The sequence below is a fragment of the Streptomyces sp. NPDC024017 genome (assembly GCF_040638895.1).
Taxonomy (GTDB): Bacteria; Actinomycetota; Actinomycetes; order Streptomycetales; family Streptomycetaceae; genus Streptomyces.
Window position 1 is genome coordinate 449,260 of record NZ_JBEZYZ010000001.1, and the last position, 230,686, is coordinate 679,945.

Here is a 230,686-nt window from a genome sequence, read left to right on the forward strand (position 1 = left end):
GGCCGCGCACACCGGCAAGATCGGCGACGGCAAGGTGTGGGCGCTGCCCGTCGACACGGTCGTGCGGGTGCGGACGGGCGAGCGCGGCCCCGACGCGCTCTGACACCGGGGCCGCGTCGCTCCTTCTCAGTCGAACACGAACGGGCCCGGCGACTGCGGCCCGGTCGCCGTGCAGGTGATGGTGATGCCGAAGACGGTCATCTTCAGCGAGCCGCCGAAGGCCTCCAGGCTGTCGCCGGAGGCCACGGTGCCGCTGAGGGGGCCGACCTCGACGGGGGCGCCGGCGGCCATCGCCGGGTTCTCCGTGCCGGCGAAGTCGACGGTGCCGCCGCCGCTCTTCACCAGGGTGAGGGTGGACGAGATCGAGTCCTCTCCCAGCGCGATGGGCGCCGTGATCGCGGAGGACTTGACGGTGAGGGTGGCGGCGGTGCCGTCCTGCGTGGCCGTGAGTGTGGCCTCGCCGCTGCCGAAGGTGCCGCAGTCCGCGCTGATCGTCGCTGTCTGGGGGGTGACGGCGAGGGCTGCGGGGGCGAAGGCGAGCCCGGTGACCGCGAGGGCCCCTGCCGCCAGTGCCGCACCTGCTCCGATTCGCTTGCATCTCATGGGATTCCGGCTCCCTTTCGTGTGGGGGGACCGCTCGGCAGGTGAGTGCGGGCACGCTGCGCGAGAGCCGAACCTGACGGTCCGTCGGAACTTACGGTTCCATTGATGCGCGTGGGGCAGGGGGCGGCAAGGTTGAAAACTGGCCTAATTACCGGCGGTTACAGCGAAGTTCAGCCAGCGGTGACCGTGGTCCGGACCGTTCCGTCGGGGCCGGCCACCAGGACCGGCGTCTCGGCACTGCCGAGGTCCCGGACGGCCGCCCGGTCCTCTTCGGAGGCCGACTCCGCCTCGGTCACGACCGCCGCAGCCTCCAGCGATCGTGCGCCCGAGGCCGCCGCCATCGCCACGGCCGTCCGCAGGGCACTGAGCTTCAGGGAGTCGAGGGCCACGGTGCCCGCCACATAGGTGCGTCCGGTCTCGTCCCGTACGGCCGCGCCCTCGGGCACGCCGTTGCGGGCCCGCGCGGAACGGGCCAGGGTGACGATCTTGCGGTCCTCGGGGTCGAGCGCGCTGCTGTCGGTCATGCCCCGAGCATACGTAAGCGTCAGGGACGGTCGAGGCGGAGGCGGTCCGCTCGCGGCAGGCCCGCGACGACCAGGTCGTAGGAGTCCTCGATGAGCTCCCGGACCAACTGGTCCGGGAGTTCGCCGTCGGCCGTGACCGTGTTCCAGTGGCGCTTGTTCATGTGCCAGCCGGGGACGACGAGGCCGTCGTGCTCACCGCGGAGGCGGACCGCCTCGTCCGGGTCGCACTTGAGGTTGACCTTCAGGGGGCGCGCGTCGAGGTGCGACAGGGCGAACAGCTTGCCCTGCACCTTGAAGACCGAGATCTCCGGGCTGAACGGGAAGTCCTCCACCGCGGCGTTGAAGGACAGGCAGAACGCGCGCAGTTCCTGCGGGGTCATTCCGGCTTCTCCTCCTCGGGCGGGTCCGCCGGGCCCACCGGCTCCGCCAGCACCGTCACGATCTTGTTCCGGCGACCGGCCGCGGCTTCCGCCGTCAGGCGCAGTTCCCGGCCGTCGGGCAGGCCGACGACGGACGAGGCACCCGCGATGGGGACGCGTCCCAGTGCCTTCGCCAGCAGGCCGCCGACCGTCTCGACGTCCTCGTCGTCGAACTCCTCCAGGCCGTACAGCTCGCCCAGGTCGCTGATGTCGAGGCGGGCGGTGACGCGGAAGCGGTCCCCGCCGAGCTCCTCGATCGGCGGCAGTTCACGGTCGTACTCGTCGGTGATCTCGCCGACGATCTCCTCGAGGATGTCCTCGATGGTGACGATGCCGGCCGTGCCGCCGTACTCGTCGATGACGACGGCGACGTGGTTGCGTTCCTTCTGCATCTCGCGCAGCAGGTCGCCGGCGTTCTTGGTGTCGGGCACGAAGAACGCCGGGCGCATGGCCGTGGAGACCTGGTCGGACTCGGCGTCGCGGCTGATGTGCGTCTTGCGGACCAGGTCCTTCAGATACACGATGCCGACGATGTCGTCCTCGCTCTCACCGGTCACCGGGATGCGCGAGAAGCCGGAGCGCAGGGCGAGGGTGAGGGCCTGGCGGATGGTCTTGAAGCGCTCGATCACCACCAGGTCCGTGCGCGGCACCATGACCTCGCGGACGAGGGTGTCGCCCAGCTCGAAGACGGAGTGCACCATGCGGCGCTCCTCGTCCTCGATGAGGGACTCCTTCTCGGCGAGGTCGACCAGTGCGCGCAGCTCCGCCTCGGAGGCGAAGGGGCCACGGCGGAAGCCCTTGCCGGGGGTGAGCGCGTTGCCGATGAGGATCAGCAGCGACGGGATCGGGCCCATGATGCGGGCCAGCGGCACCAGGACGTACGCCGAGAGCGTCGCGGTGTTCAGCGGGTGCTGGCGGCCGATGGTGCGCGGGGAGACGCCGACGGCGACGTACGACACGAGGACCATGACCGCGATGGCGACCAGGAGGGCCTCGGTGGTGCCGTCGAACTCCTTCAGGCAGCCGTAGGTGATCAGCGCGGCGGCGGCCATCTCGCAGGCGACGCGGACCAGCAGCGCCACGTTGAGGTAGCGGGTCGGGTCGGCGGCGACCTGAGAGAGCTTGGCGCTGCCGCGGCGGCCGGAGCGCACGGCCTCCTCGGCGCGGAAGCTGGAGACGCGCGCGAGGCCCGCCTCCGCGCAGGCGGCGAGCCAGGCCACGACGACCAGGGCGATGGCGCCCAGGACGAGTTGCGGACTCATCGGCCGGCGCTACGAGACCGTCGGCGCCGGGGAGGGGCCGGTCAGGCCCCGCTCCGAGCGCCAGCCGTCCACGATGGCCGCCTGGAGGCCGAACATCTCGGCCTTCTCGTCCGGTTCCTCGTGGTCGTAGCCCAGCAGGTGCAGCACGCCGTGGACGGTGAGCAACTGGAGCTCCTCGTCCATGGAGTGCTGCGTGTCGGCCTCGGCCCCCTGCTTGGTGGCGACCTCGGGGCACAGCACGATGTCGCCGAGCAGCCCCTGCGGCGGCTCGTCGTCGTCCTTGGAGGGCGGGCGCAGCTCGTCCATCGGGAAGGACATGACATCCGTGGGACCCGGGAGATCCATCCACTGGATGTGGAGCTGCTCCATGGCGTCGGCGTCCACGACGATCACCGAGAGCTCGGAGAGCGGGTGGATGCGCATCCGAGCGAGCGCGTAGCGGGCGATGTCGAGGATCGCCTGCTCGTCGACCTCGGTGCCTGACTCGTTGTTGACGTCGATCGACATGGTGCTGTGTGTGTCTACTTCCCCTTGTGCCCGGACTTGCCGCGGCTCTTGTGCGCGCCGTTCTGGGTGCCGTGCGTGGTGTCGTACTTCTCGTACGCGTCGACGATACGGCCCACCAGCTTGTGCCGGACGACGTCCTGGGACGACAGCCGGGAGAAGTGGACGTCGTCCAGGCCCTCCAGGATCTCCTGCACCTGCCGCAGACCGCTCTTCGTCCCGTCCGGCAGGTCGACCTGGGTCACGTCACCCGTGATCACGATCTTCGACTCGAAGCCGAGGCGGGTGAGGAACATCTTCATCTGCTCGGGGCTCGTGTTCTGGGCCTCGTCCAGGATGATGAAGGCGTCGTTGAGCGTGCGGCCGCGCATGTAGGCGAGCGGCGCGACCTCGATGGTGCCCGCCGCCATCAGCCGGGGGATCGAGTCCGGGTCGAGCATGTCGTGCAGCGCGTCGTAGAGCGGGCGCAGGTACGGGTCGATCTTCTCGTAGAGCGTGCCCGGGAGGAAGCCGAGCCGCTCGCCGGCCTCGACCGCCGGGCGGGTCAGGATGATGCGGTTGACCTGCTTGGACTGCAGGGCCTGCACCGCCTTGGCCATCGCCAGGTACGTCTTGCCGGTGCCCGCGGGGCCGATGCCGAAGACGATCGTGTGCTTGTCGATCGCGTCGACGTAGCGCTTCTGGTTGAGCGTCTTGGGGCGGATCGTCCGGCCGCGGGAGGACAGGATGTTCTGCGTGAGCACCTCGGCCGGGGTCTCCTGGCCGTCGCTCTCGCCGTTGTCGCTGGCCTTCAGCATGGCGATCGAGCGTTCCACTGCGTCCTCCGTCATCGGCTGCCCGGTGCGGAGCACCAGCATCATCTCGTCGAACACGCGCGAAATGAGGGCGACGTCCTTCGGGTCGCCGACCGCGCTGATCTCGTTGCCCCGGACGTGGATGTCGGCCGCCGGGAAGGCCTTCTCGATCACGCGCAGGAGGGAGTCGCCGGACCCCAGCACGGTCACCATGGGGTGCTGGGCGGGGACGGTGAACTGCGCTCTCGCCTGCTCCTGCGCGGGGGTGTGAGCTGTGGGTGTCTGAGTCATGGGCCGGCGCTTAAGGCCTGCGGTTCCTCCTCGTCACGGCCGCACAGCTGAGGGCGGCCTCGCGACTCCCAGGGTACGACGGGGAAGTGACAACGCCGTAGGGGTTTTGGGGGCGGGGTTTGCGCGAGGGCCTCACGCCGAGCGGCGGAAGCCGATGGTGGGGACGGCCCGCCGCAGCGGCCAGGGCCTGACCAGTTCCTCCGACACGAGCCCGGCCAGGAACCCGTACCGCTCCAGCGCCACCGGCGACTGACCCTCGACCGACTGGACCTTCCGCCACCACGCCGCGATCTCCGACCACCCCGGCGCCGACAGCGAACCGCCGAACTCCTGCACCGACAGCGCCGCCGTCAGGCCGGCGAAGGCCAGCCGGTCGGCCAGCGGCCAGTCCGCCAGCGTGCCGGTCACGAACCCGGCGACGAACACATCGCCGGCCCCGGTCGGATCGAGCGCCTCGACCGCGATGGCCGGCACCTCCGCCGTCTCCCCCGTACGCCGGTCCACCGCGTACGCACCGTCCGCCCCCAGGGTGACCACCGCGAGCGGCACGTACTCGGTCAGGGCGTGCGCGGCGGCCCGGGGGCAGTCCGCCCGCGTGTACAGCATCGCCTCCTGCGCGTTCGGCAGGAACGCCTCGCAGTGCCGCAGGTCGGGCAGCGCCGCCAGGTCCCACGCCCCGGTGTCGTCCCAGCCGACGTCCCCGAAGACCCTGGTGCCGTTGCTCGCGGCCTGGGCGATCCAGGGCGCGCTCACGCCGGGTGCGAGGGAGGCGACGGCGGCACGCGCGCGTGAGGGGCATGTGGGCGCGGGCTCCTCGGGGGGCGGCTCGTGGCCGTGCGAGACCATCGTGCGCTCCCCCTCGTAGGCCATGGAGACGGTCACCGGGGAGTGCCAGCCGGGCACCGTGCGCGACGGGGAGAGGTCGATGCCCTCGCCGTGCTCCAGGGCGTCCCAGCAGTAGTCGCCGTAGTGGTCGTCGCCGAAGGCCGCCGCGAGGGAGGTGCGCAGTCCGAGGCGGGCCAGGGCGGTCGCCATGTTGGCGACGCCGCCGGGGCTCGATCCCATCCCGCGCGCCCAGGACTCCGTCCCGCGCACCGGGGCGGAGTCGAGGCCGGTGAAGATGATGTCCAGGAAGACGGTGCCGGTGAGGTAGACGTCCCAGGGCGGGTCGTCCGGTGTGCGCAGCGGGGCGAGGGGATCGACCTGGCTCTGGCGGTGCGATCCCTTTCCGGCCGGGCCCTTTCCTGCCGGGGCGGTGGACGCGATCACGAGGCGCTCCCTGACGTGGTGCGGATCAGGCCAGTCTGCACCACATCGCCGGCAAGGTGATGCCGATCACCCCCGACCCACCCGTCCCGTCAGCTCGCGCCGGGCCCTCGCGCGCCCCCGTCCCGGCAGCGGCGGGCGCTACCAGCGGGGCATCGCGGGTGTCACCCACTCCGGGTCGGCGATCCGCATCGCGGCCGCGTCGTCGCGGTCCCGCAGAGCGCCGTCGTCGTCCAGCCACCGCTGGTGCAGTGCGGCCAGCCGCGCGCGGTCGAGCTCCACGCCGAGGCCGGGCGCGTCGGACACGGCGACCTTGCCGCCCTCGAAGGTGAGCCGCTCGGTGAGGACGTCCTCCGACTGCCAGGGGTAGTGGGAGTCGCAGGCGTGGTGGAGGTTCGGGACGGTGGCCGCCACGTGGGTCATCGCGGCGAGCGAGATGCCCAGGTGGGTGTTGGAGTGCATCGACACGCCGACGCCGAAGGTGCGGCATATGGCGGCGAGTTGCTGGGTGTTGCGCAGGCCGCCCCAGTAGTGGTGGTCGGAGAGCACGACCTGGACGGCGCCCCGGGTGAAGGCCTCCTGGATCTCGGCGAAGGTCGTCACGCACATGTTGGTGGCGAGCGGCACCCCGGTCCGCTCGGCGACCTCGGCCATGGCGGGCGTGCCGAGCGCCGGGTCCTCCAGGTACTCCAGGACGTCCCCGAGCTCCTGGGCCACCTTCACGGACGTCTCCACGGACCAGGCGCCGTTCGGGTCGAGCCGCAGCGGATGTCCCGGGAAGGCCTCGGCGAGCGCCCGGACGGCCGCGATCTCCTCGTCGGGCGGGAAGACGCCGCCCTTGAGCTTGAAGGAGGTGAAGCCGTAGCGCTCCGTGAAGCGGCTGGCCTGCTCCACCACTCCCGCCGGGTCGACGGCGGCGCCCCAGTCGTCCTTCTCGGCCGGCACGCCCTCGGGGTGGCCGCCCCACTTGTAGAACAGGTACGCGCTGTACTCGACGGCGTCGCGGACCTTGCCGCCGAGCAGGGTGTGCACGGGCAGTCCGAGCGCCTTGCCGAGGGCGTCGAGGCAGGCGACCTCGAAGCCGGAGACGACGGACAGCCGCAGCTTGTCGGCGGTCTGGACGCCGCGCAGCCCGCCGACGTCGACGGCGTTCTCGACGCGGGAGGCGTCCACCGCGACCTGGTCCGCCACGGTGAACAGGCCGTTCAGATCGCTGACCTGGCGTCCCTTCAGCCGCTCGGCGAAGGGCCGGGCCAGGTCCAGGTACTTGGCGTCGCCGTAGGTCTCCCCCACGCCGGTGATTCCGTCCGCCGTGACGACCTCGACGATCAGCCGGGGCGTGTACGGCTGGTGCACGCCCTGGGTGTTCAGCAGCGGCGGGTCCGCGACCAGGATGGGCGTCAGGCGAACGCTCGCGATCGTGAGGTTCACAGGGCGGCTCCTACGAGGTCGAGTCCGGCGGTGAGGACGGCGGTGAGGGCGGCCAGGTCGGCGGGCGAGGGGTCGGTGAGCGGGGCGCGTACCGGGCCCACGCGGTGGCCGCGGAGCCGGGCCGCCGCCTTCACCAGCGACACGGCGTACCCGGGGACGCGGTCGCGCAGTTCGACGAGCGGGACGTAGAAGTCGCGCAGCAGCTTGGAGACGGTGCCGTGGTCGCCGTCGCGCAGGGCGGTGAAGAAGGCGCCGGCGATCTCGGGGGCGAAGGCGTGGACGGCGGAGGAGTAGGCGGGGACGCCGACGGTGGCGTAGGCGCGGGCCTGGATCTCGGCGGTGGAGGCTCCGTTGAAGAACAGGAAGTCCTCGGGCGCGGCCAGCGTGAGGCGTTGCAGCCGGTCGAGGTCGCTGTGGCCGTCCTTGAGGCCGATGACGTTCGGCAGGGCGGCGATGCGGCGCAGCGAGCCGGCGGTGAAGGCGACCTGGCCGCGCTGGTAGGCGATCAGGGGCAGCGGTGTGCGGGCGGCGATCTGCTCCAGCTGGGCGACCAGGCCGTCCTGCGGGGCGGCGACGAGGTAGTGCGGCAGCACCAGGAGCGCGTCGGCTCCGGCGTCCTCGGCGATGCGCGCGAACCGGACGGCCTGCGCCCAGCCGTAGCCGGTGCCCGCGACGACGGGGACGCGGCCCGCCGCCTCCTCGACGGTGATGGTGACGACCTGCCGGTACTCGTCCTCGTCGAGCGAGAAGAACTCGCCGGTGCCGCAGGCCGGGAAGACGGCGCCGGGCGCGGCGGCGAGCCGTTCCGCGACGTAGGCGCGGAAGCCGTCCGGGTCGAGGGTGCCGTCGTCGCGGAAGCTGGTCAGCGGGAACGACAGCACGCCGCCTGCCATGCCGTCCCGCAGCCGCTGCGCGACCGCCACCGCTCCAGCGCTCACGGTCATCTCCCCGTCATCTCCTTATGTAGACGCCATCTATGTATGAGAATGAGGGTTGGGTATGCGAACGTCAACAGCCCGGTCGGCCCGATTACCATCGGTGCATGTCAGACACAGGGGGCGTCCGCGAGGTGAAGTCCGCGGCGCGCACGGTCGAGCTGCTGGAACTCCTCGCCGCACGCGGCGACCGTCCGGCCCGGCTCCAGGAGCTGGCCGACGAACTCGGCGTGCCGCGCAGCTCGATGTACGCGCTGCTGCAGACCCTGATCTCGCGCGGCTGGGTCCGCACCGACGTCACCGGCTCCCTGTACGGCATCGGCATCCACGCCCTGCTCACCGGCACGAACTACCTCGACTCCGACCCGCGGGTCAGGTCCGTACGGCCGTATCTCGACGAGGCGTCCGAGGCGCTCGGCGAGACCATCCACATGGGCCGGCTGGACGGCCGAGACGTGGCGTATCTGGCGACGCGGGAGTCGCACGAGTACCTGCGCACGATCAGCCGGGTGGGGCGGCGCCTGCCCGCACACGCCGGGGCCCTGGGCAAGGCCCTGCTGGCGGAACGCCCCGACGGCGAGCTGCCCGAGGGGCCGTACGAGGCGCTGACCCCGAACACGCACACGAGCAGGGAGTCCCTGGCGGCCGACCTCGCCCGGGCCCGGTCCCGCGGCTGGTCCGTGGACCGCGAGGAGGGCGTGCCCGGCATCGTCGGCTTCGGGTTCGCGCTGCGCTACGACACCCCGGCCCTGGACGCGATCAGCTGCTCGGTGCCGGTCTCCCGGCTCACGCCCGCGCACGAGGAGCGGATCGTCGCCGTGATGCGGGAGATCCGGGCGAAGGCCGAGGCGACCGTTCCGACGGGGTCCGGATCGGTGCACTGGCGTTAGCGAGAACGCCGTAGGCACCTGCTGAAAGGCGCTCGTTTACCCGGGCTTCACCACCCCAAACGCAACGTGCGCCAGATCACAGGCCCCGGGCTCCCGTGTGCGACAACGTGCTTGATACAAATTGCTCGCGCGTTCCTGTCCGTCGACGGTCGTCGCCCAATCCCCCTTTCCCCCGCTCCTTTCGCATGCCCTGGGAACGCCCGTGTTCGCCCCCCGCACCACCCCCTGGCCCCTCGTCGCCCTTTTCACGGCCGGGTACCTCGCTCCGTATCTGCTGCCCACCACCGTCGGCAGACTCGACTCGGACCTTCCGCTCTCCGCCACGCAGGCCGGTGCCGCCGGCAGTGCCCTGCTGCTGAGTTCGGCCACCGCCGGATTCGTCCTCGCCTCCCGGGTCGAGCGGGTCGGAGCCCGCACCCTCGCCCGGCTCGGCCTCGCCCTGGCCCTGATCGGCTACGGCGGCGCCGCCCTGACCACCGCGGTTCCCGCTGTCGTCGCCGGCGCGATCGTCGGCGGGTTCGGCTCCGGCACGGCCACCACCGTCGCCGCGACCCTCATCGCCGGGCAACGGGATCCGCACCGCGCCTCGACGGCCGGGCTGCTCAGCGTCTCCGCCCTCGCGGGCGCCGTGTATCTGACGGTTCCGCACCTCGGCCCGGGGCACGGCCTGCCCCTGGCCGCGATCGCCCTCACGGCCCTGGCGGTCTGGCCGCTCACCGGCCGCCTCCCCGCCGCCACGCCCGTCTCGCCCACCCGGCAGCACAAGGCCCGGCTGCCGCACGCCCGTTCGGGGCTGGTGCTGGCCGCCGCCATGGTGTGCTGGTCGCTCGCCCAGAACTCCCTGTGGGGCGTGAGCGGACGCATCGGCCTGGAGCAGGCGCACCTCGGCGAGGCCACCGTCGGCGCCGTCTTCGCCCTCGGACTGGGCGCCGGCCTGACCGGAGTCCTCGCCGCGGGCGCCCTCGGGGCCCGCCTCGGACGTGCCGTGCCCATCGGCGGCGGCACGGTCCTCATCGCCGTCTGCATCGCGCTCAGCGCCTCCGCGACCGACCTGGAGAGCTTCGCGGCCGGCGAGATCGCCTGGAACACGCTCTACCCGGTGGTGCTGTCGTACCTCATCGGGCTCGCCGCCTCGCTCGACCCGCGCGGCCGCTGGGCGGTGCTGGTCGGCTCGGCGTCCTCGCTGGGCACGGCCGCCGGGCCGCTGACCGGCAGTGTGCTGTCGGCGCAGGCCGGGTTCCCGGTCATGGGCGCGGTCCTCGGCGCCGGACTGCTGGTGATCGCCCTGCCGATGACCGCCGTCGCCCTGCACACCGGCGGGCGCCCGCTGCTGCCCGGCGCGATCCGCCGCCGCGGCGGTCACCCGGCCGCCCTGGTCGCCGCCGCCACGGGCACGCCCTCCGGCGCGATCCCCGAGATCGGCGCCCCGGAGCAGCCGGTGGTGGAGATCCCCGTGGAGGCCGCCGCCGTCCCCGCCCAGCGTGCCTACGACAAGGCGGGGTCGGAGGTCTTCTGAGGCCCTACGGGTTCCGCTGGAACGCGTAGGCCTCCACCTCGGCGAGATACCGCGCCCGCAGCTCCTCGTCGTCCTCCAGGAAGGAGGCGAGGAAGGAGTTGCGGGCGAGCTCGCGCAGCCGCTCCTCGGTGAGGCCGAGGGTGGCGCGCACGGCGTCGAAGTTGTCGCCGGCGTAGCCGCCGAAGTAGGCCGGGTCGTCGGAGTTGACCGTGCACATGAGGCCGGCGTCCAGCATGGCGGGCAGGGGGTGGTCGGCGAGGGTGTCGACCGTGCGCAGCCGGACGTTGGACAGCGGGCACAGCGTCAGCGGCACCCGGTCGCGCACCAGCCGCTCCACCAGCGCGGGGTCCTCCACGCAGCGCAGCCCGTGGTCGACCCGTTCGACGCCGAGGACGTCCAGCGCCTCGGTGATGTACTCCGGCGGGCCCTCCTCACCGGCGTGGGCGACCCGCCTGAGGCCGAGCGCGGCGGCCGCCTCGTAGACCTCGCGGAACTTCACCGGCGGGTGCCCGACCTCGGCGGAGTCGAGGCCGACACCGGTGATCCGGTCCAGGTACGGCTTGGCGGCGTCCAGCGTGGCCAGGGCCGACTCGGCGGACTCGTCGCGCAGGAAGCACAGGATCAGCCGGGTCGAGACGCCGTGGTTGGCCTCGCTGTTCCCCAGCGCGCGCCACAGCCCCTCGACGACCGTGCCGATGTCCAGCCCGCGGCCGGTGTGGGCCTGCGGGTCGAAGAAGATCTCCGCGTGCCGCACGCCCTGCGCGGCGGCCCGGGCGAGATAGGCGTTCGCCAGATCCTCGAAGTCCCGCTCGGTGCGCAGGACGGCCATGAGTTCGTAGTACAGGTTCAGGAAGGACTGCAGGTCCTCGAACCGGTAGGCCTCGCGCAGCTCGTCCGTGTCGGCGTACGGCAGCGTGACGCCGTTGCGCGCGGCGAGCTCGAAGGCGAGTTCCGGTTCCAGGGTGCCTTCGATGTGAAGGTGCAGTTCGGCTTTGGGGAGGGACATCAATTCATCGTACGGCCGATTCACCGACGCTTCGGAACCGGCACTCTCAGTAGATCGTGGGCCACGGTCAGCTCACCGTCGTACCCGGCGGCCCGGGCCTGCCGCTCGAACTCGTCCGGGTCGGTGTAGCGCTGGCTGAAGTGGGTCAGCACGAGGTGCCGCACCCCGCCGTCCCGGGCCACCCCGGCTGCCTGACCGGCCGTCAGGTGACCGTGCTCGACGGCGAGTTCCTCGTCCTCGTCGAGGAACGTCGACTCGATGACGAGCATGTCGCAGCCCTCGGCAAGCGCGTCCACGCCGTCGCACAGCCGGGTGTCCATGACGAACGCGAACCGCTGCCCGCGCCGCGTCTCGCTGACGGCGTCGAGGGGGACCCCGCCGAGCGAGCCCTCGCGCTGGATCCGGCCCACGTCCGGGCCCTTGATGCCGTGCGCGGCGAGCCGCTCGGGCAGCATGCGGCGGCCGTCGGGCTCGACGATCCGGTACCCGTACGACTCCACCGGGTGCGACAGCTTCCGGGCCTCCAGCGTGTAGCCGCCGGTGCGGGCGAGGGGCCCGTCGGCGTCGACCGGGGCCTCGGTGATGCCGACGGTCTCGCGGTAGGCGGTGGCGTACCGGAGCCGGTCGAAGAAGCGCTGCCCGGAGCGGGGGTAGTGGGCGGTGATCTCGTGCGGGACCCGGTCGAGGTTGATGCGCTGGATCACACCGGCGAGGCCGAGGGAGTGGTCGCCGTGGAAGTGCGTGACGCAGATCCGGTTCAGGTCGTGCGCGGCGACCCCGGCGCGCAGCATCTGGCGCTGCGTGCCCTCGCCGGGGTCGAACAGGATGCCCTCGCCGTCCCAGCGCAGCAGGTAGCCGTTGTGGTTGCGGTGCCGGGTCGGGACCTGGCTGGCGGTGCCGAGCACCACGAGTTCACGTACGGACAAGGCGGATTACCCCGGAGGCCAGTCGAGGCCGCGGCCGCCGAGCACGTGGGCGTGCACGTGCCAGACCGTCTGGCCGGCGCCGCCGCCGGTGTTGAAGACGAGGCGGTGGCTGTCGAGCTTCTCCTCGTCCGCGACGGCCTGGGCCTCGCGGAGCACGTCCGCGGTGAGCGCCGGGTCGGCGGCGGCGAGGGCGGCGGCGTTCTGGTAGTGCGCCTTGGGGATGACCAGGACGTGGGTGGGGGCCTGGGGGTTGATGTCGCGGAACGCGATGGTGGTGTCTGTCTGGCGGACGATGGTCGCCGGGACGGTGCCTGCGACGATCTTGCAGAACAGGCAGTCTTCCTGGGGCTCCCCTGCCATGGTCCCTCCGGGGGTTGGCCGAATGTGGTCCTACTTGGGCATCGTATCGTCGTCGGGTGCGGGTGCGTTTGGGCTGGTCGCGCAGTTCCCCGCGCCCCTTAAGTTGGCAGGCCCGGGGGCGTTTTCGCCGGTACTGCCTCCAGCGCTTCCAGAGCCAGTCGGATCGCTTCGTCCAGTTGGGTGTCCCTCCCCGCCGCGTAGTCCTGCGGACGTTGCAGGACCTCCACGTCGGGATCCACGCCGTGGTTCTCCACTCCCCACTCGTAGCCCTCCAGCCAGAAGGCGTACTTGGGCTGGGTGACCAGGGTGCCGTCGACCAGGCGGTAGCGGCTGTCGATGCCGATGACGCCGCCCCACGTGCGGGTGCCGACGACCGGGCCGAGGCCCAGGGCCTTGACGGCCGCGTTGACGATGTCGCCGTCGGAGCCGGAGAACTCGTTGGCCACGGCCACGACGGGGCCGCGCGGGGCGTCCTCCGGGTAGCTGTAGGGGCGCATGCCGCGCGGGACGGCCCAGCCGACGATGCGGCGGGCCAGCTTCTCGACGACCAGCTGCGAGGTGTGGCCGCCCCGGTTCTCGCGGACGTCGACGACCAGGCCTTCGCGGGCGACCTCGACGCGCAGGTCGCGGTGGATCTGCGCCCAGCCGGGGGCCTGCATGTCCGGGACGTGGAGGTAGCCGAGGCGGCCGCCGGACTTCTCGTGGACGTAGGCGCGGCGGTCGGCGACCCAGGCGTGGTAGCGCAGGGGTTCCTCGTCGGCGACCGGGACGACGACGGCGTGCCGGGGATCGCCGCCGCCGGACGGGGAGATGGTCAGCTCCACCGGCTTGTTCGCCGTGCCGATCAGCAGCGGGCCGGGGCCGGCGACCGGGTCGACGGGCTGGCCGGCGATCGCGACGATGGCGTCGCCGGGGCGTACCGCGACGCCGGGGGCGGCCAGCGGGCTGCGGGCGTCCGGGTCGGAGGTCTCGGAGGGCAGGATGCGGTCGACCCGCCAACTGCCGTCCTCGTGGCGGGAGATGTCGGCGCCGAGCAGGCCCTGGCGGGGGCCGCCGCCGTGGCCGCCGCGCGGGGTGACGTAGGCGTGCGAGGTGCCGAGCTCGCCCTGGACCTCCCACAGCAGGTCGACCAGGTCGTCATGGGTGGCGAGCCGCTCCACGACCGGGCGGTAGCGGTCGAGGACGCCGTCCCAGTCGACGCCGCTCATGTCCGGCCGCCAGAAGTGGTCCCGCATGATGCGGCCGTTCTCGTCGAACATCTGGCGCCACTCGGCCGCCGGGTCGACGAACTGGCGTACGCGGCCCAGGTCGACGGTGATGTTGGTGTCGCTGTCGTCGTCGCTCGAGGCACGCCGGTCGCTGGGGACGACCTTCAGCCGCCCGTCGGTCCACAGCAGCACCCGCTTGCCGTCGCCGCTGACCGCGAAGTGGTCGGCGTCGACGGCGAGATGCTCGATGCGCTGCTGGGCGAGGTCGTAGCGCTCCAGCTCGGACTTGGGTTCGGGGTCGTCCGGAGTGGCCCGGGACGCGCCGAGCACCCCGGCGACCGGGTGGCGCAGCCACAGGACGCCGTCCTTGGCGGCGCGCAGATTGGTGTAGCGGGCGGCCTCGACCGGGAAGGGCACGATGCGGTCGGCGAGGCCCTCCAGGTCGATGCGGGTGGTGGGGGTGCCCTCGCTGTCGGGGGTCTCCTCCCGGTCGGGCGTCTCGAAGGACCGGCCGTGCCGCTGCGGCCCGAACGGGGAGGGCGTGGTGGCCGCGAGGGTGATCAGATGCGGCCGGGCGCCGACCACGAAGGCCAGGTCGAAGACGTGCTCGTCGTAGACCGGGTCGAAGGAGCGGGTCGACAGGAACGCGAGGTGCTTGCCGTCCATCGTGAACGCGGGCGCGTAGTCCTGGAAGCGCAGCGGGGTGGCCTCGGTGACCGACAGGTCGGTGGTGTTGGCGAGCTTCAGCTGGCACAGGGGCCGGGGGCCGGGGTGGGACCAGGCCAGCCAGGACGAGTCGGGTGAGAAGACGAGGCCCGACACATCACCGTCCTCGCTGCGGTCGACCTCCCGCACCTCGCCCGTCTCCCGTTCCACCAGCAGCAGGCGCCCGTCGTGGCAGGACACGGCGGCACGGCTGCCGTCGGGCGCCATGGCGAGGTCCAGGACCCGGCCGAGCTGTCCGGCGGCGAGCCGGCGGGGTGTGGCCCCCGGGGCGAGTCCGGTGGCGGGCGCGAACTCCAGGGCGTCCTCACCCTCGGCGTCGGTGACCCACACCACCCACTGCTCGCCGTCCGCGCGGAAGGTGCGCGGCAGGCGGGCCCGCACCCCGGGTGTCGCGGCCAGTGCGCGGGCCGGGCCGGAGCGGTGGGTGACCCAGTGCACGGAGCCGCGTACGGCGACCGCGCTGCCGCGCGCCGTGTGGTCGGGGGACGCCGACCCGAACCACCGGGAGGCGTTCAGCGGGAACGGCTGAAGATCGACGCGCTGTCCGCCCAGCCGCACGTCCAGGCGCCGCGGCTCGGCCCCCTCCAGGTCGTCCAGGACCCACAGTTCACCGGCGCTGGAGTAGACGACCCGGGTGCCGTCGGTCGCGGCGTGCCGGGCGTAGAAACCGTCGAGTGGCGTGTGCCGGCGCAGGTCGGAGCCGTCGGCGAGGGAGGAGTAGAGCGCTCCGGTGCCCTCGTGGTCGGAGAGGAAGCCGATCCGGTCCCCCACCCACAGCGGGTACTCGATGTTGCCGTCGAGGTCCTCGTGCAGCCGCACGAACTCCCCGTCGTCCTCGCGGTCGATCCACAACTTGCCCGCCGTGCCGCCGCGGTACCGCTTCCACCAGGCCGCCTCACGCCCCATCGGCGCGGACAGCAGCACCGTGTGCGGGCCGTGGGCGACGTCACCGACGGGCCCGTACGGCAGGGTGGTGCCCGGGCCGCCGTCCAGCGGGACGGCGCGCGCCCAGGTGCGGCGCAGGCTCGCCTGCCCCTGGCTGCTGATCGCCAGCACCTCGCCGTCCGGGGTCCAGCCGCGCACCTGTGTCTTGAGACTCCCCCAGTACGTCAGCCGCTTGGCGGGGCCGCCGTCGACCGGGGCGATGAACACCTCGGGGGCGCCGTCGCGGGTGGAGGTCCAGGCGATGGTGGTGCCGTCGGGTGAGATGCGGGGCTGGGTCACCGGCATGTTGTCGGCGCTGACCCGCCAGGCCCGGCCGCCGTCGAGTGGAGCGAGCCACACGTCGTCCTCGGCGGTGAAGGCGACCAGGTCGCCGTGCACATGGGGGAACCGGAGGTAAGCAGGCGATGTCACCCGATCACCCTATGCAGGGACGACCGCGCGCGGACAGAGTTCGGATCACTTGCCCTCGACGGGACGGCAGTCCGGGTACCGCTCGCACCAGATGGTCTGGGTGACGGTCACGGTGACGGTCGGCCCGGGCTGCCCGTTCGGGGGCCCGCCGACGGGCGGCGGGCTGGTGGAGTTGCAGTCGCCGAGCCCGTCGACCTCGAACCACACCTTGCCGTCCACCTTGGCGGTGATGTTGCCGCGCACACAGGCACCGTCCACCGCGTGGGTGACCTTGCCGTCGACGGTGATCTCCTTGCCGTCGTCGGTCTCGCCCTCGCAGTCGACGGTCGCGACGGTCCGCTCACGCGCCGAGGGTGACGACTTTCCGCCGTTCTCCCCGTAGGAGGCGGTGCACGTGAGCCAACGCACGCCCGCCTTCTGCCGGTTGAGCTCTTTGGTCACGGTCTCGTCGGTGGTGTACGCGACGGACGCGGAGCTGATGCTGCCGGGTTCACAGGCGACAGCGCCGCCCACCGCCAGCACGGCGAACGTCGCCGCGACCGCCACTCGCCGACCACGCGGCCCCAGCCGATTCCTCCTCGAAGCCCCCATGGAGGGGAGCCTGCCACTGACGGGGGCCGCGCGGTAGGGCGCAAAGGCGTCAGCCGCGCAGCAGCAGCCACTCCTGGAGCTCCACCACGTTGCCCTCGGGGTCCTTGAGATGCGCCACCCGCATCCGGTCCGTCATGGGCACCGGGCCGTGCAGCACCGTGGCGCCGCGCATCGCGATCTCCTCGCAGTACGCGTCCAGCCCGTCCACCCGCAGCACGACCAGGGAGCGGTGCCCCGCCGCCGTGTCGCCCAGTTCGTCGAGCACCCCGGCCATCATCGACCGGTCCTGCAACGCGATCCCCGCCGAGCCCACCGCGGGGCTGAACTTCTCGTACGGCCCCTCCGTCGCCCCCGACTGCGGTTTCAGGCCGAGAACCTCGTCGTAGAACCGGTAGCAAGCGGAGAAGTCGTTCACGAGCAGACGAACCTGCGCGAGTTCCACGGTGCCTCCAAGGGGGTCAGGACCAGCGTCCGGTGCGTGCCAGGAGCACGGCCGCGGCGGCCGTCCCGGCAGTCGATGTGCGCAGCACACTGCGCCCGAGGCGGTACGGCTTCGCCCCCGCCTCCTCGAACAGCGCCAGCTCCGCCGGCGCCACGCCCCCCTCGGGCCCCACGACCAGCACGATCTCGCCGGTGGACGGCAGTTCGGCCGTCGCCAGCGGCGCGTCCCCGCTCTCGTGCAGCACGGCGGCGAACTCCGCTCCCGCCAGCAGGGCGGCGACCTGCTTGGTCGTAGCCGCGTCCGCGACCTCCGGGAAGCGCACCCGGCGGGACTGCTTGCCGGCCTCCCGGGCCGTCGCCCGCCACTTGCCCAGCGCCTTGGCCCCGCGTTCGCCCTTCCACTGCGTGATGCAACGCGCCGCCGCCCACGGCACGATCGCGTCGACACCGACCTCGGTCATGGTCTCGACGGCGAGCTCCCCCCGGTCACCCTTGGGCAGCGCCTGGACGACGGTGACCCGGGGCTGCTCCGGAGACTCCTCGTGCACCGAGTCCAGCTGGAGGATCAACCGGTCCTTGCCTTCCGTGTCGAGCACGACGCAGTCCGCCCAGCGGCCCGCCCCGTCCGTGAGGACGACGTCCTCCCCGGCCCGCAGCCGCTTCACGGAGACGGCATGCCGCCCCTCCGGCCCGTCGAGGATGTACCGGCCGCCGCCGCCCGCGTCGAAGTGCTCGACCACGAACACCGGCGCGGTCACAGCACGCCACCGCCCGTCAACGAGGCCCGGGCGGCGGCCAGTTCCCCGGCCAGTACCTCCACCAGCTGCCCGGCGGGAAGCTCCCGCGCCATCCGGTGCCCCTGCCCGGCCCACAGCGCCATGCCCTGCGCGTCACCGGCCTTGGCGGCGGCCTTGCGCAGCGGCGAGGTGAGGTGGTGGATCTCGGGGTAGGCGGCGGGCGCGTACGGGCCGTGTTCGCGCAGGAAGCGGTTGACGAGGCCGCGCGCGGGCCGGCCGGAGAACGCCCGGGTCAACTCCGTGCGGACGAACAGGGGGTTGGTCAGTGCCTGCTTGTGCAGGGCGTTCGCGCCGGACTCGTGGGTGGCGAGGAAGGCGGTGCCCAGCTGGGCCGCGCTCGCCCCCGCCGCGAGGACCCCGGCGATCTGGCCGCCGCGCATGATGCCGCCGGCGGCGACGATCGGGATGCTCACGGCCTCCCGGACCTGGGCGACCAGCGACAGCAGCCCGATGCCGGAACCGTCCGTCTCGGGGACGTCCCGGTGGGTGCCCTGGTGACCGCCGGCCTCGACGCCCTGGGCGATGACCCCGTCCGCGCCCGCCCGCTCCACGGCCCGGGCCTCGTCGGGGGTGGTCGCGGCGGCCAGGACGAAGGAGCCGACGCGGTGCAGGGTGTCGACGACCTCACGGCTCGGGACGCCGAAGTGGAACGACACCACCGGCACGGGGTTGTCGCGCAGCACCACGAGCTTGGCCTCGAAGCCGTCGTCGCGTCCACTGTCCGGATCGCCGAGCTCGGCCTCGTACCAGGTGGCCTCGCCGGCCAGCTGGTGGGCGTAGACATCGATGGCGGCGGGGTCGGCGTACTCCGGCTGCGGCATGAAGACGTTGACGCCGAAGGGCCTGCCGGTGAGGCTCCGGAGCTGCTTGATCTCCTGGTACATCCCGTCGGCGGTCTTGTACCCGGCGGCGAGGAAACCGAGCCCGCCCGCCTCGCACACGGCGGCGGCGAGCTGCGGTACGGAAACGCCGCCCGCCATGGGGGCCTGCACGATCGGGAGGGGGAAGAGATCGGTCAGTGCGGAGGACATGACCGCATGTTGTCACGTCCTCCGAACAACTCCGAAACCGGCCTGCCGACTGGCATAGACCAGAAGCACGCTCGGTCTCAGCGCCCGTTGAAGGCGTCCTTCAACCGCGAGAACAGCCCCTGCTGCCCAGGTTGGAACTGCCCCGTGGGGCGCTCCTCGCCGCGGAGCTTGGAGAGCTCGCGGAGCAGGCGTTCCTGCTCGGGGTCGAGCTTGGTCGGGGTCTGGACCTCGACGTGGACGATGAGGTCGCCGCGTCCGCCACCCCGCAGGTGCGTGACGCCCCGGCCGTGCAGCGGGATCGACTGGCCGGACTGGGTGCCCGGGCGGATGTCGACCTCCTCCATGCCGTCGAGCGTCTCCAGCGGCACCTTCGTGCCGAGGGACGCCGCCGTCATGGGGATCGTCACCGTGCAGTGCAGGTCGTCGCCGCGCCGCTGGAACGTACTGTGCGGCAGTTCGTGGATCTCGACGTAGAGATCACCGGCCGGACCGCCGCCGGGACCGACCTCGCCCTCGCCGGCCAGCTGGATCCGGGTGCCGTTGTCGACACCGGCCGGGATCTTGACCGTGAGCGTGCGGCGGGACCGGACGCGGCCGTCGCCCGCGCACTCCGGGCACGGAGTCGGGACGACCGTGCCGAACCCCTGGCACTGCGGGCAGGGGCGGGACGTCATGACCTGGCCCAGGAAGGACCGGGTGACCTGCGAGACCTCACCGCGGCCGCGGCACATGTCACACGTCTGGGCGGAGGTGCCCGGGGCCGCGCCCTCACCGTTGCAGGTGTTGCAGACGACGGCCGTGTCGACCTGGATGTCCTTCGTCGTGCCGAAGGCCGCCTCGTCGAGCTCGATCTCGATGCGGATCATCGCGTCCTGGCCGCGGCGGGTGCGCGAGCGCGGTCCGCGCTGCGACGCCGTGCCGAAGAACGCGTCCATGATGTCCGAGAAGTTCCCGAAGCCACCGGCTCCGAAGCCGCCCGCGCCGCCGCCGCCGGCCTGCGAGAGCGGGTCGCCGCCGAGGTCGTAGACCTGCTTCTTCTGCGGGTCCGACAGCACCTCGTAAGCGGCGTTGATCTCCTTGAACCGCTCCTGGGTCTTCGGATCGGGGTTGACGTCCGGGTGCAGCTCGCGGGCGAGCCGCCGGAAGGCCTTCTTGATCTCTTCCTGCGACGCGTCGCGGCGCACGCCGAGTACGGCGTAGTAGTCCGTGGCCACTACGACTCCGCCAGGATCTGTCCGACGTACCGTGCCACTGCGCGTACCGCTCCCATCGTTCCCGGGTAGTCCATGCGGGTCGGTCCGACCACGCCGAGCTTGGCGACTGCCTCGCCGCCCGAACCGTAGCCGACCGACACGACGGACGTGGAGTTGAGTCCTTCGTGGGCGTTCTCGTGACCGATCCGTACGGTCACGCCCGGATCCTTCGCCTCGCCGAGCAGCTTGAGGAGCACGACCTGCTCCTCCAGCGCCTCCAGCACCGGCCGGATCGTGAGGGGGAAGTCATGCCCGAAGCGGGTCAGATTGGCGGTGCCGCCGATCATCAGCCGCTCCTCGTTCTCCTCGACGAGCGTCTCCAGAAGTGTGGAGAGCACCGTAGAGACCGTACCCCGGTCCTCGTGCTCGAACGCCTCGGGGAGATCCTCCACCAGACTCGGCACATCCGCGAAACGGCGGTTCGCCACACGGCTGTTGAGCCGGGCGCGCAGATCCGCGAGCGAGGCGTCGCCGAAGGGCGCCGGGCAGTCGACCACCCGCTGCTCGACCCGCCCGGTGTCCGTGATCAGCACGAGCATCACGCGCGCGGGCGCCAGGGAGAGCAACTCCACATGCCGCACGGTGGACCGGGTCAGCGACGGGTACTGCACGACGGCGACCTGACGCGTGAGCTGCGCGAGCAGCCGTACCGTACGCGCCACGACGTCGTCGAGGTCGACGGCACCCTCGAGGAAGTTCTGGATCGCGCGCCGCTCGGGCGCGGTCATCGGCTTGACGCCGGCGAGCTTGTCGACGAACAGCCGGTAGCCCTTGTCGGTGGGGATGCGCCCGGCGCTGGTGTGCGGCTGGGCGATGTACCCCTCGTCCTCGAGGGCCGCCATGTCGTTGCGGACGGTGGCCGGGGAGACGCCGAGGCTGTGCCGCTCGGTGAGGGCCTTGGAGCCCACCGGCTCCTCGGTGCCGACGTAGTCCTGGACGATGGCGCGCAGCACCTGAAGCCTGCGTTCACTGAGCATCGCGCACACCTCCAGAAGTCGTCCGCCCGTTGTCCTGCCTGTCGAGCCTGGCACTCTGCGCGTGCGAGTGCCAGCATTCCCCGGCCCAGTGTACGGCGGTGGGGTACACCCCCGGCAAGGCTGGTCGTGCGGCGCCGTACCCCGAGCGGGGTGCACCGCTAGCGTCGCCGTATGAGGGTGACTTGGGAAGACCTCGGATGGGAGCGCGTCGCCGCCGGGGTGGGGCGGTGCCGGCTGCCGGTGTGGGACTGCACGGCGGGGCTGGTCGCCGGTGAGGGCGCGGCCCTCATGATCGACGCGGGGTCGAGCCTCGCCGAGGGCGCGAAGCTGCGCGCGCAGGCGCAGTCGCTCACGGGTCACCGTGTGACGCATCTCGCGCTGACCCATCCCCACTTCGACCATGTCTTCGGGGCGCCGGCGTTCACGGACACCGAGGTGTTCGGGGCGGTGGGCGTGGACGCGGTGCTGACGCGGGTGCGGGACCGGGCGGAGTTGCGCGCGGACGCGGTCCGGCACGGCCTGGCGGCGCCGACGGCCGAGGAGGCGGCGGAGCGGCTGGCCCCGCCCGGCCACCTGGTCTCCGGCGAGTGGACCCTCGACCTGGGCGGCGGGTGCCAGGTGCTGCTGGCGAACGTCGGGCCGGGACACACCGCGCACGACCTGGCGGTGCTGGTGCCGGGCGATCCGGAGGTGGTGTTCTGCGGTGACCTGGTCGAGGAGTCCGGCGAGCCCCAGGCGGGCCCCGACGCGGTGCCGTCGCACTGGCCGGCCGCCCTGGACCGGCTGCTCGACCTGGGCGGTGAGGACGCGGTGTACGTACCCGGTCACGGAGCGGTGGTGGACGCGGCGTTCGTGCGGGCGCAACGGGACGCCCTGGCGGCGCGTTTCGGCGTGTCTCCGTGATCACCCACCGGCTTCTCCTATCGTCATTCGAATGCGCCAGTACTCCGCCGATCTGACCCCGCCGTGGAAGAAGCCCCAGCCGGTGCCCGAGGTTCCGGCGGAGCCGGGCCTGGTGGTGGAGGAGCCGGGGACCGGTTTCTGCGGCGCGGTGATCCGCTGCGAGGCGGGCACGGTGACGCTGGAGGACCGCTTCGGCAAGCACCGCGTGTTCCCGATGGAGCCGCGCGGCTTCCTGCTGGAGGGCAGGGTGGTGACCCTCGTCCGCCCGGCGCCGGGCGGCCCCGCACGTCCCAGCCGCACGGCCTCCGGGTCGGTCGCCGTCCCCGGCGCACGCGCGCGTGTCGCCCGCGCCGGCCGCATCTACGTCGAGGGCCGCCACGACGCCGAGCTGGTCGAACGGGTGTGGGGCGACGACCTGCGCATCGAGGGCGTGGTCGTGGAGTACCTGGAGGGCGTCGACGACCTCCCGTCGATCGTGGACGCCTTCGCGCCCGGCCCCGACGCCCGCCTCGGCGTCCTGGTCGACCACCTGGTGCCGGGCACCAAGGAGTGGCGCATCGCCCAGTCCGTCACCAGCGACCACGCCCTGATCGTCGGCCACCCGTACATCGACATCTGGGAGGCGGTGAAACCGTCGTCCCTGGGCATCGAATCCTGGCCACGGGTCCCGCGTGGCCAGGACTGGAAGACGGGCGTGTGCAGGGCACTGGGCTGGCCGGAGAACACGGGGGCGGCCTGGCAGCGGATCCTGTCGGGGGTGCGGTCGTACAAGGACCTGGAGCCGGAGCTGCTGGGCCGCGTGGAGGAACTGATCGACTTCGTGACGGCGTAGCTGCGGGCATGCGTGCCGCTAGGGGCGGCACCCGTCCCAAGGAGAGCGGCACCCCGTTACGCCGGGCTGCGAAACCCCCCGGCCTCAGCACGAACACCGAGCACCTCAGTCCACCAGATCCCGCACGACCCCATCCGCCAGCAACCGCCCCCGCAGGGTCAGCACGGCCCGCCCTTCCTCGTACGAGGCTTCCTGGAGCAGTCCGTCCGACAAGGCCTTGCGCGAGGCGGCCAGCCCCTCCGGCCTGAGCAGGGACAGCGGTACGCCCTCCCTGAGCCGCAGCTCCAGCAGAATCCGCTCGACCCGCCGGTCCTCGTCGCTCAGCAGCTCCCGCCCGGCCCCGGGCGAGCGCCCCGCCGCCAGGGCGGCCGCGTACGCCCCCGGATGCTTCACGTTCCACCACCGCACCCCGCCCACATGGCTGTGCGCACCGGGCCCGGCGCCCCACCAGTCGGCCCCCCGCCAGTACAGCTCGTTGTGCAGACAGCGCCCGGCCTGCGAGGTCGCCCAGTTCGACACCTCGTACCACTCGAAGCCCGCACCCGAGAGAACCTCGTCCGCGATCAGGTACCGGTCGGCGTGGACGTCGTCGTCGGTCATCGGCACCTCGCCCCGGCGGATCCGGCGGGCCAGCTGCGTCCCCTCCTCGACGATCAGGGCGTAGGCGCTGACATGGTCCGGCCCGGCCCCCAGCACCGCGTCCAGCGACGCCCGCCAGTCGTCGTCGGACTCACCAGGCGTGCCGTAGATCAGGTCGAGATTCACATGCTCGAACCCGGCCGCCCGGGCCTCCGCCACGCACGCCTCGGGCCGCCCCGGCGTGTGCGTACGGTCCAGCACCTTCAGCACATGCTGCCGCGCGCTCTGCATCCCGAAGGAGATCCGGTTGAAGCCCCCCTCGCGCAGCGTCGCCAGGTACGCGGGATCGACCGACTCGGGATTCGCCTCCGTCGTGACCTCGGCATCCTCCGCCAAGCCGAACTCGTCGCGGACGGCCTGCAGCATCCGTACGAGATCACCGGCGTCCAGCAGCGTGGGCGTGCCCCCGCCCACGAACACCGTGCGGACCGGCCGCGGGTCGTCGCCCAGCACCTTGCGCGCCAGCCGGACCTCGTCGGCCAGCGTCTCGGCGTAGTTGTCGCGCGACGCGAGCACCCCGCCGGTGCCGCGCAGCTCGGTCGCGGTGTACGTGTTGAAGTCGCAGTAGCCGCAGCGGGTCGCGCAGTACGGAACGTGCAGGTAGAACCCGAGCGGACGATCGGTGGCCCCGGCGAGCGCGAATGCGGGCAGCGCGCCGTCGTCGGGGACGGGCTCGCCGTCGGGGAGTGCGGAAGGCATGCCTTCCATTGTCCAGCACCCGCGCGGTCAGTCCGCCTGGAGCACCAGCAGTGCGAGATCGTCCGCCGGCGGCCGCGCCCCGAACTCGTGCACCAGCCGGTTGATCCGCTCGGCTATCAGCTCGGCGTCCAGCCCGGCGCACCCGGCCAGCGCCGCCGCGAGCCCGTCCCCGTCGTCGAACTGGCGGGAGCCCGAGCGGCGCTCGGTCACGCCGTCGGTGACGCACAGCAGGGTGTCGCCGGACCGCAGCTCGAAGGTCTCGCTGGTGTAGGTGGCGTCCTCGATGACGCCGAGGAGGGTCTGGGGCTGGGCGGCCGTGTGGACCTCGCCGCCCGCCCCGAGCAGCAGGGGCAGCGGGTGCCCGGCGGAGGCGACGGTGCAGCGGACACCGCCGTCGAAGGGGACGAGTTCCCCGTACAGCAGGGACAGGAAGCGCGTCTGGGGGCCGTCGCCGGGCGGGGTCGGCCGCGCCCCCGCGGCCACCAGTGCCCGGGCCGCCGCGTCGGCGGCCTCCGTGGCGTCGTCGAGCAGCAGCTGGTTGAGGCGGTCGAGGACGTCGGCGACCCGGTAGCCCTCGCGGGCCAGCAGCCGCAGCCAGGGCCGGGCCAGGCCGATGACGACGGCCGCCTCGGGCCCCTTGCCCTGGACGTCGCCGACGGCGAAGCACCAGCGGCCGTCGCCCGCCGGGAACAGGTCGTAGAAGTCACCGCTGGGCCCGCCCTTGTCGCACGGCTCGTAGACGAGGGCGCTGCGCATGCCGGGGATCTCGGCCACGGCGCCGGGCAGCAGTCCGCGCTGGAGGACGGCGCTGATGGTGGCCTGGCGGGCGTACTGCCGGGCGGCGCCGATGGCGAGGGCGACCCGGCGGCTGAGGTCCTCGACGAGACCGGTGATCTCGTCGGGGAAGCCGGCCGTTCCGGAGCGCCCGATGACGAGGGTGCCCAGCGGGCGTCCCCCGGCGACCAGCCGGTACGCGAGGGCCGAGCCGGGCTCGCCGTCACCGAGCGCCTCGCCGGGCCAGGGGTACTCGACGGGCCCGGACCCGCCCTGCTCCCGGCCGCGTTCGAACGGGGAGGCCCCCATCGGGTCGAACGGCTGCGGCGGGTCCTTCTCCAGGACGCGACGCAGCTCCTCGATGCGGTTCTCGCTGCCGTGCCAGACCCGGGCGAGGCGCGGTCCGCCCGCGCCGGCTCCGCCGCTCCAGCCGCCGCCGGTGGCCTCGTCCTCCAGCCACACCGCGCACCAGTCGGCCAGCCGGGGCACGATCAGCTGTCCGGCGAGGGCCGCGACCAGGTCCTCGTCGAGCTGCCCGGCGAGCAGGTCGGAGGCCTCGGCGAGGAAGGAGAGGGCGCCGCGGCCGAGCCAGGCGCCGTCGGGTCCGTTGCGTCCGTGTCGGCTCTCGTGCCGGTCCCGCCAGTCCCGTAAGTCGTTCCAGTCACGCAGGTCACGGGACTCCCGCAAGTCGGGCCAGTCCCGGGCTTCTCCGCCCTCCCGTGAGTCCCACGTCTCCCCTCCCTCACGTGAGTCCCACAGGTCTCCTCCGCCACGCCAGGCGCGTACGGCCTCCCCCACCTGGTCGCCCGGGCGCGGCTCGGGCGCCAGGATCTCCGCCACCCGCAGGCCGCGCGCCAGCGCGTGCTCCCCGGCGTACGCCTCGATCTGCTCCCCCGCCGCGCACCCCCCGGCGGGCAGCCGCGCCCACACGGTCTTCCGGCCCGTGCGGTACGTGATCCCCCACGCTTCGGAGAGCGCGCCGACGAGCCGCAGGCCCCGCCCGTACTCGGGGGTGTCGTGCGGCGTCTCCGGTTCGCTGCCGCGCGGCGCGCGGGAGGGGTGGTGGTCGGAGACCTCGACCACCAGCGCGGCCGTGTCCGGGGCGTCGCCCTCCAGCCGGCACTCCAGCTCGACGTCGGTGCCGGCGTGCACGACGGCGTTCGTGACGAGTTCGCTGACGACGAGCGTGGCGTCGTCGGCGAGGCGGCCGGTGAAGTGCTCGGCGCCGGGCAGGCCGAGCCCGGTCCACTCGGCGAGCGCCCCGCGCACCAGGGCGCGCGCGGCGCCCGGCGCGCTGGAACTGCCGGACAGGGTTGCGTGCGCCCGCGCGCGCTCCTGCACGGGCGCCTCGGAGGCGGACCCGGGCGCCGCGCAGACCGGCGCACGCTGATCGGGGGCGAGTGTCCCGGCGGACGGTGTGATCACCTCCGCGGACGGTGCGGGCTCCTCGGAAACGGGCCCCTCCTGGACGGGCACGGGCGTCTCCCAAGCGTGTGCAGGCGCCTCTGAGGCACGGGAAGCGGTCTCCCGTTGCGTCGGAATGGCCCCCATGGACAGCTCCCCGGGCAGTTCGTACGAATACGCCACAGTCGATGCCGACAGAGTGACAGACTGACCCCGCCCATAAGCGCCGAGTTACCGAAGTGGGCCGCCATGAGTGAGAACAGTGCTACTCCTGTGGTCGAAGACCGGTACGAAGACGGTCAGATTCGTGCATCCGAGCTGCGTCCCCTGCTGGCCGCCATGACGGCGGCACGCGACGGCGACTTCACAAAGGTGCCGGAATCCGGCCACGGAATGGTGGCCGAACTCACCGCGGTCTTCAACCAGATCATGGACCGCAGCGTCCACTTCACCTCCGAGGTGCAGCGCGTCAGACGGGAGCTGGTGCGGCACGGCCGGCTCGACGAGCGACTCTCGGCCAGCCCGGGCCAGGGCCTGTGGACCTCCCGGGTCAACGACGTGAACCAGCTGCTCGACGCCCTGGTCGCCCCCACAACAAACGCCACGCGCGTGCTGGACGCGGTGGCCGGCGGCGATCTGACCCAGCGGGTCGATCTGCACGACGGCACGCGGCAGTTGCGCGGCGATCTGCGGCGTCTGGGCCGGGCCGTGAACAAGATGGTCGACCAGCTCTCCCTGTTCACCGGCGAGGTGACGCGGGTCGCCCGTGAGGTCGGCACCGAGGGCCGGCTCGGCGGCCGGGCCAAGGTGCAGGGCCTGTCGGGCAGTTGGCGGGACGTGACGGAGGCCGTCAACACGATGGCGTCCCGGCTGACGGCCCAGGTGCGGGACATCGCGGCGGTGACGACGGCGGTGGCCCGCGGCGACCTGACCCGCACGGTCACGGTGGAGGCGACCGGCGAGTTGCTGGAGCTGAAGCTGACCGTCAACACGATGGTCGACCAGCTCTCCGCCTTCGCCGACGAGGTCACCCGGGTGGCCCGCGAGGTCGGCACCGAGGGCCAGTTGGGCGGCCGGGCGCAGGTACGGGGCGTGTCGGGGGTGTGGAAGGACCTCACCGACAACGTCAACTTCATGGCGTCGAACCTGACCTCGCAGGTCCGCAACATCGCCCAGGTGACGACGGCCGTGGCCAACGGCGACCTGTCCCAGAAGATCACGGTCGACGCGCAGGGCGAGATCCTGGAGCTCAAGTCGACCATCAACACGATGGTCGACCAGCTCTCCGCCTTCGCCGACGAAGTGACCAGGGTCGCCCGCGAGGTCGGCACGGAGGGCAACCTCGGTGGGCGGGCTCAGGTCCGGGGCGTCTCCGGGGTCTGGAAGGACCTCACCGACAACGTCAACTTCATGGCCGACAACCTCACCTCCCAGGTGCGCAACATCGCCCTCGTCTCCACCGCCGTCGCCCAGGGCGATCTCGGCAAGAAGATCACGGTGGAGGCCAAGGGCGAGATCCTGGAGCTGAAGTCCACGATCAACACGATGGTCGACCAGCTCTCCGCCTTCGCCGACGAGGTGACCAGGGTCGCCCGCGAGGTCGGCACGGAGGGCAACCTCGGCGGCCAGGCCCAGGTCCGGGGCGTCTCCGGGGTCTGGAAGGACCTCACCGACAACGTCAACTTCATGGCGCTGAACCTGACCTCCCAGGTCCGCAACATCGCCCAGGTGACGACGGCCGTCGCCAACGGCGACCTGTCGAAGAAGATCACGGTCGACGCGCGCGGCGAGATCCTGGAACTGAAGGACACCGTCAACACGATGGTGGAGCAGCTGCGCGCCTTCGCCGACGAGGTGACCCGCGTGGCCCGCGAGGTCGGCACCGACGGGCGGCTCGGCGGCCGGGCCCAGGTGTTGGGCGTATCCGGCGTCTGGCGGGACCTGACGGACAACGTCAACTACATGGCCGACAACCTCACCTCCCAGGTCCGCAACATCGCCCAGGTCGCGACGGCCGTGGCGCAGGGCGACCTGTCCCGGAAGATCGACGTGGACGCGCGCGGCGAGATCCTGGAGCTGAAGACCACCATCAACACGATGGTCGACACGCTGTCCTCCTTCTCCTCGGAGGTCACGCGCGTCGCCCGCGAGGTCGGCTCCGAGGGCCAACTGGGCGGCCAGGCCCGGGTCGAGGGCGTCTACGGCACCTGGAAGCGCCTGACGACCAACGTCAACGAACTCGCGTCGAACCTCACCACCCAGGTCCGCGCCATCGCCGAGGTCGCCTCCGCCGTGGCCCAGGGCGACATGTCCCGCTCGATCACGGTGGAGACGCAGGGCGAGGTCGCCGAGCTGAAGGACAACATCAACCTGATGGTGGCCAACCTGCGCGAGACGACCCGCGCGAAGGACTGGCTGGAGTCCAACCTGGCCCGGCTCGCCGCCCTGATGCAGGGCCACCGGGACCTCATGGAGGTCGCCGACCTGATACTCCGCGAGCTGACCCCGCTGGTGAACGCCCAGTACGGCGCGTTCTACCTGGCCGACCCCGACGAGGACAGCGCGGGCCCGCGCACCACCGTGCCGATCAAGGGCCTGGCCTTCATCGCCGGGTACGGCGCCGCCCAGGACGCGACCGTCGAGACCGGCGGCCTGCCGGTGCACGGTCTGGTCGCGCAGGCGGCCAGGGAGAAGAAGCGGATCCTCGTGGAAGGCGCCCCGCCCGACTACATCAAGATCAACAGCGGCCTCGGCGAGGCGGCCCCGACCACGATCGTCATCATCCCGATCCTCTTCGAGGACAAGCTCCTCGGCGTCATCGAACTCGCCTCGTTCTCCCGCTTCTCCGATGTGCACCTGGCGTTCTTCGACCAGTTCGTCAACACCATCGGCGTCGCCATCAACACGATCATCGCCAACTCCCGCACGGAGTCCCTGCTCGGCGAGTCCCAGCGCCTCGCCATGCAGCTCCAGGAACGCTCCGACGAACTCCAGAAGCAGCAGGGCGAACTCCAGCGCTCCAACGCCGAACTGGAGGAGAAGGCCGCCCTGCTGGCCACGTCCTCGCAGTACAAGTCGGAGTTCCTGGCCAACATGTCGCACGAGCTGCGCACGCCGCTGAACTCCCTGCTGATCCTGGCCCGGCTGCTCTCCGACAACCCGGACGGCCATCTCTCCGACCAGGAGGTGCAGTTCGCGACGACGATCCACCGCTCGGGCTCGGACCTGCTCCAGCTGATCAACGACATCCTGGACCTGTCGAAGATCGAGGCCGGCCGGATGGACGTACGCCCCAAGCGGCTGCCGCTCATCAAGCTGCTCGACTACGTCCACGCCACCTTCCGCCCCCTCACCATCGACCGGGGGCTGGCCTTCGAGGTCGCGGTCGGCGAGGACGTACCGCGCGAGATGTACTCGGACGAGCAGCGGCTCCAGCAGATCCTGCGCAACCTGCTCTCCAACGCGATCAAGTTCACCGCCAGCGGCAAGGTCGAGCTGCGGGTGGACCGGGTGCGGGACGGCGAGCACCGACGGGGGTCCCCCCGATCGAGCGAAGTCGAGAGTGGGGGAGGAACCGAGAGTGGGGGTGTCCGGGACACCGACGACGTCATCGCGTTCGCCGTGTCCGACACCGGCATCGGGATCGCGCCGGAGAAACTCCCGGTGATCTTCGAGGCGTTCCAGCAGGCCGACGGCACCACCAACCGTAAGTACGGCGGCACCGGCCTCGGCCTGTCCATCAGCCGGGAGATCGCGGGCCTGCTCGGCGGCCGGATCGTCGCGGCGAGCGAACCCGGCAAGGGCTCCACGTTCACCCTCTACGTCCCCGTCGTCAGCCCCGGTCACACGGCTCCCGTGCCGCTCCCCGAGGACCGCACCGACCTGCCCCTGCCGCTCCAGCCGACCAGCGGGCCCTTCCCGGTCGCGCACGACACGGACGACGCCTGGCCGTCGCCGACGAAGCTGGAGGCGTGGACGTCCGGCAGGCCGGGCCGGATCCTGGCCGGGCGACGGGTGCTGATCGTCGACGACGACATCCGCAACGTCTTCGCCCTCACCCATGTCCTGGGCCGGGTCGGCATGACCGTGCTGTACGCGGAGAACGGCCGCGAGGGCATCGAGACCCTGGAGCGCAGCGCGGACGTCGAACTGGTCCTGATGGACATCATGATGCCGGAGATGGACGGCTACGAGACCATCTCCGCGATCCGCCGCACACCCCGCTGGGCGGGCCTGCCGATCGTGGCGCTGACCGCCAAGGCGATGCCCGGCGACCGGGAGAAGTCCATCGCCCGCGGTGCCAACGACTACGTGCCCAAGCCGGTGGACATCGACGGCCTGCTGACGGTGGTGTGCGAACTTCTTGACCCCGAGGGCACGGAAGAAGAGGCATGAGCAGCGCGGCCACTTACCCCGAACGTGCCGGAATCCTCCTGGTCGACGACATGGAGGACAACCTGACCGCCCTGGAGGCGGTCCTCGCCTCCCTCAACGAACCGCTGGTACGCGCCCGTTCGGGCGAGGAGGCGATGAAGGCGCTGCTGCGGCAGCCGATCGCCCTGGTCCTGCTCGACATCCGCATGCCCGGCATGGACGGCTTCGAGACGGCCGCCCACATCAAGCGCCTCGACCAGACCCGGGACGTCCCGATCATCTTCCTGACCGGCGCGGACGACGACTCGGGCTACGCCTTCCGCGGCTACGCCACCGGCGCCGCCGACTACGTGACCAAGCCCTTCGACCCCTGGGTCCTCAGGGCCAAGGTCAGCGTCTTCCTGGACCTCTACCGCAAGGGCAGAGAGGTGGAGCGCCTGCGCGCGGAGGTCCAGGAGTTGCGACGCCGGGTTGATCCGGAGGCCTGAGGGCCCCTACCGCTCACGAGAGCCGTCGTACATCTCCTCGATCAGGTGCTTGTACTCCCGCTCCACCACCGGCCGCTTCAGCTTCAGACTCGGCGTGATCTCACCGTGCTCGACGTCGAGATCCCGCGGCAGCAGCCGGAACTTCTTGATGGTCTGCCAGCGCTGAAGCCCCTCGTTGAGCTGCTTCACATATCCGTCGACCATCTCGACGGTCACCGGCGCGGCGACGATCTCCGCGTACGACTTCCCCTGGAGCCCGTTGTCCTTGGCCCATTCGGTGATCGCGGCCTCGTCGAGCGCGATGAGCGCCGTGCAGAAGTTCCGGTCGGCCCCGTGCACCAGGATGTTGGACACGTACGGGCACACCGCCTTGAACTGTCCCTCGACCTCCGCCGGGGCGATGTACTTGCCGCCCGAGGTCTTGATGAGGTCCTTCTTGCGGTCGGTGATCCGCAGGTACCCGTCGGGCGACAGCTCCCCGATGTCCCCGGTGTGGAACCAGCCGTCCGGCTCCAGCACCTCGGCCGTCTTCTCGGGCAGCTTGTGGTAGCCCTCCATGATGCCCGGGCCGCGCAGCAGGATCTCCCCGTCGTCGGCGATCCGCACCTCGGTGCCGGGCAGCGGCTTGCCGACGGTGCCGGTGCGGTAGGCCTCGCCCGGGTTCACGAAGGACGCCGCCGAGGACTCGGTCAGGCCGTAGCCCTCCAGGATGTGGATGCCGGCGCCCGCGAAGAAGTAGCCGATCTCCGGCGACAGGGCGGCGGAACCCGAGACGCACGCGCGCAGGTTCCCGCCGAAGGCCTCACGGATCTTGGCGAACACCAGCGCGTCGGCCACCTTGTGCTTCGCGCCCAGCGAGAACGGCACGGACGCGGTCCCGGTCCGCCGGAAGTTGTCCTGGGAGACCTTGGCGTACTCGCGGGCCACCTCGGCGGCCCACTGGAAGATCTTGTACTTGGCGCCGCCGCCCGCACGGGCCTTCGCGGCCACGCCGTTGTAGACCTTCTCGAAGATGCGCGGCACGGCCGCCATGTACGTCGGCTGCACCACCGGCAGGTTCTCGATGATCTTGTCGACCCGGCCGTCCACGGCGGTGACGTGCCCGACCTCGATCTGCCCGGAGGTCAGCACCTTGCCGAAGACGTGCGCGAGCGGCAGCCACAGGTACTGCACGTCCTCGGTGCTGACCAGCCCGGTCGCGGCGATCGCCTTCGCCATGTACGACCAGTTGTCGTGCGGCAGGCGCACACCCTTGGGGCGGCCCGTGGTGCCGGAGGTGTAGATGAGGGTGGCCAGCTGGTCCTTGCTGATCGCGCCGACCCGCTCCTTGATCAGGTCCGGGTCCTTCTCCAGCCGGGCCGCGCCGCGCTTCTCCAGCTCGTCCAGGGTGAGGATCCAGTCGGCGGTCTCGACACCGGCCGCGTCGATCACCACGACATGCGTCAGCTCGGGCAGCTCGGCGCGCTTCTCCTGGGCCTTGGCCAGCTGCTCGGCGTTCTCCGCGATCAGCACCCGGCTCTCGGAGTCCGACAGGATGTACGCCGACTCGTCGGCGTTGGTCTGCGGATACACCGTGGTCGTGGCCGCGCCGGCGCACATGATGCCGAGGTCGGCGAGGATCCACTCGATCCGGGTGCCGGCGGCGAGCGCGACGCGCTGTTCCGGCTGCACGCCCAGCTCGATGAGTCCCGCCGCGATGGCGTAGACCCGCTCGGCGGCCCGCGCCCAGCTCAGCGACTTCCACTCGTCAGGTCCCTGGCCCGCGGACGATGGGACCGGATACCGATAGGCCTCGGCGTCCGGCGTGGCCGTCACGCGCTCCAGGAAGAGGCCCGCCACGGACGGCGGACGGTTCTCGATCAGGGTCTGTGCGTCGCTCACGACATCCTCCGGGGCCCGCGACAGTGCGGCTGGCTCAGGTGCGGCTGGGTTCACTCACGAGCCTTGTTTAACTCGTGAGTAACTATCGAGCAGGGATCAGAGTAAAGGGCGACCGGCCGCGGCGTAAGGGTCCGCGGCCTGTCACTTCGTACAGAGAGCTACCCCGCATACGCACAGGGCCCGCCGCACTTTCGCACGACGAGCCCCTGTTCAACCCGGATTGCGGTGTAACCCACGGTAATCCGTGATTACTTCTTGCCCTTGCCCGACCCCGCGCTGTCATCGCTCGACAGGACGGCGATGAAGGCCTCCTGCGGAACCTCTACGGAACCCACCATCTTCATCCGCTTCTTGCCCTCCTTCTGCTTCTCCAGCAGCTTCCGCTTACGGGAGATGTCACCGCCGTAGCACTTGGCGAGGACGTCCTTGCGGATGGCGCGGATGGTCTCGCGGGCGATGACCCGGGAGCCGATGGCCGCCTGCACGGGGATCTCGAAGGCCTGGCGCGGGATCAGCTCGCGCAGCTTGGCGACGAGCCGTACTCCGTACGCGTACGCGGCGTCCTTGTGGGTGACGGCGGAGAAGGCGTCGACACGGTCGCCGTGCAGCAGGATGTCGACCTTCACCAGCTGGGCGTCCTGCTCGCCGGTGGGCTCGTAGTCCAGGGAGGCGTAGCCGCGGGTCTTGGACTTCAGGTTGTCGAAGAAGTCGAAGACGATCTCCGCGAGCGGGAGCGTGTAGCGGATCTCGACGCGGTCCTCGGAGAGGTAGTCCATGCCGAGGAGCGTGCCGCGGCGGGTCTGGCAGAGCTCCATGATCGAGCCGATGAACTCGCTGGGGGCGAGGATCGTGGCCCGGACGACCGGCTCGAAGACCTTGTCGATCTTGCCCTCGGGGAACTCGCTCGGGTTGGTGACCGTGTGCTCCTTCCCGTCCTCCATGATCACGCGGTAGACCACGTTGGGCGCGGTGGCGATGAGTTCGAGGTTGAACTCGCGCTCCAGGCGCTCACGGATGACGTCCAGGTGCAGCAGGCCGAGGAAGCCGACGCGGAAGCCGAAGCCGAGGGCCGCGGAGGTCTCGGGCTCGTAGACCAGGGCGGCGTCGTTGAGCTGGAGCTTGTCCAGCGCCTCGCGCAGGTCCGGGTAGTCCGAGCCGTCCAGCGGATAGAGGCCGGAGAAGACCATCGGCTTCGGGTCCTTGTACCCGCCGAGGGCTTCGGTGGCGCCCTTCTCCTTGCTGGTGATGGTGTCACCGACCTTGGACTGACGGACGTCCTTCACGCCGGTGATGATGTAGCCCACCTCGCCGACGCCGATGCCGTCGGCCGGGGTCATCTCGGGCGACGAGACGCCGATCTCCAGGAGCTCGTGCGTGGCGCCGGTCGACATCATCTTGATGCGCTCGCGCTTGTTGAGCTGCCCGTCGACGACACGGACGTACGTGACCACGCCGCGGTAGGAGTCGTAGACCGAGTCGAAGATCATCGCGCGGGCGGGGGCGTCCTTGACGCCGACCGGGGGCGGGACGTCGCGGACGACCCGGTCCAGGAGCGCGTCCACACCGACGCCGGTCTTCGCCGAGACCTTGAGCACGTCCTCGGGCTGGCAGCCGATGAGGTTGGCGAGCTCCTCGGAGAACTTCTCCGGCTGGGCAGCCGGCAGGTCGATCTTGTTCAGCACAGGGATGATCTTGAGGTCGTTCTCCATCGCCAGATACAGGTTGGCGAGGGTCTGCGCCTCGATGCCCTGGGCGGCGTCGACCAGGAGGATGGTCCCCTCGCACGCGGCGAGCGACCGTGAGACCTCATAGGTGAAGTCGACGTGCCCCGGGGTGTCGATCATGTTGAGGATGTGCGTGTCGCTCTTGTCATGGGTGGGAGCCCACGGCAGACGCACCGCCTGTGACTTGATCGTGATGCCACGCTCGCGCTCGATGTCCATGCGGTCGAGGTACTGGGCACGCATCTGCCGCTGCTCGACCACTCCGGTCAGCTGGAGCATCCGGTCGGCGAGGGTGGACTTGCCGTGGTCGATGTGCGCGATGATGCAGAAGTTGCGGATCAGCGCCGGGTCGGTACGGCTCGGCTCGGGCACATGGCTAGGGATCGCGGGCACGCAGGGTCCTGATTCTTGAGGCGTCCGCAGGGTCTGCGGTCTCGGGTCGGATCGATACGTAGCCTCCATGGTCCCACGGGTGGCGACCATGGACGGGTTTGGGCCGTGGAAGGGGCCGCTGGTAGCCTGGGTGGCTGTGCCTCATGCCCTCTTGCAGGAGGCACGACCTCAAGAAATCACCCGGTGCGGGAATCGTGCGGTATCCGTGCGGCCTCGTGCCAGAACCTGAGAAGGCTCATTCGTGGCGAACATCAAGTCCCAGATCAAGCGGATCAAGACCAACGAGAAGGCGCGGCTGCGCAACAAGGCCGTCAAGTCCTCCCTCAAGACCGCGATCCGCAAGGCCCGTGAGGCTGCTGCCGCGGGTGACGTCGAGAAGGCCACCGAGTACCAGCGCGTCGCCGCGCGTCAGCTCGACAAGGCCGTCTCGAAGGGCGTCATCCACAAGAACCAGGCTGCCAACAAGAAGTCTGCGCTGGCTCAGAAGGTCGGCGCGCTCAAGGGCTGACATCTGATGTGACGCCGGAGGGAATCGAGCGGGCCCTCTCTCATCCGCTCCCGTCCGGCACCCCTCGGATCCGCGCGCGGCCTGCGTTCGCCACGCGGGCGCGGATCCTGCAGCTTGAATCGAAGGCCCCGCCTTCCGCTCTTCCCCAGGGCGGCCGGCGGGGCCTTCGGCCTGTTCAGGACCAGAACTCGTTGTTCTTGTCGATGTCCTCGACGCATTCGTCCAGGTCGGTGACCTTGTCGCCGACGATCCGGAAGATGATGCAGCCCGTGTCGTCGAGGCGCTTGCCGTTGCGCTCGGCCGTGAAGTGGTTCATGCCGACCGCATGACCGCGGCCGTCGACACAGATGCCGATCAGCTCGGCGCGCATCGTCCCGTTGGTCTCCGCGCCGAGCCGCTCGTACATCTCGATGATCGAGTCCACCCCTTTGAAGTCGCCCGACAACGGGTGATTCCCGGGTACGTGGTGGGTGGCGTCCGCTGCCATCATCCCGCGCAAGGTGTCCATGTCCCCTTGCGAGAAGGCCTCGAATCCCTTGCGGACCAGCGCTGCGTGCGGGTGTTCAGCCATGGCCTTCGCCACCTCTCGTCATTTGGCGACGTACGGCTGATACACCCGATTCTCCTCTTCGGCAGGAGGAGGGCGACTCGATCACGGCACAGTGGAGACATGGACGCAGACGACACGAGCGCGCCGGCCCTGGTCCGCGCGGCGACCAGACTCCCCGCCCAGGACCTGGAGCGGGCGCGGCGCTTCTACTCCGAGAAACTCGGTCTGGACCCCGTCGACGAACGCCCCGGCGGGCTGCTCTACCGGTGCGGCGGCGCGGAGTTCGTCCTCTTCCGGTCGACGGGGGCCTCGCCCGGCACCTTCACGCAGATGGCGTTGGAGGTGGCGGACATCGAGGCGGCGGTCGCGGAGCTGAAGCGGCGTGGCGTGGTGTTCGAGGAGGTCGACGCGCCCGGCTTCCGCACGGAGGGCGGAATCGCCGAGATCGAGGGGAACTACCCGAGCAAGGGCGCGCGGGGCGAACGCGGCGCCTGGTTCCACGACAGCGAGGGGAATCTGCTGGGCGTGGGGGAGCCGGTTTTCTGAGGTCGGGGGGTATCAGGAGGGAGCCGCCCGGGCCGGGGTCCGGCTCTCCCCTGAGGCGAACGCCCCGGCCCGGGTCCTACTAGCCGCGCCCCCTGGAGCGGGCCGCGCGGGCGATGGTGACCACTGCCTTCTCCAGCGCGTACTCGGGGTCGTCGCTCCCGCCCTTCACGCCCGCGTCCGCCTCGGCCACGGCCCGCAGCGCGACCGACACCCCGTCCGGGGTCCAGCCCCGCATCTGCTGCCGCACCCGGTCGATCTTCCACGGCGGCATTCCCAGCTCCCGCGCGAGATCGGCCGGCCGGCCCCCGCGCGCGGACGACAGCTTCCCGATCGCCCGGACGCCCTGCGCGAGCGCGCTCGTGATCAGCACCGGCGCCACCCCGGTCGCCAGCGACCAGCGCAACGCCTCCAGGGCCTCCGCCGCCCGCCCCTCGACCGCCCGGTCGGCGACCGTGAAGCTCGACGCCTCGGCGCGCCCGGTGTAGTACCGCCCGACGACCGCCTCGTCGATCGTCCCCTCGACGTCCGCGACCAGCTGCGACACCGCCGAGGCCAGCTCCCGCAGATCGCTGCCGATCGCGTCGACGAGCGTCTGGCACGCCTCCGGAGTGGCGGATCGCCCCGTCGCCCTGAACTCTCCCCGCACGAACGCCAGCCGGTCCGCCGGCTTCGTCATCTTGGGGCAGGCCACCTCACGCGCCCCGGCCTTGCGCGCCGCGTCGAGCAGCCCCTTGCCCTTGGCCCCGCCGGCATGCAGCAGCACGAGGGTGATCTCCTCGGCGGGGGCCCCGAGATAGCCCTTCACGTCCTTGATCGTGTCGGCCGACAGATCCTGCGCGTTGCGTACGACCACGACCTTGCGCTCCGCGAAGAGCGACGGGCTCGTCAGCTCGGCGAGTGTGCCGGGCTGCAACTGGTCCGGGGTCAGGTCCCGTACGTCCGTGTCGGCGTCGGCGGCCTTCGCGGCGGCCACCACCTCCTGCACCGCACGGTCGAGGAGCAGGTCCTCCTGGCCCACGGCGAGTGTCACCGGGGCGAGAGGGTCGTCATTCGCAGTCTTCCTGGCCATCGCGACAAGCATCCCACGCGCCACTGACAGCGGGTCCCTACGGACCGGGACGTGCGCCCACGGACGACCAGGCGCGAAGACCAGGCGCTAAGACCAGACGCCTACGGTTCCTCCCGCCAGCCCTCCCACTCGCCGGCCAGCCGGTCCAGCTCCCCGGCATCCAGCCGCTCGTCCTCGTCCCGCAGGACGACCAGCCACTGCGCGTCCTCGGCATCGTCCTCGCCGGCCAGCGCGTCCCGCACCAGCTGCGGCTCCTCGACGACCCCGAACCGCTCCCGCAGCGCCTCCACCACCTCTTCCGCGGCATCACGGTCGGGCAGCACCAGCACATGTCGCACATCACTCACGCCGGACATTGTCCGACACCGCCTCGCGGCCCGGACGCTCAGCCCTTGCGGACGACCTGCACATCGAGGTCGACCCTGATGCTCGGCCCCACCACCGCGATGCCCCGCGCCAGCATGGTCTGCCAGCTCACGGTGAAGTCGTCCCGGTGCAGCTCGGTCGTGGCCCGGCAGGCCGCCCGCACCTCGCCCTCCATGCCGTTGCCCAGGCCCAGGTACTCCGTGTCCAGCGTGACCGTCCGCGTCACGCCGTGCAGCGACAGCGCCCCCGTGACGGCCCACCGGTTCCCGCCCTTGTGCACGAACCGTTCGCTGTAGAACTCCAGCGTCGGGAACCTCTCGACGTCCAGGAAGTCCGCCGACCGCAGATGGTCGTCGCGCATCCTCATGTTGGTGTCGATGGACGCCGCGTCGATCACCACGTGCATCGCCGACCGCTCCACCGGATCGGCGACGCGTATGACCCCCGCGAACGACTTGAACTGCCCGTGGATCCGGGCCAGTCCGATGTGCCGCGCGGTGAAGGCGAGCGAGGAGTGCGCCGACTCGATCTCCCAGTCACCGGCATCCGGAAGCTCCGGCGGCCGGGCCACCTGCAGCGTCACGTCCCCGAGCGACGCGAGCGTGTTCTCCGCGACCTGCGTCGTCGCCCGGTACGGCGTGTACCCCTCAGCCGACACCGCGAGCCGGTACTCCCCCGCCGGCACCGTCGTCACGAACGACCCGTACGGATCCGCTCCCCCGCTGACCACCGGGCGCCCCACGGCGTCCGTGACCGCGAACTCCGCGTTCCTGACCGGCTCGTTGACCGGGTCCAGCACCCGGCAGGCCAGCACCCCCGCGCTCGGCGGGGTCGGCACCGCCGCCAGGGGACTCGTCCGTTGCACCCGGTTGGTGCGGCTTCCCCGCCAGCGGCCGATCATCCACGACTCCCCTGAGTGACTCGAAATCGCCTGTTGATCACTGTTGATCACACGTTGCCGAAGATGCATTCGACCACCAGTGAGGCTTTCGAGGCAACACGGGACCACATCACGGGAATCCAGCAGATGTGCTGGTACTACGCACGAGTAGCCCCGTGTGGCCGGAATTGACTTCTACGCGGGATTTCGCAGCACCGGCACCTCGTCGAGCTCGATCCCGAAGCGCTCCCGGTACACGCCGAGTACCTCCTCGTCCGTCTCCAGCACCCGCTCCTCCCGCGTCCCGTCGGCCGCCGTCACCGTCAGCCTGCGCCCGCTGAGCGTGATCCGTCCTCCCTCGTCCGTCACCCGGGAACAGACCAGCGACCGCGTGAAATGCGACACCGACGACGTGCTGTGCCACCACGCCCCGGCAACGAAGTCGCCGAGCGCCCGCGGCCGCACCTCCAGGCGGTACTGCGCCCTGCCGTCCCGGGACACGTCCAGGTCCGCCGCCTCCACCGTGCCGTGCCCGCCGCGCACCCCGGCCGCGTCCGGCCCCGCCTCGACGATCCGGAACGTGCCTCCCGGATCCTCCTGCTCCCCCCGTTCCCCGAACGCCAGCGGAAGGTGGCTGTGCGCCCCGAACCCGACGTCGGCCAGCCAGTCACCCCCGTCCACCGTCCGCACCCGCAACGCGAGATGGTCGTACGGGATCCCCAGCCGCTTCTCGTCCCCGTACACCCGCGCCGCCAGCAACGCCACGTCGTACCCCAGCGCGGCGAGCAACGCCCCGAAGGAACCGTTGAGTTCGTAGCAGAACCCACCCCGCCGCGCGCCCACCACCTTGTCCAGCAGCCGCTTCTCCTCCAGCACGATCTCCTCGCCCAGATGGATCGAGAGGTTCTCGAACGGCACGGTCTGCAGGTGCCGCAGGTGCAGCTCGCGCAGCGCGTCGACGGTGGGCCACGCCGGGTGCTCGACTCCCAGTCGGCGGAGATAGGCATCAACCTGTGCTGAGTTCATGCCCTCAGTCTCGCGCCACCCTCAGCTCTCCGCCGCCTCCTACGACCGCGAGCGCGCCGTCCCGGTCCGTCCGCAGCACCGCCGCGCCCTGGGCCCGCAGCGCCGCGACCGTGCCGGGCGCCGGGTGGCCGTACGAGTTGTCCTCGCCGCAGGAGATGAGGGCCAGCCGCGGGGCCGCCCGGCGTATGAGGCCCGGGTCCTGGTAGGCCGAGCCGTGGTGGGCGACCTTCAGCACGTCCACACCCTCCAGCGCCTCGGCCGCCGGTGACCGCGCCAGCGCCCGCTGCGCCGGGGGTTCCAGGTCTCCGAGGAGCAGCAGGCGCAGTCCGGCCGAGCGCACCAGCATGGCGACACTGGCGTCGTTCGGCCCTTCCGGCGGCGGGTGGGCCGGAAGCACACCCGGAAGCGACCCCGGAAGCGACCCCGCAGGCGCCCCCGCAGGCCGGTCCGGCGGCGGGTTCGGGGGCGGCCACACCACCTGCCAGGACAACTCCCCCGTGCTCCGCTGCTCCCCGGTCGCCGCCCGCGTCAGGGGAATCCGCCGCGCCGCCGCCAGTCTCCGTACGAACGCCGCCTGGTCCGCGGGCTCTTCGAAGCCCGTCGTCTCGATCGCGCCCACCGCTCGTCCGCGCAGCACCCCGGGCAGGCCCGCCACGTGATCGGCGTGGAAATGGGTCAGCACGACCAGCGGGATCCTGCTGATGCCCAGTGAGCGCAGACAGTGGTCGACGAGCTGCGGGTCGGGCCCCGCGTCCACCACCACGCCGGTTCCCTCGCCCGCCGCGAGCACCAGGGCATCGCCCTGCCCCACGTCACACATCACCAGCCGCCAGCCCGGCGGCGGCCAGCCCGTGACCACCCTGGTCAGCGGCGGCGGCTGCACCACCACCAGCGCCAGCACCACTGCGCAGACCCCGCACCACCAGGGATGCCCGAGCAGCCGCCGTCCGACGACCACCACGACCAGGGTGACGGCCAGGAGCAGCGCCGCGCCCGTCCAGCTGCCCGGCCAGTCCACTCCCCCGCCCGGCAGCGCCGCCCCGGTCCGGGCGATCTGCGCGATCCACTCGGCGGGCCAGTGCGCGCACCACGCCAGGGACTTGGCCAGTGGCATCGCCACCGGGGCCGTCGCCAGCGCCGCGAAGCCCAGCACGGTCGCCGGCGCGATCGCGAACTCCGCGAGCAGATTGCACGGCACCGCCACCAGGCTCACCCGCGCCGACAGCACGGCGACGATGGGCGCGCACAGGGCCTGCGCGGCTGCGGCGGCGCCCAGCGCCTCAGCCGCCCTCGGCGGCACCCCGCGCCGCCGCAGCCCGGCGCTCCAGCGCGGCGCGAGCGTGAGCAGGGCGCCGGTCGCCACGACGGACAGCAGGAACCCGTAACTCCGCGCCAGCCACGGGTCGTACAGCACCAGCAGCAGAACCGCCGTCGCCAGCGCCGGGATCATCGACCGGCGGCGGCCGGTCGCCAGGGCGAGCAGTGCCACGGCTCCGCAGGCCGCGGCGCGCACCACGCTCGGATCCGGTCTGCACACGACGACGAACCCGAGTGAGAGCCCACCCCCGAGCACCGCCGTCCCGCGCAGGGAGATACCGAGCCTGGGCGCGAGCCCCCGCCGCTCGACGTGCTGTGCCAGGCCCGGAGGCCCGAGCAGCAGGGCGAGGAGGATCGTGAAGTTGGCTCCGGACACGGCGAGCGTGTGCGTGAGATCGGTCTCCTTGAACGCCTCCTCCAGCTCCGGAGTGATCCGCGAGGTGTCGCCGACCACCAGGCCCGGCAGCAGCGCGCGAGCATCCGCCGGCAGTCCGCCGGTCGCCTCCCGCAGCCCGGCGCGCAACCGCCCGGCAAGCCGCTGCGGCCCCGAGGGCCCATCCACTACTTCCGGTTCGCCCTGGTCCCGCACGCGCAACACTGCCGCGACCCGATCGCCGCCCGTCATCGAGGGCGCGAGCCGCGCACCGACCCGCAGCCGCGTCGACGGCAGCAGGCCGAGCCACGGTGACCGCCCCCGCCCATCGGCGACCCGCCCGGGAGGGGCCGCGTCCACGTCCACGATCATCAGCACCGGCGCCCGTGTCGTCACCGCCGTGCCACCCGCCTCATGGACGCGCCGCACGTCGGCGTCGATCAGCACGGCCGTCGGAGCCGCATGGGCGCCCCGGACCTTCGGCCGGGTGAGCCGCGGGTCGGACGTGAGCTCGACCTCGGCGGTCACCGTCGCGTACTCCCGCGCCAGGCCGGGCACGGGTCCCCGGCGCAGATCCGCCCCGTGCAGCCCGACCGATGCGGCGGCCGCGGCGACGCACAGCAGCAGGGCGGCGGCCGAGGCTCGCGGCCATGACGCCGTCCAGTGCCGCCGGGCCAACGGCAGCAGTCCGACGGCTGCCAGACAGCCGATCACGATGGCGAGCACCCATGGCGGCGATGCGTCCAGCACCAGCGCCGCCGTGCCCCAGGCCGCGAGGGCGGGGGGTACGAGCCGCAGGTCCGTCGGGCCTTCCTGGCGTGGACGGGCGGTGCCGAGACGTGTGCCGGAGGAGGCGTGCACGGACGACCGGGCGGGACGGAGCGCGGACGCGGTCTCGTCCTGCCGCGCCGGCGGTTCGGGGAGGCTCCTCATGGCCGTACGAGATTCCGCAGGTCGGCGAAACGGCGGTCGCCGATGCCGTTCACCTCGCGCAGCTCGTCCACGGAACGGAAACCGCCGTGCTGTGTGCGGTAGTCGATGATGTGCTGCGCCAGCACGGGGCCGACCCCCGGCAAGGTGTCGAGCTGGTCCGCGGTGGCCGTGTTGAGGGAGACCGGGGCCGCCGGTGCGGCCGCTCCTCCCGCCGCGACACCGGCCGGGCCACCGGGAGCCGCACCTCCCCCACCGGCTCCCGCGGCGGGAGCCGGTCCCCCGACGATCACCTGCTCGCCGTCCACGAGGAACCGGGCGCGGTTGAGCCCGTCGGTGTTCGTGCCTGGCTTCACCCCGCCCGCCGCGTGCAGCGCGTCCGCCACCCGCGAGCCGGCCGGCAGCCGGTGGATCCCTGGTTCACGGACCTTGCCGCCGACGTCCACGACGATCTCGGCCGCCCCCGCCTTCACCGACCCGGAAGAAGCACCGGCAGGCACCCCAAAGGCGCCCGGGCCTCGCTCCTCCCCGCCCTGCGCGCTCTCCTGCCGCTCTCCGTAGGGCACCGCCGCCCGCACCATTTCCGGCGGCCGCACGGGCTGGGTCCGGCCTGTCCAGAAGTGCTGCACGGCGAATGCCGCGGCGATGACGAGCACCACCGTCAGGGCCAGCACATTCCGCCGCTCCAGACCGCACCTGGTCTGCAACCACAGCGGCATTCGCTCCCGCAGCGCCAGCCCGGCCCGCTCCCGCCAGACTCCCTCCGCCGCACGACCGTCCGGGCCCGCCGGCTCGGGGAGAACGCCGACGGGCTCCACGACCGCTTCGTGGTCACCAAGCTCTCGCCGGCTCTCTTCGACGTCGGCGGAACCCGGCGGCCCTTGTCCCGACTCCCGCCGCTCCCCGGCCCGTTCGGCCGGCTCGGCACGCCCTGGAGGCCCGGCCGGCCCGGCGTGCTCGCCGAACAACACCCCCGCGCGGCGCTGGAGTTCCTCCGCCGAAGCGTGACGCTGCCCGGCCCGCCCGCGCGCGACAGGCGGGCGTCGGTGATGACGGACGCGCCCGTCGGACGCCGGCCCACGGCCCGGCCCACTGGTCGCGGTCGCTGTGCGTGAACGTGATCGAAGTGCCATGCGACGAGGATCGGCCACCTCGCCCCACTCGCGATGATCTTGGTCAATTCCCGGGGACAAGCCCTCGGTTGTGGATAACCCCGCCACTCACACGTGCGGCCGGAGGCGCACAGCAACGTTCACCGGGGCGAAACCACAACTCCCAGCAGCCCGGGCCCCGTATGCGCCCCGATCACCGCCCCGACCTCGCTGACATGCAGATCGGCCAGCCCGGTCACCCGGGTCCGCAAGCGGTCGGCGAGGGCCGACGCCCGGTCCGGGGCGGCGAGATGGTGGACGGCGACATCCACCTGGGCGCTTCCCGCACGGTCGGCCGCGATCTCCTCCAGGCGGGCGATCGCCTTGGACGCGGTGCGCACCTTCTCCAGCGGTTCGATACGCCCGTCGGCCAGTTGCAGCAGCGGTTTCACCGCGAGCGCCGAGCCCAGCAGGGCCTGCGCGGCGCCGATACGGCCGCCGCGCCGCAGGTAGTCGAGGGTGTCGACGTAGAAGTAGGCGGAGGTGCCCGCGGCCCGCTTCTCGGCGGCTGCGACGGCCTCGTCCACCGTCCCGCCCGACTCCGCGACCTCCGCCGCGGCGAGCGCGCAGAACCCTAGCGCCATCGCGATCATGCCGGTGTCCACCACCCGCACCGGCACCGGCGCCCGGCGTGCGGCCACGACGGCCGCGTCGTACGTACCGGAGAGTTCGGCGGAGAGGTGGAGGGAGACGATGCCGGTGGCGCCGGACTCGGCGACCTTGCGGTACGTCTCCTCGAAGACCGCGGGACCGGGCCGCGAGGTCGTCACGGGGCGCCGCTTCTGCAAAGCCTGGGCGAGGGCGCGGGTCGAGATCTCGGTGCCCTCCTCCAGGGCCCGGTCGCCGAGAACCACGGTCAGAGGTACCGCTGTGATGCCGTGACGCTCCATCGTCCGGGCCGGCAGGTAGGCCGTTGAATCGGTGACGATCGCGACATGGCGGGACATGAGCTGGAGGTTACCTGCCGTAGCGCCCGTGCGGCAGCCCGGCCCCTGCGCCCTGCGGTGCGAGTGGCCGGATCAAGTGGTGCTCTCGGGACGGGGCTTCTTCTGCCAAGGGTAGGTCGGGCGGGGTCCCGGCGGCGTGATGGCGGGCCGCGTCGGCTCCGACTGCGCGGTGTCCGGCCAGGTCTGCCCGGCCGTGGCGGCATCGGCGGCGGGCGCCTCGGGCCACGGCGGCGGCGCGGACTGCGGCGACGTGCCCGGCTGCCGGGCGGACGCGGACTGCTGCGAGGACTCGGGCTGCGGCTCCGGGGCCGTCCAGTGCCGCAGCGCCCCGGACTCCAGGTCGATCTGCGCGCTGAGCGAGTCCAGGTCGTCGTCCGCGAAGCGGCGGGCGCGGTCGCGGGCCGCCCAGCGCAGCGAGTCCGCCGCGTGCGCGATGCGTTCGGTGCGCTCGCGCAGCCCGGGCAGCCGCTCGGTGAGCGCGGCGCGGTCCGGCTCGGACTCCAGACGCTTGAGCTCGTCGTCCAGCTCGTGCCCGTGCGCACTGAGCCGTTCGAAGAGGCCGACGGACTCCTTCAGGGACTCGTCCTCGGCGACGGCCGCCTGCAGGGCTTCCTGCGTGGCGCGCATCGAGGTGCGCAGCTTCAGCCGGAGCTGGGCGAGCTCGCCCGCGGCGCCGGGCTGGGCGAAGGACTTGGCGCGCAGTGTGTGGTCCTCGACCGTGCGGCGGGCCTGGGTGATGCCACGGTCCACACCGCGCTTGGCGGCGCCGACCACCTTCACCGTGGCGTACACCCCGAGCCCGAGAAAGAGCACGAAGAGCAGGGCGAAGACTGCGATCACTGCTTCCACAAGGGCTCCTCCTCAGGACGTCACGGCGCCTCGCGTCGCTCTTCCACGGTAAACGCAACAGGCAGGTCCGGAGTTCCAGAAAAACCCCGAACCTGCCCGTAGGGGACCACCCCGAGAGCGGCCCGTACGCCTGGCGGCTACGCCGGAACGATGTTCACCAGCTTCGGCGCGCGCACGATCACCTTGCGGATCCCGGCACCGCCCAGCGCGGCGACGACCTTCTCGTCCGCCAGCGCGGCCTTCTCCAGCTCGTCGTCGGAGATCGACGGCGAGACCTCCAGCCGCGCCTTGACCTTGCCCTTGATCTGCACGACGCAGGTCACGGTCTCGTCGACGACGTACGCCGGGTCGGCCACCGGGAAGTCCTGGTGGACCACCGAGCCGGTGTGCCCCAGCCGGCGCCACAGCTCCTCGGCGATGTGCGGGGCCAGCGGCGCGACCATCAGCACCAGGGCCTCGGCGACCGGGCGGGACACGGCCCCGCCCACCTTGGTCAGGTGGTTGTTCAGCTCGGTGACCTTGGCGATGGCGGTGTTGAACCGCATGCCCTCCAGGTCGCCGCGCACCCCGTCGATCGCCTTGTGCAGGGCGCGCAGCGTGTCTTCGTCGGGCTCGGCGTCGACCACGGTCACCTCGCCGGTCGCCTCGTCGACGATGTTGCGCCACAGCCGCTGCAGCAGCCGGAACTGGCCGACCACCGCGCGCGTGTCCCACGGCCGGGAGACGTCCAGCGGGCCCATGGCCATCTCGTACAGGCGCAGCGTGTCGGCTCCGTACTCGGCGCAGATCTCGTCCGGAGTGACCGCGTTCTTCAGGGACTTGCCCATCTTGCCCAGCAGCCGGGAGACCTTCTCGCCCTGGTACCAGTACGCGCCGTCGCGCTCCTCCACCTCGGCGGCCGGCACCGCGATGCCACGGCTGTCACGGTAGACGTAGGCCTGGATCATGCCCTGGTTGAACAGCTTGTGGAACGGCTCGGCGGACGAGACGTGACCCAGGTCGTACAGGACCTTGGACCAGAAGCGCGCGTACAGCAGGTGCAGCACGGCGTGCTCGGCACCACCGACGTACAGGTCGACACCGCCGTGCGGCATGCCCTCGCGCGGGCCCATCCAGTACTGCTCGATCTCGGGGTCGACCAGCTTCTCGGAGTTGTGCGGGTCCAGGTAGCGCAGCTCGTACCAGCAGGAACCGGCCCAGTTGGGCATGGTGTTGGTCTCACGCCGGTACGGGCGCGGACCGCGGCCGTCGCCCAGGTCCAGCGTGACGTTCACCCAGTCCTCGTTGCGCGACAGCGGCGTCTCGGGCTGGGTGTCGGCGTCGTCCGGGTCGAAGGTGCGCGGCGAGTAGTCCTCGACCTCGGGCAGCTCCAGCGGCAGCATCGACTCGGGCAGCGCGTGGGCGATGCCGTCCTCGTCGTAGACGATCGGGAAGGGCTCTCCCCAGTAGCGCTGGCGGCTGAACAGCCAGTCGCGCAGCCGGAAGTTGACGGTGCCCTCGCCGACGCCGGACCGCTCCAGCCACTCGGTGACGCGCGCCTTGGCCTCGGCGACGCCCAGGCCGTCCAGGCTGACCTCGTCGTTCGAGGAGTTGATGATCTTCGCCTCGTACGACGCGAAGGCGTTCTCCCAGGTGGAGGTGTCCGTGCCGCGGCCGTCGGTCGGCTCGACGATGCAGTGGATCGGCAGCTCGAAGGCGCGCGCGAACTCGAAGTCGCGCTGGTCGCCGGCCGGGACGGCCATGATCGCGCCGGTGCCGTAGCCCATCAGGACGTAGTCGGCGATGAAGACCGGGACTTTCTCGCCGTTGACCGGGTTGGTCGCGTACGCGCCGATGAAGACGCCGGTCTTGTCCTTGGCCTCGGCCTGCCGCTCGACGTCGGACTTCGAGGCGGCCTGGGCGCGATAGGCGGCGACGGCCTCACCGGGGGTCGCGTGGCCGCCGGTCCACACCTCGTGGGTGCCCTCCGGCCAGGCGGCCGGGGTGAACTTCTCGACCAGCGGGTGCTCGGGCGCCAGCACCATGTAGGTGGCGCCGAACAGGGTGTCCGGGCGGGTGGTGAAGACGGTGATGCGCTCACCGTCGATGGGGAAGTCGACGCGGGCGCCCTCGGAGCGGCCGATCCAGTTGCGCTGCTGCAGCTTGATGGCGTCGGGCCAGTCCAGCTCCGCCAGGTCCTCCAGCAGCCGGTCGGCGTAGGCCGTGATGCGCATGTTCCACTGGCGCAGCTTGGCCTTGAAGACCGGGAAGTTGCCGCGCTCGGAGCGGCCCTCGGCGGTGACCTCCTCGTTGGCCAGCACGGTGCCCAGCCCGGGGCACCAGTTGACCGGCGCGTCGGAGGCGTAGGCCAGCCGGAACTCACCCAGGACGTCGGCCTTCTCGGCGGCGCTCAGCTCGCTCCACGCGCGCGTGTGCCCCGGTACGGGCCGCTCACCGGACTCGAACGCGGCGACCAGCTCGGCGATCGGGCGGGCCCGCCGGGCGTCGTGGTCGTACCAGGAGTTGAAGATCTGCAGGAAGATCCACTGGGTCCACTTGTAGTAGTCCGGGTCGATCGTGGCGAACGACCGGCGCTTGTCGTGGCCCAGGCCCAGCCGGCGCAGCTGGGACTTCATGTTCTCCATGTTGGCTTCGGTGGACACGCGCGGGTGCGTGCCGGTCTGCACCGCGTACTGCTCGGCGGGCAGGCCGAAGGCGTCGAAGCCCAGGGTGTGCAGGACGTTGTGGCCGGTCATCCGCTGGAAGCGGGCGAAGACGTCCGTGGCGATGTAGCCCAGGGGGTGGCCGACGTGCAGGCCCGCACCGGAGGGGTACGGGAACATGTCCATGATGAACTTCTTGGGGCGGGTGACGATCCCCTGGTCACCGGCCAGGTCGCCCTTGGGGTTGGGCGCGGCGTAGGTGCCGTCGGCGTCCCAGAAGTCCTGCCAGCGTGCCTCGATCTCGGCGGCCATGGCGGCCGTGTAGCGGTGCGGCGCCGCCACCTCGGAGGTGGCGGCGGGGTTCGTCTCGCTCATGATCCTCAAAGCTCCATCGATCGTCTCTGCCTGCGGGCGTCTGGTTCGAGAAACGAAAAATCCCCTCACACAGGAGGGGACGCCGCGCCGATGCCGGCCACTCGACTCGTCCGGTGGCCGGGACTGATCAGCGCGGCCCGCTAAGCAGAAGGCGTACGGCACGCATGGCGCTAGGGTACCGCAGGCCCTCAGCGTGCCGCGACGCGCTTCCGAGGGCCGTCTCGGTGCCGGAAAAGCTGAACCATGGTCAATAGTTACTTCGCGTAACAGCCACTAAGGGGCATCACAACAACCACATTGTCCTTTGGTAACAGCGCAATAACTCAAACCTCGTACTCATCGGTATGGCTCCGCTTAGAGTTCGGCAGCGGGACCGCTGCTTTCCCGAACCGCTCGGAGTTGCCCCCATGAACCCTCATCGCAGTAACACCTCACCGCCCCCGGACGCCGGGACGTGGGGAGGCAGGTCGTGAACCCCTACGACTCCACGGCAGACGACTCCTTCGCCGAGTTCCTAAACTTCGGTGCGGGCGTGCTGTCCCTCGTGTGCCTCACCTGCTCGGTGATCTGGGGCCTGGTCGCCCAGGACCGGGTCCTCCTGGACGCCCGCAGGCGCATCCTGGCGCAGGCCGTGCACCGGACCACGGCCGTCGCCTCGATCGCCTTCCTGCTGGTGCACATCGGGGTCAAGCTGGCGCTGGACCACACCTCGTGGATCGCCGCGGTGATCCCCTTCGGGCTGCTGCTCACCGACGAGGAGCTGGTAGCGGGCAGGTCGTTCCTGATCGGCCTGGGCACCCTGGCAGGCATGCTCATGATCTTCGTGGGCATCACCGGCGTCCTGCGCAACCGCTTCGCGTCCCCCGCACCCGTCGCGGCCCGCTGGCGAGCCATGCACATGCTGGCCTACCCGGCCTGGTGCGCCGCCCTGGTCCACGGCCTCTACGCGGGTCGCGCGGCCAAGCCGATCTTCGTCATCCTGTACTGCCTGTCCCTGGCCGGAGTGGCCGGCGCCCTCGCCCTGCGCGCCGCTCCGCGCCAGGTCAAGCGCAATGTCGCCGACAAGGTCGCCTCGCTCATCGGACCCGGCGATGGCCAGGTCCGCAGGGATCTGGAGGAGAGCCGGGCCCGGGCGGGCGGCTCCAGGATGCCCGGCTTCGAGGGCCGGGAGGCACCCGCGCGCCCCACGGCGTCACCGTCGGGACCGCTGTACGAGAAGGCGGAACGCCCCGCGGCCAAGGAGCCGGCGAACGGCTTCGCCGCCGCCTACCGTGCCGTCACGGGCCCTCCCCAGGGCCAGCAGCCCTTCGCGCCCGGGCCGACCACCAGCATGCAGCTGCCGCTGGACATGCAGCCCACCGAGACCATCCCGACCGTGGACGGCCCCTCCAGCACCTCGGGCAACTGGCCGATACCGTCCCCGCCGCCGGTCGGCGAGGCCCCGCAGTCGGTCTACGACCCGCTCCAGGACACGGGATTCAACATCCCGCCCTACGACCCCCTGCAGGACACCGGACAAAGCATGCCGGCCTATGGCAATCCAGGCGCCTCCGGCTATGGATCGAGTGACGTGTACGACACGGGTGAGACGAATGCCGTCTACGACCCGTACTACCCGAACGACACGTACAACAGCGGTCCCGCCACTGACACAACGCCCGGTGCGTCCTATGACTTCGACGCACCGGGCTCGGGCGAACCTTGGAACACGCCTTCCGGAGGCTTTAAGTGAACGAGGCCCTGCCCGACGTACCCGAAGTCCGCGTAGTCGGGCTTCCCCAGCTCACGTCGGGCTTCGACCTTGTCGATCGGCTCGATCTGCCCATGCATCTCAAGGTGCACGGGCCGCTCGAGCCGATGGGCGGCGAGCAGCTCGCGCAACTCGCCGAACGCATCAACCTGAAGGGCCGCGGCGGCGCGGGCTTCCCCTTCCACAAGAAGCTGCGCTCGGTCGCCGAGGCGGCGATCAAGCGCGGCGTCCGGCCCGTCGTCGTCGTGAACGGAAGCGAGGACGAGCCGGCCTGCCGCAAGGACACGGTGCTGATCAACCGTGCCCCTCATCTGATCCTGGACGGCGCGCTGCTGTGCGCCGAGGCTCTGGGTGCCCGCACGCTCGTGGTGGGGGTCACCCGTGAGTCGACCCAGCGCTCCATGGAGGCCGCGCTCGCCGAACGCGGCCTCAGCAACGGCCGTCGATCGGCACTGCGCGCACGCGTCCAGCGCAACCCGGTCCGCATGGTCACCGGTGCCGCCGCGTCGCTGATCCGCTCGATCGACGGCGGCCCGGCCATCCCGCCCGGCCGCAAGGTCAGCGCCTCGCAGAACGGCGTCGGCGGCGCGCCCACCCTGCTGTCCAACGCCGAGACCTTCGCCCAGCTGGCGATCGCCGCCCGCATCGGCCCGGAGCGCTACGGCAACACCGGTCTGTACGACGAGCCGGGCACCGTCATGCTCACGGTCTCCGGCGCGGTCGCCCGCCCCATGGTGATCGAGGTCCCGACGGGCGTGCCGCTGCGGTACGTCCTGCAGCTCGCCGGCGCGCCGCCGGTACCGCAGGGCGTGCTCACCGGCGGCTACCACGGCAAGTGGATCGACGCGGCGACCGTCAACGAGGCGATCGTCTCCCGCAACTCCCTGGACGCGGTGGGCGGCGCACTCGGCGCCGGCGCGATTCTGCCGATCACTCAGGACACCTGCCCGCTGGGCGAGTCGCTGCGGGTCGCGCAGTGGCTGGCGGAGGAGAGCGCGGGCCAGTGCGGCCCCTGCTACCTCGGTCTGCCGGCCGCCGCGCGCGGCCTGGAGGACATCCTCAACGGCGGCGGACCTGCTGCCCTGGAGGCACTCAAGCAGGTCGCCAAGAACGTGAAGCGGCGCGGCGCGTGCTCGCACCCGGACGGCTCCGCGATGTTCATCGAGTCGACCATCAAGGCGTTCACGGACGACCTGGCCGCCCATGTCCTCGGCAACGGCTGCGGACGGCCCGTGGAGGGCGTTCTGCCGCTCTTCGAGGGCGGCAGGGCCCCCACGGGCATCCCGGGCGGCGGCGAGTCCGAGGAGAACGGCCCCAGCCGCCAGAAGATCTACGTCGACTGGACCCTGTGCCGGGGTCACGGCCTGTGCGCCGACATCCTTCCCGAGGTGTTCCAGCTGGGCGCCGACGGCTTCCCGACCGTGGCGCAGGCACAGGTGCCGCGGTACGCCGAGGCCAAGGCTCTACGCGCGGTGCGCCGCTGCCCGGCACTGGCGCTGCGCATCGAGGAGGCGAGCGGGCAGGGCGCGCCGTCCCGCAACCTCCCGGTCCTCTCCCAGGGCCGCGGCCGCCGCGCTCTCGGCCGCTGAGCACCCGTACGGCGGGCTCCCCCGGTGGGGCCCGCCGTGAGCGCACTCGGACGACGCACACGACGTCGCACACAAAGAAGGCGGGCCATCCGATTCGGATGGCCCGCCTTCTCATCTGCTGTGGAGCTAAGGAGAATTGAACTCCTGACCTCCTGCATGCCATGCAGGCGCTCTACCAACTGAGCTATAGCCCCTTGCTTGTGCCCTCCGGGTTTCCCTGGCGGCGACGCCAACATTACTGGTCCATCGGGCCCAACACCAAATCGATTTCGCCTCGCACGGAGATGCCCGCTATGTCGGATTTGAACCGACTCTGCGGGCTCAGGCCGTGACGAACGAATAGAACCGCTTGAGCGTGCAGTGCTCCTCCAGAAGCCGGCCGTAGATCGGCTCGCCCTCCAACTCGCGGTAGGTCTCGATCGGGTCGCCTTTTATGATCAGCGCCCGCGCGCATTCCTCGCACCAGTACTGGTAGTCGGGATTGATCGGTTCCATGTCGCGGACGATCGGAGTCCCGCTGCCGCACCAGTCGCACTTCCGCCTGTGTGCACCCATCGATCAGCTCCAGCTGTGGCCGCAGGCCGTGCACACGTAGGAAATCCCGCCGTTGTCGCCGAGCATCTGGGCCACGTGCGCGGAACCGCAGGAAGGGCAGCTGAGGCGGGTGGACATGTCCCGTGTGAACGCTGCTTCGAGGAGGTGGTCGACCTCCTCGAGGATGCTCGCAGGCATCGCTACTCCTCCCGTCGGGCCGCGCCCCCTTCCGGCCGTTTGATTCTGCCACGGCCGGACCAATACGGTCAGCGACGCCTCAGTACCAGTCCGGACACGGCACCCGGCGGGGCCGTAGAGGTATACGCCTCAGCGAGCCCGAGTGACTCAAGCCGGAGCACGAAAAATCCCGCCCCCTGAGCGGGAACGGGATCTTGACGTGGAGCTAAGGAGAATTGAACTCCTGACCTCCTGCATGCCATGCAGGCGCTCTACCAACTGAGCTATAGCCCCTCGTGTCCGTCCCCGCTGGCGGGGCGAACAAGAAGAACTTTAGCCTGCGACCTGCCGGAAAGTGAAATCCGGGGTCAGTCGTCGTCGCCGAGCACCGGTTCCGGCAGGGTGCCGGCGTTGTGCTCCAGCAGACGCCAGCCGCGGGCGCCTTCGCCGAGCACGGACCAGCAGCAGTTGGAGAGTCCGCCGAGGCTCTCCCAGTGGCGGGGGTCGAGCCCCAGCAGGCGGCCGATGGTGGTGCGGATCGTGCCGCCGTGGCTGACCACGACGAGCGTGCCGTCCTCCGGGAGCTTCTCGGCGTGCCGCAGCACCACCGGGGCGGCGCGGTCGGCGACCTCGGTCTCCAGTTCGCCGCCACCGCGGCGCACGGGCTCGCCCCGCTTCCACGCGGCGTACTCGTCGCCGAACCGGGCGATGATCTCCTCGTGCGTCAGGCCCTGCCAGACGCCCGCGTAGGTCTCGCGCAGCGCCTCGTCGTGGGTGACGTCGAGGCCGGTGAGCATGGCCAGCTCGGCGGCCGTGGCCGCGGCGCGCCGGAGGTCCGAGGCGACCATCGCGTCCGGCTTCAGCGAGGCGAGCAGCCGGGCGGCGCGGCGGGCCTGGGCCACGCCGGTCTCGGTCAGCTCGACGTCCGTGCTGCCCTGGAAGCGGCGCTCCACGTTCCACGAGGTCTGGCCGTGCCGCCAGAGGATGATGCGACGGCCCCGGCCCTTCCCGGCGGACGCCTCACTGATTGAGGTCACCCCCAGTCACCGTCCAGTTCCGCCGCCTCCTCTGCCGCGCGCAGCTTGGCGTGCTCCTCGGCCTTGCCACGGGTGGCCTTGGCCTCCTCGGGCAGCTCGAGCTCGGGGCAGTCCTTCCACAGCCGCTCCAGGGCGTAGAAGACGCGCTCCTCGCTGTGCTGGACGTGGACGACGATGTCGACGTAGTCGAGCAGCACCCAGCGGGCCTCGCGGTCGCCCTCACGGCGCACCGGCTTGGCGCCGAGTTCCTTCGAGAGGCGCTCCTCGATCTCGTCGACGATCGACTTGACCTGGCGGTCGTTGGGCGCGGAGGCCAGCAGGAAGGCGTCCGTGATGGACAGCACGTCACTGACGTCGTAGGCGACGATGTCGTGGGCCAGCTTGTCGGCGGCCGCCTGGGCGGCGGTGTTGATCAGCTCGTGAGAGCGGTCGGTCACGGTCACTACAAGGCTTTCGGTCGGCGGACACTTGCCACCAAGGGTCTCACGGACCGCCGTCGGCCCCCCACGCGATGACCGGGATCACGTGGGGGGCATCCTCCCGCCGTCCGGCCGGGCTACGGCTTGTAGTCCTGGCCGAGGACCACGGAGACGTCGGCGCTCGCAGAGGTCCTGCCCTTGGTGACGGAGCCGGCGGGCAGCCCCAGGGTCTTGGCGACCTCGACGGCGTTCGCCTTGGCGGCGGCATCGGCGTAGACGACCTCGGAGGTGGCCCGGGCGGTGCCGGTGCCGCTCTCCAGGAAGGTGAAGCCGCCGTTGAGGAGCACGACGCGGGCCTTCTCGGTGTTGTCCTTGACGCCGGTGGCGTTCTGCACGGAGACGCTGACGGCGGCGTCCTTGTCGGGGCTCTTGGCGGTGCCGCCGAGGACGTTCTTGACCACACCGGCGCTCGCCTGGGCGCTGAGCGTGCCGTCGTTCTGGACGGGCAGCAGGTCGGTCTTGACGTCGCCGCCCTTGGCGAGGTCGGAGAGCCCGGCGAGGAAGGTGCCGAGGTCCTTGTCGGTGAGGGACGGGTCGAGGATCTGCGCCAGGGTCTGGATGGTGGTCGTCGCGGCCTGCGGGTCGGAGGAGATCTTGCGCAGGACGCCCTGCATGACCTGCCCGAAGCGCTCCAGCTGGGCGTTCTGGGCCTCCCCGGGAGCGCGGTAGGTGGCGTAGGCGACCGCCATCTTGCCGCTGAGGGTCTGGTCCTGGCCCTTGTTGACCAGGGGGGCCTCGCCCTTCTTCTTGGCGGCGGGGTCGGGGACGTCGGCGTCGGTGTCGACGTCGATGTTGCCGACGAGGTCGACGAGGTTCTGCAGGTAGGGGGTGTCCAGGCGCCAGGTGCCCTCGATGTCGGTGCCGAGGACCGTGTCGAGTGCGTCACGGGTGCCGTCGGAGCCGTCGTCCTCGACCGACTTGGCGAGCGTCGTGGTGGTGCCGTCGTCGCTGGTCAGGGCAAGGGAGTTGGGCAGCAGGACGGTGGTGCCCCGCTTGGTGGTGGTGTTGTCGACGAGGAGGGCCGTGGAGGTGCCACCGCCCTTGGTGTCGTGCAGGTGGACGACGACCACGTCGCGCTTCTGGGCGCCCGCGGCCGTCGCGGTGCCCGCCTTGGAGTCCTCGGAGGACAGGCCCGGCAGCTTCCCCGCGTACCAGAGGTAGCCGACGCCACCGGCCGCGACGAGCGCGAGGACGACCGCCAGGGCGACGATCCGGCTCCGGGCCCGGCGCCGGGCCTCCTCGCGGCGTTCGGTGCGGTTCTCGGTGAACTTCAGCCAGTCGATGACGTCTTCGGAGTTGGCGTCCGGTTCCTCGACGAAGGCGAACTGCTCGGTGTGGTACTCCCGTTGCGGCTCGGCGGGGGCTTCCCGGTCGTGGGCCGGACCGGCCTGCTGCGGGATGTGGGCGGTCTGCTGCGCGGGCTGTTCGGCGACCCGGGGCTGCCGGCCGGTGGCTCCGGGGGCGGCGGTGTGGCCGTAGGGGTCGTGCGGGGCGCCCTGCGCGGGGCCGCCCTGGGGCGGGGCGGTGCCGTAGGGGTCGTAGGAGCCGTAGCCGGAGGCGGGCTGCCCGCCCGTGCCGTAGTCGTACGCGGTCGGGGACTGCTGCCCCTGCTGCGCGTACGGGTCGTAGCCGTAGCCCTGCTGGTGCTGCTGCCCGGGCTGCCCCTGCTGGGTGTACGGGTCGTAGGTCTGCTGCTGGGTCTGCTGCGTTTGGACCTGCCGGTAGACAGGCTGGCCGTACTCGTCGTAGCCGACGAGCTCGTACTGGTCGCCCCCGTACCCCGGGTCGTATCGGTCGTTCACCGGTGCCCCTCTCGGCTCACTCGCCGCGGTACAGCTCGCGCTTGTCGATATAGCGCACAACACCGTCCGGCACCAGGTACCAGATGGGATCGCCCGTGGCGACTCTCGCACGGCAGTCCGTCGAGGAGATGGCCAGGGCGGGAACCTCCACGAGCGAGACACCGCCCTCCGGGAGTCCGGAGTCGTCCAGCTGGTGGCCCGGCCGGGTGGCTCCGATGAAGTGCGCCAGGGAGAACAGTTCCTCGCTGTCCCGCCAGGTGAGGATCTGGGCGAGCGCGTCGGCGCCGGTGATGAAGAACAGGTCCGTGTCGGGATTGAGCGCGCTCAGGTCACGCAGGGTGTCCACGGTGTAGGTGGGGCCGCCGCGGTCGATGTCGATGCGGCTCACGGAGAACTGCGGGTTCTCGGCGGTCGCGATGACCGTCATCAGATAGCGGTCCTCGGCCGGGGAGACGCTGCGGTGGCTCTTCTGCCAGGGCTGGCCGGTCGGGACGAAGACCACCTCGTCGAGGTGGAAGGCCGCGGCGACCTCACTGGCCGCCACCAGGTGCCCGTGGTGGATCGGGTCGAAGGTGCCGCCCATGACGCCGAGGCGGCGCTTGCCCGGGCGCGAAGGGCTCTTTCCGGGGCCGTCGGTCCGGTGGGCCACCGCGGAGGCACGGCGAGGCTCCGAGTGTCGCTCGGTGCTGCTCGCCGTGTCCTGTGCCGGGTCGTGCGGCGTCTCGTTCGCCGGACCGGTAGGCATGTCCTGCTCTCCCATGCGTGCAGACCCTACCGGCCCTGCCTGAGGGCTCCGGCCGCCCCCGTGGTCCCCGGGCATCCTCCGCCGGATGCCCCGCCGGTCTCAGCGGTCGCGGTTGAAGCGGGTGGTGATCCACAGCAGGAGCAGCAGGATGAAGAGTGCGCCGCCACCGGTGAGGTAGGGGCTGAGGCTCTCGTGGTTTCCGCCGTGCTCCTCGCCCTCGGCGGCGAGGGTGACCAACTGGGCAGCGGTGCTGTGGAAGCTCATCTTCGGCAGGACCTATCGCGTGTGGGCGGGATAAAGACGTCGGCTCATCGTAAGCGGGCGCCCGTTCCGCGATCACCCCGACTCCGCCTGTTCGTCCCGCGGGGCGGTCACGCCCGCCGCGGCCGGGCCCGGCCCCGAAGCCCGGCGGGGAACCTTCGCGCGACCTCAGTCGTCCTTCCGTCTGTAGCCACGCAGCAGGAACCACGCGGTCAGCGCACAGCCCAGGATCATCACGATCAGCACGATCCGCAGCAACCCCGGCCCTTGCCCCTCGGCGGCGCTCGCGGCCTCGGCGAACCAGGCGGATGCGGGGTGGTGCTCCATGGCGTTGGTCTCCTTCGCTGTACTGCCCGACCACCGTAACTCCGCCTAGGCTGGGCCCTGCCTCGGGGAAGCAAAAGGCCGCACAAGGGGCCGTAAAGGTCACACCAGACGCATGGGGGAAGACATGTCCGACGGCCACGAGCACAACGGGCACGAGAACGTGCCGAGCAGGCAGCGCAGGCGCTTCCCCGGGATCTCCTCGCGTACCTACGAGCACCCCGCCGACCGCTCCGCCCTGGTGGCCCTGCGCAAGCTGAGCGGCTTCGACACGGTGTTCAAGGCGCTCAGCGGCCTGCTGCCCGAGCGCAGTCTGCGGCTGCTGTTCCTGTCCGACTCGGTGCGGGTCTCGGACCAGCAGTTCGCCCATCTGAACGTGATGCTGCGGGACGCCTGCTACATCCTGGACCTGGAGAAGGTCCCGCCGATGTACGTGAACCAGGACCCGCAGCCGAACGCGATGTGCATCGGCCTGGACGAGCCGATCATCGTCGTCACGACGGGCCTCGTCGAGCTGCTCGACGAGGAGGAGATGCGCGCGGTCGTCGGGCACGAGGTGGGGCACGCCCTGTCCGGCCACTCCGTCTACCGGACCATCCTGCTGTTCCTGACGAGCCTCGCCGTCCGGGTCGCCTGGATCCCCCTGGGCAACCTCGCGATCATGGCGATCGTGACCGGGCTGCGCGAGTGGTTCCGCAAGTCGGAGCTGTCCGCGGACCGGGCCGGGCTGCTGGTCGGGCAGGATCTGCAGGCCTCCATGCGGGGTCTGATGAAGATCGCGGGCGGCAACCACCTGCACGAGATGAACGTGGACGCGTTCCTCGCCCAGGCCGAGGAGTACGAGGCGGGGGGCGACCTGCGCGACTCCGTGCTGAAGATCCTGAACGTGATGCCCCGCTCCCACCCCTTCACCACCGTGCGGGCGGCCGAGCTGAAGAAGTGGGCCGAGTCGCGGGACTACCAGCGGATCATGGACGGCCACTACCCGCGGCGCGACGAGGACAAGGACACCTCGGTCCGGGACTCCTGGCGGGAATCGGCGAACCACTACTCCACCCACGTGAAGAGCTCCAAGGACCCGCTGATGAAGCTGGTGACGGACCTCGCGGGCGGTGCCGGCGACCTGGGCGAGAGGGTCCGCCGCGGCTTCGGCGGCTTCACGGGCGCGTCCCCGCAGTCGCCCCAGGGGCCCGAGACGGGCACGCCGGACTCGTCGGGGGACGACCAGCCGCCGCACGACAAGAGCTAGGCGACAAGGCCGCCTGCGCCGCCCTCAAGGCTCTGGCGGGCTCGCCTCACACCTTCGGCTGGGCGCTCGTCGCCAGAGAGCCGCACAGGGCCGTCGCGCTGCCCGTGGCGTAGGGGTCGGTGCCGGCGGGGCCGCCCTCCTTGGCCGTCTGGCCGGCCAGGAGGGGCCGGAGATGGTTCGTGGAGTCCTCGGCGCAGGAGAGCGGGCCGGCCTGGACGTAGGAGACGACGAGCTGGGCCTGGTGCAGCCGCAGGTCGTCGCGGTCGAAGCGGAACTGCAGCTCGCGCCGGAGGGTGAACAGGGACACCTCGTCCTTGTCGTCCGCCCCGTTCGGCCGCAGCGCGTACACGAACGTGTGGTCGGCGGTGACCTCCAGCGTGGACGAGTCGGCCTCGGCGGCCTGCAGCGTGCCCTGGACCCGGACCTTGCGGTCGGCGAGCTCGGCGCGCGAGGGGTCGAAGCGGACCAGCCAGCCGGTGGGCGCGTGGCGTCCGTCGGCGGTGGGGCGGGCGAAGCTCTGGTCGAACTGGTCCAGTTGGTCGGGGTCGAGCAGCACGCGGACGGCCCGGACCTCACCGCCCGTGAGCACCTCCGGGTCGAGGGCCGACCGGACGATGTAGTCCTTGGCCGTGGTCAGGGCGCTCACGACCTGGCTGTCCGAGAAGTGCGCGGTGCGCCGCGAGGCGGGCAGCGGCACGCCCTCCGCGCCGGTCCGGAACTGTGCGGCGGGGCTGTGCTCGTACAGGTAGGCCAGGTCGGCGGTGCCGGGCACCTTGCCCTCGGGGGCGAGCGGGATGACGGTCATCCGCAGGGGCTCGATGGGCTCCCGGGCGGCAGGGGTCTGGTAGGGGTGCCGTACGCCCATGTAGATCGCGGTGCCGAAGGCGACGGCGATCAGCAGGACCAGGACCAGAGCCTGCCGGGACAGGCCCCGGCGCAGGGGCGGCCGGCGCCGTACGGCGGGCGCGTGGTCGGCGATGCGCTCCTGCGCGGAGAACTCCTGGAGGCGGGCAGCACGGACGAACGACTCGTCGAAGACGACGGATCGGTACTCGTCCTCTCCACCTCCGGGGGCGCCCTCGGGAGTCCCCTCAGGTGGGTTTCCTGGCCCGCCCATATCTTCAGGGTAGGTCGCCGGAAGCTCGGGTAAACGCCCCGCTGCTCCACAACTTCTGACAGGTTCTCACCAAGATGGGCGGGTTCCGGTCAGGGGCTGCGGGGGATCACGGAGACGGCCGGCGGGGAGTAGTCGGCGGAAGCCGAGGGGGCGGCTCCGCTGCTCTGTTCCAGCCCGGTCGAGGCGGGTGGCGGCGCGGGCTCGTCGCGGTTGGAGGAGGCGCCCCGGTAGACCGCCGTGAAGGCCAGGGCGACCATGCCGATGCCCATCACCAGGGCGAGCAGCCAGGCGACGGGGCGGTGCCAGCGGACCTGTTTGGAGTACGGCCCCGCGCCGCCGTAATGGTCTTCGAGGATGTCGGGGTCGTCGAGCTCGTCGAGGTCGGGATCATGGCCGAAATCGCCACGCCGGCCGTAACCGTCCTCGTAGCGCTCGCCTCTGGTGTGGGCGCGGCGCGCCTCGGCCTCGGAGGCCTCGGCTCTCGCCTGTGCCGCGGCCAGGAGGCGCTCCACTGCGGTCGGCTCGTGCACCACGGCCGCGCGTACGAAGGCCTCGTCGAAGACCACGGAGGCGAACTCTTCGTCCGACACCCCGCGGTCGTGGTCGTCGTCGGGCTCCCGGCCGTCCGGAAACGGCGTGCCCCCCACGTCCTCCGGCACGGATCCAGAGTAGACCTGGGGGGTCAATTTGGGCAGACGGTATGGAAATTCATCCGCCGGTCGAGACGGCTTCCACGGGGGTCGGCCGGCGCACGCCCGCCCGGGCACTCCTGCCGCGCGCGCCTGCGCCACCCGGGTGACCTGCACGGGTATGCGCCCTCGCGCATGCTCCGGGTTGCTCCCTCCGGAAGCGCGGCTCAGCGCCGTACGTGCCCGTCCCCGGTGACGATGTACTTCGTGCTGGTCAGCTCCGGCAGGCCCATGGGGCCGCGGGCGTGCAGCTTCTGCGTGGAGATGCCGATCTCCGCGCCGAAGCCGAACTGGCCGCCGTCGGTGAAGCGGGTGGAGGCGTTCACGGCGACGGTCGTCGAATCGACCAGTTGGGTGAAGCGGCGGGCCGCCTGCTGGGAGGTCGTCACGATGGCCTCGGTGTGGCCGGAGGTCCACAGCCGGATGTGCTCGACGGCCTTGTCCAGCGAGTCCACGACCGCGGCGGCGATGTCGTACGACAGGTACTCGGTCTCCCAGTCCTCGGCCGTCGCCTCGACGACGGTGGCCTTGGAGTCCTTGGCGTAGGCCTGCACGCGCTCGTCGGCGTGCACGGTGACCCCGGCCTCCGCGAGGGCGTCCAGGGCGCGGGGCAGGAACTCGGCGGCGATGTCCTGGTGGACCAGCAGGGTCTCGGCGGCGTTGCAGACGCCGACCCGCTGGGCCTTGGAGTTGATCAGGATCTCGACGGCCATGTCGAGGTCGGCCCGGGCGTCGACGTAGACGTGGCAGTTTCCGGTGCCCGTCTCGATGACCGGGACGACGGACTCCTGGACGACCGTGTTGATCAGGGAGGCGCCGCCGCGCGGGATGAGCACGTCGACCAGGCCGCGGGCGCGCATCAGCTCGCGCACGCTGTCGCGGCTCTCCCCGGGGACGAGCTGGATGGCGTCGGCGGGCAGTCCGGCCCCGCCGACGGCGTCGCGCAGGACGCGCACCAGGGCGGTGTTCGACTGGTACGCCGAGGAGGAGCCGCGCAGCAGGGCCGCGTTGCCGGACTTCAGGCAGAGGGCGGCGGCGTCGACGGTGACGTTCGGCCGGCCCTCGTAGATGATTCCGACGACGCCGAGCGGCACGCGGACCTGGCGCAGGTCGATGCCGTTGGGCAGCGTGGATCCGCGGACGACCTCGCCGACCGGGTCGGGCAGGGCGGCCACGTCGCGCACGTCGGAGGCGATGGCGCGGATCCGCTCGGGGGTGAGCGTGAGCCGGTCGATCATGCCCTCGCTGATGCCGGCCTCGCGGGCTTTGGCGACGTCCTTGGCGTTGGCCTCGACGATCTCGCTCGCACGGACCTCCAGCGCGTCCGCGATGGCGAGCAGCGCGTCGTCCTTCTCGGCCCGGGGCAGCGGCGCGAGGGCCGCGGCGGCGGCCTTGGCGCGGTAGGCGGCCTCGGTGACCGGGGACATGGAGTCGTACGGCGAAAGCGTGGTCATGAGGGAAGGGTAGTGCGCCGGGCGGATTCGTTCATCGCGCGTTTCACACCCCGAGACACTTCCCGGACCGGATCAAAACGGGTGAACTCCGACCGGCGAGGCCGGGGGCGGCCCGTACCCTTCCGCGATGCGCTGGTGGTACGTCGCGCGGTCGATGACCTCCAGACCGACGATCTCCCAGGGCGGCAGCCCGGCGGTCTGCCGGTGCTCGCCCCACAGGCGCAGGGCGACGGCGGCCGCGTCGTGCAGGTCGCGGGCCTCCTCCCAGTAGCGGATCTCCGCGTGGTCGACCGCGTACCTGCTGGTCAGGAAGAAGGGATGGTCGTGGGCGAGCTGCTCCAGGGCGCGCCGGACCTCCGGGAGGGGGGCCTCCTTGCCGGAGACGCTGAGGGTGACGTGCCACAGGCGCGGGGTGTCGCCGGGTTCCTCACCCTGGAACCGGTCCCCGGCCGCCACGCTCGTCAGGGCACGCTCCTCACCGGCCGCGCGGGAGCCGGCACCACCGCGGGACGCCTGAGTCCCAGGGCGCACTCGTCTCACGACGGCCTCCTTTGCACAGTGGCGCTGCTGCTAGGTCCCTGGGACAAAGTTGAGCAGGCCGCAAGGCATCGCGTGGCGGTTTTGCGGAACGTCCACCACCGGGAGCGGACGTTTCGACCCATTACGGGTGCAGGACCACCAGGTCGTCCCTGTGTACGACCTCGCGTTCGTACGCGGGTCCGAGTTCGCGGGCCAGCTCCCGGGTCGAGCGGCCGATCAGCCGGGGGATCTCCTTGGCGTCGAAGTTGACGAGCCCGCGGGCCACCGCGTGCCCCGTGCGGTCCCGCAGCTCGACGGGGTCGCCGGCGCTGAACTCGCCCTCGACGGCGGCGATCCCGGCCGGCAGCAGCGACTTGCGGCGGTCCACGACGGCCTGCACGGCGCCGTCGTCCAGGGTCAGCGCGCCCTGCGGGGTGGAGGCGTGCTGGAGCCACAGCAGCCGGTCGGCGGAGCGCTTGCCGGTGGGGTGGAAGAGGGTGCCGGTGTCCTGGCCGGTCAGGGCGTCGGCCGCGTGGACGGCGCTGGTGAGGACGACGGGGACACCGGCGGCGGCCGCGATCCGGGCGGCCTCGACCTTGGTGACCATGCCGCCGGTACCGACACCGGCCTTGCCCGCGCTGCCGATCTCGACGTCCGCGAGGTCGGAGGGGTCGCGCACCTCGCCGATACGGGAGGTGCCGGGCCGCGCGGGGTCTCCGTCGTAGACGCCGTCCACGTCGGACAGCAGGACCAGCAGGTCGGCGTGGACGAGGTGGGCGACCAGGGCGGCCAGGCGGTCGTTGTCGCCGAAGCGGATCTCGTCCGTGGCGACGGTGTCGTTCTCGTTGACGATCGGGAAGGCGCCCATCGCGAGCAGCTTGTCGAGGGTGCGCGAGGCGTTGCGGTGGTGCGAGCGGCGGCTCATGTCGTCGGAGGTCAGCAGGACCTGGCCGACGCGGACGCCGTAGCGGGCGAAGGAGGCGGTGTAGCGGGCGACGAGCAGGCCCTGGCCGACGCTGGCGGCGGCCTGCTGCCGGGCGAGGTCCTTGGGGCGGCGGCGCAGGCCCAGCGGGGCGAGACCGGCGGCGATGGCGCCCGAGGAGACCAGGACGATCTCGCGTTCCCCGCCGCTGCGGACCTTGGCGAGGACGTCGACCAGCGCGTCCACGCGGTCCGCGTCCAGGCCGCCCGAGGCGGTGGTCAGCGAGGAGGACCCGACCTTGACGACGATCCTGCGGGCCTCGCCCACGGCCTGCCTTGCCCCTGCCACGTCGCCGTCCGTCCCCTCGCGTCGATTCGGTCGCTCACCAGGAAATCTACGGGACGGCCGGACGGGGTGCGGCGCCGGTCCACGCTACGGACGGTGCCGCCCGCGTCACGGGACGGCGGCCACCCTCGTCCGGTCCCGCCGCGCGCCGGGAATCCGATCTTCCTTTTCCCGGCCCCACCCACGACAGGAACGCCGCCTTCCGCTACGGTCCGACGACACACGGCGGCGGCCGCTCCCCACACCCTGACGACACGCGCGTGTCGTCAGGAGGTCGCCGCGCGTTAACCCGGACGGCCGACCTGCGCCGACCCGACGCTCCTGGAGTGACCGCAGTGCCCGTACCTCTCCCCCGACCGCAGGCCCTTCTCAAGGGGCTGGTCACCGTCGTCCTGGCCGCCGCGTTCGCCGCACAGGCGGTCGCGGCGCTGCTGCCCGACGTTCCGCTGCTGATCGCCGCGACGGCCGTCTCCCTGGCCACCGAGGGCGTCCTGTACCGGTGGCAGCGTGGGGTGCTGTCGCTGTTCGCCAAGTCGCACGCGGACATCACCGTGCGGCACGTGCTGCGGGACCTGCTGCTGGTCGTGGCCCTGCTGCGGCTGGGCGAGCAGGACCGCGAGACGGTGTACGCCCCGCTGGTGGCCGGGCTGCTCGTCTTCTACGCGCTGCACTGCGCGATCCAGGCGGTCTCGGTGCTGGTGCGCCGTACCCGCACCCTGCCCGTGGTGACCCGGAACATCGACGCCTCGGCGCTGCGGCTGTCCCCGGCCCCGTCCGTACTGCTGCGCCGCCCCGGCCACCGGTTGCTGGTGTTCGGTCTGCCGGCGACGGCCGGGCTGCTGGCCAGCGCCCCGGGCGACCGGCCGGTGTACGCCGCCGCGGGCATCGCACTCTCCCTCGCCCTGGGGCTGACCGGCCTCGGCGCGCTGCTTCTCCGGCTGCTGCCGGGCCGTCGCCCGGCGGACGAGCAGGAGGTGCTGGACTGGTTCGACGCGTGGCTGGCCGCGTACCGGCCGACCGTCGGCCTGTACTTCTCCGGCGGTGCCGCCTCGGCCTACCAGGCGAACATGTGGCTGGAGCCGCTCGCCGGGCTGGACGGCAGGCCGGTCATCATCCTGCGCGAGCGGTTCATGGTGCAGAAGATCGCCGCGACGGACATCCCGATCGTGTGCCTGCCGAAGGTGTCGACGCTCATGCGCCTGGAACACTCCACGCTGCAGGTCCTCATCCACCCGTCGAACTCGGGCAAGACCTCGCAGGTGCTGCGCATCCCCACGATCAAGCACACCTTCGTCAACCACGGCGAGAGCGACAAGCTGTCCTCGTGCAACCCCTACGCGAAGGCGTACGACGAGGTGTGGGTCGCCGGGCCCGCCGCGCGCGAGCGGTACGCCCTGGCCGAGGTCGGGGTCGAGGACAAGGACGTGGTGGAGACGGGACGCCCGCAGCTGGACGGCGTGCTGCCGTACGCGGGCCCGCCGGCCGGGGCGTTCACGACGGTGCTGTACGCGCCGACCTGGGAGGGCTGGGACGGCAACCCCGGCAACACGTCGGTGATCGCGGCCGGCGAGAACCTGGTGCGGGCGCTGCTCGCGGACCCAGGGGTGCGGCTGCTGTACAAGCCGCATCCGCTGACGGGCTCGGTGGACCCCCGGGCGGGCGCGGCCGATCTGCGGATCCGGGAGCTGATCCGGGCGGCCAACCGGGAGCGGACGGGGGTGCGCCCGTCCGACAGCGCGGAACTCACCCGCTGCACCGCCGAGCTGGACCGGCTGACCACGTCGGTCTTCCGGGCCGGGGCCGACACCGTGGAGCGGATGCAGGTGCAGTCGGCGCCGGAGCCGGGCCGCGCGGAGGCGGTGGCGCGCGCGACGGCCGCGTGGGAGGAGGCGTACTGGGCCTCGCTGCCGGAGGGCGAGCACCAGATCATCACGGACGCCCGGCCCGCCCTGTACTCCTGCTTCAACGTGGCCGACCTGCTGATCAGCGATGTGTCGAGCGTGATCAGCGACTTCCTGGCGAGCGAGAAGCCGTACGCGGTGGCCAACACCAGCGGGCTGCCCGAGGACGCCTTCCGTACGGCGTTCCCGACGGTGGTGGCGGCGACGGTGCTGACGCCGGACGCCGCCGGGGTGCCGGGCCTGCTGGAGACGGTCCGGCACCCGGAGCGCGATGAACTCGCCGAGGCGCGAGCCGAGTTGAAGCTGCGCCTGCTCGGCCCGGCGGAGCCGTCGTCACAGGAGCGCTTCAACGACGCCGTCCGGGCGCTGTGCGGGGAGGCCCGGGACCACCGGGCCCGGGTGGCGGAGCGGCTGGCCGCGGTGCCCGGTCAGCGCACCGCGACAGAGGTCCCGACCGCGCCGCGCTGATCCGCGGCAGGCGCGGTCAGGCCGCGTGCCGCATCTCCCGTGAGGTGATGACCCGCCGCGCCTTGCGCACCGCCCGGCGTACGAACGTGTCGACGCCGCCCTCGCGGTAGCCCGGGAAGGCGCGGGCCTCCCGGGGTTCGGCGAGGTAGACCGAGTCGGGGACGCCGGCGGCGCGGTCCCGGAAGTGCGGGTAGGCCAGGTACACGCGGCGGCCCTTCCTCTCCAGGAGGGCCGCCGCCTGCTTCTTGGCCTTGACGAACTTCACGACGTCCAGGAGCAGTTCGGGACGCTGCTCGGCGACCAGGTGCAGCCGCAGCCGCTCGTGGACCTTGAGGCGCTGGGCGACGCCCTCGGTCCAGTAGGTGTCCATCATCGGCTTGGCCAGCTCGAACTTGTGCCGGCGTATCTCCTCGCTGTCCGTCAGGTACTTGGGCCCGAACTGCGGCAGCAGCGTGACGAGGAAGGGCCGGACCATCAGCTGGTCGCGCCGGCCGCCCGCGGGGACGAGTTCGGCGATGAGGTTCATCAGGGCCCGCGCGGAGTCGAAGCGCAGCGTGTAACTGCCGCTCTTCGTCACGTGCTTGCCGTCGTCGCGGCCGACCAGGTAGTAGCAGGTGTGGTCGGCGACCACGGAGACGCCGTCCGCCCGCAGATACGCCTCCATGGTGAACAGCGCGTCCTCGCCGGTGAACAGCGACTCGTCGAAGCGCATGCCGTGCCGGTCCAGGAGCGCGCGGCGGAACAGCTTCTGCGCGCTGAGGGTGAACTTGATGTTGGAGGAGAAGACGTCCGTCCGCTCCACCGTCTTGCCCCACATGGACTTCGGCGCCGAGCGGTTGACGCCCTCGACCTTGCCGAGCACCACGTCCGTGCCGGCGCGGTCGGCCATGGCGACCATCCGCTCCAGGGCCTCGGGGCCCAGCCGGTCGTCGGCGTCGAGGAAGAAGACGTAGCGGCCGCTGGCCTTGCCCAGGCCCACGTTGCGCGGGCCGCTGGGGCCGCCGGAGTTCTCCTGCCGGATCACCAGAACGTGCATGGGAGCTCGCGCGGCGAACTCCTCCAGGTACTCCCCCGTCCCGTCCGTCGAACCGTCGTCCACCGCGATGACCTCGACGCGTGTCGGATCGATGGTCTGCGCCTCGACGGACGAGAGGCACTCGATCAGATACGGCATCGCTTCGTACGCACCGATGATCACACTCACATCAGGCTGCGTCACGGTCACGTTTCCCCCTAGTCAATGGGATATTCCCCCCGTATCGCCTCATTCGCTACTTGGTAGACGGGTGATCGAGGCAAGCGGTTGCCTCCCCCATGCATGTTCGTGAGTCACCTCACACGGATAACGCACAGGGAGCGGGAAAACGAAAGAGTTCGGCCCCGAGGAGAAGCTCCTCGGGGCCGAACTCTTCAGTCGGCGGCGGCGGTTCAGCCCGTGCCGACACCGTCCGTGTCACCGGCGGCGGACACCCGCTGCCCGGGCACGGCGTTCGCCAGCTCGGCCTCGGCGCCGGCGGCCGCCACCCGTGACTCCTGACCGACGTTGCGCGTCTCGGCCTTGAGCGCGAGGTTCGCGACCGCGGTGTTGAACTGGTCGAGGGAGGTCGGCTCGTCCGGGCCCAGCAGGTACTGCTTGAGCTCCTTGCGGTCCTCGGCCAGCGGGTCGGCGTCCGGGGCGCGGACCGCGCCGAGCAGCTCGCCCAGCTCGGCGGCGCTGTTGGACAGGATCACCGCGGCACGCACCGCCGTGTTGTTCCGCTTGAACTCCTCGACACCCACCTCGGCGGAGTCCGTGACCGCGTACGGCTTGCCGCTCGCGATGAAGTCGGACACCACGCTGGAGATGTCGGAGACCATCGCGTCGGAGACGTTGAAGCAGTCGTACAGCCGCGGCTCGGCGCCCGTGATGACGCGGTGCTCCCAGGACGGGAAGGAACGCCAGTAGGCGTCGTTCCACTCGGCGCGCAGCCGGGCGGCCTCCTCGTGCCGGGCGACGTCGATCAGCCCGTCACGGGTGGCCTCGGCCTCGTCGCCGCGGTCGCCGCCGGAGCCGGACAGCTGCGCGAGCCGGGCCTGGATGCGGTCCAGCTCGGCCTTGGCCTGCGCCTGGGCGGCGGTGTCGGGGATGAACCGGGTGTCGATGGCGCGCTCGGCGGCGGCCTTCTGCACCAGGGCCGTGATCCGCCGGTGCGCGGCGCCGGCCTCCTTGCTGACGTTGCCGGTGAACGGGTGCGGCTTGTACAGGACGCGGACCGGCGGGTCGGCCTGCACGAGCTGCTGCACGATGTTCTCGCCGGCCAGCACGACGGAGGTGTTGCCCGGGTTGCCGTCCCAGCCCTCCCAGGTGGGGGCGTACAGCACGGTCGGGATGCGGCCCTCGGGCACGCCCTGCCAGGTCTGGATCGGGGCGAGCTGCGGGCGGCCGACCTCGACGATGTCGTCGTCACGGACACCGACGTCGGCGATGGCGTAACGGTCGCGGCCCGCGCGGCCGGCCGTCCACACCTCGTCGTAGACCTTGCTGTACGGGTTGACGCTGGCGAGCTTGTCGCTGTCGCCGTGGCCGATGAAGACGTGCTTGATGGTGGGCACGCGCAGCATGTGGATGTTCTTGCCGACGTTGGCCGCGTAGAGCGCGACGCGCACGGTGGACAGGTCCATGTTCATCAGGTGCACCCCTCCGGGCACGCAGATGACGGGGACCGTGGTGGGCGCCAGATTGTTCAGGATGGCCCGCTCACGCAGGATGATCAGCGGCTTGGACTCCAGCTTCTCCATGGTGTCGAGCCACATGTTGACCTGGTAGGCGGAGTCCTTCGAACCGGAGAAGTACAGGACCGTCTCCGGCTTGTACTCGCCCAGCCAGTCGTCGACGGCGGCCAGGACCATCTCGGCCTTCGGCGGGATTCTCCGGCCGCGCACGTACGGCACGAGCGTCAGGACGTACAGGGTGGCCAGGGCCACCGTGACGCCGATGCCGATGAAGCCGATCAGGGCCGACTTGACCTGCGCGGCGACCAGGATGCCGACGACCGCCGCGAGGTCGAGGTGGAGCATCTTCTCGGCGGAGCGGTGCAGCAGCTTGCGCGGCGGGGCGTCCGGGATGCGGATGCGCGAGGCCAGGTCGACGTTGCGGGTGGCGACGGGCATGCGGCGGCGGTTGCGGATCAGCTGGACCAGCGCGCCGTGCGGGGCCTGGAGACCGTAGAAGGCGATGAAGCAGGCGATCGCCCCGTAGTAGATCAGGTTGTCCGCGAGGGACAGCCGGGCCAGCAGCAGGACGAGGAGCAGCTGCCGTATCAGGAAGCGGATCGACAGACCGGCCCGCACCTTGCTGAGGCGGTTGATCAGGTAGCTGTTCTTGCGGTGCAGATAGTGGTCCGCCAGGTACGTCACGGCGGCCGCTGCCGCGAAGGCGGGAACGCTCGGGACGAGCGCGGCCAGCATGAGGGCGGGGAAGCCCGCCACCATGAGGACCGCCGCGGCCAGCTGGGCCGCACTGCCCACCCGGGCGACGCGAATAGCGGTGGATATCACGGAGAAACCTGCTCTTGGGAGGGGTGTGCCGGTCTTGGTTCGAGAATGCGGCTGGTCTGTGAATATTCGCGAGACTGTATGGATTCAGGCCCCTGCGAACACTCCTGTCGACGAAACCCGTTAACAGGAGGGCGCAGAGGCCTGAATTACTGAAGTCTAATTGGCGCCAATTATTACACGCCGTCCTGCCGGTCCAGCACGGTGGCCAGCGCCTGCTCGAAGCCGGTGGCCCGGGCCGCGCCGGCCGTCGGGTCCTGCTGGCGGACGTCGATGACGTGTCCGGTGAGCTCGGAGAGCAGCACGTCGAGCGAGGTACGGGCCACGGCCTCGGAGGACAGCAGGGAACCCGAGGGCTCCTGGCCGAACGCCTTGGTGCGCATGGGGGTGGCGGTGCGCTCGGGGTTGATGCAGTTGACGCGGACGCCGTCGCCGGCCCACTCGTCGGACAGCGCCTGGGTGAGGTTCACCATGGCGGCCTTGGTGGAGGAGTACAGGCTGTACTCGGCACGGCCCCGGGTGTAGCTGCTGGAGGTGTAGAGCAGCAGCTGGCCCTTGGTCTCGGAGAGGTACTTGTACGACGAGCGGGCGATCTGCACCGGGGCCAGGTAGTTGACCTTCAGCGCCTCCTCGATGGTGGCGTTGTCGGTCTCGGCGAGCTTGCCTATGCGCAGCACGCCGGCGGTGTTGACCACGTAGTCGATGCGGCCGGTCTCGGCGTACGCCTTGGACAGGGCGTCGTCGACCTCCTCCGGGTTCTCCACGTGGGTGCCGGTGGTGGAGCGGCCGAGGGCGTAGACCTTGGCGCCGTAGGACTCGGCGAGCTCGGCGATGTCCTTGCCGATGCCGTAGCTGCCGCCGAAGACGACCATGGTCTTGCCGGTCAGCAGCTCGCGGTAGGCCTCCTCGGAGACCTGCTCGGGCGCGGCCGTGGAGGCGAGCTGGAAGAGCTTGTCGGCGATGAAGACGTCGACGGGCTGGGTGACCTTCATGTTGTACTCGTCACCCGCGACGACGTGGATCGGCACGTCCGGCAGGTACTTGAGCACGACGGAGCAGTCGTCGGTGGCCTGGAAGTTGGGGTCACCGGCGGCGACCTCGTAGGCCCGCTTGATCGTGGACAGCTTGAAGGCCTGCGGCGTCTGGCCGCGGCGCAGCCGGGAGCGGTCCGGGATCTCGGTGATGAACTCGCCGTCCTCGCCGTGCGTGCGCGTGACGATGATGGTGTCCGCGGACGGGATGGCCACGTCGACGGCCTGGTAGCGCTCCAGGGCGACGACGCAGTCGTCGATGACGCGCTGCGAGAGCAGGGGGCGCACGGCGTCGTGGAAGAGGACGTTGGCGTCCTCGCCCTCGGCCAGGCCCTCGCCCAGCGCGGCGATGGCGCGCTCGGTGGTCTCGTTCCGCGTGGAGCCGCCCTCGATGACCTTCGAGACCTTCTTGAATCCGGCCTTCGCGACGATCTTCTCGATGTCGGGCACGTAACCCGGCGCCATCAGCACGATGATGTCGTCGATCGAGTCCGCGTTCTCGAAGGTGGTCAGCGTGTGCTCGATGACTGCCTTGCCGGCGATCTTCAGCAGCTGCTTGGGGATCGACAGACCCACGCGCTGGCCGGTGCCACCGGCCAGGATCACTGCGGTGGTACGGGGCTTGGCTATGTGCTGGGACACAGGTGACCTACCTTGGGGCGACAGGGAACTTGGAAATGGTCCCACTTGTGGTTACCGCAATGCAAGGTGAGCGACCTGCACCGCATATGTGCGCGCAACCTCTCATTCACCTGGCGACGCTGGTGATTGGCGAGACGGTTCCGCCGGTGATGCAGGTGCCTCAGGAATTGCTGTGAGTAACTCCACAGGAGCTCAGCGGCGCCGAAGCCGCCCGAGCCGGCGGTGACCGAGGACCTTCACGAGTTCCTTGGACGATGTCTGGTGCTTGGACGATGTCTGGTGCACGGTACGCGCTTTGAGGGTGCGCACCGCGCCACGGCGAGCGCGGCGCGGCTCCGCGGCCCGATCGTCGCGGGTCCGCGCCACGGCCGGCAGCGGCGTCTGACCACCGAGGACCCGGGGCCGGGCCCGTCATGCCGGGGTGCCGTCTTCACGCCCCCGGTCGGCGGACCGTACGCCTTCTCCATAAGGATGACCGCACCGTTGCGGACACGTCGCGAATACAGCTCGTCCGGTGGCTCATTGCCGCGGAATTCCTGGTCAAGATTCCGCAGCATTTCGGTCTCGGCAAGAGCAATACGCCGCACACCCGGGTCGGACTTCTCACACGGCTCACCCGCCCCGTACGTCGAAGAGCCCGGGACTCCGAGGAGTCCCGGGCTCCGGGGGGCACGGGCCAGGTCAGACGACCTCGACGCCCGGGCGGCCCGCCTCGACCCTCAGCCGGGCCAGTGTGCTCGGGGTCGCCGTGGGCTGCCGGACGGTGTCGACCACCCTGACCTGCGCGTCGATGCGGTCGCGGCGGACGTCGAAGAGGTGGTAGCCGCGGTGTGCGTCGAGCAGCTTCCAGTGCGGGTTGTCCGGGCGCCGCGGGTCCCACTCCTTGCGGAAGGCTTCCTGGTCCTGGTCGCCGTTGCTGGAGATGGAGGTGCCGACGAACTCGGCGCCGACCACCTCGGAGTCCGGGTCGGCGTAGTCCTCCTTGAGGTCGCTGATCATCGTCAAGTGCCGGTCGCCGGAGAGCACCACCGGGTTGCGGACCTTCTGGAACTCCTGGAGGAACCGGTTGCGTTCGGCCTGGTAGCCGTCCCAGGCGTCGTAGAACCAGAGCTTGCCCTCGCCGACCTGGAGGTCCGTCTCGGCCATCATGATCTGCGAGGCGATGAGGTTCCAGCGGGCCGGCGAGTCCTGGAGGCCGTTCAGCAGCCACTGCTTCTGCCGCGCGCCCAGCATGGTCAGCGACGGGTCCTGGGCACCGGCCTGGCTCTTGGCCTGGTCGCTGCGGTACTGCCGGGTGTCCAGGACGTTGAGCCGGGCCAGCCGGCCGAACTCCAGGCGGCGGTACATCCGGATGTGCGGGCCGTTCGGGACGGCGGTCGCGCGGACCGGCATGTGCTCGTAGAACGCCTGGTAGGCCGCGGTCAGCCGGGCCACGAACGCGTCGTGCGGCTGCTTGTCGGGGTCCTGCGGGATCTCGCCGGCGAAGTCGTTGTCCACCTCGTGGTCGTCGAAGGTCACCACGAAGGGCGCGTTCGCGTGCATCGCCGCGAGGTCGGGGTCCGTCCGGTACTGGGCGTACCGGTTGCGGTACTGGACGAGGCTGAACGGCTCGCCGGTGCCCTCGTGCCGCCGCAGGGCCGTCGCCGAGGGCGTGGACTCGTAGATGTAGTCGCCGACGAACACCACGACGTCCGGGTCCTGGTCGAGCATGTCTGCGTATGGCGTGAAATAGCCGTGCTGCCAGTTCTGGCAGGAGGCGAGGGCCATGCGCAGGGAGCCACCGGAGCTGTAGGGGTGGGGCGCGGTACGGGTGCGGCCGACGGGCGAGAGCTGCCCGCTGGTGCGGAAGCGATACCAGTACGTACGGCCCCCACGCAGGCCCCGTACGTCCACGTGAACGCTGTGCCCGTACTCGGGCCGTGCCTGGGCGGTGCCCTGCCGGACGAGCTTTCTGAACCGGGGGTCCTCCGCGAGCTGCCACTCCACCGGCACCACGCGATCGGGCATGCCGCCGCCGTTCAGCGGGTCCGGTGCGAGCCTGGTCCACAGCACGATGCCGTCGGGCAGCGGGTCGCCCGAGGAGACGCCGAGGCTGAACACACCGTCCGGCAGCGGCGTCTCGGCCGCGCGGGCGGCGGCCGGCAGCCACAGCTGGGCGGAGGCCGCGGCGCCGAGCACCGCGGCACCGGCGGTCAGAAAGCGGCGTCGGTCGGGGGATACTGCTCCGGTCATCGGCTGACTCCCTTACCTCGCTGGCCACTTGGACACTGGGAAGCTTCACGCTCGCGGGCGGTCCGCCCGCTGAACGCCGGGGTTCACGTACATGACAACTAAGCAGACAAAGAGAGACTCGCCGCCAGCACCGGAACAAGCCGTTGCCGGGGCGAGTCTGACAGGCGATCAGTAATGGGTCAGCGAGCGAAACCCGCGCCGATTCCGGAGCCGTTCCTGACCGTGCCGAGGGTGCCCGCGCCGAAGCTGACCGAGCCGGTCGCGGTGGGAGTGTCGACCGGGTTGGGGAACGCCCAGACTCCGCCGTCCCGGTTCTCGCCGGTGGCGCCGACGAACAGCTCGGCCCGGCCGTCCCCGTTGACGTCGAGCAGCTTGGTGTCGGCACCGAAGAAGTCGTTCCGCTCCGCCGTGCCCGGGACGTTCCTGGTGTTCTGGTTCATGCTGTAGGCGCCGTTGCCGGTCAGCCCCGGCCTGCCGCCGCGCAGGACGGTGACCTGGCCGGCCGCGTACACGTCCCCGAGGTCCTCGCTCGAACTGCCGGTGGAGACGTCCGCGTAGCCGTCGGCGTCGACGTCGCCCACGGAGATGCTCCCGCCGAAACCGTCGGCCCACTCCGAGCTGCCGGGCACCTCGGGGGTGCCCTGCGTGATGATCGTGGTGCGGGAGGTGTCGGGTCCGTCGGCCGAGCCGTGCACCACGCCGATCTGACCGCCCTTCAGCAACGGGTCGTCGAGATCGACCTCGCCGAAGCCGTCGTTCGGACGGCCGATGACGACGTCGGCGTACCCGTCCTTGTCCACGTCGCCGACGCCGAGGCTCTCGCCGCCGCGCATGCGGGTGCCGTCGGGGTTGTTCAGCGGGGCGGGGGCGCTCAGCCCGTCGCGGGCGCCCCGCAGCCAGACCGCCCGACGGTGCTTGTAGTCGGGGTCGTGCATGTCGTCCTCGTTGCGGTCGTGGATGAGCGCGACCAGGTCCGTGATGCCGTCGTGGTCGATGTCCCCGGCGGCCACGTCGTCCGTGAAGTACTCGGACTCGATGGCGAGGGTCCGACTCTTCGCGGCGCCGGTGGTGCGGTCGAACGGCCCGTACAGCAGGCGGTTGCCGGTGGCGAGATCCAGATGGCCGTCGCCGTCGAAGTCGCCGAGCGACGGGGTCTCGGCGTCGACCCGGTCCTCCTCGGTGCCGGTGGCCACGGCCGTACCGCCCGACAGACCCTGCTTCCCGCCCCACAGCACGGCGAGCGTACCGGCGTAGGTGACCTCCCCGACGCCCTCACCCGGGGCTCCCACGACCAGGTCGGCGTAGCCGTCGCCGTCGAGGTCTCCGGCGGCGAGACCGTCGCCGTAGTCGTCGTTGGTCTCCGCGGCACCGGGTATGCCCGGGGTGTTCTGGCTGATGACCTGCTGGTGCGTCAGGTCGACGCCCTTGGCCGAGCCGTACACGACGGCCACGTACCCGGCCTGGGCCTGCCCGTCGACCTTGCCGTGCGGGGCCGCGACGGCCAGGTCCTGGTAGCCGTCGCCGTTGAAGTCGTCCCGGGGCTTGTTCTCGGCGACGGACGGGGCGGCGGGGGCGGCGTGCGCGGCCACCGGGGTGGTCACGGCCGCGACGACGGCGACGGCCGCCGCGACCGCCCGGCCGACCCTGCGCTTGCTCATGGACTGCGGCACATCGACTCCGGTGCTTCGCTGGGCAGTTACGGTGCCGGTGAGGAACAAGATCCTCACCGGCACCGCCCTGTACGACTCACCGGGGAACGGCTTGGTTGCACCGAAGTCCGTTGCCTATTTGCTTCTTGTTAACTCAGAACGGCTCGAAGTCGTCGAACTCCTGCTGCGCCTCGTCCCGCTGGGCCTGCCGGTCCTTGCGGCGCTGCGCGGCCGGCCGCTCGCCCTCGAGCCGGTGGTCCTCACCGCGTCGGCCGAGCATCTCGGCCCCGGCCGTCATGGACGGCTCCCAGTCGAAGACGACCGCGTTCTCCTCGGGGCCGATGGCGACGCCGTCGCCGCCCCGGGCGCCCGCCTTCATCAGCTCCTGCTCGACACCGAGCCGGTTGAGCCGGTCCGCCAGATAGCCGACCGCCTCGTCGTTGTTGAAGTCGGTCTGACGCACCCAGCGTTCGGGCTTCTCGCCGCGCACCCGGAACAGGCCGTCGGCCTCGCGCGTCACGGTGAAGCCGGTGTCGTCCACGGCCTTGGGCCGGATCACGATCCGGGTGGCCTCTTCCTTCGGCTTCGCGGCCCGCGACTGCGCCACGAGCTCCGCGAGCGCGAACGACAGCTCCTTCAGGCCCATGTGCGCCACGGCCGACACCTCGAACACGCGGTAGCCGCGCGCCTCCAGGTCGGGCCGCACCATCTCGGCCAGATCCTTGCCGTCCGGTACGTCGATCTTGTTCAGGACGACGATCCGCGGCCGGTTGTCCAGCCCGCCGTACTGCCGCAGCTCCTCCTCGATGATGTCGAGGTCGGAGGTCGGGTCGCGGTCCGACTCCAGCGTCGCGGTGTCCAGGACGTGCACGAGCACACTGCACCGCTCCACGTGCCGCAGGAACTCGAGACCCAGGCCCTTGCCCTGGCTGGCCCCGGGGATCAGCCCGGGCACGTCGGCGATCGTGTACACCGTCGAACCGGCCGTGACGACACCGAGGTTCGGCACGAGGGTGGTGAAGGGGTAGTCGGCGATCTTCGGCTTGGCGGCGCTCAGCACCGAGATCAGCGACGACTTGCCGGCACTCGGGTATCCGACGAGCGCCACGTCGGCGACGGTCTTCAGCTCCAGGACGACGTCCCGCAGGTCCCCCGGCTCGCCGAGCAGCGCGAACCCGGGCGCCTTGCGCCGCGCGGAGGCCAGCGCCGCGTTGCCGAGCCCGCCCCGGCCGCCCTGCGCGGCGACGTACGACGTGCCGTGCCCGACCAGGTCGGCGAGGACGTTGCCCGCCTTGTCCAGCACCACGGTGCCGTCCGGCACCGGCAGGACGAGGTCCTGCCCGTCCTTGCCGGAGCGGTTGCCGCCCTCGCCGGGCTTGCCGTTGGTGGCCTTGCGGTGCGGGGAGTGGTGGTAGTCGAGCAGCGTGGTGATCGACTGGTCGACCGTGAGGATCACGTCTCCGCCGCGCCCGCCGTTGCCGCCGTCCGGCCCGCCGAGGGGCTTGAACTTCTCACGGTGGACGGAGGCACAGCCGTGGCCCCCGCTACCCGCGGCGACGTGCAGCTCGACGCGGTCCACGAAGGTGGTCATGGTGTGTGCCTCCAGGTGCGTACGCATGTGTACGAGGTCGTATGTACGAGGTCGTACGGGGTTGTTCTCTGCCTAACACGCGAAAGGCGGACCCGCTTCCCCGTGAGGGAAGTGAGGTCCGCCTCGCGAAAGCTTCCGATCAGGCGACCGGAACGATGTTCACGACCTTGCGGCCACGGTGGGTGCCGAACTGCACCGAACCGGCCTCGAGGGCGAACAGCGTGTCGTCGCCACCACGGCCGACGCCGGCGCCCGGGTGGAAGTGGGTGCCACGCTGACGAACCAGGATCTCACCCGCGTTGACGACCTGACCGCCGAAGCGCTTCACGCCGAGCCGCTGGGCATTGGAGTCGCGACCGTTCCGGGTGGACGATGCGCCCTTCTTGTGTGCCATTTCTCCTCAGTCCCTTACTTCGCAGCCGTGGGGATCTCAGTGACCTTGATCGCCGTGTACTGCTGGCGGTGGCCCTGGCGACGGCGGTAACCGGTCTTGTTCTTGTAGCGCAGAATGTCGATCTTCTGCCCCTTGTGGTGGTCCACGACCTCGGCCTGGACCTTGATGCCGGCCAGCACCCACGGGTCGCTGGTCACGGCGTCGCCGTCGACAACGAGCAGGGTCGAGAGCTCGACCGAGTCGCCAACCTTGGCAGTGGAAATCTTGTCAACCTCAACGATGTCGCCGACAGCAACCTTGTGCTGGCGACCACCGCTGCGCACGATGGCGTACACGCGGAACTCACTCTCTAGCTCGGGAAACGGCACCCCCGCAGGCCAGCCGCCCGACTCAGCGAGCAGCCTCTCCTGGCGCCCGGCGCCCGGAGGATGAGGTTTACGGGGATGTGACGCGTCAATCGACACGCCGACGGTCAAGGTTACGGGGCCGCGGCCGAAGGGGTCAAACCGAGCCGGGCCCGCCACCTGTGCGACCGGTCACGCCGGTCGCGTCCGCCGGGGCGTACGCGGGGTTCGCGCACGCCCCGGGGGACGTCGAGGCCGGTCAGCCCTCGTCGGTGGAGGCCGAGACGGAGGACGCGGAGGACACGGACTGCTCCGCCGCCACGGTCTTCTTCGACGCGGTCTTCTTGGCGGCGGTCTTGGTGGTCTTCGCCGCCTTCTTGGCCGTCGTCTTCTTGGCGGCGGTCTTCTTCGCCACCGTCTTCTTGGTGGTGGCGGCCTTCTTCGCCGTGGCCTTCTTGGCCGTCTTGCGGGCCGTCTTCTTGGCGGGGGCCGACTCCTCGGCGGCCTCCTCCATGGCGGCACCGTCGGACGCGGGGGCTGCCGGGACGTCCTCCGACGCGGCCGACGGGACGACCACGACGGCCGTCTCCTCGGACGCCGTGGACACCGTGGGCTTGCGCACGGCACGGCGCCGCGGACGGGCCGGGGCGGCGCTCTCCGCAGGCGCCTCGGCGGCCGACTCGACGGCGACCTCGGGCTGTCCGGCCGACTCCGGAGCCTGAGTGGCCTCGGACACCGCGGGCGCGGTCTCGGCGACCGTCACCACGGCCGCCTCGGCACCCGCCGGAGAACCGGCCGGAGCGGACACCTTGCGGGTGGCCCGCCGCCGGGTACGGCCCTTGGGCGCGGCCTCCTCGGCCGGAGCGGCCTGCGCGGCCTGCGCGGCCTCGACCACCGGGTCCTCCACGGCCATCGGCTCGGCCTGCGCCTCGGCGGCCGGCTCCGGCTGCACCGGACGGGCGACCTCCTGCTCGACGGTCACGTCCTGAGCCGTCGGCACCTCGGCCTCGGCCTGCTCGGCCCTGCCCCTGCCGCGCCGGGTCCTGTCCCTGCCCTGCTCGGCCTGCGGCTCGGCCGTCTCACCGCGCGGGGAGCCCGCCGGAGCCGACGCCCGCCGGCTCGCCCGGCGTCGCGACCGGCCACGGCCCGCCGCGGCCTCCGCCTCGGCGGCACTGCCGTAGAGCTCCTCGTCGGGCTCGAAGGCCGGCTCGGGCAGCGCGATCGGCTCGGCGACCTCGGCTCCGAGCTCCGCCTCGGTCTCCGCCTCCTGCTCGGCGGTCTCGAGGGCCGCCTCGTGCACGTGCGGCTGCTCGGCGGCACCGGCACGCGCGCGCTTCTTGCGCTTGCCGCCGCCTCCGGGGGCCGTCGGCTGCTCCATGTGCACGATGACACCGCGCCCGTTGCAGTGGACACAGGTCTCGGAGAAGGACTCCAGCAGACCCTGGCCGACCCGCTTGCGGGTCATCTGCACGAGCCCCAGCGAGGTCACTTCCGCGACCTGGTGCTTCGTACGGTCCCGGCCCAGGCACTCCAGCAGGCGCCGCAGCACCAGGTCCCGGTTGGACTCCAGCACCATGTCGATGAAGTCGATGACGATGATGCCGCCGAGGTCGCGCAGCCGCAGCTGACGCACGATCTCCTCGGCCGCCTCCAGGTTGTTCCTGGTGACGGTCTCCTCGAGGTTGCCGCCCTGGCCGGTGAACTTGCCGGTGTTGACGTCGACGACGATCATCGCCTCGGTCCGGTCGATCACCAGCGAACCGCCACTGGGCAGCCACACCTTGCGGTCGAGGGCCTTGGCCAGCTGCTCGTCGATCCGGTAGGTGGCGAAGACGTCGACCTCGGAGGTCCACTTCGACAGCCGCTCGGCGAGGTCCGGCGCGACGTGCGAGACGTACCCGTGGATGGTCGACCACGCCTCGTCGCCGCTGACGACGACCTTGGAGAAGTCCTCGTTGAAGATGTCGCGCACGACCCGGACGGTCATGTCCGGCTCGCCGTACAGCAGCGTCGGCGCGTTGCCGTTCTTGGACTTCTTCTGGATGTCCTCCCACTGCTGCTGCAGCCGCTCGACGTCCCGGCGCAGCTCGTCCTCGCTCGCGCCCTCGGCGGCGGTGCGCACGATGACGCCCGCGTCCTCGGGGACGATCTTCTTGAGGATGGTCTTCAGCCGGGCCCGCTCGGTGTCGGGCAGCTTGCGGCTGATGCCGGTCATGGAGCCCTCGGGCACGTACACGAGGTAGCGGCCCGGCAGGGAGACCTGGCTGGTGAGGCGGGCGCCCTTGTGACCGATGGGGTCCTTCGTCACCTGGACGAGCACGGACTGGCCGGACTTCAGGGCGGACTCGATACGCCGCGGCCCGTTGGCCATGCCGAGCGCCTCGAAGTTGACCTCACCGGCGTACAGGACGGCGTTGCGGCCCTTGCCGATGTCGATGAAGGCGGCCTCCATCGACGGCAGCACGTTCTGCACCTTGCCGAGGTAGACGTTGCCGACGTACGAGGTCGACTGCTCCTTGTTGACGTAGTGCTCGACGAGCACGTTGTCCTCGAGGACGCCGATCTGCGTGCGGTCGCCGTGCTGGCGGACGACCATCACGCGCTCGACGGCCTCGCGGCGGGCCAGGAACTCGGCCTCGGTGATGATCGGGACGCGCCGACGGCCCTGCTCGCGGCCTTCGCGGCGGCGCTGCTTCTTGGCCTCCAGACGGGTCGAGCCCTTGATGGACTGCACCTCGTCGGACGGCTCGGCCTTGGGGCGGGGCTCGCGGACCTTGACGACCGTGCGCTCCGGGTCGTCCTCGGAGGGCTCGGGCTCGTTTCCGGAGTCACCGGCACGACGACGGCGGCGCCGGCGACGGCGGCTGCTACTGGAGCCGCCTCCACCGGACTCGTCGCGGTCGGTGGCGTCCTCGGAGTCCTCGTCGTCCTCGTCGGAGGCGTCCTCGGCAGTCTGCTCGGACTCGGCGTCCGAGTCCTCGGCGCCCTCGCCGTCGGAGTCGGCGGACTCGCCACGCCGGCGGCGGCGGCCGCCCCGGCGACGGCGACGGCGCGAGCCGCTGCCCTCGGACTCCTCCTGCTCGTCGCCGTCGGCCTGATCCTCGGCGGACTCGTCGGCGTCCTCCGCCTCGTCGTCGGCGGTGTCGGTGGCGACGGCGGTCTCGGGGGCCTGGGCCTCGGGCTCGTCACCGGCACCCCGGCGACGGCGACGGCGACGCGAGCCGCCGCTCTGCTCCTCGCGCTGGGCCTCGGCCGGCACGGACTCCTCGGCCTCCTGGGGCTCCTCGGCCCCGGCCGCCTCGGCGGCGGCTGCGGCGGCGGCCCGATCCGGCGTCTGGAACTGGGGCTCGGTGAAGACGGGCGCCTGGAAGAGCGCGACTGCGGGCCGGGCCGGACGCGACGGCGACTCGCCCTCGCTGTCGGCCGCGCCGGCACGGGCGGCGGCCTTCGAGGCCCTGGTGCCCTTGGCGGGCTGGGCAGGCTCGGCAAAGCCGCCGGCGGCCCTGCGCACGACCCGGCGACGGCGACGCGGACCGGTCTCTTCGGCCGACTCGGCGGCCTCGGCGGCGGCGGTTTCGGCGGGGGCCTCGGCAGCGGGGGCGGGCTCGGCGGCAGCGGTCTCGGAGGCGGGGGCCTCGGACGCGGGGGCGGGCTCGGCGGGGGTGTCGGTCACGGGTGCCTTCGCCTCCTCGGCGTTCCCCTCCACCGCGTCCGCGGCGGAAGGCGCCCCGGCAGGCGCGGACGCCCGCCGCGAGGCACGCCGGCGAGTCCGACGCGGAGCAGCCTCTTCAGCGGCCTCGGCACCTTCGGCGGCGCCGTCGGCCACGACCGCCGGCTCCTGGCCGTCGGCCGCGGCCGGTGCCGCGACCGTCTCGGCCGCCTCCGCCGGAGCGGCGGTGGGCGAGGTCACGGTGCGCGTGGCACGGCGCCGGGTGCGCTTGGGAGCGGCGTCCTCGGTCACTTCGGCGGACGCGGCGGGTGTGGCAACCTCGGCCGGCTCGGCGACGGCGTTCGCCGGGACCACGGTCTCGGCGGCTTCCGCGGCCGCCGGAGCACCGACGGGAGCGGAAGCACGGCGTACGGCGCGACGCCGCTTGCGCCCGGCGGGCGCGGCCTCCTCGTCGCTCTCGACAGCCTCGGGCGCCTCGGCGGCCTCGGGGGTCTCCTCGGCCTCGTCGGCCGCCACGTCTTCGGCCTCTGCGACATCAGCCGCGAGTTCCTCGACATCGGCGAGCGGTATGGCCGGCGCCACCGTCTCCACCGGCGCGTCGGAGGCACCGGTGGGCGGGCCCGCCGGGCGTGACGCAGCACGCCGCCGCCGGCGGGGCGGCAGGGTGTCGCTGGGAGTGTTCTGTTCGGAACCCTCTGTGGGTTCGGTCGGTTCGAGCATGCGGGCTTATCTCCCGTCAGGCTCCCGGGCGCCGCGCCTGGTCCGGCGATGCCGGTGACGTCCGCGGCGCGCGCTGTGCGCGTTCGCCGCCGTCCGGGGCGCGGGCGCCGCTCGGGAGCTCTCTGTGTCCTGTCTCGCCGGTTCCGTACGCCGAATGCGTACGGCCTGGCGAAAGTCTTCTGGTCGGTGCGCTGCCCGACCCAGGTGGCTCCCGAGTCCGAGGGCGGCGCTACGACGTCCGTCCCTACGCGGAACCTTCCTTACGCCGACGCCGTCGCGGCGGCAGTCGGTTCGGCCGTTGAGTGGGCCTCGACTGCCTCGCGGTCGGGCGCGAGCGGGTCGGTCACCGTGCCGGTCTCTTCATCGAACAGCCCCTGCGCCAGCCTGGTCACCGCTGCGGGGACCGGCGGCGCCAGGTCGGCCACGGCGCGGAGACCGGACAGGACGTCGTCGGGTCGTACGGCAGGCGTCACGTGCCGAACAACCAGCCGCAGTATCGCACAGGGCTGGTCGGTCGGCCTATCAGCCTGCGAACTGTGCGTTTCCGAGAGGTCGCGCACCTCCAGGCTCGCGACGGCGGAGCGGGCGTCGAACGTGCGGACGCCGTTCTTGGCGAGGCGCTGGACCTCGACGGTCTCGGCCGCGTTGAAGGCGTCCGCCGCTCGGCGGGCCTCCTCCAGCGGCACTCCGTCCAGCCGGAGCTCCCAGACGGAAGCCGTCAGCCGGTCGGCGAGTCCCGAGGTGCGGGCCTCGACCGCCTCGGTGATGTCGAGCCCGGTGGGCAGCGACTCGTCGAGAAGGGCCCTGAGCTGCTCCGGGTCGCGGGGCGCGGTGAGCGCGATCTCCAGGTATTCCGCCTCACTGCCCGTGCCGGTGGGTGCGGCATTGGCGTACGACACCTTCGGGTGCGGTGTGAAGCCCGCCGAGTACCCCATCGGCACCTCGGCACGGCGCAACGCACGCTCGAAGGCGCGCTGGAAGTCACGGTGGCTGGTGAACCGGAGGCGGCCGCGCTTGGTGTAACGCAGTCGGATGCGCTGCACCGCGGGTGCGGGCGGCGGGCCTTCGGGCTGTCGCTTGCCCAGTGTCGTTCAGTCCTTCGTGAGAGCGGTCGTACTGCTACCAAGAGTACGTGCCTCGCGCGCCGAAGGTTCCCTCCGGTCGACCGGCTGCGGCTGCCGCGGCTCGCCGAGGAGCATCCGCCGGAAGTCGGCGCGGGCCTGACGTACGGACTCCCGGGCGGCGGCCAGTGCCTGCCGGGTGGCCCGCCCCACACTGCGGGCGGCCTCGGCGGCGGGCCGCCAGACGGCGTCCCGTACGACGTGCCCGACGGGCGTCAGCACGCTGCGGTACACCCACCGCACCGGTTCGACGAAGATCCACCGGAAGAGGGTGCCGAGGAAGCGCCCGACGGCGAGCGAGATGTGCCCGGCGATGCGCCAGGCGTGGCCGAGGGCGTCCCACACCTCCCGCCCGATGACGGCGAGGACGCGTCCGACCGGGGTGAGGATCCAGCGCCAGAGGGCGAGCGCGGGCAGGACCAGCAGGATGCGGGCGGTCCAGTAGAGGGCCGCGCCGATGCCGGTGACAACCATGCTCACCAGCCACACGATCCCCTTGCCGCACCAGACGATCGCGCGGCCGACGGGCGCGAGCACCCAGGTGTACAGCCAGACGGCGGGGACGACGACGAGGTACTTCGCGAGCCAGGCCAGGACCGTCCAGACGCCGATGCCGAGCGCGGCGAGCACGGCGCCGAGTCCCTTCAGTACCCACGTCACCGCGTGCCCGACGGGCGTGAGCAGGTACGCGTAGACCCAGCCGAGCGCGGCTCCCACGCCCCTGGCGAGCCAGCCGATCGCGGCCCCGATTCCCCGGGCGGCCCATGCGATCGCGTGCCCCACCGGGGTCAGGACGTAGCGGTAGAGCCAGACCAGCGGCACGACGACGAGGACGTTCCCCAGCCATCCGAGGGCCTTGCCCACCGGGACGACGACGTAGCGCCACAGCCCGACGAACGGCCAGACGAACACCGCCCGCCCGACCCACAGCAGCGCCCGCCCGAGCGGCCGGAGCAGCGCGTCGTTCAGGAACCGGCCGGCCACGACGAGCCCGTCCCACAGCATCCGCACGGGGACGACCAGGACGAGCACGATGATCCGCACGGGAATCCGGATCGCGACGGCGAGACACCCCTCGGGCGCCTCCGGCTCGCGCCGGACGGGCGGCTCAGCAGGCCGTTTGTGCAGATCGGCCCGCGCCTCGGAACCCTCGGGGGGCTGCTTCTCCAGATCCATACCGTCGTAGACGCCTTCAGTGCCCCGTCCGGATCCAGCACCGCACAGTCCCGCCCCGTTCTCCCGCGATTCCTCCACTCGGTCGCAAGATCATACGGCTCACGGGCGAAGGATCTGCGCCTGCATCAGCCGGGGAGACTCCTGGAAGCCGTTGCGGGCGTACGCGGGGATCGCCCGCGTACTGGAGTGGACGGTCACGCGTTCCAGCCCGAGGTCGCGGGCTCCGTCCAGGACGGCCCGGATGAGCCGCCCGCCCAGTCCGCCGTCGCGCGCCTCGGGTACGACGTAGACGCACTGCAGATCGCCGGAGGCCCGCCGTGGCGCCCGGGGCGTGGGCACCCGCCGCACCACCGCGAGCCAGGCCATGCCGATGACCCGGTCGTCCCGGACGAGCACCGTGCAGCGGTGGGAGTCGGCATTCTCCCCCGCCCAGGCGACGAAGTGCCGTACGAAGTCCTCGCGTTCGCCGAGGTCCTCCGAGCCGTTCTCGACGAGCCACTCCCACCGGAGGGTGGCCACGGCTGTGAGTTCGGCGGGCCGGGCGGGGCGGATGCTGATGTTCTCCATCAGGGCATTGTCGGGTCGGCCGCCCCGTCCGACTCCCAGCGCAGCAGATCTCCCGGCTGGCACTCCAGAACCTCGCACAGCGCGGCGAGGGTGGAGAAGCGGACCGCCTTGGCGCGGCCGTTCTTGAGGACCGCCAGGTTGGCGGGGGTGATGCCGACGCGTTCCGCCAGTTCGCCCACGGACATCTTGCGTTTGGCCAGCATCACGTCGATGTCGACGGCGATCGGCATCAGATGACCTCTTCCAGCTCGGCCTGCATCTGGGCCGCCTCGATGTCGCGTGCGACGGCCTGCGCGAGCAGCATCCGCAGCACGAGCACGATCAGCGCGACGCCCAGCACGGCCACCACGAGCCCGCACAGCAGCAGGACCACCCCGGGAGCGACGGCCTCGCCCGGCGCGAGCACGACCGCGAGCGCGAAGACCAGCAGGGCGGCCGCCACGAACGCGCCGATCACGATGTGCACGTAGCGGAAGGCCGCGGTGGAGAACACCGTCCCGCGACGCACCATCGTCACCAGCCGCCACACGCAGACCACGACGACCTGGGCCGTCACGATACCCAGGATCGTGATCACGAGGATCGGGGTGCGCAGATACGCGTACTCGGGCTCGAGTCCGTTCATGTCGACGGCCAGCAGCGGCACCATCACCGCCTGCACGAACAACGACCCGGCGAGCAGCACCACGAGCACCCCACGCAACGCCGCCACGGCCAGCTTCCCCATCGCCACTCCTTCGATCGAACCGCGATGGAAATCTATCGAAACTCGATAGATGACGCAAGGGGTGCCCCCCTTTACGAAGCCCGCGATGTACGGCTGCCCACCGGCGTGCGCGGTACGTGACACCGTGGCAGGGGTACACAGGCCCGGCACTCGGACCGAGGAGGACGACAGTGGACTGGCGCGTGTTCGCACGGGAGATGGCCTCCATGGCGCGTGACCTGCTCGCCCAGGACTCGGTCGGCGCCACGCTCGAGCACATCACCAGAGCGGCCACGGAACGCGTGGCGGGGTGCGACGCGGCCGGCATCCTCCTCCTGCACGGCAACCGCGTGGAGACGCTGGCGCCCACCCACGACCTGGTCGTGGAGAGCGACCGGCTCCAGGAGCACCTCGCGGCGGGCCCCTGCTTCGACGCGGCCCGCACCAGCACGGGAGAGCGCGTGTTCCGCATCGCCGACTTCACCGCCGAGCAGTCCCGCTGGCCCACCTACGCCGCGGGTGCCCGCGAACTGGGTGTGGGCAGCATGATGGGCTTCCTGCTGTACACGGAGGACGAGGACTTCGGCGCGCTCAACCTGTACGCGCACCGGCCGGGGGCCTTCACGGACGACAGCGAGACCGCCGGCTGGCTCCTGGCCTCGCACGCTGCCGTGGCCTTCTCCAGCGCCCGCAGCCACGCCCAGATGGAGCAGGCCATGGCCACGCGCCACGTGATCGGCGAGGCCATTGGCATCCTCATGGGCAGCCACCACCTCACCGAGGAGCAGGCCTTCGACGTGCTGCGCCGCTTCTCCCAGGAGAAGAACATCAAGCTCCGCGAGGTCGCCCGCCAGGTCTGCGAAAAGGGCCGCCTGACCTGACGGCTCCCCCAGCACACATTCTGAACTGGGGGAACCTGGCCGAATCGGCCCCCCAGGGGAGCGTCACCAACCCGGCCTACTCAGCGGGTCCCCCTCAGAACGGCCCTCTCACCTCCCGGGCCCGCGCGAAGGGGGCACCTTCATCGCCATCACGATGCTGCTGTTCAAGATCTGCGAACTGCTGCGGTGACCCACCACCGCCTGCTGTCGGTTGCCGGCGAGCGACCGACAGCAGGACCGATGACTCTCCTCAGTGCCCGTGCCCGCTGGGAGCCGGCGCCGCGTTCTTGACCGTCAGGGGGAGCAGCTTCTTGCCCGTCGGGCCGATCTGGATCTGGGTGTCCATCTGCGGGCACACCCCGCAGTCGAAACACGGCGTCCAGCGGCAGTCGTCGACCTCTGTCTCGTCGAGGGCGTCCTGCCAGTCCTCCCAGAGCCAGTCCTTGTCCAGGCCGGAGTCGAGGTGGTCCCAGGGGAGGACCTCCTCGTAGGTGCGCTCGCGGGTGGTGTACCAGTCGACGTCTACGCCGAAGGCGGGCAGCGTCTTGTCGGCGCAGGCCATCCAGCGGTCGTACGAGAAGTGCTCGCGCCAGCCGTCGAAGCGGCCGCCGTCGTCGTAGACGGCGCGGATGACCGCGCCGATGCGGCGGTCACCCCGGGAGAGAAGGCCCTCGACGATGCCGGGCTTGCCGTCGTGGTAGCGGAAGCCGATGGAGCGGCCGTACTTCTTGTCGCCGCGGATCTTGTCCCGCAGCTTCTGCAGACGGGCGTCGGTCTCCTCGGCGGAGAGCTGCGGGGCCCACTGGAAGGGCGTGTGCGGCTTGGGGACGAAGCCGCCGATCGAGACCGTGCAGCGGATGTCGTTGGAACGGGAGACCTCGCGGCCCTTCGCGATGACCTTGGTCGCCATGTCGGCGATCTGGAGGACGTCGTCGTCGGTCTCCGTCGGCAGGCCGCACATGAAGTACAGCTTCACCTGGCGCCAGCCGTTGCCGTACGCCGTCGAGACCGTGCGGATCAGGTCCTCTTCCGAGACCATCTTGTTGATGACCTTGCGGATGCGTTCCGAGCCGCCCTCGGGGGCGAAGGTGAGGCCCGAGCGCCGGCCGTTCCTGGTCAGCTCGTTCGCCAGGTCGATGTTGAAGGCGTCCACGCGGGTGGAGGGGAGCGACAGGCCGATCTTGTCTTCCTCGTAGCGGTCGGCGAGGCCCTTGGCGATGTCGCCGATCTCCGTGTGGTCGGCGGAGGAGAGGGACAGCAGGCCGACCTCCTCGAAGCCCGTCGCCTTCAGGCCCTGCTCGACCATGTCGCCGATGCCCGTGATGGACCGCTCGCGCACCGGGCGCGTGATCATGCCGGCCTGGCAGAAGCGGCAGCCGCGGGTGCAGCCGCGGAAGATCTCCACCGACATGCGCTCGTGGACCGTCTCGGCCAGCGGGACGAGGGGCTGCTTGGGGTACGGCCACTCGTCGAGGTCCATGACGGTGTGCTTGGAGACCCGCCACGGGACCCCGCTGCGCTTCGGCACGACCCGGGCGATACGGCCGTCCGGCAGGTACTCGACGTCGTAGAAGCCGGGGACGTACACCCCGCCGGTCTTCGCCAGGCGGAAGAGGAGCTCCTCTCGGCCGCCGGGGCGGCCCTCGGCCTTCCAGGCGCGGACGATCGCGGTGATCTCCAGGACGGCCTGCTCGCCGTCGCCGATCACCGCGCAGTCGATGAAGTCGGCGATCGGCTCGGGGTTGAACGCCGCGTGGCCGCCGGCCAGGACGATCGGGTCGTCCAGGCCGCGGTCCTTGGCCTCCAGCGGGATGCCGGCCAGGTCGAGGGCGGCCAGCATGTTGGTGTAGCCCAGCTCCGTGGAGAAGGACAGGCCGAACACGTCGAAGGCCTTCACGGGCCGGTGGCTGTCCACCGTGAACTGCGGGACGTGGTGCTCCCGCATGAGCTCCTCGAGGTCCGGCCACACGCTGTAGGTGCGCTCGGCGAGGACGCCCTGCTGCTCGTTGAGCACCTCGTAGAGGATCATGACGCCTTGGTTGGGCAGACCGACCTCGTAGGCGTCCGGGTACATGAGCGCCCAGCGGACGTCGCAGGAGTCCCAGTCCTTGACCGTGGAGTTGAGCTCTCCGCCGACGTACTGGATCGGCTTCTGCACATGCGGGAGCAGAGCTTCGAGCTGCGGGAAGACCGACGCAGCGACTTCGGCAGGCATGTCGCGCACCTTCGTGAGCTGGACTGAACTGACAGGGGTGACCATCCAGACTAACGCGACAGCGGAGCGCCTCCGTACGCCGGAAGGTCAGAGGGCCGCCGCACCACCCTTGATCCCGTCCCAGAACCCGGGCACTTCGGTCTCCACGCGCACCGCCCGCTGCTCCTCGCGCTCATGGAGGAGGCCGTAGGTGAAGGCACTCTCGCCCGCCGCGTGGGCGACCGCCGACAGCTCGCGCAGGGCCTGCCGGGCCATCACGCTGTCCTGGTGCTCGCCGAGCAGGTTCTGCAGCGACTTCATGGACTTGACCATGGTCTTGGCGGGTTTGCCGAGGACGGGTTTGGCAGCCTCCGCCGCGTAGCGGGTGCGCTTGGCCTTCTTGCGGGCCTCGTGCAGCGCGACGTCCCGCTCGGCGCCGGGCTCCAGGTCCGCCGCGTGCTCGATCAGCACGGACACCTTGCGGAAGTCCTTGCGCACTGCCTTGGCGATCGGCTTGTGGGGCTCCTTGCCGGCCGCCTTCAGCAGGGGCGGGTCGGCGATCAGCGCGTCCAGGGTGTCGAGCAGGGTCAGGTAGCGGCGGGAGTCCAGGACACCGAGGAGGCGGCCGCGGGCCCCGCCGTGCTCGGCGCGGGACCAGGAGTGCAGGCGCTCCACGACCGGGCCGCGGACCAGAGCGGCGGGCACCTCGTCGACGGCCGCCGTCAGCCGCTCGGTCAGCACCTCGCGGTCCCGGTCCAGGCCCAGCTCGCCGGCGAGCCACTTCAGCTCCTCGGCGATGGGGTCGGTGACGGCCCGGTCGAGGATCTTGCCGAACGACTTGAAGGTGCTGCGCAGCCGGCGGGTGGCCACGCGCATGCTGTGCACGGCGTCCTCCGCGTCCCGGCGGACGGCGGGGTCGAGCTCGACGATCGCGTCCCGCTGGGTGCGCAGGTAGGCGAGCACATGGTCTCCGGCGGTCACCGGTTCCCGGGCGGGCGCGGACCTGCGCCGCTTCCCCGGTGCCGTCTCCTTAAGGGCGCGGGCCAGCTTCGACGACGACGCCGACGGCCGTACGCCCGCCTTGCGCAGTCGCTTCTCCACCTTGTCGAGCAGGGCCGGGTCTCCCCCGTCGGCGAGTTCCACCTCGACCTCGGTCCACCGCGCTTCGCCGCCGCGTCCCGTGAGCCGCTCGGCGTGCACGGTGTCCACGCTCACCTCGGCGAGCAGCCGGCCGTCGGCGTCGAGCAGGTGGCGCACGTCGCGGTCGGAGCGCAGCCGGACCACCGGGAGCAGCTCGCTGCCGCGGACCCGGGAGCGGACCAGCGCGGCGAGGTCGTCGGGGAGGATGTCGGAGAGCGGGGCCTGGATCTCGTCGCGGACGTCCGGGGCGATCGGGAACTTCAGATGCCAGCCCGCGTCGGAACCGCCGGTGCGGCGGCGCAGGGTCACGGACGACGCGGCGAGGCGTTCGTCGCCGGTGTCGTAGTAGGTGGCATCGAGGTGGGCCACGCCCTGGTCGGCCACAGCCGCGACCCCGGCGACTCCGGTCAGGTCCGGTATCCCGCTCTCGTCGGCTTCGTACTTGCGCTCGATCTCGCGTTTCGTCTCCGCCATGCACCAAATCTAGTGGCTGACCGGCCGGGACAGCAGGGGTGGGCGCGCCCGGGAGGGGCGACACGTTCAGGTCGTCAGCAGGGCCCGCATCTCCTCGCCGTCCGGGAACGGCGCGTCCTTCGCCGTCCGTGAGACGAGGGAGACGTGGGCGTCCTCGAACTGGTGGTACGACAGCGGCTCCGGGCCCTGTCCGACGATCAGCACGTTGTGCTCCAGGCGCCAGCTGACGTACCGGGTGTCGTACCTGGGCTGCCGGACGTCGTGGTTCGGCAGCCCCAGGCGCTCGGTGAAGCGCTGCACCACGGCGGCGAAGTGGGCGTCGAACTCGGGCCGCCAAGCGCCTTCCGCGCTGGTCCAGCCGGGCAGCGCGCCCCAGCAGTCCTCGTCGAGCAGACCGCCGTCGACGGAGTAGAGGTAGGCGAACGGCAGGTGGAGCGAGCCGTCGCCGTCGCAGGTGACGAAGTGGCCCTGCGGGGTGACGTGGGTGGCCTCGGGGACATCGGGTGTGTCCTCGTACGCCGGTCCCCGCACCGCCTGCGACCAGTCGGGCCAAGCCGCCTCGCGCATCCGCGCCTCGATGACGTCGTCGTCGGTCAGGTCCAGCTCCGCCAGCGCGAGGAGTTGGCTCACCAACTCGCCGGTCACCGGGCACTGGGCCACATACGCCTCGGACATTCCGCTCCCGCTCCCGGGACGCTAGGCCGACATCGGCCGTTGCACCCGGATCGACTGCAACAACCCCACCGCTATCCACACGGCGAACATCGACGATCCGCCGTACGACACGAACGGCAGCGGCAGGCCGGTGACCGGCATGATGCCGAGTGTCATGCCGACGTTCTCGAACGTCTGGAAGGCGAACCAGGCGACGATGCCCGCGGCCACGATCGTGCCGTACAGGTCCGTGGTCTCCCGGGCGATACGGCAGGCCCGCCACAGGACGATGCCGAGCAGCACGATGATCAGGCCGCCGCCGAGGAAGCCCAGCTCCTCCCCCGCCACGGTGAAGACGAAGTCCGTCTGCTGCTCGGGCACGAACTGGCCGGTGGTCTGCGAGCCGTGGAAGAGGCCGGAGCCGGTCAGGCCGCCCGAACCGATGGCGATGCGGGCCTGGTTGGTGTTGTAGCCGACGCCGGCCGGGTCGAGCTCGGGGTTGGCGAAGGCGGCGAAGCGGGCGATCTGGTAGTCGTCGAGCACCCCGATCTGCCAGACGGTGACCGCGCCGAGGGTGCCCGCGCCGAGCAGGCCGAACACCCACCGGTTGGACGCCCCGGAGGCCAGCAGCACGCCGAGCACGATGATGACCATCACCATGACCGACCCGAGGTCGGGCATCAGCATGACGATCAGCATCGGCACGGTGGCCAGGCCGAGGGCCTGCACGACCGTGCGGTGGTCGGGGTACTGCTTGTCGCCCGCGTCGACCCGGGCCGCCAGCAGCATCGCCATGCCCAGGATGATCGTGACCTTCACGAACTCCGAGGGCTGGAGCGAGAAGCCGCCGGGCAGCTTGATCCAGGAGTGGGCGCCGTTGATGGTGGAGCCGAGCGGGGTCAGCACCAGCAGGATCAGCAGCACCGAGAAGCCGTACAGGACCGGCACGGCCGTGCGCAGGGCGCGGTGGCCGAGCCAGATCGTGCCGGCCATCAGGACAAGGCCGATGCCGGTGTTCAGCAGGTGCCGGACGAGGAAGTAGTACGGGTCGCCCTGGTTGAGCTCCGTGCGGTTGCGGGTCGCGGAGTAGACGAGGAGCGTGCCGAGCATCGACAGAGCCACCGCCGACAACAGGATCGGCCAGTCGAGCCGCCGCGCCACCGAGTCACGGGCCAGCAGCCGCGTCCAGCCGGAGCGCTCGGGCCCGTAGCCGGAGACCTGGAAGCTGTTCACACCGCCGGTCATGCTGGCAACCTCCGGCTTCCCCGGCGGCGTCGCCGCCTTCGGGTGTCACGGTTCTCCGGCGTCGGCGGGGCCGTCGTCGCCGGCTGGAGCGGGTCGGCCGGGGCGTTCGGGTCCTTCTTGTCGGCCCGCTGGTCCTTGGCCGGGTCCTTGGAGACCTTCGGGGAGGTGATGGTGCCGTCCGTCTTGACCTTCGGCAGGGTCTTCTGCGGGGTCGGCAGCAGCGCCTTCTTCGAGTCGATCGCGCCGTCCTCGGAGACGCCGTACAGCGCGTTGTAGATGTTGCGGACGGCGGGGCCCGAGGCGCCGGAACCCGTACCACCCTGGGAGATCGTCATGACGATCGAGTAGTCCTTGGTGTACGTGGCGAACCAGGAGGTCGTCTGCTTGCCGTAGACCTCCGCCGTACCCGTCTTGGCGTGCATCGGGATCTTGTCCTGCGGCCAGCCGCCGAACCTCCAGGCGGCCGTACCGCGGGTGGCGACTCCCGCGAGGGCTTCGTCTATCTCGTCGCGCGTCTTCTGCGTCATCGGCAGCTTGCCGTGCGCCTGGGGCTTGATCGGTGTGACCGTCTTGCCGTCGGCGCTGATGACGGCCTTGCCGACCGACGGGGTGTACATCGTGCCGCCGTTGGAGATGGCCCCGTAGATGGTGGCCATCTGGATCGGTGTGACGAGCGTGTCGCCCTGGCCGATGGAGTAGTTGACGGAGTCACCGGCGCGCATGCGGTTGCCTTCGAGGCAGTTCTCGTAGGCGATCTTCTCGGCGTAGCTGCCGTTGCGCTTGCCGGTGCGGCACCAGGCGTCCTTGTTGGCCTTCCAGTAGTTGAGCTTCCACTGGCGGTCGGGGACGCGGCCGGTGACCTCGTTGGGGAGGTCGATGCCGGTTTCCTTGCCGAGGCCGAACTGGTGGGCGGTCTTGTAGAACCAGTCGTTGGCGTTCTTCTTCGGCTTGGTGCCGCCGTCGCGCTTCCACTCCTCGTGGGAGAGGGCGTAGAAGACGGTGTCGCAGGACACCTCCAGGGCGCGGCCGAGGCTGATGGGGCCGTGGCTCTGGGACTCGAAGTTCTTGAAGACCTGGCCGCCGATCGAGTACGAGCTGGAGCAGTTGTAGGGGCCGTTGAAGGAGTACCCGGCGTTGACGGCGGCGGCCGTCGGGATGACCTTGAAGATGGAGCCGGGGGCCGACTGGCCCTGGATGGCGCGGTTGAGCAGCGGGTAGTTCGAGCTCTTGCCGGTGAGGCGTGTGTAGTCCTTGGCGGAGATGCCGCCCACCCAGGCGTTCGGGTCGTAGGTGGGGTTCGAGGCCATGGCGACGACGCGGCCGGTCTTGGCCTCCATCACCACGACGGCGCCGGAGTCGGCCTTGTAGTTGGTGCCGGTGTTCCGGTCGTGCTGCTTGCGGGCTTCCTTCATCGCCTCGTTCAGCTGGTACTCGGCGATCCGCTGGACCCGGGAGTCGATGCTGGTGACGAGGTTGTCGCCGGGGTGGGCCGGGTCGGCCTCGGCCTGGCCGATGACCCGGCCGAGGTTGTCGACCTCGTAGCGGGTGACGCCGGCCTTGCCACGCAGTGCCTTGTCGTACTGGCGCTCCAGGCCGGAGCGGCCGACCTGGTCGGAGCGCAGATACGGCGAGTTGGTGTTCTGCGCCTTCTTGATCTCCTCGTCGGTGACCGGCGAGAGGTAGCCGAGGACCTGGGCGGAGTTGGCCTTGCCCGGGCTCGGGTAGCGGCGCACGGCCTCCGGCTCGGCGGTGATGCCGGGGAAGTCCTCGGCGCGCTCGCGGATCTGCAGGGCCTGCTTGGCGGTGGCCTCGTCGGTGATCGGGATGGGCTGGTACGGCGAGCCGTTCCAGCAGGGCTGCGGCGTCTTGGCGTCGCACAGCCGGACCTTCTCCTGGACCTCCTTGGGCGTCATGCCCAGGACCCCGGCGAGCTTGGTGAGGACTTCCTCGCCGTCGTCCTTCATCTTCAGCAGGTCCGTGCGGGACGCGGAGACCACCAGCCGCGTCTCGTTGTCCGCGAGGGCCACGCCGCGCGCGTCCAGGATCGAGCCGCGGACGGCCGGCTGGACGACCTGCTGGACGTGGTTCCCCGAGGCCTCCTTGGCGTAGGCGGCGCCCTCGCGGATCTGGAGGTACCAGAGGCGTCCGCCGAGGGTGAGCAGGAGGGAGAGGACGAGGACCTGGATGACGACGAGCCGGATCTGGACCCGCGAGTTCCTGCCGGTCTCGGGAATGTTGGTCACTGCGGCTGCCTCCTCCTCTCGGTGCGCGTACGGATATGCGGGTACGAGTGATGGGTGTGCGGGTACGAGTGATGAACGCCCGCCCACGAACCGGCGTTCCTACTGGACCGGCCCGTTCGGGTGAACTTCGCTGCGTTCACAGCCGCTTGACCCCCTTGATGCGTCCGGCGCGTGCCATGCGCGCGCGGGCCGCCTTCACGCGCAGCCCGTTGCGCTGGCTGCCGATCTTCAGTCCGGTGCCGCCGGAGAGCCAGCCGGAGGAGATGTCCGTGGCCTTGGTGGCGGAGCCGGTCTCGGCGAGCGGATCGTTGTCGGCGCGCCGGGCCAGGGCCATGATCCCCGGCACGACGAAGGGGGCGAGCAGCAGGTCGTACAGGACGGCCGTGAACAGCAGGCTGCCGAGGCCGACATGGCGGGCGGCTGTGTCGCCGACGAGGGCGCCGACCCCGGCGTAGAGCAGCGTCGAGGCGACCGCGGCGGCGCCCACCACGACCATGGGGCCGGTCGCGGACTTCAGCCGGCCCGTCTCGGGTTTGACCAGGCCCGCGAGGTAACCGATGACGCACAGCACCAGGGCGTAGCGCCCGGCGGCGTGGTCGGCGGGCGGGGCCAGGTCGGCGAGCAGGCCCGCGCCGAAACCGACGAGGGCACCGCCCACATGCCCGTACACCAACGCGAGTCCGAGCACGGTGAGCAGCAGCAGGTCGGGCACGGCGCCCGGCAGATGGAGGCGGGCGAGGACGCTCACCTGGATCACCAGGGCGACGACGACCAGGGCGGAGGAGAGCAGGATCCGGTTGACGCGCATGGGGTGACAGCTCCTACTGCTCTTGCTGGTTCTGGCCGTCCACGGGGGCCTCGGCGGACGGCGTCACGGTCACCGTCACCGTCGGCCTCGGGGTGGGCTTGGGCTTGGGCGGGAGCACCGTGTCACGCGGGTCCTTCTTCGGGGCCTCGACGACGACACCGACGATGTCGAGCTTGGTGAAGCCGGCGTACGGCGTGACGTACAGCGTGCGGGTCAGGCCGCCGCCGGAGGGGTCGACGCGGGAGACCACGCCGACGGGCACGCCGGGCACGAACGGCCGGTCGGCCTGCGAGCCGAAGGTGACCAGACGGTCGCCCTTCTTCACCTCCGCCTTGCCGTTGAGGAGTTCGACGCGCAGCGGGCGGTCGCCCTGGCCGGAGGCGAAGCCGAGCTCGTCGCCGGACTCCATCCGGGTGCCGACCGTGAAGTCGGGGTCGCTGGCCAGCAGGACCGTGGCGGTGTTGGGCCCGACGGTGGTGACCCGCCCGACGAGCCCGTCCCCGTTCAGGACGGTCATGTCGCGCTTGATGCCGTCCTTGGCGCCGACGTCGATGGTGATGGTCCAGGAGAAGCCCTGCGCGGCTCCGATGGCGATGACCTCGGCGCCCTTGATGCCGTACTGGCCCTGGCCGGCGATCTTCAGCATCTTGTCGAGCTGCTTGAGGCGGCTGCGGCTGCGGTCGTCGCTGCCGAGTCGCGCCTTCAGGGCCGCGTTCTCCTCTTCCAGCGCGGCGAGCCGGTCGTGCCGTTCCCCGGAGTCGCGGATGGCGGAGACCGCGTTGCCGACCGGGTCGACCGCGGCCGAGACGCCGCTCTCGATCGGGCCGAAAACCGTCGCCGCGCCCCGCCGGGCACCGTCGACGGGCGAGTCCTCCCCACCGCGGATGTCCACTGTGATCAACGCGAACGCGACGGCGATCAGCAGCACCAGGAGCAGCCGGCTCTCTCGTGTGTCCCTCACGTGCGGCGGCCGTGCCCTTCCTCATAGGAATTCGGGAAGCCCCAGGGAAACCCGAGGGGCTGCTTTGTGGGAGCTTATGCCTCTATATCAACGATCCGCCGTACGAGAGGAGATCGTCCCGTACGGCGGAATCGAAGAGTTATGTCATCTGCGCGGCTGGGCGTCCAGCACCTGCTGGAGCGCCTCGAACTCCTCGACGCACTTTCCGGATCCGAGCGCCACACTGTCCAGCGGGTCCTCGGCGATGTGGATCGGCATACCGGTCTCCCGGCGAAGCCGCTCGTCGAGACCCCTCAACAGCGCTCCGCCGCCGGTCAGAACGATTCCTCGGTCCATGATGTCGCCGGACAGCTCCGGCGGACACTTGTCGAGGGTCGTCTTGACGGCGTCGACGATCGCGTTGACCGGCTCCTCGATCGCCTTGCGGACTTCGGCGGCGGAGATGACCACGGTCTTCGGCAACCCGGAGACGAGGTCCCGGCCCCGGATTTCGGTGTGCTCGTCGGAGTCGAGGTCGTACGCCGAACCGATCGTGATCTTGATCTGCTCGGCCGTGCGCTCACCCAGCAGGAGCGAGTACTCCTTCTTGATGTGCTGGATGATCGCGTTGTCCAGTTCGTCGCCCGCGACACGGATGGACTGGGCGGTGACGATGCCGCCGAGGGAGATGACCGCGACCTCCGTGGTGCCGCCGCCGATGTCGACCACCATGTTGCCCGTGGCCTCGTGGACCGGCAGGCCGGAGCCGATGGCCGCGGCCATGGGCTCCTCGATGATGTGCACCTGACGGGCGCCGGCCTGGGACGACGCCTCGATGACGGCGCGGCGCTCGACGCCCGTGATGCCCGAGGGCACACAGACGACGACCCGCGGACGAGCCAGATACCGCCGCTTGTGGATCTTCAGAATGAAGTAACGGAGCATCCGCTCGGTGATCTCGAAGTCGGCGATCACGCCGTCCTTCAGCGGGCGAACGGCAACGATGTTGCCGGGCGTGCGCCCGATCATCTTCTTCGCTTCGGCGCCGACCGCGAGGATGCCACCGGTATTGGTGTTGATCGCGACGACGGACGGCTCGTTGAGTACGATCCCGCGACCCCTGACGTACACCAGCGTGTTGGCGGTCCCGAGGTCGACAGCCATGTCACGGCCGATGAACGACATTGAGTTCCCCATCAGGATTCGTCTGGCCTTCCCACTAGCTTTTGAGGGCTTATCAGGTAGGCAAAGGTGGGTGCTGTGACGTGAAGGCTTCCATCGTAGACGCGCCTTCGCGAACACTGCGGGAGGGTCTCCGCCATTGTCAGCAGATGCCGTCCGCATTCGCTTCTGGAGACGGGCGTTCGGGGCCCATCGTTCCCTCGATCGCCACGCATATGCCGCAAAGTCCGGGGGCCCCGGCCCCCAGACCCTGCCGTATGTGCTGGTGAGGTGCGGACGCTACGCCCGACCGGGGAAGAAAATCTTCACCTCGCGCTCGGCGGACTCCTCGGAGTCGGAGGCGTGGATCAGGTTCTCCCGGACGATCACACCGAAGTCGCCGCGGATGGAACCGGGCGCCGCGGCGATCGGGTCGGTCGGGCCGGCCAGCTGACGCACCCCTTCGATGACCCGCTCACCCTCGACGATCAACGCCACGACCGGGCCGGAGGCCATGAACTCCACCAGCGGCTCGTAGAAGGGCTTGCCCTTGTGCTCGCCGTAGTGCTGCTCCAGCGTGTCCTGGTCCAGGGTGCGCAGCTCCAGCGCGGTGATCGTCCAGCCCGCCTTGCGCTCGATGCGGCTGATGATCTCGCCTGTCAGGCCTCGACGAACGGCGTCGGGCTTGAGGAGGACGAGGGTGCGCTGGCTCACGACGGGCTCCTTATGGGTGAAGGTCTTGCGGTGGGACGAGATTACCCGGCGTGTCGGGGCGCCTGTTACGCAGCGTCAGGTGTGGAGGAGGAGGCCGCCTGGGCCGCGAATCTCGCCTTCGCCTCGTCCACCTTCCGCCCGTAGTGCACCGACGCCCACCACAGGGCCGCGAAGACCGCGCCCAGGAAGTACATGGTCGGCACGATGAATCCCGAGGCGATGAGCGCGATCTGCAGCGCCCAGCCGAGGGCGACCCCGCCCGGGCGCGTCACCAGGCCGCACAGCACCAGGCACAGGAACATCGCGACGCCGCTGACCGTCCACACCGTCGCCATGGACAGGTCCGGGTCCTTCATGGCGACCAGACCGGCGAATCCGATGACGAAGAACTCGCCGATCAGGGTCGAAGAACAGAGCATGCGCACGGGACTCAGCCCTTCCCCAGGAGCAGTCGGGCCTCGCCGACGGTGATGACGGAACCGGTGACGAGCACACCGCCGCCGGCGAACTCACCTTCCTCCTCGGCCAGCGTGATGGCTGCCTCCAGCGCGTCGGGCAGCCTCGGCTCGACCTGGACGCGCTCCTCGCCGAACACCTCCACCGCGATACCGGCGAGCTCGTCGGCGTCCATCGCACGGTGGCTGGAGTTCTGCGTGACCACGACCTCGGCGAACACCGGCTCGAAGGCCTCCAGCAGTCCCCGTACGTTCTTGTCGCCGCTCGCGCCGACCACGCCGATGAGGCGGCTGAACTGGAACGCCTCCCCGATCGCCTCGGCGGCCGCCCGGCCACCCGCCGGGTTGTGGGCGGCGTCCAGCACGACCGTCGGCGACCGGCGCACGACCTCCAGCCGGCCCGGCGAAGCCACGGCGGCGAAGGCCTTGCGGACCGTGTCCAGATCCAGCGCGTCGGCCCGCTGCGCGCCGACGCCGAAGAACGCCTCGACGGCGGCGAGCGCGACGGCCGCGTTGTGCGCCTGGTGCGCGCCGTGCAGCGGCAGGTACACCTCGGGGTACTCGCCGCCCAGCCCGCGCAGCGTCACCAGCTGCCCGCCGACGGCCACCTGCCGCTCGACGACACCGAACTCCAGCCCTTCCCGGGCCACGGTCGCGTCCACCTCGACGGCCTTCTTCAGCAGCACCTGCGCCGCGTCGACCGGCTGCTGCGCCATGATGACCGTCGCACCCTGCTTGATGATGCCGGCCTTCTCCGTGGCGATCTCGGCGTGCGTGGTGCCGAGCCGGTCGGTGTGGTCGAGGTCTATGGGCGTGACGACGGCGACGTCCCCGTCGATCACGTTCGTGGCGTCCCAGGAGCCACCCATGCCGACCTCCACGACGGCCACGTCGGCGGGGGCGTCGGCGAACGCCGCGTACGCCATGCCGGTGAGCACCTCGAAGAAGGACAGCCGGTACTCCTGGGAGGCGTCGACCATCTCCACGTACGGCTTGATGTCCTGGTACGTCTCGATGAACCGCTCGGGCGCGATGGGTGCGCCGTCGAGGCTGATGCGCTCGGTGATCGACTGCACGTGCGGCGAGGTGTAGCGGCCGGTGCGCAGCTCGAAGGCGCCGAGCAGGGCCTCGATCATGCGGGCCGTGGAGGTCTTGCCGTTCGTCCCCGTGATGTGGATCGACGGGTACGCCCGCTGCGGCTCCCCCAGCACGTCCATCAGCGCGGCGATACGGCTGACGGAGGGCTCCAGCTTGGTCTCGCCCCAGCGGGTGGCCAGCTCCGTCTCGACCTCGCGCAGGGCCTTGTCGACCTCGGGGTCGGCGGGGCGCGTGGGGATGTCGGCGTCGGGCGGGCCGCCCTGGGTGCGCAGGGTGCGACTGCCGGCTTCGATGACCGCGAGGTCGGGGTCGCGGTCGGTTTCCTCCGCGATGATCTCGTCGAAGGTGTTGAGGGGGTCGGGCTGGTCGTCGGCGTTGTGGTCTGGAGGGAGCTCGCTCACGGGGCCAGTCTACGGACGGGCGGTGACATCGGCCGGGGGTGGTTTGTGTCGTCCGGTGTATGCGGGTCTGTGGGGGCTTGTCGCGCCCACGCGGCGGATCCGTACATCGATACAGCCCCGCGCCCCCGAACTGCGCGAAGGCCCCCGGTGCCGACAAGCACCGGGGGCCTTCACACCGTACGAACGGGCTACGCCTGCGGCAGCCTCTCCAGCTGTGCCTGGATCCGCGCGATGTCCTCCTCCGCCTTGGCCAGGCGGGTGCGGATCTTGTCGACGACGTGGTCGGGGGCCTTCGCCAGGAACGCCTCGTTGCCGAGCTTGCCGTTGGCCTGGGACTTCTCCTTCTCCGCCGCCGCCAGGTCCTTCGCCAGGCGCTTGCGCTCCGCCGCCACGTCGATCGTGCCGGACAGGTCGAGGGCGACCTCGGCGCCGGCGACCGGGAGGGTGGCCGTGGCCGTGAAGGCGTCGCCCTCCGGCTGGAGGCGGAGCAGCTGGCGGATGGCCGCCTCGTGGGGCGCGAACCGCGTGCCGTCCAGGGTCAGCCGGGCCGGGACCCGCTGGCCGGGCTGGAGGCCCTGGTCGGCGCGGAAGCGGCGCACCTCGGTGATGACCGACTGGAGGCTCTCGATCTCACGCTCGGCGTCGGCGTCACGGAAGCCACTGTCCTTGGGCCAGTCGGCGATGACGACCGACTCCCCGCCGGTGAGCGTGGTCCACAGGGTCTCGGTGACGAACGGGACCACCGGGTGCAGCAGCTTCAGCGTGACGTCGAGGACCTCGCCGAGGACGCGCTTGGAGACCTCGGCCGCCTCGCCGCCCGCCTGGAACGTCGTCTTGGACAGCTCGACGTACCAGTCGAAGACCTCGTCCCACGCGAAGTGGAACAGGGCGTCGGAGAGCTTGGCGAACTGGTAGTCCTCGTAGAACGCGTCGACCTCGGCGACGACCGAGTTGAGCCGGGACAGGATCCAGCGGTCGGTCGCCGACATCTTCGAGGCGTCCGGCAGCGGGCCCTCGATCGTGGCGCCGTTCATCATCGCGAAGCGCGTCGCGTTCCAGATCTTGTTGGCGAAGTTCCGGGAGCCCTGGACCCAGTCCTCGCCGATCGGGACGTCGACGCCCGGGTTGGCGCCGCGGGCGAGGGTGAAGCGCAGGGCGTCGGAGCCGTACTTGTCCATCCAGTCCAGCGGGTTGACCGCGTTGCCGAAGGACTTCGACATCTTCTTGCCGAACTGGTCGCGGACCATGCCGTGCAGGGCGATGGTGTGGAACGGCGGGGTGCCGTCCATCGCGTACAGGCCGAACATCATCATCCGGGCGACCCAGAAGAAGAGGATGTCGTAGCCGGTGACCAGGACGGAGTTCGGGTAGAACTTCGCGAGCGACTCGGTCTGTTCGGGCCAGCCGAGCGTGGAGAACGGCCACAGGCCGGAGGAGAACCAGGTGTCGAGGACGTCGGTGTCCTGACGCCAGCCCTCGGCCTCGGTCCCGGGCGCCTCCTCGTCGGGGCCGACGCAGACGACCTCGCCGTTCGGGCCGTACCAGACCGGGATGCGGTGGCCCCACCACAACTGCCGCGAGATGCACCAGTCGTGGAGGTTGTCGACCCAGTCGAAGTAGCGCTTCTCCATCTCCTGCGGATGGATCTTGACGCGCCCGTCGCGGACGGCGTCACCGGCCGCCTTCGCGAGCGGGCCGACCTTGACCCACCACTGCATGGACAGCCGCGGCTCGATGGTCGTCTTGCAGCGCGAGCAGTGGCCGACCGAGTGGACGTACGGCCGCTTCTCGGCGACGATCCGGCCCTCGGCGCGCAGCGCGGCGACGATCGCCGAGCGGGCCTCCAGCCGGTCCAGGCCCTGGAAGGGGCCGTGGGCGGTGATGACCGCGTGCTCGTCCATGATCGTCAGGGCCGGGAGGTCGTGGCGCTGGCCGATCTCGAAGTCGTTCGGGTCGTGCGCCGGGGTCACCTTGACGGCGCCCGTGCCGAACTCGGGGTCGACGTGCTCGTCCGCGACGACCGGGATGGAGCGGTCGGTCAGCGGCAGCTTGACCAGCTTGCCGATCAGGTGCTTGTAGCGCTCATCCTCGGGGTGGACGGCGACGGCCGTGTCACCGAGCATCGTCTCGGCGCGGGTGGTGGCGACGACGATGGTGTCGTCCCCGTCGCCGTACTTCATGGAGACGAGCTCGCCGTCGTCGTCCTGGTACTCGACCTCGATGTCCGAGATGGCCGTCAGACAGCGGGGGCACCAGTTGATGATGCGCTCGGCGCGGTAGATCAGCTCGTCGTCGTAGAGCCGCTTGAAGATGGTCTGGACGGCCTGGGACAGACCCTCGTCCATCGTGAAGCGCTCGCGCGACCAGGCGACACCGTCGCCCAACCGCCGCATCTGGCCGCTGATCTGCCCGCCGGACTCGCCCTTCCACTGCCAGACGCGCTCGACGAACGTCTCACGGCCCAGGTCGTGACGGGACTTGCCCTCCTTGGCGAGCTCCCGCTCGACGACGTTCTGCGTGGCGATACCGGCGTGGTCCATGCCGGGCTGCCACAGCGTCTCGTAGCCCTGCATGCGCTTGCGGCGGGTCAGGGCGTCGATGAGCGTGTGCTCGAAGGCGTGCCCCAGGTGGAGCGAGCCGGTGACGTTCGGCGGCGGAATGACGATGGTGTACGGCGGCTTGTCGCTCTTCTCGTCCGCCTCGAAGTAACCACGCTCTACCCAGCGCTCGTACAGCGGCCCCTCTACGTCGGCCGGCGCGTACTGGGTCGGCAGGTCGGTGCTGGGCGCTGGTGGCTGCTGCTGAGCGTTCTCGGTCACGGGGGTCAGTTTAGAGGTGTCACCGCCCCGTCCCGAAACGCCTTTGCTTTGTAACGGTGGGGGCCCCGATGCCATGCACACGGCGGGTCTGCGCCAGGATGTCTGAAACACATAAGCATCTGGAGGGGAACCCAGAACATGAGCTACAACCAGCCGGGCCCGTACGGCGGGCAGCCCCAGCAGCCCGGTCCGTACGGCCAGCCGGGCCCGTACGGCCAGCCGCCGCAGGCGCCCCAGCCCGGCTACGGCTACCCCCAGCAGGCCCCTCCGCCCCAGCCCGGCTACGGCTACCCGCAGCAGGCCCCGCAGGGCGTCCCGCCCCAGCAGGGTTACGGCCAGCAGCCCCCGTACGGCCAGCAGCCGCCCTACGGCCAGGCTCCCTACGGCGTTCCGCAGCCCCCTACCCCGGGCGGCGGCAACAAGAAGACCGGCCTCATCCTCGGCGCGGTGGCGGTCGTGGTGGCCATCGGCGTGGGCGCGTACTTCGTGATCGGCGGAGGCGGCGGCGCGGGTGCCCTGGAGGACGACGGGCCGCACAAGCTGGCGACGCCGGCGAAGGTGCTCGGCGAGTACAACCGTGTCACGAAGGACGGGCAGACGGTCGGTGACGACTCCACCAAGGAGTTGGAGAAGAGCGGCGTCAAGAACGGCAAGTCCGTGCTGGGCTCCTACTCAACGGTGGACATGAGCAAGTACGACCCGACCGATCCGTCCTCGGCTGCCCAGATGGCGACAGCCAAGGGCGTTACGTTCATCGGCGTCTACGGCGAGGTCTCCGACCCCGAGGCAGCGTTGGACACGTTCTTCTCGAACTTCAAGAAGTCGTCGGAAGAAGGCTCCAGCAGCAGCGGCAAAAAGACCAAGCTGATCGGCGAGCCCGAAGAGGCCGACCTCGAGGGCGCGGTCATGAAGTGCCAGGCGGCCAAGGGGCAGGACCCGTCGACCAAGAAAGGCAAGACCGACTGGTTCTGCGCGTGGGCCGACTACAGCACGGTCGCGATGGTCTCGCCGGGTCAGGTGAGCGCGGGCATCACCAAGGACGTCGCGATCGACATCACGACCAAGCTCCGCCCGGAGATCCGCGTCAAGGCCTGACGACGCTCAGCGGACAACAGGAAGGGCCCCGGTCGTCGACCGGGGCCCTTCCTGTTCAAGCCTGCTGTGTCACGCCGTCTTCTGCTCGCCCGGGCCGCGTCCGTTGCGCGCGTCCCGCGGGATCAGCGTCGGGTTGACGTTCGACTGGACGACGTCCGCCGTGATGACGACCCGGGCCACGTCCTTGCGGGACGGGACCTCGTACATCACGCCCTGGAGGACTTCCTCCATGATGGCGCGCAGGCCGCGCGCGCCGGTCTGGCGGAGGATGGCCTGGTCGGCGATGGCTTCCAGGGCCTCGCGCTCGAAGTCCAGCTCCACACCGTCGAGTTCGAACAGGCGCTCGTACTGCTTGACGAGCGCGTTGCGCGGCTCGACGAGGATCTGGAGCAGGGCCTCGCGGTCGAGGTTGTGGACCGAGGTGATGACCGGGAGACGGCCGATGAACTCGGGGATCATGCCGAACTTGACCAGGTCCTCCGGCATGACCTCCTGGAACTGGTCCTTGGACTCCATCTCGCGCTTGGAGCGGATCTGCGCGCCGAAGCCGATGCCCTTGGCGCCGGCCCGGGACTCGATGATCTTCTCCAGTCCGGCGAAGGCACCGCCCACGATGAACAGCACGTTCGTCGTGTCGATCTGGATGAACTCCTGGTGGGGGTGCTTGCGGCCGCCCTGCGGCGGGACCGAGGCCGTGGTGCCCTCCAGGATCTTCAGCAGGGCCTGCTGGACGCCCTCGCCCGAGACGTCGCGGGTGATCGAGGGGTTTTCACTCTTCCTCGCGACCTTGTCGATCTCATCGATGTAGATGATCCCGGTCTCGGCCTTCTTGACGTCGTAGTCGGCCGCCTGGATCAGCTTGAGCAGGATGTTCTCGACGTCCTCGCCGACGTATCCCGCCTCGGTGAGGGCCGTGGCGTCGGCGATCGCGAAGGGGACGTTCAGCATGCGCGCGAGAGTCTGCGCGAGGAGCGTCTTGCCGGAGCCCGTGGGGCCGAGGAGCAGGATGTTGGACTTCGCCAACTCGATGGCGTCGTCACGGCCGTTCGCCCCGCCGTTCTCGCCGGCCTGGACTCGCTTGTAGTGGTTGTAGACCGCTACGGAGAGGGCCTTCTTGGCGGCCTCCTGGCCGACCACATAGCCCTCGAGGAACTCGTAGATCTCGCGGGGCTTCGGGAGTTCCTCCCAGCGGACCTCGCTGGTCTCCGCCAGCTCTTCCTCGATGATCTCGTTGCAGAGGTCGATGCACTCGTCGCAGATGTACACACCGGGCCCTGCGATGAGCTTCTTGACCTGCTTCTGGCTCTTGCCGCAGAACGAGCACTTGAGCAGATCGCCGCCGTCACCGATGCGTGCCACGGTGTGCTTCCCCTTCGCCTGGGAGACTCCTGGACGTCAACGTCCAGCGGACTCCTGGTGCTGCCTTATGTCCGACGGTACCTTGCCGGGCCCCCCGTTCGGGCCCCCCTTGGCACGGTTCGCTTTGACGTGAACCGAGCCAAACCATGCCAAGGGGCGGCAGACGTTACAGCCTCTCGCGTCAGCGCAGGCTCGAGTTGTCCATCTTCCGGGTGCTGATGACCTGGTCGATCAGGCCGTAGCTCAGCGCGTCCTCGGCCGTGAGGATCTTGTCGCGCTCGATGTCCTCGCGGATCTTCTCGACCGGCGTGGTGGAGTGCTTGGCCAGCATCTCCTCCAGCTGCGAGCGCATCCGGAGGATCTCGTTCGCGGCGATCTCCAGGTCGGACACCTGACCGCGGCCGGTCTCGCTGTACGGCTGGTGGATCAGAACGCGCGCGTTCGGCAGGGCCATGCGCTTGCCCGCCGTGCCGGCGGCCAGCAGGACGGCGGCGGCGGAGGCGGCCTGACCCATGCAGACCGTCTGGATGTCCGGCTTCACGTACTGCATCGTGTCGTAGATCGCGGTGAGCGCCGTGAAGGAGCCGCCGGGGCTGTTGATGTAGACCGAGATGTCACGGTCGGGGTCCATCGACTCCAGGCACAGCAGCTGCGCCATGACGTCGTTGGCGGAGGCGTCGTCGATCTGGACGCCGAGGAAGATCACGCGCTCCTCGAAGAGCTTCGCGTACGGGTCGTACTCGCGGATGCCCTGGGAGGTGCGCTCGACGAAGCGCGGAATGATGTAGCGGGACTCGGCCTGCGGGCCGGTGTAGCGGCCCTGCGAGGCGCTCATGTCCTGCACGGCGTTCATACGGTCGTAGATCCCGCTGCCGGGGAACTGGTTCACGGTGTCTCCTGAAAGGGCTGAGGCGGTCGGCTGGGGCTGTCTGGGGTCGCTGGGGCCCGGGAGGGCTCCGTGGGCCTCACGGGGCGCCACAGGCCCCGTGGGGACCGCTCAGGCCCCGGTGCCGCCGCCGCCCGGCATGCCGGCGGCCGTGGGAATGACGTCGTCGATGAGGCCGTACTCCTTGGCCTCGAAGGCGTCGAACCAGCGGTCGCGGTCCGAGTCGCGGGTGATCTGCTCGACCGTCTGCCCCGTGTGCTGGGACGTGAGCTCGGCCATGCGCTTCTTGGTGTGCAGCAGCCGCTCGGCGTGGATCTTGATGTCCGAGGCCGAGCCGGCGAGGCCGGCGGAGGGCTGGTGGATCAGAATCTCGGCGTTCGGCAGCGCGAAGCGCTTGCCGGGGGTGCCGGCGCTGAGCAGGAACTGGCCCATCGAGGCCGCGAGGCCCATGGCGATGGTGACCACGTCGTTCTTGATGAACTGCATGGTGTCGTAGATCGCCATGCCGGCCGTGATGGAACCGCCGGGGCTGTTGATGTACAGGTAGATGTCCTTGTCCGGGTCGGCGGCAAGGAGCAGCAGCTGTGCGGTGATCTTGTTCGCGATGTCGTCGTCGACCGGCTGGCCGAGGAAGATGATCCGCTCGTTGAGCAGCCGGTTGTAGACCTGGTCGCCGAGGCCACCACCGATGGAAGGCTCGCCGGCGGCTGAAGGCATCAGATTCGTCACGTATCCACCTGCTCGTCTTACGACGGCGCCGGGCCGTCTCACGTTTCCCTAGGGGCTAGGAGCCGTTCGGGGACTCCACTGCCCTCGTATTCATGGACCCTAACGCGCGGGTCCCTTCGGGGAATCCCGGAGATGGGAGTGTTCGCCGGGGGCGTAGCGACTCGGGGGCTCGTACGACGGGAGGGCCCGGGGTTCACACCCCGGGCCCTCCCCGCGATTCAACCGGTGCCGGGGCTCAGCCCTCGGTCTTCTCCTCGGCCGGGGCGTCCTCGGCCGGGGTCTCCTCGGCGGAGGCCTCGGTGGTCTCCTCGTCCTCGTCGTCGAGGTCGATGATCTCGCCGTTGGTGTCCTTGACCGTGGCCTTCTCGACCACGACGGCCAGGGCCTTGCCGCGGGCGACCTCGCCGACCAGGAGCGGAACCTGGCCACCCTCGACGACCGCCTGCGCGAACTGGTCGGGGGACATGCCGGAGGAGGCCGCACGACGCATGAGGTGCTCGGTGAGCTCCTCCTGGTTGACGTTCAGCTTCTCCTGCTTGACGAGCTCGTCGAGCACGAACTGGGTCTTGATGCCCTTGACCGCGGCTTCCTTGGTCTCGGCGTCGAACTCCTCCTCGCTCTTGCCCTGGATCTCCAGGTACTTCGCGAGGTCGAGGCCCATCTGGCCGAGCTGGTGGTGCTCGAGGTTGTGCTTGCGGGTGTTGATCTCGTCCTCGAGCAGCTTCTCGGGGACCGGGACCTCGACCAGCTCGAGCAGCTTCTCCAGGACGCGCTCCTGGGCCTGCGTGGCCTGGTCGTACTGCTTCATGTTCTCGAGGCGCTTGCGGCTGTCCGCGCGCAGCTCCTCGATGGTGTCGAACTCGGAGGCGAGCTGCGCGAACTCGTCGTCCAGCTCGGGGAGTTCACGCTTGGCGACCTGGGTGACCTTGACGGTGACCTCGGCCTCCTTGCCGGCGGCGGAGCCGCCCTTGAGCTCGGAGGTGAAGGTGGCCTCGCCACCGGCCTCCAGGCCCTTCACGGCGTCGTCGATGCCTTCCAGCAGCTCACCGGAGCCGATGGTGTAGGAGACGCCGTCGGCGACGCCGTCCTCGAGGACCTCGCCGTCGACCTTGGCCTGCAGGTCGATCGTCAGGACGTCGCCGTCCTCGGCGGCACGCTCGACCGGGGCGGTGGAGGCGAAGCGCTCGCGCAGCTCCTCGACGGCCTTGTCGACGTCCTCGTCGGTGACCTCGACCGCGTCGACCTCGACCTCGATGCCGGAGAAGTCCGGGATCTCGATGGACGGGCGGATGTCGACCTCGGCGGTGAAGTTCAGCGTCTCGCCGTCCTTCAGCTCCGTGATGTCGACCTCGGGCTGGCCCAGCACGCTGAGCTCGGCCTCGTTGACCGCGTCGGTGTAGAACTTCGGAAGCGCGTCGTTGACCGCCTCCTCCAGAACCGCACCGCGGCCGAACCGCTGGTCGATGACCCGGGCCGGGACCTTGCCCTTGCGGAAGCCCTTCACCGTGACCTGCTGGTTGATCTTCTTGTACGCCGCGTCGAGGCTGTCCTTGAGCTCCTCGAAGGGCACCTCGACAGTGAGCCGAACCCGAGTCGGGTTCAGGGTCTCCACGGCGCTCTTCACGGTTCGGTCTCCTTGTGGCTGACTTCTTGGTTTCTGCCGGGGCCAGAACGGCCCGGCGGATTTCGCCGCCCGGAGGACTGCAGACGATGAGACACACGGGCGTGCAGCTTGCATAGTAACGGCAGCGACTACACCGCCCAAAAGGCGATCACGCGAGTGACCGGATGGACGATCACGCGAGATGATCGAGTGGCTGGTCGGGGTGGCGGGATTTGAACCCACGGCCTTCCGCTCCCAAAGCGGACGCGCTACCAAGCTGCGCCACACCCCGTCTGGTGCGACACGTAGGGTACATGCCGCCAGGCGGTGTGGCCGCCGCAATTCCACAGGGTCCGTGCCGCGTCCGCTCCGGCGGGAATGCGGTGTGCGACAAAGGGGGCCGACCCGCTACGATGCCTTCAGTGCCGCGGTCACCCGACCTGCGGCGCGTGCTGTGCGGGCGTAGCTCAATGGTAGAGCCCTAGTCTTCCAAACTAGCTACGCGGGTTCGATTCCCGTCGCCCGCTCCAAGTAACTCAGGGCCAGGTCAGAGGATCATTCCTCGACCTGGCCCTGAGTGTTTCCGGGGGCTGCGTTCAGTCCGGCGTGTCCCCCGCGTGCCCCTCCGGTTCCTGATCGTGCTTCCGCTTGGGCTTGCGGCCCTTGTCGACCAGGTCGCTCAGGGCGTCGGCGATCAGCCGGTCACGCGCGGCGCTCGCGTGCTGGTAGATCAGTGCGGCCCGGGTGGTGCTGTGGCCCATGCGCGCCATCAGCTCACGCGTACTCGCCCCCGTGGAGGCCGCCAGGGTATTGCCCGTGTGCCGAAGATCATGGAAGTGCAGGCCCTTGATCCCGGCGTCACTGCACGCCTTGCGCCACAGCCGGTTGAAGTGGTTCCGGCGAGGAGTCGCCCCCTTGGCGCCGAGGAACACCCGGCCGTCGGCGCCGGCCTCCGCGTACCGCTCCAGGTGGTCCCGGATGTCCGGGGCGATCGCTGCCGGGATGGAGACGGTGCGCTTGCCCGCAGCGCTCTTGGGCGCCTTGATCTCGCGCTGTCCGTTGAACAGCTCGGCAACGGCCCGGCGGACGCGCACGGTGCCGTGGTCCAGGTCGATGTCCCGGCGATGCAGCCCGATCAGCTCACCCCAGCGCAGGCCGAGGAATCCGGCCATCAGCACGAGCACCCGGTAGTGGGGCTGCATGGCTTCGGCCAGGTCGTAGACCTCCTGCACGGTGGCGGTCGGCCGCTCCGGGGTGTGCACGGTGCTGGCGCCCTTGATCGTGCACGGGTTGCGCCTGATCATCTGGTCGGCGACGGCCGTGCCCATGATCGCGCGCAGCAGGGCGTAGGCCTTGGCGACCGTGGTCGGGCCGGTGCCGGACGCGAGCTTGTCAGCGCGCCAGCGCCGCACGAGCGGGGGCGAGATCTCCGCGACGTTGACGGCCCCGAAGGCGGGTTCAAGGTGGTGCCGCAGGAGCGAGCCGTAGAGCTGCCGTGTCGTGGTGGTCAGCTCGCGTTCCTTGATCCAGGCAGCGGCATACTCGCCGAACGCAATCTTCCCGGCGTCGGGGTCGTGCCAGTCCCCGCGCCGAAGCTCGGTCTGCTTGTCGGCAAGCCAGTCGTCCGCATCCTTCTTGGTGCGGAACGTGTGGGGCGCAGGCCGAAGCTGCCCGTCAGGGCCGAGGTAGCGAGCCTGATAGCGGCCAGACGGGAGCTTGCGGACCCGGCCAAAGTGCCGGCGCTTCCCTGCCATCAGGCAGCCACCCCCCGAAGCACCGCACCACACCGACGCGGCTGCACCGTGTTGGCCTCGATGAACTCGCGAACCGCGCTCTCGGGGATCCGGACGTGACGGCCCACCTTCACGTACGTGATGCGCCGCTCCTCGATGAGGCGCCGGGGGAAACGCACGGTCGTGCCGAGCAGCTCGGCGACCTGGTCGACGTTGAGGTACCGCTCATCCATGGTCGTGTTCTCCTTCCTGACGCAGGTCAGCGAGGGCTTCGCGTGCGGTCTCACGGTTCATCTGGATGTCTCGGCGGATGGTGGCTGCGACCCAGGACTCACCGGGGGTGTAGCCATGCCCGGCGTAGGTCCAGTGGGCGAGGGTGAGCGTGGTTGCCTCCGGGGCGTCGTCGGGGTCGGGCAGGCCGAGCGCTTCGCGCTGCTGGGCGGCGCGGTAGTCGGCGCGGGTCTGACGCAGGGCACCGAGGGTGGTGGAGTAGCGGCGGGACTTGGTGGAGAAGTGGCCCCGGAAGCCGAGCATGTGGGCCCAGTTGCGCAGCTTCCGGTCCGGGTAGAGCGGATGCAGGTCCAGGCAGGTCTCGATCAACCGGCGCGGGTGGTCGGGGACGCCGAGCAGAACCGCGGCTTCCTTGTTGCCGATTCGCCGGTCGACGGTGCCGGTGGTCTCGGCGGCCTTGGTGGCGTACTTGGCCAGGTAGGACGCGACCGCCTGTTCGGTGATCTCCTCGCCCTCGTCGAAGGCCTTGATGGGGCGCACGTCGAGTTGCGAGCCCCAACTCAGCGTTCGGGCCGGTTGGTCACCAGCCGAGGGCACGTCGACCTCGACTCGGGCAGCAGCGGCGCGGATCGCGCCGGTGAGCAGGTCGAGGGTGGCCCAGGCCGGGGGCGGGGTGTCGGGTCCCTCCGGCCCGTCGAAGCGGATCACTGCGTGAAAGTGGACGGCCCCCCGCTTCTGGTACTCGGCGACCTTGCCAAAGGACAGCCGGGACTGCTCCCGTGCGGCTTTCTGAGTCAGTCCGGCCCGCTTGGCGATCTCCCGACGCAGGTAGATCGTGAAGTACCGCCACAGCTCGGAGGCGTGGTTGTTCCACAGCACCGCGCCCGCGTAGTCGTACGTCGACGGGTCGAGCGGCGTCCCTAGCTCGGGAGCATCATCGGCGTGGCGGGTGCCGCAGGCGCAGGGCCGGTTGCCGGGACGGTTGTGCACGGGGCCGAAGGACGGGGCGGTGAGGGTGGCGAAGACCCTGGGGTGATCACGGACGGCGTGCGGGGTCCCCTTGTTCGGATCACCGACGAGCCCGGCCCGAATGAGGTGATAGGTGTCCCCCGCGTAGGTCCAGGCACAGGCCGGGCAACGGGAAGCGCGCCGGTTGCCGCAGGCGAGGCGGAGCATGCCGCCCGGCTCCTGGTCGGTGCTGTAGGCGTGCAGGACATGGCCGGTTGCGCGGTCGAGGGTCTTGGTCGCGCCGACGAGGCGGATCGGGTCGGCGCAGCCTCCGGTGCGCTTGATCTGTTCTTGCCAGCGGTCGAAGTCGGCCGACCCGGCCACCCTCAGCACGTCGGAGAGGGTGGCCGGGTCGAGACCCGCCAGCGTGGCGGTGTCGGTCACGCGATCACTTCCCGACCCGAGCGATCAGGGCCGGGACGGCGTGGCCGGTGCCCTGGCAGACGTGGCAGACGACGCGCAGGAGGATTCGGGAGCCGTCGCGGTGGCGCCCACCGGTGGTGATCGCGACGACACAGAAGCCATCGCAATGACGGCAGACCGGACGGTTCGGTGCGTGAAGCGGCATGATGAGTGGGCCCTTTCTGGTCGAGAGATCTGGAAGAGGTGGAGCCGTCCGGGGCGGCGGATACTTGGCGGTTGAGGCCGCCCCGGAGGGCGTTACTTGCCCAGCGCGCGTGAGGACCTCCGGCGCTTGGACGTGCGGCTGATCGTGTAGCTGATGCCGCAGGAAGCCGACAGGATCGAGACGATCGAAGCGGCGATGATCTGGCTGACGTAGGCGATCACCAGCAGGACCGCGACGGATCCGACGGTGATCACGAGGGTCAGAACGATGGGGCCGGTGTAGGAGCGCGGAGCCTCCTGCACGATCACGACACGGCGCATGTCGGTCCCGGGCGGGAGCTGGCGGTACACGTCGGCCGGGATGTGCCCGGCGCGGAGCTGTTCGTCAGGCAGACGCATGTCAGCTCTCCTCAGGCGGGGCAGCGGTGGGTGCGGGCGGCGAGTTCAGCCGCCGACCGGTTGCCGTGTTCGGTGGAGAACCCGCACTTCGGCGCGGTGCAGGCGGCGGCGTGCCGGGTCTGTCCCCGGCCGTTGTTGAAGGAGCCGACCTCAACGGGACCGATGCGGATCACGTCGAAGAAGCGGTTCGGACGTGCCATGGGTGGACCTCCTTGTCTCTCATGCGAGTTGGGTGACGATCTGGTCGGCGAGCGACTCGGGAACCCCCAGTCGGGCGCGCAGGGTGGCGGAGTCGATGTCGGCACCGGTGCGGGCACGGTGGTCAGTGGCGATCTTCCGGGCGTGGTCGACCAAGGCCGGAGGGACCGTCGGGGACGCTTGGGGCAGAGCTGGAGCCGGAGCAGGCGTGGAGATCTGCTCGGTTGCGTCGTCCGCAGCGGGTGGGCTGTCAGGTTCGAGTGCCGGGGCTGCGGGTGCCGGCGGAACCGGCGCGCGGTCATCGGCCGGGTCGGGTGCGGGTGAGTGGGCGAGCAGGGTCCCGCCCATGAAAGCCAGGGCGGGCCAGGCCGCGACCAGGATTCGGAGCCAGGCCGGAACGTGATTCAGGTCGAGGAGCCCAGCGGTAGCGACGTTGGCGCCGAGCGAGGCGACCAGGGCGATCAGGAACCAGCACCAGGCCAGCCGGGACGGGCCGTCTGTGCGCAGTCGTCGCCAGGCCGCGACCAAGAGCAGGTCGACACTGACCGGGTAGGCCCAGGCCTTCCATCCGGACTGCCCCGCGGCCTCCGCCAAGTCGTGCAAGTGGGCGAAGGACAGCGCCCCGGCGATCACGGCCTGTACGAGTACAGCGTCAGGGCGGAGCGAGCGGGTCATGTGCCCATCTCCTTGGCTGGCCTCGGGCTGACCAGTGGCGGTGCATGCTCCGGCGCCGGGATGGGACGGACGGTGGGCCGGAACGGAGCCAGGAACGGCAGCCCCGGAGTCAGGTCGGCGTACTGGCGGCACGCGGCCACGACTTCATCGGAGGAAGTCTCGGGGGTGCGGATGCGAGACCAGCCGCCCGAGGTGTCGCCAGCCACGGCCACGCCTGGACGATCCGGGGCGATGGTGGTCGCGGCCATCACGGCATCGGGGGCGATGTCGCCCAACCCCATCTCGGCCGTCTGCTTGTCGTTGACCCGGTGCACCACACGGCCCGTGAGCTGGGCGCGCAGCGCAGTCGCGCCCCTGCCGAGGTCGGAACCGAAGCGCTGCCCACAGACCTCCAGGAAGATCCCGACCGCACGGGCCATCTGGCCCAGCCGGACCATCTGCATGACCGACCGGTCCCGGCGTTCCTCGTCCTTCTTCGAGGTCACCAGAAACAGTTCGGCCACCTCGTCGACCAGGACGACCAACGGCACCGGCCGCACCTTCTGCGGGAGCTCCCACAGGTCCGAGGCTCCGTGGTCGGCCAGGAGGTCGAAGCGCTGTTCCATCTCCCCCACCAGCGCATCCAGCAGGCTGGTGGCATCGTCCGGTGTCGTGACCAGAGCGGATAGGCGGGGCGCGTAGCGGTTCTGCTCGACACCGCGCTTGCAGTCGATGCCGACCAGGCCCACCGGCAGCCGGGCAAGGCCCTTGATCAGGTTGCGCTGATACATGGACTTGCCGGACTGGTTCGCGCCCAGTGTCAGGGCCATGGGGACCTTGCGGTAGTCCCGCTCGAACACCGACCCGTCCTCCCGGAGTGCCACCGGCACCACGAGGTCACGAGGCTGCGCCGTGCGAGGGAGCCGGACCCGGTTGAGGACGTCGTAGCCGGTCATCCGCAGCTCGACGTACCCCGGCTTGGTCTCCGCCACGGTCACCGACCGCACGCCCCAGGCGTGACGGAGTCGCTCGGAGGACGCGGCGATGTCAGCCGGTTCCAGACCAGCCGGGAGCCGGAGCGAGACTGTCAGCCCGGTCGAGGTCGGGCGAACCCGGCGAACCTTGGGCGGCACCGGCCGCACCTCACTGCGGGCGACGTTCCGAGCCACGAAGGCCCGCAGGCGAGACGGCTGAACCGTCAGCCCGCAGACCTCCATCGTCGACCGATACGTCCAGGTGAACCGGCCCCAGGTGACCGGCAGACCGACCAGCGACCAGTACACGCGCGGGGCGTGGACCTTCGCGTAGCCGAGTCCACCGGCACCGGCTGCCGCCGTGCCCAGCTCCAGCCAGACAGACAGGTCAGTCATGGTCAGGCCGCCGGGGTGATCGCGACCGCGCGGAACGAGATGCCGTGCCGCTTCTGTCCGTTGAACTCGTTCTCCCAGTCACGGGCCCGCAGGCCGACGACCCGCACCGGCATTCCCGGGGTGAGGCCCTCGGGGAGGCCCGTCTCCGGAACGGTGACCTGGTAGAGGTTCCCCTCTCCCTCGTCGGAGACCAGCAGACCCACGGTCGAGAGAGCCACGTTGGGGTTGTCCCGGTCCATGGCCCGCTCACCGGTCTTCTTGTTCACGAGCTTCGGTTCCGGCGCGGTCGCCACGAACACCACAGCGGTCGAAGTGTCGATCTTGAACGACGGCATAAGTGCATCCCTTGCGCTCGGGAGGTCACCGCGTGCGACCTCTCTAGACATCTCTATGGAACCCAACGTCTCTAGAGACGTCAAGAGGGATGTCTAGAGAGGTTGCAGAAGGTCCGTTGGGGCTACACGCAACAGGGCAGGCGTCCCGTACATCACCTAGGCTGTCTAGAGAAGACAGGAAGGAGGCTCCGGAATGACCAACACCGACGACGACCGTCGGCCGAAGTACCAGCGGATCGCGGACTCTCTGCGCGAGGCGATCCAGTCGGGCGAGTACGGTCCCGGTGATCGGCTTCCGGGGGAGAACGAGCTGATGGCCGCGCATGGCGTGGCACGCATGACAGCCCGCCAGGCCTTGAGCGTGCTCAAGGACGAAGGCGTCGCCGAGTCCCGCAAGGGTGCCGGCGTGTTCGTGCGATCCTTCCGCCCTCTGCGGCGCCGAGGCATCCAGCGGCTCGCCCAGGAGCAGTGGGGCAGTGGTCGATCCATCTGGTCTGCCGACATCGAGGACCGCACGCTTGTGGTCGATCAGGTGACGGTGTCTGAGGAGGCCGCCCCGGAAGGCGTCGGTCAGGTCCTGGACCTGGCTGAGGGGGAGACGGTGTGCATGCGGCGGCGGCGGTTCGTCCTGGACGGGAAGGCCGTTCTGCTCGCGACGAGTTATCTGCCCACGTCAGTGGTGGCGGGGTCGGCTATCACGCAGGAGGACACCGGGCCAGGCGGAACCTATGCACGCCTTGCCGAACTCGGCTACAAGCCAGTGCACTTCCGCGAAGAGATCCGCTCGCGCATGCCCACGAAGGCTGAGGCGGCGCAGCTGAGCATCTCCGCGGGCACACCCGTGATCCTCATCTGCCGCACCGCATTCGCGGACGAGGGCCGCCCCGTCGAGATCAACGAGATGACGCTCGACGCCGCCTCGTACATCCTGGAGTACGACTTCGACGCGTGACGCTGCGCGGCTGTTACGAGTTTCTCTACCTCATCAAGCCCGGCTGCGCTCCGCTCCGCCGGGCGCGCTTCCCGGCTCCGCTCCGGGCGCCGCTCCTGCCTTCGGCCCGCTCCGCCCGGGCTGCGCCGACGCGCGCCCACATGTGAAACAGGCCGGGACCATGAGTCGAGAACCGCGGAGCGCGGCAACGCTTAAAGCATGCCTCCGGCGGGGGCGCTCAGGCTCCGAGATGGAGGGGGCGCCGCTTGCGAGTGCCGGCCGGAGTAGTGGCGTGCGCGGGGAGCTCCCATCCCGTCCGCCATCGACCCAGGCAGAGCCGAGCAGACGCGGCCCATGGCGTCCAGGTCGTTCGTACAGTGGCGCGCTCCACCTGGACGCCATGAACCACGCCCGCTCCACGGTGTGTGGGTCGACGGCAGACGGGATGGGAGCTGGGGTGAGTGGTGGGTTGAGGCGGCAAAGGTCGCCAACAGCAGGCAGTCACTCGATGCCCAAAAGACACTGAGCGTTACCCAACCCCCAGGCCGACGGTGCCAGAGGCCTACGCCCCCAGGGATGCTGATTCCGAGGGCCCCCAGAACCTGACTCGCCGCGTGAGCAGCAGCTGCAACATCTGCCGCAAAGAAGGAGACGCCGGGCGTCTGCACCGGCTCGTGCTTCCTGACCACTCGAAGGATGGGTTTGCCAGGACCACACCCCTTACTCTGTGTGATCAAAGCTACCTTCTCAGTCATGACAGCAACGACGACTGCGGCCACCGCTCAGGGCGGCTCGCAATGGGCACAGACCGGACCGCTCGCCTTCAACCACCCCCTCACCACCACCGCAGAGCGCATCACCGAGGTGCCGGAACTCACGATCAACTTCCCCGGAGTGTGGGAGCTCACCTACCACGTCCGCACCACGTTCAGGTCGGGCAACCAGAAGGCCCTGTGGATCCACACATGGCTGGAGAAGGACGGCGTGCCCATCGAGGGCAGTGAAGCAACGCACGGCCGCCAGGGCCCGGATTCCGAATCGGTCCAGGACACGGTCGGACAGACGGTCCTGGTCGCCCTCCAGGTCGGAGAGAGCCTGACGCTCCACGGCCGCTACTCCGGAGAGGGCAACGCGTCCATCATCAGCAACGACGGCGGACGCACCTCGGTCGTGGCGCACTGGGTGACTCCAGGGTTCTGAGCGCCACTGCGCGTGGGTGGGGCGGGGCAGCCCGTCTCACCCACAGTCCCGGCCAGCTCCATCACGCCACCCATCCGTGGCGCCCACATGCCGCGTGAGGGCCGAGGAGTCCAGCGCCAGGCCCGACCGTCGTCTGGACTCCCTGAGAGCGGCAGAGAGCCATACGTGCCCCCTGCGTGCCCGATCCAAGGGCACGCGTCGGGGAACAGCGGGGAACCTCGGTGACCGGGCCACGAACGCGCAGGTCACCGTCTCGCCAGGTCAGCGCCCATCCGCATACGCGATCTTCCAAACTAGCTACGCGGGTTCGATTCCCGTCGCCCGCTCTCGGACCTCGGGCCCGGTTCCTCGGAACCGGGCCCGAGGTGTTTTTCCGGCGGGTCGGCGGGTCACAGGTCGCGCACGTCCACCGTGTAGACGGAGCGGACGCCGTAGGGGACGTAGAGGGCGTCGCCGACCAGGACGAGGGGGGCTCCCCCGGAGACGAACAGGTTGTTGACGCGTCCGCCGTCGTCGCGGCCGGAGCGGGTGCCCTCGACCTTGCCGGTGCGCGCGTTCAGGGCCGCGAGGCGGCCGCTGGGGGACGCCATGTACACGTGGGTGGCCGAGGCGGTCGGGGGTCCCGGCTGTTCCACGGAGGAGTTCGCTTCCCACAGGGTCCGGCCGGTTCGCGGCGAGACCGCGCGGACGCCGCCGCTCGCCGCCGTGAAGTAGATCGTGCCGCCCACCAGGTGCGCCTCGGCGTCCGCGGGCCGGGGCTCGGCGAGCTGTCGGAACGTGAGCACGTGCGAGGAGACGTCGATCAGGGTCAGGGCACGCTCCGTGTCGACGGTGTCCGCGAGCACCAGGCGGCCGTCGTGCCGGCCGAGCAGCTGCGCGGTGCCCTCGACCTCGACGGTCCAGCGGGCCCTTCCGGTGGCGGAGTCGATCTCGATGACGGTGGTGCGGCCGGTCTCGCCCTCGTCCTGCGTGGTCGTGCAGACGAAGTAGGCACGGTCGGCCGCCGAGCTCAGCAGGCAGTCCGGGGCGGCGGGCTTCGGCCGCTTCCAGCGGACGTCGCCGGTGCCGGCGTCGAGCAGGGCGTACTGGTCGCCCTGGGCCCCGTAGAAGGTGATGACGCCCTCGGGGACCGCCGTGGCCGTGCCCTGCGTGCTGTCGGGGGCGACCGCGCTCTCGCCGGAGCCGGTGGGGGTCCGCCAGAGCACCTTGCCGGTGTCGGCGGCCAGGGCTTGGACCGCGTACGTCCTCCGGATGCCGGTCGCGCTGTCCTGCTCGTCGGCCTCGTAGCCGTAGACGCGGCCGTCGCCGGTTCCGATGAGCGCGCCCTCGTTGCCGGAGGAGCCGTGCGGCGTGCGGTCGACGGGAAGGGACCAGGTGTTGCGGCCGTCGGCGAGAGCGAAGCGGGTCGCCGAGAGGTCGGCACCGGCACACACCAGGGACCTGTCGACCGCGGCGCAGCCCGCGAGGGAACTGGCGGGGCCGCCCAGGACGCGCTCGCTGCCCGGCGCGGCCTTCGCCGACTTCGCCCAGGGCTTCCAGCCCTCCGGGAGGTCGCTGCCGGCGGCGGCCGACGGCTTGGAGGTGGGGCGGTCGTCGCGGGTCAGGGCGACGGTGGTGGTGACGAGCGCGGCGAGTGCGACGGCCGCGGCGGCCCAGACCAGCAGCAGGCCGTGCCGATGGCGGCCGCGGGGGCGCCCGGTCCGAGGCGCCGGCGGGCCGGCCGGGTCATGGGTCGGATCGTTTCGCTCGGCCGGGCGTCGGCTGAGGGGATCGTCCCGGTCGGCGTCTCGCTCGGCCGGCGGTCGGGGCAGGGGCGCGTTCCGGTCGGCGTTCGGCTCGGACGGTGGGGGGAGCAGGGGTGCGTCCCGTTCGGTGTCCGCCGCGTCCGGCCAAGGCGTCAGGGCGGGCTCGGTCGGGCGGGTGCCCGGGCCCGGGCGGGCCGGGCGGGGTGGAGCGGTGCCCGCCGGTGCGCCCTGGCGGAGCAGGGTGAACAGGTCGTCGGCCGTGGGGCGGGACTTGCGGTGCTTCTCCAGGCAGGAACGGATGACGGGGAGCAGTCCGGCCGGGACGCCGGAGAGGTTCGGCTCGCCCTCGACGACGCGCAGGGCCGTCTCGTAGGGGCTGGGGCTGTCGAAGGGGCCGCGGCGGGTGGCCGCGTAGGTGAGGACCGAGCCGAGGGAGAAGATGTCGGCGGCCGGGCCGACGTCCTGGGGGGAGGCGAACTGCTCCGGGGACATGAAGGGCGGGGTGCCCATGACGCGTCCGGTCTGGGTGAGGACGTCGGAGGCGGCGAACTCGGCGGCGCGGGAGATGCCGAAGTCGATGACGCGGGGGCCGTCCTCGGCGAGCATCACGTTGGCCGGCTTCAGGTCGCGGTGGACGACTCCGGCGCGGTGGATGTCGCGCAGCGCCTCGGCGAGGCCGGCGGCGAGGTCGCGCAGGCGGGGAGGCGGGAGCGGGCCGTGTTCGCGGACGTGGGTGCCGAGGTCCGCGCCCGGTATGTAGAGCGTGGCCATCCAGGGGTGCGTGGCGTCGGCGTCGGCGTCCACGACGGGGGCGGTGAAGGCGCCGCTGACCTGGCGGGCGGCGGCCACCTCGCGGCGGAAACGGGTGCGGAACTCGTCGTCGTCGGCGTACTGGCTGTGCACGACCTTGATCGCGAGGCGTCGGCCGGAGGCCGAGCGGGCCAGGTAGACCACACCCATGCCGCCGGAGCCGAGGCGGTCCTCGATGCGGTAACCGCCCACCTCCGCCGGGTCGGAATCGCGCAGCGCCATCCCCGTACGTTCCCCCCGTCAGGCACCGTCCTGTGGCCGGGGCGAGCGTAACCGCCCCTGCGCCGGGCCCTCAGCGCGGGGCTCGGGAGGGGGCACTCCGCCCGCCGGTCAGAAGCTGATGGAGTTGATGGTTTCCGCTATCGAGTTGAGGAACCGCTGGATGTCGTCGGCCATGCCGGTCGAGGCAAGGAAGAAGCCGAAGAGGACCGCCACTATCGCGGGACCTGCCTTGAGGGAGCCGCCTCTCAGCAACACCACAAGGATGATCGCCAACAGCAGCACCACAGACAGTGAAATGGCCACAACTGATCACACCCTCGGTCGGTCCGCTCTCCCGGCCCGGGGACGCGACCCCGCGCACCCCCGCCAGAACCATCGTGCCACCAACGTGGCCCGGCTATGCGGCCGGTGACGCATCGACCACACCCGTGTTGCCCCCACGCGCGTGTGCCGCCTGGGCGCGGGGCCCCCGACACCGAGGAGTCGCACGGCAATTCGACGAGCCACCCCCACAGGGAATTCGACCGCATCGTTTCCGTCTCCACACAACGCGTTCGCCGGTAATTCGAATTGCCGCCACAAGCTCCTCAACAGCCTTGCGGGGCAGCGACCGAAGAGGGCGGAAGCGGACATTCCACTGGAGTCGCCTGCTGGTCTTATGCGTCACTTAGTCCGGAAGTATCACGACAACCCGGGCCTGGGCTGTGTACACAATCCACCCCGGGCGATGTGTTCGCCATCACGCCGATGTGACGTCAACTACCCGTAATCCGGGGGTACCCGCAGCGAATAGCCAGGAATCACGTCCGGCGTTTTACGAATAGCTGCAGGGAACGCTAGGGTGCCTCAGATGTTCCACGCTGCCTCGTCCCCCGTACGCGCAGCGAGGTCCCGGATCGTCTCCCCGAGCTCCTGGTGGGAGGGTCTGTGACGAACTCGCTGCGACCGAACGGCGACCGCAGGGCGCCACTTCCCCCGGCACAGTCGCCGGCCGACGGAGTGCCGAGCCCGCGCTCGCCGCAGAGCACGCAGAAGAAGCAGAACGGCAAGCAGCGCGACGCGTTCTTCGACAACGCCAAGTACCTCGCGATCGTGCTGGTGGCCATGGGCCACGCCTGGGAGCCGCTCAAGAGCGACAGCCGGATCCTCGAGGCGGCGTACCAGGTCGTCTACGCGTTCCACATGCCGGCGTTCATCCTCATCTCCGGCTACTTCTCGCGCAGTTTCGACATGCGGCCCGACCGGCTGAAGCGCCTGATCACCGGCGTCGCCGTGCCGTACATCATCTTCGAGACGGCCTATCCGCTCTTCAAGCGGGTCATCGACAACGACCCGCATCAGGAGATCAGCCTTCTCGACCCCTGGTACCTGACCTGGTTCCTGGTCGCGCTGTTCGTCTGGCGCCTGACCACCCCCATCTGGAACCTGGTGCGCTGGCCGCTGCCGCTCGCGCTGGGTCTGGCCATGCTGGCGACCGTCACCCCGTCGATCGGTGACGACCTGGATCTGCAGCGCGTCCTGCAGTTCCTGCCGTTCTTCGTGCTGGGCCTGGTCATGAAGCCCGAGCACTTCCACATGGTGCGCACGCGTGCGGTACGGATCGCCTCGGTGCCGGTGTTCGCCGTCGCGCTGGCCTTCAGCTGGTGGGCGGTGCCGCGCATGAACACCGCGTGGTTCTACCACCGTGACGCCGCGCAGGAGCTGGGCGCCCCCTGGTGGACCGGGCCGGTCATGGTGCTCGCGATGTTCGGCTGCTCCCTGGTGCTGACCGCCTGCTTCTTCGCCTGGGTGCCGCGCCGCCACATGTGGTTCACCGCCCTCGGCGCCGGCACGCTCTACGGCTACCTGCTGCACGGCTTCCTGGTGAAGGCCGGCGACTACCAGGGCTGGTTCGAGGCGTCCTGGCTGCACCAGCCGACCGGTGAGGTCCTCGTGACCGTCCTCGCGGCCGCCGTCGTGACGGTGCTGTGCACCAAGCCGGTGCAGCGGATCTTCCGGTTCGCCATGGAGCCGAAGATGGAATGGGCCTTCAAGCGGGACGCGGCCGAGCTGGCCCGCGAACGCCAGAGCGCCGAGCGGCGCGAGCGCGAGCGCGAGAAGGTCAGCGCCTGACCCCCACAGCGGAATTCATCCGACGAGACCGAGAAGTGCGCGCATCCGTGCGTACTTCTCGGTCAGTCGTTTCCGGGTCGCCTCGTCGAGGACCGCGAGCCGGGCCGGGTCCGCGTTGTGCGCCAGGTCCGACTCCTTCACCAGCAGCGCCCCGGGCGTGGCGAGGATCCGCGCGGCGTACGCCTCCGGCGGCTCCCCCGCCCGCTTGGTGACCGCGAGGACGATGTCCTTCGTACGGCTGCTCAGCGCGGCCTCGCGCAGCCACTGCGCGGAGAGGGCGTCGTCCTCGACGGCGTCGTGCAGCCAGGCCGCCGCGATCTGCTCCTCGTCGCCGCCCCGCGCCCGCACGCCCTCGGCGACGGCCTGGAGGTGTTCGGCGTAGGGCCGTCCCGCCTTGTCGGTCTGACCGGTGTGCGCGGCGCGGGCGACGGTCTCGACCTGGGCCAGGGTCATACGGGGTGTCTGGGTCACCGCTCCAGTGTCCACCCGCCTCAGCGGGTCGCGGCGGCCGTCGGTCCCTCGCGGCAGATGAGCAGCAGGGCCCGGTCGTCGTTGACGTCCTTGGCCACGGCCTCGATGAGATGCCAGGCGGCACCGTGGAAGCCGCCGGCCACATAGCGGTCGGCCTCGCCGGTGAGGCGGTCGATGCCCTCGACGATGTCGCGGTCGGCGGTCTCCACCAGGCCGTCCGTGAACAGCATCAGCACGTCCCCGGGCCGCAGTGAGCCCTTCACCGGGTCGAACTGGGCGCCGTCGTACACCCCGAGCAGCGGGCCCTCGGCCGCTTTCTCCTCCCAGCGGCCGCTGCCGGCGCTGAGCTGGAGGCCCGGCGGATGCCCCGCGGTGTAGAGCTCGTAGTCGCCGGAGTCCAGGTCGAGGACCAGGTGGATGGAGGTGGCGAAGCCCTCGTCCCAGTCCTGGCGCAGCAGGTAGCCGTTCGCGGCGGGGAGGAAGGCGTGCGGCGGGAGGGAGCCGAGCAGGCCGCCGAACGCGCCGGACAGCAGCAGGGCGCGGGAGCCCGCGTCCATGCCCTTGCCGGAGACGTCGGTGAGGACGACTTCGAGCGTACGGCCGCCGTTGGTGCGCGCCGCCACCACGAAGTCGCCCGAGAAGGACTGGCCGCCCGCCGGGCGCAGGGCCATCTCCCGGTGCCAGCCGTCCGGCAGGTCGGGCAGCTTGCTCTGCACCCGGATGCGTTCACGCAGGTCGAAGAGCATGGTGCCGCCGCGCCGCCAGGGCACACCGACCCGGCTGCGGAACTGGGCCAGGAGCAGCCCGAAGAAGCCGCAGGCCGCGACCACGAGCACGACACCCGGGGTGACCCTCGACGGGCCCTCCGTGTACGGGCCGAGCTGCACCGACTCCACGATCAGGGCCGTGGCCGCCGCCGCGTACAGGCCGAGCAGGCTCGCCGGGCGCAGCAGCAGACCGCCCACGACGACGGGCAGCACCAGCGCGGCCGGTGAGAACCACACCGAGTTCGCCAGCGTCGCCGCCGCGATCAGGGGAACCATCAGGAGCAGACCGGCCAGGGCGATCCAGTCCGAGCCGTTGCCGCGGAAGTAGTCCACGGCGGCTCGGCGCACGCCGACGCGGACCCGGTGCCACTGCTTCTTCAACCGGGCCGTGAACGTCTCGGCTTCCGCGCGCCGCTCTCGTCCTGATGCCATTAGTTCGGGACCCTATCCATCGGACCAGCCGCTTGGCACGGGAGGTCCCACTTGTCCCCCGTCCGAGGGCCGACTTCACAGTGAACTTCACAGCGCGACGCCCTGCCGCAACCCGGGAGAAATTCCCTCGCTCGTCCCGCATTGCCCTGGTAGGCATGGCCCATGGCAACTGACGCGAACGCCCTTTCGCCCGGCCTGCGGGTCCTTCGGAAGGACGATTGGGACAAGTGGTACGACACCCTGGTCCGGGGCTTCGGAGGGGTGCCGGAGTCCGCTGCGGAGCGGGAGTTGTGGAACTCGCTGACCGAGTTCGACCGTTCACTCGGTGTCTGGGACGGGGACGAGTGCGTGGGGACGGCCGGGGCGTTCAGCTTCCGGCTGACCGTGCCCGGCGGCGCGTCACTGCCGGTCGCGGGCGTCACGATGGTCAGCGTGGCCGCCACGCACCGTCGGCGCGGCCTGCTGACGTCGATGATGCGGCGGCAACTGGACGATGTGCGTGCGTGGGGTGAGCCGCTGGCCGTGCTCACCGCGTCCGAGCCGGCGATCTACGGGCGGTTCGGATACGGCAACGCGACCCTCTCGTTGAACGCCGAGATCGACACGGCCCGGGTACGGCTGTCGGTGCCGGACGGTACGGATGACGTACGGGTGCGGTACGCGGTGCCCGCCGACGTGCTCGACGTGTGCGAAGCGGTGTACGCCCGGCTGGTTCCGGCGCGGCCCGGGATGCTGGCCCGGCAGCCGGGCTGGGAGCGGCTCGGGACGCTCGATCCGGAGAGCGAGCGAGAGGGGGCGTCGCCCCTGCAGTGCGTGCTCGCCGAGCGGGGCGGGGAGACGGTCGGGTACGCGCGGTACCGCGTCAAGCCCGATTGGGAGCCGTCCGGGCCCAACGGCAACGTGCTCGTCGAGGACTTGGCGGCGCTGGACCCCGCGGCGGACGCGGCGTTGTGGCGGTTCCTGTTCGGGATCGACCTGACGGCGAAGGTGACCGTGCGGAGGCGTCCGGTGGACGACGCGTGGCAGTACCTGGTGTCCGATCAGCGGCGGTGCCAGCCGCGGTTGCGGGACTCGCTGTACGTGCGGCCGGTGGAGGTGGGGGCCGCGCTGGAGGCGCGGACGTATCAGGCGCCGGTGGATGTGGTGTTCGAGGTGGAGGACGCCTTCTGCCCCTGGAACGCGGGGCGTTGGCGGTTGAGCGGGGACGCGAAGGGGGCGTCCTGCGAGCGCACGACGGATGCGGCTGATGTCGCCCTGTCGGTGAGGGAGTTGGGCGCGGCCTATCTCGGGGGTGTGTCGCTGGCCTCGCTGGCGGCGGCGGGACGGGTGCGGGAGGTTCGGCCCGGGGCGTTGGCGGAGGCGTCCCTCGGGTTCGGGGTGAGTGTGCCGCCGTGGTTGCCGTACGGGTTCTGACGCCCGGACGGCTTCAGGGGCGTTGGCAGCCCGGGCACCAGAAGAGGTTGCGGGCGGCGAGATCGGCGGTGCGGATCTCGCCGCCACAGATGTGGCAGGGCAGGTTGGCCCTGCGGTAGACGTACACCTCGCCGCCGTGGTCGTCCACGCGGGGCGGGCGGCCCATCGCCTCCGGCGTGTGCTCCGGGCGTACGGTGTCGATCCGGTTGTTGCGGACGCCCTCGTGCATGAGGTCGACGAGGTCGGTCCAGATCGCGTGCCACTCGGCGGGGGTGATGTCCTTGCCGGCGCGGTACGGGTCGATGCGGTGCCGGAAGAGGACCTCCGCGCGGTAGACGTTCCCGACCCCGGCGATGACCTTCTGGTCCATGAGGAGCGCGGCGATCGTCGTACGGCTGCGGGTGATGCGGCGGTACGCGGTGTCCGGGTCGGCGTCGTCACGGAGCGGGTCGGGGCCCAGGCGGTCGTGTATCGCCTGCTTCTCCGGGGGTGTGATGAGGGCGCAGGTGGTGGGGCCCCGCAGGTCCACGTAGGTGGTGTCGTTCGCCACGCGGAGGCGGACGGTGTCGGTGGGGGGCGGTTCGGGGGCCGGGCCGAAGGTGACCTTGCCGAAGAGGCCGAGGTGGATGTGGATCCAGTCGGTGTCGCGGAAGCCGAGGAAGAGGTGCTTGCCGTGCGCTTCCGTGCGGGTGAGTTCCGTGCCGGTGAGGAGGTCGGCGGCGGCTGTGAATTTGCCCTGGGGGCTGGTGGTGCGGGGTTCTGTGCCGAGGAAGGCGGCGGCGTAGTCCTGGGCGAGGCGGTGGATGGTGTGGCCTTCCGGCACGGGTTCTCCCTGTGATCGTTGCCTTCGCCCACCCACCCGACTCGGTTCGTCAAGAGGTTGAGGCCGACATGCCCCGGGGCTCCGCCCCGAACTCCCGGCGGGGACTCCGTCCCCTGCACCCCTCGCGGGGCTACGCCCCGGCACTCCGTGCGGGCCCGGGCCCCGGGCCCCGGGCTCCGGCCCCGGGCTCCGGCTCCGGGCTCCGGGTCGGATGCCGTATCCCGCGCCTCAGCCGGACCCGCTTGGATTCGGGGCTGGACCAGTGCCGGGTACGTGCGTGAGGGTCCGGCGCGGCTTCCGCGCCAGGTGCCGGTGGCGGACCCGCATGGGGCTCGGACACGGAAGACCCCGGGCGGGTGCGGGCGGCGGGCTCCGCGTGGCGCCCGCTCCGGGGCGGTCCCCGCACCGGGCCCGCGATCCGGCGGCCCGCGCGCAGAGCTCGGGAACCGAGCCCTGCGGCCGAAGGGGACGCCCGCCCTACGGGGGGATCGGGCGCGGGTCCTCCCGGTCAGCCCGACCGGCAGGCCGGGTTACTGCTGCGGGTGGTGCGGCGGGATCGGGGGCAGGTCGCCGGTCGTTTCGTAGGCGGACAGCATGTCGATCCGGCGGATGTGACGTTCGTCACCGGAGAACGGCGTACCGAGGAAGGTCTCCACGAACTTCGTCGCCTCGTCCTGCGAGTGCATGCGCGCGCCCACCGCGACGACGTTCGCGTTGTTGTGCTGACGGCCCAGGGACGCCGTCTCCTCGCTCCAGGCGAGGGCGGCGCGGACGCCCTTGACCTTGTTCGCCGCGATCTGCTCGCCGTTGCCCGAGCCGCCGATGACGACTCCGAGGGCGTCGGGGTCCGCGGCCGTGCGCTCCGCTGCGCGGAGGCAGAAGGGCGGGTAGTCGTCCTGGGCGTCGTAGATGTGCGGGCCGCAGTCGACGGGTTCGTGACCCGCCTCCTTCAGCCACTCGACGAGGTGGTTCTTGAGTTCGTAGCCCGCATGGTCCGAGCCGAGGTACACGCGCATGGGACGAGTGTGACACGGGTGTTTCGGGGAAGGCGCGCGGGGTGGCGCTCAGGAAAACCCGAGGCGCATGTGAGCCACATTACTGAACCTCAGGAAAACCTCAAGTAACAATCTGGATTCAAAGGTTCTCCTATTCGTTCGCCTCCGATTCACTGGTCCAGCTCGTACACCGCTCGTGCGAGCCCCCGTGCACCGTCCTGCCGCGACACACCCTTGTTCGTGCGGCTTGTGCGGTTCGTACGGAAGTACAGCTCCCCGGCGCAAAGGAAATCCGTTCCATGACCTCGCAGCCGACTCTGAACAAGACCGGAAACGACCCCGGAGGGCCCGGAGAACCCGGAGCCGAGGGCTCCGGGCTGCAGGCCGGGCTCAAGAACCGGCATCTTTCGATGATCGCCATCGGCGGTGTCATCGGTGCCGGACTCTTCGTGGGGTCCAGCTCCGGTATCGCCACCGCCGGACCCGGCATCCTGCTGTCGTACGCCCTCGTCGGCACGCTCGTGGTGCTGGTGATGCGGATGCTCGGTGAGATGTCGGCCGCCAACCCGACCTCGGGTTCCTTCTCCGCACACGCCGACCGGGCGCTCGGGTCCTGGGCGGGTTTCTCCATCGGCTGGCTGTACTGGTTCTTCTGGGTCGTCGTGCTGGCGGTCGAGGCGACCGCCGGCGCCGTGATCCTGGAGGGGTGGATACCGGCCGTGCCCCAGTGGGGCTGGGCCCTGATCGTGATGGTGGTGCTGACCGCCACCAACCTGGTCTCCGTGGGCTCCTACGGCGAGTTCGAGTTCTGGTTCGCGGGCATCAAGGTCGTCGCCATCGCCGCGTTCATCGTCATCGGCGGGCTGGCCGTCTTCGGGCTGCTGCCCGGCGTGGACAGTGAGCAGGCCGGGCTGAGCAACCTCACCGAGCACGGCGGCTTCCTGCCCAACGGGGCCGGCGCCATCCTCACCGGTGTGCTGCTCGTCGTCTTCTCCTTCATGGGCAGCGAGATCGCCACCCTGGCCGCCGGTGAGTCCGAGAACCCGCAGCAGGCCGTCACCAAGGCCACCAACAGCATCATCTGGCGTGTCGCCGTCTTCTACCTCGGCTCGATCGCCGTCGTCGTGTGCCTGCTTCCGTGGGACAGCAAGGCCATCACCAAGGACGGCTCCTACGTCGCCGCGCTCGACTCCCTCGGCATCGCGCACGCCGGTCAGATCATGAACTTCATCGTGCTGACCTCGGTGCTGTCCTGTCTCAACTCCGGCCTCTACACCGCCTCCCGCATGGCCTTCTCCCTCGGTCGGCGCGGCGACGCGCCGAAGGCCTTCGCCCGCACGACCTCCAACGGCGTGCCGCGCACGGCGATCCTCGCCTCCGTCGCCTTCGGCTTCGTCGCGGTGTTCTTCAACTACAAGTTCCCGGACTCCGTCTTCCTGTTCCTGGTGAACTCCAGTGGCGCGGTCGCCCTGTTCGTGTGGCTGGTGATCTGCTTCTCCCAGCTGCGCATGCGGAAGATCATCAAGGCCGAGGCGCCCGAGAAGCTCGTGGTGAAGATGTGGCTGTACCCGTATCTGACCTGGGCGACTGCCGCGCTGATCGTGTTCATCCTCGGCTACATGCTCACCGACACCGAGCACGACGGGCGCCAGACCATCCTGCTGTCGCTGCTCGTCGCGGCGGTGGTGCTCGTCATCGCCTTCGTGAAGAAGGGCGTGCGTGGGGGCCGGCCGGCCGCCGTTGTCCCGCAGGCTCAGGGTGAGGAGCGCAACGAGGTGTCGGCCGGCTGATCCTCCGGCCGCTCGCCGTTCGTCGTGAACGGGGGCCTGTGGTGCGTGCTGCCGCACGCGCCGCAGGCCCCTTTCGTCTGCCTACAGCACCGTGAAACTGTCCTTGACCTTCTCGTAGATGGCGAGTGCCTCCTGCCCGATCCCGGCCTGGTACCACGTGTTGACCTGGTACGACTTGCCGGTCACGTTGAAGCCGAGCAGGCGGGCGTGCCAGTGCACGCCCTTCAGCGTGAACGTGTACTCCCAGACCACCGCCGGATGGCCGCGGAACGTCGTCTCCTCCAGGCGGATCTTGCGGTAGTCCTGGCCCTGGTGGGCGTTGCGCTCCGAGGTCTGCCAGGTCTCCAGCAGGTCACCGCGGGCCAGAGAGGACTTGCCGACCAGCTCCTGGGCTCCGTCCGGGGAGGTGTAGTGCACTTCCGCGCCCGTCTTGACGTCCCTCCGCCAGCCGTCGGGCGTCGCCCAGGCGAACCCGCCGGCCTCCCGGTGCGTGCCGGGCGGCAGGGTCTGCGGCCTGGTGGTGCCCTCGACGGTGGGCGAGGGGGTGGCGCCGCCGGTGGTGGCCGGCGCGGACGCCGAGGATCCGGCGCGGGGGGTGTCGTCACCGCCCGAGCCCGATGACGTCGCCAGGAGGATTCCCACGACGGTGCCGGCGGTGGCGAGGGTGGCCGCCGCGGCGGTGAGCACGTTACGGCGACGGCCTGCGCCCGTACGGGAACGGGGGCGGGGTCGAGGTGTCGCCGGGACGGCGGGGCCGGGGAGTTCGCCCGGCGGCATCGGCACGGGTGCGGGGTGGGGGCGGCGCTCGGTCTCCGCTTGTGCGCGGGTGAGGGAGACGGGGCTCGGGCGGTGGGTGGTGCCGCCGGCTCGGCTTTCGGTACGGGCCGCCACCGGCTGGGCCTTCGCGGCGGCTTCCGTGGGTGTGGGTGTGGGGTGGTGGTGCGGGGCGGGGGTGGGGAGAGGTGTCGGTGACTGCCCCTTTGGGGCTGGTCGTTGCCCTCCAAGGGTCTCCGGGGCCGGGGCGGGCGCGGGGGCCGACACAGACTGCGGCTCGGGCTCGGGCTCGGGCTCCGGCTCCCGTGCTCGCTCCGGTTCCGCGTCCCGCAGCCCCACCGCGACCGTCGGTGTCGGGGCCGGGAACGCCACCGGTCGCAGCGCCGTTTCCAGCGCCTCCAGGTCCGGGCGAGCCGACGGCTCCTTGGCCAGCAGGGACGTCAGGATGTCCCGCAACGGGCCCGACGCGGCGGGGAGTTCCGGCTCCTCGTACAGGACCGCGTGCAGTGTCGCCAGCGTGGTGCCGCGGGAGAACGGGGAGCGGCCGCCCAGGGCCGCGCACAGGGTCGCGCCGAGGGACCAGATGTCGGACGGCGGGCCCTGGGGGCGGCCGGAGATGCGCTCGGGGGCCATGTAGTCGGGCGAGCCGACCAGCATGCCGACCATCGTGAGCGCCTTGGCGTCCTGGATCGCGGCGATACCGAAGTCCGTGAGGACGACTCGCCGCCCGGGGCCGGAACCGTTGCCGCGTCCGGATCCGGCCACCCCGTCCCCGTGCTCCACGAGCACGTTTCCGGGCTTGATGTCGCGGTGCAGTACGCCCCGTTCATGGACCTGCCGCAGCGCAGCGACCAGACCGAGTCCGATGCGGGCCGTCTCGCCGGGGCTCAGCAGGCCCGTCTCCGCAAGGATCCGTTCCAGGGAGCGGCCCGCCACCAACTCCATGACGATCCACAGGCGTTCGCCCTCGTCGACCACGTCGTAGACCCGGACGACGTTGGGGTGGTCGATCCGGGCCGTGGCCCTGGCCTCGCGCAGGGTGCGTTCGCGGCGGGTCCTGCTGTCCTCCGCGTCGAGACCGTCGATCCGCATTTCCTTGACGGCGACCGGCCGGTCGAGTATTTCGTCGGCGGCTCGCCACACCCGCCCCATTCCCCCCTGGCCGATACTTTCGACCAACCGATAGCGTCCCGTCACCAATATCCCTGGAACACCGCCGCTGTTCACATTCCCCGGCAATTCGCTGCACCCCCTCCACGACGCCGCGACCGACTCCAGTGAAACACAACGGTCACACTTCGCGCCGTACCAGGATAGTGCCGCGAAATCTTGTGGTACCTCTTTCAGTGCTGCGAATTCAGGCGCAGCCCAGGGGGACGCAAGGGGGGACGAACATGAGTTCTCGTCGTACGACGGCGGTCGCGGGATCGCTGGTCATGGCATCTTTCTCGGCGGTGATGATCCTTTCCGGCACGGCCGGCGCAGAGGATGAAGGACCCGCAAGCAGCAAGGGGGGAAAGGCGGTTGACGAGGCGCCGGCGGGCGTGAAGCTCACCACGCTGCTGCCCGGGAAAATCTCGGTCGACAACGGTTCGGAAAAGACGGCGATTACCGCCACGGTGAAGAACGAGGGGAGCAAGGACAGCGGGAAGATCAGGCTGTTGGTCGTCGGTTTCGACGGGCTTGTCGTCAAGGGCGTCGAGGGATGTTCGGCGATACCCGAGAACGGACTTCCGGAGGGTTCGAACAGCGGATTCGCATGCCCGATCGACAATCTCGCGCCCGGTAAGTCGAAGTCGTACGCCGTCGACGCCACGTTCGACCTCGGCAAGACCGGGAAGATCTGTCTGCCGGTGCAGACGAGCGACGGGAAGAAGACCTTCTGGCAGCAGGGCCCGGTCCCGTTCGGCACGAGCAACCCGTCGCCGGACGCCCCGGCCACTCCCCTGCTGCTCGGCACGGACAACGAGCCGGCGGGCCCGGGCGGCAAGGAGCTGCCGAAGACCGGTCCGGCCCGTGACCTGCTGCCGCTGGGCGCGGCCGGTGCCTCGCTGCTCGCGGCGGGCGTGGCCGGAATGTGGTGGTCGCAGCGACGGCGGCCGGAGGCTCAGGGGGGCTGAACCGGCCCCCTGTTGCGCCGCGCGTACGACGAGAGGCCCGCCGGGGGGTCGTGCCCCCGGCGGGCCTCTCGGCAACGCCTGCGGTGTCAGCGCTTGTTCGCGAACTTCCAAGCCGTCGGCAGGGCGCCCATCGCCAGCGCGGCCTTCACCGCGTCGCCGATGAGGAACGGCGTGAGGCCGGCCGCGATCGCGGCGGTGGCGGACATGCCGGTGGCGAGGGCCAGGTAGGGCACGCCGATGGCGTAGATGATGGCCTCGCCCACCAGCATCGTGCCGGCCATGCGCAGCATCGAGCGGTCGGCGCCGCGGCGGGCCAGGGCGCCGACGACGGTGGAGGCGAGGATCATGCCGAGGATGTAGCCGAAGGAGGGGGCGACGCCGGAGGAGGCGCCGGCGAACCACGGCACACCGGCGATGCCCGCCACGGCGTACAGCGCGAGCGCGAGGAAGCCGCGGCCGGCGCCGAGGGACGTGCCGACGAGTAGCGCGGCGAAGGTCTGGCCGGTCACCGGCACCGGGGAGCCCGGCACGGGCACGGAGAGCTGGGCGGCGAGGCCGGTGAGCGCGGCGCCGCCGAGCACGAGGGCCGCGTCCCGGACTCGGGAGGCGGGGAGCAGGTCGGCGAGGACCTGTCCGGTGCGGGCGGGTGTGGCGGCAGCGGTGCTCATGGGGACTCCGCGGGAGTGAGGGCCGGTCGGGACACCGTGACGCTATCCCAGCGCCCTCGCCCCGATCACCGTCAGCGCTCGACAAAGGCGTGGACCGGCGTTTGGTCGGCTTCGAACAAAGGGTGCGGGTTACAGCGAGTACGGCGTGATGCCGGTCACGGTGATGGGGTGCCATGCGACACGGAAGCGGGAATCGAGGCGTCTGTAGGTTTCCGCCAAAGGCACCGAGTCCGCCGTCTCGCCCGTCGGTCGCCGTCTGGGCAGCCCCGGGCCGTTTTGCTAGCGTCGCGAACATGGTTGCCCAGGCCCGGTACTTCTCGTCGCGTCGCTATGTCGACCTGCGACGCCAGGGCACGGCCACCTGTCGCCGCCCTCTGTGAGGCGGGGCGGAGGGATCCGGCCCGCCGATCGAGACGGCGCAGTGTCGGACCGGCCTCCAGGAAGATTCCCATGCCCCGTACCGCGGCTCCCCTTCTGACGTCCCCCATCCCCCGTGTCGCCGACAGCGACCGGCGCCGCACCAGCGCGAGCGTCGTCCTGCGGTCCGTGCTGGAGCACGGGCCGGTCGCACGCAGCACCATCGCCCGGCTGACCGGCCTGTCGCCGGCGTCGGTGACCGACTACTGCTCCCGCTTCGCCGAGTTGGGGCTCATCCGCGAGTCCGCCGTACTGCGGCGCTCCAAGGGCGTGGGGCGGCCGCATCTGCCGGTCGACCTGGACGACTCCCGGTTCGTGGTGGGCGGGGTGCATGTGGCGGTGCCGTACACCACGGTCGCGCTGCTGGACCTGCGCGGGCGGGTGGTGGCCCGCAGCGAGGTGAAGCACGAACGGGCCGAGCCCGCGCAGGTGCTGGCCCGGGCCGCCGAGGCTCTGGCGGCGCTGCTCGCCGGGGCTCCCGGCAGCACAGCCCTGGGGGTCGGGTTCGCGGCGGGCGGCTGGGTGGACCGGGACTCGGGCACCGTCGTGGAGCATCCGCTGCTGGGCTGGCGCGAGGTGCCGGTGCGGGAGGTGCTCGGGGCGCGCACCGGGCTGCCGGTCCATGTGGACGGGCACGCGCGGGCTTTGGTGAACGCGGAGCGGCTGTTCGGGCGGGCGCGGGGCAGCGGCAGTGTGCTGCACCTGTTCGCGGGCAATGTGGTCGACGCGGCGTTCGCGACCCGCGACGAGGTGCACCACGGGCCGCGCTCCCAGGCGGGGGCGATCGCCCATCTGCCGGTCCCGGGCGGCACGGAGCCGTGCGCGTGCGGCCGGACGGGCTGCCTCCAGGTCGAGTTGAGCGAGCGGACCCTGTGCCGGCGGGCCCGCGAGGCGGGGGTCGTCGACGGGGTGAACCCGATGCGTGTGGTCGGCGCCGCGGCGGCCGGTGACCCGGTGGCCGTGGGGCTGCTGCGGGAGCGCTCGCGGCGGGTGGGGCGTGCGGTGGGGCTGCTGCTCGATGTGCTCAATCCCGAGCAGGTGGTCGTGACGGAGATCGGGGCCATGCACCGGGAGGACTGTCTGACCGCGCTGCGGGAAGAGGTCGGAGCGGATCGCGCCGCGACCGTCTCGCCGATCAGTTTCCCGGATTCCGTCCTGGCCGTCGCGGGGGGTGCGGTGGCGCTCGATGTCCTCTATCGGGATCCGCTGGCCGCGTCACCTGAGGCTATTTAATTCAGAAACTCGGAATGTTGACAGGCCGGGCCGCTGACCAGGAACATCCTGTTCATGAGCCCGCTCACGAGCTGTCGCACCTTCTGTTGCTGACCCGTTGACGCGCCGTTGGCGCCCCTTCACGGGAGCGCCTTCTCCTTCCTTTGTGACATTCGCGTGAATTCCCTTGCCAGGCCTTTTCCTGCCCGGAATTCCGCTCGCTGTGCCGTCTTCCATACCCAGGGAGCCTCCCATGTCCTCGCCCCCCGTTTCCGGCTTCGACCGGCGCCTGTTCCTGACCTCACTGCTCGGCGTGACGGCCGCGGCGGCCGGACTGAGCGGCTGCGCGGACAGCAGCGCCGCGGCCGACGAGACGGTCTCCGACGCTCCCCTGGCCTCCAAGGTCCCCGCGGGGACGAGCCTGAAGATCTCCTCGTACCAGAACGCGCAGCAACTCCAGTTCAAGCTGGCCGGGTTCCGCGATCTGCCGTTCAAGGTGTCCAACTGGCTGAACATCGGCGCGGGCCCCGACGTCATCAACGCCTTCCGCGCGAAGTCCCTGGACGTCGCCAACAACGCCGGGATTCCGCCGATCCAGGCGCACTACCAGGGCTTCGACGCGAAGATCGTCGCGATCAACATCACCCGCAAGCCCAACTACCTCTTCGCCACCAAGCCCGGCGGCGACATCCGATCGGTCGCCGACTTCAAGGGCAGGCGGCTCGCCTTCTCCCAGGGCCAGGCGCAGGGCGTCGTCCTGCTGCGGGCGCTGAAGAAGGCGGGGCTGAAGTACGACGACGTGGAGCTGGTGCCGCTGACCAGCAACCAGTTCCTCACCGCCCTGCAGTCCGGGCAGGTCGACATCGCCCCGCTCGCCAACACCCAGGCGCCCGCGTATCTGACGCAGTACAAGTCCGCCCGCACCATCACCACGGACGTGGTGGACCTGCTGAACCTGCTGTGGGCGCCGGTCTCGGTGCTGAACGACCGGGCGAAGGCCGCCGCGGTCGCCGCGTACGTCCCGTACTGGGCGAAGAGCCAGGTGTGGACCTACGAGCACCCCGACGAGTGGAACGAGCAGTTCTACGTCGGGACGCAGAACCTGACCCTCGCCCAGGCGAAGGCGGTCACCGCGCTGGGCAACAAGCCGCTGTTCCCGCCCCGCTGGGACGAGGCGATCACCTGGGAGCAGGAGACCGCGGATCTGCTCGCGGAGGGCGGCTTCGTGAAGAAGTTCGACGTCTCCGACCTCTTCGACCACCGATTCGAGTCCCTGGCGGCGAAGGCCGTGCCCGCGGAGTACCGGAGGTGACCGCCGTGACCACGACGACGCACACGACGACACACACGACGGCAACGGACACCACCGCACCGCTCGCCGCCCTCACCGAGGAGGAGACGCGACAGGTGCGCCGGCGCCGACGGCTGGCTCCCGGCAAGCGGCTGCCCGCCACCCGGCTGGTCGGGCCGGCCGCCGTCCTCGCGCTGTGGAGCGTCGCCTCCGCCGCCGGGCTGCTCGACACCGGCGCGATCCCGGCCCCCTGGACGGTGCTGGAGACGGGCAGCCGGCTGTGGACCGCGGGGACGCTCCCGGACGACATCCTGACGTCGCTGCAGCGCGCGGCCACCGGCTTCTCCATCGGTCTGGTCGTGGGAATCCTGCTCGCCCTGGCGTCCGGGCTGACCCGGACCGGCGAGGCCCTGATCGACGGGACGGTCAACCTCAACCGGGCGATCCCCACCCTGGGCCTGATCCCGCTGTTCATCCTTTGGCTGGGCATCGGCGAGACCTTCAAGATCGCCATCATCGCGATCGTCGTCTACATCCCGATCTACCTCAACACCCACGCCGCGCTGTCCGGCATCGACAGCCGCTTCGTCGAACTCGCCGAGGTGCAAGACCTGTCGAAGCTCCAGTTCATCCGGCAGGTCGTCATCCCCGGTGCCCTGCCCGGCTTCTTCGTCGGGCTGCGGCTCGGCGTGACCGGGTCCTGGCTGGGCCTGGTGGTGCTGGAGCAGATCAACGCCACCAGCGGCCTCGGCTACATGATGTTCCAGGCGCAGAACTACGGCCAGACGGACGTCATCCTCGTCGGCCTGGTCGTCTACGGCATCTTCGGCCTCATCTCCGACAGCGCGGTCCGCATCGTCGAACGGAGGGTGCTGTCATGGCGCCGCACACTGAGCAGCTGACCCGGCCCGCCGTCCAACTGCGCGGCCTGACACGGTCGTTCGAGGGACGCACGGTCCTCGACGGCATCGACCTCGATCTGCCCGCCGGGCAGCTCACGGCCCTGCTCGGGCACAGCGGCTCCGGCAAGAGCACGCTGCTGCGGGCGATCGCCGGGCTCGACCACGGCGTCGCCGGCAGCGGACAACTCACCGCCCCGGAGCGGGTGTCGGTGGTCTTCCAGGACTCCCGGCTGCTGCCCTGGCGGCGGGTGCTCCCCAACGTCCTGCTCGGCCTGGACGGCAAGGACGCCGAGCGCCGCGGCCGTGAGGCTCTCGCGGAGGTGGGTCTGGAAGGCCGCGAGCGGGCCTGGCCGGGCGAGTTGTCCGGCGGGGAGGCCCAGCGCGCCGCCCTGGCCCGGTCCCTGGTCCGCGAGCCGGAACTGCTGCTGGCCGACGAGCCGTTCGGGGCGCTGGACGCACTCACCCGGATCCGGATGCACGGCCTGCTCAGGGAGCTGTGGGAGCGCCACCGGCCCTCGGTGCTGCTGGTCACCCACGACGTCGACGAGGCGATCGTGCTCGCCGACCGGGTGCTCGTCCTCGACAAGGGCCGGATCGGCCTCGACCTCACCATCGACCGCGCGCACCCGCGGTCGTACCGCGACCCCCTGCTCGGCGAGTACCGGGAGCGGCTGCTGGCCGCGCTCGGTGTCACGGAGGACCACCGATGACCCGCAGACAGCTGCACCTCAACGCGTTCCTGATGAACACCGGCCACCACGAGGCGTCGTGGCGGCTGCCGGAGAGCGACCCGCATGCGCATGTGGACCTGGCGCACTACGTGCGGCTGGCCCGGATCGCCGAGCGCGGCACCTTCGACTCGCTGTTCCTCGCCGACGGCCCGCAGCTGTGGAGCAGTGTGGGCCAGCGGCCCGCCGGGGCGCTGGAGCCGATCGCGCTGCTGACCGCGCTGGCGACCGCGACCGAGCACATCGGCCTGATCGCCACGGCCTCCACCTCGTACAACTCGCCGTACAACCTGGCCCGCAAGTTCGCCACGCTGGACCATCTCAGCGGTGGCCGGGCGGGCTGGAACATCGTCACGACCGCCGGCGCCGAGGCCGCCCGGAACTTCGGTCTGGACGCCGAGCCGGCGCACGCCGAGCGGTACGCGCGGGCGGCCGAGTTCCTCGATGTGGCGCTGAAGCTGTGGGACAGCTGGGAGGACGACGCGATCGTCGCCGACAAGGCGGCGGGTGTGTGGGGCGACGACGCGAAGATCCACCCGCCCCGGCACAAGGGCCGGTACTTCAGCGTCGAGGGTGCGCTCAACGTGCCGCGTACGCCCCAGGGTTACCCGCTGCTCGTGCAGGCCGGCTCCTCCGAGGACGGCAAGCGGTTCGCGGCGCGGTACGCGGAGGCGGTGTTCACCGCCCAGCAGACCATCGAGGACGCGCGGGCCTTCTACGCCGACCTCAAGTCCCGGACGGTCGCGGCCGGCCGGGACGCCGACCACATCAAGGTGCTGCCGGGCATCGTCCCGGTGATCGGCTCGACGGAAGCCGAGGCGCGGGCGAACGAGCGGGTCCTGGAGGACCACATCGTGCACGCGCACGGCGTGAACCACCTGGAGCGGCTGCTGCAACTGGCCCCCGGCGCCCTGGAGCTGGACGGCCCGCTGCCCGCCGATCTACCACCCGAGAGCGCCGTCGAGGGAGCCAAGAGCCGCTACACGCTCGTCGTGGAGCTGGCCCGGCGCGAGCGGCTCACCGTGCGGCAGCTGATCGGACGGCTCGGCGGCGGGCGTGGGCACCTCACCTTCGCGGGGACGCCCGAGCAGGTCGCCGACACGATCGAGCTCTGGTTCGGCTCGGGCGCCGCGGACGGCTTCAACATCATGCCCGCGGTGCTGCCGTCCGGCCTGGAGACCTTCGTCGACCACGTCGTCCCGATCCTGCGCGCCCGCGGCCTGCTCCGCACCGAGTACGGCGACCGCCGCCGGACCCTGCGGGAGCGCTACGGCCTCCCCCGGCCCGCAAACCAGCACGTCATCGCCCCCGCCCTCGTCTGATCCGGAAGGAACCCGTCATGACCATCGAGATCCACAAGGTCACCGCGAACATCGGCGCCCGCGTCGAGGGCCTCGACCTCACCAAGCCCCTCGACCAGGAGACCTCCACCGCCGTGCGTGAGGCGCTCAACGCCCACAAGGCCCTGGTCTTCGACGCGGAGGGCCTCGACGACGCGGGCCAGCAGGCCTTCGTCCGCCACTTCGGCGACATCACCACCGCCCATCCGACGGTGTCCGCCGTCGACGGCGCCCCGAACGTGCTGCCCGTCGACAGCGAGGGGGGCCGGGCCGCCAACCACTGGCACACCGACGTCACCTTCGTCCTGAACCCGCCGCAGGCCACCAGCCTGCGCAGCGTCACGGTCCCGCCCTACGGCGGGGAGACGCTGATCGCCAGCTCCGCCGCCGCCTACCGGGACCTGCCCGAGTCGCTGCGGCGGCTCGCCGACACGCTGTGGGCCGAGCACACCAACGACTACGACTACGCCGTCCCGGAGGAGGACGTCGACGAGGAGCAGGCCGCCCGGCGCGCCCAGTTCACCTCGATCAAGTACCGCACGGTGCACCCGGTGGTCCGTGTCCACCCGCTGACCGGTGAGCGCGGGCTGTTCATCGGCGGCTTCGCCCAGCGGATCGTGGGCCTGTCGGCCGGCGAGTCCCGCAAGATCCTTGACCTGCTCCAGGCGTACGTCACCCGGCCGGAGAACATCCTGCGCCACCGCTGGTCGCCGAACCAGCTCGTCCTGTTCGACAACCGCATCACCCAGCACTACGCCGTCGACAACTACGACGGCCGGCCCCGGCGCCTGCACCGGGTGACCGTCGCCGGGGACGTCCCCGTGGGCATCGAGGGCAAGGAGAGCTACGTCATCGAGGGCGACGCCTCGCACTACACGCCGGTCGCCGCCTAGCCACACAGAGCGACGCGGCTGTCCGCATAGTGGGATGCCTCTCCGTGTGAGCGGAGAGGCATCCGAGACTGGCGGCGTTTTTGCTCTCGTACGCCTCTCACGCATAGGACGAGCCGCGCCCATGCCCAGCACCACCACTGGGACGCCGCCCAGCACGGACGACGCCTCCCTCTCCCATGGCCTGAAGCAGCGCCACCTGTCGATGATCGCCCTCGGCGGGGTGATCGGAGCCGGTCTGTTCGTCGGCTCCGGTGCCGGTATCGCCGCGGCCGGTCCGTCGATCGTGGTCGCCTACGCCCTCTCCGGTGTCCTCGTGATGCTGGTGATGCGGATGCTCGGCGAGATGTCGGCCGCGTATCCGTCGTCGGGGTCGTTCTCGGCGCACGCGGAGCGGGCGATCGGCCCCTGGGCCGGATTCACCGCCGGCTGGTCGTTCTGGGTGCTGCTCTGCACGGCCGTGGGCCTGGAGGGCATCGGCGCCGCGAAGATCGTCAGCGGCTGGCTGCCGGGCACCCCGGAGTGGGCGTGGGTCGCGCTGTTCATGGTCGTCTTCTGCGGCACGAACCTCGCCGCCGTGAAGAACTTCGGCGAGTTCGAGTTCTGGTTCGCGGCGCTGAAGGTCGGCGCGATCACCCTGTTCCTGGTGCTCGGGGTCCTGGCGATCCTCGGGATCCTGCCCGGCACGGACTCCCCCGGCGCGAGCCACCTCACGGACTTCCTGCCGAACGGCGGTGAGGGCCTGGTCATCGGCCTGCTCGCGTCGGTCTTCGCCTACGGCGGCCTGGAGACGGTCACCATCGCGGCGGCCGAGTCGGAGAACCCCGTCAAGGGCGTCGCGACCGCCGTCCGCACGGCGATGTGGCGCATCGCGCTGTTCTACATCGGCTCGATGGCCGTCATCGTCACCCTGGTGCCGTGGGACTCCAAGGCGGTCGTCGAGAAGGGCCCGTACGTCGCCGCCCTCGACGAGCTCGGCATCCCGGGCGCCGGCCAGCTGATGAACGTGGTCGTCCTGGTGGCCCTGCTGTCCGCCATGAACGCCAACATCTACGGTGCCTCCCGCATCGCCTACTCGCTGGTGGAGCGCGGCCAGGGCCCGAAGGGGCTGGGCCGGGTCTCGGGCGGGGTGCCGCGGATCGCCGTCCTGGCGTCCTCGGTCTTCGGGTTCCTGTGCGTGCTGCTGAGCTACTGGCGGCCGAACGACGTCTTCCCCTGGCTGCTGAACATGATCGGCGCGGTGATCCTGGTCGTCTGGATCTTCATCGCCGTCTCGCAGCTGCGCCTGCGCCGCCGCCTGGAACGCGAGGCACCCGACAAGCTGGCCGTACGCATGTGGGCGTTCCCCTGGCTGACCTGGGTCGCCCTGGCCGGCATGGCCGCGGTCTTCGTCCTGATGGCCCGGGAGCCGGACACGCGGGTGCAGCTGTACTCGACGGGCGGGATGGTCCTGGTCCTGGCGGCGGTCGGGTACGGGTGGCAGCGGGTGCGGGCCAGGACCGAGGCCTGATCAACCCCGGGCCTCGGCCTGCCAGGCGGTGACCCAGGCCCGGTCGTGGGCGGCGAACGGGTGCTCGTGGCCGAGCACCCGTGCCCGGCGTTCGGACAGCTCCTTCATGAGCCCGATGGCCTCGTCGATCCTGCCCAGACCGTGGGCGATCCGGGCGGTGAGGGAGGTCGCCGACAGGGTGAGGGGATGGTCCGGGCCCTGGAGCCGGGTCCGGTCGGCCAGCACTTGGCGCGCCATGGGTTCGGCCTCTTCGTGGCGGCCGAACTCGAACAGGCCACCGGCGTAGTCGTGCCGGGCCAGCACCGTCGTGGGATGGTCCGGCCCCAGGGCACGCTCGCAGGCCCCGACGAGCGCCGGCCCCTCCTCCGCGAACTCCCGCTCCTTGCCGAGCTGGGGCAGGATCTCGATCAGCCCGCACCAGATGAACAACGCCTCCGGGCTGTCCTCCCCCAGCGTCCGCCGGTAGCCGTCCAGCGCCCGCCTGCCCCAGCTCTCGGCCTCCTCGTCCCGGTCGAGCAGATCGAGCGACTGGGACAGCGCGGCACAGCTGTGGAGCGTCTCCACGTCATCGGCGCCGAGCAGAGCCTCCCGGCGTTCCAGCACCCTGCGGTGCATGGCCTCGGCCTCGGCGAACCGCCCCATCCGGAACAGCGCCGTGCCTTGCAGGTGCTGGGCATCCAGGACCAGCCTGTGCTCAGCACCGAGGACGTCACGGGCGGCTTCGACGGCCGTGGGCGCGAGCGCCAGTGCCGCCGCGTAGTCCCCCGATTCGTAGACCTGCCGCAGGGTCCGGACTCCGAGGATCGCGGTCCGTTCGTCAGCGGCCACCGCGAGCAGTCTCGTCACGTGCGGTGTCAGCAGGGCGAGCCGGCTGCGCGTCGCGGGAGAGTCGGAACCCTCGCCGGGCAGGGCGGCCTCCAGGAGCGAGGCCGCAGCTGTTGCGACGATCGCCCGCCGGTCCTCGGGCACTCCCCCGGCGACGCTGTCGAGCAGCACCCCGTGGGCCCGCACGCAGCGCACCCCGTCCACCGTGACCAGTTCGGCCAGCGAGTGGTCGATCAGGCCCTTCAGCGCCGGCTCCAACTGTTCCGGGCGAAGGGCGGGTTCGAGCCCTTCGACGGTCACCTCTCCCCGGGCCACCGGCACCAGCACGATCAAGGGCACTGGGTCCGCGGCCAGGAACGACAGCAACCGCAGCAGCGTCGTCGCCTCGGGAAGCCCTTGCCCCGCCAGGGCGTCCAGCGACAGCTGCCAGGTGCGGCCCACCAGTTGGCGGGACTGGCTGCCACCGTGTCCGGCCGCTCCCCGGTCGACGATCACCGTCGACTCCTCGCCGAGCTTGCGGTCGTACTCGTCCATGGACCACGACTCCAGGAGTTGGTGGGAGAGATGGGAGCCCGCGAGCGTGAGGGCGAGTGGCAGACGGCCCAGGCGCTCGGCGACCTTCCGTGCCGATGCCAGGTCGCCCGCGTCCGGCGCGAGGTCGCACAGCACCTGGGCCGCCTCCTCCAACGGCAGGACGCCCAGCGGGTGCCGGTGCACGCCCGGCCCCCGCCACAGCGGCGACGTGGCGTGGCGGGTCGTGACCAGCACCAGCCCGCGGCCGCTGGACCGGAGCCAGGCACCGCTCTCCAGGACCGTCGGGTCGTCGGCGTTGTCGAGGACGAGCAGCCAGGGGTCGGTGGAGTGGTCGAGGTGGTGCCAGACGAGGTCGGCGGCTGCGCGCCGGCCCGCTGCCGCGGCGGCGAGCTCGCCCGCCCCCGCGCCGCGGTCACCCGCAACCGCCAGCATCCCGGCGCGCAGGGACATCAGCTCGGACGCGTTCACCCAGAAACCCACCCGCCCGTGTTCGCGCACCGCCTCGTTGAACAGCCAGTACGCCAGCGCGGTCTTGCCGCAGCCGCCCATGCCGTGCACGACGTGTACCTCACCGCCGGGTCCGGCGACGGCCGCGCCGAGCGTCTCGCGGAGTTGCTCACGGTCGCGCAGGATGCCCGGCGGCCGGCCGACCAGCGGCATCCGGACGGAGTCGGGAGCGGTCGGTCCGGCACCCGCGGAGAGCGCGGCCTCCCGTCCGAACAGCGGGCCGCCCGCACCGGCCCCGTAGTGATGGTGGTGTTCCTCGATGTGCTGGTCGCCGGAGGTCTGGAAGATGCGCCCCTGCCCCGAGGCCCGGGCGCCGAGCTCGCTCATCGTTCGGTGATGTGCTGGTCGCGTCCGGCCTGGTACACCCGGCCGCTGCCGGAGACCTCGGCGCGCAGTCGAACCTCCACCGAGGACTGTGCCTCCGCGGACTGAGGGCTCAACTCCGCGAGTATCCGGCGCAGTTCGTCGGCCACCTCGGGCCGGGCGACCAGGAGCCGACGGACCCTCGCCTGCCATTCGGCGGTGAGTTCGGACTCGGTGTCGGCATCACCGGTCCGCTGGGCGAGCAGGAGGTCCTCACGGGTGGCCTCCAGCTCGCCGCTGACGGCCTCCGCACGGTCGGGCTGGAAGCGCTGCCAGAGGGAGACGAGGCCCTCGCGGGCCGACTCCCAGGCCTGGCCGGCCATCAGCGTCACCATCGTCGTTCCCGCGGTTCTGGCGAGTTCGGCGATCTCGGGCCCCATGGCCGCCCCCTTCCTACGAGAACCGATAGTAGGTCGCGCTCCACCCAACGCGCACCGCCGTTCCGCGCGTCCGCCCGGCCCGGCGCCCTTATTGCTGCTAGCGTGTACTTGCAAGTTGGTTGCAATAAGGTCCGGAGGGGAACCCGCCCATGCCCGTCTACACGCTGCCTGATCTGCCCTACGACTACTCCGCACTCGCTCCCGTGATCAGCCCCGAGATCATCGAGCTGCACCACGACAAGCACCACGCCGCCTATGTGAAGGGCGCCAACGACACGCTGGAGCAGCTTGCCGAGGCGCGGGACAAGGAGACGTGGGGGTCGATCAACGGGCTGGAGAAGAACCTGGCCTTCCACCTGTCCGGGCACATCCTGCACAGCATCTACTGGCAGAACATGACCGGACCGAAGGACGGTGGCGGTGAGCCGCTGGCGCAGGACGGGGTGGGTGAGCTCGCGGACGCGATCACCGAGTCCTTCGGTTCCTTCGCCCGCTTCAAGGCGCAGTTGTCCAAGGCGTCGGCCACCACACAGGGTTCGGGCTGGGGCGTGCTCGCCCACGAGCCGCTGAGCGGGCGGCTGATCGTGGAGCAGGTCTACGACCACCAGGGCAACGTCGGCCAGGGCGCCACCCCGATCCTCGTCTTCGACGCCTGGGAGCACGCCTTCTACCTCCAGTACCGCAACCAGAAGGTCGACTTCATCGAGGCCATGTGGCGGGTCGTCAACTGGCAGGACGTGGCGCGGCGTTACGAGGCGGCCAGGTCCCGGGCGGATGTGCTTCTCCTGGCGCCCTGACAACGGCCCGCCGCTGAGTCGTCCTGCCTCGTGATCGTCTTCTCACCCTTCACGACGGCAGGCGGAAAGAAGGAAGCCCCCGCGAGGACGTGACTCGCGGGGGCTTTCCCTTGTGCGGGCTACGGCTTGCGGCCCAGGCCGCCGTGCTGTCCGATCGGCTCGGTCGGCGCGCCCGGCTCCGGGTGCCACAGCGGTACCGACACCACGCCCGGTTCCACCAGCTCCAGGCCTTCGAAGTACGCCTCGATCTGCTCGACCGGCCGCAGGAAGTACGGGACCGCGCCCGTCTCGTTGTAGGCGTCCTGTGCCTGCTCGTAGGCCGGATCCGTGCCGCGGGAGCCCTCGTTGAGGGAGAGGTAGCTGCCCGACGGCAGACCGGCCAGGAGGCGGCGGACCAGGTCGCGGGCCTGCTCGTAGTCCGTCACGTGCCCCAGGATGCCGCTGAGGATCAGGGCCGTGGGCCGGGTGAGGTCGAGGGTCTTCCCGGCGGCCTCGACGATCCGCTCCGGCTCGTGGAGGTTGATGGGCTCGTACGCCGTCGCGCCCTCGGGGGTGGAGGTGAGCAGGGCGCGGGCGTGGGCGAGGACCAGCGGGTCGTTGTCGACGTAGACGATCCGCGCCTCGGGGGCGAGGCGCTGGGCGACCTCGTGGGTGTTGTCGACGGTCGGCAGGCCCGTGCCGACATCGAGGAACTGCCGTACGCCGGCCTCCTCGACGAGGTACCGGATGCTGCGGCCGAGGAAGGCGCGGCTGCTGCGGGCGATGGTGACGATGCCGGGGAAGACGGCGGTGTACGCGTCACCGGCCGCTTCGTCCACGGGGTAGTTGTCCTTGCCGCCCAGCCAGTAGTTCCAGATCCGGGCCGAATGCGGCACCGAGGTGTCGATCTGCGTCATGTGCTCATAGTGCTACGGCACATCCGTCTCGCACGGCACATTGAGTGAGAGGAGTGCGGCGGAACCGTCGGAGTTCATGCGCAGTTCGCTGATCGCCGCGTTCCGCAACCGCGGGAGCACTCTGCGGTACTCGCCGACCGGGATCGACAGCAGTGTGCACAACACCAGGCGCAGCAGGGTGTTGTGGGCGACCACCAGGACGCGTTCGCCGGGGTGGGAGGCGGCGATGTCCCGCAGGGCGCGCACGCCGCGAGCCGCCGCGGCCAGCGGGTCCTCGGCGCCGGGGAAGGAGTGCCCCACCGGGTCGGCCCGGTAGGCCGCGGCCCACTCCGGGTCCTCGGCCTCGAACTCGGCGAGCGTACGGCCTTCGAGCACGCCGAAGTCGCATTCACGCAGGTGGGGTTCGCTCTGGGGGGTGAGGCCGAGGGCCTGGCAGGCGGGCTCGGCGGTGGCGACGGCGCGGGACAGCGGGGACGTCCAGATCGCGTCGACCGGGTGGGCGGCGGCCCACCGGCCGAGGGCCTCGGCCTGGGTGCGGCCGGTGTCGGTGAGGGCGATGTCGCTGATGCCGGCGTAGCGGTTCTCGGCGTGCCAGACGGTCTGTCCATGGCGGACCAGCAGGAGGGTCGTACTCATGACCCGGAAGTATCCCGGCTCAGACGGCTGTGTGCGTGCGCGGCGACCTGGCCGGGCAGCCAGCCGCGGTCCCGCAGGGCGTCGACCAGACGCGCGTACGGCTCGGCGAAGACCGCCGTGCGGCCGGGGCGGGGTTCGACGACGGTCCGCACGCGGACCATGCGCTCGGCGACGTCCGCGAGCGCACCGGCGCCCGAGGCCCCGTACGCGGCCAGCGCCGCCATGCCCAGGGCCGGTTCCGTCTGCTCGGGGACGCGGGCCGGGCGGCCCAGGATGTCGGCGCGCAGCTGGTTCCAGTACGGGCTGCGCGCACCGCCGCCCGTGAAGGTGAGCGGGCCGTCGAGCGGGGCACCGAGGTGGTGCAGATAGTCCAGGCACAGGCGTTCGGCGAAGCCGACGCCCTGGAGCAGCGCGGCCCACAGGTCGGCGTCCTCCGCTGGGTCACCGAGGACGAACGACGTCGCCTCCGGTGCCCGGAACGGGAACCGCTCCCCCGGCGAGACGAGGGGGTAGGCGACCGCACTCGACGGTTCGAACGCCCTGGCCGGTGCGTCCATCTCCGCCGGGTCGGCCTTCGGGAAGTGCGCCGCCAGTGCCCCGGCCCCGACGCTCGACGCCCCGCCGGGCAGCCATGTGCCGTCCGGGGCACGGTGGTTGTAGACCACGCCGGTGGGGTCGCGGACCGGGTCGCGGGCGGCGCCCTTCAGTACGAGCGTGGTGCCGAGCACGGAGTTCCAGGAGCCGGGCCGCAGCGCGCCCGACGCGATCTGGGCCGCGCAGCCGTCGGTCATCCCGGCGAGCACCGGTGTGCCGACGGGGATGCCGGTGGCGTCGGCGGCTGCCGGGCCGACCTCGCCGAGGAGCGTCCCCGGGGGCACGACACCGGGGAACAGGCCGTCGGGGACGCCGAGTCGAGCCAGCTCGGCCGTCGGCCAGCGGTCGCCCTCCAGGTCGTAGCCCGTCTTCAAGGCATGGCTGGAATCGGCCGGGGGCGGCTCCCCCGTGAGCCGGGAGACGATCAGGTCGGGCTGGTGCGCCAGGCGCAGCGAGGTGCCGCCGTACTCCCCCAGCAGCCACAGCGCCTTCGGCAGCGCCCAGGTGTCCTGGACCGCGAGCCCGGCCTCCCGGGCCCGAGCGGCCTCGGTCTTCGCCCGTCCGTCGTCGTACATCAGCGCGGGGCTCACCGGACGGCCCGAGCCGTCCGTCAGCAGGACCGTGCCGGACGTGCCGCACACCGCGAGTCCGCCGATCGGCAGACCCCTGGGCGCGGAGCCGAGGGCCGCCCGGGACGCCGTGCACAGCGCCGCCCACCACCGCAGCGGGTCCTGCTCGTGCCGCACCCCGTCCCGCCGGCCCGTCAGCGGGGCCGAGCCGCTGCCGAGGACCGTGCCGTCGGCGGTCACGAGCAGCACGCGGACGCTCTGCGTGCCCAGGTCGACGCCCAGCCAGCCCGCACCCTCGTCCACCATCCGGAACCTCCCACGCCGTCGCAGTCGGATCTGTGAACTTCTCACTGTGCCCCGATATTTTCCCGTGCGCGAGGGATTGACGCCCAACTTCAGCCGTTCCACCCTCTGTTAACGAGTCGACTCGACGTGTTAACCAGGCTCCACGCGGAGGTACGGATGGACACGCACGTGCACGACCGCCGGCGCTTCCTCGCCCTCGCCGCCGGGGCGGCGGCGGCCCCGTTTCTCGCGGCCTGCGGCGCCGGCTTCGGCGGGAACGACGACAAGAGCGACGGCTCCGCCGCGGACGACGTCACCGGTTCCTTCGACTGGAAGCGGGAGAAGGGCACCACCGTCAAGGCGCTGCTCAACAAGCATCCGTACACGGACGCCCTCATCGCCGACCTCAAGTCGTTCACGGCGAAGACCGGCATCAAGGTCGAGTACGACGTCTTCCCCGAGGACAACTACTTCGACAAGCTCACCGTGGACCTGTCCAGCGGGCGTGCCTCCTACGACGTCTTCATGCTCGGCGCGTACATGGTGTGGCAGTACGGGCCGCCGAACTGGCTGGAGGATCTCGGCCCCTGGATGCGCAACTCCTCGGCGACGGGCGCCGAATGGGACCAGGCGGACTTCTTCCCCAACCTGCTCCAGGCCGACCAGTGGTCGCTGAAGGCGGGGGCGCCGCTCGGCCAGGGCGGGCAGTACGCGCTGCCGTGGGGCTGGGAGACCAACGTCGTCGCGTACAACACCGAGGTGTTCCGCAAGCTCGGTGTGAAACCGGCCGAGACGTTCGACGAGCTGACCGAACTCGCCGGCACCATCAAGCGGAAGGCACCGGGCGCCGGGTTCGACGGGATGTACGGGATCGCCGTGCGCGGGTCCAGGAGCTGGGCGACGATCCACCCGGGCTTCATGACGATGTACGCCCGCAACGGGCTGAAGGACTTCACGGTCGACGGCGGGAAGCTCACGCCCGCGATGAACAGCCCCGAGGCCGTCGCCTTCACCGAGGACTGGGCCCGCATGGTCAAGCGGGGCGGACCGCCGTCCTGGACGTCGTACACCTGGTACCAGTGCTCCAGCGACCTCGGCGCGAAGAAGGCCGGGATGCTCTTCGACGCCGACACCGCCGCCTACTTCCAGGCGGTGAAGGGCGCCAGCCCCGCCTCCGGGAAGATCGCCTTCCACCCCGGGCCGAAGGGGCCGGACGGGTCGCTCGCCACCAACATGTGGATCTGGTCGCTCGGCATGAACGCCAAGAGCAAGAAGAAGAGCGCCAGCTGGCTGTTCCTGCAGTGGGCGACCGGCAAGGAGCACCTGCGCAAGAGCGCGATCACGCACAACCACATCGACCCGGTGCGCAAGTCCGTCGCCGACGACGCCGCGTACAAGGACAAGATGCGGCATCTGCCGGGCTTCCTGGAGACCTTCGAGACGGTCGTCGACCAGACGAAGATCCAGTTCACCCCGCAGGCGCAGTTCTTCGACGCGACGACCAGCTGGGCCGCGGCCCTCCAGGAAATCTACGGCGGCCAGGGCGCGAAGTCGGTCCTGGACGGGCTGGCGGACGACCTCGCTGGCAAGGTGGGCTAGCCGATGGGGTGGCGGCTCACCCTGCGCCCGTACCTCCTGATCGTCCCGGCACTGCTGCTGACCTGCGGGATCCTCTATCCCTTCGGGCTCGGGCTGTACTACACGCTGTTCGACTTCTCGGCGAGCAAACCGCAGCCGGACATGGTGCGGTTCGAGAACTACGCGACCGTCTTCACGCAGGAGGCGTTCTGGAACTCGGCGTGGGTGACGGTGCTGTACGCGGTCGGGGCGGCCCTCGTGGAGACCGTGCTCGGGGTGACCGTCGCCCTGCTGCTGCACCGCTCGACCCTGCTGGGCCGGATCCTGGAGAAGATCCTGATCCTGCCGCTGATGATCGCCCCGGTGATCGCGGCGATCATCTGGAAGCTGATGCTCCAGCCGTCGGTCGGGGTGGTCAACCACCTGCTGAGGCCCTTCGGTCTCGGCGGCGTGCAGTGGACCGACACCCCGACGGGTGCGCTGCTGTCGTCGATCGCCGTGGACGTGTGGGTCTACACCCCGTTCGTGGCGATCCTCGCCCTGGCCGGTCTGCGGTCGCTGCCCACCTCCCCGTTCGAGGCGGCGGCCGTGGACGGCGCGGGGTGGTGGTACACGTTCCGGCGGCTGACGCTGCCGATGCTGTGGCCGTACGTGCTGGTCGCGGTGATCTTCCGGTTCATGGACTCGCTGAAGGTGTTCGACATCATCTACGCCCTGACGGAAGGCGGGCCGGGTGACTCGACGGTCGTCCTGCAGATCCGGGCGTATCTGGAGGCCATCCGCTTCCAGCGCTACTCCTTCGGGATCAGCTACACGATCGTGCTGTGGGCCGTGGTGTACCTGGCCGCGATGGTGCTGGTGAAGCACCTGGGGAAGATCCAGCGGAAGGCCGCGGAGGTGACCACATGAGGAAGCGCCTGGTGGGGTGGCTGTGCGACACCGCCCTGATCCTCTACTTCGTCTTCGCGCTGTTCCCGATCGCCTGGATGGTGATCCTGTCGCTGAAGCCGGCCGACCAGCTCTTCTCCACCTACTTCTCCTTCTCGCCCACCCTCGACGGCTACCGGACGGTCCTCGGTGACAGCGAGGGCATCCCGTTCGTGCGGTTCTTCGTCAACAGCCTGGTGGTGTCGGTGGGGGCGGTCGTGCTGTCGCTGGTGGTGGGCCTGCCGGCGGCGTACGCCTCGGCGCGGTGGCGGTTCAAGGGCTCGGAGAACCTGATGTTCACGCTGCTGTCGTTCCGCTTCGCGCCCGAGCTGACCGTCATCATCCCGCTGTTCGTGCTCTACCAGAAGCTCGGCCTGTTCGACACGTACGTCGGCATGGTGTGGGTGCTGCAGCTCGTCACACTGCCGCTGATCGTGTGGATCATGCGGTCCTACTTCGCCGATCTGACCCCCGAGCTGGAGCAGGCGGCCCTGCTCGACGGCTACACCCGCAAGCAGGCGTTCTTCAAGGTGGCCCTGCCGCTGGTCAAGCCGGGCATCGCGGCCGTGTCGCTGCTGGCGTTCATCTTCGCCTGGAACAACTTCGTCTTCCCGCTGATCCTCACCTCCAACGAGGCCCAGACGGTGACCGTGGGCGCCCTCTCCTTCCTCGGCGGGGACCGGCCCAAGTACAACCTCACGGCCGCCGCCGCGCTGGTCTCCGTCGTACCGCCACTGCTGCTGGCCCTGACGATCCAGCGGTATCTGGTGCGGGGCCTGTCGTTCGGGGCGGTGAAGTCATGATCCGGCTGAGCGGGATACGCAAGGCGTACGGGAAGACGCTCGCGCTCGACGAGCTCGAACTGGAGGTGCGGGAGGGCGAGTTCTTCTGCCTGCTCGGGCCGTCCGGCGCGGGCAAGACCACCACGTTGAAGACCGTCGCCGGGCTCGAACAGCCCGACTCCGGCACCGTCGTGCTCGACGGCGAGGACATGCGGGGTGTCGAGCCGTACGACCGGGGCGTGGCGATGTGCTTCGAGAGCTACGCCCTCTACCCGCACCGCTCGGCCTACGACAACCTGGCCTCGCCGCTGCGCTCGCCCCGGCACCGGCTGCCCGCCGCCGAGGCCCGTCAGCGGATCGGCGCGATCGCCGAACTGCTCGGCATCTCGGGGCTGCTGGACCGGCCCGTGGGCCAGTTGTCCAACGGCCAGCGGCAGCGCGTCGCCCTCGGCCGGGTGCTGGTCCGCCCCGCCCGGGCCTTCCTGCTCGACGAGCCGCTCTCCCACCTGGACGCCAAGCTCCGCCAGCAGATGCGGGCCGAGCTCAAGGCGATCGGGGCCGTGCAGCACACCACCACCCTCTACGTCACCCACGACTCGGTCGAGGCGCTGGCGCTCGGCGACCGGATCGGGGTCATCCGGCAGGGGCGGATCGTGCAGACGGGCACCCGGGAGGAGATCTGGTACCGGCCCCACGACACCGAGGTCGCGCGGGCTTTCGGCCGGCCCCGGATCAACCTGCTGCCTGGGGTGGTGACGGAGAGCGGCGTGCGCTCGGACGGCGGTGTGGACCTGCCGGTCCGGGCCCGGGCCGCACCGGGCACGGACGTCCTGGTCGGCCTGCGCCCCCGGGACATCGCCCTGCACGGCGAGGGCCACGAACTGACCGGGACCGTGTACGTCACCGAGGTGCTCGGCCGGTCCGTGGAGGTCACCGTCCGGCTCGGGACCGGGGAGCAGCGGGTGTCGCTGGTGGCCCCCCGGGCGGACGCGGCGCGCCTTCGTCCGGACGATCCGGTACGGCTCGTGGTCCGGCCTGAGAACCTGCTGCTGTTCGAGGCCGACCGGCCGGAGCGACCGGGACGACGGATAGAGACACAGTCATGAGCAGCAGCAGTGGTGGACAGCACGGGCCCGCGGCACGCCAGGCCGCCATGGCCGAGCAGGTGCTGGCCGACGGCTCGGCGACGGCGGCGGAGCTCGCCGAGCGGTTCGGGGTGAGCCTGATGACCATCCACCGGGACCTCGACGAGCTCGAACGGCAGGGCATCGTACGGAAGTTCCGGGGCGGGGTGACCGCGCAGCCGTCGGGGGTCTTCGAGTCGAACGTGCAGTACCGGCTGAAGAGCATGCGGGCCGAGAAGGCCGCCGTCGCCGAGCACGCGGTGCGGATGGTGGAGCCCGGGATGGCGATCCTGCTGGACGACTCCACGTCCACGCTGGAGATAGCCAGGCGGCTGCGCACGGCCGAGGTCACGCCGCTGACGGTCGTCACCAACTTCCTGGAGGCCATCAACCTCCTCTCCGACCAGCGGGGCATCCACCTGATGGCGCTCGGCGGCGACTACGACCCGCTGCACTCCTCGTTCCTCGGGGTGTCGTGCGTGGAGGCGGTCGAGCAGCTCCGGGTGGATGTGTGCTTCGCGTCGACGTCGGCCGTGCACGGGGGTTACGCCTACCACCAGGAGCAGCACATCGTGTCCGTGAAGCGGGCGATGCTCGACGCGGCGGCACGGAACGTCCTGCTGGTCGACCACACCAAGCTCGGCCGGGTCGCCCTGCACCGGGTCGTCCCGCTGTCCCGCTTCGATCTGCTCCTGGTGGACGACGGGGCGTCGGCGGAGGCGCTGCGGGATCTGGACGAGCACAAGGTCCGTTACGAGGTTTGCGCGACGAAGGGCGGCCATGACGGGACTGGAGCTACGTGAGCTGCGGAAGACCTATCGGTCGCGGGGGCGGCCTTCGGTGGACGCCGTACGCGGCATCGACCTGAGCCTCGGGTCCGGGGAGTTGCTCGGGCTGCTCGGGCCGTCGGGCTGCGGCAAGTCGACGACCCTCCGCATGATCGCCGGTCTTGAGCCGGTCACCGGCGGGGACATCCTGGTCGGTGGGGCGTCGGTCGTCGAGCGGCCCGCGCAGCAGCGGAACATCGGGGTCGCCTTCGAGAACTACGCGCTGTACCCGCCGCTGTCGGTCGCGGAGAACCTGGCGTTCGGCCTGAAGGCCCGGCGCAGGGCCGCCCGCGGTGACGTCGACCGCAAGGTGAAGGAGATCGCCGAACGGGTCGGCCTGACCGACCTCCTCGGCGCCCGCCCGGCCGGCCTCTCCAGCGGCCAGAAGCAGCGCGTCTCCCTGGCCCGGGCCCTGATCCGCGAACCGGACGTGCTGCTGCTCGACGAACCCCTCTCCCACCTGGACGCGGCGCAGCGCGACACCACCCGCCGTGAACTCAAGCGCATTCAGAAGGACCTGGGCCACACCACGATCCTGGTCACCCACGACCAGGAGGAGGCCCTCTCCCTCGCCGACCGGATCGCCGTGATGAAGGACGGCGTCATCCAGCAGCTCGGCACCCCCTACGAGATCTACGACAGCCCGGCCAACGTGTTCGTCGCGGACTTCGTCGGCGAGCCCGCGATCACCCTGCTGCCCGGTATCTCCGGCGGCGACGGTCACGCCCGGCTCTCCGACTCGGTGCGGATCGCCCTGCCCGTGCCGGTGGACCGGGGGCGAGAGGTGGTGGTCGGGGTCCGCCCCGAGGACGTCCGGCTCACCGCCGAAGACGGCCTGCCCGCCCGGGTCGTCGCCCACGAACCGCTTCTGGAGTCGGGCCTGGCCACCCTCGCCCTGGACGGTGTCGAACGGCATCTGGTCGTCCTCACCGACCCCGAGGTACGGCTCGCCCACGACGAGCGGGTCCGGGTCGCCGCCGACCCCCGGCACACCCATGTCTTCGACGCCGAGACAGGAGCCTCACTGCGATGACTGACGTAAACAGCGTGCGTGTCGTGGCCGCCGGCGACCACTTCGTCCTGCCGTCCCTGATCACGCGGGCGGTGCAGCACGAAGTGGGACGGGCGGACGTCAGGGAACTGAAACTCGGCTGGCCGCTGGAGCCGTTCGGCCCGGTCGCCGAGGTGCAGGAGGCCAGCGACGCCGAGGACCAGATGATCGAGGCGCTGGCCGGGGCGCAGGTCCTGGTCACGCAGATGGGCCCGGTCACCGAGAAGGTCCTCGCCGCCTGCCCGGATCTGAAGCTGGTCGTGGTCTGCCGGGGCGGGCCGGTCAACGTCAACCTGGACGCGGCCAGGAAGCGTGACGTGCGAGTGTGCTTCGCGCCGGGCCGCAACGCCGCCGCCACCGCCGAGTTCACCCTCGGCATGATGCTGGCGGCCCTGCGCCGCATCCCCCAGGCCCACACCCCGCTCGCCGGGCAGGGCAGTTGGGAGGGAGCGACGTACTACACGTACGAGCAGAGCGGACTGGAGCTGGAGGACCTGCCCGTCGGGCTGGTCGGGTACGGGGCCGTCGGCAGCCGGGTCGCGCGCGTGCTGTGCGCGTTCGGGGCGCGGGTGATGGTCTACGACCCGTATGTGCACGGCGAGATCCACGGCCTGCGCGTGGCCTCGCTCGACGACCTCCTGCGCCGCTCCCGGGTGATCACCCTGCACGCCCGGCTCACGCCCGAGACGCGGGGTCTGATCGGCGCCCGGGAACTGGGGCTGCTGCCGTCCGGCGCGGTGGTGGTGAACGTGGCCCGGGGCCCGCTGCTGGACGAGGGCGCGCTGTGCGACGCGCTGGACAGCGGCCAGGTGGCGGCGGCGGCGCTCGACACGTACGAGCGGGAGCCGTTGCCGGCGGAGTCCCGGCTGCTGGGGCAGGCCGACCGGGTGGTGCTGACCCCGCACCTGGGCGGGGCGTCGCGGGCCGTGGCGGAGAAGGCGGCGCGGATCGCCGCCGAAGAGGTGGGCCGCTGGGTGCGCGGGGAGCCGCTCGCGCACTGTCTGACCTGAGACCTGGAGGAGAGCCGCATGTACGTCGGTATCGATGTGGGCACGTCCATGGTCAAGGCGGCGGCCTTCGACGCCACCGGCCGTGAACTCGCCGTGGCGTCCCGCCCGGTGGACCTCTCCCTGCACGGCGGGGTCGTCGAGCAGGACATGGAGGAGGTGTACGGGGCGGTCGTCGCCGTGCTCGGCGAGGTCACCGAACGGGTCCCGGAGCCGGTCGAGCTGGCCGGGCTCACGGGGCAGGGCGACGGGGTGTGGCTGGTCGACGGAGAAGGCCGGCCGGTGCGCCCCGCCGCCTCGTGGATGGACGGGCGGGCGCACGAACTGGTCGACCGGTGGCTGGCGGACGGCACGTTCGACACGGTGTTCCGGCGGACGGGCAGCGCGATGTTCCCGGGGTGCCCGGGGCCGCTGCTGGCGTGGCTGGACCGTCACGAACCGAAGGCGCTGGACGCAGCGAAGGCCGCCCTGTACTGCAAGGACATGGTGTTCCAGCGGCTGACGGACACCGGGCCCACGACGGATGTGTCGGACGCGTCCATGCCGTTCCTGGACCCGCGGACCCGGGCGTACGACAACCGGGTCGTCGAGCTGCTGGGGCTGACGCACCGCCGGGGTCTGCTCGCCCCGGTCAGCGACCCGGTCGCGACGGCCGGGGCGCGGGGCGAGGGCCTGCCGTCCGGGACCCGGATCGCGAACGGGCCGTACGATCTGCCGGCCTGCGCGCTGGGCGCCGGGGTCACGTCCCCGGGGGACGGTCTGCTGATCGTCGGCACCTGTCTGGCCAGTCTGGTCGCCACGACCGAGCTCGACCTGACCGGCGAACCGGCCGGCCTGTACATCTCCACGGACCGGCCCGGGCACTGGCTGCGCGCCATGCCCGCGATGGTCGGGACGGCGGCGCTGGACTGGGTGCTGTCGACGACCGGGGTGCGGCACGACGAGGTGGACGGCCTGCTGGATGAGACGCCGCCGGGCGCGCACGGCGTCCGGGTGCTGCCGTACTTCGCGCCCTCCGGCGAGCGCGCCCCCTTCGTCGAGCCGCGTCTGCGCGCCGAACTCACCGGTGTCTCCCTGGAGTCGACCCGGGGTGATCTGGTCCGTGCCACCTGTGAGGGCATCGGGTACGCGGCCCGGCACTGCCTGGAGGCGGCGGGCCTCACCGGGAACCTGGCCGTGTGCGGGGGCGGCACCCGCAGCTCCGCCTGGATGCGGCTGCTGGCCGATGTGCTGGGCCGGCCGCTGCGGGTCGTCGAGGGCGAGGTGGGAGCGCGGGGGGCGGTCCTGGCGGCGGCCGAGCGGTACGGGGTGCCGCTGGACGCGACGGCGTGGACGAAACCGACGGCGGTCGTCGAGCCGGACCCGGACCGGGCGGCGTTCTACACCAGGGGCTACACGGAGCACCTGGACCGGCTGGCCGGGGCACGGACCCGCGCGCGGGCCTGAACACACCTGTGACGAAAGGGACTTGGATGCACCTGAGACGCCGATCTCTCCTGCTCGCGGCGGCCGCGGGAACGGCCACGGCGGCCACGGCCGCCCCGGCGGCGGCCGAACCCGGCAAGGGCGGCGGCCCGATCGTCATCGGCCACCGCGGCGCGGCCGGCTGGCGCCCGGAGCACACGGCGCCCTCGTACACGTACGCCGTGCAGACCGGGGCCGACTGGATCGAACCGGATCTGGTGCCGACGAAGGACCACGTGCTGGTGGTCCGGCACGAGAACGAGATCTCCCAGACGACCGACGTGGCCCGCCACCCGGAGTTCGCGGACCGCCGTACGACGAAGACGGTCGACGGACGGCCGGTCACCGGCTGGTTCACGGAGGACTTCACACTGGCCGAGCTGAAGACGCTGCGGGCGGTGGAGCGGCTGCCCGCTGTCCGCAACCGCAACACCGTCTTCGACGGGCGCGCGGAGATCATGACCTTCCAGGAGGTCGTCGACCTGGCGCGGCGGCTGTCGCGGGAGCACGGCCGGACGATCGCCGTCTTCCCGGAGACCAAGCACCCCACGTACTTCCGTTCCCTCGGCCTGCCGTTGGAGCCGAAGCTGGCGGCCGCGATCCGTCGGAACCGGCTCGGCCGGCGCGAGTGCGTGGTGCAGTCGTTCGAGCCGACGAGCCTGAAGCGGATCGCGGCGGAGCGGCTGGGCGTGCCGCTGTGGCAGGCGCTGGGGACGACGGGCGGGCCGTACGACCTGGTCGCGGCCGGCGATCCGACGACGTACAAGGACATGATGAGCCCGGCGGGACTCGCGCGGATCGCCGCGTACGCGGACTGGATCGGGCCGGACAAGTCCTCGGTCGCCGGCACGTCGCTCGTCGCGGACGCGCACGCGGCGGGGCTGCGGATCGGGCCGTACACCTTCCGCGCGGAGAACCAGTTCCTGCCGCCGGAATTCCGACACGGGAGCGGAGCGAACGATTTCGGGGACGCGTTCGCCGAATACGCGCTGTACTACCGCATGGGGGTCGATGCGGTCGTAACCGACTTCCCGGACTTGGCGGTGATCGCGAGGAGGGGCTGATGTTCTTCAAGGACAAGCACTGTCCGACCTGTGGCGGCAGCGGCACGCAGGTGTTCACGCCGCTCAAGCCCGCGGAGCGAAAGGCGATCGGGACGGATCGCACGGACCTGTGGCGCTGCACCGCCGCGGGCTGCCGGTGGTATCAGCCCTGGGGGCATCAGGCCGGCGGGGGCCGGCTCCCGGAGGAACTGCAGAACCCGGGAGCCGGCGCCTCGGCGTGAGTCCTACAGGTTGGAGAAGTCCGGGCCCTTGGTGCGGCTGCGCTTGATCTCGTAGAAGCCCGGGACCGAGGCCACGGCGAGGGTGCCGTCCCAGAGGCGGCCGGCCTCCTCGCCCTGCGGGGCCGGGGTGACGACCGGGCCGAAGAAGGCGATCTGCTCGCCGTCGGGGCCGGGCACGGCGATGACCGGGGTGCCGACGTCCTGGCCGACCTTGTCGATGCCCTCCTTGTGGGAGGCGCGCAGCTGAGCCTCGTACGGGGTGGAGTCCCAGTGCTCCAGGAGGGACTCGGGCAGGCCCACGTCCTTCAGGGCGGCGGCGACGGTCTCCTTGCCGGGACCCTCGCCCTGGTTGTGGATGCGGGTGCCGAGCGCGGTGTAGAAGTCGCCGAGGACCTCGGGGCCCTGCTCCTGCTGGGCGGCTATGACGACCCGGACGGGGCCCCACGCCTTGGTCTCCAGCAGCTCGCGGTACTCCTCGGGCAGCTCGTCCAGCTTGTCCTCGTTGAGGACGGCGAGGCTCATGAGATGCCAGCGGACCTCGATGTCCCTGACCTTCTCCACCTCCAGCACCCAGCGAGAGGTCATCCAGGCCCAGGGGCACAGCGGGTCGAACCAGAAGTCGACGGGGGTCTTGTCCGACATGTCTCTCCTCAGCAGGAAACCGTTTCTCGGGCAACGCCGGTACGCGTTCCCGTCATTCCCGGCTGCCCCGTGTCAGGTGCACGTGGCAGGATCGGTGCTGCTCAGCCCTGCCCCACGACATTCGAGGAGTGCCGCCCGTGCCCGGTGAGAATCTGTCCCGCGACGAGGCCCGGGAGCGGGCCGCCCTGCTGCGCGTCGACGGGTACGAGGTGTCCCTCGACCTGCGGTCCGCGGTCGGTGAGGACCGAGGGGACGGGCCCCGCACCTTCCGCTCCGTCACGACGATCCGGTTCCGCTGCAACGAGCCCGGGGCGAGCACCTTCGCCGATCTGATCGCGCCGAGTGTGACGGCCGTCTCACTCAACGGCCGTGATCTGGACCCCGGCGAGGTCTTCGACGGCTCCCGGATCACGCTGGAGGACCTGGCCGCGGACAACGAGCTCGTCGTCGACGCCCAGTGCGCCTACTCCCGCACCGGCGAGGGCCTGCACCGCTTCGTCGACCCCGAGGACGGCGAGGTGTACCTGTACACGCAGTACGAGCCGGCCGACTCGCGCCGGGTCTTCGCCAACTTCGAGCAGCCCGACCTGAAGGCCCCCTACCGCTTCGAGGTGCGGGCGCCCGAGGGCTGGACGGTGTGGAGCAACGGGGCTGGTGAGCAGGCCGACGGGGTGTGGCGGTTCGCCGAGACCAAGCCGATCTCGACGTACATCACCTGTGTGGTGGCGGGCCCGTACCACTACGTGACGGACTCCTACTCGCGCACCTTCGACGACGGCACGACGCTGGAGATCCCGCTCGGCGCCCTGTGCCGCAAGGGCCTCGCGCCCCACTTCGACGCCGACGACGTCTTCCTGGTCACCAAGCAGGGTCTGGACTTCTTCCACGACCACTTCGACTACCCGTACCCGTTCGGGAAGTACGACCAGGCGTTCGTGCCCGAGTACAACCTGGGCGCGATGGAGAACCCGGGCCTGGTGACGTTCCGGGAGGAGTTCATCTTCCGCGGGAAGGTGACGCAGGCGTCCTACGAGGGCCGGGCCAACGTCGTCCTGCACGAGATGGCGCACATGTGGTTCGGCGACCTGGTCACCATGGAGTGGTGGGACGACCTGTGGCTGAAGGAGTCCTTCGCGGACTTCATGGGCGCGTTCTCCCTGGTCCGCGCGACCCGCTTCGAGAACGGCTGGATCACCTTCGCCAACCGCCGCAAGGCCTGGGCCTACCGCGCGGACCAGCTGCCCTCCACGCACCCGATCACGGCGGACATCCGCGACCTGCAGGACGCCAAGCTGAACTTCGACGGCATCACGTACGCCAAGGGCGCGTCGGTGCTGAAGCAGCTCGTGGCGTACGTCGGCGAGGAGGCGTTCCTGGAGGGCGCCCGGCGCTACTTCAAGCGGCACGCGTACGGCAACACGCGCCTCGGCGATCTGCTGTCGGTGCTGGAGGAGACCAGCGGCCGGGACATGAGCGCCTGGTCGCGGTCCTGGCTCCAGACGGCCGGTGTGAACTCGCTGACGCCGCAGGTGCTGCTGGGCGCGGACGGCCGCGTCGAGGAGCTGGCGGTGCTGCAGGAGGCCGCCGAGTCCCACCCCGAACTGCGCCCGCACCGGGTGGCGGTGGGCCTGTACCGGGTGACGGGCGGCGGGGCGCTGGAGCGGTACGCGCGCGTGGAGACCGACGTCGACGGCGCGCGGACGGTCGTGGCGGAACTGGCCGGGGCCGACGCCCCCGACCTGGTCCTGGTCAACGACGACGACCTGACCTACTGCAAGATCCGCTTCGACGAGACCTCGCTGGCGACCCTGCGCGAGCACCTGGGCGCGGTCACCGACCCGCTCGCGCGCGCCCTGTGCTGGTCGGCGCTGTGGAACATGACGCGCGACGCGTTGCTCCCGGCGCGGGACTTCGTGGACCTGGTGCTGCGATTCGGCGGGCGGGAGTCCGGGATCGGCGTCGTGCAGATGCTGCACGCGTGGGCCGAGTCGGCGGTCACGCACTACACGGCGCCCGCCCGGCGCGAGACGGCCGCCCGGCTGCTCGCCGAGGGCGCCCGGCGTGAGCTGTACGCGGCCGGTCCGGGCAGCGAGCACCAGCTGGCCTGGGCGCGCTTCTTCGCCCGGACGGCCACCGCCGAGGCCGACTTCGAGCTGCTGCGGGACCTGCTCGCGGGCACGGCGACGGTCGAGGGCCTCGACCTGGACCAGGAGCTGCGCTGGGTGTTCCTGGAGCCGCTGGCCGCGCACGGGGCCGTGGACGAGAAGGTGCTGGCCGAGGAGCTGACCCGGGACGACACGGCCTCCGGCAAGCGCCACCAGGTGCGCTGTCTGGCCGCCCGCCCGTCCGAGGCGGTCAAGGCGCAGGCGTGGGCGCAGGTCGTGGAGTCGGACGCGCTGTCCAACGCCATGGTCGAGGCGACCATCGCGGGCTTCTCCCAGGGCTCGCAGCGGGAGCTGATCGCGCCGTACGCCGAGAAGTACTTCGCGGCGATCGAGCGGGTGTGGGCGGAGCGGTCGATCCAGATCGGCATGCACGTGGTGCAGGGCCTGTTCCCGTCGCTCCAGCAGTCCCAGGAGACGCTGGACGCCACGGACGCGTGGCTCGACGCTCACAAGGAGGCGGCCCCGGCGCTGCGCCGGCTGGTGCTGGAATCCCGTGACGATCTGGCACGGGCGTTGCGCGGACAGACGTGCGACCAGGCCTCTGACCAGTAGCTTTGGCCTGAGATTTGGGCGTTCCTCCTTCGTTACGAGATGAGTGCCCCTCGAGCCGTAACCCCTGGTCCGCACCCGAACGGACCAGGGGCTTTCGGCATCCGAACATTCGTCCTTTAGTGCTGGGTTGTCCGTATTTGTCGACGGACCTGTAACAGCGGTTCAAGGAGGGTCTGAGCGCGGGAAATTGCGGGTCATGACCCACAACACCCCGCTCTCCCCCCGCCCCCTGCACGACGTGTCCGGCGGTGGCCGCCCCCGTGTGATGACGACGGCCCAGCTCCGCTCGCACGGGGTCTCCACGGCCGAGACGAACGAGCAGTGCCGCGCGGGTGGCCCCTGGCAGCAGTTCCTCCCGGGCGTCGTCCTGCTCCACCCGGGCCCGCCGACCAGCGAGGAGCGGCTGCACGCGGTGCTGATGTACGCGGCGCGGGAGCGCGGCACCGGGGTACCGGCCCAGCCCGACGCGGGCCGGCCGCACGCCCCCGCCTACCCCGACGCGGTGATCACGGGCCTGGCCGCGCTGACGCTGCACGGCTTCTCCTCCACTCCCCCGCTGCCGTCCCTGGACGCGATCGACGTCCTGGTCCCGCGGCTGCGGCGGCTGCGCTCCACGGGCTGCGCGCGTATCGTCCGCACGCCCGTCATGCCCGCCCCCGAGCAGGTCACGGGGGTGCCGGTGGCTCCGGTCGCCCGCGCGCTGGCCGACGCGGTGGCCGAACTCGCGGACGCCGGCATCGTCCGCCGACTGCTCACGGAGGCGGTGCGCGGCGCCCACTGCGACCCGACGGCGGTGGTCCGCGAACTGAACCAGGCCCGGCTGCTGAGCCGCCCCCACGTCGTGGACGCGGTGGAGTCGCTGCTCGCCGAGGGCCGGGCGCGCGCGGAGGACCGCCTCTACCGGATGGTCCACCAGTACGACCTGCCCGACCCGGTCTGGAACGTCGACCTGCGCCTGCCCGGCGGCCCCTACCTCGGCGGCCTCGACGCGTACTGGCCCGACCACGCGGTGGCGGTGGAGCTCGACACCCGGGCGCCCCGGCAGGACGACGACGCCCAGTGGTCCGAGTACGCCCGCAAGCGCGAGCACCTGGAGCGCCTCGGCATCACGGTCGTCCACATCACGCCCCGCAAGCTCCGCGACTCCCCGGAGCAGCAGGCGACGGTGATCCGCACGGCCCTGATGGCCGCGGCCGACCGCGAACCTGCGGCGTACGTCGCGGTGCTGCCCCGGTAGTGACGGACGGACCGGGGGCAGGACCAGGAGGGGATGGGGAGGGGCCGCCGGGGCGCACCGGCGGCCCCTCCTCACGTCAGGGAGGCGCTACTTGCCGCAGAACTCCGCCTCGATGATCGCGTCGGTGCTGCCCGACCAGTCCCCGTTGAAGTTGACGGCGAGGGAGTGCCGGCCGTTCCCCGTGGTCACCGCGTCCGAGTTCGAGCCGTAGATCCCCCCGTCGTGGCCCCAGACGTGGACGCCGCAGCTGAGCTTGCGGTCGACCAGCCCCAGGCCGTAGCGGCTGGTCTCCCGGCTGGACTCGACCGTGGTCTTCATCTCCTTCAACTGCTCGCGCGGGAGCAGCCTGCCGCCGAGCAGGGCCGAGTAGAAGCGGGTCAGGTCGGCCGAGCTGGAGACCATCTGGCCGGAGCCGTAGGCCAGGCGCGGGTTCAGTTCCGTCACGTCGTACGTCGGGCCCGTGGCCGTCCTGGCCAGCTTGGAGTAGGCGCGGCTGCTGGGCCGGGGCAGGGTGACCCGGGTGGTGGGGACCGACGTGGAGGCCAGGTGCAGCGGGTCGATGATCCGGCGGTCGATCTCGTCGCCGTAGTCGTTGCCGGTGGCCTTCTCGATCACCCGCGCGGCCAGGAGGTAGTTGGTGTTGGAGTACGCGAACGACGCGCCGGGCTCGAAGTACGGCCGGTTCTTCATCGCGATGGCGAGCAAGTCCTCGGGGGCCGCGTCGTCGAAACGGTGCTTCATGAAGCCGTCCGGGGTCATGTAGGTCTGCTGGAAGCCCGGGTCCTCCAGGTAGTCGAAGATGCCGCTGGTGTGGTTCAGGAGCTGGCGCAGGGTGATGCGCCGGCCGTCGTGGCCGTTGCCGCGGACCACGCCCGGCAGCCATTCCTCCACCGTGTCGTCGAGCGAGAGCTCCCCCTCGGCCTCCAGTTGCAGGACGACGGTCGCGACGAACGTCTTCGAGATGCTGGCGACGCGGTAGTGGTCCCGCGTCGAACGCGGCTCCCCCGTCCCGAGGTTGCCGGTACCGGCCGTGGCCGCCCAGGTGCCGTGTCCCCTCCGCACCGCCACGGTCACGCCCGGAACGCCGTCGGCCACCGCGGCCCGTACGGCCTGCCGGGTCGCGTCGTGGCCGCCGGGAGCCTTGCCGGGGGCGGCTGCCAGCGCCGGGGCAGCCAGGGCCGCCGTCAGTGCCACGGCCGTCGCCGCCGTCAGGGTCGTACGCAGGTGTCTCTTCATGTCCCCGTTTCCCCCTGTCACATCGAGCTGCGTTCGGGGGGAGGGACCTCGGCCGCCCGGCCCGGGTTGACCGGGTCCGGGCGGTTGAGCGGGAATCAGCCCTTCTTGAGCACCAGTTCGGTGTTGCGGTCGTTCGGGTCGCCGCCGAGGGTCGTGCTCGCGCCGGGGGCGTTGAGGGACAGCTCGCGGTAGAGGGCCGCGAGGCCGGTCTGGGAGAGGTCGGAGAAGTCCGTGCGGTGCGGGGCCGAGGACTCCACCAGGGTCGTGAACAGGGAGATCGTGCCGTCCTTGTTGTCGGTCAGCTCGATCACCCGGGCCAGCTGCGGGAAGTCGACGTGGGAGGCGGTGGAGATCTCCCAGAAGGAGCCGCCGCTCGCCATGGCGTGCGGGGTGATGACGTTCTTGTGGATGTGGCCGTTCACCCAGGCGAGCACCCTGGGGTGGCTGCCGAGCAGGGCGAGGACCTCCTGGCCGTTGTGGCGCCGCTCGTTGGGCCTGGCCGGATCGCTGCGGAGGTTCGTCATCGTCTTGCTGGTGTGATGGCTGAAGATCACCGCGTAGGAGTCCTTGTTGTCCCGCAGCGTCTTGTCGAGCCACTTCAGCTGGGCCGTGCCGATGGACCCCTCGTAGTGGCCGCCGGCGTCGGTGGTGTCCAGGCTGATGCCGATGACGTCGTCGGAGATGCGGAAGGCGTAGTACTGGGTGCCCGCGTCCAGGTTGGCGGAGGAGTAGCCGTGGCCGGCCGGGCCGACGCCGCGGTGGGCCGGGTCGAGGTGCGCCCGGAGGTACTCGGCCTGCGTGAAGGGCGCGCGCTTCTCGTCGGGGGTGACCGAACGCATGGAGCGGGCGTGGGACTTGAGGAAGTCGTGGTAGCGGACGCCCTGGGGGTCGCGGGCCTTCTTGATCTGTGCCTGCAGCTGCTGCGCCTCGGCCGCGGTCACGTTCATCAGCTTCTTGCCGCCGACGGCCAGTTCGGTGAGGTAGGAGTCGCCGTGCGAGGCGTAGCAGCCCATCGGCAGGGAGTCGTGGTTGCCCACGGTCGAGTACCAGGGCAGGTTGAGGCCGGGGCTGCGCACCTCCCGGATGGCGGCCTTCAGGAAGCCGTCGAGGTGCGGGAAGCCGGCCTGCTTGTCGCTGTCGCGGACGGCGGCGTCCGGCTGCCAGTACTGCTTGAGGCCGCTGTTCTGGACGCCCTCGTACCGGCGCGGGTCGCCGGTGTTGGGGGTGATGCGCCCGCCGCTCATGATCTTCAGGTACCACTCCAGCTCGGACTTGGCGTTGTTGTCCGTGTTGTCGCCGGTGGTCATGGCGAAGTGCAGCGGGGTGCCGGTGACGGGGGCGCCGCGCAGCGCGTTGATCCGCTCCACGAGCGCGATCGCGCCCTGCACGGTCAGCGCCTCGTGCGGCCGCCAGGCGTGGATGTCGGCCGAGCGCAGGTACTCCAGGCGCAGCGGGTGCTGGGCGTCGATGATGTGCAGGTCGGTGAGCTGAACGAACGCGGCGAGCGCGGTACGGCGCCCGGCGCGGCCGGACTTGGGCGCGGCCAGGTCGGAGCGGACGACTCGCCGCCAGCCGGGCCCGCCGCCCAGGCGCCGGTAGCCGGAGCCGCCGCGCGGAACGGCGACGGACGCCACGGTGGTGCCCTTGGTGTACGGGGCCAGCGGTGCGGCCGGGGCCCGGCGGGAGGAGGCGGCCACGGCCTGCGTGGTCTCCTTGGCCGTGGCGGCCTGGCTGTCGCTGGGCCGCAGGGCGTAGCCGACGCCCCCGGAGAGGGCGACCGCGCCGGTGGCGGCGAGGACGGAACGACGGTGGATGCCCTGGCCGGAGCCGGCGACTGAGCGTGTGCGCGACATGCGCTTCTCTCCCCGAGTGCGAACGCGTCGGCAGTGGTCGCGGGGCGTTCACGTCGTGAACACCCCGCTCGTACTGGATCGTTGGCACCGGGGATGACCTGTGCGTAAACGAGGCGGCAACGCGCAGCGCCGATCACCGAACGTGGATCTTGGACTACCCTGCGCGTCGCCGCCTGCTCCGGATACCGCCCGGAGCCGGTCACGCGGCGTTCATCTTCCGGGGTAGTGCACCTACTCCAGGGCGTCGGCCAGCCGTCCGGTGACCGGGCGTTCGCGCCACATCCGCAGGGCGATGTCCACCATCGAGATCCGCACCAGCCCGGGCACCGCGTCCAGGTCCTGCCAGGCGGCGAGGTCGGTGGAGCCGTTCACCTCGTTGCGCAGTTCACCGCCGATGATCCGGCCCTCGTAGACGAACCGGACGCCGTGATGGTCGACGGGGCGTCTGAAGCCGTCGCGGAAGACGCGCTGCGAGGAGTTCACACCGAGGAGCCCGGTCACCTCGATGCGGTACCCGGTCTCCTCCTCCACCTCCCGCACCACGGTGTCGTAGGGATCCTCGCCGTGCTCCATGCCGCCGCCCGGCAGGACCCACTCGGGCGTGCCGTCCTGGGCGGGCGAGCGGGCGAGGAGGATCTGTCCGTCCCGGACGCATATGGCGTAGGCCGCCACCCTCAACTTCCTTCGCACTCCGGGACGTTAACCGATTTCTTCGTCACCTTCGGGACTGATGCTCACAAATCGCATCGCGGGTTTTCCCCATACATCCATTTCGTTTCGGTCAACCCTCCCCAAAGAACTTCCCCTTGCGTAAGGCTGTGCGATCGTCCGGGCTTGCCGTTCGGACCGTCTGCGACCAGGACCGACCAGCCCCGGTCGCTTCCCGCTCGTTCCTTTACCTACAAGGGATGCCGATGACCCCTCCCACCCCGCGCGATCAGATATCGGGCCCGAGACGTGTGGCACGCATCGCCGTGGCCGCCGGTCTCGTCGCCGCGCTCTCCGCGGCCGGGCCGATCCCGATGGCCTTCTCCGCCGACGGTCCGGGCGCGGACGCCCCGGCCGACCCGGGCGTCAAGTCCGCGCACGCCAAGCTCGGTTCGGACGACGCGGAGCTGCTCGCGGAGGCCAAGGCCGACGGCGACAAGTCCGTCACGATGATGATCGCCACCGCGCCCGGGAAGACCGAGCAGGTCGCCGGGCAGCTGGACGCGGTCAAGGGCGGCTCGGTGGGCCGGGCCGACGACAAGCTGGGCTACGTCCGCGCCACCGTCCCGACGGCCAAGGCGGACTCGGCGATCGCCGCCGCCGCCAAGCTGTCCTCCGTGCACGGCATCGACCTGCGCGAGGAGATCCCGCTGGACGACCCGGCGCCGAGCGCGGACACCGCCAAGGGCGCCGAGGCGACGGGCGCGTACCCGGCGCCGGGGAAGAAGACCCCGGCCGAGAACCCGTACAACCCGTCGTTCGAGACGGGCGCGGTCGACTTCGTCGAGGACCACCCGAAGGCCGACGGCCGCGGCGTCACCATCGGCATCCTGGACTCCGGCGTGGACCTCGGTCACCCGGCGCTGCAGAAGACGACGACCGGTGAGCGGAAGATCGTCGACTGGGTGACGGCGACCGACCCGATCATCGACAACGACAACACCTGGCGCCCGATGGTCTCGGCCGTGTCCGGCCCGGCCTTCACCTACCAGGGCCAGTCGTTCAAGGCACCGGCGGGCTCCTACAGCGTCAGCCTCTTCAAGGAGTCGTACACCACCGGCGGTGACGCGGCGGGCGACGCCAACCGGGACGGCGACACCACCGACGTCTGGGGCGTGCTCTACGACGCGGCGGCCGGCACGGTCCGGGTCGACCTGAACAACAACAACGACTTCGCCGACGACGCCCCGATGAAGCCGTACAAGGACGGCCACCAGGTCGGGTACTTCGGCACCGACAACCCGGCCACCGACGTCGCCGAGCGGCAGCCGTTCGTCGTGGAGATCCGCAAGGACGTCCCGATGGACCCGCTGGGCGGCACCTGGGTCGGCAAGAAGTCCGACTTCGTCAACATCGGCGTCATCGAGTCCGAGCACGGCACCCACGTCGCCGGCATCACCGCCGCGAACGGCCTGTTCGGCGGGAAGATGGACGGTGCCGCTCCGGGCGCCAAGCTGGTCTCCTCGCGCGCCTGCACCTGGTCCGGCGGCTGCACCAACGTCGCCCTCACCGAGGGCATGATCGACCTCGTCACCAAGCGCGGCGTCGACATCGTCAACATGTCCATCGGCGGCCTGCCGGCGCTGAACGACGGCAACAACGCGCGCGCCGAGCTGTACACGCGCCTCATCGACACCTACGGCGTCCAGCTGGTGATCTCCGCGGGCAACTCCGGCCCCGGCGCCAACACCATCGGCGACCCGGCCCTGGCCGACAAGGTCATCTCGGTCGGCGCGTCCGTCTCCAAGGAGACCTGGGCCGCCAACTACGGCTCGGTCGTTGAGAAGAAGTACGCGATGATGCCGTTCTCCTCGCGCGGCCCGCGTGAGGACGGCGGCTTCACGCCGACCCTGGTCGCCCCGGGCGCGGCGATCAACACCATCCAGACCTGGGTGCCGGGCCAGCCGGTCGCCGAGGCGGGCTACACCCTGCCGGCCGGCTACGGCATGCTCCAGGGCACCTCGATGGCCTCCCCGCAGGCCGCCGGTGCCGCGGCGCTGCTGATCTCGGCCGCCAAGCAGAAGAAGATCGACCTCACGCCGGCGACCCTGCGCACGGCCCTCACCTCCACCGCCGACCACATCAAGGGTGTGCAGGCGTACGAGGAGGGCGCGGGCCTCATGAACATCGAGGACGCCTGGGACGCCATCCGCGACGACGCCACCTCGCACTCCTACACGGTCAAGGCGCCGGTCGACACCGCGATCGACCAGTTCCTGAAGACCCCGGGCTTCGGCACGGGCCTCTACGACCGTGAGGGCGGCCTGAAGGCCGGCCAGAAGAAGACGTACGAGATCACCCTCACCCGTACGTCCGGCGCCGACAAGGCGATCCGGCACGAGCTGCACTTCGAGAACAACGCGGGCGGCACGTTCCGCATCGTCGGCTCCGACGAGGTGAAGCTGCCGCTGAACCAGCCGGTCACCGTCAAGGTCCAGGCCGCGCCGAAGTCCGCGGGCATCAAGAGCGCGATCCTGGAGGTCGACGACCCGAAGACCGAGGGCATCGACCGGCAGGTCCTGTCCACGGTGGTCGTCTCGGCGCCGCTGAAGTACACCTTCTCCGCGTCGGACTCGGTGCAGCGCAACAGCACCCAGCACTACTTCGTCACCGTCCCCGAGGGCGCGAAGACCCTCGAGGTCGCGATGAGCGGGCTGAAGGACAAGAGCCAGACCCGGTTCATCTCCATCCACCCGCACGGCGTCCCGTCCGACCCGACGTCGACGATCAACTGCTACCCGAACTACCCCAACCCGGCCAACACCTGCCGCCCGGACCTGCGTTCGTACGCCGACCCGCAGCCCGGCGTGTGGGAGATCGAGGTCGAGTCGCGCCGTACGTCGCCGCTGCTGGACAACCCGTACAAGCTGGATGTCGCCGTCCTCGGCGCGGCCTTCGACCCGGAGACCGTGACCGTGCCCGAGGCGAAGGTCGGCACCCCGGCCGCCGCCTCCTGGAAGGTGACGAACAACTTCGCCGCGCTGGACGGCAAGCTGGTGGGCGGCCCGCTGGGCTCGTCGAAGACGACCCGTCCGTCGATCAAGCAGGGCGAGACCCAGACCACGACGGTCGAGGTGCCCGCGGGCGCCAAGTCGCTGGACGTCGCCATCGGCGGTGTCTCGGACGCGGCCGCGGACCTGGACCTCGCCGTCTACGACGCGTCGGGCACGCAGGTCGGCAGCTCGGCCGACGGCGACTCGGAGGAGTCGGTCTCGCTGCCGTCCCCGGCCGCCGGGAAGTACACGATCGAGGTCGTCGGCTACTCGGTGCCGGCCGGCACCACCGCGTACGACTACCAGGACGTGTTCTTCTCCCCCTCCCTCGGCAGCGTCAGCGTCGACGGGTCGGCACCGGTGAAGCTCGGCACGGGCGACTCCGCCACGGTCTCGGGCAGCGTGACCGCCGCGGCGGCCGCTCCCGAGGGGCGTGAGTTCTTCGGCCAGGTCCAGCTGGTCAACGCGCGCGGCACGGTCGCGGGCCTGGGCAGCGTGAAGATCGAGAAGGTTCTGCCGTAGCGGTATCGCGGCAGGGGTGAGGGCGGGCGTCCGTTAGGGCGCCCGCCCTTCCCGCTTCTACGGGCAGGGGAAGGTACGCGAGGCGGGCAGCGCCTCGGTGATCCACGCCCGTTCGCGGGCGATCTCCTTCTCCCCGGTCGCCCACAGGTCCGGGTGGGCCTGCCCGCCGGAGACACCGACGAGCATGTGCTCACCGACTCGGAGCGAGGGCTCGGCGCCGGTCTCCAGTGGGAAGGTGATCCGCGCCCGGCCCTTGTCCGGCTTGTAGTAGCGCGTCACGTCCAGGGTGATCCGGTCCTGGCCGGTACCGGGGACGGTCTCGATCCCGGCGACGGTGCCCTCGACGACGATCCGGGCGCAGGCGAGATACCCGGCGCCGCTGAGCTTGGCGTCCTCGTCGGTGTGCTCCCGCCCGGCGGAACGGTCGGCGGCGGACGACGCGCCCTGGTCGCCCCCGGCGCTCATGTCGCCGCTCTGGACGACGAGCCAGCCCATACCGATCACGAGACCGGCACCGACGGCCGCGACGAGGCCCTTCAGGGCCAGGTCCAGGGGCTTGCGACGGTCGCGGCGCGCGGACAGCGGGGTCACGGAGGCGCCGCCTCCTGCCCCCGGTCCGGGCTCGGGGTCCTGCTCAGGGACCGGTTCGGAAACCCGTTCGGGCCCGGCGAGTGCCTGCCCGAGGAGATCCAGTTGCTCGCGCAGCAGCGCCACATCCGCGGTCGCGGACCGGTACTCGGCCATGAAGGCGTCGTCCGCGAGGGCGTCGTCCGGTGGCGCCTCGCCGGTGATCACTGCCATCAGCGCCGCCTCGTCGCGCCCGTCCTTGTCATGCTCGGCGGTCACGTCACACCACCTCGTCCTCGTGCAGGCGGGCGCGCAGGGCCCGTACCGCCGTGTGCAGCCGGCTCTTGACCGTGCCCTCCGGAACGCCCAGCTGCTCGGCGATGGACCGGACCGGCAGGTCGGCGTAGAAGCGCAGGACGACGACCTGCCGCTGGGCGTCGGGCAGCTCGTCCAGGCCCTGGGCGACGGCGACGGACAGCACGCTGCTGTCCTCGCCGGAGGGATGCGCCGGCTGGCGCAGGGCGGCCAGCCGCTCCCCGAGCCGCTCCTGGCGGCGCTTGGCCCGGTGCCAGTCCATGGCGAGGTTGGAGGCGACGACCGCCGCCCACGCCGAGACGTCCCGCGGCGCCTCCCGGCCGCTCGCGGCCCGCTCCAGCAGCCGCAGGCGGACCTGCTGTACCCCGTCCGGCAGGTCCGCCTGCGGCACTCCCCCGAGCGCGAGCACCGCCCGCACCCGGCGCTCCTGTGCCGCGTCCAGCGGATCGGCCTCGCTCAGCGGGTCGTCGCCGGTCCCGGCGTGCGCCTCCCGGCCGCGCCGTGTCCTTCCGCTCAGCAGCACAAGCCACCCCCTCACCGTGTTTCCCCTACGACGCCGGGACGGCACGGAACGTTCGGTCACCCGCCGAAAAGTTCCGGCGACGTCCGCCGAGGCGTACATCACACTTCCGTGTGGCCGAGACCGACAGGGGCAGGCGAGCTTGCGGCGCACGACCCCTGCCGGACGAATTCCTCCAGCTCAGCGGGGTCGACACCGCAGGTCCGCAACCATGGGGCGGGACAGGCCGTCCCACTCTCCGGGCAGACCGGGGAAAGAAGTGGACAGGCGGGCCGTGGTCGGCCGCATGATGGAAAAGCCTCGGCCAAGCAACGAGTACGTGAAGAGACGCAGGAGAGGGAGTCACCGTGAGGGTCGGAATCGTCGGAGCCACCGGACAGGTGGGCACGGTCATGCGCAGGATCCTCACGGAGCGGAATTTCCCGGTCACCGAGCTGCGCCTGTTCGCCTCGGCCCGTTCCGCGGGGACGGAGCTGGACGGCGTGACGGTGGAGGACGCGGCGACCGCCGACTACACCGGCCTGGACATCGTGCTGTTCTCCGCGGGCGGTGCCACGTCCAAGGCGCTGGCCGAGAAGGTCGCCTCCCAGGGCGCCGTGGTGATCGACAACTCCTCCGCGTGGCGCAAGCACCCGGAGGTCCCCCTGGTCGTCTCCGAGGTCAACCCGCACGCGATCGCGAACCGCCCCAAGGGCATCATCGCGAACCCGAACTGCACGACCATGGCCGCGATGCCGGTCCTGCGTCCGCTGCACGACGAGGCGGGCCTGGAAGCCCTGGTCGTCGCCACGTACCAGGCGGTCTCCGGTTCCGGCCTCGCGGGCGTGGCCGAGCTGCACGGCCAGACGCAGAAGGTCGTCGCGGAGGCCGAGAAGCTCACCCACGACGGTGAGGCGGTCGACTTCCCGGAGCCGGCCGTCTACAAGCGCCCCATCGCCTTCAACGTGCTGCCGCTGGCGGGCTCGATCGTCGACGACGGTCTGAACGAGACCGACGAGGAGCAGAAGCTCCGCAACGAGTCCCGCAAGATCCTGGAGATCCCCGAGCTGAAGGTCTCCGGCACCTGCGTGCGCGTCCCGGTCTTCTCCGGCCACTCCCTCCAGGTCAACGCCCGCTTCGCGCGTCCCCTGAGCCCGGAGCGCGCCACGGAGCTCCTGAAGGACGCCCCCGGCGTCGTCGTCACGGACATCCCCACCCCCCTCCAGGCCGCGGGCAAGGACCCGTCCTACGTCGGCCGCATCCGCCGCGACGAGACGGTGGACAACGGCCTGGCGCTCTTCGTCTCCAACGACAACCTCCGCAAGGGCGCCGCCCTGAACGCGATCCAGATCGCGGAGCTGGTGGCGGCGGAGCTGAAGGGTTAGTCCCTGCGCACCTCGTAGAGGAAACAGCCGTACTCGACGGCCCGGACGTGGACGAGTGCCACGGCCGGGTCGTCGAATGCTTCCAGGAGGGCCTGCTGGAAAGCGCCGGGTTCCTGGACGAGACGGCCGCCCAGGATGCGGCCCTCGGCCGAGTAGCGGCGGACCGTGCGGTGGGAGCCGGTGAAGGGGAGGCCGTCGCCGGCCGGGCCCTCGCACTCCTCTGCGTGGATGAAGACCGGGCCCTGTTCGTCGTAGGCGCCCGGGGTGGCGCCCGTTTGCGAGGCCCAGCGGCGCAGCGGGGCGTAGGAGACCAGGGCGATGCGTTCGCCCGGCTCGCTGCGGCGCAGGCAGCAGCGCAGTGGGTTGCCGCCCTCGGTGTCGGTGGAGCCGCTCGTGGGGCGGCCCGCGTCGTCCGTCGTGCGCAGTTCCTTCAGGGCGCGCGGGGCGATGGGGCGTGCGGTGTACGGGATCGTCGTCATGCTCATCAGACTCGCTCGCGCGGGGCCGTGTCACCGGCGGGATCCGGACGCCGTGTTCGCACGCCGAGTCCCACGGCCGCGTCCCACGGCGCGAGGACGTGGCGTTCGTGCCGGTGGCGGGCGTGCCCGAGTCGGCGCTCGGCCTGGTCCGGCACCACGACGGGGGTCGGCGGCCGTGCAGGCGTTCGCCGGTGCCCTCACCAGCCGAGGGGTATCCCTAGGAGACGCCCCGGTCGTCGCCCGACGCCGAGCCGCCGTGGAAAGATGGCGCAACCCACCCATAACGAGGAGATGACCGCGTGCCTGGCACAAACCTGACCCGCGAAGAGGCGCAGCAGCGGGCGCAGCTGCTCGCCGTTGAGTCGTACGGGATCGAACTCGATCTCTCCGGCGCGCAGGAGGGCGGCACCTACCGGTCCGTGACCACGGTGCGCTTCGATGTGACGGCCGAGAACGGCGCGGAGTCGTTCATCGACCTGGTGGCGCCGGCCGTGCACGAGGTGACCCTGAACGGGGACTCCCTCGACCCGGCCGAGGTCTTCGCGGACTCCCGGATCGCCCTGCCCGGCCTGCTGCAGGGCCGCAACATCCTCCGGGTGGTCGCCGACTGCGCGTACACCAACACCGGTGAGGGACTGCACCGGTTCGTCGACCCGGTCGACGACCAGGCCTACCTCTACACCCAGTTCGAGGTCCCGGACGCCCGCCGGGTGTTCGCGAGCTTCGAGCAGCCCGACCTGAAGGCGACCTTCCAGTTCACCGTGAAGGCGCCCGAGGGCTGGACGGTCATCTCCAACTCGCCGACCCCCGAACCGCAGGACAACGTCTGGGAGTTCGAGCCGACGCCGCGCATCTCGTCGTACATCACGGCGCTGATCGTGGGCCCGTACCACTCGGTGCACAGCGTGTACGAGAAGGACGGCCAGTCCGTCCCGCTCGGCATCTACTGCCGGCCCTCCCTCGCCGAGTACCTCGACTCGGACGCCATCTTCGAGGTGACCCGGCAGGGCTTCGACTGGTTCCAGGAGAAGTTCGACTACGCGTACCCGTTCAAGAAGTACGACCAGCTGTTCGTGCCGGAGTTCAACGCGGGCGCGATGGAGAACGCGGGCGCGGTGACCATCCGCGACCAGTACGTCTTCCGCTCGAAGGTGACGGACGCGGCGTACGAGGTGCGCGCGGAGACCATCCTGCACGAGCTGGCCCACATGTGGTTCGGCGACCTCGTGACCATGGAGTGGTGGAACGACCTGTGGCTGAACGAGTCGTTCGCCACGTACACCTCCATCGCCTGCCAGGCGCACGCGCCCGGCTCGCGCTGGCCGCACGCGTGGACGACGTTCGCCAACTCCATGAAGACGTGGGCGTACCGGCAGGACCAGCTGCCGTCCACGCACCCGATCATGGCCGAGATCCGCGACCTGGACGACGTCCTGGTCAACTTCGACGGCATCACCTACGCCAAGGGCGCCAGCGTCCTGAAGCAGCTCGTCGCCTACGTCGGCATGGACGAGTTCTTCCGGGGCGTGCAGGCGTACTTCAAGCGCCATGCCTACGGCAACACGCGGCTGTCGGACCTGCTGGGCGCGCTGGAGGAGACCTCCGGCCGCGACCTGAAGACCTGGTCGGAGAAGTGGCTGCAGGCGGCCGGCATCAACGTGCTGCGCCCGGAGATCGAGACGGACGCCGACGGTGTCGTCACGTCCTTCGCCATCCGCCAGGAGGCCCCGGCGCTGCCCGCCGGCGCCAAGGGCGAGCCGACGCTGCGCCCGCACCGGATCGCCGTGGGCCTGTACGACCTCGACGAGGCGAGCGGCAAGCTGGTCCGCGGGGAGCGGATCGAGCTGGACGTGGACGGCGACCTGACCGCCGTGCCGCAGCTGGTGGGCAAGCGCCGCCCGGCCGTGATCCTGCTCAACGACGACGACCTGTCGTACGCGAAGGTCCGCCTGGACGAGCAGTCCCTGGCGTTCGTCACGGAGCACCTCGGCGACTTCGAGTCCTCCCTGCCGCGCGCCCTGTGCTGGGCGTCGGCCTGGGACATGACGCGTGACGCCGAGCTCGCGGCCCGCGACTACCTCTCGCTGGTCCTGTCCGGCATCGGCAAGGAGTCGGACATCGGCGTGGTGCAGTCGCTCCAGCGCCAGGTGAAGCTGGCGATCGACCTGTACGCCGACCCGGCCGCCCGCGAGGCGCTGCTGGCCCGCTGGACCGACGCGACGCTGGCGCACCTGCGGGCGGCGGCGCCGGGCAGCGACCACCAGCTGGCGTGGGCGCGCGCGTTCGCCGCGACGGCCCGCACGCCGGAGCAGCTGGACGTGCTGGACGCGCTGCTGGACGGCTCGCAGACCGTGGAGGGCCTGGTCGTCGACACGGAGCTGCGGTGGGCGTTCGTACAGCGGCTCGCGGCGGTCGGCCGGTTCGACGAGGCGGAGATCGCGGGCGAGTACGAGCGTGACCGTACGGCCGCCGGTGAACGGCACGCCGCCACCGCCCGGGCGTCCCGCCCGACCGAGGAGGCCAAGGCGGAGGCGTGGGCGTCGGTCGTCGACTCCGACAAGCTGCCCAACGCCGTGCAGGAAGCGGTCATCGGCGGTTTCGTCCAGACCGACCAGCGCGAGGTGCTCGCCCCGTACGCGGACCGGTACTTCGAGGTGGTCAAGGACATCTGGGCGTCCCGCTCCCACGAGATGGCCCAGCAGATCGCCGTCGGCCTCTACCCGACCGTCCAGGTCTCCCAGGAGACCCTGGACAAGACGGACGCCTGGCTGACCGCCGCCGAGCCGAACGCGGCCCTGCGGCGCCTGGTCTCGGAGTCCCGGGCGGGCGTGGAGCGCGCCCTGCGGGCCCAGCGGGCGGACGCGGCGGCCGGGGAGTAACCCCGGCGGCTCTCCACCCCGCAGAAGGGGCGTCCGGTGTGTGCCGGACGCCCCTTCGTCTGCTCCGCCCGCGCTCGGGCGCCCCTTCGCCTGCCTTCCGCCCGCTCTCGGGCGGGCGGAGCCGCACCTACCGCCGCAGCGCTCCGTCCCGCACGTCGCTCGGCTCCCTGCGAGCGTTCCCCCCGCTGAAGCCGATGGTGCGCGGCTGCCGGGTGACGAACTGCCCCGCCACCGTCGCCCCGAACGCCAGCCCCATGCCGACCAGTTGCACGGACGTCAGCGCCTGCCCGAGCGCCGCCCAGCCGACGACGGCCGCGGTCAGCGGGGAGAGCGGGCCGAGGAAGGTGACCTGGGTGGCGGTGAGGTGGCCGATGCCGCGGAACCACAGCCAGTACGCGACCGCCGTGTTCGCGACGGCGAGGTAGAGGTAGCCGCCGGCCGCCCGGCCGTCCAGCGCCGGCGGAGCGCCCTCGACCAGGAAGGCGAGTGGCGCGATGAGCAGGCCTCCGGCGGTCAGCTGCCAGCCGGTCAGCGCCAGCGGTCCGACGCCTTCGGGGCGTCCCCAGCGCTGGGTGAGCACGGTGCCGGTGGACATCGAGGCCGTGGAGGCGACGGCCGCCAGCAGGCCGAGCGTGTCCAGCGCCCCTGCGGCCCGCAGGACGACGAGGCTGACGCCGAACGCGGCCACGGCCCCGGTCACCAGCGTGCGCGCCGACGGCCGCTGCCCGAGCAGGAGCGCCGAGAGGCCCGCCACGAACAGCGGGCCGGCCGAGCCGACGACCGCCGCCAGACCGCCGGGCAGCCGGTATGCGGAGAGGAACAGCAAGGGGAAGAAGGCGCCGATGTTCAGCGCGCCGAGCACCGCGGCCTTCCACCACCAGGCACCGCGCGGCAGCACCCGGGCGAGGGCGAGCAGCAGCAGGCCGGCGGGCAGGGCGCGCACCAGGGCGGTGAACAGGGGGCGGTCGGGCGGGAGGAACTCGGTGGTGACCGCGTAGGTGGTGCCCCAGGAGACGGGCGCGAGGGCGGTGAGGGTGATGAGTGCCGGGCGGGAGATGGCCATGGGAGACACCCTTCGAAGTAGGTCAGCAGAAAGTAGCTTACCGCTAAGCAACTTTCAGTCAAGCTACTTTCTTGCGGGTGACCGAGAGGCGGCCGATACTCGTGGCATGAGCGAACGCCCGGAGCAGCGCAAGGACCCCGTCGACGCGATCATCGACCAGTGGGCGACGGTCCGGCCCGACCTCGACACCGCCGCCATGGAGGTCTTCGGCCGGGTCAACCGGCTCTCCCACGCGATCGGCGAGCGGGTGGGGAAGACGTACGCGAAGTTCGGGATCTCCCGCGGGGAGTTCGACGTCCTGGCGGCCCTGCGCCGCTCCGGCGAGCCCTACACGCTCTCGCCCCGGCAGCTCTCCGCGACGCTGATGCTCACCACCGGCGGCATGACGGGACGCCTCGACAAGCTGGAGCGGGCGGGGCTGCTGCGCCGCTCCCCCGACCCGCACGACCGGCGCGGGCTGCACGTCACGCTCACCGACGAGGGCCTCGGACTGGTCGACGAGGCGGTCGGGGCGGGGCTGGCGGTGCAGACGGAGGCACTGTCCGCCCTGGGCGCGGAGCGGGCCGGGCAGCTGGCCGGTCTGCTGCGGGACCTGCTGGCGGGGACGGACAGGCCCTGACACGACGAGGGCGCCGTCGCGTCATCGCGACGGCGCCCTCGAAGAGGAACGCTGATCAGGCCTTGGCTTCGCTCTTCGCCTCGGCCTTGGTGGCGATGTTGGAGCTGGTCGGGTCCTTCTTCTTGTGCGTCTTGTCGCCGATCACCACCAGTGCGTGGATGATCAGATACAGCACGATCGGGGCCGCGACGAAGAGGCCCAGCGTCTCGATGACGCTCAGGCCCGGGCCGGGGTCGTCACCGTCGTCGCGGGCAAGCGCGCTCGCGGGGGACGACATGAGCAGCATCATCAGCGTCGTACCGGCTGCCAGGGCGCCGGCGCGCAGGGCGTTCTTCTTGTCCACGGTGTCAAAGTATCCAACGCCCGGTGGGGACGCGCGCCCGGGGTGCCGTAAGAGGCCCTCGCCTCATGGGCCGCCGTCCCTGAGCACCTCCATCAGCGCGTGCAGCCGCGGCGAGGCCGCCAGGTCCTCCAGCGCCACGGGGTGCCCCTGAGCGTCCGCGATCGGCAGCCGCCAGTTCGGGTACTGGTCCCAGGTCCCCGGGAGGTTCTGCGGGCGGCGGTCGCCGACGCAGTCGGGAAGCCAGACGCCGACCATGCGGGCCGGGGTGTGCAGCAGGAAGCGGTGGACGGCCTGGATCTCGGCCTCCTCCGACGACGCGTCGCTGCCGCCGCCCGTGCCGTGCAGCAGGCCGAGCCGGGAGAGCAGCGACAGCCACTCCCCCGCGTCCGCGGCGGCCTCGGCGCGCTCCTCCTCCAGCGGGCGGGTCAGCAGGCCCAGGCTGTCGCGGAGCTCGACGTGCTCGCCGGTGAGGCGGGCGGCCGTGGAGGGCAGGTCGTGGGTGGTGGCGGTGGCCAGACAGTCGGCGCGCCAGCCGTCGGGGGGCAGGGGGCGGCCGTCGCCCTCCCAGTCGCGTTCGAACCACAGCACGGACGTGCCGAGCACACCGCGTTCGCGCAGCGCCTCGCGGACGCCGGGCTCGACGGTGCCGAGGTCCTCGCCGATCACCAGCGCCCCGGCCCGGGAGGCTTCCAGGACGAGGACGGCGAGCATGGCCTCGGCGTCGTAGCGGACGTAGGTGCCCTCGGTGGGCGGGTGGCCCTGCGGGACCCACCAGAGGCGGAACAGGCCCATGACGTGGTCGATGCGCAGGGCTCCGGCGTAGCGGAACAGGGCGCGCAGCAGCTCACGGAACGGTGCGTAGCCGGACTCGGCCAGGCGGTCGGGGCGCCAGGGCGGCAGGCCCCAGTCCTGGCCGCGGGCGTTGAAGGCGTCCGGCGGGGCGCCCACCGACATGCCGGCGGCGAAGTACTCCTGCTGCGCCCACGCGTCGGCGCCGCCGGGGTGCACGCCGACCGCGAGGTCGTGCACGATTCCGACAGGCATCCCCGCCTCGCGCCCGGCGCGCTGCGCGGCGGTCAGCTGGGTGTCGGTGAGCCAGGCGAGCCGGGACCAGAAGTCGACCCGGTCCATGAGGCCGTTGCGGGCCTGCACGGTCTCGGCCGAACGCGGGTCGCGCAGGCCGGTCGGCCAGCGGTGCCAGTCGGAGCCGTGCACCTCGGCGAGCGCGCACCAGGTGGCGTGGTCCTCCAGGGCCTGGCCCTGCTCGGCGAGGAAGTCGCAGTAGGCGGCGCGTCTGCCGGGGCCGAGCGGGACCTCGCCGAGCAGCTCCAGCGCCTCCCGCTTGAGCTCCCACACGGCGTCCCGGTCGATCAACGCGCCCTCGCGCAGCACCGCTTCGCGCAGCCGGCCGGATCTCTCCAGCAGGGCGCGCAGGCGTTCGGGGTCCTCGACGTACGCGGCCTCCGGGACGTCCTCGACGCGCAGGTGCACGGGGTCGGGGAAGCGGCGCGAGGAGGGGCGGTACGGGGAGGGATCGGTGGGGGCTCCGGGCACGGCCGCGTGCAGCGGGTTGACCTGGACGAAACCGGCGCCGAGCGACCGCCCGGCCCAGCCGGCCAGCTCGGCGAGGTCACCGAGGTCGCCCATGCCCCAGGAGCGGCGGGACAGCAGGGAGTAGAGCTGGACGAGGAGCCCGTAGGACCGGCCGGCGGGGGTGGGCAGCCGGGGCGGGGCGACGATCAGGTGGGCCGTGGCGGTGCGGCCGTCGGGGGTCGTGGCGGTCAGCCGGTGGACGCCGGGTGGGAGGGCGTCCGCCGAGGCGCGGCTCTCGCCCTGCTCGGTGTCGATGCGCAGCCGGGTTCCCTCGGGGAGCGCCGCCAGGGCGGCCGGGGGGCTGCCGCTCCAGCCGACCACGGTCGGCGGCAGCAGCCGTTCGCCCACTTCCCGCTCGCGGGCCGCGAGCGCGGCGCGGACGGCGCCGGGCGTGCTCGCGTCCACGCCGAGGGCGGCCAGGGTCAGGGTGACCGCAGTGGCCGAGGCCGCGACCGCGCGGTCCGGGGACGGACTGTAGGAAGTGGCCACGCCATGCAGCACGGCGAGGCGGGACAGGTCCTCGGAGGGCGGGTCGGCCGGCCGGGGTGCGGTCATCTACATCCTCGAGTAATCCGGGACGAAGGCCGAGGGCTCGCTGGTCAGGGGTGCGGCTTCGGCGAGCGGCGGCTCACTGGTGAGGGGCTCGGCGTCGGGCAGCGGGGGCTCGCTGGTCAGCGGCAGTTCGGTGTGGGTGCTCTCGGAGCTGAAAACGCAGTAGCGGGGATCGGCATAGTGGGGGTCGTCGAGGTCGGCGGACTGGTCCGCCACGGGTTTGGACTGGGCCGGGAGCGGAAGGAAAGTCATCGCAGCCACGGGGGCCTCCTTGTCGAGTACGGCTTTCAATGGGTCATCGCAGCCCTACCCAGTCGACGCGAAGGCAGACGCCCCAGGCCGAACATCGTGCTTCTGCTCACATTCCGCTCGCCCTCCACACAGTCCAGATTCCGGCATTTCGCCCACAACGGCCACTCTCGTTGACACCTTCACCGGGCGGGTGGTGGGCTCGTTCTCCCGGTCGAACGCATCTGGAGGGGCCTGTGGGACTGCGGCGTGGGAAGCGGGCCGCGGCCCTCGCGGTCGCCGTCGTCGCCGGGAGCCTCGTCGCCCCGCCCGCCGCGCTTGCGGCTCCGCCCTCCCCCCGCACGACCGCGACGCCGACCCCCGACACAGCCGGACCGGATCTCTCCGTCTGGCCGCGCCCGCAGTCGCTGCGCCCGAACGGCGCCCCGGTCGCGGTACCGGACGAGGTCGCCCTGATCACCGACGCCCGGGCGGACCCCCACGCCGTCGACGCCCTGCGCGAGCTGCTGCGCCAGGCCGGGGCCCGCCGGATCACGGACACGGCCGGACCGGGCGCCCTGGTCGTACGCGCGCGGACGGAGCCCGTGCGCCCCGGGAACCGGCACGCCCTCCCCGCCGGGGGATACGAGCTGTCCGTGGGCGCGGGCGGCATCTCCCTCACCGGCACCGGCGAGGACGGCCTCTTCCACGCCGTGCAGACGCTGCGGCAGCTCCTGCGGCCCGACCGCACGATCGCGGCGGCGGTGGTCCGCGACTGGCCCGGCACCGCGGTCCGCGGCATCACCGAGGGCTTCTACGGCACCGCCTGGACGCACCGGCAGCGGCTGGCGCAGCTGGACTTCATGGGGCGCACCAAGCAGAACCGCTACCTGTACGCCCCCGGTGACGACCTCTACCGGCAGGCCCGGTGGCGTGAGCCCTACCCGGCGCGGCAGCGGGCCCGGTTCCGGGAGCTGGCCGAGCGGGCGCGCCGCAACCACGTCTCGCTGGGCTGGGCGGTGGCCCCGGGCCAGGCGATGTGCTTCGCGTCGGACGACGACGTGCGGGCGCTGACGCGCAAGCTGGACGCGATGTGGGCGCTGGGCTTCCGGGCGTTCCAGCTCCAGTTCCAGGACGTCAGCTACAGCGAGTGGCACTGCGAGGCGGACGCCGACCGGTTCGGCTCCGGCCCCGACGCGGCGGCGCGGGCGCAGGCCCGGGTGGCGAACGCGGTGGCCCGGCACCTGGCGCGACGGCACCCCGGCGCCGCCGGGCTGTCCCTGATGCCCACCGAGTACTACGAGGACGGCACGACCGACTACCGGCGGGCACTGGCGAACGAGCTGGCCGCGGGCGTCGAGGTGGCGTGGACGGGTGTCGGGGTGGTGCCCCGCACCATCACGGGCGGCGAACTGGCCGACGCGCGCGAGGCGTTCGGGCACCCGCTGGTCACGATGGACAACTACCCGGTCAACGACTACGACCCCGGCCGCATCTTCCTCGGCCCCTACCAGGGCCGTGAGCCGGCCGTCGCGACCGGCTCGGCCGCCCTGCTCGCCAACGCGATGCAGCAGCCGGAGGCGTCGCGCATCCCACTGTTCACCGCCGCCGACTACGCCTGGAACCCGCGCGCGTACCGCCCCGGAGAGTCCTGGCGCGCCGCGATCGCCGACCTCGCGGGCGGGGACCGGCGCCGCGAGCAGGCCCTGGCCGCGCTGGCCGGCAACGACGCGTCGTCGGTCCTGGACGACGAGGAGTCAGCGTATCTGCGCCCGCTGACCGAGGCGTACTGGCGGTCCCGCACGGCGGGTGGCGCGGGCACCGACGGCGACGCCGAGCGCCGGCTGCGCGAGGCCTTCACCGTGCTGCGCGAGCTGCCCCGGCGGCTGTCCGGCACCGGCCTCGGCTCCGAGGTGGGCCCCTGGTCCGAGCAGCTGGCGGACTACGGCGAGGCGGGCACGGCCGCACTCGGCATGCTGGACGCACAGCGCGCCGGGGACGCGGCGGCGGCCTGGACGGCGTACCGCAGGCTCGGCACGCTGCGGGCCCGGCTGGAGTCGGCGCCGGTCGAGGTCGGCAAGGACGTGCTGGACCCCTTCCTGCAGCGGGCGCAGAAGTCGTACGCGGCCTGGTCGGGCATCCACCACGAGCCGCCCCGCAACCCCGGCGACGGCCGCACCCTGCGCTTCCCGCAGGCCCGGGCGCTGACCGCCGTGACGGCCCTGACCGAGCCGGGCACCGCGGGAAGCGTCGAGGTGCACGTGCCGGGGCAGGGCTGGCGGGAGGCCGGCCGGCTCGACGGGTCCGGGGCGACCGAGGTGCGGCTCACGGCGCGAGTCGACGCCCTGCGGGTCACCGGCCCGGCCCCCTCCGGCGTCCACCACCTCATCCCCTGGTTCACCGACTCCCCCGCCGTCTCCCTCGGCCTGCCCCGTGACCGGGCGGACGTCGAGACCGGCCGCACCGAGCGGCTGACCGCCCGGCTCGGGTCGCTGCGCCCCGCCGACGCACGCGGCCGGCTCACCGCCGAGGCGCCCGAGGGCGTCCGGGTCCGGGTGCCGAAGGGCGAACTGACCGTGCGGCGCGGCACGACGGTGGAGGTTCCGGTCGAGGTGACCGTGGAGCGCGGCACCCCGATGCGGTCGTACGACATCCGGCTGGGGTTCGCGGGAGCGGACCGCACGCTCACCGTCCGCGCCGTCCCGCCCACCGGCGGCCCCGACCTGGCCCGCACCGGCACCGCCCGCTCCTCGGGCGACGAGACGCCCGACTTCCCCGCGCGGGCGGCGAACGACGGCGACCCGCAGACCCGCTGGTCGTCCCCGGTCGACGACGGCGCCTGGTGGCAGGTCGAACTGGCCCGCCCGGCGCGGCTCGGCCGGGTCGCGCTGCACTGGCAGGACGCCCACCCCTCGGCCTACCGCGTCCAGGTCTCCCAGGACGGCCGCCGCTGGCGCACCGCCGCCGTGGTGCGGGACGGCCGGGGCGGCCGGGAGAGCGTCCCGATGGACGAACGGGACGTGCGCTTCGTGCGGGTGCAGGGCGACAAGCGGGCGACCGCGTACGGGTATTCGCTGTGGTCGGCGGAGGCGTACGCCGTCTCGGAGTGAACCCTTCGGAGGTTCGGCGACGGACTTCTTCACCGCCCACTATTCACTCAGTACATGTACTCAGTGCATAATGATCGGCATGAGCACCCGCCACATCCTGCTGGGCCTGCTCGCGACGGGGCCTAGCCACGGCTACGACCTCAAGCGACGCCACGACGAACGCTTCCCGCAGGCCCGCCCGCTGGCCTACGGGCAGGTCTACACGACCCTGCAGCGCCTGGTGCGGGACGGCTTGGCCGAAGTCGACGGCACCGACTCGGACGGCGGCCCGGAGCGCACGATGTACCGGGCGACGGGCGAGGGAACGCACGAACTGGCCCGGTGGGCCGGGGAGATCGCGCCGCCCGCGCCCTTCGTGGCGAACGAGATCTTCGCCAAGGTCGTGGTCGCGATCCTCTCGGGCGGCGACCCGGCCGGGTACCTGAGCGCCCAGCGCGCCGCGCACATGGAACGGATGCGGGAACTCACGGCGGTCAAGGCCGCCAAGGGCGCGGACCTCGCGACCGTTCTCTCGGCGGACTACGCCCTCAACCACCTCGACGCCGACCTCCGCTGGATGAGCACCACAGCGGCCCGGCTCACCCACCTGACCGCGGAGGTCGACGCAGCATGAGCAGACCCGTGCCCCTTCTCACGGCCCGTGGCCTCACCAAGGCGCACGGCCGGACAACCGCCCTGCGCGGCGCGTCGGTCGAGCTGCACGTCGGCGAGATCCTCGCCGTGACCGGAGCGAGCGGCAGCGGGAAGTCGACGCTGCTGCACTGCCTGGCCGGCATCGTCCGCCCGGACGCGGGTTCGGTGACGTACGACGGAAGGCGGCTGGAGGACCTGCCCGAGAAGCGGCTGAGCGAGCTGCGGCGCACCGAGTTCGGCGTGGTGTTCCAGTTCGGGCAGCTCATCCCCGAGCTGACGGTCCTGGACAACGTCGCCCTGCCCCTGCTGCTGGCCGGCACGTCCCGGGCGGCCGCCCGGGCCCGGGCCGGAGAGTGGCTGGAGCGGTTCGGCGTGCGGGGCCAGGAGGACCTGCGGCCGGGCGAGCTGAGCGGCGGCCAGGCGCAACGGGCCGCGCTGGCCCGGGCCCTGGTCACCGGCCCGCGGGTGGTCTTCGCCGACGAGCCGACGGGGGCACTGGACTCCCTCGTGAGCGAGCAGGTCATGACGGCCCTCGTGCACACGGCCCGCGAGTCGGGTACGGCCGTCCTGCTGATCACGCACGACGCCCAGGTGGCCGCGTACGCGGACCGGGAAGTCCAGCTGCGGGACGGGGCCGTGGCGGCGCTGGGGGTGACGGCGTGACGTCGCTCCGGGCCGATCTGCGCCTCGCCTATGAGCTCACCCGGGGTTCCGACCGCGGCGAGTGGTGGCGGGTGACCCTCACGGCGGTGGGGGCGGCGCTCGCGACCGGGTTCGCGTCGGCCGCGGTCGTCCTGGCGGCACTGCGCGGCAGCTACCACGTGCCCGTCGCCGCGGGGCTGCTGGACCAGCCCGGCACCCGCGCCGGCGTGATCGTCGGTCTGCTGCTCCTGCTCCTGCCGGTGCTCGCGTTCCTCGGCCAGTGTGCCCGGATCGGGGCGGTGCACCGCGACCGCCGGCTGGCCGGGCTGCGGCTGGCCGGGGCGACGCCCTGGCAGGTGCGGCGGATCGCCGCGCTGGAGACCGGGCTGGCATGTCTGCTGGGCTCGGCGATCGCCACCGTCTTCTTCGTGCTGCTCCTGCTGCGCGAGTGGAACCGGCCCAACGCCCTGGCCTGGGCGGCGATCGCCCTGGTCGCCGTCGCCGTACCGCTGCTGGGCGCGGCGGCGGGCGCGCTGGCACTGCGCCGGGTGGTGACCTCGCCCCTCGGCTGGGTGCGCAGGGTCGCGCCGCGCACCGGGCGGGGGCCGGGGCTTCTGTTCCTGGCGGGGGTGCTGCTGGTCGGAGTGGTGGCACTGGTCACCGTGCTCGGCATGTTCTCGGCCGCTGCCCACCGGCCGCACGCCGGGATGCCGCTGGCGATGGCGGGCGTGATCCTCGCGGTCGGCGCGGGCGCGGTGTGGCTCTCCGGGGCCACCGCGAAGGCGACCGGGCGGATCCTCGCCGTCCGGGCCCGCTCGGCGACGACGCTGATCGCGGCGGAACGGCTGCGCGACGACCCCTGGTCGGCCGCCCGCACCCATGCGGCGGTGCTGCTGGTGACGGTCGTCGGGACCGGCTTCATGGGCATCCGGCAGGTCCTGGGTGAGTTGGTGCGCAGCCATAGGTTCTCCGCACACGCGTCCTACTACCTCACCGGCCTCGACCTCACCGGCGCCGCCATCGCCATCGCCTTCGCGATCACCCTGTCCGGCCTCGCCGTGGGCACCGCGGAGTCCCTGGCCACCCGCCGCAGGGGCCTCGCCGCACAGGCCGCCGCCGGGGTGCCGCACACGGTGCTCGGCCGGGCCCTGCTGCTGGAGACGGCGCTGCCGCTGGCCCCCGCGGTGCTGCTCGCCGGCCTGGGCGGGACGGCCATCGGCACGTGGTACGCCCTGCTCGGCGGCCGGCCGGTCCCCTGGGCGATCGTCCTGGTCCCCGTCGCCGTCTACGCCGCCTGCCTGCTGGCCGCGGCCACCGCGCTGCCGCTGCTGCACCGCTCGGTGCGCCCGGGGGAGCTGCGGTACGCGTAGACGCGCACCCCATGGCGGGCCGGCCCGGGGGAACGGGGGTTCCCCGGGCCGGTCGGCAGACCGCACGCGGCAATACGAAGGCCCGGATCGTCGTCAGGCGGAAATGCCGTCGATCCGGGCCATGGCGTCCTCCGCGCCGTACGGCTGCAAGTACGGCATCCAGCGCGGATCCCTGTGGCCGGTCCCGATGATGCGCCAGGCCAGGCCGGAGGGCGGGGCGGGTTTGTGGCGCAGCCGCCAGCCGATCTCGAAGAGGTGCCGATCGGCCTTCACGTGGTTGCAGCGGCGGCAGGACGCCACCACGTTGTCCCAGACGTGCTTGCCCCCGCGGCTGCGCGGGATGACGTGGTCGACGCTGGTTGCGACGCCACCGCAGTACATGCACCGGCCCCCGTCGCGGGCGAACAGCGCCCGGCGGGTCAGTGGAACGGGCCCCCGATAGGGAACCCGGACGAATCGCTTGAGCCGGACCACGCTGGGTGCGGGGACTGTGACGGTCGCGCTGTGCAGATAGGCGCCGGACTCCTCGAGGCATACGGCCTTGTTCTCGAGGACGAGGACGAGCGCGCGGCGGAGCGGTACGACACCTAGCGGCTCGTACGACGCGTTGAGGACCAGGACATGCGGCACGGATGCCTCCTTGGACGCCGGCGGCGCGTGGCTCGCGCCGGGACGATTCGTAGTCAGTCTCCCCTCATGCCTGGTGGAAGCGCCACCATGTCCCCGTAACGGGCTGGGAGTGTTTTCGACCACATCCCATTCATCCCCAGGATCATGGCCTGTTCAAGCCCAGGTGAGCACGGTCTCTCCTTCACACATTCCGCAAGAGCACACACAATGCCCCGTTAGTGTGGTGGTTCTGCCCCTTCGGTGACCCAGTCGTGACCTTGACCCCCCCCTGAACCATCGCGCCGGGGCAGACCGCTGCACCTGGAGGTACCTGCCGTGTCCTTGTCCCTTGCGGACGCCGTCCTGTTGGCCGCCGACCCCTCACCGTCGCCGACCCCCTCGGAGACCCAGTCCCCGAGAGTGCCTTCGCTCCAGGACGCCCAGGAGAGCGCGACGAACGCCGCCGGCTGGGTCGAGCAGAACTGGTCGACGTGGCTCGCGATCGGCCTCAGGGTCCTGCTCATCGTGGTGATAGCCGCGGTGCTGAGGGTCTTCGTACGCCGGGCGATCACCAAGCTGATCGACCGCATGAACCGGACCGTGCAGTCCGTGGACGGCAGCGCGCTCGGCGGGCTGCTCGTCAACGTCGAACGGCGCCGGCAGCGCTCACAGGCCATCGGCTCGGTGCTGCGCTCGGTGGCGTCGTTCCTGATCATGGGCACCGCCGCGCTGATGATCCTGGGCACCTTCCAGATCAACCTCGCCCCGCTGCTGGCCTCGGCCGGTGTCGCCGGTGTGGCGATCGGTTTCGGCGCCCGCAACCTGGTCACGGACTTCCTCTCGGGCGTCTTCATGATCCTGGAGGACCAGTACGGCGTCGGCGACACGATCGACGCGGGCGTCGCCTCCGGCGAGGTGATCGAGGTGGGCCTGCGCGTGACCAAGCTGCGCGGCGACGGCGGCGAGATCTGGTACGTCCGCAACGGCGAGGTCAAGCGCATCGGCAACCTCTCCCAGGGCTGGGCCACGGCCAACGTCGACGTCACCGTCCACGCCGGCGAGGACCTGGACCGGGTCAAGGCCACCCTGGACGAGGTCGCCGAGAAGATGGGCGCCGAGGAGCCCTGGAACGAGCTGCTGTGGGGCCCGATCGAGGTCCTCGGCCTGGACAGCGTGCTGCTGGACTCCATGGTCGTGCGCGTCACGGCCAAGACGATGCCCGGCAAGTCCCTGACCGTGGAGCGCGAGCTGCGCTGGCGCATCAAGCGGGCCTTCGACGCGGCGGGCATCCGGATCGTCGGCGGCGCCACGGCCCCGGTGGAGGAGCAGGCCGCCGACCCGACGGCGGGCATGGCCGCCCCGTCGGTGTACGCGAACGCGGCGTCCCCGCAGTCGGCGGCGGCGTCCCCGCTCGCCCCGCCCGCACCGACGAGCACCACGAAGTAGCAGCACCCCCTTACGGAGAGGGCGGCGTCCGGTTCTGCCGGATGCCGCCCTCTCGCATGTCCGGATGACGACAGGGCGTCCCCTATTGACGGCCACGCGGCACCGGGCCTACCTTCCTCCCACCGATAGGAAACTTTCCTAACAGTGATCCGAGGAACGGCCGTCCGATGGACTTCCCCGCCTGATCACTGAGAAGCTGAGCAGCCGAAGGGCAGGTGTGGACACGCATGGCAGGAACCGCCGGCACGCCGGGCACCCCGCGCGTCCTGCGCGCCATGAACGACCGGGCCGCCCTGGACCTGCTGCTGGAGCACGGACAGCTGTCCCGCACCCGGATCGGCAAGCTCACCGGCCTGTCCAAGCCGACCGCCTCCCAGCTCCTGGCCCGTCTGGAGGCGGCGGGCCTCGTCCTGGCCACCGGCACCACCGAAGGCCGGCCCGGCCCGAGCGCCCAGCTCTACGAGGTCAACCCGGCGGCCGGCTACGCCGCCGGACTCGACGTCACCCCCCAGCGGATCCTCGCCGCGGTCGCCGACATCACCGGCCGCACGGTCGGCCGCCACGAGCTGCCCACCCCCGGCAGGCGCACCGGCACCCCGGTCGTCCAGCAGGTCACCGACGCCCTGGACGGCGCGGTGAAGGCGGCCGGTCTCGCCCGGGACGACGTCCACCGCCTCGTCATCGGCACCCCCGGCGCCTTCGACCCCACCACCGGCCGGCTGCGCTACGCCTCCCACCTCCCCGGCTGGCACTCCCCCACCCTGCTGGACGAGCTCGCCGCCGCCCTGCCGATGCCGTTCGAGTACGAGAACGACGTCAACCTGGTCGCGCTCGCCGAGCAGCGCCTCGGCGCGGCCCGGGGCCACGCGGACTTCGTGCTGCTGTGGAACCAGGAGGGCCTGGGCGCCGCCCTGGTCCTCGGCGGCCGGCTGCACCGCGGCTGGACCGGCGGCGCCGGCGAGGTCGGCTTCCTGCCGGTGCCGGGCACGCCCCTGGTCCGCCAGGTCACCAAGGCCAACAGCGGCGGCTACCAGGAGCTGGCCGGCTCCCAGGCCGTCCCGCGCCTGGCCCGCGACCTCGGCGTCGAGGACGTCCCGCCCGGCCCGTACGCCGAGGCCGCCGCCGAACTGGTGGCCAGGGCGGCACAGGCCGGCGACGACGCCCACCGGCAGCTCCTCCAGACCTACGCGACCCGGCTGGCCACCGGTCTGGCCTCGCTGGTCTCGGTCCTCGACCCCGAGCTCGTCGTGCTGAGCGGCGCGTCCCTCACCTCGGGCGGCGAGCCGCTGCGCGCTTTGGTCCAGGCCGAACTGGAAGAGCTGGCCGCGTCCCGCCCGCGTCTGGTCGTGGGCGACGTCCGTGAACACCCCGTGCTGCGCGGCGCGCTGGAGAGCGCGCTCGCGACCACGCGCGACGAGGTCTTCGACACCTCCCGCTGACCCACCCCCCCTCCCCCCGGTAATTCCCTTCTTCCTTCCCCCGTGCCTCAGGGAGCCCTGCCATGCCCGGAACCTCCAGAAAAGCGACCTTCGCGCTCGCCGCCTCCGCCTCCCTCGCCCTCCTCGCCACCGCGTGCACCGGCCAGTCCGGCGCGGGCGCGAGCGACGACGCGTCCAAGGAGACGACCCTCAACTTCTGGCACGCCTGGAGCGCGCCGTCGGAGGTGAAGGCCGTCAAGGACCTGGTCGCCGGATTCGAGAAGGCGCACCCCAACATCCACGTCGACGTCGTCGGCAACATGACGGACGACAAGATGAACCAGGCCCTGCGCACCGGCGGCGGCAAGGCCCCGGACGTGATCTCGTCGTTCACCACGAACAGCGTCGGAAAGTTCTGCTCCTCGGGCGCCCTGGTGGATCTCAACCCGTTCTTCGAGAAGTCGGGCATCGACCCGCGGCAGACCTTCCCGAAGGCGATGAACGAGTACACCCAGTTCGACGGAAACCGCTGCGCGGTGCCCCTGCTGGGCGACGCGTACGGCCTCTACTACAACAAGACGGCGTTCAAGAAGGCCGGTGTCGCCGAGCCGCCGAAGACCTGGTCGGAATTCGAGAAGGTCGCCGAGAAGCTGACGATCCCCCAGGGCGACACGTACAAGCAGCTCGGCTTCATGCCGAACTACCACGGCTGGGAAACCACCACCGAGCACTACCTCGGCCAGTTCTCCCCCACGTACTTCGACAAGGACGGCAAGTCGAACGTCGGCAAGGACCCGGCCTTCGAGGAGGCGTTCACGACACAGAAGAAGCTGGTCGACGCACTCGGCGGCTACCGCAGGCTGGAGACCTACCGCTCCGGGCTCGGCGACGAATGGGGCCCCAAGCACCCCTTCCACACCGGCCAGGTCGCCATGCAGCTCGACGGCGAGTGGCGCCTGGGCATGGCCCTGGACACCGAGCCGAAGTTCGACATCGGCGTGGCCCCGCTGCCCGTCCCCGACGACCAGGCCGACCAGTACGGCAAGGGCTACATCACCGGCACCATCGCCGGTATCGCCGCGACCAGCGAGAAGCAGAACGCGGCCTGGGAGCTGGTGAAGTACATGACCACGGACACGGACGCGGTGGTGAACTTCTCCAACGCCATCCACAACGTGCCCTCGACGCTGGCGGCCCTGAAGTCCCCGAAGCTCACGTACGACCCGCGCTTCAAGACGTTCCTGGAGATCGCCGCGAACCCGAACTCCACCACGGCTCCCGCCTCGATCAACGGCGGTGTCTACCTCACCACGATCCAGGAGTTCGGCTACGACTACGAAAGCGGCAAGGCCACCGATCTCAAGGCCGGACTGAAGAAGACGGCCGCGCAGATCGACACGGACATCGCGCAGGCGAAGTAGGCCATGAGCACCTCCGCCCTGCGGGCGAAACACCGCCGCTCGACCCTGCGCACCCTCGCCTTCCTCTCCCCCTGGCTGATCGGCTTCACGGTCTTCTTCGCCTACCCCCTGATCTCCACCGTCTACTTCTCCTTCATGCGCTACGACGGCTTCGAGCCGCCCACGTGGAGCGGCACGAAGAACTGGGTGTACGTCTTCGAGCACTACCCCCTCTTCTGGCCCGCCCTGCGCAACACCCTGTGGCTGGTCGTCGTCATGGTCACGCTCCGGGTCGCCTTCGGCCTGGGCGTGGGCCTGCTGATCACCAAGATCAAGACGGCCACGGGTGTCTTCCGCACCCTCTTCTACCTGCCCTACCTGGCGCCGCCCGTGGCGGCCACGATGGCCTTCGCCTTCCTCCTGAACCCCGGCACGGGCCCGGTCGACTCCATCCTCGAGAAGATCGGGCTGCCGGCCCCGGGCTGGTTCAACGACCCCGCCTGGTCGAAGCCGGCCCTTACCCTCCTGGCCCTCTGGGGCATCGGCGACCTGATGGTCATCTTCATGGCCGCCCTGCTCGACGTGCCGAAGGAGCAGTACGAGGCGGCGGAACTGGACGGCGCGACGCCCTGGCAGCGCTTCCGCTACGTGACGCTGCCGAACATCTCGCCGATCGTCATGTTCGCGGTCGTCACGGGCGTGATCCAGACGATGCAGTACTACACGCAGCCGCTGATCGCCGGGAAGGTCGCGTCGGGCGTGATCCAGGGCGCGGGCACGCAGTTCGAGCCCGGCTACCCGGACAAGTCCACCCTCACGCTCCCCCAACTCGTCTACAACCTGGGCTTCCAGCGCTTCGACTACGGCTCGGCCTGCGTGGTCGCCCTGGTCCTCTTCGCCCTCTCCATGGCCTTCACAGGACTTCTGATGCGCCGCAGGGGCGGCCTGATCCAGGCAGGTGAACGATGACGCAGGTACTCGACACACCCCTGGAGCCGAAGGCGCCGCCCGCACCGGCGGAACGCACGGCCCGCCGCAGGGGCCTCCTGGAATGGGTGGCGATCCACTCCCTCGGCATCGCGGCGGCCCTCTTCTTCGTCCTCCCGTTCGTCTTCGTCTTCCTCACCTCCCTCATGAGCGACAGCCAGGCGCTCAGCCGCGACCTGATCCCGCACACCTGGGAGTGGGGCAACTACGCCAAGGTCTTCGACACCCCCGGCTTCCTCACCTGGTGGAGGAACACCCTGGTCTACGCGGGCCTGGGTACGGTCCTCACGGTCGTCTCCTCGATCCCCGTGGCCTACGCCCTGGCCAAGTTCCGCTTCCGCGGCCGCAGTCTGGCCCTGATGCTGGTCATCTCGATGATGATGCTGCCGCCGCAGGTGATCATCATCCCGATGTACCTCTTCTGGGCGAAGCAGCTGGACCTGTCCGGCACGCTCTGGCCGCTGATCATCCCCATGGCGTTCGGCGACGCGTTCTCGATCTTCCTGCTGCGCCAGTTCCTGACGACGATCCCCGACGAGTACGTGGACGCGGCCAAGGTGGACGGCTGCGGCGACCTGCGCACACTCCTGAAGGTCGTTCTCCCGATGGCCAGACCGGGCATCGCCGCGGTGGCCCTCTTCCAGTTCTTCTACGCGTGGAACGACTACTTCGGCCCCCAGATCTACGCCTCGGAGAACCCGGGCGCCTGGACGCTCTCCTACGGCCTGGAGTCGTTCAAGGGCGCCCACCACACCGACTGGAACCTCACCATGGCCGCCACCGTGCTGGTCATGGCCCCCGTGATCCTCGTGTTCTTCTTCGCCCAGAAGGCGTTCGTGGAGGGTGTCACGCTCACCGGAGTAAAGGGTTAGTACTGACATGAAACTCACCGTGGTCGGCGGAGGCTCGACCTACACCCCCGAACTCGTGGACGGCTTCGCCCGCCTGAGGGACACCCTGCCCGTCGAGGAACTGGTCCTGATGGACCCCGCACAGGACCGCCTGGACCTGGTCGGCGGCCTGGCCCGCCGCATCTACGCCCGCCAGGACCACCCGGGCCGCATCACCACGACGAGCGACCTCGACGAGGCGGTGGACGGCGCGGACGCGGTCCTGCTGCAACTGCGCGTAGGCGGCCAGGCGGCCCGCGAGCAGGACGAGACCTGGCCCCTGGAATGCGGCTGCGTGGGCCAGGAGACGACCGGCGCCGGCGGCCTGGCCAAGGCCCTGCGCACGGTCCCGGTGGTGCTGGACATCGCGGACCGCGTCCGCCGTACCAACCCCCGGGCCTGGATCATCGACTTCACCAACCCGGTCGGCATCGTGACCCGCGCCCTGCTCCGAGCGGGCCACAAGGCGGTGGGCCTGTGCAACGTGGCGATCGGCCTGCAGCGCAAGTTCGCGGCCCTGCTGGCGGTGGAGCCCTCCGGGATCCACCTGGACCACGTGGGCCTCAACCACCTCACCTGGGAGACGGCGGTACGCCTGGGCGGCCCGGAGGGCGAGGACGTCCTGCCGAAACTGCTGGGCGAGCACGGCGACACGATCGCGGCCGACCTCCGCCTCCCCCGCCCCCTGCTCGACACCCTGGGCGTAGTCCCCTCCTACTACCTGCGCTACTACTACGCGCACGACGAGGTCGTGCGGGAACTCGGCACCAAGCCGTCCCGCGCGGCCGAAGTGGCCGCGATGGAACGCCGGTTGCTGTCCATGTACGCCGACCCGGCCCTGGACGAGAAGCCGGAACTGCTCGCGAAGCGGGGCGGTGCCTTCTACTCGGAGGCCGCGGTGGACCTGGCGGCGGCCCTGCTGGGCGGCGGCGGCTCGCCGTACCAGGTGGTGAACACGTACAACCGGGGCACGCTCCCGTTCCTCCCCGACGACGCGGTGATCGAGGTCCAGGCGGCGGTGGGCGCCGAGGGCGCGTCCCCCCTGCCCGTACGGCCCGTGAACCCGCTCTACGCGGGCCTGATGGCCAACGTCACGGCCTACGAGGACCTGGCCCTCCAGGCCGCCCTGCACGGCGGCCGGGAACGCGTCTTCCGCGCCCTCCTCTCCCACCCCCTCATCGGCCAGCACGCGTACGCCGAGACGCTCGCCGACCGGCTGATCGCGCACAACCGGGAGCACCTCGCGTGGGTCTGACCGTCCTCGCCGTCGACGCGGGCAACAGCAAGACGGACGTCGCGATCGTGACGGCGGCCGGGGAGGTCCTCGCCACGGCACGCGGGGGCGGCTTCCGTCCCCCGGCCGTGGGCGTGGACACGGCGATGGACGGCCTGGCCGAAACGGTGGCGCAGGCCCTCACCACCGCGGGGCTCACCTCGGTCACCCACGTCTCGGCGTGCCTGGCCAACGCCGACTTCCCCGTCGAGGAGGAACAACTGGCCGCGGCGCTGCGGGCGCGCGCCTGGGGCGCGACGGTGACGGTCCGCAACGACACCTTCGCGATCCTGCGGGCCGGTGCCACCGAACCCCGGGGTGTCGCGGTGGTCTGCGGCGCGGGCATCAACTGCGTGGGCATGCGGCCCGACGGCCGCACGGCCCGCTTCCCCGCACTCGGCCGGGTCTCGGGCGACTGGGGCGGCGGCTGGGGCCTGTCCGAGGAGGCCCTCTGGCACGCGTCCCGGGCGGAGGACGGCCGCGGCACCCCCACCGCCCTGTCCCACACCCTCCCCGCCCACTTCGGCCTGCCGTCCGTGTACGCCCTCGTCGAGGCACTGCATCTTGAGCACATCCCGGCCCCGAGGCGCCACGAGCTGACCCCGGTCCTCTTCGCCACGGCCGCCGACGGCGACACGATCGCCCGGACGATCGTGGAACGCCAGGCCGAGGAGGTGGTCTCCATGGCGGTGGTCGCCCTGACCCGCCTGGACCTCCTGTCCGAGGCGACCCCCGTCCTCCTGGGCGGCGGCGTCCTGGCCGCCCGCCATCCCCAACTGAACGACCACATAGAGCACTTGCTGACCGAGCGCGCACCGAAGGCGGTACCGCGGGTGGTGACGTCCAGCCCGGTGCTGGGCGCGGCGCTGCTGGGACTGGACCGGATCGGGCCGAGGGAGGAGGCGCAGGAGAGACTGCGGGCGTACTACGACGGGTGACGCACCCGTACCCGCGTACGGCGGGAAAGGAGGGGCGCGCCGCGACCCGGGAACCGAACCAACTCCCCGTACGTGTTCCTGGACGAGGGGTGCTGCAAGGGGTGCTGCGAGAAGTGGCGCAGGGGGTGTGCCACGCTGCGATCCGATCAAGATCGTGGCAAGGCCGGTGCGGATGTCGGCCCCGGCAGCGATACTTGCGGCGACGGATGACCATGGGGGAGGTCACAGTGACGTACACGCCGAAGAGCAGCACACCACCACCAGGCCCCGGCCTGCCCGTCCTTCCGGCCGTACCGGCACAGGCGGCACCTCCGGCAGGGCCCCCCGGCAGCCCCCCGGCCCCCTCCGCACCCCCCGCCGCGGTCCCCCGCCGCACCGCGTTCGCCGAGGGCCTCGACCAGCTCCGCTCCGCCGCCACCACGGAGCCCGGCCGCCTCCGCGTCATCGGCGCTCTCCTGGCCCTCCTCGTCATCGCCTTCGGCGCCGTCACCGCCTGGCAGATGACCGACCGCGCGGCCGCCGCCGACGACGTCCTCACCCGCAGCCAGCCCCTCAGCTCGGACGCCGCCGACATCTACCGCTCCCTCGCGGACGCCAACACCGCCGCCTCCAGCGGCTTCCTCGCCGGCGGCCAGGAGTCGGCCACCACCCGCGACCGCTACGAGCGGGACATCCGCACGGCCGCCGAGAAGCTCGTCAACGCCGCCGCCAACGCCGACCCTGACTCCCCGTCCACGGCGACGATCGCGAAGCTCAACAGGCTCCTGCCGGAGTACAAGGGCCTGGTGGAGCGCGCCCGCACGTACAACCGCCAGGGCTTCCCCGTCGGCGGCGCCTACCTGCGCTACGCCAACGAGAAGATGCAGACGGAGATGCTCCCGGCGGCGGAGGACCTCTACAAGAAGGAGAACCAGCGCCTCAGCGCGGACTACGCGAGCGCCACGCCCTACCCCTGGGCGGCCATCGCCCTCGGCGTCGCCGCCCTGGCCGCCCTCGCCTGGGCCCAGCACCGCAACTACCAGCGGACGAACAGGGTCCTGAACCACGGTTTGGTGGCCGCCACGGCCACGGCGACGGTCGTCCTCCTCTGGCTGGTCGTGGGCCACACCGTCGCCCGCGCGGGCCTGAACGACTCCTACGACCACGGCGTCCGCTCCCTGAACGTGCTGCACGACGCGCGCATCGCCTCCCTCAAGGCCAGGGGCAACGAGAACCTCACCCTGGTGGCCCGCGGCGCGGAGACGAAGAAGGTCGGCGAAGAGACCTACGACGCCTACGACTACGACTTCGGCAGGGACATCAAGGCCCTCGCCGCCCACCTGGCGGCCGCGGAGAAGCTCGCCGACGACTCCTCGGGCGAGCGCCCCGTCACCGCCGCCGTGGGCAACATGACGGAGTGGAAGAAGCGCCACACCGCGGCCCGCGAGCAGGACGAGAACGGCAACTACCAGCAGGCGCTGAACCGGGTCATCGGCACCAAGGACGCGACGGGCGAGTGCTTCGACAGCGTCGACGAGAACCTGCGCACGGCACTCGCGCACGAGGAGACGGAGTTCAAGCGCGCGGCGGGCGACGGCCGTGACGCGCTGACGGGCATGGCCGCCGGCGCGGCCGTCCTCGCGGTGCTGGGCGCCGCGGGCGCGGTCCTGGGCATCGGCCGCAGGCTGTCGGAGTACCGATGAACGGGACAGGGGCGAAGGGAGGAACGACCGTGCGAGACGCGCTCAGGGGCTGGGGCGGAGTGACCGCGATGGCAGTCGTCTGCGGCCTGGTGGCGCTGGTGGCCCTCTGCCTGCCGCTCACCACCGCCACGACGGCCACCCAGAACACCACCGCGACGCACACAGCCCGGACCGGAGCCGAGGAGGACTGCGAGGCCCCCGAGAAGCAGACCCTCTCCCCCTCCTCCGCCGACGGCGACACCATCCGGGCGATCAAGAACCGCGAGGGCCAGAAGCGCAAACTGATCGTCGGCGTCGACCAGAACAGCTACCGCTGGGGCTACCGCAACCCCAACAGCGGCAAGACCGCGGAGCTCGAGGGCTTCGACATCGACCTGGTCCACCGCATCGCCGAGGACATCCTCGGCGACCCGGACGCCGTCCAGTTCAAGGCGATCCCCACCGACCAGCGCATCCCGGCGATCCAGGACGGCCGCGTGGACATGGTCGTCCGCACGATGACGATCAACTGCGACCGCATCGACGACGTCGCCTTCTCCGCGCCCTACTTCAAGACGGGCCAGCAGGTCCTGGCCCCGAAGTCCTCCCCCGTCAAGGGTTACGACGACACGCTCGCGGACCGCAGGATCTGCACGGCGGCCGGTTCCACGGCATTCGCCGCGCTGAAGGCGGACCAGAAGGACGGCAAACTCCCCGCGAGCACCGACATCTCCACCACCGTCCCGAACCAACTCGACTGCCTGGTGCGGCTCCAGCTCGGCGAGGTCGACGCCGTGGTCACCGACGGCGCCCTCGCGGCGAGCCAGGCGGCACAGGACCCGGCGGTCGAGCTCAAGGGCGACGCCTTCACTGCCGAGTACTACGGCGTGGCGATGAAGAAGGACGCGGACGATCTGGTACGCCGGGTCAACCAGATCCTGGTGGACTACCGCAAGGACACCGCGAACGGCTGGCAGGCGTCGTACGAGAAATGGCTGTCGGCAACACTGAGCAAGGATGCGAAGAAGTCGGAACCACCGGCACCGCAGTACCTCCGCACCACCTGACACCCTGCTGAACCCGCGCACACCCCACACCAGAAGACGACAGACGACACGCGACACACGACCGCAGCGAGAGGTGATCGATGGGCGTCACGGGATCCACCGGGCCGGTGATGGACCGGGACGAGGTGGACCGTGCGCTGGCGCGGCTCGGCGCGGAGCACGAGGCGATCGAGACCTCGCTCCTCGCCCTGCAGGACCACGCGGGCCGCAGACTCCTGGAGGGCGCCGAGCTCACCGGCGTCACCCAGGAGCGCTGGACGTCCACGGAGGCGTCGATCACGCTGCTGTGGACGTACTTCGACGCGTACACCGACGCGCTGCGCTCCGCCCGCGACATCCGGGCCCGCCGCCGCTGGTCCAGCCGCGAGGACCTGGTGGAGCTGACGGAACTGCTGAACGGCGACTCGGTCACCGTGGCGGGCAGCGCCACGGCGACGGCCAACGCCCCCACCCTGCACGGCAGTCCGACGAAACTCAGCGAGCGTTTCTCGCTCACCACCCTCGTCGACCGGATGAACGAGCTGTACGCGACGAGCCTGGACATGGTGGTCGCCGCGGACGCGGTCTGGTCGGCCCTGCCGGCCCGGATCGATCTGCTCGCGGCGGAACTCCAGCGCACCCGGCGGCTCGCGCACTCGGTCGGCGTGCGCCCCGGTGAGCACCCGGCGGGCGACGACCTGGAGCGCATCACGCGGATACTGACGAAGCTGCGCGAGCAGGTGATCTCGGACCCGCTGGCGTTCTGGCTGGCCGCGGAGGGCAGTTCGGCGCCGGGCGGCGGCAGGCCGGACACGGCGGTGTACGACCGCGAGGCACGCGCCCTGGAGGACGTACGCCGGGAGATCGACGCCGTACTGACGGTTCGCCAGGACGCCGAGAAGCGGATCGTGAAGCTGCGGGACATCCTCAGCCGCGCGGACCGCACGCTCGCCGAGGCGCGCACGGCACGCGGCGAGGTCCTCGCGAAGATCGCGGCGACGGAGGTGCCGGTCGTCAGCGGCCCGCCCACCCAGCTCCAGGAGCAGCTTGCGGCGGCCGCCGAGTACCGCAGACAGGCGCAGTGGCACCGGCTGTCCCCGCTGCTGGAGTCGCTGGAGCAGAAGGCCGAGGACGAACTGCTGCGCGCCCGCGAGTCGTTGACGGCGGTCACCGCCCCGCTGGCGGTCCGCGCCGAGCTGCGCGGCCGGCTCGACGCGTACAAGGCGAAGGTCGCCCGGCACGGCTTCGCCGAGGACACGCTGCTGGTGGAGCGGTACGAGAAGGCGCGCCGCATGCTGTGGAGCGCGCCGTGCGACCTGCGCGCCGCCGAGCAGGCAGTGCTGCGCTACCAGCACGCCGCCGCGGAGCTGCTCGGCAGCCCGCGGGTGCCGGAGCAGGGCGTGCCCGAGGACGACCGCAGGGGGCCGGGCGCATGAGCGACGAGGGGGAGTCCATGAGTCAGGCAGCGCACGAGCAGACCGGCGCGCCGCCACGCGCCTGTCAGCGCCCCGGCTGCGAGGGCGCGTACGAGGACGTGGGCGGCGGCGAGCTGTACTGCGACACCTGCGGTCTCGCCCCGGTCGTCGCGGCGAACGGCATGGTCGGTTCGCCTCCCACCGGCATCACCGCCGGAGGCAGGGGCGGCTCCCGCGGGTCCTCCGGCAGCGGCAGTTCCCGCTCCAGCAGCCGCAGTTCGCGCACGTCGTCCCAGTCGTCGAAGTCCCGCCGCTCGGTGTCGGGGCGCCTGTCGCGGTCCCTGTCGGGCAAGTCGACGGGCCGCTCGGTGTCGGTGCGCAGCTCCGGCTCGACCGCCGGTTCCGGGTCCCGGGGCCGGCTGGGCGCCGGGCTGGTGCAGGTGCCGCCGATCCCGCGGCCGGACCCGCGCGAGATGGTCCTGGACAACCCCGAGGTGCCCGAACGGAAGCGGTACTGCTCACGCTCCGACTGCGGTGCTCCGGTGGGCCGGGCGCGCGGCGACCGGCCGGGCCGTACGGAGGGCTTCTGCACCAAGTGCGGTCATCCGTACTCGTTCGTGCCGAAGCTGCGGGCCGGGGACGTGGTGCACGGCCAGTACGAGGTGGTCGGCTGCCTCGCGCACGGCGGGCTCGGCTGGATCTACCTCGCCGTCGACCGGGCGGTGTCGGACCGCTGGGTGGTCCTCAAGGGCCTGCTGGACACCGGCGACCAGGACGCCATGGCGGCGGCGATCTCCGAGCGGCGCTTCCTCGCGGAGATCGAGCACGCCAACATCGTGCGGATCTACAACTTCGTGGAGCATCTGGACCAGCGCACGGGTTCGCTCGACGGCTACATCGTCATGGAGTACGTCGGCGGCAAGTCGCTGAAGGAGATCGCCAACGCCCGCCGCACCACGCAGGGCAGACGCGATCCGCTGCCGGTCGAGCAGGCCTGCGCGTACGGCATCGAGGCGCTGGAGGCGCTCGGGCACCTGCACAGCCGGAACCTGCTGTACTGCGACTTCAAGGTCGACAACGCCATCCAGACCGAGGACCAGCTCAAGCTGATCGACATGGGCGCGGTGCGCAGGATGGACGACGAGGAGTCGGCCATCTACGGCACGGTCGGCTACCAGGCGCCCGAGGTCGCCGAGGCCGGCCCGTCGGTGGCGAGCGACCTCTACACCGTCGCCCGCACCCTCGCCGTCCTGACGTTCGACTTCCAGGGCTACACGAACGTCTACGTCGACTCCCTGCCCGACCCGGACCACATCGAGGTGTTCCGGCAGTACGAGTCGTTCTACCGGCTCCTGGTCCGTGCCACGGACCCCGACCCGGCGCGCCGGTTCGCCTCCGCGCAGGAGATGACCGAGCAGCTGACGGGCGTCCTGCGGGAGGTCGTCTCCCTCCAGACGGGCCGCTCCCGGCCCGCCCTGTCCACACTGTTCGGACCGGAACTGCGGGTCACGGACACGGAGTTGTTCCCCAAGCTGATCGGCGACGTGTCCCGCCTGGGAGCCCGGGTGGTGCGGGCCCGGGCTCGCACCGGCGCTCCTGCCGCCCTGCCGCACCCGCAGCGGCCCGAGGGCCCGCCCGGTCTCGTCAAGCCCGTCGAAGCCCCCGCCGCCGCCTTCGCCCTGCCCGTCCCGCGCGTCGACCCGACCGACCCCAACGCCGGTTTCCTCGCGGGCCTGATGACCTCCGCCCCAGCCGAACTGCTCGGCGCCCTGGCAGCCGCCCCGGCCCCGTCGATCGAGACGCGCCTGCGGCAGATCCGGGCCTGGCTGGAGACCGGTGAGCCGGCCGCCGCGCTGCAGGCGCTGGTCGCGCTGGAGGGCGAGCGGCCCGACGACTGGCGGGTGGTCTGGTACCGGGGCGTGGCCGCGCTGGTGACGGGCGACGACGAGGGCGCCGCACTCGCCTTCGACGCGATCTACGACGCCTTCCCGGGCGAGATCGCGCCCAAGCTGGCGCTGGGCCTGTGCGCGGAGGTGCTGGGCCAGCTCGACAACGCCGCCGAGTACTACCGGCTGGTGTGGTCGACCGACCCGAGCTATGTGAGCGCGGCGTTCGGCCTGGCCCGGGTCCAGCTGGCGACCGGGGACCGGCGCGGCGCCGTACGGACGCTGGAGTCGGTCCCGGAGTCCTCCATCCACTACACCGCCGCGCGGGTGGCGGCCGTCCGGGCGCGGCTGCGGCAGCGCACGGCGACCGCGTCCGACGCGCCGTTCCTGGAGGATCTGACGGCCGCCGCGGCGCAGGTCGAGGCGCTGGAGGCGTACGGTCTGGATCCGGCGCGACGGGAGCAGTTGTCGGCCGAAGTCCTCGGTTGCGCGCTGGACTGGGTACTCTCCGGGGGCCAGGGTTCCGCCCCTCCCGCCGCCGGGGGACGGACGCTGCTCGGCAGCGGCCTGGACGAGCGGGGCCTGCGTTTCGGTCTGGAACGCTCGTACCGCACGCTGGCCCGGCTGGCGCGGGGCGGCGACGAAAGGATCGACCTGGTGGAACGTGCCAATCGTTACCGCCCCCGGACGTGGGTGTAGTTGATGTCGCAGATGCCCCAGTTGTCCGCCTGCCCGAGTTGCGAGGAACCCCTCGAATCGGGTGACCGTTTCTGCGGCGCGTGCGGATACGACCTGTCCGCCGTGCCGGCACGGCCTCAGGACAACCCGACCATCACCATGAACGGCTCGGTGCCCGCCCAGGGCGCTCCGGCCGGTGCGTATCCCGAGCCCCCGCCGGCGCCACCCGCCGGCGCGGCCTGGCCCGCACCCGGGCCGGACGGCGCGGGCGCCCCGGACGCGGTGCACCTGCCGGCGGACCTCCCGGGCACGGACTCGGGCGGCTCCGCCCTGCCGCCTCGGACGCCCCCGCCACCGAGCGCACCGCCGGCCGCGGGCGTGCGCTTCGACCGGCCGCCGCAGCCCGACGGGCCCGCCGCGTCGCCGGAGATCTACCAGACACAGCCCGACGAGTACCTCCTCCAGGCACCGGACCCACGGGTGTCCGCCGAGCCGGCGGCCCAGGCCGCGGGCACCGGCGGCAAGGTCTGCGTCGCCTGCCGGGCCGGCCGCGTGGACGACGACGGCTACTGCGAGAACTGCGGCCACGCCCAGCCGCGCGAACGGGACCACATGGAGCAGGAGTCCGGCCCGGTGGCCGCGGTCAGCGACCGCGGCCTGCGCCACCACCGCAACGAGGACGCGTTCGCCATCGGCACCACCGCGCTGCCCGACGGCTCCCCCGCCTCCGTCGCGATCGTCTGCGACGGCGTCTCCTCGGCGACCCGCCCCGACGACGCCTCCGCGGCCGCCTCGAAGGCGGCGGGCGAGACACTGCTGGCGGCCCTGCCACGCGGCACGCACCCGCAGCAGGCGATGCACGACGCGATCCTCGCCGCCTCGCGCGCCGTCAACTCGCTCGCCGCGGAGCCCGCCACGGCCCTGGAGCAGGCCCCGCACCAGAACGCCCCGGCCTGCACCATCGTCGGCGCCGTGGTGACGTCGGGCCTGCTGATCGTCGGCTGGGTCGGCGACAGCCGCGCCTACTGGGTGCCGGTCGACCGCAGCGCTCCCCCTGCCCGGCTCACCGAGGACGACTCCTGGGCCGCGCAGATGGTCGCCGCCGGCCTGATGAACGAGGCCGAGGCCTACGCCGACGAGCGCGCCCACGCGATCACCGGCTGGCTCGGCGCGGACGCCTACGAACTGGAACCGCACACCGCCGCGTTCAAACCGGACCGGCCCGGCGTGGTCGTGGTCTGCACCGACGGCCTGTGGAACTACGCGGAGGCGGCCGAGGAGATGGCCCGCGTCGTCCCGCTCGACGCGGCCACGCAACCGCTGCACAGCGCCCGGGTGCTCGTCGGCCACGCCCTGGACGGCGGGGGCCACGACAACGTAACAGTGGCGCTCGTGCCGTTCCCGGCCGTGCCCCAGGGGGCAGGATCGGCCTGAGGCCACGTACGGGGACGCCTCGGCGGACCGGAGGGGACTGGTCCGCCTACCGTCATCACCCCGCCGCGGCGGGGGCTTTGGAGGGGGATCGAAGCAGGCATGGCCAATTTCTCGAAGTCGAACGTGCCCCAGTTCTCGGTGGACGTGTACCAGAACGAGTACCTGCCGGAGGGCGCCGGCGAGGTCAACGCCATCGTCACGGTGACGGCGACCGGCGGCGGCACCATCGGCAGCGCGGTCGCGTCGCCCCACCTCTACTCGCCCGGCCAGGGCCCGTCCGCGGCCGTGGCGATCATGGTCGACTGCTCGGGGTCGATGGACTACCCGCCGACCAAGATGCGCAACGCCCGCGACGCCACGGCCGCGGCGATCGACACCCTGCGCGACGGCGTGCACTTCGCGGTGATCGGCGGGACGCACGTGGCGAAGGAGGTCTACCCGGGCGGCGGGCGCGTCGCGGTCGCCGACGCCGCCACCCGCGAGCAGGCCAAGCAGGCGCTGCGCTCGCTCAGCGCGGGCGGCGGCACGGCCATCGGCACCTGGCTGAAACTGGCCGACCGCCTGCTGTCGTCCGTGGACGTCGCGATCCGGCACGGCATCCTGCTCACCGACGGCCGCAACGAACACGAGTCACCCCAGGACCTGAAGGCCGCGCTCGACGCGTGCGCCGGACGTTTCACGTGTGACGCGCGCGGCGTGGGCACCGACTGGGAAGTGAAAGAAGTCACAGGGATCGCCTCCGCCCTGCTCGGCACCGCCGACATCGTCGCGGATCCGGCCGCGCTCGCCGCCGACTTCACGCAGATGATGGAGACGGCGATGGGCAAGGAGGTCGCGGACGTCTCCCTGCGGCTGTGGACCCCGGTCGGCACGACCGTGAAGTTCGTCAAGCAGGTCGCGCCGACGGTCGAGGACCTGACCGGCCGGCGCACCGAGGCGAACCCGCGCGCCGGCGACTATCCCCTTGGTTCCTGGGGAGATGAGTCCCGTGACTACCACGTCTGCGTCGAGGTCCCGGTCGCGAACATCGGCCAGGAGATGCTGGCGGCGCGGATCTCACTGGTCATTCCGCAGCCCGACGGCAGCGTCCAGAACCTCGGCGCGCAGGGTCTGGTGCGGGCCGTGTGGACGGACGACATGGTCGCCTCGACGTCGATCAACCCTCAGGTCGCCCACTACACCGGGCAGGCCGAACTGGCACAGGTCATCCAACAAGGGCTGGATCTTCGCAAGTCGGGCGATATGGACGGAGCAACGGCCAAACTGGGCCGGGCCGTTCAGCTCGCGAGTGCCTCCGGGAACGCCGATACTGCGAAACTGCTTGCGAAGGTGGTGGACGTGGTCGATGCCGCGACCGGTACTGTGCGACTGAAGGCGAAGGTCGCGGAGGCTGACGAGATGACGCTCGAAACCCGGTCCACCAAGACTGTTCGCGTGAAGAAGTGACCTGGAAGAGATCGAAGGAGGGACGCGCCGACATGCCGACCTGCCCGAACGGACACCAGTCGGGTTCCGACGACTGGTGCGAGGTCTGCGGTCACCGCATGGCGGGTGCCGTGCCTCCGCCTCCTCCCCCGCCGCCGCCCGGCGGCTACGGCTTCCCGCCCCCCGCCGGCGGCCCGGGTGGCCCCCAGGGCCCCGGTGGCCAGCCCGGCGGACGCCCGCCGCACCTGTCCTCCGTACCGAACGCCGAGCCGGAGCTCTGCCCGCAGTGCCGTACGCCGCGTGAGGGCGGCGCCCCGTTCTGCGAGGAGTGCCGGTGGAACTTCCTGACGAACACGGCGACCTCGTACACCCCCGCGGCCCCGCCGCCCGGCCCGGGTGTGCGTTTCCAGCCACCGGGCCAGCAGGGCGGCCCGCCCCCCGGCCCGTCGTACGGCGGCGGTGACTCCTACGAGTACCAGGGCTCCCGTCCGTCGCAGATGAACCGCCCGGCCGAGCCGATCCCGCCGTTCGGCGGCGACCCGTCCGGCCGCCCCGGCCCGGGCGGCCCCGGCCCTGGCCCCGGTGGCCCTGGCCCCGGTGGTCCGCAGGGCGGCGGCTACGGCTACCCGCAGCCCGGCCCTGCCCCGACCTCGCCCGGTCCTGGTGGCCCTGGCGGCCCTGGTGGCTTCGGCGGCCCTCCCGGACCCGGTGGTCCCGGCGGCCCTGGCAATTTCGGTGCCGACCCTTCCCGGCCGGTCCCGCCCCCGCCCGGACCCGGTGGCCCGGGTGGGCCTGGTGGTCCCGGCGGGCCTGGTGGTCCCGGTGCTCCGCAGGCCTTCCACCAGTCCGGCCCCCCGGCCCCGCCCGGATTCCCGCAGGAGACCCAGCGGCCCGGGCAGCAGGGCGGTCCGTCCTTCGGCGGCGGTGACGACGACTGGGTGATCTCCCCGCCGACGTCCGGCCCGGGCGGCCCCGGCGGTCCCGGCCAGGGCGGCTACGGCTACCCGCAGCCCGGAGCGACCCAGGCCCCGCCCGGCCCCGGTGGCTTCCCGCAGCAGCCCCAGGCGCCGCAGGGACCCGCGACGTGGACCGCGACCATCGGCCCGGACCGCGACTACTTCATGGCGATGATGCAGCGCTCCGGCCCCGAGGCCACCGGCCTGAACCTGCCCGCGTACTCGCCCGAGCAGCAGCGCACGCTCACCGGCAACCAGCTCACGATCGGCCGCCGCCGGCACTCCACCGGCGACACCCCCGACATCGATCTGTCGGTGCCGCCGGAGGACCCGGGCGTCTCGCACCAGCACGCGGTGCTGGTCCAGCAGCCGGACGGCAGCTGGGCGGTCGTCGACCAGAACTCGACGAACGGCACGACGGTCAACGGCTCGGAGGAACCGATCCAGCCGTTCGTCCCGGTACCGCTGCAGGACGGCGACCGGGTGCACGTGGGCGCCTGGACGACCATCACCATCCGGCGCGGCTGAGACCCGTCACGACGGGAGGGGCCAGGCGTACGGCCCCTCCGGGTCGTCCAGCCAGGCCCACTCCCGCTCACCGCTGACCGTGATCCCGTAGCGCTCGCGCTGCGGCCTGCCCTCCTGCTCCCACAGCGCGTGCGCCTCCTGCGGGTCGAGGCTGCCGCGGGTCAGGGCGAGCAGGAACCGGAACAGGTCGTCCTCCCGGGCCCGGCGCGGCACCCCGCCCAACTGGACCGGCTCGCCCCCGGGCCGGCCGGCGCCGCGCAGCGGCACGAAGTAGGCCGGAGTGTGCAGGAAGCGTCCCTCGGCATGCTCCGCGCCGGTCACCGTGAGCACGATCAGGCCGGTGGCGAGCGGCATGAGGATCCGGCCGCCGGGGCGGCTCTGGGCGACCCAGGCGCGCGGGACGCCGCCCAGGGCGCAGGTGGCGATGATCCGGTCGAACGGCGCGCGCTCCGGCACGCCCCGGGCGCCGTCGCCGGTGACGACGACCGGGTGGTACCCGGCCGCGGCCAGGTGCCGGCGGGCCGACTCGGTGATCTCCGGGTCGAGGTCGACGGTGGTGACCTTGTCGTCGCCCAGCCGATGGGCGAGCAGCGCCGCGTTGTAGCCGGTGCCGGCGCCGATCTCCAGAACCGTGTGGCCGTCCTCGACGCCCAGCGCGGCCAGCATGTCCGCCATCAGGGACGGCTGGCTGCTGGACGACAGCAGCTCGCCGTCGCGCAGCCGCGTGGCCAGCGGGGTGTCCTCGTAGGCGCCCCGCATCCACCGCTCCCGGGCCCCGGGGTCGGCGCTCTCACCCCAGCGGCGTTCGTAGCCGCCGGCGGCACCGACGTAGTAGTACGGCACGAAGAGGTGCCGCGGGACCGCCGCGAAGGCCTCCCGCCAGCCCGGATCGGCGGCCCAGGCCCCGCTCGCCTCGATCCGCCGCACCAGCGCCGCCCGCGCGGCGGCGGCGAGATCGTCGAGTTCCCTGCCGGGTGCGTTCCCGCCCATGCCTCCACAGTAGGGGCAGGGTCCCGACAGGAGGGGCAGGGTCCTAGGTCTTGAGTCCTATGCCGGGGCGTCTGAGACCATGGATCGCGTGAATGAGATTCGGCGCGGCACGCTTCAGGAGCAGACCTTCTACGAGCAGGTCGGCGGGGAGGAGACCTTCCGTCGGCTCGTCCACCGTTTCTACGAGGGAGTCGCCGAGGACCCGCTGCTGCGGCCCATGTACCCCGAGGAGGACCTGGGCCCGGCCGAGGAGCGCCTCACGCTGTTCCTCATCCAGTACTGGGGCGGCCCCACGACGTACAGCGAGAACCGCGGCCACCCGCGGCTGCGGATGCGGCACGCCCCCTTCGCGGTCGACCGGGCGGCGCACGACGCGTGGCTGAAGCACATGCGGGTCGCCGTCGAGGAGCTCGGCCTGTCCGAGGAGCACGAGCACACGCTGTGGAACTACATGACGTACGCGGCGGCCTCGATGGTCAACACCGCGGGCTGACGCCGGCCGGGGGCCCGGTCAGCGGACGCTGACGTCCAGCGCCCCGAGCCCGGCACGTCGTACGGCGATGGACCCGTACGGCGTGCGCAGCCTCTGCCACGCGCCCGACGAGAACAGCGCCGGCGGCACCCCGGGCCGCAGGAAGCCGAGGGACTGCGCCGCGTGCACGGCCCGGACGGGGAGCCGGGTGTCCCCGACCGTACGGGACCAGATGTCCCGCCCGATCCGGTCCAGCTCGGCCCGCGTCCGCTGCTCGGAGGGCAGCTCCTGGGTACGGGAGCGGAACTCGGCGACCACGGCGGCGACCAGGGACCGCAGGGCGTCCGGCGCCGGCAGCCCCGGCTCGGCGCGCCAGCCGCCGCGGGGCGGCAGCACACCCGCCCACGGCGGCCCGGTCACCGCGCCCGGCACGACGGCCGTCGCGGCCTTCTCGTCCACCGCCTCCAGCAACTCACCGGCCGAGACGGTCGCGTCCAGCGTGACCTCGAGCCCCTTCTCGTACGGCTTCGCCAGCCGTACCGCCCGCACGGCCAGCACCTCGAAGGAGGGGGGCCGCCCGAAGACGGCCAGCGCGGTGCCGGCCGCCTGCAGCCGCACCGCGGCTCCACGGTCGTAGTGGAGCAGCCGGGAGAGGAAGGCCGCGAGATCCGCCGCCTCCCCCTCGTCGGCGAGGTGGAGCACCGTCATGCGGCGACGGCCTCCTCCTCGGCGTCATCCATGTACTCGCGCAGGAACTCCCGTTCCTCCGCGGTGATCCGGCGCGGGCGCTGCGCCTCGAAGTCGAACGGCACGATCACCGTCGAGGCCCGCACGTAGACCTGGTCGTCGTCCTTCACCTCGTAGGTGAGGGTGAAGGACGCGGCCCTGATCTCGGTGACCCACAGCTCGATGTCCACCGGGTGGTGCCGGTGGACGAGCTGCCGCTTGTAGTCGATCTCATGGCGTGCCACCACGGACCCCTGCTTGAAGTCCTTCTCCGGGCGGAACAGGAAGTCGATACGGGCTTCCTCCAGGTAGCGGAGGAACACCACGTTGTTGACGTGGCCGTACGCGTCCATGTCCGCCCAGCGCAGCGGGCAGCGGTAGATGTGCCGCAAGATCGATCAGCCCCGGGTCAGCTTCTTGTAGGTGGCGCGGTGCGGACGGGCGGCGTCCGGACCGAGCCGCTCGATCTTGTTCTTCTCGTACGACTCGAAGTTGCCCTCGAACCAGAACCACTTGGACTCGCCCTCGTAGGCGAGGATGTGCGTGGCGACCCGGTCCAGGAACCACCGGTCGTGGGAGACGACCACGGCCGCACCCGGGAACTCCAGCAACGCGTTCTCGAGGCTGCTGAGGGTCTCGACGTCGAGGTCGTTCGTCGGCTCGTCGAGGAGCAGCAGGTTGCCGCCCTGCTTGAGGGTGAGCGCGAGGTTCAGGCGGTTGCGCTCACCGCCGGAGAGCACCCCGGCCGGCTTCTGCTGGTCCGGACCCTTGAACCCGAAGGCGGAGACGTAGGCGCGCGACGGCATCTCGACCTGGCCCACGTTGATGTAGTCCAGCTCGTCGGAGACGACGGCCCACAGCGACTTCTTGGGGTCGATGTTCTCGCGGCTCTGGTCGACGTAGGAGATCTTGACGGTGTCGCCGACCTTGATGGCGCCGGAGTCCGGCTCCTCGATGCCCTGGATCATCTTGAACAGGGTGGTCTTGCCGGCACCGTTCGGGCCGATGATCCCGACGATCCCGTTCCGCGGCAGCGTGAAGCTGAGGTCGTCGATGAGCAGCTTGTCGCCGAAGCCCTTGCTGAGGTTGTTGACCTCGACGACGACGTTGCCCAGGCGCGGGCCCGGCGGGATCTGGATCTCCTCGAAGTCCAGCTTCCGCATCTTGTCGGCCTCGGCGGCCATCTCCTCGTAGCGGGCCAGACGCGCCTTGGACTTGGCCTGCCGCCCCTTGGCGTTGGACCGCACCCACTCCAGCTCTTCCTTGAGCCGCTTCTGCCGCTTGGCGTCCTTCTGGCCCTCGACCTTGAGGCGGGCGGCCTTGGTCTCCAGGTACTTGGAGTAGTTGCCCTCGTAGGGGTAGAGGCGACCGCGGTCGACCTCGCAGATCCACTGGGCGACGTTGTCGAGGAAGTACCGGTCGTGGGTGACCGCGACGACGGTGCCCGGGTACTTGGCCAGGTGCTGCTCCAGCCAGTTCACCGACTCGGCGTCGAGGTGGTTGGTGGGCTCGTCGAGGAGCAGCAGGTCGGGCTGCTCCAGCAGGAGCTTGCACAGCGCGACGCGGCGGCGCTCACCACCGGACAGGTTGGTGACGGGCCAGTCGCCGGGCGGGCAGCCCAGGGCGTCCATGGCCTGCTCCAGCTGAGCGTCCAGGTCCCACGCGTTGGCGTGGTCCAGGTCCTCCTGGAGCTTGCCCATCTCGGTCATGAGCTCGTCGGTGTAGTCGGTCGCCATCTGCTCGGCGATCTCGTTGAACCGGTCGAGCTTGCCCTTGATCCCGGCGACACCCTCCTGGACGTTCTCCAGGACGGTCTTGTCCTCGGTCAGCGGGGGCTCCTGGAGCAGGATGCCGACCGTGTAACCGGGAGTGAGGAAGGCGTCACCGTTGGACGGCTGCTCGATCCCGGCCATGATCTTCAGGATCGTCGACTTTCCGGCGCCGTTCGGGCCGACGACGCCGATCTTCGCCCCCGGAAGGAAGCTGGTCGTCACGTCGTCGAGGATCACCTTGTCGCCGTGCGCTTTGCGCGCCTTGCGCATGGTGTAAATGAACTCAGCCAAGAGAAACCGTCCGGCAGCTTGAAACTGGCAGTGGGCAGATACACCCCATCTTGCCGTACCGCCAGGCCTGGGTGGAAACGCGTATAGCTGCGCGGGCCTGACCTGGGTCTTTGTGATAGACGGCCGAGTCTCGCCTGTCACTGTCGGTCGCCGTTGGTCGGCCTCGGGCGCCCTCGCACGGCCCAGAGACGGCCCAGGGGTGATCACTCGATGGCAGCGTTGTACGGGGGTTGGGCCACCGTCGCGACGTGAACGGCAGGGCTGACCGCCCTCACCACTTGACAGACGTGGACGCGCCGAAGCACCGCCGCAGCCCGCGCGCGAAGCCTGCGCCTACCGGTTGATCGGGATCTCGTAGACGACCTCGCAGTGAGCAGCGGGCACGATGATGTCCGCTGTCTCGACGGGTCGCCCCTGGTCGCTGTAGTACGTCCGCCGGATGTGCGTGACGAGTGCGGCCTTCTGGATGCCCAGAAGAGAGGCCTCCTCGGCGGTCGCCTGTCGCGGTTCCGGCTGTTCCACGGCGTGGCTGACGGTGACGCCGATAGCAGCCATGCGGTTCACGACACCGGCCCCGGCGTGGGGGCCTCCCTCGGGGAGAACGACAAGAGTGCCTGCGGTGAGGTCGTACGGCTCCCAACTCGTCGACAGCTGCACCGGCCTGCCGTCGGCCAGGAACTCGTATGACGTCCTGACGCACAGATCGCCCTCGGCGATGCCCAGCCGCGTAGCGATGTCGGCCGGGGCCGGCACCTTGGCGTCGGTCCTGCTCTCCCAGTCGCCTTGCTTGCCCAGGGCCTTCATGTCCGCACGGAAGGGCGACTTCTCGGGCCGCTCGCGCGCAGACGACCGGACGACCCGCACCCGCTGCCGGGGCTCGGCGACGTACGTCCCCGATCCGGCGCGGCCTTCCAGTACGCCCTGGGAGATCAGCAGCTCCTGCGCCCGGCGAACCACGTTCTCGCCCACGCCGCACTCCTGGCCGATCTGGGCGCGGGAGGGCAGTCGGTCCCCGGGCTCCCACACGTGCTCCGCGATGCGCCGCCGGAGTTCGTCGGCGATGCGGAGGTAGGGCGGCTGCTCAGGCATATGGAAAATCTAGTCCACTAGCTCTAATCTAGTTAACTAACTTCACTCAAAGTGATCGCCGGTGACGGAGGCTGCCCTGTGCCCGCTTCGGGAGTTCGCGCGGCAGCCATCGCTGCCCGACTGTCCGACCTAGGGCTTCCCGCGCGCGTGGAGGAGCACGACCGGCACACGTCGGTCGAGGCGGAGGTACCGGACTCACTCACCGCCGACTTATGGCGGGAGGTCCTGGAGGCGGTGACTGAAGCCGATCGGTTCGGGCTCCTCGCCACCAGCCTGAACGACCGCACCCTCTGGGCGGTCGTACACAAAGCGGTCCCCACGACGGGCGATGTCGGGGGACCGAGCCATCAGCGATAGGAGCTGACCAGCGTGCTCAACCGTATCCGCCGTGCCGCCTCGCTCACCAGAGCGCGGTACTTTCCCAAGGGCAGGCACCGCCGCCCCTTACGGCCGTCTCGGCTGACGCTTGCTCCCGCTTCCGCTACATCCGCCGACGAGTCGACGGTCGTCCTGGGCCAGGCTCTCGACAGGGTGGGTCACTGGCAGCCGCTCCGGGGTGAGGACACCACACTTGTCCGTCCGTACGTACTGGCGCAAGAAGAACGCGTACGGCGACCTAGGGTCGTCCTCGCCCCCTATCTCCCGGCCGACGCCAGGTCGACCCTCCTGGGGGTTCAGTGATGCCATCACGGGGGCAATCTCTTGGCCCGGACGCCTCGGCTACCACGTACCGCTCGACTGCGTGCCAGATCGGCACGCACCACGCCTGCGCTGAGTCGTCGCCTGAATTGGCGCCGGTTGACCTTCCCTTGATTTACGAGGCTTGCGTCTGCCTGTGCCACACGGCACCCGGCCGGCCTCAGCCCAGAGGCGACGCGGCGAGCGGCTCGGCATCGAGTGGCACGCAGGCACTCAACGCCGAAATCACCGAGAGGGGCACACGGGGATGACGGCACATGACGAACTGAGACTTCTCCCGTGGGCAGGGCCGGACGGCAAACCGTGCTACTTGAGCACCGATGACCAAGGCGGCTACGTCTCCCGCCTGGCGGACCACATCGAGGCGTTCCAACTCGGCTTGGCGTCCCAACTGCTTGAGCAGTCAGATCAGGTACTCGACGACGAGACCGAGGACCCGGAGGAGCTGAACCTTCTCGCTGCCCAACTGACCAGCGCATTGCGAGACGTGCTGCGTGTAGCGACCAGCCGCGGACGCACGCCGGTTGCGCCTGTCCGCCCTTGAGGGCCTGAGCGACAGCGATGTGCAGTGCGGCAGGGAGCCTCGGCAATGGTCCGGGGCTTCCTGCTCTCATCCGGCGTGCAATCGGCACGCCCGTGGGGGGGGCGGACCTGGTGACTACCACCTTAGAAGTTCGATCCGGGCTGAGTTCTGCTGATGTCGGGGCTAGTGTCGCGCTTTCCCTTGCCGAGGTGACGCATTGAGCCGACCATCGACAGCACGGTGAGGCGCGTCGTCAAGGGGGATCATGACCAAGCCCGCGAAAAGCGAGTCGGCCGATGAGGCCATGGCCCGGCACAAGGCGGCAATGGCGCAGCGGGAGAAGGCGCTCAAACTCATGGCTCGTCAGGCCGCAAGGAGGACCGCAGCAGCAAGCAAGGCCAAGTTGGAGCCTCAGCCCACGAAGCAGCCGCTGCGCGTAGTGCGGGTTACTACCAGCGTTCGGACGGTGTCCGGCGGACTGCCGTCCCTCGGGAAGGATCGGTGAGTCAACCTGCTGCTTCAGCCCTCGCGATACGTGGCCTGGCCGCATCGTCCCAAGTGGCAGGGAGCGCGCCTGCCCGGGCTCGGCCGCTCTCACTTTGACACCCCGCTACTCCGCGCTCGAACTGGTACGCCCGTGGGGCAGTGACGGCGGCGGCTCCTTCGCGTTCGATGCTCCGGAGTACCACTGCCCGGGGATAGCCTCTGCATTGTGACTGGTGGGCGGGGGGCCGTCGTGAGAGCGGTGTACTGGAGGGGGCAGATGGTATGAGCCAGCGGTCAAACCAGGTTCGTGATCTGGAGATGTGCAAGCGATATGCGGCTGGCAGCACCTTGCAGGAGATCGGTGAGCTGTTCGGCGTCTCCAGAGAGCGGGTGCGGCAGATCGTCAGCAAGGGGAACGCAGCCGTCTCAGCGTCGGCTGCGCGCAGTGCTCGACGTGAGGCGCGGGCCGAGGAGCTGACTGGTCAGGTCAGTGAATTCTTGGCAGCCCACCAGAAGGGCATTGTCAACCTGGCGGAAGGGGGAGCAAGCCGCAGCGATGTTGAGGCGCGCTTCGCTCTCTTGTATCCCGAGGTTGCGTCGCCAGTAGTGCGTCAGGCGATCGCTGAAGCCAAGGTGCTTTTCGACGTGGACGTGCAGGAGTTTGCGTTCTCCCTCACGGCGCTCGAGGGCGCCGTCTGGTACGCCCTTGCCCGTGAACGTGGGCTTAGCACCGACCGAAGCGGCGCGGCACATGAGATGGACCTGGATGAGCTCGAAGGGACGGGCCAGGCCCTCCTGAGGGAGGGGGTCGAGCCGAACACAGTTGCGGACATCCTCGGCCTAGTCCACGCCGCCCAGGAGCTTGTACGGTCCGGAGCACAGGTCGGCATATCTGCAGCACGCTACAACGCCCGACGGGACTCCATCCTCAAAGAACTCGGGATGGGGTCCAGCAAGGGGGCTAGGCCGTGGCCTCCCACTAGCCAGACCATCATGAAGCGGCTAGGCGAAGGCTCCTGGGCTAAGGCTCAGATTGCACTCGGTCTCACCCCTGATTCCCGAGGACGCCCAGAAGGGTTGCTCCTGTTCGAGTCTCAGGACTATCCCGCAGCTGTGGCGGACTTTCTTCGTGATGCGCAGTCTGTTGGTAGCCCCGCCACGTTCGAGGGATACGCCTCCTGGGTCGAGGCGGAGGAGCGGTCCGGCCGCAGGCGCCCGTCCGCGCCGTCGGTACGTCTCCATTATCGAGGGTGGACCGCGGCGAAACGGGCCGCAATCGCCAATGGGGCTGCCATTGCTGCCATTCGAAGTAGAGAGCGGGCTGGGACCCCGAAGGCGGCGACGGCACTGCACCACGCCCAGCAGGAGATCGACCGGTCCCTGGGTGCGTTGGTCGAACTTCGGCCCGCGGACCGATCCGCGCACCTAGAACGGTTCCTCAAGGAGTTTATGCAGGAGTTCGAGTTCCGGCGTCGGAACTGGATCCGCGCGGCGGTGGCGCTGGACGGGTCGGCCATCGGGCGACGACTTGCCGATCCTGCACTCAAAACGAAGCACAGGACGGCCCTGGCACAGAGCCCGCCGACCGTGGATGAGGTTCTAACCGACATGTACCTCGACAAGCTCGGAGGTGGCGACCCGCGTGTCACTGACGGCTGGATGCGACCGGATGTCCAGGCGGAACTCAATGCTGTGGGAGATGAGACTATCGCGCGGTTCACGGTACTCAAGGAATCAAGGAACTACCTCGTACACGGTTCCCAGGAAGCGCGGCGAAGGCTTGAGGCGGCGCTGAAAGAGCTCGCCGCCGTGGATTCCGCGTTCGAGCTCAAGCAATCTCTCACGGCGCGGGTCCTGCTCACCTGGTTGCTGTCGAACCAGCAGCGGCGACTGCGACTGCTACTCGGCTGTGTGCCGGACCTATGGCGAGCCATGGTTGTCGGAGAAACGTTGCTGGTAGCCGCGCCCTAGAGCTCCGGGGCGTCATCCACTGCGACCACCCGGCCGTCAGGTTCGTCCTCGACGGCACCCGCCCCCACATCATCGTGCCCCGCCGGGGTGAAGGTCCTGCGGTTCGAGGCCGGCTGGGTGGTGTTCGCGAAGCGGGTGCGGCACCCCGGGAAAGGGCAAACAACTTCTTCGCCGAGGCCTTGTGTCTCGGCCGGTAGCTTGGCCGAGCGTCACGCCTCGGTGTGCAGTGCGCCGCGTGCTGCGGCGAGGAAGGCTTCGATCGCTTCGTTGAGGGCGTTGTGTGTGCGCGGGATGCCGTACAGGTCAGGCATTCTCACCAACGACACAAGAAGGCCAACGTCGATGCCGACCACCCTGAGAAGACGTCGCATCGACGTTAGTGCCTCGTTTGCCTCGTCCGTGAACTCGGGGGTGCCGATCGCATCCCATGCTGCCGAAACCCTCGGGATGAGTGCCCGGATAAGGGCCCCCTCTTCCGGGTGGCTGCTGCTTTGCTGCTCCAACAGAGCACGGGCGTAGCCCCATACTGCCCGTTCCCTGGCCGTTTCCAAGAGTGCTTCCGCGCTGTCCTGTAGAGATTGGGCGGCGGTCGACACCTCGTCCGGACCTTCGAGTCTCACCACCCAGTTCTTCTGTGACATATCAGTGGTCAGCGGCTTGGAGGCAGCAACAGCGGCAGGGACCTCCAGCGGGTCATTCAAGCCCTGACCATGAAGTTTGTGAGCGTGCTCCGTGACGCCCAGAACCGCTTGCAGGAAAGCGGCGTACGCGTCTCTCCGGATGCCTCGCCTCCACTGGTCGTGTTCGTTGAGCCCCTGCGCTTGTACGGCGTCGAGCGCCGCCCTGTAGCTGGCCTCAGCTTGGGACCTCCCTACTCGGGCAGTATGCGCCGCTGCTCGAAGCGCTGCCCGTACCTGCCACCGGCCGACGACCAGGGTGGCGGGGACGGCTGCGGCCGCGACGCCGGCCGCCGTGAACGCTGCAATCGCTTCGGCTTCCATACGCAGATGATCTCGCGCTGCGGCCTCAGCGCGCAGGGTGTTCTACTCTTCCGGTACGCCGCTGGTTGCGGGCCGGGCGAGAAGCGCGGGAAACAAGGACACACTCCGTGGCCAGGACAAAGATCACTCTCAACGAGGAATCCCATGTCGTCGCTGCAAGCGCAAGCACACGTCTAGGGTCTCAGGCTTGTGATCCCTGCGGGGACACGCCATGAGTTGGCGCGGCTGCCCTTCACCCACTTTCCCGTGCCGAGCAGGACTGCGGCCCGGCAGGTCAGAGGCTCACCGGGACGGGAGGCGCTTATGGCTTCGATGATCTCCCACATGGGTAATAGCCAGGTCTTCGCCTCGCCAGGCTCCAGGCGGCAGATGCTGCCGTCCATCGTGAAGTCGATTGCTCTGACACGAGAAGGTGCGCCGCCCCAGTAGGAGCGCCGTCTGTCAGATATGCACGGCACGCGCACACTTACAGGTCCACGGCCAGTGTTGCGTACGACCACACTGAATGCGTCATGCACGTATGAATCGAACTCTGAGCCTTGGACGCGTTGAAGGTCCGTTGTAGTGCGATCGACTAACTCAGAAACGACGGATGGGACAGGGTCTCCATCGTCATGGATCGCGATCGATAGCTCGCAGCGCACCCGGGCCGCGCTCAGGAAGTGGCTCGCGACTTGCCAACTGAGTGACACCGCAGACACAGCCAAGCTGAGAGCGGCGACAGCGAACGCCCCTGACGTGTCGGTCATTTGAGGATGGTATGGGCGTCGGAGCCGAACGAGCCACCATAAGCCCGAACCCGCATGAGCGCGGTGCGAGTCTGCTTGGGCCGTACCATGCGCCAACCCCGCAAGATGGAGTGTTCTCGTCACGGATGCTGGCGGCGATAGCTGGTGGGCTGCTTGCGCGAGCATGCCGCCACGTCGGCAGTGCTGTCTCCTGGCACTCCCCTTCAGTAGCACGCGCCTCCGGAGGCCGCTTCGGACCTGGGCAACGCGGCAGGTCACGGCCCTGCATGCGGCAGTTGAGGGTGGACGAGTCCGCGAATAGTCCACGGCTGGTTGAGTACAGCTTTTAGGAGAGCGGCTGGCCGCACGTCAGGTGACCTGCGGCTTCGCTGGTCGAGTTAGCCGACACGGATGCAGCCGCTAGTCACCCTTGTTGACCGCTGTTGACCCCTGTATCTGGCACGGCTGTGGCACGCGGTCCTGACGCGTTTCTCTCCCCATGGGCCGACAGAAGTTGGCCCGCGGCTCTGACAACTTCCAACCACCCAGCAACACTCGGTTGACGGTTTGCTGGTTCGGGATGAGGTCACGGCCGTGCGGGCGTCTGGAGGGGTGCCGTCACCCACGGGCCGACTCCCTGTAGGCGCGGTCGGCGAGGATGGGAATGCCCTGGCGTTCGCAGATCCTGATGATCCGGTAAGCGCGGGCCGCACTGAGCCCAACTCATGGCCTGCATGCGTCTGCTGCGAGGGGCAGCCCTCGTCCAAGTGCGGAGCCACTGACGGCACCGGCATCCGCAAGAGGCGCAGATTTACAGCGGCCCGATTCCCCACCTGCCGACTGCGGTGTTTCGTCTACCTGCCGCCGCTGGGGGACGCTTGAGGAAAGGAGGCATGCTCTCAGCTACGCAGCGCAGGACATCCTGATTGCCCGACGAACAAGGCGCTGACCGTGTTGAAGGTTCAACATCGGGCCGACGTGCAAGCTTATTGGCCTCGCCGCATCATGGAGGTGTAGGGAGACAAGCCGCTCTCCGCTACGAGGGTCACTGTGCGAGACAGTACGGCCGTGTGAGTGTTGCCAGGAACGGGGGTGGCTATGGCCACGATCCTGGAACTGCAGATATGCCAGCTTCACCCGCGGGAGTACGAGGTGCGGGTGGTGAAGGCTGCTGCTGGCGGAGAGCCCCGAGCGCCACTACATCTCAACGTTGACGAGTTGCTGGCGCAACGCCGTGCACTAGAGAACACGGTGCTGGCCTCCGCCATCCCAGCGCGACGGGTGGCATCGGCAGATGAGCAGGACGTGCAACGTGTGGGGCACCAACTGTTCGACGCGCTATTCGGCGGCCCGGTTTCGGGAACCTATCACGCGAGTCGGAGCGTGGCGCAAGAGCGACAGGAAAGCCTGCAAATAGTGTTGAGACTGGAGCCACCAGAGCTGACGCTCCTCCCCTGGGAGGCTCTATTCGACCCGCACACCGACACTTACGTGTGCCGACAGGAGCCGTTGGTTAGACACCTTGCCGCCTCACACACGCCCAAACCTCTACCTGTGCAGCCGCCGCTGCGGATCCTGGCAGTAATTGCCTCTCCGACCGATCTCCCCGAGCTAGACACCAACGCCGAACGCGAACACTTGGAGGAGGCACTGGCAGAGCAAGTCGCCGCTGATCGCGTCGAGTTGAACTGGTTGGCAGACGCAACCTGGAGCAGGTTGCACGACCGTCTCCTCAATGGCCCATGGCACATACTCCACTTCATCGGCCATGGCGACTACGACATTCGCTCCGAAGAGGGGCGGATCGCGCTCGTGGGCGAGAGCGGTAGCGCTCATAAGGTTGGAGCATCTCACCTGGCGGACCTTATCAGGGTGACCAAGCCCGCACCTCGGCTAATGGTGCTTAATTCCTGCGCGTCCGCTCAAGGAGGGGTTCGCGACGGATTCTCAAGCGTCGGAGCCGCCCTTGTTCGTGGCGGAATTAGCTCGGTGGCAGCAATGCAGTTTTCGGTTAGCGACCGTGCCTCAGTGCGGTTCGCGCAGGGGCTCTACACTGCACTGGCGTACGGTCATCCTATCGACGATTCCGTCAGGAGTGGACGAATCGCCATGCTTGGCGGCAGCAGTTCTTTGGAGTGGATCACTCCCGTGTTGTACGTTCGCGGCGAAGCCAACCTTCTGTTTACCTTGCCTATATCACTGCGGCGACCAGGCCCCCAGCAGCAGCCGTCGCCGGAGGAAAGTACGCAACGCGAGGCTGGATTGCGCATGCTCTACGCCATAGCTGAAGCAGAGTTGGGCAACGACCACCCCACCAAGGCCATCGTGTTGCTTGACGACCTGCTCACCCTCGACCCGAACAATAGCGACGCCAGCATGTTGCGTGATTATGCGGTCAGGCAGGAGCGACTGATCGAGCTCTACGACCGAGCAACAGAGGCTGAAGAATCTGAAGCCTGGCCCCCCGCGATCGACCGCTATGAACAGATCATGCAGGAGGATCCAGATTATAGGGATACCGTCTCGCGACGCGACTTCTGCCTCGGCCGTCAGCACATCGCCCAACTCGAAGAGGAATTGCGCTCCCGTGCCAGCACAGGGCAATGGCAGGCCGTACTCGAGGTCAGTGAAGAACTCGACCAACTGGCCCCCGGCGCCTCCGACCGCGACGGACTGACCACGCGTGCTCGCCAAGAAGTGGCAAATGAAAAGCGCACAGCATATCTAGAAAGCCTGTACACCCAGGCTCGCGCAGCCGAACGCTCCGGAGACTGGGATTCCGCGATCAACTGCTATGGCGACCTGACAGTTGAGGGTACCGGATACAAGGACAGCAAACATCGTCGCAACAGGTGTGTAGAGCGTCGCAACAGGTTTCTTGACCGTCAGAGAGGCGCCCAGCCAACCTCTGAGCATGGTGAATCATCGCCTAGCTCCGCAGAAAAGATACTCGACATCGCTAGCCCTTGCGGTGCATTGGCCTGGGAATCAAATGGACAGTACCTGGCTGTCGACACCTGGGCTGGTGCGCAGATTAGCGTTTACAGCAGGTCCGGTGGCGAGCCGTTGAATATCAAGACAGGAAAGAAGCGGGCTTCTTACATGGTGGCATTCAGTCCGGACGGCACGCGTCTCGTCGGTCATAGCGGAAAAGATGTCGCCATATGGAGCACCCATACGGGCGATAAAATTCTCAGGATCCCGACCGGCCGCGGAGTGGCCGCAGCGGAATTCAGTCCGGATGGCACATGCCTCGCCACCGGAGCTCATGACTTGGCCTGCATCTGGGATGCCGAGACCGCCGAAAGGATTTTCTGGTCCGAGCAGCGATTCGTGCAGGCAGTGACCTTCAGTGCGGACGGCACCAGATTGCTCGTGGCTGATCAAGCAGGGCTACATGTTTGGCGCGTGGACACAGCCGAGAAGGTCTTTGAAGAGCCCATCCGGTTTTTGAATTCAGTGGCGTACAGCCCAGACGGCAAGTGTGCCGCTGCCGGTTGCAGTGTTGATACCAAACCCGCCTCTGGGTCTCAGGTCAGGTCCACGAGTTGGACCATGAGGCAACCGTCACATCAGTGGCGTTCAGCCCGGACAGTACCCAGCTCGCCACGGGCAGCGAAGACCGGGCAGCGCGCGTCTGGGATACGACCAACGCACGTTTGGTCTGCAGAATGTTTCACGAGGATCCTGTTCTTTCGTTGGCGTTCAGCCCAGACGGCACCTACCTGGCCAGCGGTACTCAGCGCGCTGTCAGAGTGTGGGCATTTCGATAATTCCAGTGTCTCCCGGGCAAAGAAGGAGAACCCATGGGGCGGCTTTTTGAATTCCCTACCGATGATGGCACCGCTATTCTCGTCGAGGTCAACGACCGGTCGACTGGGGTGGTGACGCGTGGAATTTCCGCGACTCATGTCTCCGAACGCGCTCAACGCACATTCGAGGACGCTATATACCGCGTGCAACCCGCCATGCATGCGGTAGTGTCCCATATTCAATCTGCAGCGCAGTCTCCCAACGAGGTCCAAGTCGAGTTCGGCCTCAACCTGCACGCCGAAGCAGGCGCGTTTATTGCTGCAGCGAGCGCCACTGCCAATTTCACTGTCACACTCACCTGGCACCGTGACGATCCGAGGCCCGCCAAAAGTTCTTGAGGAGTAGGAAGCGGAGCAATTCGCCCTCGCGTTGGCCGCCGGCACCCCCTGAGGCTCGTCCAACCTTTCTACGGCGGGCCGGTAGTTGGCGGCGTCAAGCTGCATGGTCGAACTGCGTCATGCACCTCCGTCATCCAGACGCTCAGCCGACTTGAGCTGGTACATCAGCAGCTTCGAACTGGCTGCCTAGTACTGCAGCCGCAGTTGCTGTGACCGGTGATTCGGCTGGTTGTTGAAGCGACGAAGTGCTCTTCAGCTCGGGGGTTGAGTTCTCGATCCGCAGCGACCACGAGGTCATCGGCCCCCAGTTCGACTCCGGCCCCCTGACCGCGAGCACGCCGCTCACATCGGGTACGACAACAACATCGTCGAACCGGTGCCCGCGCCCCGCGAGCACCCGGATGCACCGCCCCTTCTCGTGGACGAGCACAACTGCGAATGCCACTGGGGCAGCCCGGAAGAACTCTCCCTTCTGAAGACGCCGGATGTGGAGTTGGAGCCGGACCTTCTGCGCCGGACCTGGCAGGCCATCGACTGGACCGATCACGCGGCTGTGCTGCGCCGCGTCTTGCCGCAGTTCGCCACCGTCCTGGTCGCCGGTCGGGCGGAAACCCCTGGCCCGCGGCCGCTGGCAACAATGGCCCGAAGAAGAGGCCGATTCCGTACGCGAATTCCTGCATGCCTGGGTGGGTACAGACCCTCACCGATCCCGATGCGGCCGTCCCGGTGCACCAGGTCTTCGCGATGTGTGCCGAGGCGTCCGGAACGCTCAGCCCTTGGCTCGCCGACTGGGAAGAGCAGACCGGGTACCGCAGCGGCCGACGTCTCGTCGAGGCGGCCTCGGAATGGGAGTACGAGCTCCTGGGCGAGAGGCTGCCGTGGAGCGTCGGCTGGTACGAGCACGAGGAGGAGGAGGAGCTGCGCGCCGAACTGGTCGCCTGGCTCCTCGGCCACGCTTCGGTGCGAGTCGGGCGCATCGGAGGATCTGCAGCACCGGGTGCGGCTGCTCGGGCTCACCGGTGAGGACCGCTGGACGGATCCGCACCGGCCCGGCTTCCGGTGACCGACGGCCGGCGGGCGGCCGGGCTCCCGTGGCTGCACGCCCCGTTCGGGTCCCGGCCTCGGGCCCGGCCGTGCACCCGACGGTGTGTGTGTCTGGGGCAAAGGCTCCGGACCATGATTCGTCCGGGGCCTTCCGGCCGGCGCCCGCACCTTGCCGTTCGGCTGCCCATCGGTGGTCGTCCGTAGGGCGTGGGGGCTGTGATCTGGGGTTTCGCGACTGAGGGGGAGGCAAGGCCGGTCGCACGGGACGGCCGCCGACGCTCAGTCACCTCGAAGGCCGGACGCACCCGCCCCTGCGCGAGCAGCACCACCTCGGCGCCGGAGGCCGATGCGGCGTACGCCGCGAGTCACTCCCCCGCCGTCGCCTCCCTGCGCCGCAGCACGATCAGCGTCGCCCCGCCGATCAGGACGAAGCCGATGGCGACGCCCGCGATCAGGGGGGTCATGCCGGAGCCGCCCGTTTCGGCGAGGTTGGTGTCCGTGGCCGTGCCGCCCACCGTCGCCGGGCTCGGTTCGCTGAGGGTCTGGGTGGTGGTGCCGGTGGCGCTGCCGCGGGTCTGGCAGTCCAGCATGCCGGTGAAGCGCTTCTCGAAGCCGCCGGGGCCGTGGATCGTGAAGTCGTAGGCCTGGTCCTCCTGGAGCGGGACCGTCACCGTGCGGGACTCGCCCGCGGCGATGGTGTGCTCCAGGCCGGCCAGCTCGAAGGTGAACGGCTCGTCGCCCTTGTTGGACGCGATGATGTCGACACCGCCCTCGGCGCAGTTCTTCGCCGCCGACAGCGCCGGGATCGGCCCCTGCTTCGCCCAGGTCGCCGCGGCCGTCGCGGACACCGTCGACTCGCTGGAGCCGGCCAGGATCTGCGTCTGGCTGCGACTCTCGGAGGCGAAGGCACGGCCGACCGGCACGGTGGTCGAGGCCTGCACGGCCAGCTCCGCCGTGCCCGCCGCCGCGTCCTCGGGCACGTCGAAGAACACCTGCCCGCCGTCGGGCGTGGAGGTGACGGCCTTGCCCTGCTTGTCGACGATCCGCACCCCGCTCGTCGCGGCGTCCGCGGGCGGGGTGACCGTCGCGCTGCCGGCGTTGGTGCGCACGGTCACCGGTCCGAGCCGCTCCCCCGGCCGGCCGGAGACCGCGGCGGGCTCGAGGGTGAGCGAGGCCTGGGGCTCGGGCAGCTGGCGGGCGCTCTTCTCCAGGTAGTCCGCGAGCTGCTCGGCCTGCGGGTCGAGGGCGTCGACGGGCACGTCGTCCGAGTAGCGCCAGATCGCCACCTGCGTGCCGGCCGCCGCGTCCTGCTCGGTCAGCGCACCGCGCACGCCCGCCTTGCGCGCCAGCGTCGCGAGGTCGTTCACCTGCGGGTAGGAATTCTGCAGGATCCAGCGGATCTTGCCGGCGTCCTTGTTGGCGCCCAGGGACGTGCCGCTCCAGGGCGTCTCGTGGTACTTGGCGTCCCGCTGCGTGGGGTTGTGGAGGTCGACGCAGTACGTCTGCAGCATGCCGCCGCCGTCGACGGACATCTCGAACAGGCCCGCCGAGATCTCCTGGTCGCCGGTGCCGGCGTGTATGACGGCCGCTCCGTAGGTCTTGAGGCCGTCTATCGTCGCGGCCGCTCCGCCCTGTCTCTGCGTCGTCTCGTCGGCGGCCGCCCGGCCGGCACCGGCCAGCCCGCCCGCGGCGACGAGCCCGGACACCACCGTCGCGGTGGCGAGGCGGGCCGCCCCTCGTCGGCGTTCGAAGAGCTCAGAGAACGAAGCAAGCACCAAATTCCCCTTCGAGCAGGACCCGTTGACGTGGGGGGACGGTCCCACCAGCAGAATCAGAAGCCTCACAGGACACAAGAGTCCCGAGAACCATGTCCGGCATCCTAGGGACGCGGGGGACCCCGCCCGCCGGTCAGGCGGTCGGACGGGAAATCCGACTCGGAATCGTTATCGCCAAGTCCCCCTGTGAGCAGGGCTTATCGACAAATCCACCACCGGCTGTTCGGTGTGCACTCGCCGATAAGCCGCAGTTCGGGCAGGCGGCTCGGTGACTGACGTCACGTCAAGACAGCTGTCTCCGGCTGGTGTTGAGTCTGTGTGGCCACAGGTTCCGCGGAACCCTCCGGAGCTGTCTCCCAGTTGGGCTCCGGTGACGTCGGCGTGGGCATCGTCTCCGCCTTGCCGGCGCGCCTGAAGGCCGAGGTGCCCCAGGCCAGATCGTGGCCGATCGCCACCGCGTCGATGTCCGCCGAGGTCCAGCTCTGCCCCTCGCGTACGTCGGTCCGCACCTTCAGCCTTCCCTGCACGATCACGGGCTCGCCGACCGTCAGCGACGCCGCCGTGTTGGTGGCCAGCTGGCGGTTGGCCCACACCGTGAAGAAGTTGGTGTGCCCGTCCGTCCACGTGTTCTTCTCGCGGTCCCAGTAACGCGCGGTCACCGCCAGCCGGAACCTCGCCGACGGGCCGGACGCCATCTCCCGGTACACCGGCTGCGTCGCCACCCTGCCGACCGCGCAGACCATCGTCTCGTTCATCGCGAACCCTCCCTCGCCCGGACTGCGGCACCCGCACCGGGCCGACACGCGTACGGGCCCGTCCCGTACGGCTGCGTCTGCCAGACTGCCGCCGCCGGGCCGGGCCCGCTGAGCGCTGTGGATCACCGCCCGCCTGTGGACAACGCCGCCACTCGCAGGGGTGACGCCGAGCGCGGGTGGCGGGGGGGGGCGGCATCCCGGGGGCGGGTATCCGGGGGGATCCGGGGGGGGATCCGGGGGCCGGGCGGCGTAGGAGCCGCGGCGGCGACACCGGCGGCCCGTCACAGCCGCCTCGCCCCGGAGTCACCGCCCCGCCCTGCACCTCACCGCCGTAGCGGCCCCACCACCCCCGCACCTCACCGCCGTAGCGGCCCCTCCACCCCCGCTCCTCACCGCCGTAGTGTCACCGCCCCGCCCCCACCACCCTCCCGTACTGCTCCCGGACCTCCCGGTACCGCAGCAGTTCCGCCGCCACCGGATCCAGTACCCGGGCCCTGCCGCATCCGGCCGCCGCCTCCCGCAATCGGCGTTCCGCTTCCAGGCCGTAGCGCCGGGCCGGGCCGCGGGCCGCCATCCGGCAGCTCCACTCGATGAGCGGGCCGCCGACGATGCCGATCACCATCAGCAGCACCGGAACACCCAGGTTCGGCGGCATGACCCCGATGATCTGGCCCAGCAGCCACAACCCGCCCAGGAACTGCAGGATCGTCATGGACGCCTGGGTGAGGACGGCCACCGGCCACCACCCCGGGCGCGGCGGCCGCCCCGTCGGCACGCCCGCACGCACGGTCAGTTCGTCCAGCGCCTCGGGCAGCCCCTGTGAGCCGCGGACGGCGGCCTCGCGCACCGCCTGCGCCCAGGGCGCGGGCAGCCCGGCCGACGCCCGGTCGGCCACGGTCCGCACCGCCTGCTCGACCCGCTGCCGTGCGGTGGCCTCCTCGTCGGCCTGTGTGCGCGAGGGGAGCCGGCCCGTGGTGGGCTCGCCGCGGTCCTGGTACCAGCGCCACAGCCGCAGCCAGGGCGTCCCGCAGGCGCGGTTGGCGTTGCGCAGCCACGCCCGCTCGGCCGCCTCGCCCGCCGCCGTGGCGCCCACCGCGTCCGCGAGCCGGTCGGAGAACTCCTCCCGGGCCTGTTCGCTGAGCCCGGTCCGCCGCTGGGTGGCGTAGACGGGCCACAGCCGGGCCGCGGCGATGTCCACGTCGGCCGAGATGCGGCGGTTCGCCGCCCCGCGCTCCGAGACGAACTGGCCGAGGGCTTCGCGCAGTTCGCCGACGCCGTCCCCGGTGAGCGCGGACAGCGCGAGCACGGTGGTGCCCGGTTCGCCGTACTCGCCGAGGGCGATTCCGTCCTCGTCGAGGAGCCGCCGCAGATCGTCGAGGACCTGCTCGGCGGCCTCCCCGGGCAGTCGGTCGACCTGGTTGAGGACGACGAACATGACCTCGGCGTGGGCCGCCATCGGCCGCAGGTAGCGCTCGTGGAGGACGGCGTCGGCGTACTTCTCCGGGTCGACGACCCAGATGACCGCGTCGACGAGCGCCAGGATGCGGTCCACGTGCCGGCGGTGCTGTACGGCCGCGGAGTCGTGGTCGGGCAGGTCGATCAGGACGAGTCCGCGCAGCGGCGACTCGCCGTCGCCGCTCGGCAGCGGCCGGCGGCGCAGCCGGGGCGGGATGCCGAGCCGTTCGATGAGGCCGGCGGCCCCGTCGCTCCAACTGCACGCGATGGGCGCCGCGGTGGTGGGACGGCGTACGCCGGTCTCCGAGATGGTCACGCCGGCGAGCGCGTTGAACAGCTGCGACTTGCCGCTGCCGGTGGCGCCCGCGATGGCGACGACGGTGTGCTGCCCGGAGAGTCTGCGCCGCGCTGACGCCTCGTCGAGCACCCGGCCGGCCTCCGACAGGGTCCGGCTGTCGAGCCGGGTGCGGGAGAGCCCCACGAGTTCGCGCAGGGCCTCCAGCCGGGAGCGCAGATGCCCCTCGTACACCAGTGGGGTCACCGTCGGCGGGACGGCGGAGCGGTTGTCCGTCATGGGGAACCGGTCTCCTTCGGCTGTCTCGTTGACCCGGCGCGCGATGAGCCCGTCGTCCCAGGGCTCGGCGGAGTCGGGGCGCGCCGCGCGCTCGCCGTCCGAGGCGCCGCGGGAGGGGCGGCCGGCGGTCCCCGCCTTGTGGGCGCCGTCGTCCGGCTGATCGGCGTGCTCGGTGGGGTCCTGGTCAGTGACGGCGGTCACCGGTCACCTCTCCTTCTGCAGTACGGACAGCGCGGCGATGAGTTCGGCCTGGGGCTCGGGGTGGACGTCGAGCGCGTCGAGCGGGGCGAGGCGGCGCTCGCGTTCGGCGTGCAGGACGCGGTCCACGTGCTCGGTGAGCAGCCGCCCGGCCCGGTCGCGCAGCCGCAGTGCGCCATGGGCGCCGATCCGCTCGGCGAGTCCCTCCCCGGCCATCCGGCCCCGGCGGCCGCCCAGCAGGGAGGTGGCGACCAGGGCGGCGACCAGCTCGGGGTCGGGCGCGAGGTTGCGGTCGAGTTCGCGCACCTCGTCCTCGGCGTGCTCCTCGAGCTCCCGCCGCCACCGCCGTACGGCGAGTCCGATGCGGTGCTCGGCGCTGTCCGCGCCTGTTTCGCGTGCGGCGAGCTCCGGGGCGGCCGAGGCCGGTTCGCGCCGCCAGGCGTCGTCGACGCGCTCGTCGGCGGCGGTGACGGCGCACAGCAGCAGCGCACTGAGACTCTCCACGAGCGCGTCGAGGAGTTCACCGGCGGTGCAGTCCAGGGGGAAGGCGCGCCACCGCTTGAGCGCGTCCCCGGCGAGGACCGCCCCGGCCTGCAACCGGCCCCGCACGCGCGTGTGCTCGCTGTCGTACGCCCCTTCGACGGCGGAGGTGAGCCGCAGTGCGGCGGCGTGCTGCGCGGCGGCGGCACCGGCCAGCTCGGGCATCCGGGATTTCAGGGAGTCGAGGACGCCGTACGCCGTGCGGGCGAGGACGTGTTGCCGGGCCGCGGGGTCCTGGGCCTGGTGGATCAGCCAGGTGCGCAACTGGGCGACGGCGGAGGCCGGCAGGAGCCCGCCGCCCCAGGCGGACTCGGGCAGTTCGGGCACGGTGAAGCGCGGCACCTCGCCGAGTCCGGCCTTGGTGAGCAGGGCCCCGTACTGCCGTGACACCTCGTTGACGACCTGGTGGGGGACGCGGTCGAGGACCGTGACGAGGGTGACGTCGTACTCCTTGGCGGTGCGCAGCATGTGCCAGGGGACGGCGTCGGCGTAGCGGGCGGCCGTGGTGACCATGACCCAGATGTCGGCGGCGCAGATGAGTTCGGCGGCCAGGACGCGGTTGTCGGAGACGAGGGAGTCGATGTCGGGCGCGTCGAGGAGGGCGAGGCCGGGCGGGAGGGTCTCGGCGGTCTCGACGCGCAGCACGCGCGCGGGGTTCTCGCCGGGGAGCAGCAGGTCGTCGGTGGAGTCCTGCTGGGGCACCCACACGCGCGTGAGATCGGGCAGCACCCTCATCCCGCTGAACCAGTGGTGGTCCTCCGGATGGCAGACCAGCACGGGGGTGCGTGTCGTCGGCCGCAGCACGCCCGCCTCGCTGACCCGCCGCCCCACGAGGGAGTTCACGAGCGTCGATTTCCCGGCTCCTGTCGACCCGCCCACGACGGCCAGAAGCGGCGCTTCGGGGTCCCGCAAGCGGGGCACCAAGTAGTCGTCGAGCTGCGCGAGGAGTTCGTCGCGGTTGGCACGCGCGCGTGGGGCCCCCGCCAGGGGCAGCGGGAAGCGTGCGGCGGCGACACGGTCGCGCAGGGCGGAGAGTGCGTCGAGCAGCTGAGGCCGTACGTCCAAGGTCACCACATGTGAAGAATGCCCAATTTTAGGGGAATTCTGAAGCATATGAGCATGTCTGCGCGCCGACAGAACACAAGGGATGGAAGGGACGACTGGGACACGGGCGTACTCCAGGCATAACGAGTGCACAACACCCGACGCCTCTGACGCCAAAAGCGGTGCACGATTCGTACCTGCCTGCGATTATCAGGACCGCTTCACCGAACCTCCACATCGAGCCACGGAGGCGAAGCAACAGGGACAAGGACGCGGGAGCCCTATCCTTGTCCCCGGCAACGTCACGGATCGGCCCACACCAGGGCACCACGACAGAGGCCACCACACCCGGCCCCCGTAGCTCAGTGGATAGAGCAGGCGCCTTCTAAGCGCTTGGCCGCAGGTTCGAGTCCTGCCGGGGGCGCCACCTCCTACCAGCAAAAACGCCCCAGAGGGGATCTCCCCTCCAGGGCGTTTCGTGTCTCTGACGGCAACGGCCCCGTCACTCGCCGGACAGCAGGTCTCCCAGCTTGTCCAGAGCGGCCCTCTTCTCCGTCATGTCGGCGTGCGCGTAGATGTTCATCGTCACGTCTAGCGCACTATGCCCGACGAGGTCCCGGACGATGTGCGGCGGGATCCCAAGACCCAGCAGCAGGGTCACACAGGTGTGGCGCAGGTCATGGAAGCGGACGTCCAGGCCGAGCCGCTCGCGGATCGGGTAGAAGTGCCGGTTCAGGTTCCGCGGCTCGATCGGAGTCCCCCGCCGGGTGGTGAAGACCAGGCCGGTTTCCCGCCACTGCTCCCCCGCGGCTTCGCGCTCTTCCGCCTGGCGCTCACGGTGCCGGCGGAGTGCGTCGACACAGGGAGTCTTGATCACCACGTCTTGTTAAAAGGGCCAACCATGACGCTGCCCGCCAGCACGGTCGGCTCCAGCTCATCGAAGGGCCGGAACTCAAGTACCTGATCAAGGAGCACCTTGGCAAGGATGTAATCCCTGGCCCGGTTCCCCCGAAGAGGCGTCCCTCGCGCTGAGGCCGGGCTGCGGCCCCTCAGACCGAGGAGCCGGGCCGTCCCTGGGCCGTCCGCGGTTGCTCAACAGTGGCCAATGACGACCAACGACGACCACCAGGCGCACGAGTTCACCGCCCCTGAGGCGAAAACCCAGTTCTCCAAGATCCCCGACAACACCCAGGGCAAGAAGAAGCCCAGGCCCACCAGTAGCCTTCGAAGCCAGTCGCCACAGGTGAGGGGCAGCAAGTGCCGCAGGGCAGTAACCCGGACTATCAGGTGGGCGACATACTCCGGGTCTCGTGTGCGCCGACCCCGGCCCGGGTTACCGAGCTCTAGGCGACACATGCCTTGTCGGCATTCCAGAGACACTGGTGCGCGTCATCGATGTGGGGCACTACGACCCGCCCATGGACACCGGCCGGCTGCCCCGGCCACACACCTTGCTGATCGTCCTTCCCGTCGGTCGCCCCAATGCCGAAGGGAACAGCGAAGACGAAGGGGACACGATCGAGCTGGACTCCGCTGCGCCTATCGCGATGGAGCGGGTCTCGCAAAGCGAATCCGACTAGACCGCCCTCATGGTTGGCAGCAGGTCGCGAGACCACCGCGTTGGTCTGGCACGTGAAGCCCTGTGCCAGAACCGTGCCAGACCGTGCGGGAACCCCGGGGAGCCAACCGACCGCCCACCAGGCACCGACACTGCTCCGCCGCAGGTCAGCTTCGGAGCAAGCCGCAGCTGACCTCAGCTTCCCAAGCTGAGGGCCGAGCTCTACCGATAGCCTGGTCTCTGTGTCGGTCGATCAGGCGTCAGCGAGCGCCCTTCGGTTGAAGTGGGAGCTCGAGAGCCATGGTTGGGCGACGTGCCACCTGGCCGATGACTCCCACCAGACTTCGCTCATAGGCAGCTACTGCACCGATGCGTTGGCGGATCTTGTGGCAGCCGCCGCCGGGCTGTACGGGCAGCAGCGCACAACCCGGTTCTTCTTCGACGCCGAGCCGCAGGAACTCCGCTGGGTGCTCCGTGCTACAGAGGAAGCGATTAGCGTGACCATCTACAAGTTCCCTGATGTCGCAGTCAGCCCCGACCTACCGGACACCGACGGCACGGTGATCTGGCAGTCGGCACACCCACGTCGGGTGTTCTCCCACGCCGTACTTGACGCCGCCCAGAACGTGCTCATGGAGCACGGCGCTGCCGGCTACCGCACCAAGTGGATACTCCACCCCTTTCCTGTCGGTCTGGTCCAGGACCTCCGCAGGCTGCACCTGCATAACGACGCCTGCAGCCTGTCTCATTGACCTCCCACATCCCAGGCCAGTGAGGTTCCGTGCCTTCCCAGAGCTCGCGGTAACACCCGGCGTGAAGGCACCGTCCGAGCCCCCCTCTGACATGAGCCAGTAGCGGACTCGCCGACATCCACGCCTGACATCAACAACAGCGCACACCCGCGGTTCCCGGCAGTTCACTGCGCCCTCAGGCCCGTTACCACGACGTGCAGTGGAATTCAGTGGACCGAACTCCTAAAGCGGTGCTCTCGACAACGCCGCGTCACCCCGGTCGCTAGGCTCAGCCCATGAACGAGGATTCGCGACGCTTGGCGAACTTCCGAGTCCATCTCGTGCCGGCGGTCCTGGCTCTGGCCAATCCGCCGTGGCAACGAGAGGTGTGGCTCGACCCGTCAACGTTCGAGAACCTGGACCACATCTTCCACACGCTCTTCGACGACTTCTGTGACGCCGATGAACCCGAGCTCTACCTCGGCACGAGTCTCCGAACGGAGGAGGAGGTCGCCCTCATGAGAGAGCTTGGTGCAGCACTCAACGCCGCCGCAGAAGAGGCGCCTAACGACACTGACGCGGATTACCTGCGGGCGGCCGCTTGGCCAGAGGTCGTGACCGTCGCCGGACGACTCGCTCAAGTCATGGTGGGTAACGACCTGGGAGAACTCGCCGCACTGCACGAGCCCGAAGCGGGGATCCAGCCGACCAACCAGGCTTCCAGCGAGGAAGCACACTGAGTGTCTAACTGCGTGACAACCGCGACGCACAGCCGTGAACAACGGTGGACGTCAGCGGACCATCGGTGCAGGTGCCAAGGGTGTCTCTAAGCACGCTGCAGATCCGCCGGGCGGTGTGCTTCTGCTTGCGCGGCGCGGCGAGGTCCTCCCGCAACATCGCGTCGACCCAGCCCTTCGCCGGGTCCAGAACCGACGTCCGCGGCACCGGCTTCTTCCTCTGCGGCGGAAACGCCGAGGTCAACGCCTGGCGTACCGTCCGCCGGTGCACCCCGTACTTCTCCGCCAGAACCCGCTGCGACATCTCCGGATCGAGACGCTTGTCCC

General features: G+C 70.9%; 195 protein-coding genes, 5 tRNA genes and 2 pseudogenes (2 of these 202 running past the window's edge). 76 read left to right on the forward strand and 126 right to left on the reverse strand.

The window, feature by feature from the left end; all coding sequences use genetic code 11:
- On the forward strand, positions 1–103 hold the 3' end of the coding sequence (locus tag AB0G20_RS02095) for a P-II family nitrogen regulator (RefSeq protein ID WP_030836455.1). It extends 236 nt beyond the left edge of the window; the window shows 103 of its 339 coding nt (coding positions 237–339); its start codon lies off the left edge, out of view; its stop codon occupies positions 101–103.
- 23 nt (positions 104–126) lie between these two features.
- Here the strand turns inward: AB0G20_RS02095 and AB0G20_RS02100 are convergent, their stop codons facing one another.
- The 9 genes from AB0G20_RS02100 to AB0G20_RS02140 form a co-directional block, all read right to left on the reverse strand.
- Entirely contained in the window at positions 127–603 is a 477-nt protein-coding gene (locus tag AB0G20_RS02100) for a hypothetical protein (protein ID WP_361294394.1), read from the reverse strand.
- A 170-nt stretch (positions 604–773) separates the two neighbouring features.
- Positions 774–1,127 (reverse strand): cytidine deaminase, encoded by a 354-nt coding sequence (locus tag AB0G20_RS02105; RefSeq protein ID WP_361294397.1) that lies wholly within the window; start codon positions 1,125–1,127, stop codon positions 774–776.
- 20 nt (positions 1,128–1,147) lie between these two features.
- Entirely contained in the window at positions 1,148–1,507 is a 360-nt protein-coding gene (locus AB0G20_RS02110) for an MmcQ/YjbR family DNA-binding protein (RefSeq protein WP_361294400.1), read from the reverse strand.
- Positions 1,504–2,808, reverse strand: coding sequence for a hemolysin family protein (locus tag AB0G20_RS02115; RefSeq protein ID WP_361294403.1), 1,305 nt, complete (start codon positions 2,806–2,808; stop codon positions 1,504–1,506). The genes AB0G20_RS02110 and AB0G20_RS02115 overlap by 4 nt, the downstream gene beginning before the upstream one ends.
- A gap of 9 nt (positions 2,809–2,817) precedes the next feature.
- A complete protein-coding gene (gene ybeY, locus AB0G20_RS02120; protein ID WP_248500566.1) occupies positions 2,818–3,315 on the reverse strand; it encodes an rRNA maturation RNase YbeY in 498 nt (165 codons plus the stop codon).
- Positions 3,316–3,329: 14 nt separating this feature from the next.
- Positions 3,330–4,397 (reverse strand): PhoH family protein, encoded by a 1,068-nt coding sequence (locus AB0G20_RS02125; protein WP_361294407.1) that lies wholly within the window; start codon positions 4,395–4,397, stop codon positions 3,330–3,332.
- A gap of 132 nt (positions 4,398–4,529) precedes the next feature.
- Positions 4,530–5,666: a PfkB family carbohydrate kinase gene (locus AB0G20_RS02130; RefSeq protein ID WP_361294410.1), complete on the reverse strand. Its 1,137-nt coding sequence runs from the start codon at positions 5,664–5,666 to the stop codon at positions 4,530–4,532.
- 138 nt (positions 5,667–5,804) lie between these two features.
- A complete protein-coding gene (locus tag AB0G20_RS02135) occupies positions 5,805–7,094 on the reverse strand; it encodes a glucarate dehydratase family protein (protein WP_361294413.1) in 1,290 nt (429 codons plus the stop codon).
- A complete protein-coding gene (locus AB0G20_RS02140) occupies positions 7,091–8,038 on the reverse strand; it encodes a 5-dehydro-4-deoxyglucarate dehydratase (RefSeq protein ID WP_361294416.1) in 948 nt (315 codons plus the stop codon). Before AB0G20_RS02140 ends, AB0G20_RS02135 begins: the two co-directional genes overlap by 4 nt.
- A 98-nt stretch (positions 8,039–8,136) precedes the next feature.
- On the opposite strand from AB0G20_RS02140, the gene AB0G20_RS02145 reads away from it, so the two are divergent.
- Both AB0G20_RS02145 and AB0G20_RS02150 read left to right on the forward strand, forming a co-directional pair.
- On the forward strand, positions 8,137–8,919 hold the full coding sequence (locus tag AB0G20_RS02145; protein ID WP_361294419.1) for an IclR family transcriptional regulator: 783 nt from the start codon (positions 8,137–8,139) through the stop codon (positions 8,917–8,919).
- Positions 8,920–9,121: 202 nt separating this feature from the next.
- Positions 9,122–10,435, forward strand: a complete 1,314-nt coding sequence (locus AB0G20_RS02150) for an MFS transporter (RefSeq protein ID WP_361294422.1) — start codon at positions 9,122–9,124, stop codon at positions 10,433–10,435.
- Positions 10,436–10,439: 4 nt separating this feature from the next.
- Here the strand turns inward: AB0G20_RS02150 and AB0G20_RS02155 are convergent, their stop codons facing one another.
- The 10 genes from AB0G20_RS02155 to hrcA form a co-directional block, all read right to left on the reverse strand.
- On the reverse strand, positions 10,440–11,441 hold the full coding sequence (locus tag AB0G20_RS02155) for an adenosine deaminase (protein WP_361294425.1): 1,002 nt from the start codon (positions 11,439–11,441) through the stop codon (positions 10,440–10,442).
- A gap of 20 nt (positions 11,442–11,461) precedes the next feature.
- Positions 11,462–12,367 (reverse strand): ribonuclease Z, encoded by a 906-nt coding sequence (locus tag AB0G20_RS02160; RefSeq protein ID WP_361294428.1) that lies wholly within the window; start codon positions 12,365–12,367, stop codon positions 11,462–11,464.
- A gap of 6 nt (positions 12,368–12,373) precedes the next feature.
- Positions 12,374–12,727 carry a histidine triad nucleotide-binding protein gene (locus tag AB0G20_RS02165; protein WP_361294431.1) on the reverse strand — a complete coding sequence of 118 codons (354 nt, stop codon included), beginning with the start codon at positions 12,725–12,727 and terminating at the stop codon, positions 12,374–12,376.
- Positions 12,728–12,825: 98 nt separating this feature from the next.
- A complete protein-coding gene (locus AB0G20_RS02170; RefSeq protein ID WP_361294434.1) occupies positions 12,826–16,017 on the reverse strand; it encodes a S41 family peptidase in 3,192 nt (1,063 codons plus the stop codon).
- A 45-nt stretch (positions 16,018–16,062) separates the two neighbouring features.
- Positions 16,063–16,608, reverse strand: coding sequence for a hypothetical protein (locus tag AB0G20_RS02175; protein WP_361294437.1), 546 nt, complete (start codon positions 16,606–16,608; stop codon positions 16,063–16,065).
- A gap of 49 nt (positions 16,609–16,657) precedes the next feature.
- Positions 16,658–17,050, reverse strand: coding sequence for a VOC family protein (locus tag AB0G20_RS02180; protein ID WP_361294440.1), 393 nt, complete (start codon positions 17,048–17,050; stop codon positions 16,658–16,660).
- Between the two features lie 16 nt (positions 17,051–17,066).
- Positions 17,067–17,807, reverse strand: coding sequence for a 16S rRNA (uracil(1498)-N(3))-methyltransferase (locus AB0G20_RS02185; RefSeq protein ID WP_361294443.1), 741 nt, complete (start codon positions 17,805–17,807; stop codon positions 17,067–17,069).
- A complete protein-coding gene (locus AB0G20_RS02190; RefSeq protein WP_361294446.1) occupies positions 17,804–18,877 on the reverse strand; it encodes a nitronate monooxygenase in 1,074 nt (357 codons plus the stop codon). The genes AB0G20_RS02185 and AB0G20_RS02190 overlap by 4 nt, the downstream gene beginning before the upstream one ends.
- A gap of 77 nt (positions 18,878–18,954) precedes the next feature.
- Positions 18,955–20,091: a molecular chaperone DnaJ gene (gene dnaJ / locus AB0G20_RS02195; protein WP_361294449.1), complete on the reverse strand. Its 1,137-nt coding sequence runs from the start codon at positions 20,089–20,091 to the stop codon at positions 18,955–18,957.
- Positions 20,091–21,107 (reverse strand): heat-inducible transcriptional repressor HrcA, encoded by a 1,017-nt coding sequence (hrcA, locus tag AB0G20_RS02200; protein ID WP_033306349.1) that lies wholly within the window; start codon positions 21,105–21,107, stop codon positions 20,091–20,093. The genes dnaJ and hrcA overlap by 1 nt, the downstream gene beginning before the upstream one ends.
- Before the next feature lie 171 nt (positions 21,108–21,278).
- Here hrcA and AB0G20_RS02205 point away from each other — a divergent pair, with 171 nt between their 5' ends.
- Entirely contained in the window at positions 21,279–22,010 is a 732-nt protein-coding gene (locus AB0G20_RS02205) for an MBL fold metallo-hydrolase (protein WP_361294452.1), read from the forward strand.
- 31 nt (positions 22,011–22,041) lie between these two features.
- Positions 22,042–22,842 carry a DUF3097 domain-containing protein gene (locus AB0G20_RS02210; protein WP_361294455.1) on the forward strand — a complete coding sequence of 267 codons (801 nt, stop codon included), beginning with the start codon at positions 22,042–22,044 and terminating at the stop codon, positions 22,840–22,842.
- A 105-nt stretch (positions 22,843–22,947) separates the two neighbouring features.
- Here the strand turns inward: AB0G20_RS02210 and hemW are convergent, their stop codons facing one another.
- Together hemW and AB0G20_RS02220 are read right to left on the reverse strand one after the other, a co-directional pair.
- A complete protein-coding gene (gene hemW / locus AB0G20_RS02215) occupies positions 22,948–24,180 on the reverse strand; it encodes a radical SAM family heme chaperone HemW (protein WP_361294458.1) in 1,233 nt (410 codons plus the stop codon).
- A 27-nt stretch (positions 24,181–24,207) separates the two neighbouring features.
- Complete coding sequence (locus AB0G20_RS02220; RefSeq protein WP_361295778.1) at positions 24,208–26,295, reverse strand: SpoIIE family protein phosphatase; 2,088 nt, start codon at positions 26,293–26,295, stop codon at positions 24,208–24,210.
- Positions 26,296–26,607: 312 nt separating this feature from the next.
- Between AB0G20_RS02220 and AB0G20_RS02225 the strand changes: the two genes are divergently transcribed.
- Both AB0G20_RS02225 and AB0G20_RS02230 read left to right on the forward strand, forming a co-directional pair.
- Positions 26,608–30,753, forward strand: a complete 4,146-nt coding sequence (locus AB0G20_RS02225; RefSeq protein ID WP_361294461.1) for a HAMP domain-containing protein — start codon at positions 26,608–26,610, stop codon at positions 30,751–30,753.
- Positions 30,750–31,220, forward strand: coding sequence for a response regulator (locus tag AB0G20_RS02230; RefSeq protein ID WP_361294464.1), 471 nt, complete (start codon positions 30,750–30,752; stop codon positions 31,218–31,220). The genes AB0G20_RS02225 and AB0G20_RS02230 overlap by 4 nt, the downstream gene beginning before the upstream one ends.
- A gap of 6 nt (positions 31,221–31,226) precedes the next feature.
- Here AB0G20_RS02230 and AB0G20_RS02235 read toward each other — a convergent pair whose 3' ends face one another.
- Positions 31,227–33,101: an AMP-dependent synthetase/ligase gene (locus AB0G20_RS02235; protein WP_361294467.1), complete on the reverse strand. Its 1,875-nt coding sequence runs from the start codon at positions 33,099–33,101 to the stop codon at positions 31,227–31,229.
- Positions 33,102–33,349: 248 nt separating this feature from the next.
- Positions 33,350–35,218: a translation elongation factor 4 gene (gene lepA, locus AB0G20_RS02240; RefSeq protein WP_142164001.1), complete on the reverse strand. Its 1,869-nt coding sequence runs from the start codon at positions 35,216–35,218 to the stop codon at positions 33,350–33,352.
- A gap of 241 nt (positions 35,219–35,459) precedes the next feature.
- Here lepA and rpsT point away from each other — a divergent pair, with 241 nt between their 5' ends.
- A complete protein-coding gene (rpsT, locus tag AB0G20_RS02245; RefSeq protein ID WP_361294470.1) occupies positions 35,460–35,726 on the forward strand; it encodes a 30S ribosomal protein S20 in 267 nt (88 codons plus the stop codon).
- 175 nt (positions 35,727–35,901) lie between these two features.
- Here rpsT and AB0G20_RS02250 read toward each other — a convergent pair whose 3' ends face one another.
- Positions 35,902–36,297: a nuclear transport factor 2 family protein gene (locus AB0G20_RS02250; protein ID WP_361294473.1), complete on the reverse strand. Its 396-nt coding sequence runs from the start codon at positions 36,295–36,297 to the stop codon at positions 35,902–35,904.
- Positions 36,298–36,396: 99 nt separating this feature from the next.
- Here AB0G20_RS02250 and AB0G20_RS02255 point away from each other — a divergent pair, with 99 nt between their 5' ends.
- The gene (locus AB0G20_RS02255; protein ID WP_361294476.1) at positions 36,397–36,822 is read left to right on the forward strand and encodes a VOC family protein; all 426 of its coding nucleotides are present in this window, start codon (positions 36,397–36,399) and stop codon (positions 36,820–36,822) included.
- Positions 36,823–36,901: 79 nt separating this feature from the next.
- Here AB0G20_RS02255 and holA read toward each other — a convergent pair whose 3' ends face one another.
- The 9 genes from holA to leuS form a co-directional block, all read right to left on the reverse strand.
- Positions 36,902–37,891: a DNA polymerase III subunit delta gene (gene holA / locus AB0G20_RS02260; RefSeq protein WP_361294479.1), complete on the reverse strand. Its 990-nt coding sequence runs from the start codon at positions 37,889–37,891 to the stop codon at positions 36,902–36,904.
- A gap of 101 nt (positions 37,892–37,992) precedes the next feature.
- Entirely contained in the window at positions 37,993–38,238 is a 246-nt protein-coding gene (locus AB0G20_RS02265; RefSeq protein ID WP_361294482.1) for a hypothetical protein, read from the reverse strand.
- Between the two features lie 38 nt (positions 38,239–38,276).
- Complete coding sequence (locus tag AB0G20_RS02270) at positions 38,277–39,158, reverse strand: YceI family protein (protein ID WP_361294485.1); 882 nt, start codon at positions 39,156–39,158, stop codon at positions 38,277–38,279.
- Between the two features lie 174 nt (positions 39,159–39,332).
- Entirely contained in the window at positions 39,333–40,163 is an 831-nt protein-coding gene (locus tag AB0G20_RS02275) for an arylamine N-acetyltransferase (RefSeq protein ID WP_361294488.1), read from the reverse strand.
- A 4-nt stretch (positions 40,164–40,167) separates the two neighbouring features.
- Positions 40,168–42,786: a ComEC/Rec2 family competence protein gene (locus AB0G20_RS02280; protein WP_361294491.1), complete on the reverse strand. Its 2,619-nt coding sequence runs from the start codon at positions 42,784–42,786 to the stop codon at positions 40,168–40,170.
- The gene (locus AB0G20_RS02285) at positions 42,783–43,916 is read right to left on the reverse strand and encodes a ComEA family DNA-binding protein (protein WP_361294494.1); all 1,134 of its coding nucleotides are present in this window, start codon (positions 43,914–43,916) and stop codon (positions 42,783–42,785) included. Before AB0G20_RS02285 ends, AB0G20_RS02280 begins: the two co-directional genes overlap by 4 nt.
- A gap of 119 nt (positions 43,917–44,035) precedes the next feature.
- Positions 44,036–44,881: a DegV family protein gene (locus AB0G20_RS02290; RefSeq protein WP_361294496.1), complete on the reverse strand. Its 846-nt coding sequence runs from the start codon at positions 44,879–44,881 to the stop codon at positions 44,036–44,038.
- Positions 44,882–44,953: 72 nt separating this feature from the next.
- Positions 44,954–45,730, reverse strand: a complete 777-nt coding sequence (locus tag AB0G20_RS02295; protein ID WP_361294499.1) for a hypothetical protein — start codon at positions 45,728–45,730, stop codon at positions 44,954–44,956.
- Positions 45,731–45,867: 137 nt separating this feature from the next.
- Positions 45,868–48,747, reverse strand: coding sequence for a leucine--tRNA ligase (gene leuS, locus AB0G20_RS02300; protein WP_361294502.1), 2,880 nt, complete (start codon positions 48,745–48,747; stop codon positions 45,868–45,870).
- Between the two features lie 469 nt (positions 48,748–49,216).
- On the opposite strand from leuS, the gene AB0G20_RS02305 reads away from it, so the two are divergent.
- Entirely contained in the window at positions 49,217–50,479 is a 1,263-nt protein-coding gene (locus tag AB0G20_RS02305; RefSeq protein WP_361294505.1) for a cytochrome b/b6 domain-containing protein, read from the forward strand.
- Positions 50,476–52,086 carry an NADH-ubiquinone oxidoreductase-F iron-sulfur binding region domain-containing protein gene (locus AB0G20_RS02310; protein WP_361294508.1) on the forward strand — a complete coding sequence of 537 codons (1,611 nt, stop codon included), beginning with the start codon at positions 50,476–50,478 and terminating at the stop codon, positions 52,084–52,086. Before AB0G20_RS02305 ends, AB0G20_RS02310 begins: the two co-directional genes overlap by 4 nt.
- A 121-nt stretch (positions 52,087–52,207) precedes the next feature.
- On the opposite strand, the gene AB0G20_RS02315 is transcribed toward AB0G20_RS02310, so the two are convergent.
- From AB0G20_RS02315 to AB0G20_RS02360, 10 genes are all read right to left on the reverse strand, one after another.
- Positions 52,208–52,280, reverse strand: a tRNA-Ala gene (locus tag AB0G20_RS02315).
- A gap of 127 nt (positions 52,281–52,407) precedes the next feature.
- A complete protein-coding gene (locus tag AB0G20_RS02320; RefSeq protein ID WP_006136074.1) occupies positions 52,408–52,641 on the reverse strand; it encodes a hypothetical protein in 234 nt (77 codons plus the stop codon).
- A 3-nt stretch (positions 52,642–52,644) separates the two neighbouring features.
- Positions 52,645–52,818, reverse strand: coding sequence for a hypothetical protein (locus AB0G20_RS02325; RefSeq protein ID WP_104780615.1), 174 nt, complete (start codon positions 52,816–52,818; stop codon positions 52,645–52,647).
- Between the two features lie 200 nt (positions 52,819–53,018).
- Positions 53,019–53,091 (reverse strand) — tRNA-Ala (locus tag AB0G20_RS02330).
- A gap of 74 nt (positions 53,092–53,165) precedes the next feature.
- Positions 53,166–53,834 (reverse strand): histidine phosphatase family protein, encoded by a 669-nt coding sequence (locus tag AB0G20_RS02335; RefSeq protein ID WP_361294511.1) that lies wholly within the window; start codon positions 53,832–53,834, stop codon positions 53,166–53,168.
- Positions 53,831–54,277 carry a ribosome silencing factor gene (rsfS, locus tag AB0G20_RS02340; protein WP_361294514.1) on the reverse strand — a complete coding sequence of 149 codons (447 nt, stop codon included), beginning with the start codon at positions 54,275–54,277 and terminating at the stop codon, positions 53,831–53,833. The genes AB0G20_RS02335 and rsfS overlap by 4 nt, the downstream gene beginning before the upstream one ends.
- A 113-nt stretch (positions 54,278–54,390) precedes the next feature.
- Positions 54,391–56,115: a LytR C-terminal domain-containing protein gene (locus AB0G20_RS02345; RefSeq protein WP_361294517.1), complete on the reverse strand. Its 1,725-nt coding sequence runs from the start codon at positions 56,113–56,115 to the stop codon at positions 54,391–54,393.
- A 16-nt stretch (positions 56,116–56,131) separates the two neighbouring features.
- Positions 56,132–56,875, reverse strand: a complete 744-nt coding sequence (nadD, locus tag AB0G20_RS02350; RefSeq protein WP_361294519.1) for a nicotinate-nucleotide adenylyltransferase — start codon at positions 56,873–56,875, stop codon at positions 56,132–56,134.
- A gap of 84 nt (positions 56,876–56,959) precedes the next feature.
- Positions 56,960–57,124 carry a hypothetical protein gene (locus tag AB0G20_RS02355; protein ID WP_003990192.1) on the reverse strand — a complete coding sequence of 55 codons (165 nt, stop codon included), beginning with the start codon at positions 57,122–57,124 and terminating at the stop codon, positions 56,960–56,962.
- A gap of 165 nt (positions 57,125–57,289) precedes the next feature.
- A complete protein-coding gene (locus tag AB0G20_RS02360; protein WP_361294523.1) occupies positions 57,290–57,448 on the reverse strand; it encodes a hypothetical protein in 159 nt (52 codons plus the stop codon).
- Positions 57,449–57,572: 124 nt separating this feature from the next.
- Here AB0G20_RS02360 and AB0G20_RS02365 point away from each other — a divergent pair, with 124 nt between their 5' ends.
- Positions 57,573–58,694 (forward strand): M48 family metallopeptidase, encoded by a 1,122-nt coding sequence (locus tag AB0G20_RS02365; protein ID WP_361295781.1) that lies wholly within the window; start codon positions 57,573–57,575, stop codon positions 58,692–58,694.
- A gap of 46 nt (positions 58,695–58,740) precedes the next feature.
- On the opposite strand, the gene AB0G20_RS02370 is transcribed toward AB0G20_RS02365, so the two are convergent.
- The 5 genes from AB0G20_RS02370 to proB form a co-directional block, all read right to left on the reverse strand.
- The gene (locus AB0G20_RS02370; protein WP_361294526.1) at positions 58,741–59,811 is read right to left on the reverse strand and encodes a hypothetical protein; all 1,071 of its coding nucleotides are present in this window, start codon (positions 59,809–59,811) and stop codon (positions 58,741–58,743) included.
- 89 nt (positions 59,812–59,900) lie between these two features.
- The gene (locus AB0G20_RS02375) at positions 59,901–60,497 is read right to left on the reverse strand and encodes a hypothetical protein (RefSeq protein ID WP_361294529.1); all 597 of its coding nucleotides are present in this window, start codon (positions 60,495–60,497) and stop codon (positions 59,901–59,903) included.
- A gap of 170 nt (positions 60,498–60,667) precedes the next feature.
- Positions 60,668–61,954: a glutamate-5-semialdehyde dehydrogenase gene (locus tag AB0G20_RS02380; RefSeq protein WP_361294532.1), complete on the reverse strand. Its 1,287-nt coding sequence runs from the start codon at positions 61,952–61,954 to the stop codon at positions 60,668–60,670.
- Between the two features lie 72 nt (positions 61,955–62,026).
- Positions 62,027–62,485 carry a hypothetical protein gene (locus tag AB0G20_RS02385; protein WP_031108816.1) on the reverse strand — a complete coding sequence of 153 codons (459 nt, stop codon included), beginning with the start codon at positions 62,483–62,485 and terminating at the stop codon, positions 62,027–62,029.
- 130 nt (positions 62,486–62,615) lie between these two features.
- Positions 62,616–63,722, reverse strand: a complete 1,107-nt coding sequence (proB, locus tag AB0G20_RS02390; RefSeq protein WP_361295784.1) for a glutamate 5-kinase — start codon at positions 63,720–63,722, stop codon at positions 62,616–62,618.
- Positions 63,723–64,075: 353 nt separating this feature from the next.
- Here proB and AB0G20_RS02395 point away from each other — a divergent pair, with 353 nt between their 5' ends.
- A complete protein-coding gene (locus AB0G20_RS02395) occupies positions 64,076–66,109 on the forward strand; it encodes a hypothetical protein (RefSeq protein ID WP_361294535.1) in 2,034 nt (677 codons plus the stop codon).
- 16 nt (positions 66,110–66,125) lie between these two features.
- On the opposite strand, the gene AB0G20_RS02400 is transcribed toward AB0G20_RS02395, so the two are convergent.
- The 14 genes from AB0G20_RS02400 to AB0G20_RS02465 all read right to left on the reverse strand — a co-directional run bounded on the left by AB0G20_RS02400 (position 66,126) and on the right by AB0G20_RS02465 (position 85,507).
- A complete protein-coding gene (locus AB0G20_RS02400; protein WP_361294538.1) occupies positions 66,126–67,334 on the reverse strand; it encodes a glycosyltransferase in 1,209 nt (402 codons plus the stop codon).
- A gap of 203 nt (positions 67,335–67,537) precedes the next feature.
- Entirely contained in the window at positions 67,538–69,646 is a 2,109-nt protein-coding gene (locus AB0G20_RS02405) for a hypothetical protein (RefSeq protein WP_361294541.1), read from the reverse strand.
- Positions 69,647–69,819: 173 nt separating this feature from the next.
- Positions 69,820–71,316: a bifunctional cytidylyltransferase/SDR family oxidoreductase gene (locus AB0G20_RS02410; protein ID WP_248500520.1), complete on the reverse strand. Its 1,497-nt coding sequence runs from the start codon at positions 71,314–71,316 to the stop codon at positions 69,820–69,822.
- A 681-nt stretch (positions 71,317–71,997) separates the two neighbouring features.
- Entirely contained in the window at positions 71,998–73,548 is a 1,551-nt protein-coding gene (locus tag AB0G20_RS02415; RefSeq protein WP_361294545.1) for an alkaline phosphatase D family protein, read from the reverse strand.
- Between the two features lie 179 nt (positions 73,549–73,727).
- The gene (locus AB0G20_RS02420; protein WP_361294548.1) at positions 73,728–75,206 is read right to left on the reverse strand and encodes an FG-GAP-like repeat-containing protein; all 1,479 of its coding nucleotides are present in this window, start codon (positions 75,204–75,206) and stop codon (positions 73,728–73,730) included.
- A 145-nt stretch (positions 75,207–75,351) separates the two neighbouring features.
- Complete coding sequence (obgE, locus tag AB0G20_RS02425; RefSeq protein WP_361294551.1) at positions 75,352–76,788, reverse strand: GTPase ObgE; 1,437 nt, start codon at positions 76,786–76,788, stop codon at positions 75,352–75,354.
- 139 nt (positions 76,789–76,927) lie between these two features.
- Positions 76,928–77,182 (reverse strand): 50S ribosomal protein L27, encoded by a 255-nt coding sequence (gene rpmA / locus AB0G20_RS02430; protein ID WP_003990207.1) that lies wholly within the window; start codon positions 77,180–77,182, stop codon positions 76,928–76,930.
- Between the two features lie 14 nt (positions 77,183–77,196).
- Complete coding sequence (rplU, locus tag AB0G20_RS02435; RefSeq protein WP_030836278.1) at positions 77,197–77,517, reverse strand: 50S ribosomal protein L21; 321 nt, start codon at positions 77,515–77,517, stop codon at positions 77,197–77,199.
- Between the two features lie 268 nt (positions 77,518–77,785).
- Entirely contained in the window at positions 77,786–81,916 is a 4,131-nt protein-coding gene (locus AB0G20_RS02440; RefSeq protein ID WP_361294554.1) for an Rne/Rng family ribonuclease, read from the reverse strand.
- 260 nt (positions 81,917–82,176) lie between these two features.
- Positions 82,177–82,959, reverse strand: coding sequence for a TIGR03936 family radical SAM-associated protein (locus AB0G20_RS02445; RefSeq protein WP_361294557.1), 783 nt, complete (start codon positions 82,957–82,959; stop codon positions 82,177–82,179).
- A gap of 48 nt (positions 82,960–83,007) precedes the next feature.
- Complete coding sequence (locus AB0G20_RS02450) at positions 83,008–84,213, reverse strand: hypothetical protein (protein WP_361294560.1); 1,206 nt, start codon at positions 84,211–84,213, stop codon at positions 83,008–83,010.
- A gap of 99 nt (positions 84,214–84,312) precedes the next feature.
- Complete coding sequence (locus tag AB0G20_RS02455) at positions 84,313–84,780, reverse strand: GNAT family N-acetyltransferase (RefSeq protein ID WP_361294563.1); 468 nt, start codon at positions 84,778–84,780, stop codon at positions 84,313–84,315.
- Complete coding sequence (locus AB0G20_RS02460) at positions 84,780–85,010, reverse strand: helix-turn-helix transcriptional regulator (RefSeq protein WP_361294566.1); 231 nt, start codon at positions 85,008–85,010, stop codon at positions 84,780–84,782. The genes AB0G20_RS02455 and AB0G20_RS02460 overlap by 1 nt, the downstream gene beginning before the upstream one ends.
- Positions 85,010–85,507, reverse strand: a complete 498-nt coding sequence (locus AB0G20_RS02465) for a DUF2975 domain-containing protein (protein ID WP_361294569.1) — start codon at positions 85,505–85,507, stop codon at positions 85,010–85,012. The genes AB0G20_RS02460 and AB0G20_RS02465 overlap by 1 nt, the downstream gene beginning before the upstream one ends.
- A gap of 170 nt (positions 85,508–85,677) precedes the next feature.
- Between AB0G20_RS02465 and AB0G20_RS02470 the strand changes: the two genes are divergently transcribed.
- Positions 85,678–86,367, forward strand: a complete 690-nt coding sequence (locus AB0G20_RS02470; RefSeq protein WP_361294572.1) for a GAF and ANTAR domain-containing protein — start codon at positions 85,678–85,680, stop codon at positions 86,365–86,367.
- 250 nt (positions 86,368–86,617) lie between these two features.
- On the opposite strand, the gene AB0G20_RS02475 is transcribed toward AB0G20_RS02470, so the two are convergent.
- The 12 genes from AB0G20_RS02475 to AB0G20_RS02530 all read right to left on the reverse strand — a co-directional run bounded on the left by AB0G20_RS02475 (position 86,618) and on the right by AB0G20_RS02530 (position 102,713).
- A complete protein-coding gene (locus AB0G20_RS02475) occupies positions 86,618–88,582 on the reverse strand; it encodes a TIGR03960 family B12-binding radical SAM protein (RefSeq protein WP_361294575.1) in 1,965 nt (654 codons plus the stop codon).
- A gap of 87 nt (positions 88,583–88,669) precedes the next feature.
- Entirely contained in the window at positions 88,670–90,175 is a 1,506-nt protein-coding gene (locus tag AB0G20_RS02480) for a CYTH and CHAD domain-containing protein (RefSeq protein ID WP_361294578.1), read from the reverse strand.
- 66 nt (positions 90,176–90,241) lie between these two features.
- Positions 90,242–90,850 carry a hypothetical protein gene (locus tag AB0G20_RS02485; protein ID WP_361294581.1) on the reverse strand — a complete coding sequence of 203 codons (609 nt, stop codon included), beginning with the start codon at positions 90,848–90,850 and terminating at the stop codon, positions 90,242–90,244.
- A 21-nt stretch (positions 90,851–90,871) separates the two neighbouring features.
- Complete coding sequence (gene rodA / locus AB0G20_RS02490) at positions 90,872–92,074, reverse strand: rod shape-determining protein RodA (RefSeq protein WP_361294584.1); 1,203 nt, start codon at positions 92,072–92,074, stop codon at positions 90,872–90,874.
- Positions 92,071–94,317 carry a penicillin-binding protein 2 gene (gene mrdA / locus AB0G20_RS02495; RefSeq protein WP_361294587.1) on the reverse strand — a complete coding sequence of 749 codons (2,247 nt, stop codon included), beginning with the start codon at positions 94,315–94,317 and terminating at the stop codon, positions 92,071–92,073. The genes rodA and mrdA overlap by 4 nt, the downstream gene beginning before the upstream one ends.
- 136 nt (positions 94,318–94,453) lie before the next feature.
- On the reverse strand, positions 94,454–95,125 hold the full coding sequence (gene mreD / locus AB0G20_RS02500; RefSeq protein ID WP_361294590.1) for a rod shape-determining protein MreD: 672 nt from the start codon (positions 95,123–95,125) through the stop codon (positions 94,454–94,456).
- Between the two features lie 13 nt (positions 95,126–95,138).
- The gene (mreC, locus tag AB0G20_RS02505) at positions 95,139–96,086 is read right to left on the reverse strand and encodes a rod shape-determining protein MreC (RefSeq protein ID WP_361294593.1); all 948 of its coding nucleotides are present in this window, start codon (positions 96,084–96,086) and stop codon (positions 95,139–95,141) included.
- 144 nt (positions 96,087–96,230) lie between these two features.
- Positions 96,231–97,250 carry a rod shape-determining protein gene (locus tag AB0G20_RS02510; protein ID WP_004001297.1) on the reverse strand — a complete coding sequence of 340 codons (1,020 nt, stop codon included), beginning with the start codon at positions 97,248–97,250 and terminating at the stop codon, positions 96,231–96,233.
- 276 nt (positions 97,251–97,526) lie between these two features.
- A complete protein-coding gene (ndk, locus tag AB0G20_RS02515) occupies positions 97,527–97,940 on the reverse strand; it encodes a nucleoside-diphosphate kinase (RefSeq protein ID WP_031130869.1) in 414 nt (137 codons plus the stop codon).
- Between the two features lie 65 nt (positions 97,941–98,005).
- Positions 98,006–98,365 carry a DUF4233 domain-containing protein gene (locus tag AB0G20_RS02520; protein WP_361294598.1) on the reverse strand — a complete coding sequence of 120 codons (360 nt, stop codon included), beginning with the start codon at positions 98,363–98,365 and terminating at the stop codon, positions 98,006–98,008.
- 5 nt (positions 98,366–98,370) lie between these two features.
- Positions 98,371–99,894: a folylpolyglutamate synthase/dihydrofolate synthase family protein gene (locus tag AB0G20_RS02525; protein WP_361294601.1), complete on the reverse strand. Its 1,524-nt coding sequence runs from the start codon at positions 99,892–99,894 to the stop codon at positions 98,371–98,373.
- Positions 99,895–100,082: 188 nt separating this feature from the next.
- Positions 100,083–102,713, reverse strand: coding sequence for a valine--tRNA ligase (locus AB0G20_RS02530; protein ID WP_361294604.1), 2,631 nt, complete (start codon positions 102,711–102,713; stop codon positions 100,083–100,085).
- 138 nt (positions 102,714–102,851) lie between these two features.
- Between AB0G20_RS02530 and AB0G20_RS02535 the strand changes: the two genes are divergently transcribed.
- Positions 102,852–103,808, forward strand: a complete 957-nt coding sequence (locus AB0G20_RS02535; protein ID WP_361294607.1) for a hypothetical protein — start codon at positions 102,852–102,854, stop codon at positions 103,806–103,808.
- Between the two features lie 69 nt (positions 103,809–103,877).
- Here AB0G20_RS02535 and clpX read toward each other — a convergent pair whose 3' ends face one another.
- The 5 genes from clpX to AB0G20_RS02560 all read right to left on the reverse strand — a co-directional run bounded on the left by clpX (position 103,878) and on the right by AB0G20_RS02560 (position 108,677).
- Positions 103,878–105,167 carry an ATP-dependent Clp protease ATP-binding subunit ClpX gene (gene clpX / locus AB0G20_RS02540; RefSeq protein WP_031130858.1) on the reverse strand — a complete coding sequence of 430 codons (1,290 nt, stop codon included), beginning with the start codon at positions 105,165–105,167 and terminating at the stop codon, positions 103,878–103,880.
- Between the two features lie 181 nt (positions 105,168–105,348).
- Positions 105,349–106,056: an ATP-dependent Clp protease proteolytic subunit gene (locus AB0G20_RS02545; RefSeq protein WP_308400922.1), complete on the reverse strand. Its 708-nt coding sequence runs from the start codon at positions 106,054–106,056 to the stop codon at positions 105,349–105,351.
- Between the two features lie 108 nt (positions 106,057–106,164).
- A complete protein-coding gene (locus AB0G20_RS02550; protein ID WP_192234658.1) occupies positions 106,165–106,770 on the reverse strand; it encodes an ATP-dependent Clp protease proteolytic subunit in 606 nt (201 codons plus the stop codon).
- Between the two features lie 247 nt (positions 106,771–107,017).
- Complete coding sequence (gene tig, locus AB0G20_RS02555; protein WP_361294611.1) at positions 107,018–108,406, reverse strand: trigger factor; 1,389 nt, start codon at positions 108,404–108,406, stop codon at positions 107,018–107,020.
- A 194-nt stretch (positions 108,407–108,600) separates the two neighbouring features.
- A tRNA-Pro gene (locus tag AB0G20_RS02560) sits at positions 108,601–108,677 on the reverse strand.
- Positions 108,678–108,841: 164 nt separating this feature from the next.
- Here AB0G20_RS02560 and AB0G20_RS02565 point away from each other — a divergent pair.
- Positions 108,842–108,915: transfer RNA gene (locus AB0G20_RS02565), tRNA-Gly, on the forward strand.
- Between the two features lie 66 nt (positions 108,916–108,981).
- Here the strand turns inward: AB0G20_RS02565 and AB0G20_RS02570 are convergent.
- The 8 genes from AB0G20_RS02570 to AB0G20_RS02605 all read right to left on the reverse strand — a co-directional run bounded on the left by AB0G20_RS02570 (position 108,982) and on the right by AB0G20_RS02605 (position 114,880).
- Positions 108,982–110,139, reverse strand: coding sequence for a tyrosine-type recombinase/integrase (locus tag AB0G20_RS02570; protein ID WP_361294614.1), 1,158 nt, complete (start codon positions 110,137–110,139; stop codon positions 108,982–108,984).
- Positions 110,139–110,351, reverse strand: coding sequence for a helix-turn-helix domain-containing protein (locus AB0G20_RS02575; protein WP_361294617.1), 213 nt, complete (start codon positions 110,349–110,351; stop codon positions 110,139–110,141). The genes AB0G20_RS02570 and AB0G20_RS02575 overlap by 1 nt, the downstream gene beginning before the upstream one ends.
- Entirely contained in the window at positions 110,344–111,741 is a 1,398-nt protein-coding gene (gene repSA, locus AB0G20_RS02580; protein WP_361294620.1) for a replication initiator protein RepSA, read from the reverse strand. Before repSA ends, AB0G20_RS02575 begins: the two co-directional genes overlap by 8 nt.
- A gap of 276 nt (positions 111,742–112,017) precedes the next feature.
- Positions 112,018–112,323 carry a hypothetical protein gene (locus tag AB0G20_RS02585; protein WP_361294623.1) on the reverse strand — a complete coding sequence of 102 codons (306 nt, stop codon included), beginning with the start codon at positions 112,321–112,323 and terminating at the stop codon, positions 112,018–112,020.
- 11 nt (positions 112,324–112,334) lie between these two features.
- Complete coding sequence (locus tag AB0G20_RS02590; protein WP_184593917.1) at positions 112,335–112,523, reverse strand: mobile element transfer protein; 189 nt, start codon at positions 112,521–112,523, stop codon at positions 112,335–112,337.
- A 19-nt stretch (positions 112,524–112,542) separates the two neighbouring features.
- Complete coding sequence (locus tag AB0G20_RS02595) at positions 112,543–113,196, reverse strand: DUF2637 domain-containing protein (protein ID WP_361294628.1); 654 nt, start codon at positions 113,194–113,196, stop codon at positions 112,543–112,545.
- Positions 113,193–114,545, reverse strand: a complete 1,353-nt coding sequence (locus AB0G20_RS02600) for an FtsK/SpoIIIE domain-containing protein (protein ID WP_361294631.1) — start codon at positions 114,543–114,545, stop codon at positions 113,193–113,195. The genes AB0G20_RS02595 and AB0G20_RS02600 overlap by 4 nt, the downstream gene beginning before the upstream one ends.
- 2 nt (positions 114,546–114,547) lie before the next feature.
- Entirely contained in the window at positions 114,548–114,880 is a 333-nt protein-coding gene (locus AB0G20_RS02605; RefSeq protein ID WP_356669302.1) for a hypothetical protein, read from the reverse strand.
- Positions 114,881–115,073: 193 nt separating this feature from the next.
- Between AB0G20_RS02605 and AB0G20_RS02610 the strand changes: the two genes are divergently transcribed.
- Both AB0G20_RS02610 and AB0G20_RS02615 read left to right on the forward strand, forming a co-directional pair.
- On the forward strand, positions 115,074–115,832 hold the full coding sequence (locus AB0G20_RS02610; RefSeq protein ID WP_361294633.1) for a GntR family transcriptional regulator: 759 nt from the start codon (positions 115,074–115,076) through the stop codon (positions 115,830–115,832).
- Between the two features lie 732 nt (positions 115,833–116,564).
- A complete protein-coding gene (locus AB0G20_RS02615) occupies positions 116,565–117,011 on the forward strand; it encodes a hypothetical protein (protein WP_361294636.1) in 447 nt (148 codons plus the stop codon).
- A gap of 389 nt (positions 117,012–117,400) precedes the next feature.
- Here the strand turns inward: AB0G20_RS02615 and AB0G20_RS02620 are convergent, their stop codons facing one another.
- Together AB0G20_RS02620 and AB0G20_RS02625 are read right to left on the reverse strand one after the other, a co-directional pair.
- Entirely contained in the window at positions 117,401–119,788 is a 2,388-nt protein-coding gene (locus AB0G20_RS02620) for a serine/threonine-protein kinase (protein ID WP_361294639.1), read from the reverse strand.
- A 108-nt stretch (positions 119,789–119,896) separates the two neighbouring features.
- Positions 119,897–120,091, reverse strand: a complete 195-nt coding sequence (locus AB0G20_RS02625) for a hypothetical protein (protein ID WP_190048403.1) — start codon at positions 120,089–120,091, stop codon at positions 119,897–119,899.
- Positions 120,092–120,715: 624 nt separating this feature from the next.
- Here AB0G20_RS02625 and AB0G20_RS02630 point away from each other — a divergent pair.
- A complete protein-coding gene (locus AB0G20_RS02630) occupies positions 120,716–121,900 on the forward strand; it encodes an acyltransferase family protein (RefSeq protein WP_361294643.1) in 1,185 nt (394 codons plus the stop codon).
- A gap of 15 nt (positions 121,901–121,915) precedes the next feature.
- Here AB0G20_RS02630 and AB0G20_RS02635 read toward each other — a convergent pair whose 3' ends face one another.
- Both AB0G20_RS02635 and AB0G20_RS02640 read right to left on the reverse strand, forming a co-directional pair.
- Positions 121,916–122,353 carry an HD domain-containing protein gene (locus AB0G20_RS02635; protein ID WP_361295788.1) on the reverse strand — a complete coding sequence of 146 codons (438 nt, stop codon included), beginning with the start codon at positions 122,351–122,353 and terminating at the stop codon, positions 121,916–121,918.
- Positions 122,354–122,391: 38 nt separating this feature from the next.
- Positions 122,392–123,570, reverse strand: coding sequence for a PP2C family protein-serine/threonine phosphatase (locus tag AB0G20_RS02640; RefSeq protein ID WP_361294646.1), 1,179 nt, complete (start codon positions 123,568–123,570; stop codon positions 122,392–122,394).
- A 162-nt stretch (positions 123,571–123,732) separates the two neighbouring features.
- Here AB0G20_RS02640 and AB0G20_RS02645 point away from each other — a divergent pair, with 162 nt between their 5' ends.
- A complete protein-coding gene (locus AB0G20_RS02645) occupies positions 123,733–124,983 on the forward strand; it encodes a GNAT family N-acetyltransferase (protein ID WP_361294649.1) in 1,251 nt (416 codons plus the stop codon).
- Positions 124,984–124,996: 13 nt separating this feature from the next.
- Here AB0G20_RS02645 and AB0G20_RS02650 read toward each other — a convergent pair whose 3' ends face one another.
- Both AB0G20_RS02650 and AB0G20_RS02655 read right to left on the reverse strand, forming a co-directional pair.
- A complete protein-coding gene (locus AB0G20_RS02650) occupies positions 124,997–125,806 on the reverse strand; it encodes a DNA-formamidopyrimidine glycosylase family protein (RefSeq protein WP_361294652.1) in 810 nt (269 codons plus the stop codon).
- A 530-nt stretch (positions 125,807–126,336) separates the two neighbouring features.
- Positions 126,337–126,822: a ribose-5-phosphate isomerase gene (locus AB0G20_RS02655; RefSeq protein ID WP_361294655.1), complete on the reverse strand. Its 486-nt coding sequence runs from the start codon at positions 126,820–126,822 to the stop codon at positions 126,337–126,339.
- A gap of 278 nt (positions 126,823–127,100) precedes the next feature.
- Here AB0G20_RS02655 and AB0G20_RS02660 point away from each other — a divergent pair, with 278 nt between their 5' ends.
- Positions 127,101–128,591 (forward strand): amino acid permease, encoded by a 1,491-nt coding sequence (locus AB0G20_RS02660; RefSeq protein WP_361294658.1) that lies wholly within the window; start codon positions 127,101–127,103, stop codon positions 128,589–128,591.
- An 81-nt stretch (positions 128,592–128,672) separates the two neighbouring features.
- On the opposite strand, the gene AB0G20_RS02665 is transcribed toward AB0G20_RS02660, so the two are convergent.
- On the reverse strand, positions 128,673–130,565 hold the full coding sequence (locus tag AB0G20_RS02665) for a serine/threonine-protein kinase (RefSeq protein ID WP_361294661.1): 1,893 nt from the start codon (positions 130,563–130,565) through the stop codon (positions 128,673–128,675).
- A gap of 194 nt (positions 130,566–130,759) precedes the next feature.
- Here AB0G20_RS02665 and AB0G20_RS02670 point away from each other — a divergent pair, with 194 nt between their 5' ends.
- Positions 130,760–131,485, forward strand: coding sequence for a hypothetical protein (locus tag AB0G20_RS02670; protein WP_361294664.1), 726 nt, complete (start codon positions 130,760–130,762; stop codon positions 131,483–131,485).
- Between the two features lie 86 nt (positions 131,486–131,571).
- Here AB0G20_RS02670 and AB0G20_RS02675 read toward each other — a convergent pair whose 3' ends face one another.
- Positions 131,572–132,153 (reverse strand): biotin transporter BioY, encoded by a 582-nt coding sequence (locus AB0G20_RS02675; protein ID WP_361294667.1) that lies wholly within the window; start codon positions 132,151–132,153, stop codon positions 131,572–131,574.
- Between the two features lie 450 nt (positions 132,154–132,603).
- Here AB0G20_RS02675 and AB0G20_RS02680 point away from each other — a divergent pair, with 450 nt between their 5' ends.
- The 7 genes from AB0G20_RS02680 (at position 132,604) to AB0G20_RS02710 (ending at position 140,443) form a co-directional block, all read left to right on the forward strand.
- Positions 132,604–133,803, forward strand: coding sequence for an ROK family protein (locus AB0G20_RS02680; RefSeq protein WP_361294670.1), 1,200 nt, complete (start codon positions 132,604–132,606; stop codon positions 133,801–133,803).
- Positions 133,804–134,035: 232 nt separating this feature from the next.
- The gene (locus tag AB0G20_RS02685) at positions 134,036–135,094 is read left to right on the forward strand and encodes an ABC transporter substrate-binding protein (RefSeq protein WP_361294673.1); all 1,059 of its coding nucleotides are present in this window, start codon (positions 134,036–134,038) and stop codon (positions 135,092–135,094) included.
- On the forward strand, positions 135,091–135,975 hold the full coding sequence (locus tag AB0G20_RS02690; RefSeq protein ID WP_361294676.1) for an ABC transporter permease: 885 nt from the start codon (positions 135,091–135,093) through the stop codon (positions 135,973–135,975). Before AB0G20_RS02685 ends, AB0G20_RS02690 begins: the two co-directional genes overlap by 4 nt.
- On the forward strand, positions 135,951–136,685 hold the full coding sequence (locus AB0G20_RS02695) for an ABC transporter ATP-binding protein (protein WP_361294679.1): 735 nt from the start codon (positions 135,951–135,953) through the stop codon (positions 136,683–136,685). The genes AB0G20_RS02690 and AB0G20_RS02695 overlap by 25 nt, the downstream gene beginning before the upstream one ends.
- Complete coding sequence (locus tag AB0G20_RS02700; RefSeq protein WP_361294682.1) at positions 136,682–138,025, forward strand: LLM class flavin-dependent oxidoreductase; 1,344 nt, start codon at positions 136,682–136,684, stop codon at positions 138,023–138,025. The genes AB0G20_RS02695 and AB0G20_RS02700 overlap by 4 nt, the downstream gene beginning before the upstream one ends.
- A 17-nt stretch (positions 138,026–138,042) precedes the next feature.
- Entirely contained in the window at positions 138,043–138,936 is an 894-nt protein-coding gene (locus AB0G20_RS02705) for a TauD/TfdA family dioxygenase (protein ID WP_361294685.1), read from the forward strand.
- Between the two features lie 121 nt (positions 138,937–139,057).
- Positions 139,058–140,443 carry an amino acid permease gene (locus tag AB0G20_RS02710; RefSeq protein WP_361294688.1) on the forward strand — a complete coding sequence of 462 codons (1,386 nt, stop codon included), beginning with the start codon at positions 139,058–139,060 and terminating at the stop codon, positions 140,441–140,443.
- On the opposite strand, the gene AB0G20_RS02715 is transcribed toward AB0G20_RS02710, so the two are convergent.
- Entirely contained in the window at positions 140,444–142,636 is a 2,193-nt protein-coding gene (locus AB0G20_RS02715) for a tetratricopeptide repeat protein (RefSeq protein WP_361294691.1), read from the reverse strand.
- Positions 142,633–143,052: a hypothetical protein gene (locus AB0G20_RS02720; RefSeq protein WP_361294694.1), complete on the reverse strand. Its 420-nt coding sequence runs from the start codon at positions 143,050–143,052 to the stop codon at positions 142,633–142,635. The genes AB0G20_RS02715 and AB0G20_RS02720 overlap by 4 nt, the downstream gene beginning before the upstream one ends.
- Before the next feature lie 149 nt (positions 143,053–143,201).
- Between AB0G20_RS02720 and AB0G20_RS02725 the strand changes: the two genes are divergently transcribed.
- Positions 143,202–143,849 (forward strand): superoxide dismutase, encoded by a 648-nt coding sequence (locus AB0G20_RS02725; RefSeq protein ID WP_361294697.1) that lies wholly within the window; start codon positions 143,202–143,204, stop codon positions 143,847–143,849.
- Positions 143,850–143,968: 119 nt separating this feature from the next.
- Here the strand turns inward: AB0G20_RS02725 and AB0G20_RS02730 are convergent, their stop codons facing one another.
- Genes AB0G20_RS02730 through AB0G20_RS02740 form a run of 3 tightly spaced genes read right to left on the reverse strand, consistent with a single transcriptional unit; the run spans position 143,969 to position 146,850 of the window.
- Positions 143,969–144,745 (reverse strand): SAM-dependent methyltransferase, encoded by a 777-nt coding sequence (locus AB0G20_RS02730; RefSeq protein ID WP_361294700.1) that lies wholly within the window; start codon positions 144,743–144,745, stop codon positions 143,969–143,971.
- Positions 144,746–144,757: 12 nt separating this feature from the next.
- Positions 144,758–145,381, reverse strand: a complete 624-nt coding sequence (locus tag AB0G20_RS02735) for a histidine phosphatase family protein (protein ID WP_361294703.1) — start codon at positions 145,379–145,381, stop codon at positions 144,758–144,760.
- Complete coding sequence (locus AB0G20_RS02740) at positions 145,378–146,850, reverse strand: FGGY-family carbohydrate kinase (protein WP_361294706.1); 1,473 nt, start codon at positions 146,848–146,850, stop codon at positions 145,378–145,380. Before AB0G20_RS02740 ends, AB0G20_RS02735 begins: the two co-directional genes overlap by 4 nt.
- Positions 146,851–147,006: 156 nt before the next feature.
- On the opposite strand from AB0G20_RS02740, the gene AB0G20_RS02745 reads away from it, so the two are divergent.
- Genes AB0G20_RS02745 through AB0G20_RS02790 form a run of 10 tightly spaced genes read left to right on the forward strand, consistent with a single transcriptional unit; the run spans position 147,007 to position 156,874 of the window.
- Positions 147,007–148,428: a sugar ABC transporter substrate-binding protein gene (locus AB0G20_RS02745; RefSeq protein ID WP_361294709.1), complete on the forward strand. Its 1,422-nt coding sequence runs from the start codon at positions 147,007–147,009 to the stop codon at positions 148,426–148,428.
- Positions 148,429–148,431: 3 nt separating this feature from the next.
- Positions 148,432–149,316 carry a sugar ABC transporter permease gene (locus tag AB0G20_RS02750; RefSeq protein ID WP_361294712.1) on the forward strand — a complete coding sequence of 295 codons (885 nt, stop codon included), beginning with the start codon at positions 148,432–148,434 and terminating at the stop codon, positions 149,314–149,316.
- Entirely contained in the window at positions 149,313–150,137 is an 825-nt protein-coding gene (locus tag AB0G20_RS02755) for a carbohydrate ABC transporter permease (protein WP_062926869.1), read from the forward strand. The genes AB0G20_RS02750 and AB0G20_RS02755 overlap by 4 nt, the downstream gene beginning before the upstream one ends.
- Positions 150,134–151,222, forward strand: a complete 1,089-nt coding sequence (locus AB0G20_RS02760) for an ABC transporter ATP-binding protein (protein ID WP_361294715.1) — start codon at positions 150,134–150,136, stop codon at positions 151,220–151,222. Before AB0G20_RS02755 ends, AB0G20_RS02760 begins: the two co-directional genes overlap by 4 nt.
- On the forward strand, positions 151,219–152,043 hold the full coding sequence (locus AB0G20_RS02765; protein WP_361294718.1) for a DeoR/GlpR family DNA-binding transcription regulator: 825 nt from the start codon (positions 151,219–151,221) through the stop codon (positions 152,041–152,043). The genes AB0G20_RS02760 and AB0G20_RS02765 overlap by 4 nt, the downstream gene beginning before the upstream one ends.
- A complete protein-coding gene (locus AB0G20_RS02770; protein WP_361294721.1) occupies positions 152,021–153,100 on the forward strand; it encodes an ABC transporter ATP-binding protein in 1,080 nt (359 codons plus the stop codon). The genes AB0G20_RS02765 and AB0G20_RS02770 overlap by 23 nt, the downstream gene beginning before the upstream one ends.
- Positions 153,097–154,128, forward strand: coding sequence for a 2-hydroxyacid dehydrogenase (locus AB0G20_RS02775; RefSeq protein WP_361294724.1), 1,032 nt, complete (start codon positions 153,097–153,099; stop codon positions 154,126–154,128). The genes AB0G20_RS02770 and AB0G20_RS02775 overlap by 4 nt, the downstream gene beginning before the upstream one ends.
- An 18-nt stretch (positions 154,129–154,146) precedes the next feature.
- Positions 154,147–155,571, forward strand: a complete 1,425-nt coding sequence (locus AB0G20_RS02780) for an FGGY-family carbohydrate kinase (RefSeq protein WP_361294727.1) — start codon at positions 154,147–154,149, stop codon at positions 155,569–155,571.
- Between the two features lie 26 nt (positions 155,572–155,597).
- The gene (locus AB0G20_RS02785; RefSeq protein ID WP_361294730.1) at positions 155,598–156,653 is read left to right on the forward strand and encodes a glycerophosphodiester phosphodiesterase family protein; all 1,056 of its coding nucleotides are present in this window, start codon (positions 155,598–155,600) and stop codon (positions 156,651–156,653) included.
- Positions 156,653–156,874 (forward strand): hypothetical protein, encoded by a 222-nt coding sequence (locus tag AB0G20_RS02790; protein ID WP_361294733.1) that lies wholly within the window; start codon positions 156,653–156,655, stop codon positions 156,872–156,874. Before AB0G20_RS02785 ends, AB0G20_RS02790 begins: the two co-directional genes overlap by 1 nt.
- Before the next feature lie 3 nt (positions 156,875–156,877).
- Here the strand turns inward: AB0G20_RS02790 and AB0G20_RS02795 are convergent, their stop codons facing one another.
- Positions 156,878–157,516, reverse strand: coding sequence for a DsbA family protein (locus AB0G20_RS02795; protein WP_361294736.1), 639 nt, complete (start codon positions 157,514–157,516; stop codon positions 156,878–156,880).
- Between the two features lie 137 nt (positions 157,517–157,653).
- Between AB0G20_RS02795 and pepN (AB0G20_RS02800) the strand changes: the two genes are divergently transcribed.
- Complete coding sequence (pepN, locus tag AB0G20_RS02800; RefSeq protein WP_361294739.1) at positions 157,654–160,233, forward strand: aminopeptidase N; 2,580 nt, start codon at positions 157,654–157,656, stop codon at positions 160,231–160,233.
- Positions 160,234–160,429: 196 nt separating this feature from the next.
- On the forward strand, positions 160,430–161,470 hold the full coding sequence (locus AB0G20_RS02805; RefSeq protein ID WP_361294742.1) for a hypothetical protein: 1,041 nt from the start codon (positions 160,430–160,432) through the stop codon (positions 161,468–161,470).
- Between the two features lie 87 nt (positions 161,471–161,557).
- Here AB0G20_RS02805 and AB0G20_RS02810 read toward each other — a convergent pair whose 3' ends face one another.
- The 3 genes from AB0G20_RS02810 to AB0G20_RS02820 all read right to left on the reverse strand — a co-directional run bounded on the left by AB0G20_RS02810 (position 161,558) and on the right by AB0G20_RS02820 (position 165,231).
- The gene (locus AB0G20_RS02810; protein WP_361294745.1) at positions 161,558–162,706 is read right to left on the reverse strand and encodes a serine hydrolase domain-containing protein; all 1,149 of its coding nucleotides are present in this window, start codon (positions 162,704–162,706) and stop codon (positions 161,558–161,560) included.
- A gap of 95 nt (positions 162,707–162,801) precedes the next feature.
- Positions 162,802–164,559 (reverse strand): TIGR03767 family metallophosphoesterase, encoded by a 1,758-nt coding sequence (locus tag AB0G20_RS02815; protein WP_361294748.1) that lies wholly within the window; start codon positions 164,557–164,559, stop codon positions 162,802–162,804.
- Positions 164,560–164,790: 231 nt separating this feature from the next.
- Positions 164,791–165,231, reverse strand: coding sequence for an NUDIX hydrolase (locus AB0G20_RS02820; RefSeq protein ID WP_361294751.1), 441 nt, complete (start codon positions 165,229–165,231; stop codon positions 164,791–164,793).
- Positions 165,232–165,473: 242 nt separating this feature from the next.
- Between AB0G20_RS02820 and AB0G20_RS02825 the strand changes: the two genes are divergently transcribed.
- Positions 165,474–168,782: a S8 family serine peptidase gene (locus AB0G20_RS02825; RefSeq protein ID WP_361294754.1), complete on the forward strand. Its 3,309-nt coding sequence runs from the start codon at positions 165,474–165,476 to the stop codon at positions 168,780–168,782.
- A 57-nt stretch (positions 168,783–168,839) separates the two neighbouring features.
- Here the strand turns inward: AB0G20_RS02825 and AB0G20_RS02830 are convergent, their stop codons facing one another.
- The gene (locus AB0G20_RS02830; protein WP_361294757.1) at positions 168,840–169,628 is read right to left on the reverse strand and encodes a hypothetical protein; all 789 of its coding nucleotides are present in this window, start codon (positions 169,626–169,628) and stop codon (positions 168,840–168,842) included.
- A gap of 1 nt (position 169,629) precedes the next feature.
- Positions 169,630–170,124 (reverse strand): sigma-70 family RNA polymerase sigma factor, encoded by a 495-nt coding sequence (locus AB0G20_RS02835; RefSeq protein ID WP_361295791.1) that lies wholly within the window; start codon positions 170,122–170,124, stop codon positions 169,630–169,632.
- A gap of 407 nt (positions 170,125–170,531) precedes the next feature.
- Here AB0G20_RS02835 and AB0G20_RS02840 point away from each other — a divergent pair, with 407 nt between their 5' ends.
- Positions 170,532–171,548, forward strand: coding sequence for an aspartate-semialdehyde dehydrogenase (locus AB0G20_RS02840; protein ID WP_361294760.1), 1,017 nt, complete (start codon positions 170,532–170,534; stop codon positions 171,546–171,548).
- On the opposite strand, the gene AB0G20_RS02845 is transcribed toward AB0G20_RS02840, so the two are convergent.
- Complete coding sequence (locus AB0G20_RS02845; RefSeq protein WP_361294763.1) at positions 171,545–172,027, reverse strand: DUF1203 domain-containing protein; 483 nt, start codon at positions 172,025–172,027, stop codon at positions 171,545–171,547. The two genes, AB0G20_RS02840 and AB0G20_RS02845, sit on opposite strands and share 4 nt — an antisense overlap.
- Positions 172,028–172,326: 299 nt before the next feature.
- Between AB0G20_RS02845 and pepN (AB0G20_RS02850) the strand changes: the two genes are divergently transcribed.
- Positions 172,327–174,906 (forward strand): aminopeptidase N, encoded by a 2,580-nt coding sequence (pepN, locus tag AB0G20_RS02850; RefSeq protein WP_361294766.1) that lies wholly within the window; start codon positions 172,327–172,329, stop codon positions 174,904–174,906.
- Between the two features lie 127 nt (positions 174,907–175,033).
- Here pepN (AB0G20_RS02850) and AB0G20_RS02855 read toward each other — a convergent pair whose 3' ends face one another.
- Entirely contained in the window at positions 175,034–175,969 is a 936-nt protein-coding gene (locus AB0G20_RS02855; protein ID WP_361294769.1) for an EamA family transporter, read from the reverse strand.
- Positions 175,970–176,075: 106 nt separating this feature from the next.
- On the opposite strand from AB0G20_RS02855, the gene AB0G20_RS02860 reads away from it, so the two are divergent.
- Positions 176,076–176,588: a MarR family transcriptional regulator gene (locus AB0G20_RS02860; protein ID WP_361294772.1), complete on the forward strand. Its 513-nt coding sequence runs from the start codon at positions 176,076–176,078 to the stop codon at positions 176,586–176,588.
- A gap of 55 nt (positions 176,589–176,643) precedes the next feature.
- Here AB0G20_RS02860 and AB0G20_RS02865 read toward each other — a convergent pair whose 3' ends face one another.
- The 3 genes from AB0G20_RS02865 to AB0G20_RS02875 all read right to left on the reverse strand — a co-directional run bounded on the left by AB0G20_RS02865 (position 176,644) and on the right by AB0G20_RS02875 (position 179,337).
- Complete coding sequence (locus AB0G20_RS02865; RefSeq protein WP_361294775.1) at positions 176,644–176,931, reverse strand: hypothetical protein; 288 nt, start codon at positions 176,929–176,931, stop codon at positions 176,644–176,646.
- Positions 176,932–176,994: 63 nt separating this feature from the next.
- Positions 176,995–179,079: a 4-alpha-glucanotransferase gene (malQ, locus tag AB0G20_RS02870; protein WP_361294778.1), complete on the reverse strand. Its 2,085-nt coding sequence runs from the start codon at positions 179,077–179,079 to the stop codon at positions 176,995–176,997.
- Positions 179,080–179,337: a hypothetical protein gene (locus AB0G20_RS02875; protein WP_361294781.1), complete on the reverse strand. Its 258-nt coding sequence runs from the start codon at positions 179,335–179,337 to the stop codon at positions 179,080–179,082.
- A 224-nt stretch (positions 179,338–179,561) separates the two neighbouring features.
- Between AB0G20_RS02875 and AB0G20_RS02880 the strand changes: the two genes are divergently transcribed.
- The 4 genes from AB0G20_RS02880 to AB0G20_RS02895 all read left to right on the forward strand — a co-directional run bounded on the left by AB0G20_RS02880 (position 179,562) and on the right by AB0G20_RS02895 (position 185,059).
- Positions 179,562–182,414 carry a beta-N-acetylglucosaminidase domain-containing protein gene (locus tag AB0G20_RS02880; protein WP_361294784.1) on the forward strand — a complete coding sequence of 951 codons (2,853 nt, stop codon included), beginning with the start codon at positions 179,562–179,564 and terminating at the stop codon, positions 182,412–182,414.
- Positions 182,415–182,493: 79 nt separating this feature from the next.
- Complete coding sequence (locus tag AB0G20_RS02885; protein ID WP_361294787.1) at positions 182,494–183,027, forward strand: PadR family transcriptional regulator; 534 nt, start codon at positions 182,494–182,496, stop codon at positions 183,025–183,027.
- The gene (locus AB0G20_RS02890; RefSeq protein ID WP_361294790.1) at positions 183,024–183,710 is read left to right on the forward strand and encodes an ATP-binding cassette domain-containing protein; all 687 of its coding nucleotides are present in this window, start codon (positions 183,024–183,026) and stop codon (positions 183,708–183,710) included. The genes AB0G20_RS02885 and AB0G20_RS02890 overlap by 4 nt, the downstream gene beginning before the upstream one ends.
- Positions 183,707–185,059 carry an FtsX-like permease family protein gene (locus AB0G20_RS02895; protein ID WP_361294793.1) on the forward strand — a complete coding sequence of 451 codons (1,353 nt, stop codon included), beginning with the start codon at positions 183,707–183,709 and terminating at the stop codon, positions 185,057–185,059. Before AB0G20_RS02890 ends, AB0G20_RS02895 begins: the two co-directional genes overlap by 4 nt.
- Before the next feature lie 93 nt (positions 185,060–185,152).
- Here the strand turns inward: AB0G20_RS02895 and AB0G20_RS02900 are convergent, their stop codons facing one another.
- Positions 185,153–185,689 carry an HNH endonuclease gene (locus AB0G20_RS02900; RefSeq protein WP_248500445.1) on the reverse strand — a complete coding sequence of 179 codons (537 nt, stop codon included), beginning with the start codon at positions 185,687–185,689 and terminating at the stop codon, positions 185,153–185,155.
- A gap of 321 nt (positions 185,690–186,010) precedes the next feature.
- Between AB0G20_RS02900 and AB0G20_RS02905 the strand changes: the two genes are divergently transcribed.
- From AB0G20_RS02905 to AB0G20_RS02970, 14 genes are all read left to right on the forward strand, one after another.
- Positions 186,011–187,114: a mechanosensitive ion channel family protein gene (locus AB0G20_RS02905; protein WP_361295794.1), complete on the forward strand. Its 1,104-nt coding sequence runs from the start codon at positions 186,011–186,013 to the stop codon at positions 187,112–187,114.
- Between the two features lie 227 nt (positions 187,115–187,341).
- Positions 187,342–188,553 carry an ROK family transcriptional regulator gene (locus tag AB0G20_RS02910; RefSeq protein WP_361294797.1) on the forward strand — a complete coding sequence of 404 codons (1,212 nt, stop codon included), beginning with the start codon at positions 187,342–187,344 and terminating at the stop codon, positions 188,551–188,553.
- 62 nt (positions 188,554–188,615) lie between these two features.
- Entirely contained in the window at positions 188,616–189,953 is a 1,338-nt protein-coding gene (locus AB0G20_RS02915; RefSeq protein ID WP_361294800.1) for an ABC transporter substrate-binding protein, read from the forward strand.
- Positions 189,954–189,956: 3 nt separating this feature from the next.
- Entirely contained in the window at positions 189,957–190,901 is a 945-nt protein-coding gene (locus AB0G20_RS02920; protein WP_361294803.1) for a sugar ABC transporter permease, read from the forward strand.
- A complete protein-coding gene (locus AB0G20_RS02925; RefSeq protein ID WP_361294806.1) occupies positions 190,898–191,791 on the forward strand; it encodes a carbohydrate ABC transporter permease in 894 nt (297 codons plus the stop codon). Before AB0G20_RS02920 ends, AB0G20_RS02925 begins: the two co-directional genes overlap by 4 nt.
- Before the next feature lie 7 nt (positions 191,792–191,798).
- A complete protein-coding gene (locus AB0G20_RS02930; RefSeq protein ID WP_361294809.1) occupies positions 191,799–193,064 on the forward strand; it encodes a 6-phospho-beta-glucosidase in 1,266 nt (421 codons plus the stop codon).
- Positions 193,055–194,020 carry a BadF/BadG/BcrA/BcrD ATPase family protein gene (locus AB0G20_RS02935; protein WP_361294812.1) on the forward strand — a complete coding sequence of 322 codons (966 nt, stop codon included), beginning with the start codon at positions 193,055–193,057 and terminating at the stop codon, positions 194,018–194,020. The genes AB0G20_RS02930 and AB0G20_RS02935 overlap by 10 nt, the downstream gene beginning before the upstream one ends.
- A gap of 212 nt (positions 194,021–194,232) precedes the next feature.
- The gene (locus AB0G20_RS02940; protein ID WP_361294815.1) at positions 194,233–195,702 is read left to right on the forward strand and encodes a hypothetical protein; all 1,470 of its coding nucleotides are present in this window, start codon (positions 194,233–194,235) and stop codon (positions 195,700–195,702) included.
- Entirely contained in the window at positions 195,699–196,748 is a 1,050-nt protein-coding gene (locus tag AB0G20_RS02945; protein WP_361294818.1) for a glutamate ABC transporter substrate-binding protein, read from the forward strand. The genes AB0G20_RS02940 and AB0G20_RS02945 overlap by 4 nt, the downstream gene beginning before the upstream one ends.
- A gap of 80 nt (positions 196,749–196,828) precedes the next feature.
- The gene (locus AB0G20_RS02950; protein WP_361294821.1) at positions 196,829–198,163 is read left to right on the forward strand and encodes a hypothetical protein; all 1,335 of its coding nucleotides are present in this window, start codon (positions 196,829–196,831) and stop codon (positions 198,161–198,163) included.
- Positions 198,164–198,180: 17 nt separating this feature from the next.
- A complete protein-coding gene (locus AB0G20_RS02955; RefSeq protein WP_361294824.1) occupies positions 198,181–200,727 on the forward strand; it encodes a tetratricopeptide repeat protein in 2,547 nt (848 codons plus the stop codon).
- Positions 200,728–200,730: 3 nt separating this feature from the next.
- On the forward strand, positions 200,731–202,140 hold the full coding sequence (locus AB0G20_RS02960; RefSeq protein WP_361294827.1) for a PP2C family serine/threonine-protein phosphatase: 1,410 nt from the start codon (positions 200,731–200,733) through the stop codon (positions 202,138–202,140).
- A 99-nt stretch (positions 202,141–202,239) separates the two neighbouring features.
- The gene (locus tag AB0G20_RS02965; protein ID WP_361294830.1) at positions 202,240–203,586 is read left to right on the forward strand and encodes a VWA domain-containing protein; all 1,347 of its coding nucleotides are present in this window, start codon (positions 202,240–202,242) and stop codon (positions 203,584–203,586) included.
- A gap of 32 nt (positions 203,587–203,618) precedes the next feature.
- Complete coding sequence (locus AB0G20_RS02970) at positions 203,619–205,049, forward strand: FHA domain-containing protein (protein ID WP_361295797.1); 1,431 nt, start codon at positions 203,619–203,621, stop codon at positions 205,047–205,049.
- Between the two features lie 6 nt (positions 205,050–205,055).
- Here AB0G20_RS02970 and AB0G20_RS02975 read toward each other — a convergent pair whose 3' ends face one another.
- Positions 205,056–206,039 (reverse strand): methyltransferase domain-containing protein, encoded by a 984-nt coding sequence (locus AB0G20_RS02975; protein ID WP_361294833.1) that lies wholly within the window; start codon positions 206,037–206,039, stop codon positions 205,056–205,058.
- Positions 206,040–206,118: 79 nt separating this feature from the next.
- On the opposite strand from AB0G20_RS02975, the gene AB0G20_RS02980 reads away from it, so the two are divergent.
- Complete coding sequence (locus AB0G20_RS02980; RefSeq protein ID WP_361294836.1) at positions 206,119–206,532, forward strand: globin; 414 nt, start codon at positions 206,119–206,121, stop codon at positions 206,530–206,532.
- A gap of 18 nt (positions 206,533–206,550) precedes the next feature.
- Here the strand turns inward: AB0G20_RS02980 and AB0G20_RS02985 are convergent, their stop codons facing one another.
- The 4 genes from AB0G20_RS02985 to AB0G20_RS03000 form a co-directional block, all read right to left on the reverse strand.
- Entirely contained in the window at positions 206,551–207,219 is a 669-nt protein-coding gene (locus AB0G20_RS02985; RefSeq protein WP_361294839.1) for a hypothetical protein, read from the reverse strand.
- Complete coding sequence (locus AB0G20_RS02990) at positions 207,216–207,629, reverse strand: thioesterase family protein (RefSeq protein ID WP_031105280.1); 414 nt, start codon at positions 207,627–207,629, stop codon at positions 207,216–207,218. The genes AB0G20_RS02985 and AB0G20_RS02990 overlap by 4 nt, the downstream gene beginning before the upstream one ends.
- A gap of 6 nt (positions 207,630–207,635) precedes the next feature.
- Complete coding sequence (gene ettA / locus AB0G20_RS02995; RefSeq protein ID WP_142163897.1) at positions 207,636–209,300, reverse strand: energy-dependent translational throttle protein EttA; 1,665 nt, start codon at positions 209,298–209,300, stop codon at positions 207,636–207,638.
- Between the two features lie 333 nt (positions 209,301–209,633).
- Positions 209,634–210,389, reverse strand: coding sequence for a GntR family transcriptional regulator (locus tag AB0G20_RS03000; protein ID WP_361294844.1), 756 nt, complete (start codon positions 210,387–210,389; stop codon positions 209,634–209,636).
- A gap of 78 nt (positions 210,390–210,467) precedes the next feature.
- Between AB0G20_RS03000 and AB0G20_RS03005 the strand changes: the two genes are divergently transcribed.
- The 3 genes from AB0G20_RS03005 (at position 210,468) to AB0G20_RS03015 (ending at position 214,068) form a co-directional block, all read left to right on the forward strand.
- On the forward strand, positions 210,468–210,746 hold the full coding sequence (locus tag AB0G20_RS03005) for a hypothetical protein (RefSeq protein ID WP_361294847.1): 279 nt from the start codon (positions 210,468–210,470) through the stop codon (positions 210,744–210,746).
- 589 nt (positions 210,747–211,335) lie between these two features.
- Positions 211,336–211,632: a hypothetical protein gene (locus AB0G20_RS03010; protein WP_361294850.1), complete on the forward strand. Its 297-nt coding sequence runs from the start codon at positions 211,336–211,338 to the stop codon at positions 211,630–211,632.
- A gap of 747 nt (positions 211,633–212,379) precedes the next feature.
- Positions 212,380–214,068, forward strand: coding sequence for a sigma factor-like helix-turn-helix DNA-binding protein (locus tag AB0G20_RS03015; RefSeq protein WP_361294853.1), 1,689 nt, complete (start codon positions 212,380–212,382; stop codon positions 214,066–214,068).
- 209 nt (positions 214,069–214,277) lie between these two features.
- Here AB0G20_RS03015 and AB0G20_RS03020 read toward each other — a convergent pair whose 3' ends face one another.
- On the reverse strand, positions 214,278–215,069 hold the full coding sequence (locus tag AB0G20_RS03020) for a hypothetical protein (RefSeq protein ID WP_361294856.1): 792 nt from the start codon (positions 215,067–215,069) through the stop codon (positions 214,278–214,280).
- Between the two features lie 1,344 nt (positions 215,070–216,413).
- Positions 216,414–216,514 (reverse strand): annotated as a pseudogene (locus AB0G20_RS03025) (IS5/IS1182 family transposase); the annotation flags it as partial.
- 381 nt (positions 216,515–216,895) lie between these two features.
- Here AB0G20_RS03025 and AB0G20_RS03030 point away from each other — a divergent pair.
- From AB0G20_RS03030 to AB0G20_RS03040, 3 genes and pseudogenes are all read left to right on the forward strand, one after another.
- Positions 216,896–217,912: pseudogene (locus AB0G20_RS03030) on the forward strand (CHAT domain-containing protein); the annotation flags it as partial.
- A 1,460-nt stretch (positions 217,913–219,372) separates the two neighbouring features.
- Positions 219,373–219,570, forward strand: a complete 198-nt coding sequence (locus AB0G20_RS03035) for a hypothetical protein (RefSeq protein ID WP_361295800.1) — start codon at positions 219,373–219,375, stop codon at positions 219,568–219,570.
- 33 nt (positions 219,571–219,603) lie between these two features.
- Positions 219,604–219,948, forward strand: coding sequence for a CU044_2847 family protein (locus tag AB0G20_RS03040; protein WP_361294859.1), 345 nt, complete (start codon positions 219,604–219,606; stop codon positions 219,946–219,948).
- A 142-nt stretch (positions 219,949–220,090) separates the two neighbouring features.
- Here AB0G20_RS03040 and AB0G20_RS03045 read toward each other — a convergent pair whose 3' ends face one another.
- A complete protein-coding gene (locus tag AB0G20_RS03045; RefSeq protein ID WP_361294862.1) occupies positions 220,091–220,495 on the reverse strand; it encodes a hypothetical protein in 405 nt (134 codons plus the stop codon).
- A gap of 131 nt (positions 220,496–220,626) precedes the next feature.
- Here AB0G20_RS03045 and AB0G20_RS03050 point away from each other — a divergent pair, with 131 nt between their 5' ends.
- Positions 220,627–220,971: a hypothetical protein gene (locus AB0G20_RS03050; protein WP_361294865.1), complete on the forward strand. Its 345-nt coding sequence runs from the start codon at positions 220,627–220,629 to the stop codon at positions 220,969–220,971.
- Between the two features lie 386 nt (positions 220,972–221,357).
- Here AB0G20_RS03050 and AB0G20_RS03055 read toward each other — a convergent pair whose 3' ends face one another.
- The 4 genes from AB0G20_RS03055 to AB0G20_RS03070 all read right to left on the reverse strand — a co-directional run bounded on the left by AB0G20_RS03055 (position 221,358) and on the right by AB0G20_RS03070 (position 227,363).
- Entirely contained in the window at positions 221,358–222,767 is a 1,410-nt protein-coding gene (locus AB0G20_RS03055) for a Cys-Gln thioester bond-forming surface protein (RefSeq protein WP_361294868.1), read from the reverse strand.
- Positions 222,768–223,045: 278 nt separating this feature from the next.
- Positions 223,046–223,522 (reverse strand): single-stranded DNA-binding protein, encoded by a 477-nt coding sequence (locus AB0G20_RS03060; RefSeq protein ID WP_361294871.1) that lies wholly within the window; start codon positions 223,520–223,522, stop codon positions 223,046–223,048.
- 403 nt (positions 223,523–223,925) lie between these two features.
- Positions 223,926–225,752: a YfjP family GTPase gene (locus tag AB0G20_RS03065; RefSeq protein WP_361294874.1), complete on the reverse strand. Its 1,827-nt coding sequence runs from the start codon at positions 225,750–225,752 to the stop codon at positions 223,926–223,928.
- 3 nt (positions 225,753–225,755) lie between these two features.
- Entirely contained in the window at positions 225,756–227,363 is a 1,608-nt protein-coding gene (locus tag AB0G20_RS03070) for a dynamin family protein (RefSeq protein ID WP_361294877.1), read from the reverse strand.
- A gap of 321 nt (positions 227,364–227,684) precedes the next feature.
- Between AB0G20_RS03070 and AB0G20_RS03075 the strand changes: the two genes are divergently transcribed.
- A tRNA-Arg gene (locus AB0G20_RS03075) sits at positions 227,685–227,760 on the forward strand.
- Positions 227,761–227,835: 75 nt separating this feature from the next.
- On the opposite strand, the gene AB0G20_RS03080 is transcribed toward AB0G20_RS03075, so the two are convergent.
- A complete protein-coding gene (locus tag AB0G20_RS03080; protein ID WP_361294880.1) occupies positions 227,836–228,210 on the reverse strand; it encodes a tyrosine-type recombinase/integrase in 375 nt (124 codons plus the stop codon).
- Between the two features lie 505 nt (positions 228,211–228,715).
- Here AB0G20_RS03080 and AB0G20_RS03085 point away from each other — a divergent pair.
- The 3 genes from AB0G20_RS03085 to AB0G20_RS03095 all read left to right on the forward strand — a co-directional run bounded on the left by AB0G20_RS03085 (position 228,716) and on the right by AB0G20_RS03095 (position 230,362).
- Positions 228,716–228,913, forward strand: coding sequence for a hypothetical protein (locus AB0G20_RS03085; RefSeq protein ID WP_361294883.1), 198 nt, complete (start codon positions 228,716–228,718; stop codon positions 228,911–228,913).
- A gap of 220 nt (positions 228,914–229,133) precedes the next feature.
- Positions 229,134–229,643: a hypothetical protein gene (locus AB0G20_RS03090; RefSeq protein ID WP_361294886.1), complete on the forward strand. Its 510-nt coding sequence runs from the start codon at positions 229,134–229,136 to the stop codon at positions 229,641–229,643.
- A gap of 275 nt (positions 229,644–229,918) precedes the next feature.
- Positions 229,919–230,362: a hypothetical protein gene (locus tag AB0G20_RS03095; RefSeq protein WP_361294889.1), complete on the forward strand. Its 444-nt coding sequence runs from the start codon at positions 229,919–229,921 to the stop codon at positions 230,360–230,362.
- A 4-nt stretch (positions 230,363–230,366) separates the two neighbouring features.
- Here AB0G20_RS03095 and AB0G20_RS03100 read toward each other — a convergent pair whose 3' ends face one another.
- Positions 230,367–230,686 carry the 3' portion of a hypothetical protein gene (locus tag AB0G20_RS03100; RefSeq protein ID WP_361294892.1) on the reverse strand. Its footprint extends 40 nt past the window's final position, so only the last 320 of its 360 coding nucleotides appear in the window; its start codon lies off the right edge, out of view; it ends in the stop codon at positions 230,367–230,369.

What these genes read in the sequence shown, in the direction of transcription:
- AB0G20_RS02770 (WP_361294721.1), top strand. Translation starts at nt 152,021, where the DNA reads ATGACGGGACTGGAGCTACGTGAGCTGCGGAAGACCTATCGGTCGCGG.
- AB0G20_RS02855 (WP_361294769.1), bottom strand. Translation starts at nt 175,969, where the DNA reads ATGGCCATCTCCCGCCCGGCACTCATCACCCTCACCGCCCTCGCGCCC.
- AB0G20_RS02485 (WP_361294581.1), bottom strand. Translation starts at nt 90,850, where the DNA reads ATGTCCGAGGCGTATGTGGCCCAGTGCCCGGTGACCGGCGAGTTGGTG.
- AB0G20_RS02280 (WP_361294491.1), bottom strand. Translation starts at nt 42,786, where the DNA reads ATGAGGAGCCTCCCCGAACCGCCGGCGCGGCAGGACGAGACCGCGTCC.
- AB0G20_RS02945 (WP_361294818.1), top strand. Translation starts at nt 195,699, where the DNA reads ATGAACGGGACAGGGGCGAAGGGAGGAACGACCGTGCGAGACGCGCTC.
- AB0G20_RS02140 (WP_361294416.1), bottom strand. Translation starts at nt 8,038, where the DNA reads ATGACCGTGAGCGCTGGAGCGGTGGCGGTCGCGCAGCGGCTGCGGGAC.
- AB0G20_RS02250 (WP_361294473.1), bottom strand. Translation starts at nt 36,297, where the DNA reads ATGGCTGAACACCCGCACGCAGCGCTGGTCCGCAAGGGATTCGAGGCC.
- AB0G20_RS02985 (WP_361294839.1), bottom strand. Translation starts at nt 207,219, where the DNA reads ATGACGGTGCTCCACCTCGCCGACGAGGGGGAGGCGGCGGATCTCGCG.
- AB0G20_RS03015 (WP_361294853.1), top strand. Translation starts at nt 212,380, where the DNA reads ATGAGCCAGCGGTCAAACCAGGTTCGTGATCTGGAGATGTGCAAGCGA.
- AB0G20_RS02480 (WP_361294578.1), bottom strand. Translation starts at nt 90,175, where the DNA reads ATGGCGGAGACGAAACGCGAGATCGAGCGCAAGTACGAAGCCGACGAG.
- AB0G20_RS02785 (WP_361294730.1), top strand. Translation starts at nt 155,598, where the DNA reads ATGCACCTGAGACGCCGATCTCTCCTGCTCGCGGCGGCCGCGGGAACG.
- AB0G20_RS02750 (WP_361294712.1), top strand. Translation starts at nt 148,432, where the DNA reads ATGGGGTGGCGGCTCACCCTGCGCCCGTACCTCCTGATCGTCCCGGCA.
- AB0G20_RS02960 (WP_361294827.1), top strand. Translation starts at nt 200,731, where the DNA reads ATGTCGCAGATGCCCCAGTTGTCCGCCTGCCCGAGTTGCGAGGAACCC.
- AB0G20_RS02360 (WP_361294523.1), bottom strand. Translation starts at nt 57,448, where the DNA reads ATGGAGCACCACCCCGCATCCGCCTGGTTCGCCGAGGCCGCGAGCGCC.
- AB0G20_RS02620 (WP_361294639.1), bottom strand. Translation starts at nt 119,788, where the DNA reads ATGGCGCTGCGCGATTCCGACCCGGCGGAGGTGGGCGGTTACCGCATC.
- AB0G20_RS02715 (WP_361294691.1), bottom strand. Translation starts at nt 142,636, where the DNA reads ATGAGCGAGCTCGGCGCCCGGGCCTCGGGGCAGGGGCGCATCTTCCAG.
- AB0G20_RS03050 (WP_361294865.1), top strand. Translation starts at nt 220,627, where the DNA reads ATGCCTGGGTGGGTACAGACCCTCACCGATCCCGATGCGGCCGTCCCG.
- AB0G20_RS02775 (WP_361294724.1), top strand. Translation starts at nt 153,097, where the DNA reads ATGACTGACGTAAACAGCGTGCGTGTCGTGGCCGCCGGCGACCACTTC.
- AB0G20_RS02475 (WP_361294575.1), bottom strand. Translation starts at nt 88,582, where the DNA reads ATGCCTGCCGAAGTCGCTGCGTCGGTCTTCCCGCAGCTCGAAGCTCTG.
- AB0G20_RS02920 (WP_361294803.1), top strand. Translation starts at nt 189,957, where the DNA reads ATGAGCACCTCCGCCCTGCGGGCGAAACACCGCCGCTCGACCCTGCGC.
- AB0G20_RS02105 (WP_361294397.1), bottom strand. Translation starts at nt 1,127, where the DNA reads ATGACCGACAGCAGCGCGCTCGACCCCGAGGACCGCAAGATCGTCACC.
- AB0G20_RS02595 (WP_361294628.1), bottom strand. Translation starts at nt 113,196, where the DNA reads ATGACCCGCTCGCTCCGCCCTGACGCTGTACTCGTACAGGCCGTGATC.
- AB0G20_RS02915 (WP_361294800.1), top strand. Translation starts at nt 188,616, where the DNA reads ATGCCCGGAACCTCCAGAAAAGCGACCTTCGCGCTCGCCGCCTCCGCC.
- AB0G20_RS02845 (WP_361294763.1), bottom strand. Translation starts at nt 172,027, where the DNA reads ATGACGACGATCCCGTACACCGCACGCCCCATCGCCCCGCGCGCCCTG.
- AB0G20_RS02755 (WP_062926869.1), top strand. Translation starts at nt 149,313, where the DNA reads ATGAGGAAGCGCCTGGTGGGGTGGCTGTGCGACACCGCCCTGATCCTC.
- AB0G20_RS02940 (WP_361294815.1), top strand. Translation starts at nt 194,233, where the DNA reads ATGGGGGAGGTCACAGTGACGTACACGCCGAAGAGCAGCACACCACCA.
- AB0G20_RS02590 (WP_184593917.1), bottom strand. Translation starts at nt 112,523, where the DNA reads ATGGCACGTCCGAACCGCTTCTTCGACGTGATCCGCATCGGTCCCGTT.
- AB0G20_RS02230 (WP_361294464.1), top strand. Translation starts at nt 30,750, where the DNA reads ATGAGCAGCGCGGCCACTTACCCCGAACGTGCCGGAATCCTCCTGGTC.
- AB0G20_RS02705 (WP_361294685.1), top strand. Translation starts at nt 138,043, where the DNA reads ATGACCATCGAGATCCACAAGGTCACCGCGAACATCGGCGCCCGCGTC.
- AB0G20_RS02380 (WP_361294532.1), bottom strand. Translation starts at nt 61,954, where the DNA reads ATGACCACGCTTTCGCCGTACGACTCCATGTCCCCGGTCACCGAGGCC.
- AB0G20_RS03000 (WP_361294844.1), bottom strand. Translation starts at nt 210,389, where the DNA reads ATGCCTGAGCAGCCGCCCTACCTCCGCATCGCCGACGAACTCCGGCGG.
- AB0G20_RS02765 (WP_361294718.1), top strand. Translation starts at nt 151,219, where the DNA reads ATGAGCAGCAGCAGTGGTGGACAGCACGGGCCCGCGGCACGCCAGGCC.
- malQ (WP_361294778.1), bottom strand. Translation starts at nt 179,079, where the DNA reads ATGACCGCACCCCGGCCGGCCGACCCGCCCTCCGAGGACCTGTCCCGC.
- AB0G20_RS02710 (WP_361294688.1), top strand. Translation starts at nt 139,058, where the DNA reads ATGCCCAGCACCACCACTGGGACGCCGCCCAGCACGGACGACGCCTCC.
- AB0G20_RS02730 (WP_361294700.1), bottom strand. Translation starts at nt 144,745, where the DNA reads ATGACGCAGATCGACACCTCGGTGCCGCATTCGGCCCGGATCTGGAAC.
- AB0G20_RS02210 (WP_361294455.1), top strand. Translation starts at nt 22,042, where the DNA reads ATGCGCCAGTACTCCGCCGATCTGACCCCGCCGTGGAAGAAGCCCCAG.
- AB0G20_RS02575 (WP_361294617.1), bottom strand. Translation starts at nt 110,351, where the DNA reads ATGGATGAGCGGTACCTCAACGTCGACCAGGTCGCCGAGCTGCTCGGC.
- AB0G20_RS02370 (WP_361294526.1), bottom strand. Translation starts at nt 59,811, where the DNA reads ATGGGCGGGCCAGGAAACCCACCTGAGGGGACTCCCGAGGGCGCCCCC.
- AB0G20_RS02420 (WP_361294548.1), bottom strand. Translation starts at nt 75,206, where the DNA reads ATGAGCAAGCGCAGGGTCGGCCGGGCGGTCGCGGCGGCCGTCGCCGTC.
- AB0G20_RS02270 (WP_361294485.1), bottom strand. Translation starts at nt 39,158, where the DNA reads ATGATCGGCCGCTGGCGGGGAAGCCGCACCAACCGGGTGCAACGGACG.
- AB0G20_RS02615 (WP_361294636.1), top strand. Translation starts at nt 116,565, where the DNA reads ATGACAGCAACGACGACTGCGGCCACCGCTCAGGGCGGCTCGCAATGG.
- AB0G20_RS02860 (WP_361294772.1), top strand. Translation starts at nt 176,076, where the DNA reads ATGAGCGAACGCCCGGAGCAGCGCAAGGACCCCGTCGACGCGATCATC.
- AB0G20_RS02660 (WP_361294658.1), top strand. Translation starts at nt 127,101, where the DNA reads ATGACCTCGCAGCCGACTCTGAACAAGACCGGAAACGACCCCGGAGGG.
- AB0G20_RS02155 (WP_361294425.1), bottom strand. Translation starts at nt 11,441, where the DNA reads ATGTCCCTCCCCAAAGCCGAACTGCACCTTCACATCGAAGGCACCCTG.
- AB0G20_RS02815 (WP_361294748.1), bottom strand. Translation starts at nt 164,559, where the DNA reads ATGTCGCGCACACGCTCAGTCGCCGGCTCCGGCCAGGGCATCCACCGT.
- AB0G20_RS02285 (WP_361294494.1), bottom strand. Translation starts at nt 43,916, where the DNA reads ATGGCACTTCGATCACGTTCACGCACAGCGACCGCGACCAGTGGGCCG.
- mreD (WP_361294590.1), bottom strand. Translation starts at nt 95,125, where the DNA reads ATGCGCGTCAACCGGATCCTGCTCTCCTCCGCCCTGGTCGTCGTCGCC.
- AB0G20_RS02955 (WP_361294824.1), top strand. Translation starts at nt 198,181, where the DNA reads ATGAGTCAGGCAGCGCACGAGCAGACCGGCGCGCCGCCACGCGCCTGT.
- AB0G20_RS02640 (WP_361294646.1), bottom strand. Translation starts at nt 123,570, where the DNA reads ATGGCATCAGGACGAGAGCGGCGCGCGGAAGCCGAGACGTTCACGGCC.
- rodA (WP_361294584.1), bottom strand. Translation starts at nt 92,074, where the DNA reads ATGACCGGCGGTGTGAACAGCTTCCAGGTCTCCGGCTACGGGCCCGAG.
- AB0G20_RS03095 (WP_361294889.1), top strand. Translation starts at nt 229,919, where the DNA reads ATGAACGAGGATTCGCGACGCTTGGCGAACTTCCGAGTCCATCTCGTG.
- rpmA (WP_003990207.1), bottom strand. Translation starts at nt 77,182, where the DNA reads ATGGCACACAAGAAGGGCGCATCGTCCACCCGGAACGGTCGCGACTCC.
- AB0G20_RS02570 (WP_361294614.1), bottom strand. Translation starts at nt 110,139, where the DNA reads ATGGCAGGGAAGCGCCGGCACTTTGGCCGGGTCCGCAAGCTCCCGTCT.
- AB0G20_RS03010 (WP_361294850.1), top strand. Translation starts at nt 211,336, where the DNA reads ATGACGGCACATGACGAACTGAGACTTCTCCCGTGGGCAGGGCCGGAC.
- hrcA (WP_033306349.1), bottom strand. Translation starts at nt 21,107, where the DNA reads ATGCTCAGTGAACGCAGGCTTCAGGTGCTGCGCGCCATCGTCCAGGAC.
- ybeY (WP_248500566.1), bottom strand. Translation starts at nt 3,315, where the DNA reads ATGTCGATCGACGTCAACAACGAGTCAGGCACCGAGGTCGACGAGCAG.
- AB0G20_RS02110 (WP_361294400.1), bottom strand. Translation starts at nt 1,507, where the DNA reads ATGACCCCGCAGGAACTGCGCGCGTTCTGCCTGTCCTTCAACGCCGCG.
- AB0G20_RS02455 (WP_361294563.1), bottom strand. Translation starts at nt 84,780, where the DNA reads ATGGAGAACATCAGCATCCGCCCCGCCCGGCCCGCCGAACTCACAGCC.
- holA (WP_361294479.1), bottom strand. Translation starts at nt 37,891, where the DNA reads ATGGCCAGGAAGACTGCGAATGACGACCCTCTCGCCCCGGTGACACTC.
- AB0G20_RS02225 (WP_361294461.1), top strand. Translation starts at nt 26,608, where the DNA reads ATGAGTGAGAACAGTGCTACTCCTGTGGTCGAAGACCGGTACGAAGAC.
- AB0G20_RS02790 (WP_361294733.1), top strand. Translation starts at nt 156,653, where the DNA reads ATGTTCTTCAAGGACAAGCACTGTCCGACCTGTGGCGGCAGCGGCACG.
- AB0G20_RS02885 (WP_361294787.1), top strand. Translation starts at nt 182,494, where the DNA reads ATGAGCACCCGCCACATCCTGCTGGGCCTGCTCGCGACGGGGCCTAGC.
- AB0G20_RS02600 (WP_361294631.1), bottom strand. Translation starts at nt 114,545, where the DNA reads ATGACTGACCTGTCTGTCTGGCTGGAGCTGGGCACGGCGGCAGCCGGT.
- AB0G20_RS02440 (WP_361294554.1), bottom strand. Translation starts at nt 81,916, where the DNA reads ATGCTCGAACCGACCGAACCCACAGAGGGTTCCGAACAGAACACTCCC.
- AB0G20_RS02125 (WP_361294407.1), bottom strand. Translation starts at nt 4,397, where the DNA reads ATGACTCAGACACCCACAGCTCACACCCCCGCGCAGGAGCAGGCGAGA.
- AB0G20_RS02745 (WP_361294709.1), top strand. Translation starts at nt 147,007, where the DNA reads ATGGACACGCACGTGCACGACCGCCGGCGCTTCCTCGCCCTCGCCGCC.
- AB0G20_RS02450 (WP_361294560.1), bottom strand. Translation starts at nt 84,213, where the DNA reads ATGGATCTGGAGAAGCAGCCCCCCGAGGGTTCCGAGGCGCGGGCCGAT.
- AB0G20_RS02100 (WP_361294394.1), bottom strand. Translation starts at nt 603, where the DNA reads ATGAGATGCAAGCGAATCGGAGCAGGTGCGGCACTGGCGGCAGGGGCC.
- AB0G20_RS02805 (WP_361294742.1), top strand. Translation starts at nt 160,430, where the DNA reads ATGACCCACAACACCCCGCTCTCCCCCCGCCCCCTGCACGACGTGTCC.
- AB0G20_RS02415 (WP_361294545.1), bottom strand. Translation starts at nt 73,548, where the DNA reads ATGACCGGAGCAGTATCCCCCGACCGACGCCGCTTTCTGACCGCCGGT.
- AB0G20_RS02610 (WP_361294633.1), top strand. Translation starts at nt 115,074, where the DNA reads ATGACCAACACCGACGACGACCGTCGGCCGAAGTACCAGCGGATCGCG.
- leuS (WP_361294502.1), bottom strand. Translation starts at nt 48,747, where the DNA reads ATGAGCGAGACGAACCCCGCCGCCACCTCCGAGGTGGCGGCGCCGCAC.
- AB0G20_RS02925 (WP_361294806.1), top strand. Translation starts at nt 190,898, where the DNA reads ATGACGCAGGTACTCGACACACCCCTGGAGCCGAAGGCGCCGCCCGCA.
- AB0G20_RS02465 (WP_361294569.1), bottom strand. Translation starts at nt 85,507, where the DNA reads ATGGGGAAGCTGGCCGTGGCGGCGTTGCGTGGGGTGCTCGTGGTGCTG.
- AB0G20_RS02605 (WP_356669302.1), bottom strand. Translation starts at nt 114,880, where the DNA reads ATGCCGTCGTTCAAGATCGACACTTCGACCGCTGTGGTGTTCGTGGCG.
- AB0G20_RS02890 (WP_361294790.1), top strand. Translation starts at nt 183,024, where the DNA reads ATGAGCAGACCCGTGCCCCTTCTCACGGCCCGTGGCCTCACCAAGGCG.
- AB0G20_RS02190 (WP_361294446.1), bottom strand. Translation starts at nt 18,877, where the DNA reads ATGTCCTCCGCACTGACCGATCTCTTCCCCCTCCCGATCGTGCAGGCC.
- AB0G20_RS02740 (WP_361294706.1), bottom strand. Translation starts at nt 146,850, where the DNA reads ATGGTGGACGAGGGTGCGGGCTGGCTGGGCGTCGACCTGGGCACGCAG.
- AB0G20_RS02735 (WP_361294703.1), bottom strand. Translation starts at nt 145,381, where the DNA reads ATGAGTACGACCCTCCTGCTGGTCCGCCATGGACAGACCGTCTGGCAC.
- AB0G20_RS02975 (WP_361294833.1), bottom strand. Translation starts at nt 206,039, where the DNA reads ATGGGCGGGAACGCACCCGGCAGGGAACTCGACGATCTCGCCGCCGCC.
- AB0G20_RS02760 (WP_361294715.1), top strand. Translation starts at nt 150,134, where the DNA reads ATGATCCGGCTGAGCGGGATACGCAAGGCGTACGGGAAGACGCTCGCG.
- AB0G20_RS02970 (WP_361295797.1), top strand. Translation starts at nt 203,619, where the DNA reads ATGCCGACCTGCCCGAACGGACACCAGTCGGGTTCCGACGACTGGTGC.
- AB0G20_RS02460 (WP_361294566.1), bottom strand. Translation starts at nt 85,010, where the DNA reads ATGCCGATCGCCGTCGACATCGACGTGATGCTGGCCAAACGCAAGATG.
- AB0G20_RS02795 (WP_361294736.1), bottom strand. Translation starts at nt 157,516, where the DNA reads ATGTCGGACAAGACCCCCGTCGACTTCTGGTTCGACCCGCTGTGCCCC.
- AB0G20_RS02145 (WP_361294419.1), top strand. Translation starts at nt 8,137, where the DNA reads ATGTCAGACACAGGGGGCGTCCGCGAGGTGAAGTCCGCGGCGCGCACG.
- AB0G20_RS02645 (WP_361294649.1), top strand. Translation starts at nt 123,733, where the DNA reads ATGGCAACTGACGCGAACGCCCTTTCGCCCGGCCTGCGGGTCCTTCGG.
- AB0G20_RS02675 (WP_361294667.1), bottom strand. Translation starts at nt 132,153, where the DNA reads ATGAGCACCGCTGCCGCCACACCCGCCCGCACCGGACAGGTCCTCGCC.
- AB0G20_RS02635 (WP_361295788.1), bottom strand. Translation starts at nt 122,353, where the DNA reads ATGACCCTGGCCCAGGTCGAGACCGTCGCCCGCGCCGCGCACACCGGT.
- AB0G20_RS02950 (WP_361294821.1), top strand. Translation starts at nt 196,829, where the DNA reads ATGGGCGTCACGGGATCCACCGGGCCGGTGATGGACCGGGACGAGGTG.
- AB0G20_RS02910 (WP_361294797.1), top strand. Translation starts at nt 187,342, where the DNA reads ATGGCAGGAACCGCCGGCACGCCGGGCACCCCGCGCGTCCTGCGCGCC.
- AB0G20_RS02780 (WP_361294727.1), top strand. Translation starts at nt 154,147, where the DNA reads ATGTACGTCGGTATCGATGTGGGCACGTCCATGGTCAAGGCGGCGGCC.
- AB0G20_RS02930 (WP_361294809.1), top strand. Translation starts at nt 191,799, where the DNA reads ATGAAACTCACCGTGGTCGGCGGAGGCTCGACCTACACCCCCGAACTC.
- AB0G20_RS02700 (WP_361294682.1), top strand. Translation starts at nt 136,682, where the DNA reads ATGACCCGCAGACAGCTGCACCTCAACGCGTTCCTGATGAACACCGGC.
- AB0G20_RS02325 (WP_104780615.1), bottom strand. Translation starts at nt 52,818, where the DNA reads ATGCCTGCGAGCATCCTCGAGGAGGTCGACCACCTCCTCGAAGCAGCG.
- obgE (WP_361294551.1), bottom strand. Translation starts at nt 76,788, where the DNA reads ATGACCACCTTCGTGGACCGCGTCGAGCTGCACGTCGCCGCGGGTAGC.
- AB0G20_RS02510 (WP_004001297.1), bottom strand. Translation starts at nt 97,250, where the DNA reads ATGTCGTTCATCGGCCGTGACATGGCTGTCGACCTCGGGACCGCCAAC.
- AB0G20_RS02695 (WP_361294679.1), top strand. Translation starts at nt 135,951, where the DNA reads ATGGCGCCGCACACTGAGCAGCTGACCCGGCCCGCCGTCCAACTGCGC.
- AB0G20_RS02255 (WP_361294476.1), top strand. Translation starts at nt 36,397, where the DNA reads ATGGACGCAGACGACACGAGCGCGCCGGCCCTGGTCCGCGCGGCGACC.
- AB0G20_RS03040 (WP_361294859.1), top strand. Translation starts at nt 219,604, where the DNA reads ATGGGGCGGCTTTTTGAATTCCCTACCGATGATGGCACCGCTATTCTC.
- AB0G20_RS02550 (WP_192234658.1), bottom strand. Translation starts at nt 106,770, where the DNA reads ATGCCTTCAGCCGCCGGCGAGCCTTCCATCGGTGGTGGCCTCGGCGAC.
- AB0G20_RS02115 (WP_361294403.1), bottom strand. Translation starts at nt 2,808, where the DNA reads ATGAGTCCGCAACTCGTCCTGGGCGCCATCGCCCTGGTCGTCGTGGCC.
- AB0G20_RS03060 (WP_361294871.1), bottom strand. Translation starts at nt 223,522, where the DNA reads ATGAACGAGACGATGGTCTGCGCGGTCGGCAGGGTGGCGACGCAGCCG.
- AB0G20_RS02535 (WP_361294607.1), top strand. Translation starts at nt 102,852, where the DNA reads ATGAGCTACAACCAGCCGGGCCCGTACGGCGGGCAGCCCCAGCAGCCC.
- AB0G20_RS02175 (WP_361294437.1), bottom strand. Translation starts at nt 16,608, where the DNA reads ATGGGGGCTTCGAGGAGGAATCGGCTGGGGCCGCGTGGTCGGCGAGTG.
- hemW (WP_361294458.1), bottom strand. Translation starts at nt 24,180, where the DNA reads ATGCCTTCCGCACTCCCCGACGGCGAGCCCGTCCCCGACGACGGCGCG.
- AB0G20_RS02720 (WP_361294694.1), bottom strand. Translation starts at nt 143,052, where the DNA reads ATGGGGCCCGAGATCGCCGAACTCGCCAGAACCGCGGGAACGACGATG.
- AB0G20_RS02965 (WP_361294830.1), top strand. Translation starts at nt 202,240, where the DNA reads ATGGCCAATTTCTCGAAGTCGAACGTGCCCCAGTTCTCGGTGGACGTG.
- AB0G20_RS02275 (WP_361294488.1), bottom strand. Translation starts at nt 40,163, where the DNA reads ATGAACTCAGCACAGGTTGATGCCTATCTCCGCCGACTGGGAGTCGAG.
- AB0G20_RS02670 (WP_361294664.1), top strand. Translation starts at nt 130,760, where the DNA reads ATGAGTTCTCGTCGTACGACGGCGGTCGCGGGATCGCTGGTCATGGCA.
- AB0G20_RS02685 (WP_361294673.1), top strand. Translation starts at nt 134,036, where the DNA reads ATGTCCTCGCCCCCCGTTTCCGGCTTCGACCGGCGCCTGTTCCTGACC.
- AB0G20_RS02825 (WP_361294754.1), top strand. Translation starts at nt 165,474, where the DNA reads ATGACCCCTCCCACCCCGCGCGATCAGATATCGGGCCCGAGACGTGTG.
- AB0G20_RS02725 (WP_361294697.1), top strand. Translation starts at nt 143,202, where the DNA reads ATGCCCGTCTACACGCTGCCTGATCTGCCCTACGACTACTCCGCACTC.
- AB0G20_RS02205 (WP_361294452.1), top strand. Translation starts at nt 21,279, where the DNA reads ATGAGGGTGACTTGGGAAGACCTCGGATGGGAGCGCGTCGCCGCCGGG.
- AB0G20_RS02290 (WP_361294496.1), bottom strand. Translation starts at nt 44,881, where the DNA reads ATGTCCCGCCATGTCGCGATCGTCACCGATTCAACGGCCTACCTGCCG.
- AB0G20_RS02320 (WP_006136074.1), bottom strand. Translation starts at nt 52,641, where the DNA reads ATGGGTGCACACAGGCGGAAGTGCGACTGGTGCGGCAGCGGGACTCCG.
- AB0G20_RS02355 (WP_003990192.1), bottom strand. Translation starts at nt 57,124, where the DNA reads ATGAGCTTCCACAGCACCGCTGCCCAGTTGGTCACCCTCGCCGCCGAG.
- AB0G20_RS02655 (WP_361294655.1), bottom strand. Translation starts at nt 126,822, where the DNA reads ATGCGCGTGTACCTCGGCTCGGACCATGCGGGCTACGAACTCAAGAAC.
- AB0G20_RS02810 (WP_361294745.1), bottom strand. Translation starts at nt 162,706, where the DNA reads ATGAAGAGACACCTGCGTACGACCCTGACGGCGGCGACGGCCGTGGCA.
- AB0G20_RS02980 (WP_361294836.1), top strand. Translation starts at nt 206,119, where the DNA reads ATGGATCGCGTGAATGAGATTCGGCGCGGCACGCTTCAGGAGCAGACC.
- nadD (WP_361294519.1), bottom strand. Translation starts at nt 56,875, where the DNA reads ATGGGAGAGCAGGACATGCCTACCGGTCCGGCGAACGAGACGCCGCAC.
- AB0G20_RS02165 (WP_361294431.1), bottom strand. Translation starts at nt 12,727, where the DNA reads ATGGCAGGGGAGCCCCAGGAAGACTGCCTGTTCTGCAAGATCGTCGCA.
- AB0G20_RS02680 (WP_361294670.1), top strand. Translation starts at nt 132,604, where the DNA reads ATGCCCCGTACCGCGGCTCCCCTTCTGACGTCCCCCATCCCCCGTGTC.
- AB0G20_RS02365 (WP_361295781.1), top strand. Translation starts at nt 57,573, where the DNA reads ATGTCCGACGGCCACGAGCACAACGGGCACGAGAACGTGCCGAGCAGG.
- AB0G20_RS02585 (WP_361294623.1), bottom strand. Translation starts at nt 112,323, where the DNA reads ATGCGTCTGCCTGACGAACAGCTCCGCGCCGGGCACATCCCGGCCGAC.
- AB0G20_RS03020 (WP_361294856.1), bottom strand. Translation starts at nt 215,069, where the DNA reads ATGGAAGCCGAAGCGATTGCAGCGTTCACGGCGGCCGGCGTCGCGGCC.